At 65.3% G+C, this 227671-nt stretch carries 218 protein-coding genes, 4 tRNA genes, 3 rRNA genes and 10 pseudogenes (2 of these 235 running past the window's edge); 108 read left to right on the top strand and 127 right to left on the bottom strand.

The genetic code is table 11. The features are described from left to right. Positions 1-434: pseudogene (minD, locus tag ACYQ0R_RS13170) on the top strand (cell division ATPase MinD) (its annotated part extends 652 nt beyond the left edge of the window); the annotation flags it as partial. 169 nt (positions 435-603) lie between these two features. Here the strand turns inward: minD and ACYQ0R_RS13165 are convergent. Continuing rightward, on the bottom strand, positions 604-1575 hold the full coding sequence (locus ACYQ0R_RS13165) for a transcriptional regulator (protein ID WP_459824549.1): 972 nt from the start codon (positions 1573-1575) through the stop codon (positions 604-606). A gap of 181 nt (positions 1576-1756) precedes the next feature. Here ACYQ0R_RS13165 and ACYQ0R_RS13160 point away from each other — a divergent pair, with 181 nt between their 5' ends. Continuing rightward, positions 1757-3157, top strand: coding sequence for a TiaS agmantine-binding domain-containing protein (locus tag ACYQ0R_RS13160; protein WP_459825778.1), 1401 nt, complete (start codon positions 1757-1759; stop codon positions 3155-3157). A 40-nt stretch (positions 3158-3197) separates the two neighbouring features. On the opposite strand, the gene dhaK is transcribed toward ACYQ0R_RS13160, so the two are convergent. Together dhaK and ACYQ0R_RS13150 are read right to left on the bottom strand one after the other, a co-directional pair. Then, positions 3198-4196 (bottom strand): dihydroxyacetone kinase subunit DhaK, encoded by a 999-nt coding sequence (dhaK, locus tag ACYQ0R_RS13155; RefSeq protein ID WP_459824547.1) that lies wholly within the window; start codon positions 4194-4196, stop codon positions 3198-3200. Between the two features lie 78 nt (positions 4197-4274). Further along, positions 4275-5360 carry an MBL fold metallo-hydrolase gene (locus ACYQ0R_RS13150; protein ID WP_459824544.1) on the bottom strand — a complete coding sequence of 362 codons (1086 nt, stop codon included), beginning with the start codon at positions 5358-5360 and terminating at the stop codon, positions 4275-4277. A 79-nt stretch (positions 5361-5439) separates the two neighbouring features. Here ACYQ0R_RS13150 and ACYQ0R_RS13145 point away from each other — a divergent pair, with 79 nt between their 5' ends. The 3 genes from ACYQ0R_RS13145 to ACYQ0R_RS13135 all read left to right on the top strand — a co-directional run bounded on the left by ACYQ0R_RS13145 (position 5440) and on the right by ACYQ0R_RS13135 (position 9434). Beyond that, positions 5440-5817: a hypothetical protein gene (locus ACYQ0R_RS13145; RefSeq protein ID WP_459824541.1), complete on the top strand. Its 378-nt coding sequence runs from the start codon at positions 5440-5442 to the stop codon at positions 5815-5817. Positions 5818-5889: 72 nt separating this feature from the next. Then, entirely contained in the window at positions 5890-8118 is a 2229-nt protein-coding gene (gene purL / locus ACYQ0R_RS13140) for a phosphoribosylformylglycinamidine synthase subunit PurL (RefSeq protein ID WP_459824539.1), read from the top strand. Positions 8119-8243: 125 nt separating this feature from the next. After that, complete coding sequence (locus tag ACYQ0R_RS13135; protein ID WP_459824537.1) at positions 8244-9434, top strand: ABC transporter ATP-binding protein; 1191 nt, start codon at positions 8244-8246, stop codon at positions 9432-9434. A 12-nt stretch (positions 9435-9446) separates the two neighbouring features. Here the strand turns inward: ACYQ0R_RS13135 and ACYQ0R_RS13130 are convergent, their stop codons facing one another. The 5 genes from ACYQ0R_RS13130 to ACYQ0R_RS13110 are packed head-to-tail and all read right to left on the bottom strand — an operon-like array spanning position 9447 to position 14396. Further along, positions 9447-10157, bottom strand: a complete 711-nt coding sequence (locus ACYQ0R_RS13130) for an ABC transporter ATP-binding protein (RefSeq protein ID WP_459824535.1) — start codon at positions 10155-10157, stop codon at positions 9447-9449. Further along, a complete protein-coding gene (locus tag ACYQ0R_RS13125) occupies positions 10154-11005 on the bottom strand; it encodes an ABC transporter ATP-binding protein (protein ID WP_459824533.1) in 852 nt (283 codons plus the stop codon). The genes ACYQ0R_RS13130 and ACYQ0R_RS13125 overlap by 4 nt, the downstream gene beginning before the upstream one ends. Next, positions 10998-12140, bottom strand: a complete 1143-nt coding sequence (locus ACYQ0R_RS13120; protein WP_459825776.1) for a branched-chain amino acid ABC transporter permease — start codon at positions 12138-12140, stop codon at positions 10998-11000. Before ACYQ0R_RS13120 ends, ACYQ0R_RS13125 begins: the two co-directional genes overlap by 8 nt. 35 nt (positions 12141-12175) lie before the next feature. Then, positions 12176-13102, bottom strand: a complete 927-nt coding sequence (locus ACYQ0R_RS13115) for a branched-chain amino acid ABC transporter permease (protein ID WP_459824531.1) — start codon at positions 13100-13102, stop codon at positions 12176-12178. A 13-nt stretch (positions 13103-13115) separates the two neighbouring features. Beyond that, positions 13116-14396 (bottom strand): ABC transporter substrate-binding protein, encoded by a 1281-nt coding sequence (locus tag ACYQ0R_RS13110; RefSeq protein WP_459824530.1) that lies wholly within the window; start codon positions 14394-14396, stop codon positions 13116-13118. Between the two features lie 173 nt (positions 14397-14569). On the opposite strand from ACYQ0R_RS13110, the gene ACYQ0R_RS13105 reads away from it, so the two are divergent. Continuing rightward, complete coding sequence (locus ACYQ0R_RS13105) at positions 14570-15406, top strand: proline dehydrogenase family protein (RefSeq protein WP_459824527.1); 837 nt, start codon at positions 14570-14572, stop codon at positions 15404-15406. On the opposite strand, the gene ACYQ0R_RS13100 is transcribed toward ACYQ0R_RS13105, so the two are convergent. Next, positions 15340-15828 (bottom strand): hypothetical protein, encoded by a 489-nt coding sequence (locus ACYQ0R_RS13100; RefSeq protein WP_459824524.1) that lies wholly within the window; start codon positions 15826-15828, stop codon positions 15340-15342. The genes ACYQ0R_RS13105 and ACYQ0R_RS13100 overlap by 67 nt on opposite strands. Positions 15829-15862: 34 nt before the next feature. On the opposite strand from ACYQ0R_RS13100, the gene ACYQ0R_RS13095 reads away from it, so the two are divergent. After that, the gene (locus ACYQ0R_RS13095) at positions 15863-16798 is read left to right on the top strand and encodes a DUF3891 family protein (protein WP_459824521.1); all 936 of its coding nucleotides are present in this window, start codon (positions 15863-15865) and stop codon (positions 16796-16798) included. A gap of 94 nt (positions 16799-16892) precedes the next feature. Here the strand turns inward: ACYQ0R_RS13095 and ACYQ0R_RS13090 are convergent, their stop codons facing one another. After that, positions 16893-17060: a hypothetical protein gene (locus tag ACYQ0R_RS13090; RefSeq protein WP_459824518.1), complete on the bottom strand. Its 168-nt coding sequence runs from the start codon at positions 17058-17060 to the stop codon at positions 16893-16895. A 140-nt stretch (positions 17061-17200) separates the two neighbouring features. Here ACYQ0R_RS13090 and ACYQ0R_RS13085 point away from each other — a divergent pair, with 140 nt between their 5' ends. The 11 genes and pseudogenes from ACYQ0R_RS13085 (at position 17201) to argF (ending at position 28130) form a co-directional block, all read left to right on the top strand. Continuing rightward, positions 17201-18019, top strand: a complete 819-nt coding sequence (locus ACYQ0R_RS13085; protein WP_459824515.1) for a tetratricopeptide repeat protein — start codon at positions 17201-17203, stop codon at positions 18017-18019. Continuing rightward, positions 18020-18319, top strand: a complete 300-nt coding sequence (locus tag ACYQ0R_RS13080; RefSeq protein WP_459824512.1) for a DUF424 domain-containing protein — start codon at positions 18020-18022, stop codon at positions 18317-18319. Positions 18320-18747: 428 nt separating this feature from the next. Further along, positions 18748-19971, top strand: a complete 1224-nt coding sequence (locus tag ACYQ0R_RS13075; protein WP_459824509.1) for an argininosuccinate synthase — start codon at positions 18748-18750, stop codon at positions 19969-19971. 4 nt (positions 19972-19975) lie between these two features. Then, positions 19976-21472: an argininosuccinate lyase gene (gene argH / locus ACYQ0R_RS13070; protein ID WP_459824506.1), complete on the top strand. Its 1497-nt coding sequence runs from the start codon at positions 19976-19978 to the stop codon at positions 21470-21472. 212 nt (positions 21473-21684) lie between these two features. Further along, the gene (gene lysW / locus ACYQ0R_RS13065; protein ID WP_459824503.1) at positions 21685-21873 is read left to right on the top strand and encodes a lysine biosynthesis protein LysW; all 189 of its coding nucleotides are present in this window, start codon (positions 21685-21687) and stop codon (positions 21871-21873) included. A gap of 35 nt (positions 21874-21908) precedes the next feature. Further along, a pseudogene (gene lysX, locus ACYQ0R_RS13060) lies at positions 21909-22802 on the top strand (lysine biosynthesis protein LysX); the annotation flags it as partial. Between the two features lie 98 nt (positions 22803-22900). Continuing rightward, on the top strand, positions 22901-23986 hold the full coding sequence (argC, locus tag ACYQ0R_RS13055) for an N-acetyl-gamma-glutamyl-phosphate reductase (protein WP_459824500.1): 1086 nt from the start codon (positions 22901-22903) through the stop codon (positions 23984-23986). Next, positions 23983-24885, top strand: coding sequence for an acetylglutamate/acetylaminoadipate kinase (locus ACYQ0R_RS13050; RefSeq protein WP_459824497.1), 903 nt, complete (start codon positions 23983-23985; stop codon positions 24883-24885). Before argC ends, ACYQ0R_RS13050 begins: the two co-directional genes overlap by 4 nt. Next, positions 24882-26009, top strand: a complete 1128-nt coding sequence (locus ACYQ0R_RS13045; RefSeq protein WP_459824495.1) for an aspartate aminotransferase family protein — start codon at positions 24882-24884, stop codon at positions 26007-26009. Before ACYQ0R_RS13050 ends, ACYQ0R_RS13045 begins: the two co-directional genes overlap by 4 nt. Continuing rightward, a complete protein-coding gene (locus tag ACYQ0R_RS13040) occupies positions 26009-27199 on the top strand; it encodes a [LysW]-lysine hydrolase (protein WP_459824492.1) in 1191 nt (396 codons plus the stop codon). Before ACYQ0R_RS13045 ends, ACYQ0R_RS13040 begins: the two co-directional genes overlap by 1 nt. A 28-nt stretch (positions 27200-27227) precedes the next feature. Beyond that, positions 27228-28130 carry an ornithine carbamoyltransferase gene (argF, locus tag ACYQ0R_RS13035; protein ID WP_459824489.1) on the top strand — a complete coding sequence of 301 codons (903 nt, stop codon included), beginning with the start codon at positions 27228-27230 and terminating at the stop codon, positions 28128-28130. A 55-nt stretch (positions 28131-28185) separates the two neighbouring features. Here the strand turns inward: argF and ACYQ0R_RS13030 are convergent, their stop codons facing one another. Continuing rightward, positions 28186-28554 carry a rhodanese-like domain-containing protein gene (locus ACYQ0R_RS13030; RefSeq protein WP_459824487.1) on the bottom strand — a complete coding sequence of 123 codons (369 nt, stop codon included), beginning with the start codon at positions 28552-28554 and terminating at the stop codon, positions 28186-28188. 104 nt (positions 28555-28658) lie between these two features. Next, positions 28659-29192 carry an NADPH-dependent FMN reductase gene (locus tag ACYQ0R_RS13025; protein ID WP_459824484.1) on the bottom strand — a complete coding sequence of 178 codons (534 nt, stop codon included), beginning with the start codon at positions 29190-29192 and terminating at the stop codon, positions 28659-28661. A gap of 127 nt (positions 29193-29319) precedes the next feature. On the opposite strand from ACYQ0R_RS13025, the gene ACYQ0R_RS13020 reads away from it, so the two are divergent. The 3 genes from ACYQ0R_RS13020 (at position 29320) to ACYQ0R_RS13010 (ending at position 32778) form a co-directional block, all read left to right on the top strand. Then, positions 29320-30699 carry a phosphoglucomutase/phosphomannomutase family protein gene (locus tag ACYQ0R_RS13020; RefSeq protein ID WP_459824481.1) on the top strand — a complete coding sequence of 460 codons (1380 nt, stop codon included), beginning with the start codon at positions 29320-29322 and terminating at the stop codon, positions 30697-30699. Between the two features lie 185 nt (positions 30700-30884). Next, positions 30885-32090, top strand: a complete 1206-nt coding sequence (locus ACYQ0R_RS13015; RefSeq protein WP_459824478.1) for an IS4 family transposase — start codon at positions 30885-30887, stop codon at positions 32088-32090. A gap of 274 nt (positions 32091-32364) precedes the next feature. Beyond that, entirely contained in the window at positions 32365-32778 is a 414-nt protein-coding gene (locus ACYQ0R_RS13010) for a hypothetical protein (RefSeq protein ID WP_459824476.1), read from the top strand. 12 nt (positions 32779-32790) lie between these two features. Here the strand turns inward: ACYQ0R_RS13010 and htpX are convergent, their stop codons facing one another. The 11 genes from htpX to ACYQ0R_RS12955 form a co-directional block, all read right to left on the bottom strand. After that, positions 32791-33663, bottom strand: a complete 873-nt coding sequence (gene htpX / locus ACYQ0R_RS13005; protein WP_459824474.1) for a zinc metalloprotease HtpX — start codon at positions 33661-33663, stop codon at positions 32791-32793. A 68-nt stretch (positions 33664-33731) separates the two neighbouring features. Then, positions 33732-35468 (bottom strand): archaellar assembly protein FlaJ, encoded by a 1737-nt coding sequence (gene flaJ, locus ACYQ0R_RS13000; RefSeq protein WP_459824471.1) that lies wholly within the window; start codon positions 35466-35468, stop codon positions 33732-33734. A 51-nt stretch (positions 35469-35519) separates the two neighbouring features. After that, entirely contained in the window at positions 35520-37193 is a 1674-nt protein-coding gene (locus tag ACYQ0R_RS12995) for a type II/IV secretion system ATPase subunit (protein ID WP_459824469.1), read from the bottom strand. 111 nt (positions 37194-37304) lie between these two features. Beyond that, complete coding sequence (arlH, locus tag ACYQ0R_RS12990; RefSeq protein WP_459824467.1) at positions 37305-38057, bottom strand: archaellum protein ArlH; 753 nt, start codon at positions 38055-38057, stop codon at positions 37305-37307. Continuing rightward, positions 38058-38564, bottom strand: a complete 507-nt coding sequence (gene arlG / locus ACYQ0R_RS12985; protein ID WP_459824465.1) for an archaellum stator protein ArlG — start codon at positions 38562-38564, stop codon at positions 38058-38060. After that, entirely contained in the window at positions 38565-39074 is a 510-nt protein-coding gene (arlF, locus tag ACYQ0R_RS12980) for an archaellum stator protein ArlF (RefSeq protein WP_459824462.1), read from the bottom strand. Beyond that, positions 39064-40725, bottom strand: coding sequence for a FlaD/FlaE family flagellar protein (locus ACYQ0R_RS12975; protein WP_459824459.1), 1662 nt, complete (start codon positions 40723-40725; stop codon positions 39064-39066). Before ACYQ0R_RS12975 ends, arlF begins: the two co-directional genes overlap by 11 nt. 159 nt (positions 40726-40884) lie before the next feature. Then, positions 40885-41397, bottom strand: a complete 513-nt coding sequence (locus ACYQ0R_RS12970; RefSeq protein WP_459824456.1) for a chemotaxis protein CheD — start codon at positions 41395-41397, stop codon at positions 40885-40887. Then, complete coding sequence (locus ACYQ0R_RS12965; protein WP_459824454.1) at positions 41394-42587, bottom strand: chemotaxis protein CheC; 1194 nt, start codon at positions 42585-42587, stop codon at positions 41394-41396. The genes ACYQ0R_RS12970 and ACYQ0R_RS12965 overlap by 4 nt, the downstream gene beginning before the upstream one ends. Then, complete coding sequence (gene cheY, locus ACYQ0R_RS12960) at positions 42587-42943, bottom strand: chemotaxis protein CheY (RefSeq protein WP_459824452.1); 357 nt, start codon at positions 42941-42943, stop codon at positions 42587-42589. Before cheY ends, ACYQ0R_RS12965 begins: the two co-directional genes overlap by 1 nt. A gap of 138 nt (positions 42944-43081) precedes the next feature. Then, complete coding sequence (locus tag ACYQ0R_RS12955) at positions 43082-44131, bottom strand: DUF5784 family protein (protein ID WP_459824449.1); 1050 nt, start codon at positions 44129-44131, stop codon at positions 43082-43084. Between the two features lie 125 nt (positions 44132-44256). Between ACYQ0R_RS12955 and ACYQ0R_RS12950 the strand changes: the two genes are divergently transcribed. Continuing rightward, on the top strand, positions 44257-44424 hold the full coding sequence (locus ACYQ0R_RS12950) for a DUF5786 family protein (protein ID WP_459825774.1): 168 nt from the start codon (positions 44257-44259) through the stop codon (positions 44422-44424). Positions 44425-44452: 28 nt separating this feature from the next. Here ACYQ0R_RS12950 and ACYQ0R_RS12945 read toward each other — a convergent pair whose 3' ends face one another. Both ACYQ0R_RS12945 and ACYQ0R_RS12940 read right to left on the bottom strand, forming a co-directional pair. Beyond that, a complete protein-coding gene (locus ACYQ0R_RS12945) occupies positions 44453-45133 on the bottom strand; it encodes a DUF7530 family protein (protein ID WP_459825772.1) in 681 nt (226 codons plus the stop codon). Positions 45134-45171: 38 nt separating this feature from the next. Beyond that, positions 45172-46125: an NAD(P)H-binding protein gene (locus ACYQ0R_RS12940; RefSeq protein ID WP_459824446.1), complete on the bottom strand. Its 954-nt coding sequence runs from the start codon at positions 46123-46125 to the stop codon at positions 45172-45174. A 589-nt stretch (positions 46126-46714) separates the two neighbouring features. Between ACYQ0R_RS12940 and ACYQ0R_RS12935 the strand changes: the two genes are divergently transcribed. The 4 genes from ACYQ0R_RS12935 to ACYQ0R_RS12920 all read left to right on the top strand — a co-directional run bounded on the left by ACYQ0R_RS12935 (position 46715) and on the right by ACYQ0R_RS12920 (position 49537). Further along, a complete protein-coding gene (locus tag ACYQ0R_RS12935) occupies positions 46715-47626 on the top strand; it encodes an MBL fold metallo-hydrolase (protein WP_459824443.1) in 912 nt (303 codons plus the stop codon). Between the two features lie 73 nt (positions 47627-47699). Next, a complete protein-coding gene (pspAB, locus tag ACYQ0R_RS12930; RefSeq protein WP_459824441.1) occupies positions 47700-48305 on the top strand; it encodes a PspA-associated protein PspAB in 606 nt (201 codons plus the stop codon). A gap of 4 nt (positions 48306-48309) precedes the next feature. Continuing rightward, positions 48310-48864 carry a hypothetical protein gene (locus ACYQ0R_RS12925; RefSeq protein WP_459824439.1) on the top strand — a complete coding sequence of 185 codons (555 nt, stop codon included), beginning with the start codon at positions 48310-48312 and terminating at the stop codon, positions 48862-48864. A 40-nt stretch (positions 48865-48904) separates the two neighbouring features. Next, positions 48905-49537 carry an IMPACT family protein gene (locus ACYQ0R_RS12920; protein ID WP_459824436.1) on the top strand — a complete coding sequence of 211 codons (633 nt, stop codon included), beginning with the start codon at positions 48905-48907 and terminating at the stop codon, positions 49535-49537. Between the two features lie 300 nt (positions 49538-49837). Here the strand turns inward: ACYQ0R_RS12920 and ACYQ0R_RS12915 are convergent, their stop codons facing one another. Continuing rightward, a complete protein-coding gene (locus ACYQ0R_RS12915) occupies positions 49838-51568 on the bottom strand; it encodes a DNA-directed DNA polymerase II small subunit (protein ID WP_459825770.1) in 1731 nt (576 codons plus the stop codon). Here ACYQ0R_RS12915 and ACYQ0R_RS12910 point away from each other — a divergent pair. Continuing rightward, positions 51461-52723 (top strand): S26 family signal peptidase, encoded by a 1263-nt coding sequence (locus ACYQ0R_RS12910; protein ID WP_459824434.1) that lies wholly within the window; start codon positions 51461-51463, stop codon positions 52721-52723. The two genes, ACYQ0R_RS12915 and ACYQ0R_RS12910, sit on opposite strands and share 108 nt — an antisense overlap. On the opposite strand, the gene ACYQ0R_RS12905 is transcribed toward ACYQ0R_RS12910, so the two are convergent. After that, complete coding sequence (locus ACYQ0R_RS12905) at positions 52720-54456, bottom strand: Cdc6/Cdc18 family protein (protein WP_459824431.1); 1737 nt, start codon at positions 54454-54456, stop codon at positions 52720-52722. The two genes, ACYQ0R_RS12910 and ACYQ0R_RS12905, sit on opposite strands and share 4 nt — an antisense overlap. Positions 54457-55656: 1200 nt before the next feature. Here ACYQ0R_RS12905 and ACYQ0R_RS12900 point away from each other — a divergent pair. The 4 genes from ACYQ0R_RS12900 (at position 55657) to ACYQ0R_RS12885 (ending at position 59026) form a co-directional block, all read left to right on the top strand. Continuing rightward, on the top strand, positions 55657-56298 hold the full coding sequence (locus ACYQ0R_RS12900) for an Era-like GTP-binding protein (RefSeq protein ID WP_459824428.1): 642 nt from the start codon (positions 55657-55659) through the stop codon (positions 56296-56298). 107 nt (positions 56299-56405) lie between these two features. After that, positions 56406-56747 carry a DUF2073 domain-containing protein gene (locus ACYQ0R_RS12895; RefSeq protein WP_459825768.1) on the top strand — a complete coding sequence of 114 codons (342 nt, stop codon included), beginning with the start codon at positions 56406-56408 and terminating at the stop codon, positions 56745-56747. Then, on the top strand, positions 56748-57488 hold the full coding sequence (locus ACYQ0R_RS12890) for a Zn-ribbon domain-containing protein (protein ID WP_459824426.1): 741 nt from the start codon (positions 56748-56750) through the stop codon (positions 57486-57488). 356 nt (positions 57489-57844) lie between these two features. Beyond that, positions 57845-59026 (top strand): aspartate kinase, encoded by a 1182-nt coding sequence (locus ACYQ0R_RS12885; RefSeq protein ID WP_459824424.1) that lies wholly within the window; start codon positions 57845-57847, stop codon positions 59024-59026. 117 nt (positions 59027-59143) lie between these two features. On the opposite strand, the gene ACYQ0R_RS12880 is transcribed toward ACYQ0R_RS12885, so the two are convergent. Then, the gene (locus tag ACYQ0R_RS12880; RefSeq protein WP_459824422.1) at positions 59144-59374 is read right to left on the bottom strand and encodes a hypothetical protein; all 231 of its coding nucleotides are present in this window, start codon (positions 59372-59374) and stop codon (positions 59144-59146) included. Between the two features lie 487 nt (positions 59375-59861). Between ACYQ0R_RS12880 and ACYQ0R_RS12875 the strand changes: the two genes are divergently transcribed. Both ACYQ0R_RS12875 and ACYQ0R_RS12870 read left to right on the top strand, forming a co-directional pair. Continuing rightward, the gene (locus tag ACYQ0R_RS12875) at positions 59862-59951 is read left to right on the top strand and encodes a hypothetical protein (protein WP_459824420.1); all 90 of its coding nucleotides are present in this window, start codon (positions 59862-59864) and stop codon (positions 59949-59951) included. Beyond that, positions 59951-60859 carry a DUF7089 family protein gene (locus ACYQ0R_RS12870; RefSeq protein ID WP_459824417.1) on the top strand — a complete coding sequence of 303 codons (909 nt, stop codon included), beginning with the start codon at positions 59951-59953 and terminating at the stop codon, positions 60857-60859. Before ACYQ0R_RS12875 ends, ACYQ0R_RS12870 begins: the two co-directional genes overlap by 1 nt. 89 nt (positions 60860-60948) lie before the next feature. Here the strand turns inward: ACYQ0R_RS12870 and ACYQ0R_RS12865 are convergent, their stop codons facing one another. After that, positions 60949-61527: a DUF7090 family protein gene (locus ACYQ0R_RS12865; RefSeq protein ID WP_459824415.1), complete on the bottom strand. Its 579-nt coding sequence runs from the start codon at positions 61525-61527 to the stop codon at positions 60949-60951. A 159-nt stretch (positions 61528-61686) separates the two neighbouring features. Between ACYQ0R_RS12865 and ACYQ0R_RS12860 the strand changes: the two genes are divergently transcribed. Both ACYQ0R_RS12860 and ACYQ0R_RS12855 read left to right on the top strand, forming a co-directional pair. Continuing rightward, the gene (locus ACYQ0R_RS12860; protein WP_459824413.1) at positions 61687-62364 is read left to right on the top strand and encodes a class I SAM-dependent methyltransferase; all 678 of its coding nucleotides are present in this window, start codon (positions 61687-61689) and stop codon (positions 62362-62364) included. Positions 62365-62470: 106 nt separating this feature from the next. Continuing rightward, positions 62471-65155, top strand: coding sequence for a valine--tRNA ligase (locus ACYQ0R_RS12855; protein WP_459824410.1), 2685 nt, complete (start codon positions 62471-62473; stop codon positions 65153-65155). A gap of 31 nt (positions 65156-65186) precedes the next feature. On the opposite strand, the gene ACYQ0R_RS12850 is transcribed toward ACYQ0R_RS12855, so the two are convergent. Further along, positions 65187-66245: a quinone-dependent dihydroorotate dehydrogenase gene (locus tag ACYQ0R_RS12850; RefSeq protein WP_459824408.1), complete on the bottom strand. Its 1059-nt coding sequence runs from the start codon at positions 66243-66245 to the stop codon at positions 65187-65189. A 259-nt stretch (positions 66246-66504) separates the two neighbouring features. After that, a complete protein-coding gene (locus ACYQ0R_RS12845; RefSeq protein WP_379743734.1) occupies positions 66505-66708 on the bottom strand; it encodes an AbrB/MazE/SpoVT family DNA-binding domain-containing protein in 204 nt (67 codons plus the stop codon). A 249-nt stretch (positions 66709-66957) separates the two neighbouring features. On the opposite strand from ACYQ0R_RS12845, the gene ACYQ0R_RS12840 reads away from it, so the two are divergent. From ACYQ0R_RS12840 to ACYQ0R_RS12815, 6 genes are all read left to right on the top strand, one after another. After that, complete coding sequence (locus ACYQ0R_RS12840; protein ID WP_459824404.1) at positions 66958-67287, top strand: non-histone chromosomal MC1 family protein; 330 nt, start codon at positions 66958-66960, stop codon at positions 67285-67287. Between the two features lie 693 nt (positions 67288-67980). Further along, positions 67981-69451 (top strand): 16S ribosomal RNA (locus ACYQ0R_RS12835). A gap of 178 nt (positions 69452-69629) precedes the next feature. Beyond that, a tRNA-Ala gene (locus ACYQ0R_RS12830) sits at positions 69630-69701 on the top strand. Positions 69702-69941: 240 nt separating this feature from the next. After that, positions 69942-72856 (top strand): 23S ribosomal RNA (locus tag ACYQ0R_RS12825). Positions 72857-72975: 119 nt separating this feature from the next. Then, positions 72976-73097 (top strand): 5S ribosomal RNA (rrf, locus tag ACYQ0R_RS12820). Together the 16S, 23S and 5S rRNA genes with 2 tRNA genes alongside form the textbook arrangement of a ribosomal RNA operon. A gap of 106 nt (positions 73098-73203) precedes the next feature. Then, positions 73204-73279, top strand: a tRNA-Cys gene (locus ACYQ0R_RS12815). A 251-nt stretch (positions 73280-73530) separates the two neighbouring features. Here ACYQ0R_RS12815 and ACYQ0R_RS12810 read toward each other — a convergent pair. From ACYQ0R_RS12810 to ACYQ0R_RS12800, 3 genes are read right to left on the bottom strand one after another with little or no spacing between them, the layout of a single operon-like run. Continuing rightward, positions 73531-74040 (bottom strand): hypothetical protein, encoded by a 510-nt coding sequence (locus tag ACYQ0R_RS12810; RefSeq protein WP_459824402.1) that lies wholly within the window; start codon positions 74038-74040, stop codon positions 73531-73533. A 44-nt stretch (positions 74041-74084) separates the two neighbouring features. After that, on the bottom strand, positions 74085-74591 hold the full coding sequence (locus tag ACYQ0R_RS12805) for a PIN domain-containing protein (protein WP_459824400.1): 507 nt from the start codon (positions 74589-74591) through the stop codon (positions 74085-74087). After that, positions 74592-74813: a UPF0175 family protein gene (locus ACYQ0R_RS12800; protein ID WP_459824397.1), complete on the bottom strand. Its 222-nt coding sequence runs from the start codon at positions 74811-74813 to the stop codon at positions 74592-74594. Between the two features lie 381 nt (positions 74814-75194). Here ACYQ0R_RS12800 and ACYQ0R_RS12795 point away from each other — a divergent pair. Together ACYQ0R_RS12795 and ACYQ0R_RS12790 are read left to right on the top strand one after the other, a co-directional pair. After that, positions 75195-75303, top strand: a pseudogene (locus ACYQ0R_RS12795) (IS1595 family transposase); the annotation flags it as partial. A 191-nt stretch (positions 75304-75494) separates the two neighbouring features. Continuing rightward, the gene (locus ACYQ0R_RS12790; RefSeq protein ID WP_459824396.1) at positions 75495-77474 is read left to right on the top strand and encodes a CARDB domain-containing protein; all 1980 of its coding nucleotides are present in this window, start codon (positions 75495-75497) and stop codon (positions 77472-77474) included. A 436-nt stretch (positions 77475-77910) separates the two neighbouring features. On the opposite strand, the gene ACYQ0R_RS12785 is transcribed toward ACYQ0R_RS12790, so the two are convergent. Beyond that, positions 77911-78528, bottom strand: coding sequence for a hypothetical protein (locus ACYQ0R_RS12785; RefSeq protein WP_459824394.1), 618 nt, complete (start codon positions 78526-78528; stop codon positions 77911-77913). A 160-nt stretch (positions 78529-78688) separates the two neighbouring features. On the opposite strand from ACYQ0R_RS12785, the gene ACYQ0R_RS12780 reads away from it, so the two are divergent. Beyond that, positions 78689-78940 (top strand): DUF8028 family protein, encoded by a 252-nt coding sequence (locus ACYQ0R_RS12780; protein WP_459824392.1) that lies wholly within the window; start codon positions 78689-78691, stop codon positions 78938-78940. A 52-nt stretch (positions 78941-78992) separates the two neighbouring features. Here ACYQ0R_RS12780 and ACYQ0R_RS12775 read toward each other — a convergent pair whose 3' ends face one another. The 3 genes from ACYQ0R_RS12775 to ACYQ0R_RS12765 all read right to left on the bottom strand — a co-directional run bounded on the left by ACYQ0R_RS12775 (position 78993) and on the right by ACYQ0R_RS12765 (position 80788). Then, positions 78993-79361 carry a DUF5658 family protein gene (locus tag ACYQ0R_RS12775; protein ID WP_459824389.1) on the bottom strand — a complete coding sequence of 123 codons (369 nt, stop codon included), beginning with the start codon at positions 79359-79361 and terminating at the stop codon, positions 78993-78995. Between the two features lie 561 nt (positions 79362-79922). Further along, positions 79923-80333: a type IV pilin N-terminal domain-containing protein gene (locus ACYQ0R_RS12770; protein ID WP_459824386.1), complete on the bottom strand. Its 411-nt coding sequence runs from the start codon at positions 80331-80333 to the stop codon at positions 79923-79925. 59 nt (positions 80334-80392) lie between these two features. Further along, a complete protein-coding gene (locus tag ACYQ0R_RS12765) occupies positions 80393-80788 on the bottom strand; it encodes a type IV pilin domain-containing protein (protein ID WP_459824383.1) in 396 nt (131 codons plus the stop codon). A 292-nt stretch (positions 80789-81080) separates the two neighbouring features. On the opposite strand from ACYQ0R_RS12765, the gene ACYQ0R_RS12760 reads away from it, so the two are divergent. Next, a complete protein-coding gene (locus ACYQ0R_RS12760; RefSeq protein WP_459824380.1) occupies positions 81081-81758 on the top strand; it encodes an RAD55 family ATPase in 678 nt (225 codons plus the stop codon). 279 nt (positions 81759-82037) lie between these two features. Here the strand turns inward: ACYQ0R_RS12760 and ACYQ0R_RS12755 are convergent, their stop codons facing one another. From ACYQ0R_RS12755 to ACYQ0R_RS12720, 8 genes and pseudogenes are all read right to left on the bottom strand, one after another. After that, positions 82038-82814, bottom strand: coding sequence for a DUF7289 family protein (locus ACYQ0R_RS12755; RefSeq protein WP_459824377.1), 777 nt, complete (start codon positions 82812-82814; stop codon positions 82038-82040). Further along, entirely contained in the window at positions 82807-83280 is a 474-nt protein-coding gene (locus ACYQ0R_RS12750; protein ID WP_459824375.1) for a DUF7266 family protein, read from the bottom strand. The genes ACYQ0R_RS12755 and ACYQ0R_RS12750 overlap by 8 nt, the downstream gene beginning before the upstream one ends. Continuing rightward, the gene (locus ACYQ0R_RS12745) at positions 83273-84253 is read right to left on the bottom strand and encodes a hypothetical protein (RefSeq protein WP_459824373.1); all 981 of its coding nucleotides are present in this window, start codon (positions 84251-84253) and stop codon (positions 83273-83275) included. Before ACYQ0R_RS12745 ends, ACYQ0R_RS12750 begins: the two co-directional genes overlap by 8 nt. Further along, the gene (locus ACYQ0R_RS12740; RefSeq protein WP_459824371.1) at positions 84241-84873 is read right to left on the bottom strand and encodes a DUF7288 family protein; all 633 of its coding nucleotides are present in this window, start codon (positions 84871-84873) and stop codon (positions 84241-84243) included. The genes ACYQ0R_RS12745 and ACYQ0R_RS12740 overlap by 13 nt, the downstream gene beginning before the upstream one ends. A gap of 2 nt (positions 84874-84875) precedes the next feature. Beyond that, entirely contained in the window at positions 84876-85451 is a 576-nt protein-coding gene (locus ACYQ0R_RS12735) for a DUF7287 family protein (protein WP_459824368.1), read from the bottom strand. Beyond that, positions 85448-87484, bottom strand: a complete 2037-nt coding sequence (locus ACYQ0R_RS12730; RefSeq protein ID WP_459824365.1) for a type II secretion system F family protein — start codon at positions 87482-87484, stop codon at positions 85448-85450. Before ACYQ0R_RS12730 ends, ACYQ0R_RS12735 begins: the two co-directional genes overlap by 4 nt. A gap of 3 nt (positions 87485-87487) precedes the next feature. Continuing rightward, positions 87488-87937: a P1/P2 acidic ribosomal protein gene (locus tag ACYQ0R_RS12725; protein WP_459824362.1), complete on the bottom strand. Its 450-nt coding sequence runs from the start codon at positions 87935-87937 to the stop codon at positions 87488-87490. Positions 87938-87960: 23 nt separating this feature from the next. Further along, positions 87961-90858: pseudogene (locus tag ACYQ0R_RS12720) on the bottom strand (type II/IV secretion system ATPase subunit); the annotation flags it as partial. 512 nt (positions 90859-91370) lie between these two features. On the opposite strand from ACYQ0R_RS12720, the gene ACYQ0R_RS12715 reads away from it, so the two are divergent. The 4 genes from ACYQ0R_RS12715 (at position 91371) to ACYQ0R_RS12700 (ending at position 96310) form a co-directional block, all read left to right on the top strand. Continuing rightward, positions 91371-91814 (top strand): type IV pilin domain-containing protein, encoded by a 444-nt coding sequence (locus tag ACYQ0R_RS12715; protein ID WP_459824359.1) that lies wholly within the window; start codon positions 91371-91373, stop codon positions 91812-91814. A gap of 23 nt (positions 91815-91837) precedes the next feature. After that, positions 91838-93628 carry a DUF7289 family protein gene (locus ACYQ0R_RS12710; protein WP_459824356.1) on the top strand — a complete coding sequence of 597 codons (1791 nt, stop codon included), beginning with the start codon at positions 91838-91840 and terminating at the stop codon, positions 93626-93628. A gap of 616 nt (positions 93629-94244) precedes the next feature. Next, on the top strand, positions 94245-95486 hold the full coding sequence (locus ACYQ0R_RS12705; protein WP_459824353.1) for a hypothetical protein: 1242 nt from the start codon (positions 94245-94247) through the stop codon (positions 95484-95486). A gap of 233 nt (positions 95487-95719) precedes the next feature. Beyond that, positions 95720-96310, top strand: coding sequence for a DUF7344 domain-containing protein (locus ACYQ0R_RS12700; RefSeq protein WP_459824351.1), 591 nt, complete (start codon positions 95720-95722; stop codon positions 96308-96310). 65 nt (positions 96311-96375) lie between these two features. Here ACYQ0R_RS12700 and ACYQ0R_RS12695 read toward each other — a convergent pair whose 3' ends face one another. Then, positions 96376-96717, bottom strand: coding sequence for a hypothetical protein (locus tag ACYQ0R_RS12695; protein ID WP_459824348.1), 342 nt, complete (start codon positions 96715-96717; stop codon positions 96376-96378). Between the two features lie 790 nt (positions 96718-97507). On the opposite strand from ACYQ0R_RS12695, the gene ACYQ0R_RS12690 reads away from it, so the two are divergent. Further along, entirely contained in the window at positions 97508-98107 is a 600-nt protein-coding gene (locus ACYQ0R_RS12690) for a DUF7344 domain-containing protein (RefSeq protein ID WP_459824345.1), read from the top strand. Between the two features lie 138 nt (positions 98108-98245). Here the strand turns inward: ACYQ0R_RS12690 and ACYQ0R_RS12685 are convergent. Further along, positions 98246-98921: pseudogene (locus ACYQ0R_RS12685) on the bottom strand (IS5 family transposase); the annotation flags it as partial. A 179-nt stretch (positions 98922-99100) separates the two neighbouring features. Here ACYQ0R_RS12685 and ACYQ0R_RS12680 point away from each other — a divergent pair. The 4 genes from ACYQ0R_RS12680 to ACYQ0R_RS12665 all read left to right on the top strand — a co-directional run bounded on the left by ACYQ0R_RS12680 (position 99101) and on the right by ACYQ0R_RS12665 (position 102903). Then, positions 99101-100432 (top strand): aminotransferase family protein, encoded by a 1332-nt coding sequence (locus ACYQ0R_RS12680; protein ID WP_459824342.1) that lies wholly within the window; start codon positions 99101-99103, stop codon positions 100430-100432. A gap of 103 nt (positions 100433-100535) precedes the next feature. Further along, on the top strand, positions 100536-101390 hold the full coding sequence (locus tag ACYQ0R_RS12675) for a hypothetical protein (protein ID WP_459824339.1): 855 nt from the start codon (positions 100536-100538) through the stop codon (positions 101388-101390). A gap of 99 nt (positions 101391-101489) precedes the next feature. After that, the gene (locus tag ACYQ0R_RS12670; RefSeq protein ID WP_459824336.1) at positions 101490-101705 is read left to right on the top strand and encodes a hypothetical protein; all 216 of its coding nucleotides are present in this window, start codon (positions 101490-101492) and stop codon (positions 101703-101705) included. Between the two features lie 112 nt (positions 101706-101817). After that, complete coding sequence (locus ACYQ0R_RS12665; protein ID WP_459824333.1) at positions 101818-102903, top strand: nicotinate-nucleotide--dimethylbenzimidazole phosphoribosyltransferase; 1086 nt, start codon at positions 101818-101820, stop codon at positions 102901-102903. 251 nt (positions 102904-103154) lie between these two features. Here ACYQ0R_RS12665 and ACYQ0R_RS12660 read toward each other — a convergent pair whose 3' ends face one another. After that, positions 103155-103952, bottom strand: a complete 798-nt coding sequence (locus ACYQ0R_RS12660) for a creatininase family protein (RefSeq protein ID WP_459824330.1) — start codon at positions 103950-103952, stop codon at positions 103155-103157. Between the two features lie 119 nt (positions 103953-104071). On the opposite strand from ACYQ0R_RS12660, the gene ACYQ0R_RS12655 reads away from it, so the two are divergent. Further along, positions 104072-104386, top strand: coding sequence for a DUF5789 family protein (locus ACYQ0R_RS12655; protein ID WP_459824327.1), 315 nt, complete (start codon positions 104072-104074; stop codon positions 104384-104386). On the opposite strand, the gene ACYQ0R_RS12650 is transcribed toward ACYQ0R_RS12655, so the two are convergent. After that, positions 104383-106323, bottom strand: a complete 1941-nt coding sequence (locus ACYQ0R_RS12650) for an ABC transporter ATP-binding protein (protein WP_459824324.1) — start codon at positions 106321-106323, stop codon at positions 104383-104385. The genes ACYQ0R_RS12655 and ACYQ0R_RS12650 overlap by 4 nt on opposite strands. An 85-nt stretch (positions 106324-106408) precedes the next feature. Then, on the bottom strand, positions 106409-106684 hold the full coding sequence (locus ACYQ0R_RS12645; RefSeq protein ID WP_459824322.1) for a DUF7538 family protein: 276 nt from the start codon (positions 106682-106684) through the stop codon (positions 106409-106411). A gap of 50 nt (positions 106685-106734) precedes the next feature. Between ACYQ0R_RS12645 and rnz the strand changes: the two genes are divergently transcribed. The 4 genes from rnz to ACYQ0R_RS12625 all read left to right on the top strand — a co-directional run bounded on the left by rnz (position 106735) and on the right by ACYQ0R_RS12625 (position 109677). Further along, positions 106735-107667 carry a ribonuclease Z gene (rnz, locus tag ACYQ0R_RS12640; protein WP_459824319.1) on the top strand — a complete coding sequence of 311 codons (933 nt, stop codon included), beginning with the start codon at positions 106735-106737 and terminating at the stop codon, positions 107665-107667. 119 nt (positions 107668-107786) lie between these two features. Beyond that, positions 107787-108290, top strand: a complete 504-nt coding sequence (locus ACYQ0R_RS12635; protein ID WP_459824318.1) for a hypothetical protein — start codon at positions 107787-107789, stop codon at positions 108288-108290. A 77-nt stretch (positions 108291-108367) separates the two neighbouring features. Continuing rightward, complete coding sequence (locus tag ACYQ0R_RS12630; RefSeq protein ID WP_459824317.1) at positions 108368-108799, top strand: HIT family protein; 432 nt, start codon at positions 108368-108370, stop codon at positions 108797-108799. Between the two features lie 119 nt (positions 108800-108918). Continuing rightward, positions 108919-109677 (top strand): AAA family ATPase, encoded by a 759-nt coding sequence (locus tag ACYQ0R_RS12625; protein WP_459824314.1) that lies wholly within the window; start codon positions 108919-108921, stop codon positions 109675-109677. Positions 109678-109735: 58 nt separating this feature from the next. Here the strand turns inward: ACYQ0R_RS12625 and ACYQ0R_RS12620 are convergent, their stop codons facing one another. Next, complete coding sequence (locus ACYQ0R_RS12620; RefSeq protein WP_459824312.1) at positions 109736-110263, bottom strand: DUF7858 family protein; 528 nt, start codon at positions 110261-110263, stop codon at positions 109736-109738. Positions 110264-110427: 164 nt separating this feature from the next. Here ACYQ0R_RS12620 and ACYQ0R_RS12615 point away from each other — a divergent pair, with 164 nt between their 5' ends. After that, a complete protein-coding gene (locus tag ACYQ0R_RS12615) occupies positions 110428-111366 on the top strand; it encodes a transcription initiation factor IIB (protein WP_459824310.1) in 939 nt (312 codons plus the stop codon). Positions 111367-111384: 18 nt separating this feature from the next. Here the strand turns inward: ACYQ0R_RS12615 and ACYQ0R_RS12610 are convergent, their stop codons facing one another. Together ACYQ0R_RS12610 and ACYQ0R_RS12605 are read right to left on the bottom strand one after the other, a co-directional pair. Continuing rightward, positions 111385-112149: an alpha/beta hydrolase gene (locus ACYQ0R_RS12610; protein WP_459824308.1), complete on the bottom strand. Its 765-nt coding sequence runs from the start codon at positions 112147-112149 to the stop codon at positions 111385-111387. 1 nt (position 112150) lies between these two features. After that, a complete protein-coding gene (locus tag ACYQ0R_RS12605; protein WP_459824305.1) occupies positions 112151-112768 on the bottom strand; it encodes a VOC family protein in 618 nt (205 codons plus the stop codon). Positions 112769-112994: 226 nt separating this feature from the next. Between ACYQ0R_RS12605 and ACYQ0R_RS12600 the strand changes: the two genes are divergently transcribed. The 3 genes from ACYQ0R_RS12600 to ACYQ0R_RS12590 all read left to right on the top strand — a co-directional run bounded on the left by ACYQ0R_RS12600 (position 112995) and on the right by ACYQ0R_RS12590 (position 116696). Then, positions 112995-113636: a metal-dependent hydrolase gene (locus ACYQ0R_RS12600; RefSeq protein WP_459824302.1), complete on the top strand. Its 642-nt coding sequence runs from the start codon at positions 112995-112997 to the stop codon at positions 113634-113636. Between the two features lie 80 nt (positions 113637-113716). After that, positions 113717-115561, top strand: coding sequence for an SLC13 family permease (locus ACYQ0R_RS12595; RefSeq protein ID WP_459824300.1), 1845 nt, complete (start codon positions 113717-113719; stop codon positions 115559-115561). A 970-nt stretch (positions 115562-116531) separates the two neighbouring features. Further along, positions 116532-116696: a hypothetical protein gene (locus ACYQ0R_RS12590; protein ID WP_459824297.1), complete on the top strand. Its 165-nt coding sequence runs from the start codon at positions 116532-116534 to the stop codon at positions 116694-116696. Positions 116697-116720: 24 nt separating this feature from the next. Here the strand turns inward: ACYQ0R_RS12590 and ACYQ0R_RS12585 are convergent, their stop codons facing one another. Further along, on the bottom strand, positions 116721-117671 hold the full coding sequence (locus tag ACYQ0R_RS12585) for a calcium/sodium antiporter (protein ID WP_459824294.1): 951 nt from the start codon (positions 117669-117671) through the stop codon (positions 116721-116723). A 133-nt stretch (positions 117672-117804) separates the two neighbouring features. On the opposite strand from ACYQ0R_RS12585, the gene ACYQ0R_RS12580 reads away from it, so the two are divergent. From ACYQ0R_RS12580 to mtnP, 4 genes are all read left to right on the top strand, one after another. Continuing rightward, positions 117805-118314 carry a metallophosphoesterase gene (locus ACYQ0R_RS12580; protein ID WP_459824293.1) on the top strand — a complete coding sequence of 170 codons (510 nt, stop codon included), beginning with the start codon at positions 117805-117807 and terminating at the stop codon, positions 118312-118314. Positions 118315-118662: 348 nt separating this feature from the next. Further along, positions 118663-118791 (top strand): DUF7859 family protein, encoded by a 129-nt coding sequence (locus tag ACYQ0R_RS12575; protein WP_459824291.1) that lies wholly within the window; start codon positions 118663-118665, stop codon positions 118789-118791. 2 nt (positions 118792-118793) lie between these two features. After that, positions 118794-119972 (top strand): inorganic phosphate transporter, encoded by a 1179-nt coding sequence (locus ACYQ0R_RS12570; RefSeq protein ID WP_459825766.1) that lies wholly within the window; start codon positions 118794-118796, stop codon positions 119970-119972. Positions 119973-120074: 102 nt separating this feature from the next. After that, positions 120075-120941: an S-methyl-5'-thioadenosine phosphorylase gene (gene mtnP, locus ACYQ0R_RS12565; protein ID WP_459824289.1), complete on the top strand. Its 867-nt coding sequence runs from the start codon at positions 120075-120077 to the stop codon at positions 120939-120941. A gap of 32 nt (positions 120942-120973) precedes the next feature. On the opposite strand, the gene ACYQ0R_RS12560 is transcribed toward mtnP, so the two are convergent. The 14 genes from ACYQ0R_RS12560 to ACYQ0R_RS12495 all read right to left on the bottom strand — a co-directional run bounded on the left by ACYQ0R_RS12560 (position 120974) and on the right by ACYQ0R_RS12495 (position 130599). Continuing rightward, the gene (locus ACYQ0R_RS12560) at positions 120974-121765 is read right to left on the bottom strand and encodes an FkbM family methyltransferase (protein WP_459824287.1); all 792 of its coding nucleotides are present in this window, start codon (positions 121763-121765) and stop codon (positions 120974-120976) included. Between the two features lie 78 nt (positions 121766-121843). Next, on the bottom strand, positions 121844-122668 hold the full coding sequence (locus ACYQ0R_RS12555) for a phosphatase PAP2 family protein (protein ID WP_459824285.1): 825 nt from the start codon (positions 122666-122668) through the stop codon (positions 121844-121846). 95 nt (positions 122669-122763) lie between these two features. Further along, positions 122764-122931, bottom strand: coding sequence for a hypothetical protein (locus ACYQ0R_RS12550; protein ID WP_459824283.1), 168 nt, complete (start codon positions 122929-122931; stop codon positions 122764-122766). Positions 122932-123032: 101 nt separating this feature from the next. After that, positions 123033-123114 (bottom strand) — tRNA-Ser (locus tag ACYQ0R_RS12545). A 27-nt stretch (positions 123115-123141) separates the two neighbouring features. After that, positions 123142-123417, bottom strand: a complete 276-nt coding sequence (locus ACYQ0R_RS12540; protein WP_459824281.1) for a DUF7981 family protein — start codon at positions 123415-123417, stop codon at positions 123142-123144. After that, positions 123418-123798 carry a Rid family detoxifying hydrolase gene (locus tag ACYQ0R_RS12535; protein WP_459824279.1) on the bottom strand — a complete coding sequence of 127 codons (381 nt, stop codon included), beginning with the start codon at positions 123796-123798 and terminating at the stop codon, positions 123418-123420. A 40-nt stretch (positions 123799-123838) separates the two neighbouring features. Then, positions 123839-124387 (bottom strand): hypothetical protein, encoded by a 549-nt coding sequence (locus ACYQ0R_RS12530; RefSeq protein ID WP_459824277.1) that lies wholly within the window; start codon positions 124385-124387, stop codon positions 123839-123841. A gap of 178 nt (positions 124388-124565) precedes the next feature. Continuing rightward, the gene (locus tag ACYQ0R_RS12525; RefSeq protein WP_459824275.1) at positions 124566-125744 is read right to left on the bottom strand and encodes a DR2241 family protein; all 1179 of its coding nucleotides are present in this window, start codon (positions 125742-125744) and stop codon (positions 124566-124568) included. Positions 125745-125747: 3 nt separating this feature from the next. Beyond that, entirely contained in the window at positions 125748-126617 is an 870-nt protein-coding gene (locus tag ACYQ0R_RS12520) for a CbiX/SirB N-terminal domain-containing protein (RefSeq protein ID WP_459824273.1), read from the bottom strand. A gap of 113 nt (positions 126618-126730) precedes the next feature. Then, positions 126731-127120: a DUF7577 domain-containing protein gene (locus tag ACYQ0R_RS12515; protein ID WP_459824271.1), complete on the bottom strand. Its 390-nt coding sequence runs from the start codon at positions 127118-127120 to the stop codon at positions 126731-126733. Positions 127121-127197: 77 nt separating this feature from the next. After that, complete coding sequence (locus ACYQ0R_RS12510) at positions 127198-127872, bottom strand: phosphate ABC transporter permease (RefSeq protein ID WP_459824270.1); 675 nt, start codon at positions 127870-127872, stop codon at positions 127198-127200. A 91-nt stretch (positions 127873-127963) separates the two neighbouring features. Then, a complete protein-coding gene (locus ACYQ0R_RS12505; RefSeq protein WP_488193308.1) occupies positions 127964-128362 on the bottom strand; it encodes a DUF8062 family protein in 399 nt (132 codons plus the stop codon). Positions 128363-128480: 118 nt separating this feature from the next. Next, positions 128481-128759, bottom strand: a complete 279-nt coding sequence (locus ACYQ0R_RS12500) for a zinc ribbon domain-containing protein (RefSeq protein ID WP_459824269.1) — start codon at positions 128757-128759, stop codon at positions 128481-128483. A gap of 49 nt (positions 128760-128808) precedes the next feature. Continuing rightward, positions 128809-130599: a PAS domain S-box protein gene (locus tag ACYQ0R_RS12495; protein WP_459824267.1), complete on the bottom strand. Its 1791-nt coding sequence runs from the start codon at positions 130597-130599 to the stop codon at positions 128809-128811. Positions 130600-130718: 119 nt separating this feature from the next. On the opposite strand from ACYQ0R_RS12495, the gene ACYQ0R_RS12490 reads away from it, so the two are divergent. From ACYQ0R_RS12490 to ACYQ0R_RS12470, 5 genes are all read left to right on the top strand, one after another. Next, the gene (locus tag ACYQ0R_RS12490) at positions 130719-132146 is read left to right on the top strand and encodes a DNA polymerase Y family protein (protein WP_459824265.1); all 1428 of its coding nucleotides are present in this window, start codon (positions 130719-130721) and stop codon (positions 132144-132146) included. 222 nt (positions 132147-132368) lie between these two features. After that, the gene (gene pyrH, locus ACYQ0R_RS12485; RefSeq protein WP_459824263.1) at positions 132369-133088 is read left to right on the top strand and encodes a UMP kinase; all 720 of its coding nucleotides are present in this window, start codon (positions 132369-132371) and stop codon (positions 133086-133088) included. Next, positions 133085-134809: a lysine--tRNA ligase gene (gene lysS, locus ACYQ0R_RS12480; protein WP_459824261.1), complete on the top strand. Its 1725-nt coding sequence runs from the start codon at positions 133085-133087 to the stop codon at positions 134807-134809. The genes pyrH and lysS overlap by 4 nt, the downstream gene beginning before the upstream one ends. Next, entirely contained in the window at positions 134810-135124 is a 315-nt protein-coding gene (locus tag ACYQ0R_RS12475; protein ID WP_459824259.1) for a DUF7573 domain-containing protein, read from the top strand. It begins immediately after the preceding gene. 143 nt (positions 135125-135267) lie between these two features. Then, complete coding sequence (locus tag ACYQ0R_RS12470; protein WP_459824257.1) at positions 135268-136212, top strand: sensor histidine kinase; 945 nt, start codon at positions 135268-135270, stop codon at positions 136210-136212. 10 nt (positions 136213-136222) lie between these two features. On the opposite strand, the gene ACYQ0R_RS12465 is transcribed toward ACYQ0R_RS12470, so the two are convergent. From ACYQ0R_RS12465 to ACYQ0R_RS12440, 6 genes and pseudogenes are all read right to left on the bottom strand, one after another. Continuing rightward, complete coding sequence (locus ACYQ0R_RS12465) at positions 136223-136357, bottom strand: hypothetical protein (protein ID WP_017343858.1); 135 nt, start codon at positions 136355-136357, stop codon at positions 136223-136225. Positions 136358-136469: 112 nt separating this feature from the next. Then, positions 136470-136757, bottom strand: coding sequence for a DUF5808 domain-containing protein (locus tag ACYQ0R_RS12460; protein WP_459824255.1), 288 nt, complete (start codon positions 136755-136757; stop codon positions 136470-136472). A gap of 79 nt (positions 136758-136836) precedes the next feature. Further along, the gene (locus tag ACYQ0R_RS12455; protein ID WP_459824253.1) at positions 136837-138531 is read right to left on the bottom strand and encodes a bifunctional N(6)-L-threonylcarbamoyladenine synthase/serine/threonine protein kinase; all 1695 of its coding nucleotides are present in this window, start codon (positions 138529-138531) and stop codon (positions 136837-136839) included. An 11-nt stretch (positions 138532-138542) separates the two neighbouring features. Continuing rightward, complete coding sequence (locus ACYQ0R_RS12450; RefSeq protein WP_459824251.1) at positions 138543-138851, bottom strand: 30S ribosomal protein S24e; 309 nt, start codon at positions 138849-138851, stop codon at positions 138543-138545. Between the two features lie 56 nt (positions 138852-138907). Then, positions 138908-139048: pseudogene (locus ACYQ0R_RS12445) on the bottom strand (inorganic phosphate transporter); the annotation flags it as partial. Positions 139049-139063: 15 nt separating this feature from the next. Then, complete coding sequence (locus ACYQ0R_RS12440; protein WP_459824249.1) at positions 139064-140512, bottom strand: RtcB family protein; 1449 nt, start codon at positions 140510-140512, stop codon at positions 139064-139066. A 270-nt stretch (positions 140513-140782) separates the two neighbouring features. Here ACYQ0R_RS12440 and ACYQ0R_RS12435 point away from each other — a divergent pair, with 270 nt between their 5' ends. The 4 genes from ACYQ0R_RS12435 (at position 140783) to ACYQ0R_RS12420 (ending at position 144142) form a co-directional block, all read left to right on the top strand. After that, positions 140783-141028, top strand: coding sequence for a DUF8028 family protein (locus tag ACYQ0R_RS12435; protein WP_459824247.1), 246 nt, complete (start codon positions 140783-140785; stop codon positions 141026-141028). 7 nt (positions 141029-141035) lie between these two features. After that, positions 141036-141314, top strand: coding sequence for a DUF7123 family protein (locus ACYQ0R_RS12430; RefSeq protein ID WP_459824245.1), 279 nt, complete (start codon positions 141036-141038; stop codon positions 141312-141314). A 155-nt stretch (positions 141315-141469) separates the two neighbouring features. After that, positions 141470-142717 carry an MFS transporter gene (locus tag ACYQ0R_RS12425; RefSeq protein ID WP_459824242.1) on the top strand — a complete coding sequence of 416 codons (1248 nt, stop codon included), beginning with the start codon at positions 141470-141472 and terminating at the stop codon, positions 142715-142717. Positions 142718-142987: 270 nt separating this feature from the next. Then, positions 142988-144142 carry a pyridoxal phosphate-dependent aminotransferase gene (locus ACYQ0R_RS12420; protein ID WP_459824239.1) on the top strand — a complete coding sequence of 385 codons (1155 nt, stop codon included), beginning with the start codon at positions 142988-142990 and terminating at the stop codon, positions 144140-144142. Positions 144143-144205: 63 nt separating this feature from the next. Here the strand turns inward: ACYQ0R_RS12420 and ACYQ0R_RS12415 are convergent, their stop codons facing one another. Then, positions 144206-145543: an MFS transporter gene (locus tag ACYQ0R_RS12415; RefSeq protein WP_459824236.1), complete on the bottom strand. Its 1338-nt coding sequence runs from the start codon at positions 145541-145543 to the stop codon at positions 144206-144208. A 201-nt stretch (positions 145544-145744) separates the two neighbouring features. Between ACYQ0R_RS12415 and ACYQ0R_RS12410 the strand changes: the two genes are divergently transcribed. From ACYQ0R_RS12410 to ACYQ0R_RS12380, 7 genes are all read left to right on the top strand, one after another. Beyond that, positions 145745-146296: a ribbon-helix-helix protein, CopG family gene (locus ACYQ0R_RS12410; protein WP_459824234.1), complete on the top strand. Its 552-nt coding sequence runs from the start codon at positions 145745-145747 to the stop codon at positions 146294-146296. A 289-nt stretch (positions 146297-146585) separates the two neighbouring features. After that, positions 146586-147791, top strand: coding sequence for an Nramp family divalent metal transporter (locus ACYQ0R_RS12405; protein ID WP_459825762.1), 1206 nt, complete (start codon positions 146586-146588; stop codon positions 147789-147791). A 263-nt stretch (positions 147792-148054) separates the two neighbouring features. Then, positions 148055-150196, top strand: a complete 2142-nt coding sequence (locus ACYQ0R_RS12400) for a hydantoinase/oxoprolinase family protein (RefSeq protein WP_459824232.1) — start codon at positions 148055-148057, stop codon at positions 150194-150196. Continuing rightward, positions 150193-151860, top strand: a complete 1668-nt coding sequence (locus ACYQ0R_RS12395) for a hydantoinase B/oxoprolinase family protein (protein WP_459824230.1) — start codon at positions 150193-150195, stop codon at positions 151858-151860. The genes ACYQ0R_RS12400 and ACYQ0R_RS12395 overlap by 4 nt, the downstream gene beginning before the upstream one ends. Positions 151861-151936: 76 nt before the next feature. Then, the gene (locus ACYQ0R_RS12390) at positions 151937-152716 is read left to right on the top strand and encodes a maleate cis-trans isomerase family protein (protein ID WP_459824227.1); all 780 of its coding nucleotides are present in this window, start codon (positions 151937-151939) and stop codon (positions 152714-152716) included. Positions 152717-152738: 22 nt separating this feature from the next. Then, on the top strand, positions 152739-153113 hold the full coding sequence (locus tag ACYQ0R_RS12385) for a dihydroneopterin aldolase family protein (RefSeq protein WP_459824224.1): 375 nt from the start codon (positions 152739-152741) through the stop codon (positions 153111-153113). Positions 153114-153386: 273 nt separating this feature from the next. Further along, a complete protein-coding gene (locus ACYQ0R_RS12380; protein WP_459824222.1) occupies positions 153387-153782 on the top strand; it encodes a DUF5790 family protein in 396 nt (131 codons plus the stop codon). Between the two features lie 116 nt (positions 153783-153898). Here the strand turns inward: ACYQ0R_RS12380 and ACYQ0R_RS12375 are convergent, their stop codons facing one another. Then, positions 153899-155329: a ribonuclease FAU-1 family protein gene (locus ACYQ0R_RS12375; RefSeq protein WP_459824219.1), complete on the bottom strand. Its 1431-nt coding sequence runs from the start codon at positions 155327-155329 to the stop codon at positions 153899-153901. Then, a complete protein-coding gene (locus ACYQ0R_RS12370; protein ID WP_459824218.1) occupies positions 155326-155745 on the bottom strand; it encodes a DUF7532 family protein in 420 nt (139 codons plus the stop codon). The genes ACYQ0R_RS12375 and ACYQ0R_RS12370 overlap by 4 nt, the downstream gene beginning before the upstream one ends. Positions 155746-155863: 118 nt before the next feature. Between ACYQ0R_RS12370 and ACYQ0R_RS12365 the strand changes: the two genes are divergently transcribed. Next, positions 155864-156877, top strand: a complete 1014-nt coding sequence (locus ACYQ0R_RS12365; RefSeq protein ID WP_459824217.1) for a PrsW family intramembrane metalloprotease — start codon at positions 155864-155866, stop codon at positions 156875-156877. A 21-nt stretch (positions 156878-156898) separates the two neighbouring features. Here ACYQ0R_RS12365 and ACYQ0R_RS12360 read toward each other — a convergent pair whose 3' ends face one another. Next, positions 156899-157879 (bottom strand): ROK family protein, encoded by a 981-nt coding sequence (locus tag ACYQ0R_RS12360; protein ID WP_459824216.1) that lies wholly within the window; start codon positions 157877-157879, stop codon positions 156899-156901. 67 nt (positions 157880-157946) lie between these two features. Beyond that, on the bottom strand, positions 157947-158441 hold the full coding sequence (locus ACYQ0R_RS12355; RefSeq protein ID WP_459824215.1) for a universal stress protein: 495 nt from the start codon (positions 158439-158441) through the stop codon (positions 157947-157949). 227 nt (positions 158442-158668) lie between these two features. Between ACYQ0R_RS12355 and ACYQ0R_RS12350 the strand changes: the two genes are divergently transcribed. The 3 genes from ACYQ0R_RS12350 (at position 158669) to ACYQ0R_RS12340 (ending at position 161456) form a co-directional block, all read left to right on the top strand. Beyond that, a complete protein-coding gene (locus tag ACYQ0R_RS12350; protein ID WP_459824214.1) occupies positions 158669-159271 on the top strand; it encodes a helix-turn-helix transcriptional regulator in 603 nt (200 codons plus the stop codon). A 245-nt stretch (positions 159272-159516) separates the two neighbouring features. Next, positions 159517-159876, top strand: a complete 360-nt coding sequence (locus tag ACYQ0R_RS12345) for an SHOCT domain-containing protein (protein WP_459824213.1) — start codon at positions 159517-159519, stop codon at positions 159874-159876. Positions 159877-159908: 32 nt separating this feature from the next. Next, entirely contained in the window at positions 159909-161456 is a 1548-nt protein-coding gene (locus ACYQ0R_RS12340; protein ID WP_459824212.1) for a multicopper oxidase family protein, read from the top strand. Positions 161457-161469: 13 nt separating this feature from the next. Here ACYQ0R_RS12340 and ACYQ0R_RS12335 read toward each other — a convergent pair whose 3' ends face one another. Next, on the bottom strand, positions 161470-162249 hold the full coding sequence (locus ACYQ0R_RS12335; RefSeq protein WP_459824210.1) for a hypothetical protein: 780 nt from the start codon (positions 162247-162249) through the stop codon (positions 161470-161472). Positions 162250-162426: 177 nt separating this feature from the next. On the opposite strand from ACYQ0R_RS12335, the gene ACYQ0R_RS12330 reads away from it, so the two are divergent. Continuing rightward, complete coding sequence (locus ACYQ0R_RS12330; RefSeq protein WP_459824208.1) at positions 162427-163095, top strand: histidine phosphatase family protein; 669 nt, start codon at positions 162427-162429, stop codon at positions 163093-163095. Positions 163096-163147: 52 nt separating this feature from the next. Here the strand turns inward: ACYQ0R_RS12330 and uvrA are convergent, their stop codons facing one another. From uvrA to ACYQ0R_RS12315, 3 genes are all read right to left on the bottom strand, one after another. Further along, complete coding sequence (gene uvrA / locus ACYQ0R_RS12325) at positions 163148-166102, bottom strand: excinuclease ABC subunit UvrA (protein WP_459824206.1); 2955 nt, start codon at positions 166100-166102, stop codon at positions 163148-163150. An 84-nt stretch (positions 166103-166186) separates the two neighbouring features. Next, a complete protein-coding gene (locus ACYQ0R_RS12320) occupies positions 166187-166753 on the bottom strand; it encodes a hypothetical protein (RefSeq protein WP_459824205.1) in 567 nt (188 codons plus the stop codon). A 161-nt stretch (positions 166754-166914) separates the two neighbouring features. Continuing rightward, positions 166915-167595 carry a helix-turn-helix transcriptional regulator gene (locus ACYQ0R_RS12315; RefSeq protein ID WP_459824204.1) on the bottom strand — a complete coding sequence of 227 codons (681 nt, stop codon included), beginning with the start codon at positions 167593-167595 and terminating at the stop codon, positions 166915-166917. A 185-nt stretch (positions 167596-167780) separates the two neighbouring features. On the opposite strand from ACYQ0R_RS12315, the gene ACYQ0R_RS12310 reads away from it, so the two are divergent. The 3 genes from ACYQ0R_RS12310 (at position 167781) to ACYQ0R_RS12300 (ending at position 170997) form a co-directional block, all read left to right on the top strand. Continuing rightward, a complete protein-coding gene (locus ACYQ0R_RS12310) occupies positions 167781-168323 on the top strand; it encodes a KH domain-containing protein (protein ID WP_459824203.1) in 543 nt (180 codons plus the stop codon). A 194-nt stretch (positions 168324-168517) separates the two neighbouring features. Then, positions 168518-170173 (top strand): thermosome subunit alpha, encoded by a 1656-nt coding sequence (gene thsA, locus ACYQ0R_RS12305; RefSeq protein WP_459825760.1) that lies wholly within the window; start codon positions 168518-168520, stop codon positions 170171-170173. Between the two features lie 164 nt (positions 170174-170337). Next, on the top strand, positions 170338-170997 hold the full coding sequence (locus tag ACYQ0R_RS12300) for a M48 family metalloprotease (protein ID WP_459824202.1): 660 nt from the start codon (positions 170338-170340) through the stop codon (positions 170995-170997). Between the two features lie 607 nt (positions 170998-171604). On the opposite strand, the gene ACYQ0R_RS12295 is transcribed toward ACYQ0R_RS12300, so the two are convergent. The 3 genes from ACYQ0R_RS12295 to tcuA all read right to left on the bottom strand — a co-directional run bounded on the left by ACYQ0R_RS12295 (position 171605) and on the right by tcuA (position 175089). Continuing rightward, positions 171605-172369 carry an IclR family transcriptional regulator gene (locus ACYQ0R_RS12295; protein ID WP_459824199.1) on the bottom strand — a complete coding sequence of 255 codons (765 nt, stop codon included), beginning with the start codon at positions 172367-172369 and terminating at the stop codon, positions 171605-171607. Between the two features lie 168 nt (positions 172370-172537). Next, positions 172538-173683 carry a 2-methylaconitate cis-trans isomerase PrpF family protein gene (locus tag ACYQ0R_RS12290; RefSeq protein ID WP_459824197.1) on the bottom strand — a complete coding sequence of 382 codons (1146 nt, stop codon included), beginning with the start codon at positions 173681-173683 and terminating at the stop codon, positions 172538-172540. Beyond that, complete coding sequence (tcuA, locus tag ACYQ0R_RS12285) at positions 173680-175089, bottom strand: FAD-dependent tricarballylate dehydrogenase TcuA (RefSeq protein ID WP_459824195.1); 1410 nt, start codon at positions 175087-175089, stop codon at positions 173680-173682. The genes ACYQ0R_RS12290 and tcuA overlap by 4 nt, the downstream gene beginning before the upstream one ends. 99 nt (positions 175090-175188) lie before the next feature. Here tcuA and ACYQ0R_RS12280 point away from each other — a divergent pair. Both ACYQ0R_RS12280 and ACYQ0R_RS12275 read left to right on the top strand, forming a co-directional pair. After that, positions 175189-175671: pseudogene (locus ACYQ0R_RS12280) on the top strand (alcohol dehydrogenase catalytic domain-containing protein); the annotation flags it as partial. Between the two features lie 166 nt (positions 175672-175837). After that, complete coding sequence (locus ACYQ0R_RS12275; protein WP_459824193.1) at positions 175838-176647, top strand: SDR family NAD(P)-dependent oxidoreductase; 810 nt, start codon at positions 175838-175840, stop codon at positions 176645-176647. Between the two features lie 18 nt (positions 176648-176665). Here the strand turns inward: ACYQ0R_RS12275 and ACYQ0R_RS12270 are convergent, their stop codons facing one another. Beyond that, positions 176666-177463 carry an SDR family oxidoreductase gene (locus ACYQ0R_RS12270; protein WP_459824190.1) on the bottom strand — a complete coding sequence of 266 codons (798 nt, stop codon included), beginning with the start codon at positions 177461-177463 and terminating at the stop codon, positions 176666-176668. A 151-nt stretch (positions 177464-177614) separates the two neighbouring features. Next, positions 177615-178109, bottom strand: a complete 495-nt coding sequence (locus tag ACYQ0R_RS12265) for a redoxin domain-containing protein (protein ID WP_459824187.1) — start codon at positions 178107-178109, stop codon at positions 177615-177617. Between the two features lie 89 nt (positions 178110-178198). Between ACYQ0R_RS12265 and ACYQ0R_RS12260 the strand changes: the two genes are divergently transcribed. The 5 genes from ACYQ0R_RS12260 (at position 178199) to hjc (ending at position 182708) form a co-directional block, all read left to right on the top strand. Then, positions 178199-178546, top strand: a complete 348-nt coding sequence (locus tag ACYQ0R_RS12260) for a cupin domain-containing protein (protein ID WP_459824184.1) — start codon at positions 178199-178201, stop codon at positions 178544-178546. Between the two features lie 1361 nt (positions 178547-179907). After that, positions 179908-180441, top strand: a complete 534-nt coding sequence (locus ACYQ0R_RS12255) for a copper resistance protein CopD (RefSeq protein ID WP_459824181.1) — start codon at positions 179908-179910, stop codon at positions 180439-180441. Positions 180442-180511: 70 nt separating this feature from the next. Next, positions 180512-180955, top strand: coding sequence for an acyl-CoA thioesterase (locus ACYQ0R_RS12250; RefSeq protein ID WP_459824179.1), 444 nt, complete (start codon positions 180512-180514; stop codon positions 180953-180955). A gap of 147 nt (positions 180956-181102) precedes the next feature. After that, positions 181103-182116 carry an aldo/keto reductase gene (locus tag ACYQ0R_RS12245; RefSeq protein WP_459824177.1) on the top strand — a complete coding sequence of 338 codons (1014 nt, stop codon included), beginning with the start codon at positions 181103-181105 and terminating at the stop codon, positions 182114-182116. 70 nt (positions 182117-182186) lie between these two features. Next, the gene (gene hjc, locus ACYQ0R_RS12240; protein WP_459824175.1) at positions 182187-182708 is read left to right on the top strand and encodes a Holliday junction resolvase Hjc; all 522 of its coding nucleotides are present in this window, start codon (positions 182187-182189) and stop codon (positions 182706-182708) included. 36 nt (positions 182709-182744) lie between these two features. Here the strand turns inward: hjc and rad50 are convergent, their stop codons facing one another. The 6 genes from rad50 to ACYQ0R_RS12210 all read right to left on the bottom strand — a co-directional run bounded on the left by rad50 (position 182745) and on the right by ACYQ0R_RS12210 (position 191209). After that, positions 182745-185432, bottom strand: a complete 2688-nt coding sequence (rad50, locus tag ACYQ0R_RS12235) for a DNA double-strand break repair ATPase Rad50 (RefSeq protein WP_459824173.1) — start codon at positions 185430-185432, stop codon at positions 182745-182747. After that, a complete protein-coding gene (gene mre11, locus ACYQ0R_RS12230) occupies positions 185429-186841 on the bottom strand; it encodes a DNA double-strand break repair protein Mre11 (protein WP_459824171.1) in 1413 nt (470 codons plus the stop codon). The genes rad50 and mre11 overlap by 4 nt, the downstream gene beginning before the upstream one ends. Next, positions 186838-187212: a DUF7966 family protein gene (locus ACYQ0R_RS12225; RefSeq protein ID WP_459824169.1), complete on the bottom strand. Its 375-nt coding sequence runs from the start codon at positions 187210-187212 to the stop codon at positions 186838-186840. The genes mre11 and ACYQ0R_RS12225 overlap by 4 nt, the downstream gene beginning before the upstream one ends. Before the next feature lie 75 nt (positions 187213-187287). After that, entirely contained in the window at positions 187288-187986 is a 699-nt protein-coding gene (locus ACYQ0R_RS12220) for a phosphoglycerol geranylgeranyltransferase (RefSeq protein ID WP_459824167.1), read from the bottom strand. A gap of 244 nt (positions 187987-188230) precedes the next feature. After that, the gene (locus tag ACYQ0R_RS12215) at positions 188231-188563 is read right to left on the bottom strand and encodes a hypothetical protein (RefSeq protein WP_459824165.1); all 333 of its coding nucleotides are present in this window, start codon (positions 188561-188563) and stop codon (positions 188231-188233) included. A 45-nt stretch (positions 188564-188608) separates the two neighbouring features. Next, positions 188609-191209, bottom strand: coding sequence for a DNA topoisomerase I (locus ACYQ0R_RS12210; RefSeq protein ID WP_459824162.1), 2601 nt, complete (start codon positions 191207-191209; stop codon positions 188609-188611). Positions 191210-191493: 284 nt separating this feature from the next. Here ACYQ0R_RS12210 and ACYQ0R_RS12205 point away from each other — a divergent pair, with 284 nt between their 5' ends. After that, positions 191494-191742: a hypothetical protein gene (locus tag ACYQ0R_RS12205; protein WP_459824160.1), complete on the top strand. Its 249-nt coding sequence runs from the start codon at positions 191494-191496 to the stop codon at positions 191740-191742. Further along, positions 191742-192650, top strand: coding sequence for a helix-turn-helix transcriptional regulator (locus ACYQ0R_RS12200; RefSeq protein WP_459824158.1), 909 nt, complete (start codon positions 191742-191744; stop codon positions 192648-192650). The genes ACYQ0R_RS12205 and ACYQ0R_RS12200 overlap by 1 nt, the downstream gene beginning before the upstream one ends. Positions 192651-192958: 308 nt before the next feature. On the opposite strand, the gene ACYQ0R_RS12195 is transcribed toward ACYQ0R_RS12200, so the two are convergent. After that, a complete protein-coding gene (locus ACYQ0R_RS12195; RefSeq protein WP_459824155.1) occupies positions 192959-193492 on the bottom strand; it encodes an inorganic diphosphatase in 534 nt (177 codons plus the stop codon). A 363-nt stretch (positions 193493-193855) separates the two neighbouring features. Here ACYQ0R_RS12195 and ACYQ0R_RS12190 point away from each other — a divergent pair, with 363 nt between their 5' ends. Then, on the top strand, positions 193856-194209 hold the full coding sequence (locus ACYQ0R_RS12190; protein ID WP_459824152.1) for a PadR family transcriptional regulator: 354 nt from the start codon (positions 193856-193858) through the stop codon (positions 194207-194209). Between the two features lie 111 nt (positions 194210-194320). Here ACYQ0R_RS12190 and ACYQ0R_RS12185 read toward each other — a convergent pair whose 3' ends face one another. The 3 genes from ACYQ0R_RS12185 to ACYQ0R_RS12175 are packed head-to-tail and all read right to left on the bottom strand — an operon-like array spanning position 194321 to position 195814. After that, positions 194321-194920, bottom strand: coding sequence for a DUF7108 domain-containing protein (locus ACYQ0R_RS12185; protein WP_459824149.1), 600 nt, complete (start codon positions 194918-194920; stop codon positions 194321-194323). Between the two features lie 12 nt (positions 194921-194932). Further along, positions 194933-195529 carry a ribonuclease HI gene (gene rnhA, locus ACYQ0R_RS12180; RefSeq protein WP_459824148.1) on the bottom strand — a complete coding sequence of 199 codons (597 nt, stop codon included), beginning with the start codon at positions 195527-195529 and terminating at the stop codon, positions 194933-194935. A 21-nt stretch (positions 195530-195550) separates the two neighbouring features. After that, positions 195551-195814 (bottom strand): MarR family transcriptional regulator, encoded by a 264-nt coding sequence (locus tag ACYQ0R_RS12175; RefSeq protein ID WP_459824146.1) that lies wholly within the window; start codon positions 195812-195814, stop codon positions 195551-195553. 163 nt (positions 195815-195977) lie between these two features. Between ACYQ0R_RS12175 and pan1 the strand changes: the two genes are divergently transcribed. Then, positions 195978-197195: a proteasome-activating nucleotidase Pan1 gene (gene pan1, locus ACYQ0R_RS12170; protein WP_459824143.1), complete on the top strand. Its 1218-nt coding sequence runs from the start codon at positions 195978-195980 to the stop codon at positions 197193-197195. Between the two features lie 81 nt (positions 197196-197276). Here pan1 and ACYQ0R_RS12165 read toward each other — a convergent pair whose 3' ends face one another. From ACYQ0R_RS12165 to ACYQ0R_RS12150, 4 genes are all read right to left on the bottom strand, one after another. Then, on the bottom strand, positions 197277-197408 hold the full coding sequence (locus tag ACYQ0R_RS12165; RefSeq protein ID WP_459824141.1) for a hypothetical protein: 132 nt from the start codon (positions 197406-197408) through the stop codon (positions 197277-197279). An 80-nt stretch (positions 197409-197488) separates the two neighbouring features. After that, on the bottom strand, positions 197489-198664 hold the full coding sequence (locus tag ACYQ0R_RS12160; RefSeq protein WP_459824138.1) for a DHH family phosphoesterase: 1176 nt from the start codon (positions 198662-198664) through the stop codon (positions 197489-197491). A gap of 71 nt (positions 198665-198735) precedes the next feature. Then, positions 198736-199638, bottom strand: a complete 903-nt coding sequence (locus ACYQ0R_RS12155) for an SDR family oxidoreductase (protein ID WP_459824136.1) — start codon at positions 199636-199638, stop codon at positions 198736-198738. Continuing rightward, positions 199635-200060 (bottom strand): DUF5791 family protein, encoded by a 426-nt coding sequence (locus ACYQ0R_RS12150; RefSeq protein WP_459824134.1) that lies wholly within the window; start codon positions 200058-200060, stop codon positions 199635-199637. Before ACYQ0R_RS12150 ends, ACYQ0R_RS12155 begins: the two co-directional genes overlap by 4 nt. A gap of 243 nt (positions 200061-200303) precedes the next feature. Here ACYQ0R_RS12150 and ACYQ0R_RS12145 point away from each other — a divergent pair, with 243 nt between their 5' ends. Then, positions 200304-201560 (top strand): RNA-guided endonuclease InsQ/TnpB family protein, encoded by a 1257-nt coding sequence (locus ACYQ0R_RS12145; protein ID WP_459824132.1) that lies wholly within the window; start codon positions 200304-200306, stop codon positions 201558-201560. A 130-nt stretch (positions 201561-201690) separates the two neighbouring features. Here ACYQ0R_RS12145 and ACYQ0R_RS12140 read toward each other — a convergent pair whose 3' ends face one another. From ACYQ0R_RS12140 to ACYQ0R_RS12105, 8 genes are all read right to left on the bottom strand, one after another. Further along, entirely contained in the window at positions 201691-204984 is a 3294-nt protein-coding gene (locus ACYQ0R_RS12140; protein WP_459824130.1) for a DUF7286 family protein, read from the bottom strand. A gap of 2 nt (positions 204985-204986) precedes the next feature. Then, entirely contained in the window at positions 204987-205604 is a 618-nt protein-coding gene (locus ACYQ0R_RS12135) for a DUF7284 family protein (protein ID WP_459824127.1), read from the bottom strand. Next, a complete protein-coding gene (locus tag ACYQ0R_RS12130; RefSeq protein WP_459824125.1) occupies positions 205601-206032 on the bottom strand; it encodes a DUF7285 family protein in 432 nt (143 codons plus the stop codon). Before ACYQ0R_RS12130 ends, ACYQ0R_RS12135 begins: the two co-directional genes overlap by 4 nt. Beyond that, positions 206013-206495, bottom strand: coding sequence for a DUF7283 family protein (locus ACYQ0R_RS12125; protein ID WP_459824123.1), 483 nt, complete (start codon positions 206493-206495; stop codon positions 206013-206015). Before ACYQ0R_RS12125 ends, ACYQ0R_RS12130 begins: the two co-directional genes overlap by 20 nt. 69 nt (positions 206496-206564) lie before the next feature. Next, positions 206565-208481: a type II secretion system protein gene (locus ACYQ0R_RS12120; protein WP_459824120.1), complete on the bottom strand. Its 1917-nt coding sequence runs from the start codon at positions 208479-208481 to the stop codon at positions 206565-206567. After that, on the bottom strand, positions 208478-210343 hold the full coding sequence (locus ACYQ0R_RS12115; protein WP_459824118.1) for an ATPase, T2SS/T4P/T4SS family: 1866 nt from the start codon (positions 210341-210343) through the stop codon (positions 208478-208480). Before ACYQ0R_RS12115 ends, ACYQ0R_RS12120 begins: the two co-directional genes overlap by 4 nt. A gap of 61 nt (positions 210344-210404) precedes the next feature. Beyond that, positions 210405-210956 carry a DUF7311 family protein gene (locus ACYQ0R_RS12110; protein ID WP_459824115.1) on the bottom strand — a complete coding sequence of 184 codons (552 nt, stop codon included), beginning with the start codon at positions 210954-210956 and terminating at the stop codon, positions 210405-210407. Between the two features lie 2 nt (positions 210957-210958). Further along, positions 210959-211513, bottom strand: coding sequence for a DUF7310 family coiled-coil domain-containing protein (locus ACYQ0R_RS12105; RefSeq protein WP_459824112.1), 555 nt, complete (start codon positions 211511-211513; stop codon positions 210959-210961). A gap of 97 nt (positions 211514-211610) precedes the next feature. Here ACYQ0R_RS12105 and ACYQ0R_RS12100 point away from each other — a divergent pair. Then, positions 211611-212087 (top strand): annotated as a pseudogene (locus tag ACYQ0R_RS12100) (FtsZ/tubulin family protein); the annotation flags it as partial. Between the two features lie 19 nt (positions 212088-212106). Here ACYQ0R_RS12100 and ACYQ0R_RS12095 read toward each other — a convergent pair. Beyond that, the gene (locus ACYQ0R_RS12095; protein ID WP_459824109.1) at positions 212107-212460 is read right to left on the bottom strand and encodes a DUF192 domain-containing protein; all 354 of its coding nucleotides are present in this window, start codon (positions 212458-212460) and stop codon (positions 212107-212109) included. Positions 212461-212591: 131 nt separating this feature from the next. Further along, a pseudogene (locus tag ACYQ0R_RS12090) lies at positions 212592-214079 on the bottom strand (PAS domain-containing protein); the annotation flags it as partial. 197 nt (positions 214080-214276) lie between these two features. Here ACYQ0R_RS12090 and ACYQ0R_RS12085 point away from each other — a divergent pair. Next, positions 214277-214349 (top strand) — tRNA-Arg (locus tag ACYQ0R_RS12085). 153 nt (positions 214350-214502) lie between these two features. On the opposite strand, the gene ACYQ0R_RS12080 is transcribed toward ACYQ0R_RS12085, so the two are convergent. The 4 genes and pseudogenes from ACYQ0R_RS12080 to ACYQ0R_RS12065 all read right to left on the bottom strand — a co-directional run bounded on the left by ACYQ0R_RS12080 (position 214503) and on the right by ACYQ0R_RS12065 (position 216334). Beyond that, positions 214503-215021: a PIN domain-containing protein gene (locus ACYQ0R_RS12080; RefSeq protein WP_459824106.1), complete on the bottom strand. Its 519-nt coding sequence runs from the start codon at positions 215019-215021 to the stop codon at positions 214503-214505. Further along, positions 215018-215308 carry a hypothetical protein gene (locus tag ACYQ0R_RS12075; protein WP_459824103.1) on the bottom strand — a complete coding sequence of 97 codons (291 nt, stop codon included), beginning with the start codon at positions 215306-215308 and terminating at the stop codon, positions 215018-215020. The genes ACYQ0R_RS12080 and ACYQ0R_RS12075 overlap by 4 nt, the downstream gene beginning before the upstream one ends. A 120-nt stretch (positions 215309-215428) precedes the next feature. After that, a pseudogene (locus ACYQ0R_RS12070) lies at positions 215429-215518 on the bottom strand (NADH-quinone oxidoreductase subunit D-related protein); the annotation flags it as partial. 102 nt (positions 215519-215620) lie between these two features. Beyond that, positions 215621-216334 carry a DUF3267 domain-containing protein gene (locus tag ACYQ0R_RS12065; RefSeq protein ID WP_459824100.1) on the bottom strand — a complete coding sequence of 238 codons (714 nt, stop codon included), beginning with the start codon at positions 216332-216334 and terminating at the stop codon, positions 215621-215623. A gap of 272 nt (positions 216335-216606) precedes the next feature. Between ACYQ0R_RS12065 and ACYQ0R_RS12060 the strand changes: the two genes are divergently transcribed. Further along, positions 216607-217431: a DUF7847 domain-containing protein gene (locus ACYQ0R_RS12060; protein WP_459824097.1), complete on the top strand. Its 825-nt coding sequence runs from the start codon at positions 216607-216609 to the stop codon at positions 217429-217431. A gap of 367 nt (positions 217432-217798) precedes the next feature. Here ACYQ0R_RS12060 and ACYQ0R_RS12055 read toward each other — a convergent pair whose 3' ends face one another. The 9 genes from ACYQ0R_RS12055 to acs all read right to left on the bottom strand — a co-directional run bounded on the left by ACYQ0R_RS12055 (position 217799) and on the right by acs (position 226632). Next, the gene (locus tag ACYQ0R_RS12055) at positions 217799-219265 is read right to left on the bottom strand and encodes a DUF6498-containing protein (RefSeq protein ID WP_459824094.1); all 1467 of its coding nucleotides are present in this window, start codon (positions 219263-219265) and stop codon (positions 217799-217801) included. A 279-nt stretch (positions 219266-219544) separates the two neighbouring features. After that, complete coding sequence (locus tag ACYQ0R_RS12050; RefSeq protein WP_459824092.1) at positions 219545-219946, bottom strand: PIN domain-containing protein; 402 nt, start codon at positions 219944-219946, stop codon at positions 219545-219547. A 3-nt stretch (positions 219947-219949) separates the two neighbouring features. Beyond that, positions 219950-220216: an AbrB/MazE/SpoVT family DNA-binding domain-containing protein gene (locus tag ACYQ0R_RS12045; protein WP_459824089.1), complete on the bottom strand. Its 267-nt coding sequence runs from the start codon at positions 220214-220216 to the stop codon at positions 219950-219952. Positions 220217-220545: 329 nt separating this feature from the next. Continuing rightward, positions 220546-221814, bottom strand: a complete 1269-nt coding sequence (locus tag ACYQ0R_RS12040) for a DUF418 domain-containing protein (protein ID WP_459824086.1) — start codon at positions 221812-221814, stop codon at positions 220546-220548. Positions 221815-222003: 189 nt separating this feature from the next. Next, on the bottom strand, positions 222004-222519 hold the full coding sequence (locus ACYQ0R_RS12035; protein WP_459824084.1) for a hypothetical protein: 516 nt from the start codon (positions 222517-222519) through the stop codon (positions 222004-222006). Next, the gene (locus ACYQ0R_RS12030; protein WP_459824082.1) at positions 222516-223337 is read right to left on the bottom strand and encodes a hypothetical protein; all 822 of its coding nucleotides are present in this window, start codon (positions 223335-223337) and stop codon (positions 222516-222518) included. Before ACYQ0R_RS12030 ends, ACYQ0R_RS12035 begins: the two co-directional genes overlap by 4 nt. 10 nt (positions 223338-223347) lie before the next feature. Continuing rightward, positions 223348-223884: a hypothetical protein gene (locus ACYQ0R_RS12025; protein WP_459824079.1), complete on the bottom strand. Its 537-nt coding sequence runs from the start codon at positions 223882-223884 to the stop codon at positions 223348-223350. A 47-nt stretch (positions 223885-223931) separates the two neighbouring features. Beyond that, positions 223932-224678: an ABC transporter permease gene (locus ACYQ0R_RS12020; protein ID WP_459825758.1), complete on the bottom strand. Its 747-nt coding sequence runs from the start codon at positions 224676-224678 to the stop codon at positions 223932-223934. Next, positions 224644-226632, bottom strand: coding sequence for an acetate--CoA ligase (gene acs, locus ACYQ0R_RS12015; protein ID WP_459824078.1), 1989 nt, complete (start codon positions 226630-226632; stop codon positions 224644-224646). Before acs ends, ACYQ0R_RS12020 begins: the two co-directional genes overlap by 35 nt. A 98-nt stretch (positions 226633-226730) precedes the next feature. Here acs and ACYQ0R_RS12010 point away from each other — a divergent pair, with 98 nt between their 5' ends. After that, a complete protein-coding gene (locus tag ACYQ0R_RS12010) occupies positions 226731-227012 on the top strand; it encodes a DNA-directed RNA polymerase subunit L (RefSeq protein WP_459824075.1) in 282 nt (93 codons plus the stop codon). A gap of 111 nt (positions 227013-227123) precedes the next feature. Next, positions 227124-227486: a VOC family protein gene (locus tag ACYQ0R_RS12005; protein WP_459824072.1), complete on the top strand. Its 363-nt coding sequence runs from the start codon at positions 227124-227126 to the stop codon at positions 227484-227486. 46 nt (positions 227487-227532) lie between these two features. Here ACYQ0R_RS12005 and ACYQ0R_RS12000 read toward each other — a convergent pair whose 3' ends face one another. Beyond that, positions 227533-227671 carry the 3' end of an FAD/NAD(P)-binding protein gene (locus tag ACYQ0R_RS12000; RefSeq protein WP_459824069.1) on the bottom strand. Its footprint extends 1130 nt past the window's final position, so only the last 139 of its 1269 coding nucleotides appear in the window; its start codon lies off the right edge, out of view — the gene reads right to left on this strand; the stop codon is at positions 227533-227535.

Genomic DNA, 227671 nt, shown 5'->3' with positions numbered 1-227671 from the left:
CAACGGCGGCATACCGCGACCTCGCGCGGGAGCTAACCGGGGAGTCCGTTCCCGATCCCGAGGCCGAGACGGACGATGCAACCGACACGACCGACGTGGGCGACGCGAGCGGTCCGGACGATATCGACTCCCTCGTCAGTGAGGCGGAACCGACCAGCGACGAAGCTGCGGACGCGTCGGAAACGGACGCGGAAGCGAGAGAGCCAGTGGAGACCGACGAGATCGACGACGAACTCGCGGGGAGCGTTCCGTTCCGTGACGACGACACCGGAACGGCCGGAACCGTGCTCGCCGACGAGGAAGCCGAGCAGCCCGGAGCTGCGACCGGAGACGAGACGGACGAGGAGGATCAGGCCGATGATGGGGATCAGGCCGACGATGGGACTTCTGACGATGCAGAATCGGACGAGACAGAGTCGAACGGTGGAGGCGGATTTTTCAGCCGGCTGTTCGGTCGGTGACGGGCGTCGGACCGCTTCGCTCCGGCTCGTGTGTTCGATCGACCGCTAGCGAATCGAGAGCCGCCGACGAACCGAACGCTGCCGACGAACCGAACGCTGCATATGAAGCGGCGATGCCCCGGACTGTCGACGCTACGGGTTCTTACGCTTCCGACGGGGCCTCCGCGCGGTCGCGGATCAGCTCGCGGATCTCGTCCGGGTCGGTTACCTCGGCGAGCTCCGCACAGGAGACGAGCGCGGTGCCGTCGACGGATTCTCGCTTCTCGTCCTCCTCGGTGAAGTACACCGACCGTGTGTGCGCGACCCGCCCGATCGACGCCATGATCCGCGCGCGTTTCTCGGCGGCGCTGGTGAACGCCGAATGGCCGGTGAGCAGTCGCATCCGCGAGGCGTCCTCGTCCTCCGAGACCGCCTTAAAGGGGGCGCGGTCCGTCGGGTGAACGGTGAACCCGGCGCTGGTGAGCACGTGGACGACGTGCTCGTCGTCGGGGTCAGCCTCGGGCGCGGCGGGCGTGGGATCCGCATCGCGCACCTCGTCAGCGCCGTCGAGCACGTCGACCGGGCTGGAGAACGGCTGGTCGAACAGCTCCTCCAGCTGGATCGCCACCTCGATGGAGGCGTTCATCCCGTCCTCGTACTTCGAAACGGTCCGACGCGAGACGCCAAGCTCGGTTGCGAGGCGGCCGAGCGACCAGCCGCGCTCCTCGCGCTCGTCCGCAAGCAGGTCCCCATCGAGGCTCACGTACAGGCCGCCGGGTGCGGCGTAGATGAGCGGCGGCATTCCCTCGACGAACAGCTCGTAGGCCGTGTCCGGGTTGATCACCGGCACGCCGTGTCTGAAGTAGACGACGCCCGGCTTCAGCTCCTCGTCGCGAGTCCGGAGCCCGATCACCATCGGCGTCGCCTCGAGGTACTCGCCGAGACGACGCAGCTCCTCGCCGGTCGCGGAGTCGAGCGCGTCGACGTTGCCGAGGATCTTCAAAAGCAGGAGGTCCTCCTCCCGCCGGGCGGCCACGTCGAAGCTTTTGGGCCGGACCGCACACCGGTCGCTGACGAGGAACCCCGCATCCTCCAGCATCGCGGTTACGTTGCCGATCAGCGCAGTCCGGGACATGGTCGTGAGTACGCTTCTCGCGACATATATACGTTGTGTCGGGGAGAGTCAGGCGGAACGCTGCCGCCCGCTTGCGGTTTCCTCCGCGATGATCGATCCGAGTTTATATACTTCGGGGGTGGCGTTTATAAGTCGGCGGTCCCCGAAACCGGCTTGTTCGCGACGCCGAAACGTGTCACTCGTGACCATCGTCGCCGTCGACGACACCGACTCCCGAACCGACGGGATGTGCACGACGTACGTCGCGACGCTGCTCGCGGAGCGGCTCGTCGACGCGGACGCACGCGTCCGACGGCGGCTGCTTATCAGGCTGAATCCGGCGGTGAAACACAAGACGCGCGGCAACGCGGCGGTGGCGCTCCACGTCGACGGGGTGGATGCGGCGGCGGCGTTCGCGACGGCCCGGGAGCTGATCGGAGAGCTCGCCGTTCACGACGACCCACGCACGTCGCCCGGCGTGGTCGTCGCCGACATCGACGTCGCCGGGGACCCCTTCGACCCCGCAACGTCGACGATCCCCGATCCCGTCGGCGAGTTCGCTCGCCGCGCGCTCCGCGAGCGACTCACACTCGAGGAGGCGACCGAGCTCGCCGCCGACCACGGCTTCCGTCACGCCGGGATCGCGACGGAGGGGCGGCGAGACGGGACCACCGGCGCGGAGACGGCGTCGCCCGTCGAGGGGCGCGGTCGAATCGGCGCGCTCGCCGCTGTCGGCGCGCCGCTCGCGTTCGACGACTGGACACACGAGCACGTCTCGTACCGCGAGTTCGACCGCTGTGGAACGCCCCGCGAGGTCGACGCCGATTCCGTCTTTACCGCCGCGGAGCGCGGCTATCCGACGGTGTGGGACACGGTCGACCGCGAGACGGGAGCGGTCGTCTGCGTGCCGAACGCGCCGGGGCCGATCCTCCACGGGATCCGCGGCGACGACCCCACGGCGTGTCGCGCGGTCGCCGAGGGGATCGCGAGCGAGCCGGTCGACCGCGCCGCAACGTTTCTCACGAACCAGGGGACGGACGCTCACGTCGACCCCGGCCGGATCGGCGCACTCCGCGACGGCGCGGGGTATCGCGTCGCGGGAATCGTCGCCGGGGAGCCGGAGACGAGGCGGGGTGGACACGTCCACGTCGACGTCGGAGCACGCGCCGATCGGGACGAGCTGCTTCGATGCGTCGCGTTCGCGCCGACCGGACGGTTTCGCGACCGCGTTCGCGCGCTCCGGCCGGGCGACCGACTCACCGTCTGTGGCGAACACGAGGTGCGGGAGACCCCGGATCTCGGCGGCTCGACGTCGACGAAGCGGTCCACGCTCAAACTCGAGAAGTTCGCCGTCCGCGACCTCGTTCGGACGGAGCGCACGACACCGACGTGTCCCGACTGCGAACGACGGATGAGCTCGGCGGGTCGCGGACAGGGGTACCGCTGTCGCGACTGCGGGACGTCGGAGCCCGAACGGGTTGCACGACCGATCGACCGCGATATCGACACCGGCTGGTACGAGGTGCCGCCGAGCGCCCGTCGACACGTGGCGAAGCCGCTGGTCCGTGGGGGGTTCGACGCCGAGACGCATCCCGAGCGGTGAGTCCGCGGCTACGAAACGACCGAGAGCCAGTGCCGACGGCTCACTGTACCTTCAGCGCCGGGGTGTCCGCGGGCGCGGCGAGCAGCTCCTTCAGCTCGTCGTCGAGTTCGAGGACGGTGATCGAACAGCCCATCATGTCGAGCGACGTCATGTAGTCGCCGACCCACGCGTCCCACGTCTCGACATCTTTCTCATCGAGCAGTTCCTGGAGCCGACGGTTGACGACGTACAGCTCCGAGAGCGGCGTCCCACCCATCCCGTTGACGATCGTCGCGACCTCCGTACCGGCGTCGGTGCCGAGATCCTCGAGGACCGCCTCCGTGAGGTGGTCGGTGATCTCGTCGGCGGGCATATGCTTGACCCGCTCGGTGCCGGGCTCGCCGTGGATCCCGATCCCGAGCTCGATCTCCTCTTCCCCGAGGTCGAACGTCGGCTCGCCCTTCTCGGGCGTGACACACGAGGTGAGCGCCGTCCCCATCGTGCCGACGTTGTCGTTCGCCTTCTCGGCGACGCGTTTTACCTCGCTCAGCTCCGCGCCCTCGGCCGCCTTCGCGCCTGCGACTTTGTGGACGAAAACGGTGCCACAGACGCCGCGACGACCGCTGGTGTACAGCGAGTCCTCGACCGCGACGTCGTCGTCGACGACGACCTGCTCGACCTCGACGTCCTCCATCTCGGCCATCTCCGCGCCCGTGTCGAAGTTCATCACGTCGCCCTCGTAGTTTTTCACGACACAGAGCACGCCCTCGCCGCCGTCACACGCCTTGACCATCTCGCCGAGCTGGTCGGCGGTCGGGGACGTGAAGATCTCACCCGCGGCCGCCCCGTCGAGCATTCCCTCGCCGAGGTACCCAGCGTGTGTCGGTTCGTGTCCACTGCCGCCGCCGGAGACGACTCCCACCTTGCCGTCGACCGGTGCGTCCTCGCGTACGAGCACCTCCTGTCCGTCGAGCCGGCGGACGTACTCGGGATGTACCGTCACCATTCCGTCGAGCATCTCGTCGACCACGTCGCCGGGGTCGTTAATGAGCTTCTTCATGATCCATTAGTGTATACACGGACCAACACAAAAAGATACCCTGCGACTGAGCGGTCAGCGGTCCGTGTCCGGACGTTGCTAGGCGTCCGCGCCGTCGACGACGCCGTCGAGACGGGTCGTCGGGAACAGTTCGTCGAGGTCGACGTGAGCATCGCTGTCGTCGGTGTCGTCGAGGACGGCGTCGGCGAGGAGGCGGTACCGCGTGCCGTCCCGCTCCACGACCCCCGCGTTCACGAGATGCTCGAGGTGGGCGAACGCCTCGCCCGGCCCGTGGAGGATGTGGATCGCCTCCAGATCGCCGAACAGTTCGGCCGACGTCTCCCATGCGGTGAGCGGCCCGAGACGGTCGAGAACGTCGACGACGCGTCGCGTTCGGTGTCGGTGATGGTCGAGGATCGTCGCCGCACGTCGGCTCGGCTCGTCGATCCGGTCGCGATGACCGGGGTGTGCGGCATCCCAGTCGCGGTCGACGACGCGAGCGAGACTCGCCGCGTAGTCGGCGAGCGGCGCCGCGACGCGCACGTCCGCTCCGCCGACGTTGGGCGTGTACCGCGGCAACACGGCGTCGCCCGTGAACGCCTCCTCAGGATCGGTGTCGGCGGGGCCCGCGACCGGCTCGTGGTCAGGAACGTCTCGGGGATCGAACGCGAACGCGGTGAGGCCCGCGGAGTGTCCCGGAAGGTGAACAGCCTCGAGCTCCGCGCCGTCGACCTCGATCCGGTCGCCATCGACGAACGTCGTCACGTCGGGATGGCGACCGCTGAGCTCCGCGGTCACCGACGCGAAAAAGGACTGCAGGCGGTCGCGAGGCGCCTCGGGCATCCCCCACCGGTCGAAGGTGTCGCGCTGGAGCTCCGGGTCCGCCGCGAGCGGCGTTTCGCGTCCGTCGACGAGGGGCGCATCGGCCTCGTGAACGAACACGTCCGCACCGCTTGCCGCCTGTATCTCGCCCGCGAGCCCCGCGTGGTCCGGATGCCAGTGGGTGAGCACGACGGCGTCGACGTCGGCCATCGCCACCCCGTGGCGAGCCAGACCGGTCTCGAACTCCGAGCGCACCTCGGGGATCGCGACGGCGGTGTCGACGAGCGTCGTCGTCTCGCCGCCGAGCAGGTAGGCGTTGTTTTCACCCTCGAAGACGGTGTTACCGAGCTGGATCCGTTTCACGTTCGGACGTCGTCGGGAGCCCTTTTGAGGGTTGCTCTCGGTGAAACACCTTTTCAGGGAGACCGCACAACGTGGACGTATGGAGTATCAGCCCGGGGTCTGCAACATCGGCCCGTCCGAGCAGCGAAAGCGGCTCGCGCTCGGCGTCGCCTCGCTGCTCGCCGCGGTCGTCATCGTGGCGGCCGTCATCTCGATCGGGTTACCGGCGTGGACGCTGCTGGTGACGGTGTTCCCGCTCTACGGCGCGGCGTTGGGGTTCATCCAGTACCGCGCGCGCTTCTGTGTCGGCTTCGCCGGCGTCGGCGTGTTCGACGTCGGCGACGGAACCCACGAGGTGACCGACCCGCGGGCGCTGGAGTCGGACCGCCAGCGCGCGATCCGACTCAATCTGCAGGCGGTCGGCGTCGCCGTGGCCGGCGCGCTGTTGGTGTACGGCGGCGTGGTCGCCGCGTTGTGAGGATCGGTCAAGGGAATCCACGAACGTGCACATAGAAAAGCATTAGAGTCGGAGAGATAACCACATAAGTGAATGAGCCTGCCCGAGACGGACCACGAGCTCGTCGTCGCGGAGCTCGACCGGGAGCCCACGCCCGCCGAGGCCGAGCTGTTCGAGAATCTCTGGAGCGAACACTGCGCGTACCGCTCCTCGCGCCCGCTGCTGTCGGCGTTCGACAGCGAGGGCGACCAAGTCGTCGTCGGTCCCGGCGACGACGCGGCCGTGCTCGCGCTCCCGGACCCCGACGCGGCCGACACCCCGCCGGCCGACCGCGACCCGGACGACTACGGCGACACGTACGTCACGTTCGGGATCGAGAGCCACAACCACCCCTCCTACGTCGACCCGTTCGACGGCGCGGCGACCGGCGTCGGCGGTATCGTCCGCGACACGATGTCGATGGGCGCGTACCCGATCGCTCTGCTCGACTCGCTGTACTTCGGCGGCTTCGACCGCGAGCACTCCCGATACCTCTTCGAGGGGGTCGTTGAGGGGATCTCCCACTACGGCAACTGCATCGGCGTCCCGACCGTCGGGGGCAGCGTCGCGTTCCACGACGGTTACGAGGGAAACCCCCTCGTCAACGTCGCCTGCGTCGGCCTCACGAACGAGGACCGGTTGGTGACCGCGACCGCACGGGAGCCGGGGAACGCGCTCGTCCTCGTCGGCAACGCGACGGGTCGAGACGGGCTCGGCGGCGCGTCGTTCGCCTCCGAGGATCTCGCCGAGGACGCCGAAACTGAGGACCGTCCTGCGGTGCAGGTCGGCGACCCGTACGCAGAGAAGCGGCTGATCGAGTGCAACGAGGCGCTGCTCGACGAGGACCTGATCCGCTCCGCGCGCGACCTCGGCGCGGCCGGCCTCGGCGGCGCGTCCTCCGAGCTCGTCGCCAAGGGCGGGTTGGGTGCCCACATCGAGCTCGACAGCGTCCATCAGCGCGAGCCGAACATGAACGCGCTGGAGATCCTGCTCGCGGAGAGTCAAGAGCGGATGTGCTACGAGGTCGATCCGGCCGACGTCGACCGGGTCCGCGAGCTCGCCGAGCGGTTCGACCTCGGCTGTTCGGTCATCGGCGAGGTGACCGAGGGGAACTACGTCTGCGAGTTCGGGGGCGAGACGGTCGTCGACGTCGACGCGGAGTTCCTCGCGGAGGGCGCGCCGATGAACGACCTCGCGAGCGAGCCGTCGAGCGAGCCCGACCGCGATCTCCCGGCACCGACGCTCGCGGACGCCTTCGAGGCCGTCGTCGCGAGCCCGAACACCGCGAGCAAGCGCTGGGTGTATCGCCAGTACGACCACGAGGTCGGGACGCGCACTGCGATGAAACCCGGCGACGATGCCGCCATCGTCGCGGTCCGTGAAGCGGCCGCCGCGGAGACCGACGCCGAGCCCGCAGTGGGTGACGGCGTCGGGGTCGCGCTCTCCGCCGGCGCGAACCCGAACTGGACGAGCGTCGCTCCCTACGAGGGCGCTCGCGCGGTCGCAGTCGAGAACGCGACGAATCTCGCTGCGAAGGGTGCGGTTCCGCTCGCCGCGGTCGACTGTCTCAACGGCGGCAACCCTGAAAAGCCGGAGGTGTACGGGGGGTTCGAGGGGATCGTCGACGGGCTTGCTGACGCGTGTGCCGATCTCGGTGCACCCGTCGTCGGCGGCAACGTCTCGCTGTACAACGACAGCGTCGCGGGGCCGATCCCGCCGACGCCGACGCTCGCGTTGATCGGAACGAAACGCGGATACGACGCGCCGCCGGCCGCGCTCGACGCCGACGTCGCGGACGACTCCACGCTCCTGCTCGTGGGCGAGTCCGGGGATGCACTCGGCGGGTCGGAGTATCTCGCGCGGCTCGGCGGGACCGACCGCTTCCCTGACCTCCCGGACGACCCGGACGAGCTCGTCGCGACGCTCGCGCGGATCGCTCGCCACGACGACACGGTGGCGACCCACGACGTGAGCGACGGCGGGCTCGCGGTGGCGCTCGCGGAGCTCGTCACCGACGAAGCGGGCGCGGTCGTCGAGCTCCCGGACCACGTCGCGGCGTTCGAGGAGACGCCCGGACGGCTCGTCGTCCAGACGACGAACCCCGAATCGGTGGCGGAGCTAGCCGGTACCATCCCGGTGTTTCGTCTCGGCGAGGTGACGACCGACGGGACGCTGTCGCTGTCCGTCCGAACGGACGCCGGCGATGCCGACGCCGCAACCCTCGACGTCGATGCCGACCGGATCCGCGATCTTCGGGGCGTGATCGAGCGCGAACTCGCGTGAGCGGCCGATATCGTCCGTTTTAGCCGTGATTCCCGTCGAGCGAAAGCGAACGATATTCTTTTAGGGTCTCCTAAAATATATCCGGATAAGACGGGACGTCGGCGAACCGACGCCCGCATCCACCGATGGCTCAAACAGACACGGTCGGGACGACACGCTCGGAGGAGCGAACGCCGGCCTCGCTCGAGTCGGCATCGAGCGAGGAGGCGTCGGAGGAGACGGTGTTGTCGCTCGCCGGCGTGAGTAAGGATTTCGGACCCGAAACCGCCGTGGAAGGAGTCTCGATGGAGGTCAAACGGGGGGAGCTGGTGACGTTTCTGGGACCGTCAGGCTGCGGAAAGACGACGACGCTTCGGATGATCGCCGGGCTGGAGGAGCCGACCGGGGGGACGATCACGCTCGCTGGCGAGACGGTCGCCGACGGCGACGCGTTCGTTCCCCCCGAGCGTCGGGACGTCGGGATCGTGTTCCAGAACTTCGCGCTGTTCCCGCATCTCACCGTTCGGGAGAACATCGCGTTCGGCCTCGAGGACGAAAGCGAGGCGGCGACCCGTGACCGCGTCGACGAGCTGCTGGAGCTGGTCGACATGCCCGAACACGGGGAGAAGACGCCGGATCAGCTGTCCGGCGGCCAGAAGCAGCGAGTCGCACTCGCCAGATCGCTCGCGCCGGAGCCCGACGTCCTCCTTCTGGACGAGCCGTTCTCGAACCTCGACGTCCGGCTGCGCGTGGAGATGCGCGAGGAGGTCCGACGAATCCTGAAGGCGGCTGGCGTCACCGCGGTGTCGGTCACCCACGACCAGGAGGAGGCGCTGTCCATCTCCGACCGCGTCGCCGTGATGAACGACGGAGAACTGGAGCAGATCGGTCGCCCAGAGGGGGTGTTCGAGCAGCCGGAGTCGAAGTTCGTCGCCTCCTTCCTCGGCCGGGCGTCGTTCCTCGAGGGGTGTCTCTGCGACGGAAAGGTCGAAACCGGCGTTGGGCGGTTCAACGCCGCCGCACTCGAGGGGTACGACACCGTCTACGACGGCGCGCCGGTCGACGTGCTCGTGCGTCCGGACGACCTGCGAGCTACCCCGGCCGACGCGGCCGTCGCCGACGGAAAGGTCGTCTCACGGCAGTACGTGGGCCCCTCGTTCATCTACCGCGTCGAGCTGGACTCCGGCGAGTCCGTGCACTGCCTCCACAACCACGTCGAGGAGTTCGAGCTCGACCAGTGGGTGAGCGTCGACCTCGTCGCCGACCATCCCCTGGCGTGGTATCCGAGTGGCGGTCCGACGGCCGACGGCGGCGTGACGTGCCAGCGGAACGATTGAAATCGCCCTGGGTCAGCCGCCGAGGTAGAGCCGGGAGACCTCCTCGTCGCCGAGCAGCTCCGCCGGCGTCCCCTCGAACCGCACCGTTCCCTGGTCGAGCACGTAGCCGCGGTCGGAGATGCCGAGCCCCTTCTTCACGTTCTGCTCGACCATGAGGATCGACGTGTCCATCTCGTTGACCGCCTGCACGTCCTCGAACACCTCGTCGGCGGTGTTGGGCGCGAGTCCGGCCGACGGCTCGTCGATCAGCAGCACGTCCGGCTCCATGACGAGCGCCCGCGCGAACGCCAGCACCTGCCGCTGGCCGCCCGAGAGGGTTCGTGCCTTCGCGGTCCGCTTCTCGTCGAGCAGCGGGAACCGCTCGTAGAGCTCGTCGATCGTCTCCCCGAGCCCGTTTTTGCGGGCAACGCCGCCCATCCGGAGGTTCTCCTCGATGGTCAGCGAGCTGAAGACGTTCTCGGACTGGGGCACGTAGCCGATCCCCTCCCGGACGATCTTCTCGGGCGCCATACCGGAGATGTCCAGACCGTGATATGTGACCGACCCCTCCCACGGCGTCAGCATGCCGAACGCCGTTTTGAGCACCGTCGACTTGCCGGCCCCATTCGGCCCGACGAGACAGACGATCTCGCCGCGGTCGAGTCGCACCGAGAGGTCCCGGAGCACCTGCACCTTCCCGTACCCCCCGTCGACCCCACTGAGCTCGAGGACGGTCTCGCTCATGCGCCACCCCCGAGATAGGCGTCGATCACGCGGTCGTCGGCTCTGACCGTCTCCGGCGACCCCTCTGTGAGGACGCTTCCCTGATCGAGGACGACGATCGGGTCCGCGAGATCCATCACGAACTCCATGTCGTGTTCGATCAGCAGGAAGGTCGTTCCATCCTCGTTGAGCCGGCGGATCTGCTCCTCGAGCTTCCTCGCGAGCGTCGGGTTGACGCCCGCGACGGGCTCGTCGAGTAGCAGAATCTCCGGCTCCGCCAGCATCGCCCGGGCCAGTTCGACGAGCTTCATCTGTCCGCCGGAGATGTCCGTGGCCGGCTGGGTCGCCAGGTGGTCGATCTCGAACTCCTCGAGGATTCGCTCGGCGGCCTCGAGGTTCCGCGTTTCGGTCTCGCCGACGGTCCCAGGCGAGGTGAACAGCTTCACGAACGACTCGCCCGGCTGGCGACGCGGCCCGACGAGCATCGCCTCGCGGACGGTCATCCCCTCGAGCTTCCGGGGCGTCTGGAACGTCCGGATCAGCCCGTGCTCGGCGACCTTGTACGGCGCGTGTCCGGTCACATCGGTTCCGTCCACCGTGACGGTCCCGCCGTCGGGTTGGTAAAAGCCCGAGATGAGGTTGAACAGCGTCGACTTGCCGGCGCCGTTCGGCCCGATGAGGCCGGTGATCGTGCCGCGTTCGACCTCGAAGGTCGCGTGGTCGGTCGCCATCAAGCCGCCGAACGACTTCTCCAGGTTCTCGACCCGGAGCACGACATCGTCCTTCCCCTCGACCGCGCCGGAGGGGAGTCGGGCGTGATCGTCCGCGTCGTCGACGCCGGCGTGATCGGAGCCCGCCGTCTCACTCATCCGACCCACCTCCTTTGCGGTCGCGCACGCCGCTTTCCGGCCGCTTCGGGGCGGCCCCGGAGACGGCGCTCGGCCAGATCAGCTCCCGCTGTGGTGGAAGCAGTCCCCGTGGGCGGTACCGCATGACAAGCACGATCAACAACCCGATCATCAACAGGCGGAGCGGCGCCCCCTCGATGGGGAACCACGCGACGTCGTTGACGAACCGGGAGCCCTCCCGGATCGCGACGACGACGAAGCCCCCGAGCAGCGCGCCGCGGTTCGAGCCGCTCCCGCCGAGGATGACGGCGACCCAGACGTAGAAGGTCGTGATCGGGTCGAGGTCGCCGGGGTTGACGAAGAGGTTGAGGTGCGCGTAGAAGACGCCCGCCAGCGCCATCAGGACGCTCCCGAGCACGAACGCCTGCATCTTGTAGGCGTACGTGTTCTTCCCGAGCGCCTTCGCGAGGTTCTCGTCCGAGCGGATCGTCCGCAGGACCCGCCCCCATGGGGACCGCTGCGCGCGCCGCAACACGAGGAACGCGACCGTGAGGAACGCCAAAATCAGCGAAACGTTGAGCAGCTGGCGCCAGAAGGTGGTGCCGAGAACGACCGGCGAGCCTGGGACCACCTCGATCCGGAGCCCGGGCATGGTCTCCGGGAAGACACCGAGCATCGGCCATCCCTCGAAGAAGCTCGGGATGCCCCGGATCCCGGCGCTGCCGTTGGTCCACTGCCGCTCGTTGCGGACGATCAGCCGGATCACCTCGGCAAGCCCCAGCGTGGCGATCGCGAGATAGTCCGCCCGCAGTCGCAGCGTCGGGATGCCGATCGCGACGGCGACGACCGCCGCCAACACGAGGCCGACGGCCAGTCCGGCCAGCGGGTTGAAGCCGCCGGCGATCGGGGAGTTGCTTCCGGTCATGAGTGCGGCGCCGTAGGCCCCGAGCCCGAAGAACGCGGCGACGCTGAAGTTGATCAGTCCGGTGAACCCCCACTGGGAGTTCAACCCGAGCGAAAGCAGCGCGTACATCCCTCCGAGTCCGAACAGAAAGAGGAAGTACGAGGGGCCGAGCGCGCCCGACAACGTCGCGACGAACAGCGCGAGCGCGACGAAGCCGAGGCCGACGGTCACGGCCAACTCCGTCGCGGTCATCGACGCCCACCGTTCGCGGAGAGCAAGGGCCGACATCACAACCCCTCCCCCGCGGTCCCGTCCCCGGCGATCCCCGTCGGTCGCACGAGCAGGACCGCAACCATGATCACGAAGGCCACGGCCTCGGCGTACTCGATGCCGATCGGGATCCCGGCCCGTGATAGAAGCGGTGTCATCTCGACGACCATGCCGATGAGGAATCCGCCGAGCATCGCCCCGTAGACGGAGCCGATGCCGCCGAGGATGACGGCGGCGAAGATCACGAGCAGCACGTTGAACCCCATCCGGGGGACGAGCTGGTTGAACAGGCCGAGGAATGCGCCGCCGGCGCCGGCGAGCCCGGCGCCGATGACCCACGACCAGATCTTCACCCGGTAGGTACGGATCCCGCTCGCGCGTGCGAGATCCGGATTATCGGCCATAGCCCGCATCTTCCGCCCCAGATCGGTGTGCTGGAGCAGCACGTGGAGTCCGACGACGAGCGCCGCCGCGGTCAAAACGATGGCGACGTCGTGCTGGGTCATCCGGATCCCGTAGGGGATCAACCACTCGATCGGGCGCAAGGTCGGCAGATCGTAGCGGATCGCGTCGGCACCGAAGCCGAGCTGTATCAGCGCCCGGTAGATGAACGCGACGCCGATCGACGTGATCAACAGCCCGATCGAGCCGATCTCGAGCGGATCGTAGACGATCCGCTGGGTGATCACGGCGACGACGGCGGCGACGGCGATGCCGACCGCGAGCGCCACGAAAAATCCGAGCGGGAGCCCGAGCACCGTAAACCCGACCCCGCCGAGAAGGCCGAAAGCTACGAGCGTGGCGTACGCGCCGACGGTCAGCGTGTCGCCGTGGGCGAAGTTCGCGAACCCGGCGATGCTGTAGATCAGCGAGAGGCCGATGCTCCCGAGGACGATGATGCTGCTATAAACCAACCCGTTGGCGACTAATTCGAGTGTGGACATGAACTGAGAGCCGTTACGACTGCCGGAACTCGATGGTCTCGTAGCCGTGGTCCCGGACCTCGAACACCGCGAGGCTTCCCCGTGGGTCGCCGTTCTCGTCGAAGTCGATCGGGCCGCTGACGCCCTGATAATCGACGTCGTCGGGGCCGCCGCCGTCGGCCAGGATCGCGTGGGCCTCCTCGTAGGTGAACACCTCCTCGCCCTCCGGGCGGGTGACGTCGCGGACCACCTCGCCCAGCGCCTCGCCGGTGAACTCGTCCGCGGCCTGGATCGACAGCGCGGCCGTGACGACACAGTCGTAGGCGAACGCTGACCAGGCGGTCGGGGACTCGCCGTACTCCGCCTCGAAGGCGGCGGCGAACGCCTGGTAGTTCTCCTGATCCTGTGGGGCGGCGGGCTCGACGAGCTTCATCCCGTCCATGCTGCCTTCCGGCGTGTTCTCAATGACCGTATCGCCCCGGTTGGAGTCGGCCCCATACAGCTGCGGCTCGTAGCCGCTCTCGAACATGTTCCGGACCATGGTCGCGAACTCCTGCTGGTAGGTGATACAGAGCCACGCCTCCACGCCGGAGCCGTTCATCTCCGAGACCAGACTCGAGTACGACGCGGCCTCGCCGTCGTGGGAGCTGTCGTAGACGATCTCCCCCTCGTACGCCTCCTCGAAGGCGTCGAAGAGGCTCTCGCCGAACTCGTCGTTGATGTAGGTGACCGCCACCTCGTCGTAGCCGTCCTCGAGGATGATGTCCGCGAGCGCGAGCGACTGGGTCCGGCCGCTCGGCGACATCCGAAGCAGGCCGGGGAAGTCGGTCAGCCCTAGTCCCGTGGAGTTCTGGCTCAACTGGACGACGCCGGTCCCCTGGATGACGCTCTCGTAGATCGACAGCGACACCCCGGAGCCGACGGCCCCGATGAGGAACGGCACCTCGTCCTGGTTGACGAGCTTCTGGGCGGCCGCGACGCCCCCCTGGCTTTCGCTTTCGGAGTCCTCGACGATGACGTCGAGCTCGCGCCCGTTCACGCCCACGTCGTTGACGTCCGCCAGCGCCAGATCTAGGGCCCGCTGGTTGCGCTCCCCGAAGTCCGCGAGCGACCCGGTCAGCGAGTCGACCATGCCGATCTCGTAGACCGCCTCGTCTCCGTCGTCGTCGCCGGCGTCGTCGGTCGTGTCGTCATCGGCCGTGTCGTCGTCGGCCGGATCCTCGTCAGTCGTTTCCAGACACCCTGCGAGTGCGGCGATGCCGATCCCGCCGCTCGCTTTCAGCACCGTCCGCCGGTCCGTGATATCTCGTGGCATACGTTCCCTCTATCGCTCACAGGATATTAACCTCGGTGAATCCACCCCCGACCATGGTCGCCCACGCCGGCTCCATGTCGAGATGCGATGCGAGCGGCGCTTTCTTCGGACGAACGTCGGCGAAACGAATGGTCGGGTGTCTTTATAAGTGAGAACGGCTCCCGGATCCGACTATGTTACCGCCAATCGCGAACGGTTTCGTCGCCGGCGAGGATCCGGACGCGGCGCTGGCACACGTCGAGGAGCTCAACGACCGCGGGGTTGCCGGCATCCTGAATCTCCTCGGGGAGCACTACGCGGAGCGGGAACCGGCCGACGGGGACGCCGACGAGTACGTCTCGCTGATCCGTTCGATCGCCGATCGCGACCTCGACGCCTGCGTCTCCGTGAAGCCGAGCCAGGTCGGGCTCGACGTCGCGGGCGACATCTTTCGGGAGAACCTCGACCGGATCGTCGCCGCCGGCGCGGACGCCGGCGTGTTCGTCTGGATCGACATGGAAGATCACCACACGACGGACGTCACGCTCGACGCCTTCGAGCGTTACGCTGTCGAGACGGACGGAAACGTGGGCGTCTGCGTCCAGTCGAATCTGAAACGGACCCGCGAGGACCTCGAACGGCTCGCCGGGCTCCCGGGCAAGGTCCGGCTCGTAAAGGGTGCGTACGACGAGCCCGCGGCTGTCGCATACACGTCGAAGGCGCGCGTCGACGAGGCCTACCGCGAGGACCTGCGGTACGCGTTCGAGGCGTTCGACGATGGCGTCGCGGTCGGCAGCCACGACCCGACGATGATCGACCACGCCCGCGAGCTCGACGCCGAACACGAGACCCCCTACGAGATCCAGATGCTGATGGGCGTTCGCGAGCGCGCACAGTTCGAGCTGGCCGAGGACATCGATGTGTACCAGTACGCGCCGTACGGGTCGAAGTGGGCCTCCTACTTCTACCGGCGGATCCGCGAACGCAAGTCGAACGCGCTGTTCGCGCTCAGGGCGGTCGTCGGCCGGTAGCTCGACCCCGGTCGCGATCCCGCGACCGTGCCGGCCACCCACACCAGCCGGATCGCGCCGCCCGCCTCGCTGAACCGGTAGACGAACTCGGCCGAACCAAGACCCGTCATCGACACCTGTACCGGAATTTCCGATCCGTCCGGTCGGGAGACAGTGACTTCACCACGCCACTCCCCCGTGGCCTCAACGGCCGACCGACGGTCGATCTCGAACCGCTCCACGTCCGCGTGGAGTGACCCCCAGTGGGAGCCGACGACGGAGCTCGCGTCGACTGAAATCGTCTCGCCGTTCCGCCGACGAACGGGCAGCGCGGTCGCAAACCTGTCCATCGTCTCGGAGGGCGACGCCACGAACGCCTCGAATCGCTCGGAGTCCCGCGCATCGAAGTCGATCACGGGCCCTTCCGTGAGCGACGTCGTCACCCACACTTATGAGCGTCATCGCCCACGGTCGAGTATGATACTCGCCGAGTTCGACGACCGGATCCGGTTCGTGACGCAGCCGGACCACGCCGCGCTGGCGGGACGGCTCGCCGAGCGATGGGGCGGGTCGGAACTCACCCGGGCGACCCCGACGGCCGCGGTCCGACTCGCGGTGTATGCCCACGACGACGGCTGGTGGCCTCGGGACCGCCGACCGCGACGCAACGCTGACGGGTCGCCGCAGGCGTTCTACGAGCTCCCGCCTACGGAGTGGATCGATCTGTACGGACGAGGGATCGACGACGTCGCTCGCGTCGACCGCTACGCGGGACTGCTCGTCTCGATGCACGGCTCCGGGCTCCGGCGACAGCGGTACGGGCTCTCGCCGTCGTGGGGGGCAACGCCGAGCGCGTTTCGGGAGTTCGTCGACCGCGAGGAGCGTCGACAGCGAGCGCTCGCCGCCGAGCTTCGCGAGGATCCGGACGATGACCGACTCTCCGCGGCCGATGTCGAACTCCTCGACGCCATCCACGAAACCGGTCGCCCACCGGATGGATCCGGCGGAGCGGGAACCGCAACCGACTCCGGCGGAGCGGGAGCCGATGGTGGCTCCGGGACGGACGGCGACCAGTCACGACTCTGGCGGAACTATCGGCTGCTCGCCGCGCTCGACGCGCTGGCCCTCCGGCTCTGTTCGGCGACGCCGCCGAGCGACCCCGGGGTGAGCGACGCGATATCGGTCGACCGGGTGCCGACGGAGCCGGGTCGCGCGGATACGACGCTGACCGCGAGACCGACCGGAGCGGCCGAGTACCGACTCTCCCCGTATCCGTTTCGCGAGTCACCGATCGTCGTGAACGTGCCGTCACGAACCGTGAATCGGACGTCGTTCGAGACCGAGGAGACGCTGCTGCGGCAGTATTACGGGGCCGAAACGAGGGATCTGCGGATCGTTTGCCGTCCAGCGTGATCCGCCGGACTGTCGGCCGTCCACCGGACCGGCCGAACGAAGCATCGTCGCACCGAGAACAGCCGAAGCTCACTACATCGAGAGCAACCGAACCTCACCGCATCGAGGTCGCCACGAGCGTCGCGAGCGCGGTCGCGGCTCGGTCGGGATCCGTCCGTTTCGCGGTGCGGTCGAGGCGGAGCGAGAGTGCCGGATCGGAGACGCACAGCGCGCCGTACGCGGCGACGAGCGCGAAAAGTCCCGTGAACAGCAGCGACTCCATGAGTCCGGTAGCGGTCGACCGGGACATAAGTCGTGCGGGTTGGTGGGTGTCGTTTCCGACCGCGACCGGTACGTGTGGGCGCGTCACGCGCCGCTCCCGACGACGTAACCCTTACCCATCGTGGTCGCCAATCCGCCGGTATGACCGACGAGCGGGACGACGACCGACACGAGTTCTCCTCGGGGCAGGGCGTCGACGCCGACTACGAGGAGTTCACGCTGGACCCGCCGGAGCTGAAGGTGGACCCCACGAAGGTCGACCCCGTCGACTCGCGGGTGTTGACCGATCAGCTCGATCAGCGGAACGTCGCAAGCGACCAGGTCGACGTCGACCAGCTGCTCGACGTGGGGCTGTCGTACATGGAGATCAACCGCTTCGAGGAGGCGACGGAGACGTTCGAGCGCGCCGCGCGGTTCGCCGAGGACGACAGCCTCGACGAGCAGGAGGCGTGGGTGAACAAGGGTGTCGCCCACGCGGAGCTGGAGGAGTTCGACCGGGCGATCGGCGCGTACGAGGAGGCGCTACGGATCGACGACGACTCCGAGCACGCCGCGACCGCCGAGACCAACCTCGCGTACGCGCTCTGGGAGTTCGGCCGTCACGAACAGGCGCTCGAACACGCCGAGCGCGCCGTCGAGATCGACCCCCGATTCGCGCAGGCGTGGTACAACCGCGGCTTCTTCCTGATCGAGCGGGGGCTCGCCGAGGACGCCGTGAAATGCTTCGACAACGCGATCCGGCTGGGACATCGTGACGCCGACGTGTTAGAGGAGAAGGCCCGGGCGCTCGAGGAGGCCGGCGAGCACGAGCAGGCGGAGGAGATCGCCGAGCAGGCGGAGGAGATCCGCCGCGAGACGGAGGGACGGCTGGTCGAGGAACACGCCGGCGGCGGCCCGATGGGCGGACGAGGCGACGGTCGCGAACGCGATCTGCAAGGCGAGGGCCCCGAGGGCTTTTAAATGCTGCTTCGCGAGCGCGAGACGAAGGAGGGGTTGCTCGTCTCCGTCTGCGACAGCGACTGTCTCGGCGAGACGTACGACAACGGCACGGCGACGATCACCGTCTCGGAGTCGTTCTACGGCGGCGACGACGCCGTCGAGGCGACCGCCGAGGAGGTCGTCGCAGGGCTGCAGCGCGCGCAGGTCGCGAACATCGTCGGGACGGAAGCGGTCGGCGTCGCCGTCGATGCCGGCCTCGTCGACGAGGAGACCGTACTGGAGTTCGAGGAGACGCGGCACGCACAGCTGCTGTGGCTGTGAGCCACTCACGTTCGTGACCGCGGATCTGTACGCGAACCCGGACGCGAACCCGGATGCGAACCCGGATGCGAACCCGGATACGAACCCGGATGCGAACCTGATCTCGGGCCCGTCACGGAACGCTTTTATATCCGGACGTGGCTACGTTTCGTCAATGAGCGCGCTGACTCGTCGCGTCGCCGCCCTTTTCCGAGAGCGACGAGTCTCGCGACGAACGCGACGAGTCGTCCGACCGCGACCGGTTTCCGGCGCGGCGCGACGACCGGCCCCCCGTGGCCGATAACTACACTTCCCTCGTCGCGTTCGCGCCGTTCCGTTCCGTACAGTTCCAACTCCGCTCTCCGCGGTGTCGATAGCGTCGCTCCTGTGTTTTTCTTACTAACTCTAAACCGTTGAATTTAAGGGCGTAAGCCGTCTGTTCCTCAGTAATGGCAACCGTTGCACTCGCGTTCAGTGGGGGGCTCGACACGACAGTTTGCGTCCCGATCTTAAAAGAGGAGTACGGCTACGACGAAGTGATCGGCGTCAACGTCGACGTCGGGCAGCCGACCGACGAGTTCGACGAGGCGGAGGAGACCGCCGAGGCGCTCGGCCTCGACCTTCACGTCGTCGACGCGAAAGCGAAGTTCGCCGACCTGTGTCTCGACGCGGTGAAGGCGAACGCGACGTATCAGGGATATCCGCTCGGTACCGCTCTCGCGCGTCCCGTCATCGCCGAGGCGATCCTCGACGTCGCCGAGGAGGAGGACTGTGACGCGATCGCGCACGGGTGTACGGGGAAGGGGAACGATCAGCTCCGGTTCGAGGCGGTGTGGCGCGGCTCCGATCTGGACGTGATCGCGCCCGTCCGCGAGCTCGGACTCACCCGCGAGTGGGAGATCGAGTACGCCGAGGAGAACGACCTCCCCGTCGAGACCGGCGACGGCGGCGTCTGGTCGATCGACGAGAACATCTGGTCGCGTGCGGTCGAGGGCGGCAAACTGGAGGACCCCGACTACGAGCCGCCGGCGGAGATCTACGAGTGGACCGCCGAGCCGGACGGAGAGACGACGATCGAGGTGACGTTCGAGGCTGGCGTTCCCGTCGCCGTCGACGGCGAGGAGATGGACCCCGTCTCGCTGATTCAGTACCTCAACGAACACGCGGGCGCGTACGGCGTCGGCCGCACCGACGTGATGGAGGACCGCATGCTCGGACTAAAAGTGCGCGAGAACTACGAACACCCGGCCGCGACCGTGCTCCTTACCGCCCACCAGGCGCTCGAGGACCTCGTTCTTACGAAAAACGAGCGCTCGTTCAAGAAGGGGATCGAACACGAGTGGTCCGAGAAGGCGTATCAGGGGCTCGTGTTCGCGCCCGTCGTCGACGCGCTGAACGCCTTCATCGACGAGACGCAGGACGTCGTCACCGGCACCGCGACCGTGAAGGTGGCGGGCGGGAACTGCCGCGTCGTCGCCCGCGACTCCGAGTACGCCGTCTACTCCGAGGAGATGGCCTCGTTCAACACCGAGGACGTCGCCGGCATCGCCCAGGAGGACGCCACGGGCGTCGCGAAGTACCACGGACTTCAAGAGCGGCTCGCCAACGACGTGAAAGCCGGTGTCTCGAAACCCGAACTCGCAACCGACGGGAGCGGCGACGACGAGAACTGAGTCGATGACAGACGACTCGGGCACCGACGATGACGCGGACGCGTCCGGCCCGGCCGTCCGCGGCGATCGCTTCAGCGGTGGCCCCGCCCGCGGGTTCCTGTCGAGCCTCGCCGCCGACGCGGCGATATTCGAGGCCGACCTCGCGGTCGACCGCGCGCACACGGTGATGCTCGCCGAGCAGGGGATCGTCGACGACGCGGTCGCCGGCGAGATCCTCGCCGCGCTCGACGACGTGGAGGCGGCCGGTCACGGCGAGCTGCCGGACGGCGAGGACGTCCACGAGGCGATCGAGACGGCCGTGATCGAGCGGGTCGGCCCCGACGGCGGACGGATGCACACCGCGCGCTCGCGCAACGACGAGGTGGCGACGTGCATCCGGTACCGGCTTCGCGAGGACGTGCTGGCGGTCGCCGCGGCGACGCTGACGCTGCGCGAGGCGCTCGCGACGGTCGCGAGCGACCACGTCGAGACGATCATGCCGGGGTACACCCATCTCCAGCCCGCGCAGCCGACGACGGTCGCCCACTACCTGCTGTCGTACGAGGGGGCAGTCGCTCGCGACACGAGCCGGCTGCTGGACGCCTACGACCGCGTGAACCGCTCGCCGCTCGGTGCGGCGGCGTTCGCGGGAACGACGTTCGACGTCGACCGCGACCGCACCGCCGAGCTGTTAGGATTCGACGGGATCGTCCGCAACTCGATGGACGCCGCCTCCTCGCGGGATTTCCTCGCGGAGGCGGCGACCGCCGCCGCGACGCTGGCGACGACGCTGTCGGGTCTCGCCGAGGATCTGATCCTGTTCGCGAACAAGGGGTATCTCGAGCTGTCCGACGACTACGCATCGACGTCGTCGATCATGCCACAGAAGAAGAACCCGGACACGCTGGAGCTGACCCGCGGCGTGGCGGGCGACGCGATCGGCGAAGCGACCGGGACGCTGAGTCTCCTCAAGGGGCTTCCGCGCGCGTACAACCGCGACCTCCAGCGCGCTCACGCAAGCGTGTTCGAGATCGCGAACGACGTTCGCGAGGCGACCGAGATCGCCGCCGGCGCGGTCGCGACCGCCGATTGGAACGAGGCGACGCTGGCCGAGGCGGCTGGCGAGGGGTTCTCGACGGCGACGGGCGTCGCCGACCTGCTGGCGACCGCGGGGCTCCCGTTCCGGACGGCTCACGAGGTCGTCGCGGACGCCGCGGCGACGATCGACGACGGCGACGACCCCGGAACGGCGGCGACGAAAGTCGACGCGGCCGCACGCACCGTACTCGGGGAGTCGCTGTTCGAGCACGTGAGCCGCGACGACGTGGAGCGCGTGCTCGACCCGGCGGCGAGCGTCGCGAGCCGGGACTCCGCGGGCGGTCCGGCTCCCGACGCGGTGACGAAGACGATCGCGGCCGCGAAGCGCCGCCACGAGGACGACGCCGCCGCGCTCGCGAGTCGCCGGGAGACGCTCGCGGCGGCCGCGGAGGAGCTCGACGACGAGGTGCGTCGGCGTGTCTGATTCCTCGTGCCCGCCACGGCGGTCGCGACGCGCACGCCGAGCGCGGCCGCGACCCCACCCGGGGTCGACGCATATATAACCAACATCTGACACTGGAATACAGAGGAACGACTGAAACTCGTTCTTGCCCCCGTATAGGCATATCTACGTTATGTATGCTTCATTATGATTCCGAAGCGTTTATATGCGTATGGGCGCGAGTAGCGTGTACGATGACGAGTGACAGCGACACGCTGCATGCGGAGGATCCGATCACTGGCGAGGAGATCGAGCTGCCGGCCGACGTCGAGGTCGGCGAGATCATCGACAGCCCGGTCACCGGGGCCGAGCTCGAGGTCATCTCGCTCGATCCGGTCGTCTTGGAGGAGGCGCCCGAGCTCGAGGAGGACTGGGGCGAGTAGATGACGGCGACGGCGACTCGCTCGGAGTGGTCGGGATGAAGGTCGGCATCCTCTACTCGCGGATCCGCCGGGACGAGAAGCTCCTGCTGTCGGAGCTTCGCGACCGCGGCCACGAGGTGACGAAGATCGACGTCCGGACGGAGCGGTTCGGGCTCGACTCGACGACCGCGGCCGTCGAGGATCTGGACGTCGTCGTCGACCGGTGTCTCGCGACGAGCCGGTCGCTGTACGCGACGGAGTTTCTCGACGGCTACGGGGTGCCCGTGGTCAACGGTCCCGAGACGGCCGACGTCTGTGCCGACAAGGCGAAGAACTCGCTGCGGCTCGCAGCGGCGGGCGTGCCGACCCCGACCACGGAGGTCGCGTTCACCACGGACGCCGCCCTCGAGATCATCGAGGAGTTCGGCTATCCGTGCGTGCTCAAGCCCGTCGTCGGCTCGTGGGGCCGGCTGATGGCGAAGATCGACTCGCGGAACGCCGCAGAGGCGATCTTGGAACACAAGGCGACGCTCGGCCACTACGAGCACAAGGTGTTCTACGTCCAGGAGTACGTCGAGAAGCCGGGCCGTGATATCCGCGTCGTCGCGGTCGACGGCGACCCGATCGCCGCGATGACCCGCACGTCGGACCACTGGCTCACCAACGCCGCGAAAGGCGGCGAGACGGCGAGCTTCGATCTGGACGACGAGGCGCTGGATCTGGTCGAGAAGGCCTCCGATGCGGTCGGCGGCGGTCTGCTCGGCGTCGACCTGATGGAGGTCGGCGGCGCGGACTCGGGCGAGTACACGGTCCACGAGGTGAACCACACCGTCGAGTTCAAGGCGCTGAACGACGCGGTCGACGTCGACGTCCCCGCGGCGGTCGTCGACTGGCTGGAGACGAAGGCAGGCTCGGCGACGAGTAGCGACCCGACCGACGGCGAGTCAGCGGGCGACGAGGCGTCGGCGGACGACGAGGCGTCGGCGGGCAACGAGGCGTCGGCGGGCAACGAAGTGATCGACGATTCGGAGGAGGCGACGACGCACACATGACCGACGACACCACGGACGCGGACGGAACGCCGGCGAGCGACGAGAGCTACACCGCCAGCGTCGTGGGCGGCACCGGGTTCACCGGCGGGGAGCTGCTCCGCCTGCTCGCAACCCATCCGAACTTCGAGGTCGTGCAGGCGACCTCGCGGTCGGACGCGAACATGACGGTCGGTCGGGCCCACCCGAACCTCCGGGATCTGGACCTGCGGTTCTCGGAGCCGGACGATCTGGTGTCCGTCGACGTGCTGTTTTCGGCGACGCCCCACGGCGTCTCGATGGAGCAGGTCGACGAGTACTTCGAGGCGGCGGATACGGTCGTCGACCTGTCGGCGGATTTCCGGCTGCCGACCACCGACGCCTACGACGAGTGGTACGACGGCCACGCCGCGCCGGAGTATCTGGAGCGCGCGGAGTACGCGCTGCCGGAGCTGAACCGCGAGAACCTCGCGGACGCGGATCTCATCGCCGGCGGGGGCTGTAACGCCACCGCGACGATTCTCGGTCTGAAACCCCTCGTCGACGCGGGCGTACTCGGCCCGGAGACGGGCGAGGTCGTCGTCGACGTGAAGGTCGGCTCCTCGGAGGGTGGCGCCGGCGGCGGCGCGGCCTCCTCACATCCGGAGCGGTCCGGGGTAGTGCGTCCGTACGCGCCGACGGGCCATCGTCACGAGGCGGAGATCGAGGCGTACCTCGGACTCTCCGTCTCCTTTACGGTCCACGCGGTCGACATGGTCCGCGGCGCCTCCGCGACCTGCCACGTCTTCCCGGACGAGCCCGTCTCGAAGACGGACCTGTGGCAGAGCTACCGCGGCGCGTACGCCGACGAACCGTTCATGCGGATCGTCTCGGGCGGGGGCGGCGTCTACCGCTACCCCGAGCCGAAGGCGGTCGCGGGGACGAACCACGGCGAGGTCGGCTTCGAGCTCGACCCCGGCAACCGCCGGATCGTCGTGTTCTCGGCGATCGACAACATGATGAAAGGGTCGGCCGGGCAGGCCGTCCACGCGACGAACGTCGCGCTCGGGCTGCCCGAGACGGCCGGCCTCGAGTTCGGGGGACTCCACCCGGTGGGATCGCCATGACCGACGACCCCCCGGTCGTCGTGAAGATCGGCGGCGCGAAGGCGGTCGACCCGGCGGGCGCGGTCGGCGACGTCGCCCACCTCGTCGCCAACGGTCGGTCGGTCGTCGTCGTCCACGGCGGCTCGACGGTCGTCGACGAGACCATCGAGCGGCTCGGCATGGAGCCGGAGTACGTCGAGTCCGCCTCCGGCGTCACCGGCCGGTTCACCGACGCCGACACGATGGAGGCGTTCACGATGGCGATGGCGGGCAAGCTCAACACGGAGCTGACCGCGCTGTTCCGGTCGGCCGGCGTCGACGCGGTCGGCCTCAGCGGGGTCGACGGCGGGCTCCTCTCGGGGCCGCGCAAGTCGGCGATCCGCGTCGTCGAGGACGGCAAGCGGAAGATCAAACGCGGGGAACACTCCGGGCGGATCGAGTCGGTCGACACCGGCCTGCTCGCTGGGCTGCTCGCGGACGGGTACACCCCCGTCGTCTCCCCGCCGATGGCCGGCGAGGAGGGCGACGGCGAGGTGACGCCGGTGAACACGGACGCGGACCGGGCGGCCGCGGCGGTCGCGGGCGCGCTCGACGCCGAGCTCGTGCTGTTGACCGACGTCGCGGGCGTGTACGCCGACCCTGACGACCCCGAGACGCTGATCGAGTCGGCGGCGACGCCGGCGGAGCTGGCGGCGGTCGAGGAGGCCGCCGAGGGGTTCATGGGTAAGAAGGTGCTGGCCGCGACGGAGGCGCTGGAGGGCGGATCGCCCCGCGTCGTCGTCGCCGACGCCAACGTCCGCGACCCGATCGTCGCCGCGCTCGGCGGATCGGGAACGACGATCGAGCGGTCGGCGCTCGGTGACGAGGTGGAGGACGCGGCCGGACGCAGCGGGAGCGACGACGGGGGTGAGACCGCGTGAGCGGCTTCGTCTTCTCGGAGAAGCCGATCGAGATCGTCTCCGGCGACGACGTGTATCTGACCGACGCGAACGGCACCGAGTATCTGGATTTCGGCGCGAGCTACGCGTGCGTCCCGGTCGGCCACTGTCACCCCGAGGTCGTCGACGCCGCGACGAGCCAGCTGGAGGAGCTGATGTACGTGCAGGCGTCGTACCCCCACGCGGCGCGGACGGCGCTGTACGAGCAGCTCGCCGAGACCGCCCCGGTCGACGTCGACAACGTCTGGCTGTGTAACTCCGGCACGGAGGCGAACGAGGCGGCGTTGAAGTTCGCTCGCGCGGCCACGGGTCGCGAGAAGATCGTCGCCACGCGACAGGGGTTCCACGGCCGGACGATGGGCGCACTGGCGACCACCTGGAAAGACAAGTACAAGGCGCCGTACGAGCCGCTCGCGGGTGGCGTGGAGTTCGTCCCGTACGGCGACGTCGACGCGATGCGCGAGGCGGTCGACGAGGAGACCGCAGCGGTGATCCTCGAGCCGCTGCAGGGCGAGGGCGGGATCAACCCGGTGTCGACGGAGTATCTGCAGGCGGTTCGGGTCGCTACCGCGACGAACGGCGCGGCGCTGATCCTCGACGAGATCCAGACGGGGGTCGGGCGCACCGGCTCGCTGTGGGCGGCCGACCGCCACGACGTGGTGCCGGACGTCCTGACGGCTGCGAAGGGGCTCGGCAGCGGGCTCCCGATCGGCGCGACGCTGTGTCGCGACTGGATCGCCGAGTCGCACGGCGACCACGGCTCGACGTTCTCTGGCGGCCCGGTCGTCGCGGCGGCGACGGGCGCGACCCTCGACGTGATCGAGCGCGAGGGGCTCGCCGAGCACGCCGCGGAGGTCGGCGCGTACATCCGCGAGGAGGCGGAGCGCCGGCTCGGCGACGACGTGCGCGACGTGCGCGGTGCGGGGCTGATGATCGGCATCGAGGTGAAGCGCGGATCGAACCGGCTGCTCCGGGACCTGGCGCTGGAGCATCAGGTGCTCGCGCTACCGGCCGGTCGGACGGTGTTGCGGCTGCTGCCGCCGCTGACGGTTACACGGGAACACGCCGACGAGGTCCTCGACGCCATCGAGGAGGTGGTCGGCTGATGGCGACCGGCGAGGGGCGCGGCACGACGGACGCGACCGGTGACTCGGCCGGCAGCGGGACGGAGACCGCTGGCACCGACGTCGTCGCCGGCGGAGGATATCCCGCCGCGTGCGACACGGCGGCCCGCAGGCTGCTGTACGACATGGTGTCGATCCCCTCGCCGTCGGGCGAGGAGGCGGCGGCCGCCGAGCGGCTCGTCGACTTCTTCGAGGCGAACGGGCGCGAGGCGTGGGTCGACGAGGCGGGTAACGTTCGCGCGCCGGCCAACGACGCGGTGCTTCTCACCTCCCACATCGATACGGTGCCCGGCGACATCCCGGTCGAGGTGCGACCGGCACCGCCCGAAGGTGAGGAGCCGGAGGCGTCCGACGTTCGCGTCGGCGAGCCGGGCGAGCCCGTGCTGTGGGGGCGGGGGAGCGTCGACGCGACCGGACCGCTGGTCGCGATGGCGGTCGCAGCGGTGAAGACGGGCGTCTCGTTCGGGGGGGTCGTCCGGGAGGAGGTCGACTCCGGCGGGGCCCGCGCGCTCATCGCCGACCGCGACGCTCCGGAGGCCGTGATCAACGGCGAGCCGTCCGGCTGGGACGGGATCACGCTCGGCTATCGCGGGCTCCTCGAGGGAACGTACGTGAACACGAGCGAGTCGGGTCACTCCTCGCGGCCGGAGCCGAACGCGATCCAGCACGCGATCGACTGGTGGCACGGCGTCGAGGAGACGTTCACGCCGGACGACTCCGACACGGCCGTCTTCGACCAGGTGACGACGAAACCGATCTCCATCGACGGCGGGTTGAGCGACGACGGCCTCGCCGTGGAGGCGACGATGGACGTCCAGCTGCGCGTGCCGCCGACCAGACCCGTCGACGAGATCCACGAACTCGCCGAGGGGGAGCTGACGACCGGATCGGTCCACTGGGGTGAGCCGATGCCGCCCGTGATGGAGAGCCCCCGGACGGAGCTCGCGCGAGCGTTCCGCGTCGCCATTCGTAGCGCGGACGGCGACGTCCGCCTGCTGCGGAAAACCGGCACGAGCGACATGAACCTGTTCGCCGACGCGTGGGACTGCCCGATGGTCACCTACGGACCCGGCAACTCCGAGCTGGACCACGCGCCGGACGAGCGACTTCCCCTCTCGGATCTGGACCGCGCGACCGCGGTGTTGACCGACGTCTGCCGGGAGCAGCTGTGAACCGACCCCCGAAGCACTCAGTTCGACCATGCCACTCGACACGACCGACTTCCTCGACATCGACGACGTAACGCCCGCCGAACTCGACCGGTTGCTCGATCTCGCGACGGCGATGAAAACCGGCGCGGTCGACGAGCGGCTGCCCGACGCGACGCTCGGGATGATATTCGAGAAGCCGTCGACGCGAACCCGCGTCTCCTTCGAGACCGGAATGACGAGGCTCGGCGGTCACGCGATGTTCCTCGGCCCCGACGACATCCAGCTCGGGCACGGCGAGCCGCTGCGGGACACCGCCCGCGTGCTCGGTCGCTACGTCGACGGCGTGATGGCTCGACTGTTCGATCACGAAGACGTCGAGACGCTCGCGGAGTACGCGGACTGTCCCGTCATCAACGGCCTCACCGACGAGGCACATCCCTGCCAGACGCTCGCCGACCTGCTCACGATCCGCGAGACGGTCGGCGAGGACGCCCACGTCGGGTGGGTCGGTGACGGCAACAACGTCGGCCAGTCGTTCGTCGTCGGCGCGGCGATGGCCGGGATCGACGTCTCGGTCGCGACACCCGCCGACTACGGGATGGATCCGGGCGTGTTCGACCGCGCCGCCTCGTACGGCGCGGATATCGAGCCGACGACCGATCCCGAGGCGGCGATCGACGGCGCGGATATCGTCTACACCGACGTGTGGATCTCGATGGGGCAAGAGGAGCTACGCGAGGAGAAGCTCGCCGCGTTCGACGGGTTCCAGGTGAACGGCGACCTGCTCGCCGACACCGACGCGACGGTGATGCACTGCCTCCCGGCACACCGCGGCGAGGAGATCACCGACGAGGTGATGGAGTCCGACCGGGCGCTGGTGTGGGAGCAGGCCGAAAACCGGATGCACGCACAGAACGCGCTGCTCGTCGAGCTGCTCGGCGGAACGCCGTAAAGCGTCGCGAGCGCCGGAGAGCGTCGCGAGTGCTTTCGAAGCGTCCGAAATCGTCCTACCGGAGCGTCCACCACAGCGACCGGAGCTTGTACCCCAGCGAGCCGCGTTGATACCCGCTCCAGCCGCTCATCCCCCCGGTGAGCGTGGCGGCGGCGTACCCCTCCTCGTCGAGCACGCTCGTCGCGCGCTTGGCGACGATCCCCATCTTGCACACGACGACGACCTCCTCGTCGGCCGGGATCTCGTCGAGCCGGCTGCGGAGCGACGACTCGTCGCCACGGCCGAGGTCGTCGTAGACGGGAACGTTGTGACTTCCGTCGATCGCGTTCGAACGGTAGTCGGACTGCGGACGGATGTCGAGGAGAAACGGCTCGTCGTCGGTGCCGAGACGCTCGGCGAGTTCGTCCGGGCGGAGACGGCTCATATCGTGATATTGGGTCGGCTACACAAATTCGTGGCGTTTCTCCGACGATCGTGCTCGTGTGCCGCCGCCGACATCGGCCACGGCTCCGCGGCGAAGCAGTACGGTCAGTCGGGAAGCCGTTCGGCGTGTTCGACGACCATCCGTCCGAGCGTCTCCGTGCGCTCCCGCAGGTCGTCGTCGCGGAGCCGACCGTCCTGGTCGATGGCTCGCGAGGCGCCGCGGATCCCGACCTCGTGGGGGACGACCCACGCGTGGACGTTCCGGAACGTCGAGCGGAGATGTTCGAGCGCCCCGCCGTAGGATCCGCCACCGGCGGTGACGAGGAGCCCAACGGCGGTGTGTTCGTACTCCTCGGAGCCACAGAAGTCGTGGAAGTTCTTGAACGTCGAGGAGTAGGAGCCGCGGTAGACGGGCGATCCGGCGATCACGCCGTCGGCCTCGCGGACCCGACGTGTGAGCGCCTCGCTGTCCCCCTGTTCGTCCTCGTCGGGATGGTACAGCGGGAGATCGACCCCGCCGAGGTCGAGGAGTTCGGTGTCGGCACCGGCGGCCGCGGCAGCGTCGAGTACGACGCCGAGCGCGGCTCGCGTGGTGCTCCCGTCCCGGCGGCTTCCGGAGATGGCGACGATCGTGGTCATGCCCCAGAGTGGGTGGTGAACGGGCAAAAGGACGGCGAGTCCGGACCGACTACCGACGCCGAACCCGGTGTTGTGGAGCTGGACGCCGACACCCGACGTTATGAGGCTGGACGCCGACACGACTCGTATGGACGCCATCTCTTTCGGAACCGACGGCTGGCGGGCGACGCTCGACACGTTCACCGACGAACGTGTCCGGATCGTGGGACAGGCGGTCGCCGACCACCTCGTTGCGGCCGGCCACGACGAGCCGGTCGCGGTCGGCTACGACGCCCGGGAGACCAGCGAGGGGTTCGCCGAGAGTCTCGCCGAGGTGCTCGCGGGGAACGGGTTCGACGTGCTGCTCCCCGAACGCGACGTGCCCACGCCGCTGGTCGCGTACGCGATCGTCGACAACGACCTATCGGGCGCGTGCATGGTGACGGCATCACACAACCCGCCCGAGTACAACGGCGTGAAGTTCATCCCGCACGACGGCGCGCCGGCACTGCCCGAAGTGACGGAGGACATCGTCGATCGGCTGGCGGAGCCCGACCTGCTCCCGGAGGCGGAACGCGGCGAGACCCGCCGACACGACTTCGTGCGCCCGCACGCGGCGGCTGCCCGTGAGCTCGTCGACGCTGACCTCGACGGACTCACCGTCGCATACGACGCGATGCACGGGAGCGGTCGGGGAGTTACGGACGCCCTGCTGGAGGCCGCGGGCGCGGAGGTGCGGCGGCTGCGATGTGACCCCGACCCGACGTTCGGCGGGGAGCCGCCGGAGCCGAACGCGGAGCATCTCGACGAGCTCGCGGCGCTCGTCACCGACGAGGGGAGCGACGTCGACCTCGGGATCGCCAACGACGGCGACTCCGACCGGATCGCGGTGTGTACGCCCGATCGCGGCGTGCTCGATGCCAACCTGTTTTATGCGGCCTGTTACGACCGACTGCTCGACGACGACGCCGGGCCGGCGGTGCGGACCGTCTCGACGACGTTCCTCGTCGACCGGATCGCGGAGGCGCACGGCGAGGAGGTCGTCGAGACGCCGGTGGGGTTCAAATGGGTCGCCGAGGCGATGGCCGACCACGATGCGCTGTTCGGCGGCGAGGAGTCCGGCGGCTTCTCGATTCGGGGCCACGTCCGCGAGAAGGACGGCGTGTTGATGGCGCTGCTGGCGGCCGCGGCCGAGGCCGACGAGGCGTTCGACGATCGGGTCGACCGGCTGCTCGACGAGCACGGGCGGATCGCGGCCGGAAAGATATCGGTCGACTGTCCGGACGAGCGCAAGGCGGCCGTGCTCGACGAGCTCGAGGACCGGATTCCGGAGTCGGTCGTCGATCAGGAGGTGGCGAAGGTGGTCACGCTCGACGGGTTCAAGCTCCTGTTGGAGAACGGCTCGTGGCTGCTCGTGCGTCCGTCCGGCACCGAGCCCGTGCTTCGGGTGTACGCGGAAGCGGACTCCGAGGCGGCGGTCGACGAGCTGCTCGCCGAAGGGCGTGAACTCGTTGCGCCGCTCGTGTAGCCGACCCCGACGAATAGCCGGTAGTTCGGTAAACTCCTATCGGCATCTCGAACGATGGCGAGCGCGTGCCCGCCGTCTGGTCCGTATTTCGATACGTCCGCCGCGGACCGCATTGGAACGAAGACACCAGAACACTGTCGCGTTTCGAGTATTTAAAACCGGCGTGAGCCGGTAGTGACGGCCTGATGTCTGTGATTGGTGATCAAAGGTCAGGGCCGTCATCAAGAGAAACGAACGCAGGCAACTTCAATTCTACCCACTCCGTTTCGAGGGAATTGTACTCGCTGCTCGACGCAGTCGACAGCGAGTCCATTGCCGATCAGTTCGATATCGGCAAGTACAGTTCAACGCACGACTTCGACAACCATCTCAAAATCGCAGTCCGTGAAGGCCTTGACCCATCAACTTCTCTCGCTGAACTTGCGGACAAAATTGAGACTGACGAACAACTCGAAGCAATGGCTGCTTCCACATTCTCCCGGTACACGAACGACCGCGACTACCGCGCGGTCGTTCGCTGTCTTTTCGCGCTGCTCCACACGCCACAGCTGTATCATCAACGTGCCGTCCAACGAAAACGACTCGAATTACTTACTCGCGGTGTTGTTGCTGTTGACGCAACAAACCTCGAACTCACTCGTTCAGTCGTCGTCTCTGACGAGTTCGTCGGAGACGACGAGCGATCCTACAAGAGTAACACAGACGATGGCGGACTTGAGCTTCACTGCGCCGCGCGTGTGGATGGTGAACACAAGCACCCGCTTGGTGCAACTGTGACAGAGGGCCAAACCCATGAAAGTCCGCAGTTTGACCATCTCAAAGCCGATGTCGAGGTCTTCGCAGACCTCGACTCGGTTATCTGGGTGTTTGACCGTGGATACACGCGCTATCATCGGTTTAGTGAACTCAAGCACAGCGACGATGACTTCGTCACACTGCTGCGGTCAGATGCTCGGGTCGACGTTCTGGAGCGCGTCCAGAACGTCGAAGTCACCGACAAGAACGGAACGAGACAGATCCGTGATGAACGGATCGAACTTGCCGAGACTGGAGAGACGTTTCGTCGTATCGTCTTGGAAACACCAGACGGAGAAGAGATCGAGTACCTGACGACGCTGGCGTCGTCAGCGTACGATCCCATCGACGTGATCAGCATCTACACGCTTCGGACAGTGATCGAGATTCTATTTCGTGAACTGAAGCAGTATCTGAACATCGAGAATTTTCACTCGAAATCGCTGAACGGCGTCTTGTTCGAGTTGTTCGCTGCGTTGATTGGGCTGGTGCTGATCTACTGGCTGCGGCAGCGCCACCCGGTGAAGGGTGGCGTGCCGCGAACAATCCAGAAAGTCCGGGCGCACTGGAACAAATCACTGGATACGTTCGGTTGAGCTGGTCTCAGGTGGCTGGGTCAGCCGTCGCCGCCAGCGACGGCTTTGGCCAGAGCAGTCGAAAGACACCGAATTGACACAGGGAATCTTCTCATTCACCGCTCCGGGCCGGTTACAATCTCGTCTGATCAGGCTATTTTCGTTCAGACAGCACACTCATCTTGCTCTCGCAGAAGTCGTTCTCTCGGTGGCTTTATCAACTCGAAACGCGACAGCCAGAACATGTGTGAAATCATCAGCAATGTATTTTGTCACGTAGCTGTCGAAGTTACGTATGCGGAATCCGTGGGTTCACGACGACGGGCCCGATTCGGCGTCGATACATGAAAGCCGCGCGAAGTTGCTCGGGGCGCTGCTGTGGGGCGTCCTCATCGTCGGTGTCGGAGCAACGTTGGTCGTGACGGGCGATGGGATCACCGATCTCGGCGGGGTCGATTCGGCGTGGCCCGCACTGTTGTATGGGTTCGGGGCGTTGGTCTCGCTGCTCGCTCTCCCGCTGCTGTTGAAACTGGCCGCGTTCTCACGGACGCTCGCGGGGATCGTGCTCCTCCTCGTCGGCGGCCTCATCGCCCGGTTCGCCGTCGCGGAGTCCGAGCGGATCGCGGCCGCGACCGAGGCGGCCGCGGCAGCGCTCGAGCCCATCGCGGAGCTACTGGAGCTTCTCGACGTCTTGACCAGAATGGTATAAGTTTCGCTCGACTCAGGCGGTCGCCATCTCCTTTTCGAGTTCGCGGAGACGCTCGATCCGGTTTTCGGTGGACGGGTGCGTCGACGCGAGCTTTCCGATGATCCCCGAGCGGATCGGGATGATGAAGAACGCGTTCATCTCCGCCTCCTCACGGAGGTCCTCCTTCGGAACGCGGTCCATCCGACCGCTGATCGACACCAGCGCGGACGCGAGCGCACCGGGCTTACCGGTGATGAGCGCCGCACCGCGGTCCGCCGAGTACTCGCGGTATCGCGAGAGCGCGCGGATGAGCAGGAACGAGATGACCCAGACGACGAGCGAGACGGCGATGGCGACCCACACGGGCGGCGCGTTCCGGTCGTTGCCGGCGAACAGCCATCCCCACCTGACGATGAAGAAGGCGATAGTCGAGAGGAACGACGCGATCGTCATCACCATCACGTCGCGGTTCTTGATGTGGGCGAGCTCGTGGGCGAGCACTCCCTCAAGCTCCTCGTCGTTGAGCGTCCGGAGGATCCCGGTCGTCACCGCGACGGTCGCGTTCTTCTGGTTCCGGCCGGTCGCGAACGCGTTCGGGACCTGCGTGTCGGCGACCGCGACCTTCGGCTTCGGCAGGTCGGCCTGCTGGCTAAGCCGCTCGATCCGTCGGTGTAGCTCCGGATACTCGTCGGGTGACACCTCACGGGCACCCATGCTTCGCAGCGCGAGCCTGTCGCTGAAGAAGTACTGTGCCAGCGAGAACCCCCCGAGCAGGATCAACACCGTCAGCATCCCCGCATCGAACATCGTCACGAGGAGCCCCACAAATATCAGATAGAGGGCAAACAGCAGGAACATCGTGAACGCCATGCGTCCTCGAAGTCCCCAGTCGGTGGTCCATTGCATACCCTCCAGTATCGGCTCGTCGGTTTAAAGCCTGCCGGAGCCGATCCGGAGACGACGGCCGTCCGTGCTCAGATCGACAACAGCCCGTTGACGAGCGCCCGGGTCGCGATGGCGGTGAGCGCGCCGAGCCACGTGAGCAGGACGAAGTGGATGTAGCCGTTCGCCGGGTTTCCGCCGTCGATGGTCCGGATCATCTGCGAGGAGAGCGCGGCGTTGAAGATGACGACGGTCAACAGGAGATACTCGATGAGCGGAATGTCGTACGCGCCGGCGTAGACGATCTGTCCGATATCCATCTGGTCCAGCTCGAAATCCGCCGATAGATCCGCGAGGATGGCGACGATCTCCAGCCCGATGAAGAAGGCGAACGTCGCCGCGGCGGTGATCCCGTAGATGAGACCGATGAACGTCACCGCCGCCTGCCGGCGCTGCTCGCGAAGGTTATTGACCGCGTTCATGTTCTCCGAAATGAGCTCGCCGAGCTGTTTCGGCTCGCCACCCATCCGTCTGGCGACCAGATACATCTCGGAGAACTTCTGGATCAGGTACGAGCGAGTGTCACGCGAGAACGCCCGCCACGCCCCCTCCGTGCTGATTCGCATGTTGAGCCGCCGGTAGAGTCGCTCGATCGCGGGCGACAGCGTCCCGAAGTCCTTGTCGCGCAGGGTGGTCAACACGTCCGTCGTCGTGGACTGCTTTGCGCTCTCGGTCGCGCCGAGCGCGCGGATGAACGAGGGGAACTCCGCGTCGCGAGCGGTGATAGCCTGCTCTTCAGTCCGGAGGATGACGCCGGTGATGATGAGCGGCGTGATCGGTACCGCGAGATACAGCGGGAGCCGGACGTCGTCGAGGAACCAGAGCAGTCCGGGAAGTCCGGGACCGTACCCGAACATCCCACCCGCGGTGATCGCGATGAGCAGAAGCGAGAGACCACCGCCGACCCCGAGCGACGCCCACAGCTTCAGGTCCCCGGGGGATCGCTCGTCCGCGTGGTACCACACCGGATCGTACGGCGACATCGCGCGGATGGCGACGTAAAAACCGAGCTGGACGAACACGAACAACACGATCACGGCCGCGACCGTCGCAGTCGGGTTGTTCCCGGTGAGGATCGGCAAGACGATCGCGAACACGAGCGCGAACGTCACCGACAGGATCATCGACATGTACAGGTCCTTCATCACCTCGATGTTCGAAAGCGACGACTCGTACAGCGTCTCGTACTGCGAGAGCATCACGTCCTGTTCCGCGACGAGGAACTCCTCCAGCGGCTGACCCGCCCCGAGCGTGTACCCGAGTCTGTCGAAGAAGTCGCTCATCGCCTCCGACGGGACTTCCTTTGCGCGACGGCGGCACGCGTCGTCGAGACTCTGGTTCCACGTGTCGACTAGGTGGACTATCCTGCCGATCTCCTCGGCGGCGACACCGTACTCCTCCTCCCGGGCGAGCGTCCGGAACACCTCCATGCGGTCGATGTTCGTCGTCGACAGCACGGTCATATGCGTCATCACGAGGTGGAGCTGGTTGTCGATCTGGTTCTCGCGACTGCTGAGATAGATCTTCGGATACACGAGCGCCGCGATCAGCGTCAGCGCCCCGAACATCGGAACCGGAACTCGAGCGGCCAGCGGTAACGGGAGGACGAACAGCCCGACGACGCTCAACGCGAACACGACCGCTGCCGGAACCAACACGTAGCCGATATACTGCCGCTTCGAGATGTCGAGCTTCTCGTACGACTCCAGCAGCTCGGAGGTAACCCGCATCGCGGTCGCGAGTCCGTCGCCGGCGCGCTGTACCGACATACGTCAGCTGACCCCTCGGAACATCCGGCCAGTGGTCGATCGGAGCATGTTTCAGGAGATCTTCCGATGCATGTCGAACGGAAGCCCGTCGACGCCGTCGCGCTGGAAGGAGTCGATCGCCTGGTTGACTTCGTGATACCCCAACACGCCCTCCTGGATCATCCGCTCGACGAGGTTCGCTCTGAACTCGAGGTCGTCGTAGATATCGCGCGTGTCCGCGTAGCCGAGCAGCGTCGCGATCTGTTCTTCTAACACGTACGAGTTGTTCATCCCCTGGAAGATGATCTCGTCCTCGACGGGGTCCCAGCTGAACACTTCGCGGGTGACGACCCCGTCCATCTCCTTTGAGTACCCCTCGATCTCCTGGACGCTCGTCACTCGCCGCAGGACGTCGTCGCCCTGTTTCACTCGGTTCTGGAACAGCGCCACGTCCGCGTTGTCCATGAACGTCTCCGGCACGTTGATCGGGTCGGAGGTGAACCGCTGGATCATCGAGACGATGTCCGAAGCGTGGAACGTCAGCATGACGGGGTGTCCCGTCTGGGCTGCCTGGAACGCCATCCGTCCCTCCGCTCCACGCACCTCCCCCACGATGATGTAGTCGGGGCGCGAGCGCAGCGCCGCGGCGACCAGATCGAACATGTCGACGTCGGAGGACTCCTCGTCGCCGCCCTCGCGGGTCAACAGCTGCTGCCACGTGTTGTGTGGGGGGATGACCTCGGCAGTGTCCTCCGCGGTGTATATCTTCGAGTCCCGCGGGATGTACGAGAGGATCGCGTTCAGCGTCGTCGTTTTCCCGGACGCGGTTTCCCCGACGACGAACACGGTCTGTTCGTTCTCCAGACAGAGCCAGAGGTACGCCGCCAGCTCCGGCGACAGTGTTCCCCAGTTCGTGATCTGGTTGATCGACAGCGGCTGTTCGTCACCCTGACGAATGGTGAGCGACGACCCCTTCACCGACACGTCGTCGGAGTAGATGATGTTGATACGCGAGCCGTCCGGCAGCGTGGAGTCGACGATGGGGTCGGAGTCGGACAGCGGGTCGCCGATGCGCTCACCCATGTTTCGTAGCCAGTTGTCGAACTGCTTCTCGTCGCCGAAATCGACGGTCGTCTCCAGCATACCGAACGTCCCGTGGTCGACGTGGCACTCGTGGGGGCCGATGACGTGAATGTCCTCGTTGGCCGGGTCGCGCATCACGGGTTCCAGCGGACCGAGCCCGACGATGTCGCGGTTGAGACGGTAGCGGATATCCTCGTACGTCTCCTCGGTCACCGGGAGCTGTCCCCAGTTACGCAGTCGGTCGATCGCCCACCGCAGACCCCCCCGGTTCGACTGGAGATAGGTGACCTCCTCCAGCAGCTCCTCGATGAGGTCGTCGTACGCGGCTTCGGACTCGGGAGCGCTGTGTTGGCCGCTGGCGGTGAGCAGCTTATCTCTGACCTGATTGAGAACCGTCGCCTGTGGACCGGAGATCTGTGGCTCGATGGCGTAGTACTTCGTCTCCTGTCCGATGTCACCGTACACGTGCGTGAAGATCGGGCCACCAACCGGGTACAACACGTTTGGGCGGTCGGACTCGTACTCCGATTTCGGCTCCTCGATGAACTGCGGAAACTCCCCCGTGATCTGTTTGAACTCCCGGAGATGTTCCCGGAGGTGGGGCCGCCGCATGGCCACCTTGCGGAGTTCATCGGACGGTTTGGCTGTCCCGTGTTCGGTCATTGCCGTTCGTGTGCGCGTGTGTTCAGTCGTTCGGTGCTCCCCGACTCACGCAGGGGTCGTTCGGTGCTCCCCGACTCACGCAGGGATTGCAGCGTGCTGGTCCCCGCCACGTCAGGCGACGCTTCGGCTCTCGATGACGATTCCGGTCCCCGATCGGACCGAAAATCCGATCGTGTCCCCGACCTGCTCGCCCATCCCGGCGAACCGCTTGACGTTGATCTGCCGCCGGATGTCGTTGCCGACCTCGATCATCTCCAGCTCGAGGAACACGTCGGCGATCGAGCGGAACGGACCGATCGCGTCGTCGTCGACCGCGGAGGGGTCGACGGTCAACACGACGACTTTTCCCTGCGAGATTATCTCCCTGAAAAAGGAGATGATCTCCAGAGCGGCCTGTCGCTCCTCGTTTTTCCGGACGAGCGCCTCGAACGTCGGGTCGTTCCGGAAGATGGCGTCGAACGTGTCGAGGAAGATCACGTCCGAGTTCCACATCGCCTCCGCATTCATCAGCCGTTTGAGCAGCTCCTTGCGCTCGCCGTCCTCGTCGGAGAACGCTCCACCCGAGTCGAAGTCGGCGTGGAGAAACAGGAGCTGCTCTTTCAACAGCGGCGACACCACGTCGTACTCCAGCGAGTGCATCTGGTCGATGAATCCGCGGACGGTCAGCTCCGTCGACATCAGCGTCACCGACGCTCCCTCCTGGACGAGCCCGTAGGAGAACCGCTGGGACATCGCGCTTTTGCCCGCGCCGTAGTCGCCCTCGATGAGCACGATGCTGCCGCGGGGCATCCCCCCGCCGAGCTCCTTGTTCAGCCGGTCGCGGTCGTCGAGACCGATCGACAGCAGGTTGTCCGTTCGGGGCATCTAGCTCCCCTCCACGCGGAACTGGAACAGCTCCTCGTCGCCGTTCACCGAGAGATGAACCCGGTGGTCGCTGTCCTCCTCGTCGAGTGGCTCGTCAACACCGTCGAGTTCGTCGAGGTCGATCGTCAACTCGAGGACGTCACCACGACTCCATGCGGTCGCGCCGTCCACGGAGACGACCTCGCCCTCGGTCGCATCCGGACGGACGAACTGTCCGTCGAACACCACGTCGATGCTGGATCCGTCGGGGTGGAGCCGCTGGGTGCCGGTGTTCTTTATCAGCAGCGTCACGGTTCCGACGTCGTCGTCGTTCGCATCGTACACCCCGGCGTTCGGATCGGAGATGACGGTGATATCCGTGCGAAGCTGTTCGGTCGCGTCGAGGCTCCCGTCGTCGACCGCCGAGCTCACCCGGTCGACGCCGGTGGTGACGGTGCCGACGACCCCGGCCGCGATGACGAGGCTCGCGATGAACAGGACGAGATGTGAGACCGGAACGCTCGCCATTCAGGCGTCACCTCCGGTCGTATCGTCCACCACGCTCGCGTCGCGAACGCCGATCTCGGTCACGACGACGACGCGGTCGACGTCCGCGACGTCACCGTCGATCAGATCGTCCCCGTCGTCGACGGTGATCTCCAGCGTCTCGTCGGTGAGCCACAGGTCGGTCGTGCCCGTCGCTTCACCGCGGTCGAACACGGTCGTCTCCGCGTCCGCGACGTCGACGTACTCGTTGTCGACGACCAGCGTCGTGTCGCTCACGACGAGGCCGGTCGCCCCGTCGTTGGTTACCTCGACGACGAGCCGGTCGGGGTCACCGTCATCGGAATCGTCGCGGAGCTCCGCGGTGCCGATCTCGACGGCGGTGTTGTGACGCTCCAGCGCGCGTTCGTTGACGTCGTGTTGGGCGTCAGTGACGCGCTCGAACCCGTTCTCCGCGACGGGATAAAACGCCGTAAACGCGAAGAACAGCCCCGCAACGATGATGGCGGTCGATGCTGAGACGCTAACGCCCATCTCCCCACCCTCCGTCGGCCGGATCGCCGCGGTCCTGACGCGGGTTCGGGTCGTTCATCGGTCGGGGGGACGCGCCGTTGTCTTCCCGGTCGGTCGGAGCCCGTCCGTCGCGGGAGCTCCGTCGGCGCGAGTGGCCGTTATCCGTCGGCGGACGGCCTCGGCGTCGTCCGTTCCCGGTCGGATCCGGCGGGGCACCGCCGATGAGGGACCCCCCGGCGAGGTCGTCCCACCGGTCGAGAAGGATCGTGTGCGAGCTCGTCCCGTTGAGCTGCGTGATGTAGCGGAGGCTCCGCGTGTGGTGGTCCCTGACGAGTCGGTCCGTTCCCGGTCGGTCGACGAGGTTCCGGTCGATCGTTCCGAATCCGGAGAGGAAATCACGGAGCCGGTCGGCGGCGTCGGGACCGATCCACTCGATCCGCTCGTAGTAGTTGATCGCGCGGACCGCGTCGGTGACGTCGCTCGCGGAGACGAGGAACTCGAGCCACTCCATCACGAGCAGATCCCCGACGTAGTCGCCGGGAAGCTCGGTGAGATACGGTTTTCCGCGCCGACCGGAGAGGTCGTCCTGTTGGACGTACTCGAACCCGTCGCCGTTCGCCTCGGCCGGGTCGCCCCCGGGCTCCGACGCTCGTGTCGGCTCCGGATCGGTGGCCGTCGGCTCCTCCTCGAATCCGCCGTCGTCGAACGAGTCGTCCCCTTCCTCGAAACCGTCTCCGAGCGAGTCGGACGGCTCGTCAAACGCGTCGTTCTCGAACGAGTCCGCGCCGTCGTCGAGCTCGTCATCCGCGAACGAGTCCGCGCCGTCGTCGAACGGGTCCTCGTCCGCGGCCACGTCCGCGTCCGTTTCGCCGCCGTCGTCGGCCCAGTCGGCCTCCCCGGCGTCGTACTCTTCTTTGAGTTCGCTGAAGCTCTTGCCGTCGTCGTTCATGTCATCTCCGTCGTCCGCCGGTTCGGTTTCGGACGCGGCGTCGGCGGTATCGCCCTCGTCCGGTTCCTCGTCCAGTTCGTCATCGAGATCGTCGAAGCCGCCGTCGTCCGGTTCGACCAGCTCCTCGTCGAAGAACCCGTCCGCCTCCGCGTTGGCGACATCCTCGTCGAGGTCGGGTTCGGCCTCCTCCTCTTCGTCGTCATCGAAGAGCCCGAACGATCCCTCCCCGCCGCCAGCGACCTCGTCGAAGCCGCTGGACTCGTCGACGAACGGATTGATCCCGCGCGTGACCATCTCGTAGATGTCGAGCAGGTTCCGGACGTCCTCCTCAATATCCTCGACGGTGCCGGAGATCTCCTCGTTCTCCGAACGAACCGTCGAGACGGTCGAGGACAGCGATGCGACCTCGGCTTCGAGGTCGTCGATGCGTTTCTCAAGCTCATCGGTGTCCATGCCGCCGTCCCCGTCGTCCTCGAACGTGTCGTCCCACTCGTCCATGCCGTCGAACTCGTCGAACTCTCCGCCGCCGGCACCGCCACCGCCACCGCCGGCACCGCCACCGCCGCCGAAGAGGTCGTCGTCGCCGCCCATGCCGCCGGAGCCGCTGGAGTCGTCGGAGTCGCCGTCGAGGAACCGATCGAGGACGCTCGCACTGACGAGCCCCAGCGTGGCGACTATCCACACCACGGTTGGCGCTCCCCACACCGGTAGTTCGAGGCCCATTGTGAGTGAAAACCCCCAGCGCACACTTCAAGGCACCCCTCAAACTATCAATGATGAGAACACCGGCCTGGGCGGGGACGATGCCCACGACGCTGAGCGGTCGACCGCGACGACCCGGAATCGACCGACTGCGACAGCATACGCCAAGCAACGAGGCGGTCACAGGGTCCGCTCGAACCCGTCCGCGGCACGAACGGCGACGCTGCCGTCCGGCCGAAATCGGACCGTCCGGCCGACCGTGTCGCCGACGTCGCTGCCGACGATCGGGACGTTCGCGGCTGAGAGCACCATTTCGGCACGGGTCACGTTCCGGGGACCCACCGCCTCGGTCAGGTCCAGCATCTCCGCCCCGCCGACGACGCGCGCCTCCAGTTGGCGTCGGTTCGCGCCGGACGATTTCAGCTCCTCGAGCAGCGTCTCGATCCCGCTGTCGACGTACTTCGCGGGGCGGGGAGCTGGCGTCTCGACTTCCCCGGCAGTCGGCAACATCGCGTGTAACAGCCCCCTGACTCCCGTGTCGGGATCGCCGATCGCCACGGCAACACAGGAGCCGAGCCCGCTCGTCGTCACCGTCTCACCGTCGGCTACCACGGCGAGTTCGCCGACGCCGACTTTTACCCGCCGCTCGGAGCCGATCTCGGACGACTCGCGTGACGACGTGGGGTGGCTCACGCGTTGGAAAGCTCTTCGAGCACCGCAGCCAGTTCGCGCTCGTCCGGGAGCGCGTACACGTCACACCGCGCCTGGATCTCCTCCGTCTCGATGGCGGCGTCGATAACGAAGCCGTAGTCCTGTCGCTCGCTCAGCTTCGCGACCAGCGGGCTGATCGTCGACGCGCCGATGTCGTGGACGAACTCCGGAGGCGAGTGGTCGATCGACGTGCTGAGCACGTTCGCCCACCCGTCGATGAACCCGCTCGTCATCACGTTGCCGAGTTCACAGAGGGCGTTTTCGGCCATATCGCCGAGCGGCTCGTCGGGCTCCATCGGAAGCATCGCCTCCGCGACGTTCGCCGCCGACGCCTCGGTGAAGAGGATCGCGAGGTAGCCGCTCGGTCGACCCTGTAGCTCGAAGACGGTGCCGGCATGCGGGTCGCGGCCGACCTCCGCCGGAACGTCCGCGAGCGGGACGAACCGGAGACGACTCACCTCCACGGACGTTTCGAGGCCGGTCATCATCCCGATGTTGTCGGCGGCGTTCGCGGAGCCGCGCTTCGCCAGCGCCGAGAACGTCGACAACGACTCGTACGGCACCGCGGTTCGGTTCGTTCCATCGGCCGTCGTCTCGCCACCGGCGGCGGCCGCGGGAGCGGTCTTCCCGACGATCAGGTCACGGAACGGGCCGGAGTCCGGCAGCATGTAGATGGAAAAGTCGAGATCCGTCCCCGTCGCGTCGAGCCGGCTCTCGAAGAGGAACACGCCGTCGTCCGCGAGCGCACCCTCGGGGAGGACGGCCGCGCCGTCAGCCTCCAGATACCGCGGCGGCGTCATGTCGATCCCCGCACCGAGATAGTTCGCCCACCCGTCGAGGAAGCCGCCGAGCGCGATGTTGCCGACCTCGGTTACGGCGCTCCGTCCCATCGACCGGCCGCCCGGAAGCAGCGACAACAGCGCGTCGACGTTGGCGGCGTCGAACGCCAGCACGGCCTCGCCGTCGAGACCGCCGCTGAGACGGACGCTCACGCCGATCGACTCACGTCCCCTGAACGCCTTTGCGAGGTCCTCGCCGCTAGCGACGCTCGCGCCGGTCACCTCGACCGAGAGATCCGTGCCCGTCAGCGAAGACAGCGACGCCGCCGCCTGCTCGGCCCCGTGTTCGGCCAACCGATTGCATTCGCCGAGCGCCCGGACATCGACGCGCATCAGACTGCCGACCCGATCGCGTCGAGGACGTTCGGTTTCTGGAACGGCTTCGTGATGTACCCCGCCGCACCCGCCTTGATGGCGGCTTTCATCTTCTCCTCCTGTCCGACGCTGGTACACATGATCACCGTCGCGCTCGGGTCGGTCTCGGTGATCTCCGTCGTCGCCTCGATCCCGTCACGAATCGGCATCACGATGTCCATCATCACGAGATCCGGACCGTGCTCCTCGTACATGTTCACCGCCTCCACGCCGTTTTCCGCCTCGCCGACGATCTCGAACTCCCCCTCGAGGATCTCACGGAGTAGATTCCGCATGAACTCCGAGTCGTCCGCGATGAGTACGCGCGTAGCCATATACCCCGAATCGGTCGCGGCGTCCACTTAATCGCTCGCCCGTGGTTCTCAGTCATGAGAACGACCGGGTGATGAACGGCGGGTGTTCGTGTATCCCCAAACGGCGGGGTCGTTCGACGAGAGGCCACCAGACGTTCCTCACCCGACCCAGTCGATCGCAGCCGCCAGTTCGAGCGGGACCGACCCCTTCGTGTACCCCTCGACGTGTCCGTCCGGGCGTGCGCGATACACGACGGCGGGTTTATGTCTGACATCGGGCCGCTCGCGGCGAACAGCCCTCCAGTCGTCGTGAGGGAACGACGTACAGTCGACGAACAGCGTCGCGCCGCCCCCGTGCGCCTCCAGCTGCCCGTTCGTCTTCGTCTCGGCGGTGTCCCGGATCGCGGCTACCGGCGTGTTCGCGCTGCGACTCGAAACCGGCTGTGGACGAGTTACCTCGACGAGTGAGGCCCGACCGGTGTCCGGCTCCTCAGCCCGGTAGTCGAGGGAGTGACCCGTCGTCACCTCGATCTCGGGCGTTATCTCGTAGCCGGCGTCGGTGAGGATCTTCGCGGCCGTGAACTCCGCGATCGTCGCGCTCATTCGGACGAGGTCGACCGCGCCGGAGGTCCCGAGCTTCCCGGCCATCGTCTCACGGTACTCGTCGAGGATCCCTGGATGCAGGAGTCGCTCGAGGTAGCCGGTCGCCGCCTCCCGGGTCGCGTCCGGGAATCCGGCGGCGTGATCGCGGAAGAACGCCCGCGTCGTCTCCGCCCCGTCCTTCGAGCAAAACACCGGTAGGAAAAACCACGAAACGTGCGGATACGCCGAAAGCCACGACTCGTCGTCGTGAAGCCCGGCGAGCAGCTCGCGCTGTGCCCATCGCGAGACCGGGTACGGAACCTCAGAGAATCCGTACTTGTCCGTTCGCCAGAGCTCGCTCGGCGTCTCCGTGTTGCCGAGCCAGTAGCCGACCGGTCCGGCGTCGACCCCCGACGGCGGGTCGTCGTCGTGGTCGGTCCAGCAGAACAGCGCCATCGACCCGTCGTCCATGTCGAAGCGGCGGGCGTCGTACCCACCGGGCGAGCTGAACCACGGGTGGTCGGCGGTCGCTCCGAGGTTGTCGTCAAGCGGGCGTTCGATCCGCGCACGAACCCGGTCGGCGCTCCAGCGACCGGGCGCACGCCTGAATCGGAGCGGTTGTGCCACGCCCGAGGTACCGTCGCACGGGGCTAAGGCGTTCCGATCGACGCAGGTCGATCGCCGGACGGAGCGGATTCATATCACCGATACATATATACCGCGGTGAGTCCAAGTGACAGCGTACCATGTCAATGGGTGCCTATGACGAAGACGAGCACGAACGGCGTGAGCAGAAGACGGGCGTCGTCGACGCCGACTTCGACGCCGAGCGGTCCGAATACGCCGGGTCGATCACGTACGACTCCGGCGACTCGACGGAGGCACTCCTCGACACGTTTCAGGAGATTCAGGGCGAGTAACGGCCGGTGAGCGGTCGAAGCTTCGTTCTCACGTCCGTTCTCGACCGAGTAAGATAGCCACCGAACAGACGACGGCAACCGCAAGCACGTGGCCAACGACCGCGCCGAGCAGGATCGGATCGCCGAGGAGGAACGGAACGAGTGCCAGTTGGATCAGCGAGAACCCGACGTTCTCGGCGTCGAGTCGGCGGGCGAGCGACCTGTCGGGTCCGGAAAGCTCCACGTACACCGAGCGCCACAGGGCGACGACCGCGCTCCACCACGAGGTGCCGATCCGATAGCAGAGATCCCACAGCACCAACAGTGTGAGAAACACCACTGGGACCGGCGGCTGCGGCCCGAAAAGCCGATCGAGCAGCGTTCCGTCCCACGCGAACAGATACGTCAACAGGGCGATGAACGCGACGATACCCAACACGATCTCGATGCTCGATCCGAACAGTAGACGCTTGTGGGACGGCGGCGTCGACAGCTCGCGATTGCCCGACCCGAGACGGTGCATCTCGACGCTGCCGATCGCCGCAACGATGACCGCGACGGTGCCGGCGAGTACCGCGTTCCACACACCGTAGTACCAGCCGAACAGAAGAACGCCGGTTTGAAACAGTAGAAACTGTATCGCGACCGCCGCAGTTCGAGAGAGGTCGAGACCCGGGATCCCGCCGACGAGGCTCTCGTACACCCACGTCTCGCCGTGTTGATGGAGCATCTCGTGGTCTCGGTGTCTCATCTCTCCGTCTCTGCGGGTCATCGATCGAGCACCCCGAGCCCGACACGGGACGTCGTCGCGGCCTCAGGGGTCGGTCGAGCCTCCGCGAGCGCACGAGCGACTGCAAGATCGAACGGGGTCCGCTCCACCGGAACGTGGTCACGGATGCGGTCGTCCTCAACGATCACCGGATTGCGAAGCCCCTCGACGAGCGAGCGCGCGAGATGCTGATTCACGTCCGTAACCAGGCGAAGCCAACTCGCCGAGAGTCCCGGACTCAACACCGGTACCCTGAGGATCGTGAGTCCGCGCCCGAGCTGGTGGCGGGTGCGACGGAGGATCTCCGCGTACGTCAGGACCTCCGGGCCGCCGATCTCGAAGGTGTCACCCGCAGTCGCCGGTGCGTCGAGGACTCCGACGAGATACGCTACGACATCGTCGATCGCGATCGGCTGACAGAGGGTATCGACCCATTTCGGCGTGATCATCACCGGGAGTCTGTCCGCGAGATCGCGGATCACCTCGAAGCTAGCGCTTCCGGCGCCGATGATAATCGCGGCGCGTAACACCGTGAGTTCGTATCCTCCAGCCCCGAGGAGGCGCTCGACCTCCCGCCGCGACCGGAGATGCTCCGAGAGGTCGTCCCGGTCCTCGCCGAGACCACCCAGATACACGACGCGCGAGACGCCACGCTCGGCGGCGATCCGTGCGAAGTTCCGTGCACAGGTTCGGTCGCGTTCCTCGTATCCGGGACCACCATCCATCGAATGGACGAGATAATACGCCGCATCGACGGGTTTGCCGTCTATCTCGAACGCCGGTGGGAGCGTCTCCGGCTCCAGAAGATCGCCTTCGACGACGCTGGCTCCGTCGGGAGCGTCGTATCGGCCCGCATCGCGGACCAGCGAAACGACCTCGTGTCCGCGGTCGATCAGCGCCGGTACGAGTCGCCGTCCGACGAACCCGGTCGCACCGGTGACGAGAACGCGCATGGTCCATTTAAGCGACCGAAGAACATAATCCCCGGACATGCTTGACCTCCTCCCCGCGCTGAACGCGAGGATTCCTCCGTGGGTAATCCACCCTGTCGATTACCCCGGCTGTGAACGTACGGGTTTGCTGACGCTGGGTTGGTCAGGCGAACGCGACTGTTCCCCAAAATCGGTGGGTCTCCAGTCGTGTTCGTTCCATTGCCAGTACGCCCCCTCAATTCTGTGGGGTGTGTCCCTGCCGCGTCCAGCAGACAGGGCAGCGGGCCGGGCCATCGGCCCCACTTCAGACTGCAACATATTCCACGCCCCTATCACATCGCTGTGACCATCGAGACCGCGCGTCGTACAACCGCTTGATCCGACTGCTCGTATGACATCCTCCGCGCCGTGAACGGCGAGGCTTTCTCCTCGATTCTCCGTAATCCCTCTTCGGCGACGAACCACGTTCCACGGAGGTGAACTACCTTCTTCGGTTCCAAACTGCCTTTCATGGAGCCAGCTCACCTGGCCACCCGCCGTCGATGTGTCCGGAGAAAGGGTACGAGACGAAGAACGATCCTTCAAGTCACCACACGCTGTCGGCTTCGACATGGAAGCTGGTGAGTTCGAGCCGGTACGCGGGGTCGATGACCTGTACGTACACGACACCGGGATGTTCGACACGGACGAGTACGGGTCGGTGTACGTGTACGACACCGAACGGCCGGCCGTGATCGACACCGGAACCGGAGCGAACCGTGAGGCACTGTTCGAGACGCTCGATGAGATCGGCGTCGGTCGAGAGGAGCTCGCGTGGATCGTGGCGACCCACGCCCACCTTGACCACGCAGGTGGAGCCGGATATCTTGCGGAGCGGTATCCCAACGCCGAGGTCGTGGTGCCCAAGCCGGGTGCGAGACATCTCGTTGATCCGGGCCGACTCGTTTCCGGGACGAAATCGGCAGTGCAGGACCAGTGGCGCTACTACGCCGATCCTCGACCGGTCCCCGAACACCGGATCACCGGTCTCGAGGACGGGGATCGGATCGATCTCGGCGACACCGATCTCATCGTCCACGCCGCACCCGGACACGCTCCACACCACGCCGTGTATCAGGTTCCCGACGCCGACGTCGTGTTCACTGCCGACGGTGCGGGAATCTACGTCCCGGTCGTCGACACGGTTCGCGAGACGACGCCACCACCACAGTTCGATCTGGACCAATGTCTCGAGGATCTGCGACGGATCGAGCGTCTAGACCCGAACGTCCTCTGTTTCGGCCATTTTGGACCCCGCGAGTATGACGACGATCTGATCGGAGAGGCGAAGCGAACGTACGTCGAGTGGGTCGAGGCCGTCCGTGTAAAACGCGAGGAGCTCGAGGAGGACGAGTCGGTCGTCGATCACTTCGAGACTGCGAGTGAGGATGTCGAGTTCTGGAATCGGGAGCGAGCCCGGGCAGAAGCGAGCTTGAACACGCGGGGCGTGTTGACGTATCTCGATCAAAGAGCGAAGGAGTGAGACCGACACTGCCGGACGACGACAGCTGCGACACAAGGCTAAACCCCGCGTCGCGTATACGGGATCGATAACGATGGGTATCTTCGATACGATCCGGGCGGTGCTCGGGACGAGCGCCGAGACCGACGCGACGCGTGACGCCGACCCCGAGGACCTGTTCGGAATGTCGACCGCGTACATGACGATGCAGGCCGACCTCGGCTACGACCACTGCGGGGAGGCGGCGCTGTGTTTCTCCGGCGTGGACAGCACTCGATTCGACAACGCGGTCGAACAGGTGGAAGCGATCCTCGAGGCCGGGGAGATCGAGACCGGAACCGGCTTCCATCGATACGAGGACGACCACGGCTATCACTGGTTCGTCCTCGAGGACCACGATCCGGAGGACCTCGTGACCAGCATCCACTTCGCGGCCGATCAGTTCATCGAGGAGGGGTTCGGCTCCCGGCTGCTCGCCGCAGTCTTCGGATTCGAGAACGAGGATGGTAACGCCTACTGGATCTACTCGTTCAGGCGTGGCGCGTACTATCCGTTTGCTCCGGACGGAGACCACGAACGGAATCAGCGCGTCGAGTTCAAACTCCAGTCCGTGCTCGACGGTGAGCTGGGAACCGAGGACGACGAATCGTACTGGTACCCACTGTGGCCGGACGTTCCCGGAAGGCATCCGTGGGAGTGATTGGATGAACGGCTCCACGTCAGCGTCATCCGGGTCCCGGACGAGCGGCGGGAGGAACACCCCGGGCAAGCGAGCGCTCCGGGCGGTCGCGGCACAGGCGGCGGTGTTGAGTGCGGCAGTTCACTTTCTGTGGGCGTGGCCGCGGCTCAGCGATCCCGCGGATCCGAGACCCTACGTCTTCGTACTCGGGGGAGTTTTCATCGCACTCATCGCGGCAGCGACGCTGAAAGCCGACGAGTATCGCCGGCTGTACGCGCTCGGTGCGGGAACCCTGAGTGGATTTCTTTTCGGATACATCGGATGGCACGGGAGCGAGGTTGCCGGCGTTCTCCTGGCGGATCCGCTAGCGATCGTCTCCAAATCCGCTGAACTGGTCGGCGTCGTCTCGTTCATCCTGCTGTTTCGGCTCGCCCCGCCGACGAGCGTCGTCGTGGAGCGTCGAAGGCGTGAGTCGGAACGAGACCGGGCGAGCCCGCGTACGGCATCAGGCAACGATGATGGTGCGGGGATGCCCGGCGATGGCGGCGCGGGACCGAACGGTAGCGACGACTCGTCGTGACCGAAACGTCTTATGCTGCGTCCGAACGAACGAGCGAGTCGTGACCGACACCTACCTGACGGTGGCGAAGCGGGCGACGGCGACGTTCGAGGTACAGGGGTCGGAGTTCCTCGGTCACGTCTCGCGGGCCGACACGGTCCCCGACGCCGAGGAGTTCATCGAACGAGTGGAGTCGGAGTACGACGACGCCACCCACAACGTTCCCGCGTACCGGGTGCCGGCAGGGGAGGCGTCGAAGCGGATCCCCGGTTCTGACATCATGCTTCGGGAGTACTCCTCGGACGACGGCGAGCCGACCGGTTCCGCCGGAAAACCGGCGCTGAACGTGCTCGTCCAGCGTGACGTTCGGAACGTCGTCGCAGTCGTGACGCGGTACTACGGCGGCACGAACCTCGGAGTCGGTGGGTTGGCTCGGGCGTACTCGCGAGCCGTCAAAGAGGGGCTCGACGAGGCCGGGGTTATCGAGGAGCGACCTCATCGACGGTTCGTCGTCCGGACCGAGTACGACGACTCCGGAACCGTTCGAGGCGTGATCGAGTCGAGTGGTGTGGAGTTCGATGCCGATTACGACGAGGAGGTGCGATTCGAAGTTCGGGTACCGATGGTGGAGATCGAAGATCTGATCGATCGGCTCAACAGCGCGACGAGCGGACGAGTGGAGATCGAACGGTAGTCCCTTCGGGGGCTGGAAATCTCGAACGAGCACCCACAGCGATCCCGACAGTAACCGATTGGATGGCGAGCAGGCGACGCGTTGGAGGTGTCCGACCGCAGATGCGATAAGTTGGGTCGGCGTCCGCCGCGGCGGTGCGTCGCACTCCCGCCCAGTGCGCCGCGGACTCTTTTCAGATCACGGTAGCGGTTGGAGCCGGTATCCGTCTTAAAATGATCCACCGTACGGGGTCCGGTTGTGAACGACGTGTGACCATCGGCGAGTTCCGCTCGTGACTGGATCGCCGGCGGTGGTGTTGCGTCAGGCGAACTTCCGAACCGTCATCTCCAGCGTGTCGAGATCCAAGATGGGAGCGAACCCGGCGTCGGGGTCGATGTTGACCGACTTCTGGAAATCGGTTTGCGCCTGCCAGCAGCCGGAGTTGACTGCCAGTACGTTGTGATACTTCCCCCATCCGATCTTGTGTACGTGCCCGGTGTGGAACACGTCAGGGACGCCGTCCATCACGAGATAATCTCGTTCCTCCGGAGCAACCCGGGTGTGTCCACCGAACTGCGGCGCGACGTGGCGTTTTTTGAGCAGTTGATACATCGCTTTGTGTGGCTCATCGTAGCTCGCTTTCTCCTCGGGGAGTTCTGCGATCACCTCGTCCAGCGAGACCCCGTGATACATCAACACGTCCACTCCCTCGACCGACACCGTTGCGGGGTTCGACACGATCCGCGGGTCGTGGACGTCCATGATCGCTCGGAGCTCCTCGTTGAATCCGGGTTGGGGCTCGGCGAGCCGGACCGCATCGTGGTTGCCGGGAATCATGACGATCTCCGTGTCGCCGGGGACCTCTTTGAGATACTCCGCGAACTGCTCGTACTGCTCGTAGATATCGACGATATCGAGTTCCTCGTCCTGATTCGGATAGACGCCGACACCCTCGACCATATCGCCCGCGATGAGCAGGTACTCGACTGGAGCCGCTTCGGGCGTGTGCAGCCAGTCGGTGAATCGATGCCACGCCTCGGCCATGAACTCGTCGCTGCCGACGTGAACGTCCGAGATGAGCGCGGCCTGGACGTGCCGGTCCGCCGTGTCCGGTCGATGCGTCCGTGGAATGTCAGGAAAGTGCAGCGAGTCGGCGAACAGTATTCCCGCATCGTCCGCAAGGGTCCCCTCGATCGCGAGGCACTCGTCCATTAGGATTTCGTCGACGACGTCGGCGAGCCCCTTGTCCTTCATTACGAGCGCCGAAAACGTCCCGGTCGTGTCCTCCAACTCGATGAGCCAGTGACCCGACTTCGTGGACCTGACATCGTTGACCAGTCCGATCATGGCGGCGTCGCTTCCGCCGGGCATCGATGCGATCGCCTCGGCTGGACGATGATTAACCCGACCGCGAAGCACCTTTGAGAGCCGTTCGTACCGGTCACGGAACGTCCGTACGAAGTCGTCGTACTCGCCGGTCCCCGTGCTGTGTCCAGTCATGTCGTTACCGACCGAGAGGTCACGAAGCTCCGCGTCGCGGACGTGGATAGCTGACGTCGATTCGTTTGGTTCAACCGGAGGGGAGTCGCCGTGTTCAGGCTCCGCCGAGTCAGTGGGTTCAGCTGTCGGTCGTCCCGAGTTTCGCGGTTCGCTTCCCGTAGACGCAGACCCCTTTATTTCATCTGGAGATCCCACTTCTGTCAGGCGATCGTCTTCGCTTTGGGATGGAGTTGAAGAGGTGGATTCGTTTCCGGACGACCGGGCCGTTCTCGAATTACTTTGGAAAGAGTGGGCGGGATCCGAATCGCTGCGCTGCTCGGCGTCACCGGTCCGTTCGTTGCCAGCGTCGACACGGTTGGGCACGTCGTGACCGTCGGCACCGTCGATGCCATCGATAGCATCGCGGGCGTGCTCGGACGTGATTCGAAGCGCGTCTTCGGGTGCGTGTTCGACCGCCGCCTCCAGTGCAGCTTCGGGGTCGGGCGCGCCAGCCAACAGGGTAACCGCTTCACGTTCCGCGTTGTACCCACGCCGAGCCAGTTCGGTGACGATCCGAGTGTTCGACTCCAGCGGCACGATACCGGAAACGTGGGTCGCAGTCAAAACGGTTGCGGGACGGGACCCGGAAGCTTATCAGTGGAACCCGCTAATTCGCTGACGATGGACCCCGACGACCGGCCGCAATCGGCTGACGACGATGCGGCCGAGCGACCGACTGGGTCAGTCGACAGCGATCGCGAGGCAGCCGACAGCGACGACGGTCGCGATCATGAATCAGCGGACGGTGATGAGGTGGGGAGCGACGGAGAGCTGACTGAAGGCGATGGAGATCCGGACCCACCTGTCGAAGAGCCGGGACTGTCCAACGACGATTCGGAGCCGATAGAGGAGTATGATGGTTCTTTTAACAGTGCTCCCTCGAGCGGTGATCGTGATCCGTTCGGTGAACCCCCGAATCGGGTGGAATCCGGAGAGGATCCCGGGTTCTTGTACCGGTTCCGACATGACAACGATGGGCCGTTGATGTGGATTCGAGAGATGCTTTTCAGCGTCGCAGTCGTGTTGCTACTCGGGGTGGTTCTGTTCGCCGTCAGCGGCGCTTGGCCGCCGATGGTCGCCGTCGAGTCCGGGAGCATGGAGCCGAACATGGAAGTCGGTGACCTCGTGTTCGTCACCGAACCTGGTCGGTTCGCTCCGGATGCCGCGGACAACGAAATCGGCGTCGTCACCTCTGAGGTCGGACAGGAGACCGATTACCGATCGTTCGGATCCCACGGCTCCGTCATTATTTTCCAGCCACCCGACCGAACCGCCTCACCGATCATCCATCGGGCCATGTTTCACGTCGAAGCCGGGGAGAACTGGTACGATCGAGCCGACGACCGATACCACCGAGCGGACGACTGCGAGGAGCTCAGACACTGTCCGGCACCTCACGACGGATACATCACGCTCGGAGACAACAACGGGGAGTACGATCAGGCAAACGGGTTAGCCGAACCCGTGAAAGCCGACTGGGTGACCGGCGTTGCTCGAGTTCGAGTTCCGTATCTCGGGTACGTCCGCTTGCTTGCGACCGGACAGGTGGAGCTGACCGACCTGCTCTCGACGTCGACCGACATCAGTTCGGCGGCAGTCGACGGAGAGCAGGTCCGGATCGGTCCGGAGAATCCATCCTGGAGCGGCACGAACGTGATTCCGGCTTAGTTGTCAAAGCGCGCTTGGACGAACGGCTGCGCGTTTTCGATGTCTCCGAGTCGCGAATCCGAGAGGAGAACGGCTTCCGTCTCTTCGACTGGAACCGAGAGACCCATCTCCTTCGTTCGCCCGTATCGACCCTTCGAGACGACGACCGCGTTGACGATTCCGAGCATGTCGAGTTCACTTATGAGGTCGGTTACCCGACGCTGCGTGAGCACGTCCGCGTCGATCTCCTCGCAAAGTCGTTTGTAGATGTTGAACACCTCGCCAGTGTTGATGTTGTGTACTCCGTTCTTCTCGAGGAGGATGACTGCGAACAGGACTATCTTGCTCTGTGTTGGGAGGGTTCGGACGACCTCGACGACCCGATCGAGTTCGATCTTATCTTGAGCCTGCCTGACGTGTTCTTCACCGACGATCTCCGCCTGTGAGCGTTCCGCGAGCTCCCCCGCCGTTCGGAGAAGGTCGAGGGCTCGACGCGCGTCACCGTGTTCCTGTGCCGCGAACGCGGCACACAGCGGGATCACGTCGTCCGTGAGCGCGTCGGGTTTAAATGCGATGTCCGCACGATGTTGGAGAATGTCCCGAAGTTGGTTGGCGTCGTACGGTGGGAAGACGATCTCCTCTTCGCCGAGACTCGATTTGACACGGGGGTCAAGGAAATCGGTGAACTTCAGGTCGTTGGAAATGCCCATGATCGAGATTCGGGAGTTGGTGAGTTCGGAGTTCATCCGAGAGAGATTGTACAACGTGTCGTCACCGCTTTTCTCGACGAGTTTGTCGATCTCGTCGAGCATGATGACGACCACCCGTTCGTGGTAGTCAACCGCATCGAAGAACGTCGAATAGACCCGGTCGGTTGGCCACCCCGTCATTGGAACGTCCTCCATCTCATCAGCTTCTTCCTCGAGTTCCGTGATCCGCGTGTCGATCGCGTCGAGCAGCTCGGAGGTGTCGAACGGAGCGCGCTCATTGAGCGAGTCCCGATCGCCGTGTAAGTTGGCGTCAGTGGCGGTCTCGGCGTCGGCAAGCAGTCGATGAAGGTCGTCGAAATCGTCGATTTCGGTCCGGTTCAGGGCAGTCGGATCCGCTTCGAGTGCTCCGTATATCTCCCGGTATCGTTCGAGCCGATCGTCGATCAGTGTCCGGTTCTTCTCGATGAACTTGTTCGCGAGCTGTGCGAGTACGCGATACTGTGTGTCGGTGACCTCACAGTTGATGTATTCGACCTCACACGGGACATCGTACTTCTGGGAGGTCGATTCGAGTTCCTGAGAAACGAACTTCGCGGAAGCCGTCTTCCCCGTTCCGGTTTTCCCGTATATAAGGATGTTCGATGGAGTCTCTCCTCGGAGCGCAGAGACGAGGATCGTGGCCATCTGGTTGATCTGGTCGTTTCTGTGCGGGAGTTCATGTGGCGTGTACGACGGGCGGAGAACTTCCTTGTTCTCGAAGATGGGTTCACCGGAGAGGAGATCATCGAACAATCCTTTGTTCTCCTTCTCCTCGTCGTCAAGGACGACATCGTCGAAATTGACATCAGTGGCGGAACGGTCCCGACCGCTGTTCTCAAGGTCAACGTCGATATCAGTCTCGTCGATATCAGTTTCATCGAGATTCGCATCGTTAACATTGTCGACGTCGTCGCTTCCCTTCTGCTCACTCGAGCCGTCGTGCACGGATGTCAGATCGGTTCTCGTGCGTGATCTCTCGTCCGTATTCGCTGTGTCGTCGTCCATTTTGACCCCCGGTTTCGATCGCCAAACCCCCTAGTTTCGAGTGGAAATCACACCCAGTATCTCCCTATACCCGTATACAGCGCCAAGACGGCCCAAAACGAGAGGCCTGATGGCAGTAGGGACGGAGGTGTGTCCAATTGATGCAGTCGAAACAGATGGAGAGATACTACAAAAGTGTTGCTCTCCCGAACCGAAACGAAGGTCCGGCCTGTACGGAAAGATAATCAAGGCTCCTAGAAGCCGGATCATCAACGCTCCTAGAAGCCGGATCATCAACGCTCCTAGAAGTCGGATCAGTTCCACGAGAACGGAAGGAGCTCGCTATGCGTACGATGTGAGTATTCCAAGTACTGTGAGAGCATTCCAAGTACGGTGGGAGTGTCCGGACCTGAACTTGATACTCGCCGACAACATGAACTACGTGGTCGGGTTCTTCGGGTAGAAAGGTGAACTACTCCGCCCCAGCTCTCGTTAACGCTACTCGGCCTCCGACCTGCGTTGCTCCTTGAGGAAGGGGCTTACCGCCTGCATTCAGCTAACTCTCCTAGATGTAGCTAATCCTCGGATAGCCACTCGAAGAAGCTTATTCCTAGCTTTATTGGAATAATTATGTTTTGTGTTCTTCCTCTCGAAGTCGTCGTCTTGAGTTTTGTTTACCGGTTTTGTATGCCGCTACTAACCCACCCACCCCTTCGTTTCGTGTGGAACTGGAACGATGGAGGGGGTAGGTGATCTGGTTTTCATAACCGACGGTTTTATTATAGTGTCTATCGAACAGTACCCTCGGTACTCTATCGGATTAAATTCTAGTTGGTTTTGGGTTAATTTCTTCATTGCTACAATGAGTTAATAAGGCATATCCTGATCGGACAAACCCGAGCGGGTTTGCTATACCTCGTCCTTGTGTTTCCACACGAAACGAAGGGGTGGGGGAGGTGCAAAAGAGAGGGGGAGGTGCAAAAGACATGAACAGCAACGAAGATTCGAGATAAAATCGAGATGAACCTTGAGAGATATGAACGGAGAAAAACCGAATAGAATAGGCGAATGAACGGGCTACACTAGGATTTCGGTGTCTGACGCAGTTCTTAAGTAAACGGGGGATGGAACTCACACACGATATCATCGATCTTTCCGTGTACGGGCGGAGAGAGTCAGCGCATCAACCGGAGACCAGCAACACACCAACTGGATATCAGAATGGGACTGTTAACAAACCTCAGAGACAGCATTTCACGGGTCACAGACGGGTTGTTCGCTGCCGACGAACCGAAGCGGATCGGTATCTACGGACCACCGAACGCCGGAAAGACGACCCTCGCGAATCGTATCGCACGTGATTGGACGGGCGACGCCGTCGGCCCGGAGAGTCAGATTCCACACGAAACCCGGCGAGCTCGCCGAAAGGAAAACGTCGAGATCGAGCGCAACGGACGCAAGGTTACGATCGACATCGTCGACACGCCTGGTGTGACCACGAAGGTGGACTACAAGGAGTTTCTCGACCACGATATGGAGAAGGAGGACGCGGTCAGACGGTCGCGTGAGGCGACCGAAGGTGTCGCGGAAGCGATGCACTGGCTTCGCGAGGACGTCGACGGCGTCATCTACGTTCTGGATTCGACGACGGATCCGTTCACTCAGGTGAACACGATGCTCATCGGGATCATCGAGTCACAGGATCTGCCCGTGCTCATCCTCGCGAACAAGACGGATCTCCCGGAGTCGAACGTCCAACAGATCGCGAACGCGTTCCCGCAACACGAGACGATCCCACTGTCAGCTTTGGAGGGTGATAACATGGACGAAGTGTACGGTAAGATCGCGGAGTACTTCGGATAATGCCCGACGCACGACCTGATATCGATGGAGGCGACGATACCGGTGGCGAGCCCCCGAGGGACAGAAACGTGCAGGGGGACGATTCGAACGATGGTGTTCGGATCGACATGATAAGTGGTGCCCGAATGGAGGGACTCACGAGCATGGAGAAGATCCGTCTCATTCTCGACGGGGTCCGGGACGGCAACATCGTCATCCTCGAGGAGGGACTGTCGCCGGACGAGGAGTCGAAGCTGATCGAGGTGACGATGACGGAGATCAGTCCGGACGATTTCACCGGCATCGAGATCGAGACGTACCCGAAGGCGGAGGCGTCCGACCAGAGCTTCCTCGATAAGCTGATGGGTCGAGAGTCGACAAAGAAACTCACGGTCATCGGTCCTGCAAACCGGATCGAGACGCTGCACAAAGACGAGAACCTCATCAGCACGCTCGTCTCCCGAAAGTAAATGCCCCACCAGTGTACTTCCTGTGGGCGAGTGTTCCCCGACGGGTCCAAGGAGATGCTGTCAGGTTGCCCCGACTGTGGCGGGAACAAGTTCCAGTTCAAGCCGAAAGGGCGCTCCGAAACAGCGCCTGACGCGTCGTCCGGCACGCCTGATTCAGCATCCGGCACGCCTGATTCAGCATCCGGCACGCATGATTCAGCATCCGGCACGCCTGATTCACCGTCAGATCCTGTCGGATCTTCCGACGTAGATAGCGACCCGACGACCGAGCCATCCGAGACGCCTTCATCGGGTGTAACCACCGGATCCGGGAGTTCAGAGCAACGATCGGAGTTGGCGTCGACGCCGGACGCGAGCGCGGTCGACCCCGAGAGAGATACTGACGGCTCCCAACAGCTGAACGAGACCGAGTCCGAAAACACGGCTCAAGCGAGCGCCAGATCCGATGTCGTAACCCCTGACGAACTGGATCGTGCAAGTCGATCCATCAGTCCGGACGCGAACGACGATGACGATCCGATATCAACCGGGAGTGAACCCGAGGCCGACGAACGACCCGGTATCGAGAATCTCCGCGACGAACTCAACGACCAGTTCGAAAGCATTCGGATCGTCAGTCCTGGCCAGTACGAACTGAACCTGATGGAGCTGTACGACCGACAGGAGTACATCATCTCGCTACAGGAGGACGGTCGCTACGTTATCGAAATGCCCGACGCATGGGGCGTCTCCGACGAGTGATCGAAACACCAGATTGACGATACTGAAAGAGATCGAGTGGATGGGCTCCGATCCGTATCACCGGTAGCCCTCCAAAGCGAACGAGCTTGACGGTCGATCCAATTTCCCCGCCTCATTTCGTATACGAAATTCAATAATTAAAATACTATTACCTATTTTCGAGAAGACACAGTTATGCGGCTCCCTCTGCTACGCAAGCGCATGTTTATCGATCACGATGCTGTTGGGGTCCGGTGGGATGGAAGCGGGCGCTCGATGCACGGTCCGGATCGAGGTGGATTCCGTCCGTCCGTCGTCGGTGGCTACGGTGGGCCTGATGTCGGAACCGATATCCCAGTTACCGAAGGAGGTATCGTATGCGCGTAGTTGCGAAGTTCGGCGGTACGAGTCTCGGAACCGGTGATCGAATAAACCGTGCAGCAGATTCGATCGCCAACGCCGTTGAGGCGGGACACGAGATCGCCGTCGTCGCCAGTGCGATGGGATCGACGACGGACGAGCTGCTCGAGGACATCACGTTCGAGACCGACGATGCGGACCGGGCGGAGATCGTCTCGATGGGTGAACGGACCAGTGTCCGGATGCTGAAGGCGGCGCTTTCCGCTCGCGGGATCGAGGCGATCTTCCTTGAGCCGGGACATCCGGAGTGGCCAGTGATAACGAACGAACTCGGCGAGGTCGACGTCGAGGAGACCCGAAAGCGTGCCCATGCAGTTGCGGAGCAGCTCGATGGTGTCGTTCCCGTGATTACGGGCTTCCTCGCCGAGGATTACGACGGCAACGTCACCACGCTCGGTCGGGGAGGATCCGACACGACCGCGGTCATGCTCGGTAACTACATGGAGGCCGACGAGGTCGTCATCATCACCGACGTGGAGGGCGTGATGACCGGTGATCCCCGGGTCGTCGAAGGTGCGCGAAACGTCGGACGGATCACGGTTGACGAGCTCAGAAACCTCTCGTTCCGCGGTGCTGAGGTGGTTGCTCCCTCGGCGCTTTCGTATAAAAACGAGACGCTCGGCGTACGGGTCGTCCACTACCAACACGGTGACCTCCTCACCGGCGGTACCCGGATCGAAGGCCAGTTCGAGAACCTCATCGACATGCGTGAGGAGCCGCTCGCCTGTCTCACCGTCGCCGGCCGGGCGATCCGAAACCGACCCGGGATCCTTTCGGAACTTTCGAACGCGCTTCGGAAGGAGAGCGTGAACGTCGACGCGGTTGCCTCCGGAATGGATTCGGTAACGTTCTACGTCGATGTCGACGTCTCGGAGACTGCCGAAGCCCTGCTTCACGAAGCAGTCGTTGAGGACGAAACTCTGTCGTCGGTCACGGTCGACGACCCGATCGCCGTAATCCGGGTCACCGGCGGGGAACTTCCCAACCAGCCCGGCGTGATCCAGAGCGTCATCGATCCGCTCGCCGATGCCGGTATCAACGTCATCGACCTGATCACGAGTGCGACGTCGGTCGCGTTGTTCGTCGACTGGGACGACCGGGAGGACGCGCTCGAAATCGTCCAGGGACAGTTCGACTGAACAGGATCACAGCTATAGTCCGCCCACATGCGACTCCAGGAGTCGTTGGACCGCGTATGACTCCAGGAGTCGTTGGACCGCGTATGACTCCAGGAGTCGTTGGACGAGTGGCCGGAATCAGTCAGTCTCGCTCGGTTCGAGTCGAAACCGCGTCGTCGATCCTCCGTCGAACTGCGGACCCTCACCGATCGGCTCGAATCCGAGGGACTCGATCGTTTCAATCTCGTCAGTGGCGTCGTCCGAGACGACGACTTCGAGAGACATCCCCTCGCGAACGGCGAACCGACGCGGCTCTTCGAACAACCGACGAACCGTCGATTCCGATCCGCCGAAATCGGTTACGTGCACGGATCCGGATCGAACGTCATACCCGATGAACCCCTGCAACGGTGATGGATTTCCGGCTCCACTCGGATGTTCAGTGTTGGATCCGGTCTTAGCGTCTTTGGCCTGGTTTGACTCGTTTTCGTGGCGACGTTGGTCAGACTCGTTTTCGTGGCGACGTTGGTCAGACTCGTTTTCGTGGCGACGTTGGTCAGACTCGGTCTTTTCTGAGCGGTGTTCCGACTCCGGTACCGCAACCCGGACGGACCGATCGTGGATCATATTGACCACTACCCCTTCCGGTTTCCCGGACAGCATGGCGAGAGCTTCGGCGTCCGATTCGAGTGCGTCACGGATCCGCATGCGGCTCATGTATCCGAGCTAAACACTTAAACACCGGGACGGACCGAGGGTCATCGCGACGCTCCGACGCCGGGGGGAGACTGGAGTTTACTGTTGCGAGTCGAGAAAACTGAGTGGATTTAAGCGGTCGGCGTACACACGCCCGGATATGAGCAAAGCAACCAAGGTCGTTCTCGGAACCGTGAGCGTATCAGCCGTTCTTTCGGTACTGATCATCCTGTCGTACGTGTTTGCCTGATGTTCTCGAGGCGGCCGCTTGCTGACGACCTCACCGAAATTCGAGCCACACACGCTCCTGACTCGGTCGTCTTGGATGTCGAGTCGGATTTCGAGACGCTCCCACCAGCCGCTGCGGAGGATCTCGGATTCTTCGTGGAGGAACTCTCTCCGGCGTCGTACCCTGATGCATGGATCCCGAACGATACCCCGGATCTACTCCGAACGTACGCGGGCCCGACGTTCACGATCGGTCTCCCGGGCGACGGCACCGTCGTCAGAACCACCCAAACGACTCCGGAGACGATCCTCGTCAAACGCCGGGCCGAGGGGACGCCCGACGATTTTCTGGCGTTTCTGATCGCCGACCGACTGGTCCGGGCGGGAATCTCCACGGCTCCGGGCGTCTCCGCGTCCGACGACGTCTCGGCCGCCACTATCCCCGAGACGTTCCTCCCGTTTTTCGGCTCGATGTACGTCGATCTCGACGAGGCGATTCGACGCCCGGCGGAGGAAGCAACGTCTTCTTCGAACGAAGTCGGCTCGGGGACTGGGCTCGGGCCGGCGACCGGGCTCGGCTCGGCAGACGTGTTCCAGATCGCACACGCACTGTTCGAGGCGTGGGTCGGGCTTCACACTCGCGATGTCTTCTCCTCGTGGAACGATACTCATCCGCGGCTGTTCGACGCGTGGATGGATGCGGGTGAACGGCTCGAGGGGCGACTCCACGAGCTTCCGTCGGAGATCGCTCGTGGTCAAACGGAGTTCGCAAGCGCGACCGAGTACGCCTGTTCGGCGGTTCGCCACGGGCTCGATCTTCCCACTCCGTTCGCTGCGCTCGATACGACGGCGTACCGTGAGCGAGGAGCACCGTACGCGGTGGCGTGGGCCGAAAAAACGATCGCCTCGATGATCGAGGCGACGGAGTGATCTCTTTCATCATCGACGCCGCGGCGTGACTCTGCAACGGACACCGTTCCTACGCCTTGCGATCTGCCGTGGTACGTCGCTGTGTTTTGCTACTCATCGAACGAGACAACGCCCTCCTCGTCGAGTTCGATGACCGCGTCGAACAGCCTACGAAACCGATCGAGGGTCGCCACTTCGTGGACTTCCTCGGAGAGATGAAAAATTCCGACGGCATCTTGCTCCTCGAGTAGCTGAAGAATATCCGAGGCAGCCTCGTAGACGGCGTCGTCGTCGGCGTAGTACGCCATCTCCGTGAGCGAGTCGACTGACACGCGCCGCTTCCCGTCGTGTTCCTCGAGGAATCGTCCAACACGATCGACCACGCCGTCGAGATCATCGGGTGCAGAGACGTAGTAGACGTCATCCGAGGACCGTCGTGAGTATCCTCGTTCCACCGAAAGGGTGTCGAGGATCGTCGCCTTCGTTTCGTCGACGTCGTAGTACTCCAGTTTCTGTTCGACCTCCCGGGCCGTCGTGCGCGTCGAGACGACGAGAAACGCGTCGGTGTCGGTTTTCAGGAAATCGGTGTCGATCCGGTCGGTCTCGCCGATGCTCGGATGAACGAGCAGAAGTCCGGTTCCCCCGGGAATCGTTTCGGGTCCGTTCTCGATGGCGAGCGAGTACTCCATACCAATCCGACCCGCCGGACGGACTTAATGATGCGGGCAACGACACGCTTTCACCGTTTCGATGCTCCGGTTCGATGTTCACCGTTTCAATGCTCCGGTTCGATGATCACCGTCTCGATGCTTCGATCCGGTTTTCACCCGTCCAGCCGTCGATATCCTATGAGCGTTCGCGAGGAGTTCGACGAGTGGGCGACGTCCGGCAAGGATCGGGGTATGGAGGATCGGCACTGGCACACCGCAAAACACGTGCTCGCCCGGATGCCGGTCGAGCCGACCGACACGGTCGTCGATCTCGGAACTGGCTCCGGCTACGCGCTTCGCGCGCTTCGCGAGCGAGGGATCGGCCGCGGATACGGAGTCGACGGTGCGCCCGAGATGGCGCGCAACGCACGGAGCTACACCGACGACGACGCGGTTGGCTACCTCGTCGGCGACTTCGATTCGCTTCCGTTCGCCGACGACTCGGTCGATCACGTGTTCACCATGGAAGCGTTCTACTACGCGTCCGATCCACACCACACGCTTGAAGAGATCCGACGCGTTCTGAAGCCCGGTGGGACGGTTTACTGTGCGGTCAACTTCTTCGAAGAGAGCGAGACCACACACGAGTGGCAGGAGCGGATCTCGGTCGACATGACGCTGTGGAGTCGTGAGCAGTATCGCGAGGCGTTTCGAGAGGCCGGTCTCCACGTGGCGGAACAGGACGCGATCCCCGATCGGGAGATCGAGATCCCGCCGGAGTCCGCGTTCCCGACTGACGACTGGGACCGCCGGGAGGCGATGATCGACCGATATCTGACATGGGGAACGCTGCTAACCGTCGGCGTCGCGCCGTAGGGGACGCTTCACCTCGTCGCCGGCGACGTTGTATCGTCCCGGCACGACACGCCGCTTCGCACAACCGAGTCCGTTAAGGGGGAACCGACGGAACCCCTACCCAATAATGCCTACCGGTGAGTACGACCCCGACGCCGTCGAGCCACGTTGGCAGCAACGCTGGGTCGACGAGGAGACGTACGCGTATCCGGACGATCCGGTCGATCCCAACACCGCCTTCTCAATCGACACCCCGCCGCCAACGGTCTCCGGAAGCCTCCACTGGGGCCACGTGTACGGCTCAATCCTCCAGGACATCGTCGCTCGATTCCACCGCATGCACGACAGCGAGGTGTTCTATCCGTTCGGGTACGACGACAACGGGATCGCCTCCGAACGACTCACCGAGCGCGAGCTCGACGTTCGCCATCAGGAGTTCGAGCGCAGGGAGTTCCAGGAAAAATGCCGGGAGGTGTGTCTGGAGTACGAGGAGGAGTTCACCGAGAAGATGCAGGGCGTCGGGCTCTCGATCGACTGGAACAACACGTACCGCACGATCTCGCCCGAGGTCCAGCGCGTCTCACAGCTCTCGTTTATCGATCTGTACGAGAACGGTCGCGAGTACCGTCAGGAAGCGCCGGCGATCTGGTGTCCGGAGTGTGAGACCGCGATCTCGCAGGTCGAAACCGAGGACGACGAGCGGGGATCACACTTCCACGACATCGAGTTCGCGGTCGCGAGTGGGGACGATGCCGACCCCAACGCCCCCGACGCGTTCACCATCTCGACCACTCGTCCGGAGCTCCTGCCCGCCTGCGTCGCCGTGTTCGTCCACCCGGACGACGAGGATAATCAGGATCTCGTCGGGGAGCGTGCCCAGATCCCGCTGTTCGGTCACGAGGTCCCGATCATCGCGGACGACCGCGTCGACATGGAGACCGGATCCGGGATCGTGATGTGTTGTACGTTCGGCGACCAGAACGACATCGAGTGGTATCAGGCACACGACCTCGACCTCCGGGTTGCGATCGACGAGTCCGCGCACATGACGGATGTCGCCGACGAGTACGAGGGACTCCACTCCTCGGAGGCCCGCGAAGCGATAGTCGAGGATCTCGACGAGGCCGGTGCGCTGCTCGACCGCTGGGAGATCACCCACACCGTCAACGTTCACGAGCGCTGCGGGACGAGCGTCGAATTCCTCGTCACCGAGCAGTGGTACGTCGAGGTGCTGGACAAACGCGAGGAGTATCTTGAGGCGGGTCGCGAGATGGAGTGGTTCCCGGAGAAGATGTTCACCCGGTACAAACACTGGGTCGAGGGGCTCCAGTGGGACTGGCTCATCTCACGACAGCGCTCCTCGGGCATCCCGTTTCCCGTCTGGTACTGCGCCGACTGCGACCACGAGGTGCTTGCCGAGAAGGGCGATCTGCCGGTAGACCCGCTTTCGGACGATCCCCCCGTCGACGCGTGTCCAGCGTGCGGCCACGACGAGCTCGTCCCGGAGGACGATGTGCTCGACACGTGGGCGACGTCGTCGCTCACACCGCTTATCAACGCTGGCTGGGACTGGGACGCGGAGGCCGAGGAGTTCACGATGGCACGCCCGGAGATATATCCGATGGACGTTCGTCCGCAGGGCCATGACATCATCTCCTTCTGGCTGTTCCACACCGTGATCAAGTGTTACGAGCACACGGGAGCGGTTCCGTTCGAGTCGACGATGATCAACGGGATGGTGTTAGACGAGAACCGGGAGAAGATGTCGAAATCGAAGGGGAACGTCGTCGAGCCCGACGCAGTTATGGAGAAGTATCCCGTTGATGCCGCGCGCTACTGGGCGGCCGGCTCCGCTATCGGCGACGATCTTCCGTATCAGGAGAAGGGTCTTCGCGCGGGCGAGAAGCTCATTCGGAAGCTGTGGAACGCCTCGAAGCTCGTCGAGTCGCTCGCGCCGGATCCGTATCCCGAACGGCCCGACCACGCCGACCTCAGGGAGCTGGATCGCTGGCTGCTTGCCGAACTCGACCGTCGGATCGAGACGCTTACCGACCAACTGACGAACAGGGAGTTCTCGAAGGCTCGCGACGGGCTTCGGACGTTCTTCTGGGGAACGTTCTGTGACGACTATCTCGAGATCGCGAAACAGCGAGACGACGACTCCGCAAGCTACACGCTCCGAACCGCGCACCGTCGCTTTTTGAAGCTGTTCGCCCCGTTTCTCGCACACGTTACCGAGGAGCTCTGGCACGACATGTACGCCGAAGCGGCCGCCGACCTCGACGCGCTCGACGGATCCATCGAGGTTGCGGACGGAGCTGCGGACTCGATCCATCTCGCTGACTGGCCGGAGCCGCTCGGTCTCGACGCGGATCACGACGCCGGCGCGGCCGCGACCGCCGTCGTCGGTGCGCTCCGCAAGTACAAAAGCGAGAGTCAGCTTCCGTTGAACGCCGAACTCGACGCGGTCGAGGTGTACGCCGACGTCAGGGGATTCGAGGAGGATATCACCGGCGTGATGCACGTCACGGATCTGGAAGTACACCCCGACGACGACGCCCCGGTCGAGACGGTGATCACGGGGATCGACCTCGATTATGCGACGGTCGGCCCGAAGTACGGTGACCAGGTCGGTGCGATCGAGGGTGCGCTCGCGCGCGACGACTACGAGCTCGACGGTGACGAGCTCCACGTCGCGGGGGTGACGCTCGTCGACGAGGAGTTCGCTGTCGAAGAGCAACGGCAGTATCAGGGTGATGGCGAGCTGTTACAGGCGGACGACGTCGTAATCATCGTCCGGAACGACGGTTAACTACCGCCGTTCGCGATCCGCGGCATCCGCTTCACTGGAGATCCGCGCCGACCGCCTCGTCGACCCGCTCGAACCCGTCTCTGTCGAGCAACTCGAGCAGTCCGGTGTTGATGTCGCGAGCGATTCCCGGTCCCTCGTAGACGAGTCCGGTGTACAGCTGAACCATCGACGCGCCCGCACGTATCTTCTCATATGCTCCCTTCGCGTCGGAGATTCCACCCACCCCGATAACGGGAACGTCGGTGCGTTCGGCGGCGAACCGGACTAGCCGCGTCGCGGTGCCCTCGATCGGCTTTCCGGAGAGGCCGCCCCGCTCGGCTTTCGTCGGACTCCGCAGCGACTCCGGACGCGAAGTGGTTGTGTTGGTCGCGATCACGCCGTCGAGGTCGAGATCGTCGACGACGGCGAGCGCCTCCTCGATCGCGGGCTCCGGCAGGTCCGGGGAGAGCTTCACGAGCAACGGAGCCGCGCCGGCATCGGTAAGCGTTCCGAGGATATCGGTCAGCGCCTCGCGATTCTGCAGCTCGCGCAGTCCGGGGGTGTTCGGGCTCGAAACGTTAACCGCGAAGTAGTCACCCGCGTTCGCGACGCGCTCGTACGTGTACAGGTAATCGTCCGCCGCCTCCTCGAGCGGCGTCGATTTCGACTTTCCGATGTTGATACCGACCGGAACGTCAGGAAGCGGCTCCCGGTCGAGTCGGTCGCCGACGGCGTCGGCACCGTGGTTGTTGAACCCCATCCGGTTGATGAGCGCTTCATCGTCGCGTAGCCGAAACATGCGAGGTTTCGGGTTCCCCGGCTGACGCTCCGCGGTGACACCGCCGATTTCGACGTGTCCGAATCCGAGTGCTGCCAGTGCCCGCGGCACCTCCGCGTTCTTGTCGAAGCCGGCTGCGACGCCGACCGGATTCGGGAACGACAGCCCGAACGCCTCCGTTTCGAGTCGAGCGTCGTCAACGACGTATCGACGACGGAGTGCGTGCTGTATCGGCGTTCCCTGCGCCGTCCTGAGGAGTCGATGGATTCCGTTGTGTGCGGTCTCCGGCGGGAACGAGAACAGCGCCGGCTTCAACAGATCGTAGGCGTTCATTGCGGTATCCGTCGTCGCCGACGGCCATGAATCCGCCGACTGAGTTCGCTCGTTGACGACCGGCCATAACTGGTTCCTCGATTGTATCGGAACGTCGGACGCTCGTCGGCCGAATCGGAGCGTCACACCTTCTTCGGTCGAACCGGAGCGTCAGCGCGGCACAATGGAGAACCGATATCGGTTCACTGCTCGCGAATGGGAGATGCGGACTCCATTCGAGCCGAACGCTCAGGACACGGACTCCATTCGAGCCGAACGCTCAGAAGTCGTGTTCGAGATCCTCCGGGTCGGAGTTGGCCTTCTGGATAATGATCTTCCCGTCGCGAACCCGAACGAACACCTCGTCGCCGATCTCCATCCCAGCGACGGCGAGTTCGTCCTCGTGGAGGTTCACGTGCACGTTGTGATACTCCCCGTCCTCGTCTTTGGCACCACTCGGACTGAGTTTCTTCTTGCGGACCATCGCCGTTGTCTGCGTCGACCTTCGCCACAGCAGATACATAAGTGTTGTTTACAGCGCCGAAGCCCATTCTTCTCGTGCGCGCGAGCGATCGACCGCCGAAACGGGGATGCACATCGAAGGTTAACGGACCGTTCGACCGGAAAACGATAGCCCGAGCGCCGATAGTATATAAAAGACATTCCTAGCAGCTTTCATTTCATCGATATGTTTATAATGTATTGTGTGTTGGTTTGTCATGGAGGTAAAACCATGGTACGTGAAGACGGTAAGCGGAACTTTGCCCTTCGTGAAGAGGACGGATCGGAACCGAGCGAGTTCTCGGGTAATATGCCACGGCAGGCCGCACTCAAAGCGGCACGGACACTCGAACCTGCTCCTTCCGAGGAGGAGGCGGAACGGACGACGATCCGACTCCGAGAAAAGGGGACGCAAAAAGTCCACGAGTACGAGGGGTGGGCGTGGAAGGCCAATGCTCCGGAGGTCGACGAGGCGGACGACGATTTCTGGCTCAACGACCTCGAGGACATCACGAAGGCGAACGTCTCGAAGCAAGGAATCGAGTACCTCGAAGAGGAGTAACGGTTTCCGAGACGTTCCGCTCCGAGACGTCCCGAGTTACGCCGAGTTTTTCGACGCATTCATACATCGGTGAGTCACCATACATCGGTGAGCCACCATACATCGGTGAGCCACAATACTCGCGTGCGCGGTACCACTACGGTGTGACCGTCGGTGCAAACGGGGAATAACCAACTCCTCCCGACCAGTCAGCCGCTCGACGCTTCCATGTGATCATGTTCGCATGAAATCGGGTGACGTGGCGGGTTTGCTTCGACGGGGTTAAGTACAACCCGGGCATTCGGATGAATGCGAAGGACGCCCCGGCGACGGGGTGTCACAATCGGCCGATTGCGGCCGGTCGTCGCGTTCCGACGCCCTTATCAATCCGAGGGCGCTCGTCTCGAACGCGACGCAGAACGCATCGCGAACCCCGACCGGTCTCCCCGGAACGGTTTCGCCACCGGACCGACGCACTCCGATGGGCTTATACCCCATCGGACACAACGTTCAGGTCCGCAAAGGATGAGGATCACGCCCCCTGCGCTCCGGCGTAAGCGGTGATCTGATGTGAGCCTTGGTAGTTCGGTGCCATCCGGGTCGCTGGATGCACTGGACACCATATTGGACCATGCAATGGTGTTTTGATCTCACACATCGTGTGAGTCAAAACCCGCCAACCCCCTCGAGCTGGGAATCAAGCTCGAGGAACTCATTCCGGTTGATCCTGCCGGAGGCCATTGCTATTGGGATCCGATTTAGCCATGCTAGTTGTACGAGTTCAGACTCGTAGCGAATAGCTCAGTAACACGTGGCCAAACTACCCTTCGGAGCGCGATAACCTCGGGAAACTGAGGCTAATAGCGCATCCCACACTCAGCCTGGAATGGCGAGTGTGGCAAACGCTCCGGCGCCGAAGGATGTGGCTGCGGCCGATTAGGTAGACGGTGGGGTAACGGCCCACCGTGCCGATAATCGGTACGGGTCATGAGAGTGAGAACCCGGAGACGGAATCTGAGACAAGATTCCGGGCCCTACGGGGCGCAGCAGGCGCGAAACCTTTACACTGCACGCCAGTGCGATAAGGGGATCCCAAGTGCACAGGCATAGAGCCTGTGCTTTTGTCCACCGTAGGGAGGTGGACGAATAAGGGCTGGGCAAGACCGGTGCCAGCCGCCGCGGTAATACCGGCAGCCCGAGTGATGGCCGATCTTATTGGGCCTAAAGCGTCCGTAGCTGGCCGCGCAAGTCCATCGGGAAATCTCCCCGCTCAACGGGGAGCCGCCCGGTGGAAACTGCGTGGCTTGGGACCGGAAGGCGCGACGGGTACGTCCGGGGTAGGAGTGAAATCCCGTAATCCTGGACGGACCGCCGATGGCGAAAGCACGTCGCGAGAACGGATCCGACAGTGAGGGACGAAAGCCAGGGTCTCGAACCGGATTAGATACCCGGGTAGTCCTGGCCGTAAACGATGCCTGTTAGGTGTGGCTCCCACTACGAGTGGGTGCTGTGCCGTAGGGAAGCCGCTAAACAGGCCGCCTGGGAAGTACGTCCGCAAGGATGAAACTTAAAGGAATTGGCGGGGGAGCACTACAACCGGAGGAGCCTGCGGTTTAATTGGACTCAACGCCGGACATCTCACCAGCATCGACTGTGGTAATGACGGTCAGGTTGATGACCTCGCCACGAGCCACAGAGAGGAGGTGCATGGCCGCCGTCAGCTCGTACCGTGAGGCGTCCTGTTAAGTCAGGCAACGAGCGAGACCCGCATCCTTACTTGCCAGCAACACTGCAAAGTGGTTGGGGACAGTAGGGAGACCGCCGTGGCCAACACGGAGGAAGGAACGGGCAACGGTAGGTCAGTATGCCCCGAATGTGCTGGGCAACACGCGGGCTACAATGGTCGAGACAGAGGGTTCCTACTCCGAAAGGAGACGGTAATCTCAGAAACTCGATCGTAGTTCGGATTGTGGGCTGCAACTCGCCCACATGAAGCTGGATTCGGTAGTAATCGCGTGTCACAAGCGCGCGGTGAATACGTCCCTGCTCCTTGCACACACCGCCCGTCAAAGCACCCGAGTGAGGTCCGGATGAGGCTCGTTTCACGAGTCGAATCTGGGCTTCGCAAGGGGGCTTAAGTCGTAACAAGGTAGCCGTAGGGGAATCTGCGGCTGGATCACCTCCTACTGACCCGAGACTCGCCTTTCAGGCGAGCTCACCTTTCCACGCGCCGTCTTTCGGACGGCACGTGACTACTCATTCGCACGGTCCACACGTCCACGCACCCACCGCCCCGGACACTTACGAACTACCACGGCTCACACCACACGCGACACACACCCTCGCTTCGTCCGAAGCGAGGTGGGCTCATAGCTCAGCGGTAGAGTGCCTCCCTTGCAAGGAGGATGCCCTGGGTTCGAATCCCAGTGAGTCCATGTCCACCCAGCGTGAACCCGTCCCCTTAAGTGGGAGACGCGGCTCCGTTGGAACAGACGACCGATGCACCACCCCGGGAAACCGCGGATGGGAAGGGTTCGACGAACACGCCGTCCACACCCGGCGTGATTCGATGACGACCGTGTATACGTGCGATCCAGACGTCCACTGAACTCATCCGAGTTCGTGGAACGTCAGTGAACCATATACAGTCGGGTGACTTTCATAGTCACTTGACACACTACTGGCTACTGTGCCAGCTGGTGAATGGCTCGGCTCAAGAGCCGACGACGGACGTGCCAAGCTGCGACAAGCCCATGGGACCCGCATGGAGGGAAAGAACATGGGATCTCCAAATCGGAATCCGCTTTGCAATTGCTTTGCGCAATAGGGAACCCCCCGAATTGAAACATCTCAGTAGGGGGAGGAAAAGAACGCAACCGCGATGTCGTTAGTAACCGCGAGTGAACGCGACACAGCCCAAACCGAAGGTCTTCGGACCAATGTGGTGTTCGGGTTGACAACCAAGTTCCGAACCGATATCTGAAGTCTCCTGGAACGGAGCGTGAAACAGGGTGACAACCCCGTAAGATATCCAAGTACGAACGGCGTCAATTCCAGAGTAGCAGGGGTCGGATATCCTCTGTGAACACCCCAGGCATCCCCTGGGAAGGCTAAACACTCCTTGAGACCGATAGCGAACAAGTAGCGTGAGCGAACGCTGAAAAGCACCCCGAGAAGGGCGGTGCAATAGGGCCTGAAATCAGTTGGCGATCGAGCGACAGGGCGTAGAAGGCGATTTTCAAAACGACCGAGGAGCGATCCTCCAGTAGGAAGAAAATCGAGCCGGCGTCGTGTCGTGCGTTTTGAAAAACGACCCAGGGAGTGTACCTACATGGCGAGTCTAACTCGAGTATCGAGGAAGGCGCAGGGAAACCGATACGGCCGCAGCATTGCGAGGGCCACCGTGTTCAAGCGCGGGGAGCCACGTGGGTACGACCCGAAACCAGGCGATCTATTCGCGAGCAAGGTGAAGCGTGGCGAAAGCCACGTGGAGGCCTGTTAGAGTTGGTGTCCTACAATACCCTCTCGTGACTCGTGAATAGGGGTGAAAGGCCCATCGAGCCTGGCAACAGCTGGTTCCGACCGAAACATGTCGAAGCATGACCTCTTCCGAGATAGCCCGCAGGGTAGAGCTACCGATTGGATGACCCGCCTCCGAGAGGAGTCGGCCATCCTGTCAAACTCCAAACCTGCAGGCGTCGTAGACGAAGGGAGTCCGGTGCGCGGGGTAAGCCTGTGTACCGTGAGGGGAACAACCCAGAGCCGGGTTAAGGTCCCAAAGTGTAGATTAAGTGCGATTCGAAGGTGGTCTCAAGCCCTAAACAGCCGGGAGGTGAGCTTAGAAGCAGCTACCCTCTAAGAAAAGCGTAACAGCTTACCGGCCGAGGTTTGAGGCGCCCAAAATGATCGGGGCTCAAATCTACCACCGAGACCTGGCCGCATCCGTGAAAGGATGACCGCGTAGGTCGGCGTACTGTCCGGATGGAAGCTCGGGCGAGAGCTCGCGTGGACCGTTCAGTAACGACAATCCTGGTCACAGTAGCAGCGATAGTCGGGTGAGAACCTCGACGGCCTGATGTGCAAGGGTTCCTCGGCACTGCCACTCAGCCGAGGGTCAGCCGGTCCTAAGTCTCGCCACAACCTGACCGAGACAACGGGAAACTGGTTAATATTCCAGTGCCATCATGCAGTAAAAGTCGACGCCGTGTGGACCGCTGAGCCGGGCACTCGCCCGGTCGAATCAGGGAACATCGTGGAAGCCGTCATGGCAGGAAGCGATCGAAGCCTGAGATAGCGCAAGTCAGCCGTACATAGGGCCCGTGAAAAGACGAGCATGATGTCCGTACCGAGATCCGACACAGGTGCACTGCCAGCGCAAGGCACGGCCTGTCGGGAGAACCGACGTTAGGGAATTCGGCAAGTTAGTCCCGTACCTTCGGAAGAAGGGATGCCTGCTCTCGACGGAGCAGGTCGCAGTGACTCGGGCGCTCCGACTGTCTAATAACAACACAGGTGACCGCAAATCCGCAAGGACTCGTACGGTCACTGAATCCTGCCCAGTGCGGGTATCTGAACACCTCGTACAAGAGGACGAAGGACCCGTCAACGGCGGGGGTAACTATGACCCTCTTAAGGTAGCGTAGTACCTTGCCGCTTCAGTAGCGGCTTGCATGAATGGATAAACGAGAGCGCCACTGTCCCAACGTTGGACCCGGTGAACTGTACGTTCCAGTGCGGAGTCTGGAGACCCCCAAGGGGAAGCGAAGACCCTATAGAGCTTTACTGCAGGCTGTCGCTGAGACGTGGTCGCCGATGTGCAGCATAGGTAGGAGCCGTGACACAGGTACCCGCGCCAGCGGGCCACCGAGGCATCATTGAAATACTACCCGTCGGTGACTGCGACTCTCACTCCGGGAGGAGAACACCGGTAGCCGGGCAGTTTGACTGGGGCGGTACGCGCTCGAAAAGATATCGAGCGCGCCCGAAGATCATCTCAGCCGGGTCGGGAATCCGGCGAAGAGCGCAAGAGCACAAGATGGTCTGACAGTGTCATTCCCAACGAGTGACGCTGACGCGAAAGCGTGGTCTAGCGAACCTACGAGGTTCCGGAATGGGACCCGTAGATGACAGAAAAGCTACCTTAGGGATAACAGAGTCGTCACCCGCAAGAGCACATATCGACCGGGTGGCTTGCTACCTCGATGTCGGTTCCCTCCATCCTGCCCGTGCAGAAGCGGGCAAGGGTGAGGTTGTTCGCCTATTAAAGGAGGTCGTGAGCTGGGTTTAGACCGTCGTGAGACAGGTCGGCTGCTATCTATTGGGGGTGTGAAGGTACCTGACGTGAACGCTCGTATAGTACGAGAGGAACTACGAGTGGTCGCCACTGGTGTATCGGTTGTCCGAAAGGGCAGATGCCGAGTAGCCACGCGACACGGGGTAAGAGCTGAACGCATCTAAGCTCGAAACCCACATGAAAAAGAGGTACCGTAGAGGTCACTCGTAGAAGACGAGTTCGATAGACTCGGGATGTACGCATCGAGGCAACGAGATGTTGAGTCCACGAGCACTAACAGACCGAGCCACAGTCATACCATGGGGCACTGACAGCCCACACCTCGCATGAGTTCAGGCGGTATCTGGATCGCACGTACACACGGTAGTTACCGACCGACAGTGGAGGTATCTCGGTTCGACTCCGAGAGTCGGCGTTAAGGCGGCCACAGCGGTGAGGCAACACCCGTACCCATTCCGAACACGGAAGTTAAGCTCACCAGCGTTTCAGGCAGTACTGGAGTGGGAGACCCTCTGGGAGCCGTGATTCGCCGCCTGCTATTCATAGACGGGCCCACGGACATCGCGTCCGTGGGCCACTTTCATTTCGAAACGGACCCGGCGGACCGCTAGGCTTAAGCGGGCGACGGGGCTACCTTCGACTGCGCCAAGGTGGCAGAGTCTGGTCAGACGCAGCGGCCTGCAGAGCCGCCCGACGCCGGTTCAAATCCGGCCCTTGGCTCTCACACGTTACCCTAAAGCCCAAGACGACATTCTCTTGGCGTATCCTCGCTTTTGAAAGCGATATCTCGGGAATACGACAGAAGTTTCGGACGCACATCCGTCGAAGGTCCACAAGCGGCGTTCACGGGTGTCTCGCAGTACCGCCGTAGGGACAGAATCAGCGCGTTGCGTCGCCCTATCGAGTATTTGAACTGATATCAAAAATGGCCTTCTCAGTAGACGGTCCGTTTTCACCTCGGCTGGGATACGTCATCGTCGATCTTCGAGGGTGCCGAGCGCACGTCGGAACTGCTCCTCGTTGATTCGCGGTTCGGACATCGCCTGTGCTTCGAGTGCGCCGGTGAATCGTTCAAATTCGTTGTCGCTTGGGTCGGCCGCGAGCACGCAGTCGACGTACCCTTCGAGCGCAGACCGCAAGGCCTTGGCGTAGTGATCGTATGCGGCGTCGATGCGGGTCTGGTTGTCGTCGATTCCCTCGAACAGCGCACGGTAGATGGTCGCAGCGGCCCGGTAGCGCTCGCGGTACTGCTCGGCTACTTCGAAAAAGTGTGAGAAGTCGATAGCTTCCGTGACGACTGGATAGTGCTGTGTGCGCTGGTCGAACAGCTCCTCGACCTCGTCCCGGTACGCTTCGACCGACTTGCCGCCGTCGCCAAACCGCTCAATTCGCTGAATGCGCCCTTCGTCGCGGTAGTTCTGCCCGCGCTCGAACACCGCGTCGGCACAGGTCTCCCGAATTCTTGCGTTGTTGAGGTCCATGACTGGAAGGAACTCGTTGGTCCTGTTCTCGTCCGTTCGCGGCTCTATTCATCTACTAGTTCGGTGACGCTCTCGACGGGGGCGTAGTAGCCGCGTTCGTCCCGCCAGACCTCTAGCCATTCGTCCGCAGTTTCGCTGTCGATATGCTCGCGTTTGATGCCGAGGACGAGGAGGCCTATCGATCCAGTGACCGGCACATCCAGTTCCGTCGCAAGACGGCGTGCTGCGAGGTCATCAGTGGCGATCGTCCCGTCGCGTTCAACGGCTCCCCGCAATGCTTCCCTTTCTCCCGGATCAAGTCGCTCATGGAGGCTCACTCTTCGTGTTTCGGGTGGAACGTCACTGACTGCCAGTCCGTTGTCGAACGCCTCGACGGCACTGGTCAGATACTCGTGACCGTGTTTGACTCCCCGTTCAATCTCGTCACGGACTGCGGGTACTACGATCGGAGCTTCGAGTAGGTGAACGAGAAATTCGACCGAGCTCGTACTGGCGAAATTACTTACGACAGTTGCGTCGAGGAAAACCGGTTGCGGGTATCCGTCCGGCATCTATTCGTCGAGGTCGAGTGCACCGTCGACCTCCCGCTGTAACTGGTCGTCAGTTCGTGGCCCGTAGAGCGACGTGAAGCCAGCGTCTTCCAGCACTTCTTCGAACTCCCACCGGGACAGTCCGGCCGCTTCGGCAGCACGTCCGAGCGAGAGGTCGCCGAGAACGTACCGACCCACCGCGGTCGCAAGTTCGTCGGAGGACTCACTACTGGAAGAGGCCATCGTACATAGTTATCGGATCCACGGACCTAATAATCTATCGTGGGAGGGGGCACTCATCGACTCACCGGGTTGCCATCTACATAGCAATCTAAGACAAAAACACTCATTTATCCGCTATCTGGGGCGATTTGGCGACAATTCACCTGATGTGATAGTTTATTATATTTAAAACACTGCCTTAATTCGGGCCCTTGGCTCTCTTCTCACACGATATCCTAAAGTCCAAGACGACTCTGTCTTGGATCCACTTACTGTTCCACAGCCACGTCGCTAAATACTGGTAGATGTAACGCTCATCCCGGTAGGCCGTAACATCAATTTCTCTGGTAGTTTAAGTATGATTCACGATGGACGATAAATCGGCACAGCTGTTCCTTCCACCACGTGAGCGCTCTCGAGAACCGCCATACTCTTTTTTTGCCAGTGGCTGGCGAAGTTCAGGGGTGTCTCGAAGCAATATCTTCAACGATATCTCAGCTCTTTTGAATGAGCGATTCGAGTTAAGAGCCGACTGAATTCAGTTAGCCGAGAGCTACAGCGAACATACTCCGGATTACTAACTCGTTCTTCTTGCTAGTAAAACCATGATACGCATCAGTTCGATCGTTCCACGAACACCGCCCGATCTCGTGGCCACCGGTCCGATCAGGTCGCGGTGGGGTCCCAAAAGGGGATAGATCTATGTCCGTAATCACGTCGAGCAACACGGGCTGGGTCATTCTCCTCTCGTCGCTGGTACTGTTCTCGGTCGCGGCCGTGCCGTTGTCGGGAGCGACGAATGGAACTGGCCAGGGTGAGGCGTTCAAGTCCTTCGAAGTGGAATTCAAGCCCGCAAATCCCGAAGCGCCCAATGACGTCGTTGTCCGCTGGAACCTGGCTGACGACGTAACGGACGTGGAACGGATCCGGCTCGGGTTCACAAGTGAGAACAACGACACGATCAACCTGTTCAGGCCGGGTGACACCAACGTTCCGAATCCGTTTACCGTCACGGCGGCGGACGGCCGGAACGGGAGCTCTGACATCGTCGTCGATGACCTCACCTCCGGAACGCTTCAGCTAAAAGTTCCTGTAGGTCACTGCGAGCGGATCGACGAGGTTCAGGTATTCGCGTACAGCGACGGCGAGACCGTGACGGAACCGGATATTCGAAAGGGGGTGAGTTGTGGTTCGGATACTGGCAGTGGGGCGTTCGCGGTGTCGATCGACCACTACGACGACACTGTGACAGCGGGAGAGAACCTCACCGTGACGGCGACGGTCGAGAACGCGGGCGAGACCGAAGCCACCAAAGACGTCCGGTTCCTGGTCGACGGCGAGGAAGTCGACGTAGTGGAGAACCTGACTCTGTCCGGCAACCAGAGCAAGGAGCTCTCGTTCGTCTACGAAACGGCCGACGATGACGTACCGGCGGTCTCGATCGCCGTAGAGAGCGACGACGAGATCGACGAACGAAATGTGACCGTCACCGACCCCGACCCCGCGTTCTTTGCAGTGTCGATCGAGAACGCGTCGGCCGAGGTGGCGGCCGGCGAGACCGTCGACGTCACCGCTCGTGTCGAGAACACCGGCGACCGCGTCGGGACGCAGAACGTCACGCTGGCGGGGTTCGACGGGACGATCCTCGACACCTCCGAGCCGCAGACGCTCTCAGCCGAGGAATCGACTTCCATAACTCTGGTCTGGACGACCGAGAGCACCGACGCGGGAGGGGGTAACGTTACGGTTCGGAGTGAAAACGATACTGATACCGCCGCCGTGACGGTCGATCAGCCGGCTGTCGAATCGATCGACGCGACGCTCGAAGAGACCGAGATCGAAACAAGCGAGGAAACGTTTCTCACCGTCGTGGCGACGTTTACGGACGGATCGACGCGAGACGTGACGGAAAACGCGACCCTCACCGCTCTCGATACGAACGTTGCCGCGGTGGTCGACGACGGAACGGTCACAGCCGAGAGTGACGGAACGACCGAGATCGAAGCCGTGTTCGGGAACGAAACCGACACTGACACGCTCACTGTTGAGGTGGCTGATTCCGACGACTCCGACCAGGACGGATCCGACGACTCCGACCAGGACGGATCCGACGACTCCGACCAGGACGGATCCGACGACTCCGACCAGGACGGATCCGACGACTCCGACCAGGACGGATCCGACGACTCCGACCAGGACGGATCCGACAGCGACGACGGCGACGGCGACGGTGACAACGGAGACGAGGACGGCGACTCCGACCAGGACGGATCCGACAGCGACGACGACGACGGCGCTGATGACGGCGACAACGGAGACGAGAACGGCGACTCCGACCAGGACGGATCCGACAGCGACGACGACGACGGCGCTGATGACGGCGACGACACTGATGACGGCGACGACGCTGATGACGGCGACGACGGCGACGGTGACAACGGAGACGAGAACGGCGACTCCGACCAGGACGGATCCGACAGCGACGACGACGCCGACGGTGACAACGGAGACGAGAACGGCGACTCTGACCAGGACGGATCCGACAGCGACGAAGAAAATTCTGGTGCCGACAGAGCGGACGATTCCGGGGAGATCGACGGGACGAGCGAGCCGTCTATCGTTGTCTCTCCGATCTTGGGATTCCTGTTACTCGCACCGCTTTTAGCGAAGCGCAAGCGCTAGGTCTCCGCTCTCGGACACACCCTCGGATCTCAAAAAAGCGGTGCGAGTTTCCCGCCCCACCGTGGGTGAGGATGAAGCGCGTCACTCGAGACATATTCCGTTTCCCTGATATTCCGTTCCACCACCTCTCCGATACCGCACCCGCCGTTCCCACGTGGTACCCGCCCATCCAGAACCGACCTTCCCAGTAACACGACTCCCGAAGCCCGGATTACGTGCTCGTGTCGACGGAGCCGTAGAAGCGCTACTCGTGGAGGCCGATGGCATCATTGACGAATGCAGGAAGTCGCTGCTGAATTCGAGTTCCGGAAACAGCACCGTCGATGCAGCTTGGCGGAGCTGTTTCGCCTCAGCTGTCCGAATCATCCGTTGACCAACACGGTCCAGCGTGACGGGTTCAGTCAGGTTCAGCAACTGCCGTTCAGCGCGGGGGATGTCAATGGGAGTTCTGACTGCGGTGGACGTACCTGCGGAGGCCGCCCACGATCAGCCGATCGACCCCGATGGCGAACAGGACGAAACCGCCGAGAAAGCCGGCAACGGACAGCCCGTCCGTGAGCGTGAGCGCCCACTGGAACTCGCCGACGACGATGACGAGCAGGTCGGTCACGTACAGGAACGTGGCCACGAACCGCTCGTAGGTCACTGCTGTGAGACCACCACCGAATACGACGAACCCGGCGTTCCGCGTGAACCAGCGGCGATCCGGCAGATCGCTCTCGAGGTCGTCGCTGACGGATTCGTACTCGTAGAACCGGTACGTACTGACCAGCGATTCCGACCGGATCAGCCACACGACGACGGCCACGATCCCGAGCCAGAGGAGGGCGTACAGTCCCGTCGTGAACGGATCCGGAACGATCGCCGGGTTCAGCAACTCGACCTGGGCTACCAGGACCGGCGTCGCGATCGTGACGAGGTGGTACACTAGCGCCACTTCGAGCAGGGTTTTGATCCCGTCGGTCTCCGGCCACCGAATCCGGGATTCGGGGATCGCTGACTCGTCGGTGTGGCCGGACTGGTCACTGAGGTAGTACTGGGTATCGTCGGACATGGATACCTGACGTATCGGCGTACGTGGTCTTTGGAAACCTGTCCCTGCTCGGGAACTAGGACGACCCATCCGATCCGGCCGCGCGGCGGATTCCGGTAAGAAATCGAGTACCCTCCGGTTTACCAAGCCACTGCCGGGATATCGGATCGACGAGCCAGTAATGCGCCGCAAGGGGTCGTTCGAGCTCTCGTCGCCGGTGGTCGACAGACTCGTCCCCACCGAGTACACCCACCGGATCAAGATGGCGTGCTCGGCGTTCTCGTTCTGGCTGGCGATCGTCCTTCCCGTGGTGTACCTGACGGTTCTCACCGTGGACTACGAGGGCGTCGATACGGGACTGCTGTTCCTCGTTCTCTTTGTCCTGAACGTGCTCGCACTGCTCGGCGGGCGCTCGTACCGCAACACCCTGTAACACCTCTGAGTGGTCGGTCACGAGCCGCTCGATGCGATATAAAAGCCATCCGCTAGACGATCGCGAGAAGGTTGTTGAGTACGAGGGCGATGCCGCTGACGATCAGGATGGCGAGCCAGACGTTGACGCCGACGGTGAGGACGCGGCGCTCCGGTGGCGGAACGCACCGGATCCGTTCGACAGCGAGGTGGAACATGATGATTGCCACGCCGACCACGATGAGATTCACGGTCGTCGTCACGAGCAGTCCCCGCTGGAGGAGCCACCGCATCACCGGGTTCGCCTCGACGGTGATTCCGTACTTCGCCACCGCGACCAGCGTCGTGAGCAGGTCGAGCGGCACCAACAAGAAGAGGGCGACGGCGAACAGGACCCACCACTGCCGGACGTCCAGCTCCACGTCAGTGGCGGTGTCGACCATGGCTCGCACCCTGTACGTTCGTGGGACCGAACGATAACCCTTCGGCATGGTCTGGGTCCCGTTTCCGTCGGCGTCGATGGGCGACGGAGCTGAACGTGGGGTCGAGCGTCATCGCTCGGTGATTTGCGGCTCGTTCCGGCGGCGGGGCTCCTGCTCGCGATGTTCCTCGTCTGGGGTGCTGGTCAGACCGTGCTTGATCGTCCAGACGATCCGGGTGATCACCAAGACCGTGCTGTGTCTACGCCGCCGAGGAAGAGGTCACTGCGCAGTTCGAGGATTTTGATTTCGAGATCCTCGTCTGTCGCTACGGAACAGCGCGCGAGTCCTGGGAGAGTGGCACATCCGCCGCGTCGCTTCGACGACTAACAGGGTTCTGATCGGTGATGGCGAGTCAGAATGAGATCGGTGTCGGTTGATCGATCTGTAGGATGGATGCCGAATATGCTGGAGTGAGTGACGGGTTTAGATCAGGGATCCGTCTGGAGCGGTTCGTGATGGAGCGGGTCAGCAATAGTGAACCGATGGGAGAGTATCCCCCGCTACGGTAGTACTCGTCGTAGTTTATGCTTCGAACGTCTCGAGGACGGTCGTGCTGTCGCTGTTGGGATCCTCCCAGAGGATGGTTAGTTCGCCGTCTGATTCATCTCCCTCGATGTAGAGAGTGTCGCCAGCATTGAACTCCCCGTTATCAAACTCATTATCCTCCGAGAAGTCATCCTCGGTGACATGTATCGCCACTTCACCATCTCCATCTTCAAACACGACCTCGTCAGCTGGGAGTGGTTCACCGCCATTGTGGAATATTACCCATCCGGCATCGCCGGTAGCTGCGCTGTCATTGTACTCTGCTTGCAGCTGCGCCTGCGGTGTATCCACGCCACCAGTACCAATACCGAGCACCACGCCGCCGATGACGGCGGCGAGGATCACCGTAATGGCGATCAGCAGCGCGACGCCGACGACCGGCGACACGGCACGGTCGTCCGTGAATAGTTTTATTGGCTTCATTTTATCTGTACTTTATCAGTTATTTACACATCGAACCGTTCGAGGACGGTCGTGCTGTCGCTGTTCGGATCCTCCCAGAGAATTACAATTTCTTCACTCGTTGTATTATGCTCAAGGGATTCTGAATTGCCTGCAGTCAGATCTCCGTCCAGCCTTTCATCAGCATCCACAACACCATTGATGACAATGTAATCCTCCGGAAGCGGTTCACCACCGTTGTGGTGAAGTTCATATTCATTAGTATCATCAACTTGTTCCAACTGCAGCTGTGCCTGCGGCGTGTCGACGCCACCTGTTCCAATGCCGAGCACCACGCCGCCGATGACGGCCGCGAGGATCACCGTGATGGCGATCAGCAGCGCGACGCCGACCACCGGCGACACGGCGCGATCGTCCGTCAAGAGTTTGTGTACGTTCATGTGTTGTTTGGTACACCGCCTGACGTGGATCGGGTACGTCCGCGCACACGAGCCGTGCGTCGCGCGACGACCAATCCGCATCGGGACGACCGATCATCAGTCGGTGTTACGTGTCCCCAGAACCCCCATCGGGTTTGTAAGTCGAATTATACGAATCGGATGGCGATGCCTGCGGGCCGGTAAACGACCCCTTGTGCTATCGACGACAACGGCTGCGGACCGTCGCTGGCACTCGAGACGGCTCCAGTCGATGGATAACTATCACCGACACGTGCGTCTTTCGAGCGAAACGATGACCGAAGCCTACGACCTGTTCGAGGACGACGAATCGGGGACGGAGGCGTCGACGACGGAGACGCTCTCGACGGGGATCGACGTCCTCGACCGGAAGCTCGACGGCGGCATCCCCGCCGGCCGAACGCTCGCGCTGCTAGCGTCGCCGGCGAGCCAGTCCGAGCTGTTCCTCTACGAGATGGCCACCGCCCGGGAGACCGTGTACCTGACGACCGAGCGGACGACGGCGGAGGTCGAAACCGAACTCGAACGAGCGGGAACCTCGCCGGACACGGTCGACGTTCGGCGGCTCGACGACGACCCGGTCGGCGGCGCGCGGTCGGCGTTGGAGGAACTCCCCGACGAGTCCATGCTGATCATCGATCCGATCAACCCGCTGGAGGCGGACGACGCCGACGCGTACCGCGCGTTCTTGAACGAGCTCAAGACGCGAACGATCGAAACCGGGGGACTCGCCCTGCTTCACTGCCTCGACGGGCGCGACGTGCCGTCCCAGCGCGACCGAACCGAGTACCACGCCGACGTCGTCTTCGACCTGGCCACGAAACTGCGCGGCGGCAGCGTCGAGAACCGTCTCTCGCTTCCCAAGTTCCGCGGCGGCGAGTCGCTCCCTGACGCGATCGAACTCGACTTGACCTCGGACGTCACTATCGACGTCAGCCGGAAGATCGCCTGACTGCTCGCGGACCAAGCTCCGCTCGTCAGCTGTTGTCCGGTTTCGATACGTTCGGGACGTACCGGCGTTCGCCCCACCGGACGTGTACTGATTCCCCTTCTCCACGACGTGGACCGAGTTCTCGTCCCGCAGACGTGGATCGTCAGGTGTCTCGGATTCGGTCGAATGCAAAGCCGTGTGGGACAGTGCAACGGCAGTACTCGGACGGATCTCTTGAGAAATCAAGACGCGAACGACGATAGAACCGCAGTCAAAGTGAGCGGAGCGATTCGTACGTCCTTACCTGAACCGCACGTCGACGTGCTCGACCGTCACGGAGACGCGCTGGGTTTCGATCTCGCAGGTCACCGTCTCGCCGACAGGTTCCTCGCAGTCGGCTCCCGTTTCGCCGTCGAGGAACCGGTACCACGACTCGACGCGCGGCGAGGTCATCTCGATGATGACGTTGGTCGCGCTGTCGTCCGCAGCGATCACCTCGGTTCCCGCGCTCCGCGTCTGGATGTCGACGGCGGACGTACCGCCGACGGGGCCGGCACCGTTCGGAGACGTGGCGACGATGGTGAGGAGCACCAGTTCGTCCGTCAGGACCGCGTTCGGCTCCCGGAGCATCACCGAACTCTCGCCGTCCTGGCGAACGAGCGCACCGCTGCTGTACGCGATGGTCGTCCCGGAGCCGGAGTCGTACACGATCGGATGCATCTCGACTTCGGTCGTGTTCTCGGGCGTCGGATCACCGACCGTGACGTTGATCCGTTCCGGCACCCCGAGCGACAGCGAGGCGTCGGCGAGCCTGATCTCGGTGCCCCTACTCGGTGCGCCGCGACGCGTCACGTCGTCGGTGTTCTCCGCGAGGACGGTGAACGACTGCTCGGCGTTCGTCGTCCGCTGGAACTCCTGGGCGCTGTCGAGCCCGACGAAGCCGGTCGTTCCGATGAGGACGATGGCGAGGACGACGACCCCGAAGATCAGCGCGAACCCGAGCAGTTCACTCTGCCCGCGGTCGTGGGCGCGTCCGCTGCGGTCGTGCTCGCACCGCTCGCGGTCGTGGTCACGCATTCCGCACCACCAGCCTCTCTTCCTCGTAGGCGATCTCGAGGTGTCCGCCGTCGAGCGTACCGACCTCGGCGACGTCGATCTCGGTTCGCGTCCTGACCGTGACCGTCACGTCGAGGTCGTGGTCGAGACTCCGGAGCGTGAGTTCGTAGTACGTCTCGCCGCCCGGCTGGTCGATCGCTATCCGGTAGGGACTCCCCCCGATGCGCTCCGGGAGCTGCGTGCGATGGACGACCGTCCCGTTCGGCCCGGCCGCGACCGCGAGCCTGTCGACGCTCTCGACGTCGCCGGCGAGGTCGTTGCCCACGACCTCGAGCGTCGAGTGTACGGCGCTCGACTGTTGGCTCGAAACCAGCGGAGCGAACGCCATCATCAGCGTGACCAGGAGCAGGGCCACGATCCCCAGGATCAACGCGTAGCTCACGACCGTCGAGACGCCGCGGTCGGAGCCCCTACCGAGGTCACTCATCGTTCTCCCCTCCATCGACCCGGAGCTCGGTCCGGTAAGTCAGGTCCGGCGACCGATACTCGACCGCTACTGTCGCCGTATGGATCCGGGCCTCGATCCGCGGCGATCCGGTCGTTCCGTAGCGGTCGTCCTCCGCGATCGACTCCTCGACGACCTTCCCGCTCACGGTGAGGTCATACGCTCCGGTGACGTTGTCGGCGTTGACGTACTGCACGGTGTACGGGGGGTCGACATCGCCGTCCCGGAACGACGTGAACGAACACGGTCCGGAACCGTCGTCGAACGTGCCAGCCGTCACGTTGACGGACGCGATCGACTCGATCGTCTCGCAGGTGTCGGTCGTCCCGTCCGGCGACTCGACGGTGATCGTGACGCCTTCGCCGTCCGCGGTGGCGTTGGCGAACAGTCGCCACGTCTCCCCACCGTCGCCCTCGATCTCGAGGGTAAAACAGTCGCCTCCCGGCGAACAGTCGTCAGTCGCGAGCGAGTCGTTGTGGATCCCCAGTTCGAACGCCTCGACGGTCGAGACGTCGTCGGCGACGGTCCAGTTCGATCGATCGCTCCGGTCGGACTGGACCGCGAACGATTGGTTCTCGTCCTGGACGATCCGACTCTCGAAGGTGACGTCAGTGATCGATGCGTTCGTCACCGCGTCGTCGCCGGCGTACTCCCGTCTCGTTAGGTCGTTCCACCGGTCGACGTCCCTCCTGAGGTCGCGTTCGATGTCGTCGTAATCGATTTCGGTATCGGCATTCGCGGCGATCAGCCCGGCGACAGCGCGGTCGACGCCGTGCTGGTACTCTAACGCCGCCCGCTCCTCGTGGAGGCTGTTGTCCGTCTGAGCGACGTGGACTCCGCCGTAAACGGCCGTGTTCAGCGCCAACGCCAGGACGGTGAGCAGGATCGCGATGCCGATCGCGGCGACGATCAACAGCTGCGCCCGGTCGTCCGGTCGGACGTCTACACTCGCCATAGGACCACCTCCACTCGGATCACGTTGTACAGCGAACCGTCGGTGTCCACGTTGGGTGCGTAAAACTCGTCTCTCTCGTCGACCGACGCGAGCGTCACGTTTTCGCGGGGAGTCTCGTTCGCGTCGACGAGGACGGTGTCGTCGTACAGGGTCACCGTCTCGACGACCCGCACCGCGTCGTCGCTCGGCGTGCCGGACTCGACCAGCCGCTGAGTCTCCCGGTCGCCGTTTTCGTCGCGATAGTGCAGATCGACGTTGTATCGGATCCCCGATCCCTCGAACATCGCGTCCAGCGACTCGCCGAAGGCCGTACTCGGACTGCGCGATACGTAGAATCCCTCCTCCTCGTCGGCCCCGTGGAACCGGTCCGCCGACTCGTTCCAGTACAGCAGCGTCGCCTTCAGGTTCCCGTTCGCGACGGCCCGGTCAAGGACGCCCTCGGCGAGTCCGACGTGTTGGCCTCGCAGTTCCGTATCCGCGGCGCTCGCCGTGTTCGAGGTCATCGTGACGGCCTGGAGCCCGAACGCGACGGTCGACACGAGGATGATCGCCGCGACGAACGCCTCCAGCGTGAACGTCTGGGCGCGGTCGGACGTGTGTTCCGTCGATTTCCGTTCCATGGTTACCAGACCCTCACTTCGAGAACCACACCAGTGTCGTCGGCGAAGAGCGCTCGCCGGCTCGTCGAGACTGACCGGTCGTCCGTTGGAGCCGGTCGTCCGATCGCGAACCGATCGGCACCGGATTCACACTCGCCGATCCACTCGTCGCTGCTGGGGTCGTCGACGGCACAGAGCACGGCCGAGTCCGGGCCGTGACTGGGTGCGTCCCGTATCGTCACGTTGAGCGAGTACCACGAGGGGACGCCGAGCCGATCGAGCGCCTCGTTCTCGTCGAAATCGAAGAACGCTCGCGTCGCGGATTCGTTCAGCTCCGACGGCGGCCCCGGCTCCGTGAGCTCGTCGTTCCCCAGCCCGCTCGTGATCCGATCGGCCACGACGGACTGCTCCTGGTCCTCGAACGGCAGGACCAGCTGCGGGACGAACACGGAGACGAACGTCACCGTGATGAGGAAGACGGCGATCCCGACGGCGAAGTCGGGGAGCGTCTGTCCGCGCGTGTCGCCGGCGACCGTTCCGGCCGTGTCCCCGCCCGACGTCCGGCTGTGGCCTTCCGAACGCTCCGGGGTTCGGGTCATGCAACCACCAACCAAACGCCGAGTGCGGCAGTCGAGAGCAACACCACGTACTTCACGCCCGATGCCACGTTCGCGTCGCGGATGTATCCGCAAACGAGCCCCGAGAGGATCGCCTGTAGGGTCACCGCGTGGAAGAACAGCAGCGACAGGAGCCCCATGTCCATGGAGACACCGAAGTTCTGTCCGCCGGCGCTGGTTCCGCCTTCGGCCTGCGCGGTCACCTCGGCCATGACGTCGACGAACTGCGCTTTCAACAGCGCGATCACGCCGAGCAGCGTCAGATACGTCAGGACGATGATCGCGACCTGCATCATTGCACGCTGCTTGCGGTCGCGCTCGATGTCCTCCTGGGTCTCGGTCGCCACTGCAGCCGTCGACAGGACCGTGGAGATCTGGCTCGAGATCTCCTGTGCCTTGCTGACGAGCTTCACCGTCCTGGCGAGCCGCGGAATGTGGTACTTGTTGTTGAACACGACCAACGACTCCTTGAGGTGCATCCCGTAGTTGCTCTTCGAGTGGATCGTCCGGAACTCCTCCCCCAGCTTGCCGGGCGTCGTGTCTGCGACCACCTTGATCGATTCGAGCAGCGTAAGCCCCGTCGCGTTTGCGCTCGCTAGCTTCCGGAGGTTCTCGGAGAGCCCGTCCAGGACGGCGCGCCGCCGTCGAACGTTCCACTCCCAGAAGACGGCGAAGGGGACACAGACGACGAACAGCGGGACGTACACGTAGACGACCGTCGACCAGACCGGGTGATCGATGACGCCGGCCCACGTGATCGGAACCGATCCGGTCAGGACCGCCACGGCCACGAACGCAACCGACGCCGGAACGGTGACCGCGAGCGTATACACCGGGTTGTCACGCAGGAAGACGTGCGGCTTTTTGAACACCTCCATGGCCACGTCGGTCCCTTCCCGGCTGGCGATCCGGTCGAAGACGTAGTACGTTCCCGTGAACTGTCTGATCAACCCGAGGTCCAGCGCGTTCGACTCCCGTCCGAAATCGAACTCCCCGACGTCGTCTTCCAGTTCGAGGTAGCCGTTCCCGTGTTCGTCCGTCCGGACCGTCGAGACGAGGACCAGGAACGCCAGTCCGAGCCCCGGGATCAGCACGTACACGGTCCCGTAGAGGAGCAGTTCCTGGCTTCCACCGATCATGTCCAGGATCACGAGAATGACGATCAGAAGCAGGGGGAACAGCGATATCGTGATGTACATCTCACTGAACAGCTCGAGCGTCTCGAGGGTGCGTTGCTGGTCCTCCTTTGCGTGACGGAAGTGAATGTCCTTCTTGTCCTCGAGGAACTCCGTCATGCTCCCGCCGCTGTCGATGATCGACAGCATGTCAGTGAAGAACTGACTCAGTTCGGCGCTCGGCGTCTGGACCGCGCGCCGCTGGATGGCCGTTCGGTAGTCCGTGTCGAAATACCGGGTTTCCTGGAGGATCGTTCGGAACTCCATCGACACTTCCCCGTAGGTGTCCTCCGATTCGGCCATCGTTTCGATGATCTCGATCTGGCTCATCCCCCCGAGCGACAGTGCGTACATAAACGAGACGGCGTCGGGTAGCAGCGTGTTGATCTCGCGTTTACGGGTACCAGCCCGGCTGTACGGGAGCGCGACGTAGCTGCCGAAGACGGCCGCGAAGCCGAGCGAGCCGAGCAGAAGCCCCGAAATCACGATCAGGAACGGAATCCGGCCGGCCTCGATCAGCGCCAGAAGCGTCGCGTTCGGGATCCGGACGCCGGTAAGCGCCCCGACCTCCACGATTCCGGTTTCGATCACTCCGAAAGCCACGGTGACGCCCAGCAGCCAGAACAGGAACCCACAGATCGTTCCGAACGCCAGCGCTCGCGAGAGGTACATCTCCACCGTCTGGTCCATGCGGGCCTCGGCGAGTTTGTCTTCGACGTTGATGACGAATGAATCGTTCTCGTCGAACAGTCTGACGTAGACGGGTCTGAACGTGTCCGTGAGAGTGTCGATGTAGCGTCGACGTCGCCATCCGTGCGCGGCCACCGGGTCTGTACTCATGTACTACCTCTCTTCCGAGGGTTCGGCGTTCGTTGGCTCGTCCGAGGGTTCGGCGTTCGTTGGCTCGTCAAACGCGTCGGTCACTCGACCGTCGTCGCAGTCAGTCGCTTTCGAGTCAGCCCCGGGCGTTTCACCGTTCCGTTCAACCGACACGAGCTCCGCCTCGGCTTCCGTCGCGGGTCCGATCCCGGACGTCATCTCCGTATCGCCCGTCGTCACGTCCTCGTTCGCCGTCGACGAAATCTCCTGATCCACCGGTGACGCGTTACCGGTGTCTTCCACGTCGACGGCAGTGACCCCACTGACGTCGACGTCCTCCAGTGCGGCGACGATCGCCTTTATGCGGGACTCGATGACCGAACAGCCAGCGGCCTCGAGGACTGCAGTCAGGTTCTCTTCGTTGATCTCTTCGCCCGTTTCGTTCAGTATACACGTCGCGTATGCGTATTCCATGATTACTCACGCTCCTTGGTTTCGTCCTCACTCGCTCCGTTGGCCGGTTTGCCCGTCGCTCCGGCGGCCGGCTCATCCGCATCGTATCCGTTCGCCGGAACGTCACCATCGTCGACGTGTGCGTCCGGCGTCGGTCGCTGTTCAGTCTCTCCGGTATCAACAGACCCGAGGGGGTGCGGTATCTCGGCTTCCGACGTCGCTCCGTCGGCCAGGAGTTGATCGTCGGCATCGCCGACCGACACCAACATCTGTGGGTCCTGTCCCGGTGTCGCGGTGACGTCGTCCGTGTGTTTCGTTCGGGAGAGCGCGTCGGTCAGGCTGCCAGCCTGCTTTCCGCGGTACTCCTCGAAGATCCGGTCTTCCGCCTCCGCGAGGATGCGCTCCGCCTCCGCGAGGACGTCCGATCCCGGATCGGGCCGTGGTACCAGCGCTTCCTTCACGGGATCGACGTCGATGAGCACCGACTCCATCTCCCGGAGACCTGCCAGACTCTCTTCGAGCCGCTCGTTGGCTATCATCGTCAGGATCGTCTCGGGATCGTTGATGAACGCCTGCAGCGTGGCGGCGACCTCGGTGTACGTGTTCAGCCCGTTCGTGATGAGGTACGCCAAGATGGTGCGGCGTTTGAACTGTTCCGCCTTGAGCTGCTCAGGAGTCCAACCGCGGTCGAAGGCGATCTCCTGGAGCTTCTTCGAGTTCCCGTGCTGGACGAACTCGTCTTCCTCCGGCTGCCACTGATACACGTCCTGGACGCTCACCTCGTCGTTCTCTGCGTCGTAGGAGTTGATCTCCGTGATCGTCTTGTTGCGCCGGACCTTCTGGCCCTGGACCCGGGTCTGGGTCTGGACCGAGATCAGATCCAGCGCCGTGAATAGCGTCTTCGAGACGTTGATCGGGTCGGTCGTGAACCGCTTCAACACCTCGTCGACCGTGTCGGCGTGGAAGGTGGTGTACGTCGTGTGTCCGGTCGACATGACCTGGAAGAGGGTTCGACCCTCTTCTCCCCGCACCTCCCCCATCACGATGTAGTCGGGCCGCTGTCGGAGCCCCGCCTCCAGGAGGTCGAACTCGTCGACGTCGCCGACGTTGTCCTGGCTGAACGACGGCCGGGTCACGCTGGCGATCCAGTTGCGCTGGGGGAGTTCGACCTCTCGGGTGTCCTCGATGGAGACGATCTTCGAGTTCGACGGGATGAAAAGCGAGACCGCGTTCAGGCTGGTCGTCTTCCCCGACGCGGTTCCACCCGCAAAGATCAACGACTTTTTGCTCTCGATACAGAGCCACAGAAACGCCATTTCGTCGAGCGAGAACGTCTTCCAGTTGATGAGGTCGACCGGCGTGAACGGGACGTCCTTGAACTGCCGGATCGTGTAGTTCGTCCCGTGGTCGGAGACCTCCTCGCCGAGCGTGAGCTGGGCGCGGGAACCGTCCGGCAGCGTCGCGTCGACCTGCGGCTGGCGCTTCGAGATCCCCTTTCCGGACCGCTGTGCGATCTTGATAACGAAGCTGTCGAGCTGGTCTTCCCCATGCCTGACGTTCGTGATCAGGTTCTCGTAGTCAGTGTGGTAGACGAAGACCGGGGAGTTGTACCCGTCACAGGAGATGTCCTCCACGTTGATGTCGTGTTTGATCGGGTCGATCCGCTCGTACCCGATGAAGTCGCGCCGGATCAGCCGGAGCACCTTCTGGACTTGGTACTCGGTGAGCCATCCCGAGTCCTCCGCGAGAACCGCGGGTTCGGGACGAGCCGAGATCCCCTCCAGTTCCGTGGGTTCGTCCGTCGGGTCGTCGTCCGGCTCGCGCATCGATTCGTCGTCCGGTTCCTCGGACGACGGTCCGAGCGAGTCCACGAGCCGCCCCAGTCGGTCGCGGACGGCTTCCCCGTCGTACCGCGGCAGGTTCTCGAGCAGCGACCCGTCCGTGGAGTTGTCGTCGGTCGCGGCCGGGCTACGCAGGTTGTACCGGTCGATTAACCACCTGGTCTCCTCCTCGAGTAGGTCCCCGCGCTCCTCCTCGGTGCCTCTGACGACGACGTCATCATCGGAGTACTTGATGCTCGTCCGGAGCTTGCCGGAGAAGAACTCGACGAGGTCCTGCTCGATCTCGTTGAGGTACGGTTCGACCACGTAGTACTTCTTCTCGTTTTCCGTGACCGAGTGGAAGATAACGACGAACGCGTACGGCTTGTCGACCCAGTATCGGTCCTCCTCGACGAAGTGTCGCTTTTTTGCCATCGGGACGGCTTTCTCCAGGTCGTAGCGGTTCGCGAGCGTCGTCAGTCCCTCGTCCGTCGAGAAGAACTCGTCCTCGTCCAGTTCAGGGTTGACGTTCACCGTCCGACGGTCCTCGATCTCGAGCAACTCCCGGGCGTTTTCCGCGCCCGCACTCAGCACCGACTCGACGTCTTCGGGATCGAACCCCAGATACGCCGCCGGATCGAACGGTTCGACCTCCCCGCCGTCCTGTGGGGGTCGGCCGTCGTCGTTGTAGTAGTACTCCCACTTGAAGTGCTCCCACGTGTACTCGCCTTTCGCTACCCGAGTCCTCACGATCCAGCTCTCGAAGGCGTGATCGAACCGTGCGCTCGCGGTCGAAGCCCGGCGGAGCCGGTCTTCGAACTCGACCGGCCGGCAGCCGAGGTACGCGACCGGGTTGAACGAGACGCGGTCCCAGTCGTCAGTGTTCGGAACACGACGGACGCCGTTGCTCGAGAACGGGAAGAACGTGTTCCGGTTCTCCTCGCGGTCGCCGTCCCGGTACACGGCCTCGACCTCGTCACCGTGTCCGTGTTCGCGCATGAACTCCTTCCACGTGTACTCCCCGAGGATAGCCGTGGGCGCGTCGGAGCCGTCTTCCGTACCCTCGTTACCGGAGAACTCGGCGAACTCGGTCACACCTGATTCGACCGTGTCCCCACTCATTGCCGGTCCCGTCTCGATGAACACTGTCTCGTTCGTCGGTTCGGCGCCCCGGTTCGTGGCCGAGTTCGCCATCTGTCATCCGCTGTCATCCTCCCCGACTACCGCTTCGTAGGGCTTTGTTACGGTCCGTTTGTAGCCCAACAGGCGAACACTTCTAATGTAGCTGCCTCGACGCGGATCGGTTCGTGCGGGGTTGTCTCGACGGTTCGGACTCCGTACGGCCCGGATACCGAGTGTCCGCTTAGACCCCTGTTCACATCGGAGGTGTCTCCACGGCGCGCTGTACCGCTGTGAAGCGAATCGTGGAGGTTTCAGTCCCGCTGGATCTACCGCACTGGTGACCCGACGATCTCGGCGAGAAACCGCTGACTACCGTGTCGTATACTCGGAATTACGAACCGGGTAGGGAGGCTGTTCGTTCACGTGCCACTCGGCGGAAGCGCGCGGGACGGACGACTCTCAGCACGTTCGTCGATACCACCGACGACCCGATCCGACGTGGCCGAGAAGATATGACGCAACAACGAACACCGGACGAACGAGGACTGAGATCGGATGGCCGAGCGGTGTCGCCGGTCGTCGGGACTGCGCTACTGATCGGGATCACGGTGATCCTCGCGTCGGTCATCGGCACCGTAGTGCTCGGCTTCGGTATCGGTCCGGCCGAGACTCCCCAGGTGACACTCTCGTTCAGCGTGGCCGACGACGGGGGTGATCAGGTCGTCGAACTGCATCACGAGGGCGGCGAGCCACTCGTTGCGGAGCAGATCGTGATACGGACCGACCAGGGCGACGAGTACGGCCTTTCCAAAGATCGGCTCGTCACTGGCGAACGGACAGAGATGGAGAACGAAGACGAAGTGGCGCTCGATCCGGACGAAGCAGAGCGGATCACTGTCGTCTGGCAGGACCCCAACAGCAGCACCGAGAGCGTCCTGGGAACGTTCAGACCGTAACGGAGGTCGGAGAGACACACAGCATGTCACGCGATGATACGCGCACGAACGACGGATCGTTTCTCGCGACCGACCGCGCCGTCTCAGAAGTCGTGGCCGTGGCGTTGCTGATCGCCATCGTCGTACTCGGGATGTCCACCATCGTGCTGATCGCCGGTCCGCAGCTGTCGGGAAGTCAGGCGGACGTCGAGGTTAGTCAGGCCGAGCGGGCGTTGACCCAGTTCGATGCCGAGGCGAAACGCGTCGCGACCGGGGGGACGTCGTCGCGGACCGTTGACCTCGGGCTGCGGGGACACAGCGGTACGCTCGACGTGGAACCCGAGAGCGGACACATCACGGTTGAGTACGGCGACCTCGTGGAGAACGAGAACCGGGCCGAGATCATGAACACGTCCATGGGAACCGTCGTCTACGAGAGCGGTGACACGACGGTCGGATACCAGGGTGGCGGCGTCTGGCGGAGCGAGGGCGAGGGGTCGGTGATGGTTTCGCCGCCGGAGGTCGTGTTTCAGGGCGGGACCCTCACGATGCCGATCGTCAAGAGCGAGCGAGGCGGGAGCATCCACACCGACGTCCAGATCGACTCGGGCGGTGCGTCCGAACCGCGGTTCCCGAACGAAGTAGAGGAGAACCTGACGAACAAGGTCAACAGCGGCACCGTCTGGATCACGATCGAGAGTCAGTATTACAGGGCGTGGGGGCAGTACTTCGAGGACCAGGTGAACACCCACGTCCTCTATTATCCGGACGAAGAGGAAGTGGTGATCATCTTCCACGGATCACGGATGCAGTTCTCCCCGGACGCGGGAATAATTGCGACGTCGGGGCCCGGTGAACTCCGCGTCCAGGGGGATGGTTCCTACATCGACAGCTACAACTCCTCGATCGGTCCGTACAGCGAAACCGAGGAATACAACGGTAGTGTCAGGTCGGCAGGCGACCTCAGGATGGAGGGCGGCTCCGAGGTCCGCGGGGACACGGAATCGAATAAACGCGTTGAGATGAGCGGCGGCTCCGTCATCACCGGTAACGTCAGCGCCGGTCAGGGGTGGCAGACCGACGGGGACTCGGAGATACAGGGGACGACCGATCACGACGCCGACGTTCCGATCCTCCCGCCGCTCGACCCGTACGTAGAGGCGAAAGCCGCCGAGCTCGTCGCCGACAACGAAAACAACGAGACCGACGTGATCCAGGACGAAACCCTCGATTTCGACAACGGAAACGAACTCTCGTCGGGGGCGTACTACCTGGAGGACATCACGCTGGAGGACGGCGAAACCCTGATTCTGAACGCGACCGGGGGCGATATCACGATCCTCGTCGAGAACTACGTGGTACTCGACGAGGGGAACATCGAGGTTACCGGCGGCGACGACGACGGAACCGTCCGCCTGATCGTCGCAAGCGAAGAGAGTTCCGGGATAACGATCCAAGGGACCGGCGGCGAGCCCGCCGACCACTTTTACGTCCAGGGGAATAGCCGGATAGCGGTCGAGAACGACTCGTCCCCGCGATTCCAGGTGCTCGGCCCTGCCCAGTTCACCGGCGGGATCAGAGCGTCCGGATCGAACGACGCACAGGTAACCGGAACGATCATTGCTCCGACACAGGGGGAGGGTTCCGGCCAGTTCATCGTCCGTGACGCCGAGCTCTTCGGGTCAGTCGTGACAGGAGACTTTTCGGCGGAGAACAACGCCGAGGTTCACTTCGATCACGCCATCATAAACGAGGAGATCCCGTTCGGGGAAGGCGTCTCCCTGCTCGAGTACCTCTACGTCACCGAACACCCGATCGAGATATCGGAGTCTTAGCCTTTCGAACAACGAGCTCAAACCAACAACGATCCATGAATCCAAGCATACTACCCACGCTCAAACGGCTGCTGACGGACGAGAACGACCACGTCGTCGTGTGTGAATGTCGACGATGCGGGACGACCGTCGACTCCACATCCATCCACTGCTCGAACTGCGGGCGCGACAGCATCGCTCGCTACGAGATCCGTTGATACCGCCGAGAGCGGTAGCGTCGCGCATCACCGTCCCACGCGGTCACCGTCAGTTCGCGTCGAAAGTTCTCGTTGTGATGCCTGTTTTCAGCATTTTTCGAGGTGGAGCCTCCGAGCTCAAGGAGCGAGGGCTTCTGACCAGTCGGAAGCACGAAGGCGAGTAGACCGGAGAAGACAGTGAGGCGCAAGCTCCTCGGGCCGTGCGACGGGCCTGCGGGCCGTGAGCGGTGCGATTGCGTGGGTACGTCGTCGACGCGGGTAACGGACGTGCGTCGCCAGCGACACGGCCGATCCGGTGCCAGTCGATCCGTGTTCCCGACAGACAGCCCCCTCGCTGGTTCCGTTCCCAGTATATCATCATTTCCGTGTTACATACTCCGGATTACTAACGCGATACCTCCGCTATGCGTTCAGTACAGATGAAACGAACAGTCGACCGACGTCGGTTCGTCGGGCTCCTGGGAGCGACGGGGATCGTGGGCACTGCCGGCTGCATCGGCGGCGCCGAACTGTTGGACGACGATCCCGGGGAGCCGGCCGCTACCACCAACGACGGGAACGGGGACGAACAGGACGAGAGCAACGCAGAGGAGACCGAGACGTTCGACTTCCCGCAGGGCGCGGACGAAAACGGGCTCGTGGTGGAAACGATCGTCTCGCGGGCGCGCAAACACGTGACAGAGACGGACCGGTATCGCGTCACGCAGGACCACGAAATCGACTACCGGAACGGAAACGTTGACACGACAACCATAACGTACGACGCCGGCGACGGGGCGGTCCACGAACGGGAGCTGCAGAACGACCTGGAGATCGACCGCTGGGTGACGCGGGACCACACCGTTTCCCGGTTCACCACAGGAAACGACGACCTTGATGCTCGAGGGCGGAGCGAACCCGCCGATCCGCTGATCGACTCGGACCGACGCTTCCACCACTACCCGTTCGAACGGACTACCGTGCCGATGCTCCTCGAGAGTACCTCCTTCGATTTCGACGGGATCGTCACGGACGACGAACGGTCGTACGCACGCTACACCGGCGACGTGGTCTGGACGGACGAACTGAAGCTCCGACGATGGAACAGCGCCCGCATCGCCCACCAGCTCCAGTCGATGTCTGACGGGAACGTCTCGGTACTGCTCGCCGAGAACGGCCGCATCCGGACGGTCGAATACGAACTCGTTGGCGAGGTGGCTCGACTGACGCACAACGGTCGTGAGGTGTTGGACACGGTGACGAGTGGCACCGTGCAGTTCGAGTACGACGACCTCGGGTCGTTGGCGGCGCCGGAGTGGAGCGAGACGGACGACTCGACCGACGTTCGGGAGTTCTCGGTCGAGGATCGGAGCCTCGGCCGCGTCTACGAGCTGTTTCGGGGACCGTCGTTGCCGGGATCGATGAACCTCCGGTACGCCGAGTTCTACGTGACGGCGCAGTTCGGCGAGGACCGGTACATCGCCCAGTACACCAAGCCAGACGATTTCGACGTCGGTGACCGCCTGTTCGTCGAGTTCGACGGCGAACTCTCCGTTGACCGGAGGTCGGGCTCCGGCGGGAACGCCCTCGTGGAGGCCGACCGTGTCGAGGTGAGCGTTTACCTGTACGCCCCCAGGGAGGGGCGCGTTCCGGTGTTCCACGAAACCGTCTACCCGTCGTAGCCGCGGGATCCAGACTCGTTCTAAAACAACCTGCGAGGGCGAGTTCCCCGACCCACCGGGGTCGGGGGTGAAGCCCGACACCCGGTCTCGTGTTCTGTATGGCGTTTCAGGAGCTTCCTACTCGTCTTCAGGAAGCCATTTCTTGCGCTACCAGTATCCTAGAAAAGCTAGTATAACTACCATAACAATGCGAGTCGTTCTCGTGACTTCGTCCGTTCACGGGTGATCCACGCATGCCACAGCAAACCTACGACGGACGCGATCACGGTCGGGACTACGATCCCGTTTTGAACGCCCTACTGGATGATACGAACTCTGAACAGGACGGCGAGACCGATCTGTCCACGGACGACGTGTTCGAAGTGCTGTACAACCGCCGACGAAGGGATGTAATACGGTATCTCCGGGAACGGGACGGGTCGGCGACGGCGAGCGACCTCGCCGAACACATCGCCGCGAAGGAGAACGACATCCCCGTCCAGCAGCTCTCCTCGTCGCAACGGAAGCGCGTGTACGTCGGCCTCTACCAGAACCATCTGCCGATGATGGACGATATCGGCGTCATCGATTACGAGAAGAACCGAGGGTCAGTACAGCTCCGCGAGTGTACGACACAGCTGGAGCCGTACCTCGACGATACCGCGGGAACGGGCCGACGTGGTACGATAGTCGCGGGAGCGTTCGTACTCGCGGGGGTGATCCTGTTGGGACTCGCTGGCGTTCCCCCGTTCGCCGCTCCGCCGGAACTGCTCCGGATCGGCGTTGGGGTGATCGGGTTCTTCGGACTGGCTGCACTGGACTCGTACAGTCGCGCTTCGAGGTGAGTTCCACGAGTCGACACTGGGCTGAGGACGGTCCACGTGTCCGATCGCACTGGTCCAGCGACCCGCTACTCGGCCGACTGACGGCTGTGCGTTCGACCGTACCGCGCCAGCGCGATCAGCATCATCGTCGCCGCACCGGCGATCGTGACCCACGACAGTGCGGACTCGGGAACGGGGACGAGGTCACGCTCGAGTATCAGGACGACACTCGCAAGCGTCACTGCCGCGATCCCGTACGAGAGGAATCCCATTCGCCGGGCGATCCCGCGACCCACTTCCGTGTCCTGAGCTTCAAACGCATCGTTTCCATCGGTTTCGTCGAGGTGATTCTCGGCGAGCTGATGGCGAGGGGCAACGGGTTTGCGACGGTGGTCGTCGCTCGATCCGCCGTCAGGTTGGGATAGCATTGATTATCGTTCACTGTAGGTGGCTACGAGGCTCCATCGACGTTCGTGTTCGTTTCGACAGTTCTTGCATTCACTGTAGGGTGGATACGCTACCAGCATTGTAATTGAGGCACTGTTCTACAGATGAGCAAGTCGAGTGCCTCGCGATCATACGGAAATCGAAGATTTCGGTGATTACGAGACGCTCCGCCTCTCGAACCACGTGACCTTGAGGATAAAGCTGACACTCAGACGTGTTCTGTTCGTTCAATCAGCAACTACTACACGGTCTACGATGCCCTCGGCGTGGTTGTCGCAGATCCCACACAAACCGAGGCGATCGGCTATGTTGAGGCGAAAAACGACCTGCTCGACGCGAACTACGATCACGCGCACAACACACGGTTGGGAGGCGACTTATACGGCCAGCGCCGGATGGCCGAAATCCCCCTCTTTCGGCCATCATGCGTCGGTTCGCCCCGCTATCCGCCCTCGCGCGTGGTATCTCGAGTTCCGCGAACTCGTGTTGACCACCACCATCTACAACCTCGAACGATCATTCAAACAGCGATCCCGACACCGTCACCGGATTCAACAAAGCAGTTCGAATGGAACCCATACCGTTTTGTAGCAGACTACTTCCGATCGGAGAAGCCGTGGCCGAACTGAACTTCGAGTGGTCCGGATGACGACTCGGTTCGATGACCATGGCTAAGATGCCGCTACAGCGACGTTAATCGGAAGATACTCCCACCGTCGTATTTCTTAGTAACGCCATAACAATAGGATATTGGTGACATAATCGGTTAAGATGGCTCAAAAACGAGTTCATTACGGTCGTGGGTCAGGAGGGAGTCAATCCGGCGGGGAGGTGTCGGATATCGCTACGGGAGAGGCCAACGAAGGATCCGATTATGGAGACGAGCAGTCGGTGACACTCTCGAAAAACGAGATGTTCGATGTCCTTCGGAACAGCAGACGAAGAGTCGTGATTTCCTGTCTCCGCACGCAAGGCGGCAGGGTGTCGGTCGAGGAATTGGCAACGCAGGTCGCGGCCGACGAGTACGACGTTCCCGCTGCAGAATTGACATCGAAACAGTACAAACGGGTGTACACGGGTCTCTACCAGTGTCACCTTCGCAGGATGGAGACACTGGGAGTGATCGATTTTGACACTGACGAGAACACCGTGCGCCTCCGTGATGTCGCTTCTGACCTCGAACCGTACTTCGATAATGTGGGAAATCCGATGTTTGCACGCGTCGAGCTGGGTATCGCGTCCGTCGTGGCAGTGAGTGTAGCGCTCGGGAGCGTCGGGATCGGCCCGATGGGACTCATCTCGCAGACTGCACTGGCAGCGGTGACGATCGCTGCACTCGTCGGTCTTGCCCTGTTCCAACTGGTCGCGTAAACGATGGCTTACGGTCCGTCGTCCACTGCATGACACCCTCTGTGCCGTTCACGGCGCGGTTTCCTCTCCGACGTGGAAGTCTCAGCCGGTCTAAGTCTCCCCGGATGGCTGTGTTGAATCGCTGTAAGGCGGAGAGATTCACTGTTTGATGTTATAGACGACACACATCAGCGCGATTTCGCGGAACTCACGGAACCACGACCGCTCGCACATCGAAGCCGAGCGAGAACTTCACAGCTGAGTTCACAGTTTCAGCCACAGAGCGCTGATTCCCGCTTCTATCGCCGATTCTAACGTTGTGCATGTGGTCGGACGGAGCGAAGATACGGTGCTTGATCAGTGGTCTGATCCCGAGGTCTCGTAATCCTTCGCGGAGCGATTGCTTGTCATAGCCCTTATCAGCGGCAAGAGACCGCAGATCGCCCGTATCACGGCGGGCGATCTGCTCAGCAAGGTCTGCGTCGCTTCCTTTCCGATTCGTTGAGTAGTGCACGTCAAGGACGGATTGAGACGCTGTATCGACGAGTTTCGTGACTTTCAGCATCTGGACGCGGTAGCTGATTCGCTGGCAGTAGTGGCGGCTCGCTGCTGAGCGTTCGTAGAACGCCGCGTCGATCGCACCGTGTTCAGAGAGATCGTGCAGCTGCGCCGACTGGCGCAGCAGCACTCGACACACGCTCATACTGATCCGGTCGAACGCCTTACACAACGTGGACGGCGCGGGGAGATCGGCCGCGTTAAGGCCGATACCCCTGGTTATTTACGGCATCTCTTTGAGCAGGTCGATCGTCATCCGGTAGGATGTGTCGAGGTAATACTGTCCAGCGGGCACATAACACGATCGCGTGGACGTTCTCCGGTCGCCTTTCTCAGTGCTTGCAGGCGATCATGTTCCCTAGTCGTGGATCGGATCTCGCACCGGGAACGAACGATGACACCGCCATCGTTCATGATCTATCAACACTTATGACTCGGGCCGTTCACTTGTCGAACATGTCGATGTTTTATAAATGGGGTGCGGGTCGATCACCCGATCATCCCGTTATCACGGAGGCGTACGACGAGTATCTCGTGACCGAGGACGGAACGGAGATCGTCGACGCCGCCGCGGGGGCAGCCGTCGTCAACCTCGGTCACTCGCTCGACGGCGTTGCGGAGGTCATGTCGAAGCAGGCGGACCGGGTCGCGTACGTGTCGACCTCGCATTTCACGAGCCCGCCGGTCGAGTCGCTCGCCGAGAAGCTCGCCGGGATGGCCCCTGGGACGCTCGATAACGCCTTCCTCGTGAACTCGGGAAGCGAAGCGGTCGAGACCGCGATCAAGCTGGCTCGCGACTACCACGTCGCCCGCGGCAACGAGGCGAAAGAGACCGTCATCGGTCGGTGGCAGTCGTATCACGGGGCGACGCTGGGGGCGCTCTCGGCGTCCGGGAACACCGGTCGTCGGTCGATATACAAACCGCTCATGGCCGACTGGCCGAAGCTTCCGCCGGCGTATCCGTTCCGGTGGGACCACGACGGGTCGCCCGAAGAGCAGGCGAAAGCGGCAGCGGGCGAGCTCGAATCGCTGATCAAGCGGGAGGGGCCGGAGACGGTCGCGGCGTTCATCGCGGAGCCGGTTTCGGGGTCGAGCATTCCCGCCGCGCATCCGCACCCGGCGTACTATCAGGAGATCAGACGCATCTGTGACGCACACGACGTGCTGTTCATCGCCGACGAGGTGATGGTCGGCTTCGGGCGGACCGGCGAGCGGTTCGCCTGTGACCACTTCGACGTCGTTCCGGATCTGATGGCGCTCGGAAAGGGGATCACGGCGGGGTACGCGCCGATCAGTGCGACGATGGTCGCGGACCACGTCGTCGAGGCGCTCGAAGCCGCGGACCACTCGTTTTACCACGGCCACACGTTCAGCGGGAATCCGGTGTCGGCCGCGGTCGCCGACCACGTCGTCGACCGGTACACCGATTCCCTGATCGAGTCCGCGTGTGCGCGTGGGAACTCGCTTCTGGCGGGCCTTGATCCGCTCGCGGGGAGTCCGATCGTCGGGGACGTTCGCGGGATCGGTCTCATGGTCGGCGTCGAGTTCGTGGCGGACACGGAGACGAACGAGCCGTTCGACCCCGACGAGAACGTCGCTCGCCGCGTCTACGACCACGCGCTTGACGACGGTGTGTACGTGTACCCGGGCGGCGGCAGCGTCGACGGACAGGCCGGAGACCACCTGCTGCTCGTGCCGCCGCTGACGGTCGGCGAGGACGCCGTCGATCGGATCGCTCGAACGGTCGTCGACTCGGTGGACGCGGTCGCCGGAGAGCTGGGATACTGACCCGGTCGTGGATTCGTTCTGATTCCGGTCGTCGTGCCGGTTCGTCGCGGATCGTTCGGCGTCGTTAGTAACCGTTATACGCCGGGTGACCCATGCTGGACTCATGCAACGACGCGCTGTAGCCGTGTACGTCGCGCTCTTCTTGCTCGTCGGGGTTGCGGCGGGCGCGCTGATCGCGACGGCTGAATCACCGGAGCTCACGTTCGACGACCCGGAGTTCGAGCTCTCGGAGGGTGACACGTTCGAGGTCGACGGACAGGAGTACACCGTCGCGGACATCACGGAGACGGAACAGGAGGCGGATGAAGCCGATGCGGTCGAGATAGAGCGCTCAGGGCAGATCGAGTGGGAAGAGGTGACCGAACAGTCGGAGACGTGGGCGAACGACTCCGTCGTCGAGTACGACGACCGCGAGTGGCGCGTCCACATCGCGGGCGACGAGTCGACCGAGTTCACGCTGGTCGAGGTGCTCGACAGGCAGGCGATCCTCGAGGGGGACCCCGACGCCGCGAACGAGACCGAGGAGATCGACGGCGAGGAGTACGTCGTCGTCACCGACGAGGACGGCGAGCGGCGGCTCGTTCCCGTCGACGACTACTTCCCCGCGTCGGAGGAGCGCTCGTACGCCCAGGGCGACGAGCTACCGTACGACGGACAGACGGTCACCGTCGACTCCGTGACGGCCTCGGAGGTCGTCCTCGCGTGGGAGGGTCCGGAAACGCTGACGCTCGACGTCGGCCAGGAGTCGGAGATAACGATCGGCGACACGGAGTTCATCGCGTACTTCCCGGACGGGTCGACGCTGGTGTTGTCTACCGACTTCGCGGCGTACGAATCACAGCTCGCACAGGTCGAACGGCTCGACCAGCAGGCCGACGGGCTCTGGCGCGTGCTGATCGTCAGTATGCTGTCGGCGATGCTCGTGATGGCGGCGGCGTTCGTCCCGTCGCGGTACTGATCCGCCGGTCGCGTTCCCTTTCTGCGTGCGCTCGATACGGAACTCTTCTAGACCGTTCGAACCGACACGCACTAGCGTCAGTGTCGAGAAAAGGCCGGTATGAGCTCCACCTCGACTGCCGAGAAGGTTCGACAGCTCGCGCCCCACTGGGCGGTGATGTTCGTCGTCATGCTTGCACTGATCGTGGGCATCGAGAACTTCTACGGGGCGCTCGCGCTCTGGCAGTCGCTGCTTCTGGTGGTGGTCGTCGCCTTCGGCTATCCCCCTGTCGTTCGCCGTCTCGGGGTCGCACCCGAGGTGTGGGAGCGTCAGTGAGGGTCGGTGAGGGCCGATGCGTGTCGGTAACGCGTCGATGAGGGCCGGTGTAGCTCTCGTTCCCTCCGCTCCCGGATCGCTCAAGTAGTCGTCGCTCCTCTCTCGATTCCACATGCGGTTCGTCCTCGTGACCGGAACGACCGAGACGGCCCGGATCGACGGGATCAGCGCCGCTGGCGCGTCACCGGCGCTCCTCGCTCACACCCCTGCGGCCGACGCCGAGATCCTGAAACACGGCCGACCGCGAACTACGGGCGTCGTTCCGGTGAGCCCGACCGGCTGTCCGACGCCGGCGGTCGTCACCCGTGCCGGCCGCGAGCTGCTGGGATTCGACGTCGACGTGGTCGATGCGGGGTCGGCTCGTCCGGTGGAGACGGCCGACCGTACGCTTTCGTCGACCGCGGGACGCGACGTCAGGGAGCCGCGCGCCCTTCCGGACGCGTCCGAGATCGTCGAGCGGGCTCGCGGCTACGGTCACGACCTCCCGGACGACCACGTCGTCATCGCGGAGACGGTCCCCGGCGGAACGACGACCGCGATGGCGACGCTCGCCGCGCTCGGTGAGCGCACTGCCGTCTCCTCGTCGCTCGCCGAGAACCCCCTCGAGCGGAAGCGTCGAGTCGTCGATGCAGGGCTCGCGGCGAGCGACTTGGCTCCGGGCGGTGCGGCGGACGCTCCGCTTCGCGCGCTCCAAGCCGTCGGCGACCCGGCGCTCGCGGGCGTGACCGGGGTCGCACGCGGCGTGCTCGATCGGGGTGGACGCGTGACGCTGGCGGGCGGGACGCAGCTGTGTACGGTCGCGGCGCTGCTTCGGGCGTTCGGCGTCGACGCGCCGCTGTCCGTCGCGACCACGTCGTTCGTCGTGGCCGACGAGCGCGCCGACGTCCGTGGACTCGCGACGGACCTCGACGTCGACCTGACGGTCACCGACCCGGCGTTCGACGCCGTCACACACTCGCTGACCGAGGCGTACTGCCGCGGTGAAGCGAAGGAGGGGGTCGGCATGGGCGGCGTGCTCGCGATGGCCGCCGGCGACGTCTCCGGCGTGGCATCCGGCGAGTCGATATCCGTCGCCGACGTCCGGGACCGCGCGCTCGTGGTGTACGACCGCCTGCTCGCGGCCGCGCCCGACGACCATCCGGCGGTCGCGGGAACTGCGAGCGATCACTCGACGGCCGAGAACGACGACGGTTCCTGAGTCGGTGAGTCGGCCGGCGAGCTATCGCCGGCTCGGTCGTCGAGCTATCTTTTTTCAAGGCGAGAATCCAGCCGTTTACAGTAGTTGCCGAATCAGCTTGTCTCGGCCAACGATCTGGTGTGAACAACGATCTTCACTTATATATCTACTAAAGAGATATATAAATAGAACGCGCCGGATTTGGCGAGTAGGATCCTCAATATGCGGCGCGTTGAGAGGTTCGGCAACTACTGTTTACGGCGAGGAGGATGTCACTCGCCGGCTCGGTCGTCGCGTGACGTGTCGGCGGCGTCGCGGTCGACGACGGCCCGAAGGAGATCGACGAGCGCCCCACTCGCGCGGTCGAGCAGCTCCTCGCCGAGCTCAGCTGTCCCCTCCGACGGGTCCCCGACGACGCCGTTGTCGGTGAACTCGACGGAGTCGTGTGCGAGGTTCACACCTGACACCCATCGGCCCCATCGGTCGGCGGCTCCCTCGCTCGCGTCCTCGATCCGGTCCTCACGGACGAGTTCGCCGTTCGTCGCGCGCAGCAGCGCCGTCTCCAGCGGTCCGGCGTGCCCCATCGATCCGGCGTGCTCGCCGACAGACTCGAACCACGTGAACGCCACCGCGTAGCCGTCGTGGTCGGGGTCCCGGGAGAACCGTCGGGCGACCTCGGCGAGCGCCTCGACGTTGCCGCCGTGGCCGTTCGCGAACACGACGCGGTCGACCCCGTGTGCGGCCAGCGACGCCGCGGTCTCCCGGACGTACGCCCGGAACGTGTCGGGGGTCACCCACAGCGTTCCGTCCAACGCGCGGTGTTCCTCGGCGACGCCGATCGGGATCGGGGGCGTCACGACGGCCTCACCGCGGGGGACGCCGTCAGCGACGCCCGATCGGGGCTGCGATCCGTACTCGCTCGCCGCGGCGTCGGCGACCGCCACCGCGTTGAGCGTGTCCGTTCCGAGCGGGGCGTGTGGCCCGTGCTGTTCGGTGCTGCCGACGGGGATGACCGCGACGTCGACGTCGGCGTCGCGCACGTCGGTCCAGGTCGCTTCCGCGAGTCGCATACCGCCATCTGGACGCCCCGGTGACGTATAGCCGGCGGTTGCTTCGCGGATGCGTCGCCGCCGGCGGACGGGCCGACGCGTCCCGGAACGTTAACCTGCTGCCCGGTGAACACCGCGGTATGAGTAACGAGAACACGGACCAACTCGTTTCCGACGACGTCGAGTTCGGGCCGCTGCGAGAGGCGCTTCGCGAGCACCAGTACCCGGTGACACGAGCCGAGCTGGTCGAGGTGTACGGCGGCTTCGAGCTGGAGTTCTCGGAAGGGACCGATCGGCTGGAGGACGTTCTCACTCGCGTCGACGAGACGAGCTTTCGCGACCCCCGCGACGTCAAGGACGCGATCCTGACGGGTCTCGCGGTCGGCGTCGGTCTCGATCCTGTACTCGAGGAGGACGACTCGTCCGCGGACGACTGGAGTCGGAAGTCGGTTTAATCGTCGTCCTCTCCCTCCTCGACGATCCGGGCAGTCCGGCGCTGGGCCCTGTCGATGAACTCCTGTGGCAGCTCGTCGATCTCGCCGGCCTGCACGCCCCATAAGTGTGCGTACAGCCCGTCGTTGTCGAGCAGCTCCTCGTGTGTCCCCCGCTCGACGATCTCGCCGTCCTCCAACACGAGGATCGCGTCCGCGCCCTTGATCGTCGAGAGTCGATGGGCGATCGCGAACGTGGTGCGGTCGTCGGTGAGCCGATTCAACGACCGCTGGATCAGCATCTCCGTCTCCGTGTCGACGTCGGAGGTGGCCTCGTCCAACACGAGGATCGCCGGATCCTTCAACACGGCCCGCGCGATGGTGATCCGCTGTCGCTGGCCGCCGGAGAGCTTCACGCCCCGCTCGCCGACCATCGTGTCGTACCCGTCCGGAAGGTTCTCGATGAACTCGTGAGCCTCCGCCGCCTTCGCGGCCTCCCGGATCTCCGCGTCGGTCGCGTCGAAGGATCCGTAGGCGATGTTCTCCGCGACGGTTCCGTAAAACAGGTACGACGACTGTCCCACGTAGCCGATCGCCCGACGCAGCGAGGCGAGCGTCACGTCGCGGACGTCCTGTCCGTCGACGTAAACCGCTCCCTCGTCGACGTCGTACATCCGTAACAGGAGCTTGAGGACGGTCGACTTTCCGGCGCCGGTCGGTCCGACGAGCGCGAGCGTGTCGCCGCCGTCGACGCGGAAATCGACGTTCTCGACTATTGGCTCGTCGTCGTAGCCGAAGCTCACGTCGTCGTACTCGACGTCTCCCCGTCCCACCTCCAGCGACTCGGCCCCGGGATTCTCCGCCAGCCGGTTCGGCTCGTCCATCAACCCGAATATCCGTGCGGATGAGGCGCGAGCGCGCTGATACATATTAATTATCTGACCAAATTGCGCCATGGGCCAGATGAACCGCTGGGTGTAGAGGATAAACACGACGAACATGCCGACGGAGAGCTCGCCGGAGAACGGCCCCGGTGGCCCCTGAAACACCCAGAGTCCGCCGACGACGAACGTAAGGACGAATCCGATCCCGGCGAGAACGCGCAGCGCCGGGAAGAACTTGATCCGCGTCTCGATCGCGTCCCAGTTGGCGTCGAAGTAGTCCATCGAGGAGTCGTCGACGCGGTCGGACTCGTACGGCTCCGTCGTCGAGGATTTGATCACCTCGATCCCGCCGAGGTTGTTTTCGAGTCGAGAGTTGAGCGTTCCAACCGTCGAACGCACTTCGGCGTACTTCGGCTGGATGATCCTGATGAACAGGTAGGTGACGCCCGCGATGATCGGCACCGGAAGGAGCGCGACCAAGGCGAGCTGCGGGTTGATCCAGACCAGGAGGACGCCGATGCCGAGGACCATCACCGACATCCGGAACAGGGAGTTCATTCCGTCGTTGAGGAACCGTTCGAGGCGGTTCACGTCGTTCGAGAGGATCGACATCATCTCGCCGGTCTGCTTGTCGGCGAAAAACGCCATGTTCAGCCGCTGCATCTGGTCGTACGTGTCCGTTCGGACGTCGTGTTGGATGTTCTGTGCGAACGCGTTGAACCCCCAGTTGCGGATCCAGTGGAACGCCGCTCCGACGCCGAACGCGCCCGCGATGACGGCGATGACGAACCAGAACTGGTCGGTCTGTGTGGCGGGCAGCCACTCGGCGGGGAGGAGTACGAGCGGGACCTGCTCGCTGAACGCGGCGTCGTCCCTGAACACCGCGTCGATGGCGATCCCCAGCATCAGCGGAGGGAGGAGATCGAGGAGGCGGGCGACGACGCTCGCGAGGATCCCGACGGTCACCGGCAGCGGGTAGTCGCGGCCGTACTCCACGAACAGCCGCTTCATCGGGTTCTCGACGTTCTCCCGCTGCTCCTCGAACGGGTCGTCTTCCTCCCAGTCCACGCCACTCATCCTGTGTGCCTATCGGAGGAGTAGGGAAATAGGTTCGTTTCGTCGGTTCGTTCGACGTCCGCTCTGTTCGCCTGACGCCCCCCGATCAGATCTCTCTCCCTTCGACTGCGGGGTCGACGTCCGCGGCCGACAGGTCTCGCCGGATCCGTTCTCGGAGCGGATCCGGGACGCTCGCCCGCTCGACGGGCGAGGCGGTCGCCGTGCCGTCGTCGTCGGGCACCGACCAGTAGAGGACCGCGTCGGTCTCGGCGTAGTACTCCACCGCGAACCGGTCGCCAGCGCCTTCGTAGTGGACGCGGGCGGCCGCGCCCTCCGCGTGCCAGCCGTCGAGCGTCACGAGCGCCGCGATCGAGTCGTCCATACGCCCCATCACATCGACACCGGTTTAAAAACGCCGACCGAGGTTCGGGTATGTCCCTTCGCGTCACCTTCCTCGGGACCGGCGGTGCGGTCCCGACAACCGAGCGCGCGCCAAGCGCCCTGTTCGTCAACCGCGAGGGGGATCGCCTGCTGTTCGACTGCGCAGAGGGTACCCAGCGACAGATGATGCGATTCGGAACCGGGTTCGGCATCGACCACCTGTTCGTCTCACATCTCCACGGTGACCACGTCCTCGGGATCCCCGGGCTGATCCAGACGCTCGATTTCAACGAGCGGGACGAGCCGCTGACGATCCACTGTCCGCCGAACACGCGGTCGGATCTCCACGATCTCGTCCACGCCGTGGGCCACGACCCCGGGTTTCACGTCGCGTTCGACGTCGTTGCTCCAGGCGAGGTCGCGCTCGACGGCGACGGCTACGAGATCCGGGCGTTCGAGACGGACCATCATACCCGGTCGCAGGGGTACGTGTTGGAGGAGGACGACCGTCCCGGTCGCTTCGACCGACCGAGAGCGGAGGAGCTCGGCGTTCCGGTTGGTCCGAAGTTCGGCCGACTCCACGAGGGCGAGACCGTCGAGTTGGACGACGGCACGGTCGTCGAGCCGGAGCAGGTCGTCGGTCCCTCTCGTCCCGGCCGGAAGCTGGTGTACACGGCGGACACCCGCCCGAGCGATCGAACGGTCGCGGTCGCGGAGCACGCGGATCTACTCGTTCACGACGCCACGTTCGCCGACGAGATGGCCGATCGTGCGAGGGAGACCGCTCACTCGACGGGTCGGGAGGCGGGACGCGTCGCGCGGCGTGCCGGCGTGACGCGGCTCGCGCTGGTCCACATCTCCTCGCGGTACGCGGGTGATGCCTCGCCGATCCGCCGCGAGGCCCGCGAGGCGTTCGACGGCGACTGTTTCGTCCCCGACGACGGTCGACTCCTCGAGATCCCGTTTCCCGAGAACGGGACGTGATCCGGACGGCACCCACCGGCTCGGATGTTTTTTCGCCCCCGCTCGAACGGGCTGTTCCCGGCGTCTGGGGCTCGAACGACCCCTTTTGTTCGTGGAGCACGTACAGTAGTTGAGCGAGAATGAGCACCTCAAAACAAGTCGAAAGCTCCGAGAGTGCCTCCTCCGAAGACGGGCGGTCGTTTCGCGAGGAGTTCGACCGTCTCGATCGAACGATCGCCGAGCAGATGGACCGGCTCGGTGTGCCGACGCTCCGGATCGCGCTCGGGGTCGTCTTCATCTGGTTCGGGGGACTCAAGGTGATCGGGGGGAGCCCGGCGGCGGAACTGGTCGCCTCGACGGTGTATCTCGTGCCGCCGGAGCTCTTCGTCCCGATCCTCGGCGTCTGGGAGGTGCTCATCGGCCTCTGTCTCCTGTACCGGCCGCTTATCCGGGTCGGGATCCTGCTGTTGTTCCTCCAGATGCCCGGCACGTTCCTCCCGATCGTGTTGCTTCCGGACGTCGTGTTCGCAACGTTCCCGCACGGACTCACGGTCGAGGGACAGTACATCATCAAGAACCTCGTGATCATCGGCGCAGCGCTCGTCGTCGGCGGGACGGTGCGCGAGACGGTCGGCGAGGACTGAGGAACACTCTACCGGGGAGTGGCTGAGGAACACTCTACCGGGAAACCTTGATACCGGGCGCACCCGATCGCACGCGTATGTCCGACGACTGCATTTTCTGTTCGATCGTCGCCGGTGACATACCGGCTCGCACCGTGTATGAGACCGACGACGTGCTGGCATTTCTCGACGCGAACCCGCTCGCACGCGGGCACACGCTCGTGATACCGAAATCGCACGCTCGGCACGTCGGCGACCTCGGCTCCGAGCTCGCGAGCGCCGTCTTCGACGCGGTCGCCGAACTCACCCCGCGGATCCAGGAGGCGGTCGACGCCGACGCCGCCAACGTCGGGATCAACGACGGTGAGGCGGCCGGGCAGGAGATCCCCCACGTTCACGCACACGTCGTTCCGCGGTTCGAGGGCGACGGCGGCTCGCCGATCCACGCGGTTGCCGGACGACGCCCGGACCTCTCCGACGAGGAGCTCGATGCGGTCGCCGACGAGATCGCCGACGCGACCGGCGCGTAACCGACGCGGCCGGCGCGTAGCCGATCGGTTCTGGGAGACCGCTTCGTTCGTCGATCCGTTCTTGGCCAGTCATCCGAGTTCCACAGTGTTTACAAACGAAACCGCGGGAACTCGTGTGTATGACGGCGACGACGCTCGCGCTGGTCGGGGCGACCGGCGGTGCGGGAACGACGCGAACGGCGATCGAGCTTGCGGCGATGGGCGTCCGTGACGGACGCGACGTAGCCATCGTTGACGCCGCGCTTGCCACGCAAGGGCTCTCCGAGTACGTCTCCGGCCGGATCGGAACCGATCTGACGGCGCTTCTCACCGACCGGACCGACGCGTCGCTGACGGCGGCGACGTACCCCACGGAGATCGGCCGCGAAGCCGACACGCCAGCCCGGGCGGACGCGATACCCGCCCGTGCACCGTTCGAGCGCGTCGCTCGCGCGAAGACGGTCGAGGCGGCTCGGGAGCTCGAAGCGCGGATCGAGGAGGCCGCCAGCGGCTACGACGCCGTGATCGTCGACGTGTCGCCCGTCGCGTCCAACGAGGCGGTCGCCGCGGTGACTACCGTCGATCGCGTTATCGGCGTGCGTCCCGCGACGCCACACGGTAGAGATGCGCTCCAGCGGCTCCGCGGCCGCGTTGCCGATGTCGGCGCGAACGTGGACGGAACGCTCGCGGTCGTCCATCCGCCGGCCACGACCGAGGACGCAGCGACGGAGGCGGATGTCGTGCTCCCGCCGACCGACCCCTCGATCGCCGACGCACCGTCGGCGGTCACCGGTGACGACCGGTACGCTCGTGCGGTTGCGACGGCCTACGAGGAGCTGTTCGGCACGCCGATCGGCGTCTCATTCGAGGAGTCGAGACTGATCGACAGGGTTCGGTAGTCGCCGCGAGGCTCCGGTGGTGGGCCGGTGGACGCCGGAAGCGCCACCGCCACCCCGTCTATTCGCCGAGGGCGTCGTCGAGCGCGCCAGTTCCGAGGGCGGACGAGTCGTTCTCGTTGAGCCCGCCGCCGAGCGGCGACGACCCCGCGATCGCCGCGTCGACCGCGTCCGCGACCGGCCGGATCGGCTCGTGGGTCTCGACGTACGTTGCGAGCGCGAAGTCGGCGTCATCGCCGCCGGTGAGTTCGACGGCCTCGCTCCGTGACAGTCGGCCGTCGAGCCAGTCGCGGACGACGCCTCGTCGGGTCGGGGCGAGCGGACAGACTCCGGTGACGCCGCAGCGATGCAGCGTCTTCGCGGCCGTCATCGGCGAGACGCCGGCGTCGCGAGCCGCGTCGCCGACGCTCCGACCGGCGGTGTACTCGTCGACGAGGGTGGCGGTCGCCTCGGGCGTACACGGCAGCGCCGCGGCGTGTTCGCGGAGCCGCTCCGCAAGCGGCGTGTCCGTGTCGTCCGCGACGGCAACTCCTCGGTCTCGCTGCCGGGTCGTCACCTCCAACCCGTCGGCGATCTCGGACAGCGTCATGTTCACCAGTGCCCGACGATACGTGTTAAAACTACGGGCAGGCAGACGGCTCCGACGATATCACAACCTACCGGTAACCGGTTGGTTATCGCTAGTCGAGAACGCGGAACTCCCCGCGATCCTCCCGGGTTTAAGTAAGGCATCGGGCCCGAGAGTGAGATGTGATGAGTGAGGCACGCTCGACTCGCGCTCGGTCGCAGGGAACTCGAACGACTCGCGCCGCGAACGCACGGTCCGAACCGCGGTCTCGGGAGGAGTGTCCCGAGTGTGGCGGACGGACGCGGGCGGACGACGCGGAGCGCGTCTGTGCGGACTGCGGGCTCGTCGTCGAGGCCGACCGGATCGACCACGGTCCCGAGTGGCGGTCGTTCGACGATGACGACACCAATCCGGAGCGGACGGGCGCGCCGATCACGCGCTCGCGACACGACCGCGGACTCTCGACGGAAATCGGCCGATCGACGCGCGTGAAAGGTCGCAAGCGTCGTCGGCTTGCACGGATGCGCACCCAGCACAACCGCGCGCGGATCTCCTCGAAACGCGACCGCAACAAGGTGTACGCGTACACCGAGATCCGGCGGCTGACGGGAGTACTGGAGCTGCCGGACAGCATCCGCGACACCGCCTGCTCGCTTTTCGACTCCGCGCAGTCGGAGAGCCTACTCCGGGGCCGCTCGCTGGAGGGGTTCGCCGCTGCGTGCGTCTACGTCGCCTGTCGCACCGCGGACGTGCCACGCACGGTCGGCGAGGTGTGCGCGGAGGCGAAGGCGACCGAGGACGAACACGCCGCGGCGTTCGACGCGATGAACCGCGAGCTCGGTCTTCCGATCGGGCCGACCGCACCCGCGGAGTACCTCCCACGGTTCGCCTCCGAACTCGACTGTCCGCCAGCCGTCGAGCGTCGCGCAACCGAGCTGGCGGAGCGCGCGGTCTCGGAGGGGATCGCCAACGGTCGCAACCCGGTCGGCGTCGCCGCCGCCTGTCTGTACACCGCGGCGCGCCAGCTCGACGCCGACTGCACCCAGCAGGACGCCGCCGCCGTCGCCGACGTCACGCCGGTGACCGTCCGTCGGACGTACGTGGAACTCACGGACTCGGTGTAGTCGGTGCCGCGCCGGGAGCTACGCCAGCGCGTCGACCATCTCGGAAACGAACTCGATCTCGTCGTCGTTGATCCCGTGGCCCATCCCCTCGTAGATCCGCGTGGTGACGTCCCCGCCGAGATCGGTCAACACCCCGTCGGTCTCGTGGACCCGCTTTTCGGGGATGTGGGGGTCGACGTCGCTGCAGCCGAGAAACGCGGGCGTCCCCTCGAGCGTCGCGCCGTCGGCCGTCTCGAGATAATCGTCGACGTCGACGGTCTCGCCGATTAGCCCGCCACTCAGTACGGCGAGCCCGCCGTATCGCTCGGGATTCCGGGCGACGAACTCGCTGGCCAGACACGCGCCCTGTGAGAACCCGCCGATCAGAACGGCGTCCGTCTCGATCCCGGCGTCGGTCGCGGCCTCGACGGCGCGTCCGACCGCGCGGAGCCCGGAGCTTCGGCCGGGCTCGTTGTGCTCGACGGGCTGCAGGAAGGAGTTCGGGTACCACGTGTTCGCGGCCGCCTGGGGCGCGAGCAGCGCGACGCTCGACCCCGCGTCCCCAGCGGCCGCGACGTCCCCAGCGGCCGCGACGTCCCCAGCGGCCGCGACGTCCCCAGCGCCCGCGCCGTCCGCCCCGGCTATCTGCTCGCCGAACCCGAGGATGCTCCGCGCAGTCGCCCCCCGGCCGTGAACGAGCACGACCGCCGCGTCCGCGTCGTCGAGATCCGCCCCGGCCGTGACGAGCGGCCGGTCGCCGTGCGGGTCGTCCTCGCCGGATCCGCTCCCGTGTGGTCTCTGCATCTCAGTTCACGCCGGTTCCCGTCCGCGCATCGGGGAGGTCGTGTTTCACGACGTCGATGCCGAGCTCCGCTAACGCTCCCTCCATGTGACGGTCCTGAGCGAACTCCGCGTCGTCCGCCTCGCGGAGCCGCTGGGCAGTCGCGAGCACCTCACCTTTTCGACCGTCGGGGATCTCGTACTTGTCCGCGGACAGCTCGATGACGAGCCCGTTGTTGTCCTGCGTGTAAATGGAGTGGAAGACGCCCCGGTCGAACACGTTGTAGCCGTGGCCGGCGTCCTCCAGGGCGGCCATTATCTCCTCGTACTCGTCGGGATCGACGCTGAAACAGAGGTGATGAACCCCGCCGACGCCCGGGCGCTGTCCCCGAGCGGACGGCCGGTCGTCGCTCACGAAGACGGTGAGGATCCGGTCGTCGCCGGTGTCGAAAAACAGATGCGTCTGGGAGGGGTCGTCGAGGTTCGGCTGCCGGAGGACCAGCGGCATGCCGAGCAGGTCGCGGTAGAACGCGATCGTGTCCTCGGCGTTGCTTCCCCAGATCGTGATATGGTCCGTGCCGGTGGTGTGAAACGGTGCGTCCGGACGCTCCGAGGTCACCGGAGCAGGGTCGTCGTCGCTCATACCGCTACTGGGAGACCGATCCGCATAAAGACGGGAGGGACCGGCGTGTGACCCACTGACGTCGATGTTATCGCCCCCGGGGCTCGGATCCGCCGGTCCCGTGAGTTCCGCACCGTCCTCTGCTTCCGCGGCGTTCCGCACCGCCCTCCGACTCCCCGACGCTTATCCACGCCGAGCGCCTTCGAACGGTCGTGAGAACGGATCGAACGGCGGTGGGTCGTCCGTGATGCTTCCGACGCACGTGCTCGTCGGGCTCGCGGTCGCCGCTCCGGTCGCGGTCGCGGTCCCCGAGTTGGCGACGCCGATCCTCGTCGGCGCACTCGTCGGCAGCGTGCTTCCCGACGTTGATGTCGCTGCGATCCACCGACGAACCTTCCATTACCCGACGGGATACGTGCTCGCGGCGGTCCCGGCCGCGGCGCTCGCGATCGCGGTCCCGACGGCGGAGGCGGTCGTGCTCGCGAGCACGCTCGTCGCGGCCGCGCTCCACTGCCGGATGGACAGGTACGGCGGCAGCCATGAACTCCGACCGTGGGAGCGGAAGTCGGACCGAGCGGTGTACGACCACGTGCAGGGACGGTGGCTCGACGCGAGACGCTGGACCAGATACGACGGCGCGCCGGAGGATCTTCTCGTGGCGACGGTCGCCGGCAGCGTCGCGCTCGTCGGCCTCGTGGAGCCGTTCCGGACGCTCGCCGCGATCGCGCTCGTCGTCGGCGTCGTGTACGCCGGATTTCGTCGCCGGCTCTCCGACGTGGCTTCCCGCATTTGCTCGCGCGCTCGGATGGTGAGCGACCGACTCCGAGCGGTGCGCGACCGGCTTCGAGCGGTGCGCGACCGGCTTCGAGCGGGTTGCAGCCGCCGGTAGTCGGACCACTCGTCGGCGACGCTCGACCGTCGCAGCCGCCTCGGCACAACACCCATTACCCTCTCCGATGTGGGTGGCGTATGGTGATCGCGGGGCTCTCCGTCGGTGCAGTCGTGGTGTTCGCCCTCATCGGCGCGGCGCTCGTGTTGTTCGTGAGCGAGGTCATCCCGAACGACGTCACGGCGATCGGCGTCATCGCCGCGCTCGTCGTGCTCGAACCGTGGACCGGCGTCGACGGCCGCGGGGCGATCTCCGGGTTTGCGAACCCGGCAACGATCACGATCGTCGCCATGTACATGCTGAGCGCCGGGATCCAGGCGACCGGCCTCGTCCAGCGACTGGGGATGTATCTCGCGGATTTCACCGCCGGCCGGGAGTTCCGCGCGCTGGTCGCGACGGTGTGTACTACCGGTCCGATCGCGGGCTTTATCAACAACACGCCGGTCGTCGCCGTCTTCATCCCGATGATATCGGATCTCGCCGAGCAGTCCGGGATCAGTCCGTCGAAGCTCCTCTTGCCGCTGTCGTACGCCGCCATTCTCGGCGGGACGCTCACGCTGATCGGCTCGTCGACGAACATCCTCGCGAGCGACTTCGCTCGGATACTGATCCCCGGACGCGACGGGATCGGGATGTTCGAGTTCACCGGGGTCGGGGTCGTGATCCTCGTCGTCGGGCTCGCGTACCTGCTCACGGTCGGCCGGCGGCTCGTCCCCGAGCGGATCCCCGCCGACTCGGACGCGGTCGAGGAGTTCGATCTGGAGGACAACCTCGCGGTGATGCGCGTTCGCGCGGCGTCGACGGCGGTCGGCGAGCCGGTCGGCGCGTTCGACGAGACCCACCCGGAGATCCGGATCCTCCAGCTCCGCCGGGGCGAGGAGGCGTTCAGCGCCCCGCACACCGACCGCGTCATCGAGGAGGGCGACGAACTGGTCGTTCACGGCACGCTGCAGGCGGTGAACCGGTTTCGCGAGGAGACGGCGCTCGGACAGCTGCTCCGCAGCCCGGTGACCGAGGAGACGTTCGAGGAGGCACCCACCGACGACGTGCTCGCGAAGGCGGTCGTCCCCGACGACTCCCGGTACGTCGGCGAGACGGTCGCGGAGACCGGGCTGAGCGAGTATCACCGAACCGCGGTTCTCGCGATCCGGCGCGGCGACGAGCTGATCCGGACGGAGCTCGCCGACCGGACGCTTCGCGCCGGGGATCTCCTCCTCGTCCGGACGACGCCGGCGTCGATCCGATATTTCACGGACACTAGGGTGATCGTCGTCGCCGACGAAACCGCCTACGACCGGTTCGCCGAGGCCGACGTCGCGGAGATCGCCCCGCTCTCGCCGAAGACGCCGGTGATGGTCGCGATCATGGCCGGGGTGGTCGGGGTCGCCGCCCTCGATCTCCTTCCCATCGTCATCGCGGCGCTCGCGGGCGTGTTCGTGATGGTCGTGACCGGCTGTCTGAGTTCGGCGGACGCGTACGACGCGGTCTCCTGGAACGTGATCTTCCTTCTGGCGGGGGTGATCCCGCTCGGACTCGCGATGGAGGCGACGGGCGGCGCGGCGGCGATCTCCGAACTGCTCGTCGCGACCGGCGCGGTGTTGCCGTTGCTCGCAGTGCTGCTTCTGTTTTACGTCGTTACCGGCCTGCTCGCGAACGTCATTACACCGGTTGCGACGGTCGTGTTGATGATCCCGGTCGCCGTCGAGGCCGCGGGCCGACTCGGAGCCAACGAGTTCACGTTCCTGCTCGCGGTGATGTTCGCGGGCGCGACCTCCTTTATGACTCCCGTCGGCTACCAGACGAACCTGATGGTGTACGGGCCGGGCGGCTACGAGTTTGCCGACTTCCTGCGGGTCGGCGCGCCGCTGCAGTTCCTGCTGGCGGTCGTGACGACCGTCGCGATCTGGTTGGTGTGGGGGATATGAGTCGGTTTGTCGCTCCGTGGAGACCGGCGCGACGACTCGATCGACGCGTCTCCCGTGACGCTGCCACTGTTCGAGTTGACCGATCTCGGGCGTATATTGCGCATACGAGAATCGATGTGTGGTTTATAAAGGTGTATTCAGCGTGGTGAGGAGTGGTATATAAGTGAGCGGTGGAGCAGAGACCGACTTGGAAGCCCCAGCCGCGACGGCTCGCGCGGCTCGCTGCGCGCTTCAGTCGCTCACTTCGCTCGCTCCTTGCAGTGCTTGCTTCGCCGTGCGTCGCCCTCGCGGCTGCCCCTTCCAGTCCCGCCCCGCACCGCAGCCTCGGACCGCCCCAGCCTCGACCGGAGGGGCCGCCGGAACGCTCGGCGGCCCCTCCGGTCTCCCTCGCGCGCTCGCTCACGGGCCGAAGGCCCGCTCGCGGCGCGCGCCACCGCAACCACACCGCAGAGCATGATTCATGTATCAGGTAACGGCGGGCGGTCGGCGCGCGCCTCCGAGCGCTCTGGAAAGAGCGCGAGGAGCGCGTGCGAGGGAGGCGGCGGCGAGCGCGGAACGCGCGAGCCGCCGACGAGGCTGGGGAGGCGTGAGGTGCGGTTGCGGTGCGGTCGGGTGGGGTTGAAAGGGGCAGCCGGGAGGCGGGCGCAGGCGACACAAGCACTGCAGGGAGCGAACGACGTGAGCGACCGAAGCGCGCAGCAAGCGTGCGCCCGCCTCCCGGCTGGGGCTTTCAGATCGTTCGTCGCGGAGCTATCGCTCCCGCGACTCACTTATAAATCACCTCCAGATCCATCACGCAATCACGTATAAACCACCCATCCCCCCTCGTGAGCGACGTACGCCCGGTATTGATCACGAAGCAGGCTCGTTCCGGCGGTTGGTTCGGATGAGATATTGGAGTGATCGTGCCCTGAAGGCGATCCGATCATGCAAAGAGTGAACACACCACAGCAGTAACGTATCGGATCGAATGCCACTCCCTTCATCCGGAAAGGACGTCGAGTGCCGATGTATCCCGTGTCAGTACAACAACAACGGCGACTGCGGGTATCAGGGACGTATCCTGATCGACTCGAACGGCGAATGCGCCGTGATGGAGCGCGGCTACGGACAGGACCGCGGTCCGTACGACTGATCGCGAACTCGGGAGGCGTACGACTCACGGCAGAAGCAGGGACACGAAGACGACGTACGAGACCACAAGCACCGCGCCGTCGATCCGGGAGAGCCGTGCGCCCCGGTACATTAGCCCGACGAGGAGCACGGTGAAGACCACGAGCGCGGGGAACTCGAACGCCCGGACGCCGGGAGCGACGTCGATGGGAGTGATCAACGCGAGGATCCCGATCACGGCAAGCACGTTGTAGATGTTCGAGCCGACGACGTTGCCGACGCTGAAACTCGCCTCGTCGCGGACCGCCGCAACGACGCTGGCGGCGAGCTCCGGCAGCGATGTCCCGATCGCGAGCACGGTGAGCCCGATGAACAGATCCGAGTAGCCGGCAGCCGCCAGCAGCTCCCGACCGCCTTCGATCAGCCAGCGAGAGCCGAGCACGAGCGCGACGATTCCGGCGACCACCTTCCCGACGTCCCGAGCCCTCGCGTCCGGCATCTCCTGACGCTGCGCGGCCGTGATCCCCGACTGGGTGCGCTGGATCCGTCGCATGACGACGAACGTGAACCCGGTAAGCGTCGCGAGGAGGACGACGCCCTCGACCGTCCCGATCCGTCCGTTCCACCCGAGCGCGACGAGCAGCAGCGCGGCGAGGACCATGAACGGCACGTGGCGTTCGATCACCGTCTCGGACACCGCCAGCGGACGGATCAACGCGGCGACGCCCAGAACGAGGCCGATGTTGGCGATGTTCGACCCGATGATCGCACCGAGCCCGATATCCGTCGAGACGGTGAGCGCGCCGAGCACGGCGACGAACAGCTCCGGCGCGGTCGTGGCGAACGCGACGACCGTGACTCCGACCGTCGACGCCTTGAGCCCGATCGCGAGCGCGAGATCCGCTGCTCCCTTCACTAACAGCTCGGCACCGGCGTACAGCAGACCGACACCGGCGGCGAGCAACAGGAGTTCGGTGGCCGGCGATCCCAGAGGCACGACGAGCCGTTCACGGCGTCGGGGCAAAAACGACGCGGTGGCAGGCGGGTGACCGGCGGCGAGACGTTCGTCGCGGTCGCACGGTGAGAACGCTGACCGTCGGTTTAAGCACCCGGCCGACGGACGGATCGGCATGCTCGTCGTCGTGTCCGACACACACAGCACCGAGGGCCACCGACTGCGCGGCCGTACCTACGCCGCCGTCCGCGACGCCGACGTCGTGGTCCATGCGGGCGACTTCTATCGCGAACCAGTTCTCGACGCGTTCTACACGGAAGCGCGAAACCTCCGAGCGGTGTACGGTAACAACGCTGACTTCGCGATCCGCGATCGCCTGCCCGAGCGTCGCGTCGTCGAATACGGCGGTGCGCGGATCGCCGTGACTCACCGGCATCGAAGCGGCGACACGGGGCTGCTCATGTTCGGTCGTGAGCGTGACGCCGACGTCGTCGTCCACGGCCACAGTCACGCACCGCGGTTCGACGACTCGGCAGACGTGGCGCTGCTAAATCCGGGAAGCCACGCACAGCCTCGGGGGAACAGACCGGCACACGCGGAGTTGGAGTCGATACCCGGCGGGATCGAAGGTTGCCTCGTCACGCCCGACGGCGAGGTGTTTAGAGAGTTTACGATCCACGTGTGACGCGATCAGTTCCGCGTGACGCGGTCGAATCGCTGACGACAGTGCGGTCGTCAGCCGAACTGCCGATCGCCGCAGGGGGTCGGCGACCGGGCGCGACACCTCGCTTGGTCTCTCGGAGACCGCCCGGGGCGGGGCGGTCCCTCGGTGGGGGGAAACGGAACGAAACGGATCGGATGGATTGGAGGGCCGAAGCGGGTGTCGCAGCCGATCGTTGGGTGGCGGGCATCTTATAGGTGGTTTAGACACAAACGCCGTTTTGAGTCATCGAGAAGCCGACACCGTGGCGTCCGGCGGGACGACCCCGACCGGCGTCGAAACGCATAACTCGATTCCGACGGAACCGGGGGTATGGTTTCGATCGACCCGCTCGTCGCGCTCCTTCTCGTAGCTCTGTTGGGGCTTTTCTTCTTCGGCTACCTGCTCGTTCGACGCACCCTGATCGGACTGCGTGAGGGGTACGAGGACGGCAAACGGTAGTGATGGTCGCCGTCACCGTCCTCACGTTCCTCGTCGCTGCGGTCGCCAGCCTGTTCATGGCGTGGTCGATCGGCGCTGGCTCCTCGGGATCAACGCCGTTCGCACCGGCGGTCGGGGCGAACGCGATCTCCGTCATGCGGGCCGGTCTCGTCGTCGGCGTCCTCGGCTTTCTCGGCGCGGTGCTGCAGGGTGGGAACGTTACGGAGGCAGTCGGCACGGAGCTGATCGGCGGCGTGACGCTCACCGCCGGGGCGGCGATCGTCGCGCTGCTCACCGCGGCCGGACTCGTCGCCATCGGCGTGTTCGCCGGCTATCCGATCGCGACGGCGTTCACCGTTACCGGCGCGGTCGTCGGCGTCGGCCTCGCGATGGGTGGTGACCCCGCGTGGGCGAAGTACACGGAGATACTCGCGCTGTGGATCCTCACCCCGTTCGTCGGCGGTGGCGTCGCGTACGCCGTCGCCCGCGGATTGATCACCGACCGGCTTCCTGAGCGGCTGCTCACGGCCGTGCTCTCGGGGCTCGTCGGCGGTATCCTCGCGAACATCGGCTTCGCGCTGCTCGGCTCCGACGGCGAACAGGCCTCCGTCGCCGCGGTTCTCGGCCCGGGTCTCGGGCTTCCCGGTTCGGGGGGTGTTGCCGCGGTGACGGCCGCGATCGTGACGCTTTCGGCGGTCACGGTGTACGTCGACATCGGACGCAATCGCGCTGGCGCGCAGCGCCGATTTCTTCTCGTAATGGGTGGTCTCGTCGCCTTCTCGGCGGGCGGCTCGCAGGTCGGACTCGCGATCGGTCCGCTGGTGCCGATCTTCGGCGACGTCGGCGTTCCGCTGTGGGCGCTGCTCGTCGGGGGTGGCGTCGGTCTCCTCGTGGGCTCCTGGACCGGTGCGCCGCGGATGATCAAAGCGATCGCACAGGACTACGCCTCGATGGGACCGCGTCGGTCGATCGCCGCGCTCATTCCGTCGTTCGCGATCGCCCAGACCGCGGTCGCGTTCGGGATCCCCGTCTCGTTCAACGAGATCATCGTCTCCGCGATCGTTGGGGCGGGGTACGCCGCCGGCGACGCCGGCGTCAGTCGCGCGAAGATGGGGTACACCGTGCTTGCCTGGATCGCCTCGCTGGGCGGCTCGCTGCTGCTCGGGTTCGGCGTCTACTCGGCGGTGTCGCTGGCGCTGTGAGCGATCTACCCCGGAGATCGGTCGATGCGTCGCCTCGTCGAACCACCCCACGTCGCGCCGCGGTTCACGCCTTATAAGTAGCGAGCGACCGGAGCTACCGACATGTCCACCATCGGCTTCATCGGCGGGAGCGGCATCTACGAGGCGCTCCCCCTGAACGACGTCCGCGAGGTCGAGTTCGAAACGCCGTACGGCGAACCGAGCGATGCGGTGACGATCGGCGAGTTCACCGACACCGGGCGGGACGTCGCCTTCCTTCCCCGCCACGGGAGTGACCACGGCGCGTCGCCGACGGATCTCCCGTATCGCGCGAACATGTACGCACTGAAAAAGGCGGGTGTCACCCACGTGTTCGCGTCGAACGCGGTCGGGAGTCTCCGCGAGGAGCTGGAGCCGGGCACGCTCGTCGTTCCCGACCAGATCTACGACCGGACGAAACACCGCGATCTCTCCTTTTACGGCGACGGCGTCGTCGTCCATCAGCCGTTCGCGGACCCGTACAGTCCGGCGCTCGTCGACCACCTGACCGAGGCGGCACGCGAGGCATCTGACACCGACACGCCGGTCAAAAAGGGTGGCACGTACGTCTGCATCGAGGGGCCACAGTACTCGACGCGGGCCGAGTCGGAGTTCTACCGGTCGCAAGGGTGGGACGTCGTCGGGATGACCGCGATCCCGGAGGCGAAGCTCGCCCGCGAGGCGGAGATCGCGTACGCGACGATCGCGGGCGTCACCGACTACGACGTCTGGAAGGAGGACAGCGAGGTGACTCTCGAGGAGGTGCTTGCGAACGCTGAACGGAACCAGTCGGCGATCAAAGCCGCCGTCGAGGAGGCGGTCCGAACGCTCCCCGACGACCACACCTGTGAGGCACACACGGCCTTGGAGGGTACGGTCAACACGCCGCCGGAGGCTATCCCCGAGGAGACCCGCAAGCGCGTCGAGCCGCTGCTCGGCGAGTATCTGTAGCGTGGGAAGCGTCTCGTCCGCCCGCAGCCGGCTCACCGGGGCGTCGCCTTCAGTATCGGTCGCGCGGACGACAGCGGCTCGGCCGTGTATCCAAGCCGGTCCAACAGGTCGAGTATCTCCGCTTCGTCCCGGTGGACCTCACAGTAGATCCGGCGCGGCCGTGCCGAATCGATCGTCTCCGAGAGTCCCCGGAGCACGGCCGCATCGGCACCCTCCGCGTCGATCTTCACCACGTCGGGCGGGGCGATCTCGCCGTTCGCGACGAGCGTGTCGCCGCGCACGACGTCGACGGGGATCGTCTCGCCGCCGTCTCCGGGCAGCACACCGGACACGTGCGCGTCCGGGTCGGGAGCCGCGGTGAACTCGACGGTGCCGTCCGCGTCGCCGAGCGCGACCGTCCGTACCCCGATGTCGTGGCCGGCGGTCGTGAGGACGGTATCGAGCCGCGACGCGGTGGTCGGATGGGGCTCGAACGCAACCACGTCGACGCCGGCGGCAGCGTTCGCGGCGACCAGCGAGTGCCAGCCGAGATGCGCACCGACGTCGTAGAACACGTCGTCGTCGTCCAACTCCGCAAGCAGCTCCTCGAACATCCCAACCTCCGGATGCATCCAGCGAAACCGCCGGTACTGCCAGTACGTCTCGGTCGGGCATTCGACCGCCACGCCGTCGATCTCGTGGACGATAGAGTCGCGCGCGGAGATCGCGTACAGCAGGCGAGGTATTCGTAACCCCCAGTACAGCGATTTCAGGTGGGTGTGGAGCCCGACCGCTCTCGTGGCCCGCTGTATCGTCTCCGTGTACGTGCGTCCGTCGAGGAGCATTCGGCGACGTTCGACGGGTGGTCCCGGACCGACTTAGCTTCTTTCGCGCGGTCCGATCGCGGAAGCTCCCGATTGTCGTCAGCCACAGCGGTCGACGACGAGGCTCCCGAAGCCGACGGCGATCACGGCGAGGACGGCTCCGGCAACGACGTCCGTCAGCCAGTGGATCCCGAGCACCAACGTCGAGGCGACGACCGACGCGGCCAGCACGGCGGCCAGCCCGAACCATCGCGGAAACTCCTCGCGGGTCGTAGCGGCGACGAGCAGGACGGTGACGGACAGCGACGTGTGCAGCGACGGGAACACGTTCGTGTTCGTGTTGACGAGCGCGGTGACGGTGTTGATGTTTGGGACGAGTTCGAGAAGAAGCGCATCTGCCTCCGTCCCGGGACTCGCTCGGGCAGCGTTACGGGGGCCGTAGGCGACGACGGTGGCGTAACAGACGATCGCGACGGCGTAGTTGACGGCGTAGGCGGTTACGACAAGTTTGATGGGGCGAGCGTGCTCCGCGAACAGGTACGCGAGGAGCGGCATCACGAGCAGCACGGCGTACCCGACGACGTACGCGGCCGCGAAGTACGCCACCGCGGGGTCCGGCATCCATCCCTGAAGCGTGACGACCAGATCACCCTCGATAGCGTGTAACGTCGCGGTCGCGTCGACTCCGTACACGTGGGAGAACCGTTCGATCCGGCTCTGTAACCCCTTGTTAACGATCAGGACGGCCGCAAGACCGAGGAGGTACGGGACGGCCGCGCGCAGTCGGTGACGAAACCACGCTGGGCGGCTCCTGGCGGACCGGAGCCGGTGTGGTCCAACACAGACCCAGCACGCGACGGCGACGCCGAGGCCCACCGCCACGAGCAGCACGGTCACGAGCGCGAGCGTTTCGGGAGGGATCACGAACGAAGCGTCGGACTGGGAGAGCAAAAGCGTCCGGCTTCGTCAGGATCGGAACGACGTTCGGACGGCTACGGGAGCCGAGCGGATTCGCGGGGTCACTCCTCGAGGTCGTCGAGGTCGACGAGATACTCGGAGTCGACCTCGTCGGTCGTCGGCTCGGGCGGTTCGTCGTCAGCCTCGAGTTCCCGCTCGTTGAGGCGGCTCTCGAGCTGTCGGCGCTTGTTTCTGCCTTTCCGCTCACGGCCCGATTTCGTATCTGGCATCGTCACCCGTGTCAACACACCCCATGGATATGAACCTTGCGTCGGTGTGCCACACGGATCGAGCTGATGCGGCCGTGGCTCCTGAGATGGTCGTCGAAAAACGCCAGGAGAGGGATTTGAACCCCCGATCCCGTGAAGGAACACGCTTTCCAGGCGTGCGCCTTACCACTCGGCCATCCTGGCTCACGAGAAGCTAATCCGCTGGGACTGTTAAGTCCTTCTTTTCGACCCAACTCGGTGTTCCGTGAGGAAGACCATCACGCTCGATCCGGAGGTGACGGCGGCAGCGACGACGAACAGCCACGCATACCGGAAAGGAAGGTCGCCGCCGACTAGGAGATACCCCTGTGCGAGCACGAGGAAGGTGAACCCGCCGACGACTCCCCACAGCACCGCCGACTTCGCTCGATTTCGCTTCGTGGCCGGCACGCCCGGTAGCTCCTCAGTCGGGCGGTCCTCCTCGGTGGATTCAGGCTCTCCGGACATCTACTCGATGATCGCGACGGCGTCGATCTCGACGGCCGCACCCTTCGGAAGCGCGCCGACTTCCACCGCGGAGCGGGCCGGCGGCGACTCCGTGAAGTAGTCTGCGTACGCCTCGTTCATCTCCTCGAAATCGTCGATGTCCGCCAGATACACCGTCGTTTTTACCACGCCACTGGGAGCCGCACCGGCTGCCGAGAGCACGGCGAGGAGGTTGTCGAGCGCCCGCTCCGTCTGCTCCGACACCGACGCATCCGCGAGAAGCTCGCCGTCGGGGGTCAACGCGATCTGCCCGGCGGTGAACACGAGTTCGTCGGTCCTCGTCGCCTGACTGTACGCACCGACCGCGTCCGGTGCCGCATCCGTGTCAACGACCTCCTTCATGACGGGATCCCCGCCGTGAGCGTACTTAACTGTGTTCGGCTCACTCGCCGTCCGGCGGGCCAGCTACCCGGTCCGCGATCCGCGTCGAGAGCGGGTCGACCGCCGCCGCCAGTCGCGCAACGGCGAAAACGAGCGGGACCAGCGAGACGAGGAGGAACGCCGCGTCGTACACCCACACCGCCCCGTCGAGAAGCGGCGTCACCGCACCCGCCAGCCCGCGATGCGTAACGACCACGGCCGCAAGCGCGACGAGCCAGTACACGATCCCGGCGGCGTTCTCGGCGACGGGATCACGCTTCGCGTCGCGCCCGGCGGCGCTCGAAGACCACGAGCCTTCGACCGCAAGGCGTGCGAGCGTCGCGAGCTTCGGTGCCGCGTAGATCAGCAGCCCTGCGACCACGACCGTAACGATGGCCGTCACGAGCGCAGCGATGGTGACGGGCGTGTTCGGAATCACCCGGTCGATCCCGGGGAGCACCGTTAACAAGTACAGCAGGACCACGAGCGAGAGCGCGGTCAGGATCAGCCTGCTCGCCGACCGAACCGTTCCGTGATCGAACGTCGATCTCGTTAGGTTGTCGTCGGTCATCCGTGACCGGCCGTGGGAACGCGAGCGAGTTGAACCGTCGAGACGATTAACGCGGGTTGCCCCGGATTAACCCGACTGTGTCGATGTTGACTTCCACCCTGCGTGAACGGCGAGGCTTCCGCTGGCTATCCGTCAAAACGTGTCGGCCGAGCTCACGTCACCGGTGAGGGCGACGCAGCTACTCCGACCCGCTCTCGCTGCCGTCGTCCTCCGCCGGCTCCGTGGGAACGCCGGCGAGGTTGCCGTCCTCGTCGAACAGCTTCGCCCGGAGATACCGAGCGCGGTAGCGGTTCGCGCCGTCGTAGATGTCGGCCTCGCGGATCTCGTGAGTCCGACCGTCGGCGACGGCGTCGATGATCGTCTCGATCTGCTCTTTCTCGCTCGGCGTGAGCTCGAACTCGTATGTTCGCTCCGTCTCACCGTCCAGCTGTGTCCACTTCCGAGCGGCCGAGACGACGAGCGAACACGGCTCGCGGCACGGGAACACGCCGTCGCCGCCGTCGACGTCGAGGTCGGTCTCCTCGTCGTACTGCCACTCGCGACGTTTCAGACACTGTGAGTCGTCACAGCACGCCTCAGCCACCCGATTTACGTGCTCGTACCCCTCACCGCGGTCCCACGTCTTGATGACGCCGTAGATACCGGACTGCCGCTCCATCGTCTCGCGCCAGTGGTCGATGTCGAGCCGTCCGTCCCGCTCTCTGTGCCAGTTGACGACCGTGGCAGGGTAGACGGTTTCGACCGTCTCGTACACCTCGCGCGCGCCGAGTTCGGGAAACGCCCACCCCGTCGGGAGCGTCGGAGCGGTTTTTAACGGCCGATACCGGCCGTCGTCGTCGAACTTCACCAGCCGGCGAGCGTCAAGCGGGTCGTCGTACGTCTCTAGGTCGCCGCCGGTCGTCGCATCCGCGTCATCGACGTGGCGCACGTCGTACCGACGCTCGCCGCGATCGGTTAGCCGGACGGTGATCCGGAGCTGTCCCCACTCGCGGACCAGCCCGTCGCGGAGCGCGGCGTACCGCTCCCCGACCGCGGTGTCCTCGCTGTGTTCCAGCCAGCGCAGGAACGCGCGCCGAGGGGGGTGATCACCCGCAACGTGCTCGAAGAAGTACCAGTTCGTCACGATCGCTGCGTTGGCCTCGGCCGCGTCGTGGATCTCGCGGTCGGACGCGAGCTCGTACCGCGTGTCTTCGGTTTCGAAGACGACCTCGTCGCCATCGCGACTCACTCGTAACTGCTCGAACCGGAGCGTCTCGTCGGGGTCGAGCGCCTCGATCGCCGTCGAAAACGCGTCGAACGCCTCGCTCGGCGGATCGATTTCGACGCTCGTCTCGTCTGCGGTGGGGTGGTTCGTCACGCGTCAGTCCCCCGTCGCGACGCGGGTCGTCTCACGCACGGCCGCGAGCGCGTCTCCGAGCTCCGCGCCGGCGTCGGCTGCGCGCTCCAGAATGACGTCGGCCATCAGCGGCTCCGTCCCCACCGCGCCGGCGTACCAGACGCGCGTGCCGTCGACGTCCGCGGGCACGTCGTATCCGTCCGTGTGGTCCTCACACAGCCCGACGTCCTCGGGGATATCCTCCTGTGTGTGGTAGCCGTCCGCGACGAACACCGGGACCAACACGACGTCGTCGCTCTCGAAGTGCTCCGGGAGGTCGTCGACTTCGGGGTCTTCGTCCATGTACAGCGTCCGCACTTCGTCGAACCGGTCGCGCTCGCGGACGCGGTCGGCGTGGTACTCGATCGCCTTCGCGGAGTTCTCGTTGCGTTCGGTGCCGTGGCCGACGACCGCCAGCCCGAACCCGTCACCGACATCCGGGTCGTCGGTCACCGACTCGGCCCGGCGGACGATCACGTCCGTCATTGCCTCGTGGGTTCCGACGGGGCCGCAGTAGTGTACGTCTCGGTCGAGATCCTCGGCGACGAGCGTCGCCTGATCCGCGGAGAGCCCGTCGGAGTCCCATTCGCTGACGTCCCAGCCGGCGAGCCGGAGCTCCCGCGGGATCACCTCCTCGGTGAAGTAGCCCTCCGAGACGAACAGGGGAACGACGTAGATCTCCGTCCCTTCGACGGTTCTGAGCACCTCTCGAAGATGCGGTTCCTCCTTCCAGAAGCCGGTCCGAACTTCGTCGAACGCTCCGACCGCACGTATCGTGTCTGCGTGGTCGTACGTCGGCGTGCTGGAATCAGGATTGAGGTGTGAGCCGTGTGCGACGATGACGAGCGACTGCATACGCGCACTCGGGTCGCGGAACTCTTAGGGACTTCGGAGACGGGGCCGCGTTGATTCATAGCCGCGTCGCGAACGAACGTACGGCCCGAGCTGGTCGGTCGCTTCACGAGCGCTCAGAACGACCGCTGGGTCGACGACGGCTCCGCCGCTGGCGAGCGGCCCTCCTCGCCGATCCCCGACCGAACGCACCATCGGCAGTAGCGATACCCGGGTCGGTTCTCCGCGCCGCAGTGTCGGCAGACAACCGGGTCGCAGTCGGCCGACAGCGGCGGCGGCTCACCGTCCGGTCCGGACGGATGCGACGGTTCCCGACCGCCCCGATCGCTTCGGTGTCCGCCGCCGTCGTCACTCTCGACCTCGGTCGTGGACTGGTCGGGCGCGTCCAACGACGTGCCGGTGAGCACGCCGTGGACGTCGTGATCGCCACGGATCAGCAGCCACGCGATGACGAGGTTGATCGCGAGCCCGCCGACGATGAGGGCGGCGAGTAGTGCCACCGACATACGTGCTGAATGTTATCTCCCCACACGTATATGCTCCGCGGTCAGGTGCCGTCATCGAGGGTAAAGCGTTCGGTCCGTTATCCGCTCGACTCCGATCGATCGTCGCTCGCGGTCCACCGTCGTGCGCCGGGCAGGACGCCGACGAGCCGCGTCACGTATCCGAACCTGAACAGACCGAACTGCGAGAGCACGCCGAGGAGGAACACCGCAAGAAACGCGGGCGCGGTCACGTCGAACAGGAGCGGTTCGATCGTCACGTCCGTGGCGGCGGCCTCGAACGATGCGGCGGTGAGCGACCGCGACGCCAGCGCCCCGCCGATGAACGCGGTCGAGACGACGAGCGTCGTCCGGCTCAACACGAACCCGAACAGCGCGCCGATGGCGACGCCGGCGAGCGTTGCTCCGACGAGCAGCAGCGTGCCCTCGATGCCCGCGGCATCCGCGGCGTAGATCGGGCCGATCGCGAACCGGCCGACGAATCCGCCGACCACGCCGCCGATCGCCAGCACGGCGACGGAGAGCCCGGCGTACGCCAAGAACCCGCCGAGTGTGCCGCCGAGGAGAACCGCGCCGCCGGTGACCACCAGCCCGTCGACCGCGACGAGTCCGATGAGATTCGGTGCGGCGAGATATCCCGCTCCCGCACCGATCAGGAACCCGGTCAGCGTGACGGCGTACACGGAGACCGCCGCGCCGACGAACGCGAGCAACAGGCCCGCCACGACGAGGCCAGCGTCGAGTGGTGTAACCATGGCGTGAGGTGTGCCGCCGACGAAGTTAAAACGTCGCGGTCGCGTCGGTGAGCGAGCGGCAGCGGACGGCGGAAGCACTGTCGAACGCGCGTCAGTCGCGGACGTGCTCGGAGCCGTTGGCGTCGGGTTTCGTGAGTTCGACGGAGTGACCCGTGTGTCTGGCGTGCGTGCGAGCGAATCGTCGGGCCGGGCGTTCCGCGAGGAATCGGCTCCCGTCGGGGCAGTTCAGACAGTCGACGATCCACGGCGTCACGCCGTCCGGATAGTGGCCCGTGTGCCGTTCGTGATCCATCGCGAACTGTTCGACGGCACGGTTGCCGGCCGACAGCTCGTCGAGTTCGTACGCAAGGTCCCACTCACGGCCACAGCGCGTACAGGAGACTGTCGGCACGTCGTCGACCGCGTCGGGATCCGGGAACGTCCCGCCGGACGGGTCTCGCCCGGCCGGAACGTCCGGAACGTCGCCGTCGCTCCCGGAGAACGTGGGCAGGTCGTCGCGATCGATCGACGTCGACCGCTCGTCGACGCCATCGTCAGCGGAGTCCTCCGACACGAGTACCCACTCCGTCGTCACCCTACTTAAGAATACGGCGTCGCTCCAGCCGATCTCAGCGGGAGCGTCGCTCCGCCTGTCGGTCGATGTACCGCGTGTACCCACCGGCCGTCAGCCCGAATCCGAGCATGATCAGCGTGAAGCCGAGCAGTCGCGACGTGCCGAGCGTCATCACCGCCAGTATCACGCCGAAGAGGAACGCGAACACGCCGACGACGACGAGGCCCACGTCGAGAAGCGGCGACGGCTGGACGGTGTTACAGTGTGGACAGAGCCGAGCGTCGCCCGGAATCGGCTCCCGACAGTCGACACAGCGGACGCGGTCGCGAGACACGGACGGCCGTTCGGCCCTCACTGCCTTATACACTTCAGTCGTCGGCCGACTAGACGTCCCGCACCCGCCGATCGCCGGCGACCTCGACGTTGCGGAACTCGAACCGTGCACCGCCCGCGGGTGAGTCGGAGACGTCGACCCGCCAGTCGTGTGCGTCGGCGATCTCACGAACGATCGCGAGCCCGAAACCGGTTCCGTCAGCGTCATCGCTGTACCCCGGATCGAACACCGTCTCGCGGTTCTCCTCGGGGATCCCCGACCCGTCGTCCTCGACGTAGAACCCGTTTTCGAGATCACCGATCCGAACGGTCACCGCCGTGCCGGCGTGCTGTATCGCGTTTCGCATCAGGTTCTCGAACAGGTTCCGAAGTCGATCCGGATCGCCGAGCACCTCCCGCTCGGTGTCGACGACGAGCGACGCGTCCTCCGTCCGGACCGTCTTCCAGCTGTTCTCGGCGACGGACCGGAGGTCGACGGGCTCGGGGTCACCGACGCGTTCCCCCTCGCGGGCCAGCGTGAGCGTGTGGTCGACGATCGTCTCCATCCGGTCGAGCGCGTCGAGCGCGGGATCGAGATGTTCGTCGCCGTCTCGCCGTCTCGCGAGCTCCACGCGACCGCGAGCGACGTTGAGCGGATTCCGAAGGTCGTGTGACACGATGCTCGCGAACGCGTCGAGCCGCTCGTTCTGGCGTTCGAGCGCTCGTTCCCGCTGTTTGAACTCCGTGATATCCTCTTGAAAGCCGACCCAGTTCGCGATCGCTCCGTCGGCGTCGCGGATCGGAGCGATGCTGATGCGGTTCCAGAACTCGGTGCCGTCCTTCCGGTAGTTCAACAGTTCGACCGTCTCCGGTCGGCCTGCCACGACCGCTTCGCGGAGCCGGCGAACCGACTCCTCGTCGGTGTCGGGTCCCTGCAGGATCCGGCAGTCGATCCCCTCGACCTCGTCCGCGGTGTAGCCGGTCATCTCGACGAAGCGATCGTTGACGTACGTCATCGGGTTGTCCTCTCGATCGGGGTCGGTGATGGTGATCCCGACCGGCGCCTCGTCCATCGCCCGCCGTTTCGTCTCGAGCTCCTGGCGACGGCGACGCTCGTCGCTCACGTCCCGGAGGATGCCGACGCTTCCCTCGAACTGCTCGCCCTCGTACGGGAGCACCGCCATGTGGTCTCGACACGGGATCGACTCGCCGTTTTTCGCCCGGATCGTGACGTCGAACCGTTGCACGTCGGGACCGTCGCTGGAGAGTATCGTGCCGAGCCGTCGCTCCGCCTCCCGAACCGCGTCCTCGTCTTTTATGAGTCCCGGCTTGCTTCCGATGATCTCCTCGCGATCGTACCCGGTGAGCGCCGCGAACGGCTCGTTGACGAACTCGAACGTGCCGGTCTCGTCGACGACGTAGATCGGGTAGCCGAGCGCTTCCAGCACCGTCGAAGATCGGTCGGCGACGACCCGGGCTCTGTGCTCCTCGATAGCGCGTTCGACGCGGTTCGCGAGACGCCGCTGCTGTTCGGGACCACCTTTCTGGAAGTACCCCGTGACCCCCGCGTTGAGCGCCCGACTCGCGATCTCCTCGCTTCCCTTTCCCGTAAACAGGATGAACGGAACGTCGTCGACCGTCGCAGAAAGGCGCTCGAAGAACGTCAGCCCGTCCATTCCGGGCATGTCGTAGTCGCTCACGACGCAGTCGAATCGCTCCGTCCGGAGCCGGTCCAGCGCGTCTTCGGGAGTCGTCACGCTCGTCACGTCGACGTCGTCCAGTTCGCGGTCGAGGAACGCGGACGTGAGATCGAGAACTGACGGGTCGTCATCGACGTGCAGTACGTCGATTCGGTCGGTCATACCCGATCTACTCCACGATCAACCAAAGGAATGTCGCCAAACGGGATCGGTATGCTCGGCGCTTCACGTTCACTCCGCGAGGCGGCTTTTTAAGAGGAGTCGGACCCGATCGACGGACGATGGACGACGGGACGTGGCTCCGTGCCGAGGCGAACGACGACGGGCCCGAGCGCGTCGTGTTTCACGTCGATATGGACTGTTTTTACGCCTCCTGCGAGCGACTCCGAGAGCCCGGTCTCCGCGGCGAGCCGCTCGTGGTCGGCATGGGGTACGAGCCCGGCGAGACGATCGGCGCGGTCGCGACCGCGAGCTACGAGGCTCGCGCGTCCGGCGTCGAGAGCGCGATGCCGATCTCCGAGGCGCTCGACCTGCTTCCTCGTCGAGTCGACGACGGAGCCGCCGCCGAGTCGTCCGGCCACTATCGTCCCGTCGATCTCGACTTTTATAAAGAGATCGCGGCGGACGTGAAGGCCGTGCTGCACGACTGCGCGGACGTCGTCCGCGAGGTGAGCATCGACGAGGCGTATCTGGACGTGACCGACCGAACCGCATGGAGCGTCGTCGATGGCGGCGGCGACGGTGACGGCGACGACGGCGACGGTCCCGCACCGAGCACCGCGGCCGGCCCGGCGGACGGACGGACGCTGGCGGAGGGGTACGCGCGCCACGTCAAATCCCGTATCGAGCGCGAAGCGGGCGTTCCGGCGAGCGTCGGCGTCGCACCGAACATGTCGACCGCGAAGATAGCAAGCGACGCGGACAAACCCGATGGTCTCGTCGTCGTCCCGCCGGGCACCGTCGAGTCGTTTCTCTCCCCGCTTCCGACCGCCGAGCTCCACGGCGTCGGACCGGTGACCGAGCGGACGCTCGCCGAACTGGAAATCGAAACCGCCGGCGATCTCGCCGCGGCCGATCCGGACCGGCTGGAGTCGGAGCTCGGCGAACGGGGACGGGAGCTGTACGACCGCGCCCGCGGCGAGGACGACCGCGAGGTAACGCCCACCGGACTCCCGAAGAGTCTCTCGCGGGAGTCGTCGCTCTCGCCGACCGATGACGAGGATCGCAAGCGCGAGACGGTGTCGGCGCTCGCTGCCGACGTCGCCCGACGCGCTCGCGAGCGTGGCTGCCTCTATCGCACGATCGGGATAAAGGTGGTCGAGCCGCCGTACGACGTCAACACTCGTGCCCGGAGCCTCCCCGGTCCCGTCGACGACCCGGAGCTCGTCGAGGAGGTGGCGCTCGACCTGCTCGCGGAGTTCGCCGATGCGAGGGCTCGAAAGCTTGGCGTCCGCGTCGCGAAGCTCGACTTCGACGAGAGCGACCAGGCGACCCTCGGGGGCTTCGAGGATGCGTCATCCTCGGAGGGACGCCGGGCGATCGGGCCGGACGACGTCGCGCCGTCCCCCGCCGGCGACGATCCGGAGACGCTCACCGCGTGGACGGAGACGGATGACTCGACCGACGCGGCCGACGACGCCGACCCGGACGGCCGCCCCGGGTCACGTCGGGACCGCGACGGTCAGGCGTCGCTCGGCGACTGGTCGTAGCTCGGCGACGGACCGAACCTGACCTCGGACCGCGAGGATCCGCCGCCAGTGCGTACCGTACGATTCCATCGCCAGTGCGTACCGTACGATTCCATCGCCAGTGCGTACCGTACGATTCCATCGCCAGTGCGTACCGTACGATTCCATCGCCAGTGCGTACCGTACGATTCCGTCGTCAGCGCTTGACAATCCTTAAGAGCGCGACAGGGCTACCCGACGCCAATGAGAGTCGTCGTTTCTATCGGCGGGAGCGTCCTCGCGCCGGATCTCGATCCGGACCGGGTCGCCGCCCACGCCGACGCGCTCGAACGAGTGGCGGCGGACGGGTGTGAGGTCGGCGTCGTCGTCGGCGGCGGCGGCGTCGCTCGCGAGTACATCGAGACGGCGCGGGAGCTCGGTGCCGACGAGGTGCAGCTCGACCGCCTCGGGATCGGAACGACGCGGCTCAACGCGCGGCTCCTGATCGCCGCGCTCGGGGACCGGGCGAGCCTCTCGCCCGCCGAGGAGTACGACGACGCAGCGGCGTCGCTCCGGCGCGGCGAGGTGTCGATCATGGGCGGGGTGACTCCCGGGCAGACGACGGACGCGGTCGCGGCCGCGTTCGCCGAAGCGGTGGACGCAGATCTGCTCGTGTACGCGACGAGCGCCGACGGCGTGTACGACGTCGACCCGAACGTCCACGAGAACGCCACCCAGTACGCCGAGTTGACACCCGCGGAGCTCGTCGATATCGTGCTTCCGATGAGCCGCAATGCGGGTGCGTCCGCGCCGGTCGACCTCCTCGCCGCAAAGCTGATCGACCGGGCCGGGCTGCGCTCGGTCGTGCTCGACGGCACCGACCCCTCAGCGATCGTCGACGCGGTGCTTCGCGGCGAGCACAGCGGCACCGATGTCGTCCCGACCGGCACGAACGAACCGAGCTACTGGACGGGGACACGATGACCGACGACTCACCACACATCCTCTCGGACCGCGATCCGGCGGGTGATTCGGAGACTGCCGCAGCCGACGACGGCCGGACCGACACCGACCCTGCCGAGTTTCGCGCGTTCTGGGCGGACGAGATCGCGGATGCGATCGAAGAGCGCGACCCCGAGGAGCCGATCGTGATCAAAGGCGGCGTCTCCCCGTCCGGCGTCGCACACGTCGGCAACTTCAACGAGATCATGCGTGGCTACTTCGTCGCCGAGGCACTTCGTGACCGCGGCCACGAGGTTCGGCAGGTGTTCACCTCCGACGACAAGGATCCGCTACGGAAGCTTCCGCGCAAACTGGCGAACGCCGACGGGGAGATCGTCGGGCTCGGCGACGTCGACGCGGGTGCGCTCGGCCGAAACCTCGGGAAACCGTACACCGCGATCCCGGATCCGTTCGGCGAGCGCGAGTCGTACGCGGCTCACTTCGCCGCCTTGCTCAACGCCGACGCCGAGCGGCTGGACGTTCCGGTCGAGATGGTGTCGAACACGGAGCTGTACGCCGAGGGCGCGCTCGACGACGTGGTCCGGACCGTCCTTACCGACCGCGATCGAGTTCGGGAGGTGCTCGGACAGTATCAGGCGAAGGTCGACGAAGAGTACGTCCCGTTTAACCCCGTCTGTGCGGCGTGTGGGACGATAACCGAGACGGTGACGGCGGTCGACCTCGACGCCGAAACGGTCGAGTACGTCTGTACCGACATGGCGGTCGGCGACGAAACGATCGAGGGCTGTGGCCACGAGGGGACCGCGACGTTCCGCGAGGGGAAGCTCCCGTGGCGACTGGAGTGGCCCGGGCAGTGGCAGGTGCTCGGCGTCGACTTCGAGCCGTTCGGCAAGGACCACGCCGAGGGGTCATGGCCCTCCGGCGTCGACGTCGCACGGAACGTCTTCGGAAACGAGCCGCCCGTTCCGATGGTGTACGAGTGGTTCACGCTCGACGGCGAGGCGCTCTCCTCGTCAGCGGGGAACGTCGTCACCGTGCCGGAGCTGCTGGCGCTGCTCGAACCCGAGGTGCTGCGATACTTCTTCGCGCTCCACCCGAAGAAGGCCCGTGATCTCGATATCGGCCGGCTCGACCAGCTCGTCGAGCGATTCGATCGGTTCGAGCGGGCGTACTTCGGCGAGGTCGACGACGAGGACCTGACCGCGTTCGCCGAGCGTGCGTATCCGTTCGTCGTGGGTCGCGACGACGTGCCGGAGCCCGACGCCTCGACGACCGAGCAGCCGGTCCGGCTCCCGTACACGTTCGCGGCCGTGCTCGGCATGGTCGACGACGAGGCGCTTCGCGAGCAGCTCGCACGCGACGAGGGACACATCACCGGGGAGACGCCGGAGTGGGCCATCGAGGAGGCGCTCGATCGCGTCGAAAAGGCGCGAAACTGGGCGGAGCGGATGGACAACGAGTACAACTATCGGCTCCAGACGGAGCTGCCGGACGTCGAGTTCGATCCGGACGTGGCGGCCGCGCTCGACGAGCTCGCCGACTTCGTCGCCGAGGGACACGACGGGGAGGCGATCCAGGGCGAGATGTACGAAACTGCACGCGAACACGGGATCGAAGTCGCCGACTTCTTCGAGGCCGGATATCGGCTGTTTTTCGATGAGACGCAAGGACCCCGGCTCGGCGAGTTCCTCGGCGAACTGGAGCGCGAGTACGTCGTCACGAGGCTACGACGGGAGGGATAGATGACGGAAGATCGGTCGCTCGACGAGTTCTTCGGCGACGACGCCGAGCAGGCGGGATCCGCGTCGCCCGACGACCTCGAAACAGTCGACTCCGACGACCTCGAAACAGTCGACTCCGACGACCTCGAAGCAGTCGACTCCGACGACCTCGAAGCAGTCGACTCCGACGACCTCGAAGCAGCCGACATCGAGCCAGCGGAATCGACGTCGTCGTGGCGCTCCGACGGACGGGACTGCGACGGCTGTGGCCGGCGCGTGGAGCGTCGCTGGCGGGATGGCGACTCGTTCGTCTGTGTCGACTGTAAGGAGTGGTGAGGCGCACGGAACGTTCGTACAACGGCCGAACCGCGTGGCTGCGACCCCACGACCCGACCGAAATCGCACGGCGACGAAGCTTTAAGTCGAAGGGTTTCGAGGTTGATTACGTCGTCTCGTCGATCATCTCAAAGTTAGTTCCAATGAAATATACGGGTCGGACGCCGTTCGGACGGTCACCACGTGTGGTCGCAGGCGTCTATCTCTGCGTCGGCGCGGCGTGGATGCCGACGGCGGAGCTGGTGCTTGCGACGTACCTCCCGTCAGCCGATCCGATGGATCCCGCACGGCTCGTGGCCGGGTGGCTGTTCGTCGTCGTCTCTGCGGGGGTGGTGTACGCGGTTGCCACGCACCACGCCGGACGCGTGAGCGACACGCGAAACGAGCTGGAGACGTCGAACCAGCAGCTACAGGTCGTGAGTCGCGTGTTCAGACACAACGTCCGAAACGATCTCAACGTCGTGCGGGGGTACACGGAACTGCTCGACGACCGCATCGACGACGAACGGAGTCAGGCGTACCTGGAGACGATCCGCGAGACCACGGACGATATCGTCGACATCAGCGAGAAGCTCCGGGTCATCGAAGGCGCATCCTCGGATCGGGGAGACGACCAAGTCGATCTGGTCGCCATCACCGAGAACGTGATCGCGGACGTCGGTGACCAAGAGACGGTTACGGCGACGCTCGACGCTCCGTCGTCCGCCTGGATCGCGGCTGACGGCTCGGTCGAGTATCCGGTTCGGGAGGTGTTCGAAAACGCGATCGCGCACAACGACAAGGCCGTCTGTCGACTCGATGCACGGATCGAGACGGCGGGTGAGATGACGTGTCTCTCCGTGACTGACAACGGGCCGGGGATCCCGGACAACGAACGCGAGGTACTGCAGGCCGAATCCGAAACGCCGCTGTCGCACGCGAGCAGTATCGGCCTCTGGGTTATCAAGTGGTTGTGTGAACTCCAGGGCGGCACCGTCGAGTTCGACACGACGAACGGGGGAACGACGGTTCGACTCCGGTTCCGGACCGCGGCGTCGAGCGGTGACGACGGGCGACGAACTACCCAGTGGTCGCCGGTCGAGAACTGATCGACGACCGCTACTCCAGTTCGGTGATCGTCACCGCGTACACCGCACCGCAGTTGCCGCATTCGACGTGCACGCCGCGGCTCGCCTCCCCGCGAGTGAACTCCGAGATCTCCTCGGAACACGAACACTCGAACTGTACCTTCATTAAGCTATCTACGAGGAACGAACGTATAAATGGCAGGACCGTGTGTGCAGATCTGATAACTGGCGGGTGCCGACCGGGCCGGCGGCCAGCAACCGCCGAACACGGACGGGTCTCACTCGCCGTCGACGATCACTTCGACCGGCTCCTCCTCGCCCGCGCCGGATCCGGTCCCGCGGTCCGCGTCGGCCTGTTTCCCCTGCCAGTAGAGCCCGCCGGCGACCGCGAGCACGACCCACGACCGCCAGTTGGCGAGGTTGAGCGTGTAGCCGATCCCGAACGGCTTCTCGACGAACATTCCTTCGTCGGGCTGCCAGTGTGCCGACAGCAGTCGTCCGAGGCTCGGTCGGTCGAAGTTGTACGGGATCCCGAATATCTCTCCGGACGATGGTTTGTCTTCCATACGCGTACGTTACGCGCCGAGCCTATAAATCGTGGCGGCGTTCGCGTACACCGACCGCGGCGCTCGGCCGAACGCGGGATCACCGATACCGACCGCGCTGCTCGACGTCCCGGAGCCGGTCGAGCACCTCGGCCTCGCCGACCGACCGATACCCCTCCTCGAACGCCTCGACGACCGGATCCGGATCCGTCGCCGTCGCGCCGACCGACCCCTCGAACACGTGAAGATCCATCGCGTGGTCCTCGACGTGACCGGTGTGGTAGCCGAGCCCGAAGTCGATGAGACGGATTCCGGTCGCAGTGTCGCCGGCGGAACGTCCGTCGGATTCGGTGTGTCGGCTCTCCTCGTCCGCCACCCGCACGTTCCGCGGCGTCGGATCCCCGTGGACGATCCCGGCGTCGTGCAGGCGGGCGAGGTGGCGGCCGACCGCCGCGGCACGAACCGGCGTCAGCGCCGCGGTAAGATCCCTGTCACCGACTCGCTGGAAGGTGAGGGTCGCGTTCAGTACGTCGACATCGTACACGAGCGGCGTGGGGACGCCCGCACGCCGCGCCTCGCTCGTCAACCGCGCCTCCGAGACGGTTCGATCCCGCCGAAGCGTTCGGTCCAGCTCGGGATGACGGTAGGATTTGGGAACGCGACGCTTGAGTACGCGGTCCGACAGGATCTCCACGATGGCCTCCGCACCGCGGTGGGACGGATCGTCCGATCCCGAGTCGACAACGGCGTCGGTCGAGCCCACGCCCCGGACGACCGACGAAGCGTCTTCGCGCCACGTTACCGGCACCTGATCCGGACGGAAGTTCGGATCGACCGCGGACTCACGGACGGGGACCGTATCCCCTGCCCGCGCCATCTTCGTACCCAGCACGGCGATCATCCCCGCGTTGTCCCGCAGATACCGCGGATCGGGAGCGTAAAACGCTGCCCCGCGGGCCGAACACATGGATTCGAGCATCTCCCGGAGCCGATCGTTTTGGCCGACGCCACCGCCCAACACGAGCTCGTCGGCCCCCGTCAGCGAGAGCGCGCGCTCGGACACCTCCGTCAACATCGCGAACACGTGCTCTTGAAGCGCAAAACAGATTCGCTCGACCGGAACGCCGTCGTCGTACGCGTCGTTGGCCGCGGAGCTGATCCCTGAAAACGAGAAGTCCATCCCTTTCACCACGTACGGGAGATCCAGGAGATCGTCGCCGCGGGCCTCCGACTCGGCGAACTCCGCAGCCGCGGCTTCGACTTTCGGACCGCCAGGATGGCTCCAGCCGACGTGGCGTGTGAACTTGTCGATCGCGTTGCCGACGCCGGCGTCCATCGTCTCGCCGAGCACGCGGTAGCGACCGTCGTGGTAGCCGAGGAGGTGGGCGTTCGCGCCGGAGGCGTTCAGACACACCGGGTTCTCGAAGCCGGACTCGTGCCGCCCGATCTCGAGGTGTGCGACCATGTGGTTGACGCCGACGAGCGGCACCTCGAGGGTGCCGGCCAGCGCCCGCGCCGCGGTCCCGACCGTCCGGAGGCAGGGACCGAGCCCCGGGCCACGGGAGAAGGCAACCGCGTCGATCGCGTCCGACCCGTACTCCGTCTCGGCGTGGTCGAGCACGCGGTCGACGACTCGTGGGATCGCCTCCGTCATATGCTCGGCGGCCTCGCGCGGATGAATGCCGCCGCTATCGGGCTCGTATGGGTCGGATTCGATAACGGTGGTGTCGGCCTCGGCGTCGTGGATGGCGGCGCTCGCACACCACGCCGTTCCCTCGATACCGAGAACGCGCATTCGGTCGGCGTTCAGGCCTCTTCGGCAGCGGCGTCGTCGTCGGCTCCGATCTTGTTCCGGTCGAGCATATGCTGTTGTTCGACCTCGAGCGCGTCCTCGGCGGTGTCGTACACCTTCGCGTAGCCGACCGTCTTGCGCATGCCGAACTTCGTGTTCAGCTCGTGGACGACGACCTCGTCGGAGGACTTGTCCAGCTTCGCCGCCAGGGAATCGCGAACGGAGAGCCGGGACGGCGTAGCGTCCTCGTGGGTCGTCTCGAACCTGATATCGGTGCGGTGCAACATGGGGTTCTCCTCCTCGGAGATGATATCGACGTCCATAGTTCAGTTACAGGTAACTCCCCGGGAAAGCTGTAAAAGGATTTCGAAGCGGGGGTCGAGAACAGCCGATAGAGGCCGAACCCGATCCCGATCGACGTCCCGAGTGTGAGCACCCAAAACAGCAGCGTCACACCGATCTTCCGACGGGAGACGCCCGCGGATCCCGCAGCGAGCCCGCCGCCGATCACGCCGGAAAGTGAGGTCGTTCCTGTTCACTCGGTCGCCTTGAGGTTGTGAACGACATCGAGCCAGTCGATGATCTCCGCCGTAGGTTCGATCGCGGCCGCGACCGCGTCGGTCGGCTTGTACGCCATCGGTGCTTCGTCGACGACGCTTTCGACGACCGACTCCGAGTAGACGCCGGTCATCGCGTCCTCGAAGGCCTCGACGTCGAACCGTTCGTGGGCCTCGCGCCGACCCATCACACGCCCGGCACCGTGTGGAGCCGACCGGTTCCATCGCTCCGCTCCCTTGCCTCGAGCCAGAATCGAGCCGTCCGCCATGTTGAACGGGATAATGAGGCGCTGCCCCTCGCGAGCAGGGGTCGCTCCCTTCCGAATTGTCATGTCCTCGAAGTCGATGTAGTTGTGAATCGACTCGATGCGATCCAGCGGTTCGACCCCGAGAGCCTCACAGATCGCCTCGCTCATCAGGTGCCGATTCCAGCGGGCGTACTGCTGTGCGAACAGCATATCCACGTAGTAGCCGTGCGCTTCCCGTCCATCCAGCCAGTCAAGCTCTTCGTTTCGGTCCTCGGCTGCCTCCTCCGGTCGGGAGAGTGTATCGAACACCGATTCGACGCGTTTACCGTCGAACGTGTCTCGTATCCGTTCCTTTCGGATGTGTGATTCGCCCTTGCCCCCCGTCACCCACTCGTAGAGGTCGTGATCGCTCACCTGATCGGGGTCGAATTTGAGAAACTCCGCGTACTCCGCCGGGATCGCGTCGCGAATCGCATCCGCGCTGCGATACTGGTTGGCCCTGTGTTGCCAGTACTCCGCGACGGATTTTCCGAGATACCGTGATCCGCTGTGGATGACGACCCAGTACGCGCCCGATTCACGTGCCCGCGAGAACTCGATGAAGTGGTTCCCCCCGCCGAGCGTTCCTGCACTCTGGATGACGTGGCCCATTCCCTGTCGCTGGCGCGAGAGCACCCGCCGACAGAGCCGTTTGAAGTACTCGCCGTCGTAGCCGTCGAACTCGAATCCCAGTGGATCGATCGGGCGGCCGAAACGCTGCTCGTAGGCGGTAGCGAACCGATCGAACACCTCGTTGGCACGGTCGAACGGAAACTCCTCGACCAGATGGGGAGCGTCGTCGTAGTCGTGAACCTCGCGCCCCATCGGCACTGCCTCACGAACACGTCGGTCACGCTCCGGTGCGTCGAGGGGAAGCTCCTCCCCGATGTTCGTCGCCGTCATGCCACAGCCGACGTCGACGCCGACGATGTTCGGGACGACTGTATCGGGGAGCTCCATCGTGAACCCGACCGGCGCACCGGCACCCCAGTGGGCGTCAGGCATCACCCGCACCGGTTCGGTAAACGCGGGGTTATCAACCAGCTCCCGGATCTGTTCCAGACAGATCTCCTCGATCAGCGATTCGTCGTCGACTAGAACCTCGGCCGTCGTGTACTCCCCGTCGAGCGTGAGCGTCATGGTCGCCAGTTCGTGCTGCGGAACGTAATGATTCTCCCCGCGTCAGCACGCCCGAGACGGGCCGCCGGAGATCAGTGGAGAACAGAGAAACCAACTCAGGATCGATTATAAATGGTCTAAGAAGATTTGAGCCTCGTATAAAACGTCCAGCAGGTCGATGAACGGTGCGAAACGGTCGGTCGAACGCGTTAATCGACACGAACACACCGTAACGCTGTGGCCCTTATATGGGGTCCGCAGTCCATGGGGTGAGTGAAGCAGGTGATTCCGATGTCAACTGAAACGCTCCCCTCAACCGTCCGCGCTCCAGCCCGAGTCGCCGCCGCGCAGTGCCGTCGTCTGACCGTCGGCGGCGTCCGTGCCACCGCGTTCTGGGCGGCCGTGTTCCTCCCGCTGGTGTACGTCCCCGCGGCGTACACCGTCGACGGCTCCGCGGTACTGCTCGCGCTGCTGGCCCTCCACATGGCGTGTGTCGTCATTGGCCACGAACACAACCTCCCGGCCGACCACGAGTGATCCACTTATGAGTACTACACGTTCCACCACCGACACGGCGACCGAATCCGAAGAACCGCTCGAAAAGCGATCGAAGGCCGAGCGACTCGCCGCGTTCCTCCGCGAGGAGGCTGCCGACGGCGAGACGTACTTCAAAGCGAAGTTTATCGCGGACGATGTCGACCTCTCACCAAAGGAGATCGGGGCTCTCATCGTCCAGCTGCAGGACTCCGTCGCCGATCTCGAGATCGAGAAGTGGTCGTACACGGGCGCGACCACGTGGCGAGTGTCGCGCCGAACGGCGTGAATCGGCGTCTACGGCGAATCGAGTCACATGGTACCACACCGTCTCCTCCCCGCTGACTGTGGAACCGATCGCTTTCTCGTCGGTGGCGACCGGCTGCCGGACTCTCTTGCCGGAGGTGCCAGGTTTTCTTGATCGGAGAGAGGTGTTCGGAAGCAATGCCGGCGTTTATCGACCGCTACGTCGCGGAGCTCCGTACCACCGTCAGCTCGCTCCGCGGGGGCGGTCGCGGGTGGATACTCGCGGCGATCGCGTTCGGCTGGTTTCTCTCGATGGGGGTGCGCCTGAGCTATCCCGTCATCCTCCCACACGTCCGGACGGATCTCGGACTCGGCCTTTCGACGGCCGGCCTGCTGCTCACCGTCCTGTGGACGGCGTACGCGCTCGGTCAGTTCCCGGGCGGCTTCCTGGCCGACCGCTGGGGTCCCGGGGTAGTGCTGCTCATCAGCACTAGCGGCTCCGCCCTGATGATCCTGCTCGTCTCGCTGTCACCGACCGCAGCGCTACTTTTCGCAACCACGGCACTGCTCGGCGCGAGTACCGCACTGTACGGTCCCGCACGCTTCCCGCTGCTGTCGGGCGTGTTTTCCGGTCGGTCCGGAACGGCGATCGGGATCACGCAGGCGACCGGCAATCTCGGCAACACGATACTCCCGTTTACCGTCGGAGTGATCGCCGGTGCCGTCGCCTGGCAGTTCGGGGCGTTGCTCTTCGTCCCCCTCTTCGCCGTCGGTGCGGTGGCGATCTGGTGGGTAGTTCCACGACGAGTTAGCGGGTCGGCAGCGGGAGGCAACGAGTCGCCGATCCAGTCACTCTCACTGGAGTCGGTACGGCACGTATTTTCGCGGCTGGCCGTTCGGCCCGTGCTCGTAATCGCGGCCATCCAGATACTCGGATCCTTCACCTATCAAGGCTTTACCGGCTTCTACCCGACGTATCTCATCGAGGTCAAGGGGCTGTCTGCGCGGGACGCGTCGCTCCTGTTCGGGGTCTTCTTCGCCGGGGGGATCGTTATTCAGCCGCTCCTCGGCATGATCGGCGATCGGGTAGGAGAGCGGAACACGCTGCTCGTGTTACTTTTTTTCATCACGGCCGCACTCACACTCCTTCCGTTCGTCGACGGCTTCTGGTCGTTACTCGCGATGACGGTCGCCTTGAGCAGTCTTCTCGGCCGGGCAGTGCTGGCTCTGACGTACCTCACCGAAGCTCTCGCCGAGGAGATCCGTGGCACCGGGCTCGGAATCTTGCGGACCTGTTACATTCTACTGGGGTCGACGAGTCCGCTGCTGATCGGAGTGCTTGGCGATGCCGGCTACTTCGATCAGGGTTTCTGGCTGCTCGCCGGTGCCAGCGGCCTGATGATCCTCCTCTGTGTCGTCCTTCCGCCACTGTCGTCGGTTGAGTAGCAGTCCATGCTCAACTCCGTCCAATCAGACGTGAGTCGGTCGTTTGCAGTCTCGATTCCCGAGGTATCGTCGACCGACCGGATCACCATTGAGGGGTCGCGGATGCGTCATCGGCGGACCGGAGCCGGGTCATCGGACACTCGAGCACGCCGGAAAACTTCAACTCCGCTCGAATGCCTGGGCTCATGTCTTTATACTTTGCCTGTCCTACAAAAAGCCCCGGCGGCGTATATTGGGAGGGTTTTTATTCGCGATCGTCGTCGAGAGGGTATGTCCACGCCGACCGACCGCGTTCGACGCGCGGAGCGCTCGCGCATCCGCGTGATGTTCGACCTCGCACAGCGTCACGACGGCGATCTCGTCCGGTTGGAGGTCGGGGAACCCGACTTCGACACGCCCGCCCACGTGATCGACGCGGCCGCAACCGCCGCCCGCGACGGCGCGACCCACTACACCTCCAACGCCGGGCTGCCCGCGTGCCGCCGGGCCATCAGCGACACGCTCGCGGACGAGTACGGCGTCGACCACGACCCCGACGAGATCGTCGTCACCGTCGGCGGGATGGAGGCGCTCCACTTGGCGGTCCTCGCGACGGTGCCACCGGGCGGGGAGCTGCTCGTTCCGGGGCCGACGTGGCCGAACTACGAGACGCAGGCGACGCTCGCCGACGGGAGGCTCCGCGAGGTGCCGCTGCCGGCAGCGTCCGGGTTCGCGCTCGACGCGGATCGCGTGATCGACGCGATGAGCGGTGACACCGCGGTGGTCGTGCTCACGACGCCCTCGAACCCGACCGGCCGGGTGTTCGACCCCGAAGCGTGCCGGGCGGTCGTCGAGGCCGCGGCCGACCACGACGCGTACGTGATCGCCGACGAAGTGTACCTCGGACTCACCTACGAGGGTCCCGCCGAGGGGATCGCCGCGTACACCGGCCACCCGGATCACGTGTTGACGGTCGGCTCCTGCTCGAAGGCGTACGCCATGACCGGCTGGCGACTCGGCTGGCTCGCGGGCGATCGCCACGTGATCGACGAGGTGGTGACGGTCCGCGAGTCGACCACCGCCTGCGCGTCGAGCGTCGCCCAGCACGCCGCGATCGCCGCGCTGACCGGGCCACAGGAGCCGTTCGAGGAGATGCACCGGGCGTTCCGCGAGCGGCGCGACCTCGTCGTCGACCGCGTCGCCGACATCGACGGGCTCTCGTGTCCCCGTCCGGAGGGCGCGTTTTACGCCTTTCTCGACCCCGGGATCGACGCGCCCGCCATCGACGTCGCGAAGTACCTACTGAACGAACACGGCGTCGTGCTCGCGCCCGGAGACGGCTTCGGCGACACGGCTCCCGGGCGGCTCCGGCTCTCGTTCGCCAACTCCGTCGACAGGCTTCACGAGGGGTTCGACCGCATCGAGGCCGGACTGGCGGCGTACTGACCGCCGGCCGTCCCGGGTCTCGCGATCCCCTCGGTCACCGCATCAGCGCTCCGCCGTTCACGTTCAGCGTCCCGCCCGTGAGGAACGTCTCGTCCCCTCGTCCGCGGCCTGGGTGTCGGCGTGACGGTGGAGCCAGAGCGCACAGCCGATCGCGACGACGCCGGCGGCGGCCCCGATCGCGAACGCGACCCGGTACCCGGGCAGCGTGTACACCCGGACGCCGTCGACGTACTCGCCGGTCCAGTACGCGTCGAGCGCCCACCCCATCAGCGTCGGGAACGTCGCGGCCCCGAAGAAAGCGGCGCCGTTGATCGCGCCGAACGCGATCCCGCTCGCGCGGTCGTCGTACCGTGCCCGGATCATCGGATACGTGAGCACGAACGCCCCGAGCAGGCTGCCGACGACGAGAAACACGACACCGAGCGAAACCAGTGGTGGCGTGCCGAGAAGGGCGACGAACGCGAGCCCCCCGGTGTGGACGACCGCGCCTGCGACGATCAGCTCCGTTCGCCGCTCTAATCCCTCGGAGAGCCGGCCGAACGCCGGCGGGCCGACGACCGCGCCGACCCCGCCGGCGAGCGTGATCGTCGACGCCGCGGTTACCGAGACGTCGTACGCCTGCGTGACGTACGGGATCCCCCACAGCCCGACCAGCGTGAGGTTCACTCCGCCGGTACAGTACAACAGGACCGCGATCACCCACGTCCCTCGGTCCGTGAGCACCGCCGCGGTGTACGACCGCACCTCCGCGATCGAGAGGCGGGGGCGCTCGGGGACGCCCTCGATCGGGTCGAAGCCCGCATCCTCGGCGGAGTCGCGGACGAACACAACCGTCGCGACCGCGCCGACGAGTCCGAGGAGGCCGAGCGTCAGCACGGTCGACCGCCAGCCCGCGGCGTCGACGACGACGGCGAACGGCGTGGTTGCGAGGATCCCGCCGATCCCGCCGACGGCGAACGAGAGCCCGTTCATCGTCTCGAACTCGTCGGCACGGAACCAGTTGGTGCTGAAACGTAGCAGCGAGACGAAGATCACGCTCCCGCCCAACCCGATCAGAAACCGTCCGCCGATCGCACCCGTATAGGTGGTCGCGAGCGCGAACCAGACGGCCCCGACGTTCATCACCGCCGCGCCGCCGGCCGCGGTGAGTCGCGATCCGACGCGGTCGACGAGCACACCGGTCGGGATCTGCATCACCGCGTACACGAAAAAGAAGACCGCGTGGAGCGTGCCGAGCTGTCCGCCGGTGGTGTCGAGCGCGTACATCAACTCGCCGGAGATCACCGCCGTCGAGAGCCGGTACACGTTCACGAGCAGGAACGTGAGCGCGATGAGCCCCCAGAGTAGCCACCGACGACGGAGCGGGTCCGACCAGCACGAGCGGAGCGATCGGAGGACCACGGTAGTGGTGAGGGTTCGCCCGGACGCGTGATGAAGCTTGACATCCTCCGCGGATCCGCCTTTCGACGCCCGTAGCGGTCTGGCGTATGCGTGCACTGCGGCGATCGGTCGTGTGCGCGCACCGTAGCGATCTCGACGCGCGGAGGATTCGATGGTCGATCGAGGCGGGCTTTATTAGTTGTGGGCGGAAGATGCGAATGAATGACCGATCGTGTCACCGTGTCACTCAATGACGACTCACGCGCCGCGCTCGACTCGCTGCTATCCGAGACGGGACTCGGACAGAGCGAGGTGGTCAGGCGCGCACTCGCGTTTTACGCGGCGAACTCCCGAGTCGCCGGTGCCGACGACGCCGACAACCTCGAACAGTACTACCGAATGCTCGACTCCGGGGAGCACGTCCTGCTGGACGTCGACTTCCTCCACGCCTTTCTCGACGCGCTCTACGACGGCGGCGACCCCGACCCCGAGTTCGTCGCCGCCGCCGACCGGGTGGCCGACTACCACGCGCGCGAGTACGCCGAACGCTTCGATCGGCTGGAGGAGCTGCTCGACTGGCTCGTGCTGTGTGGCTTCCTCGAGGTACGATCGGAGAACGACGGTGTGTTCCACGTCGTGTTCCCCTCGGAGCCGATCCGCTGGTTCATGACTCGCTTCATCGAACGGAGCACCGCCGACGTACCGTTCGACGTCGAGATCGACGACGGCGTCTCGAAGGTGATATTCACCGAGATCCCGCCGGAGGGGGCGTAGCTATTCGCGGCCGGGTTGAAAAGTGTGAAAAGTGTGGATGACATCGAGTGTCGGCTTCAGTCCGGCCCGCAGTGAGGAGAGGGATCCGTCCGCAGTGGGGCGAGGGATCCGCCTCGGTGTTCTCTCGAAAGATGCTGCAGTCGTATGCGACCACTCGGCGATGATCATACGATAACATACATCTTATGATCTGATATTCATTTATTTCGAGTCCATATGATCGCGTCGTAACAATATTTTTTAACAATACGTGTATTGAGTGGGAACGTCACACGAGGTGACTATTAACATGGGAATCATCGACAGACTCAAAGCGATCGGACCGGGCGCGCTCATCGCAGCAGCGTTCATCGGTCCGGGAACGGTAACGACCGCGAGCGTCATCGGCGCGGAGTACGCGTACGTCCTGCTGTGGACGATCGTGTTCTCGATCATCGCGACGCTCGTGTTACAGGAGATGAGCGCCCGGCTCGGGCTCGTCACCCGCGAGGGGCTCGGGGAGGCACTCAGGGGGATCTTCGACAACCCCGCCGCGCAGACGGCGACCGTCGTCCTCGTCGTCTCGGCGATCGGGATCGGGACGGCGGCGTTCCAGACCGGGAACATCGTCGGGGGTGCAGCCGGGCTCTCGACTATCACCGGCGTAAGCGAGAACGTCTGGGGACCGGTTATCGGGCTGATCGCCGCCGGGCTGCTGTGGACCGGGAACTACAAGCTGATAGAGCGGGTGTTCATCGCGCTCGTCGTCGTGATGGGGCTCGCGTTCCTCGTGAACGCGGTCGCCGTCCGTCCCGACCTCGGCGCGGTCGGCGCGGGACTCGTCCCCACGGTTCCGGAGGGGTCGGCGTATCTGATCGCCGGACTGGTCGGGACGACCGTCGTCGGCTACAACCTCTTCTTGCACGCGAGCACCGTTCAAGAGAAGTGGGACGGGCCGGCCGAGCTGACGGAGTGTCGGACCGACACGTACGCGCTGGTGATCGTCGGCGGGTTCATCACCGCCTCGATCGTGATCACCGCGGCGGCCGTCTTCCCCGCTGGCACCGAGATCACCGACGTGGGCGCGATGGCCGACCAGCTCGAACCCCTGCTCGGCGGCTACGCGCTGACGTTCTTCGCGATCGGGCTGTTCGCGGCCGGATTCACGAGCGCGATGAGCGCCCCGTTGGCGGGAGCGTACGCGACCGCCGGCGTGCTCGGCTGGGAGCGCGACCTGACGTCGACGCGGTTCCGCGCGATCTGGATGACGATCCTCGGCGTCGGTGTCGTCTTCTCCGCGCTCGGCTACAACCCCGTGCAGGTGATCGTGTTCGCACAGGTGGCCAACGGGATCCTGCTGCCGATCCTCGCGGTGTTCCTCATATACGCGATGAACAGCAACGACCTGCTCGGCGAGTACACGAACAGCGCCGCACGGAACGTCGCCGGGGCGATCGTCACCCTCATCGTGGTGTTCCTGGGGTTCCAGACGCTGTACGACGTGCTGGTGCTGTAGTGTGGCCGGGCCGCGACCCGCCGTATTCCGAGCGTTCATTGCCCTCGAAACCCGTACACGCCACAACTCCCGTACACGCCACAACTCCCGTACACGCCACAACTCCCGTACACGCCACAACTCCCGTACACGCCACAACTCGTCTCGTTCGGCGCGAGACGTACCAACCGACACACGCGAGCCGGACGGAGCCGCAGATCGAACGATTATCGGCTTCGGAGATCGACCGACTACCGACTCTCACGACTGACCACCCACACACCATGACCGACACACGGATCGGCGTCGACGTCGGCGGCACGTTCACGGACGTGACGCTGTTCGTCGACGACGACCTGACGACCGCGAAGGTACCGACTACGGCCGACCAGAGCGTCGGCGTCATCGACGGCGTCCACAAGGCCTGCGAGACGGCCGGCGTCGAACCGACGGAGATCGACGCGTTCGCCCACGCGATGACCGTCTCGGTGAACGCGCTCCTCGAACGCGACGGCGCGCGAACCGCGCTCGTCACGACCGAGGGATTCCGCGACGTCCTCGAGATCGGCCGCCAGACGCGACCCGACCTGTACGACCTCGACGCGGAGAAGCCGGAGCCGCTCGTCCCGCGACGGCGACGCTTCGAGGTCGACGAACGGGCGGTCCCGGAGGCGATCGAGGAGCCGGTCGACGCCGAGGCGGTCCGGTCGGTCGCCGACGAGATCCGGGCGTCGGACGCCGAGAGCGTCGCCGTCAGTCTGCTCCACGCGTACGCACAGCCGGACAACGAGCAGCGGGTCGCCGAGCTGCTGCGCGAGGAGCTCGCGATTCCGGTGTCCGCCTCACACGAAGTGCTCCCGGAGTTCCGCGAGTTCGAGCGCACGGCGACGACCGCCGCGGAGGCGTACGTCACCCCCGGGATCGACGGCTACCTCGGGCGACTGCTCGACGGCGCACGCGAGGAGGGGCTTCCAGCCCCCCGAATCATGGGCTCGAACGGCGGCGTCGCCGACGTCGAAACCGCCCGAATGAACGCGGTCCGGACGGTGCTGTCGGGGCCGGCAGCGGGCGTCGTCGGCGCGGCGGCCTCCGTCGACACGCCGTCCTCGGCCGACGCCCGCGACGGCGTCGTCACCTTCGACATGGGCGGCACCTCGAGCGACGTGAGCCTCGTTCGCGACGGGAACGCCGAGCGCACGTCGGACACGGAGATCGGCGGCATCCCGATCCGGACGCCGATGGTGGACGTCGAGACGGTCGGCGCGGGCGGCGGCTCGATTGCGTGGACCGACGCCGGCGGGGCGTTACGCGTCGGGCCCGAGTCGGCCGGCGCGGAGCCCGGACCGGCCTGCTACGGTAAGGGCGGAACCCGGGCGACGGTGACGGACGCGAACGTCGTGCTCGGGTATATCGGCCCGGACGCGGCGCTCGGCGGCGAGCTCTCGATCGACGTCGACGCCGCCTACGACGCGCTCGAACGCCTCGCCGACGAGGCCGGGCTGGCGGACGCGACCGCGGCCGCCCGCGGCGTCCACCGCGTCGCGAACGCGACGATGACCCGTGCGATCCGGTCGGTGACCGTCGAACGGGGCCACGACCCGCGACGGTTCGGGCTCGTCGCGTTCGGCGGCGCGGGACCGATGCACGCCGCCGCGCTCGCCGAGGGGCTCGACGTCAGCCGGGTGATCGTCCCCGGGCCGGCCGGCGTGCTGTCCGCGTACGGGCTGCTCGCGGCCGACGAGAGCCACGACGCGGTCCGGACCGTGCGGCTCCCGCTGTCCGATCCGTCCGCGGGTGACGCCGTCGGGGAGGCCGCCGCGGACGGGCAGCTAACCGAGCGGGCCGAGACGACCTACGAGGCGCTGACCGAACGGGTGCTCGCCGACGTCTCGAACCCGGATGCGGCACGGGTCGAGCGGGCGGCGGACTGCCGATACGCCGGCCAGAGCTTCGAGCTGACCGTTCCGGTCGACGGCGGTTCCGCGAGCGATTCCGAGAACGCCCGCGAGCGGTTCGACCCCGAGGCCGTCGCGGATCGGTTCCACGCCGCCCACGAGCGTGCGTACGGCTATCGACTCGACGAGGCCGTCGAGGCCGTGAATCTCCGAGTCACCGCGACCGTCGGCACGGACCCGCCTCGGGCGCGCCACACGGGCGGCGGCGACGCCGAAGTCGGCACTCGCGAGGCGACGTTCCCCGAGGCGGGCACCGTCGACGCGACGGTGTACGACCGGAGCGCGCTCTCGGTCGGCGAGCGGATTCGAGGGCCGGCCGTGCTCGAACAGGCCGAGAGTACGACCGTCGTCCCGCCCGGCTGGGCCGGCAGCGTCCGCGAGAACGGCGCGCTGGTGCTGGACAGGGACGGGGAGACGGACGAGGAGGCAGAGACCGGAGCGGCCGCAGCCGACCACGGAGGTGGCCGATGAGTGACGCGATCGATCCCGTCACCCTCGAGGTGCTCCGGAACCAGCTCGAGGGGGTCGCCGAGGAGATGGGCCAGGTGTTGATCCGCGGCGCATACTCGCCGAACATCAAGGAGCGACAGGACTGCTCGACCGCGCTGTTCGACGCCGACGGGCGCATGGTCGCACAGGCGGAGCACATCCCGGTCCACCTCGGCGCGATGCCGGAGGCCGTGGCGGCCGTCCGCGAGCGCGATCCCGAACCGGGCGACGTGTTCGTGCTCAACGACCCGTTCACCGGCGGGACACACCTGCCGGACGCCACGCTCGTCTCGCCGATCACGCTCGGCAGCGCGGACGAGGCCGAGGCCGAGATCGTCGGATACGCGGTCTCGCGCGCACACCACGCCGACGTCGGGGGGATGACTCCCGGGAGCATGCCGGCGGGCGCCCGTGAGATCCAACAGGAGGGGCTCAGACTCCCGCCGATCCGTCTCGTGAAGGCGGGCGAGCGCGACGAGGCGCTGTTCGAGCTGCTGCTCGCAAACGTTCGGAGTCCGGACGAGCGGCGCGCGGATCTCCGGGCACAGATCGCGGCGAACGAACGAGCCGAGAGCCGACTGCGAGAGCTCGTCGGCGAACACGGCAGAGGGGTGATCGAGGCGGCGTTCGACGCCGTAATCGACTACTCGTACGACCGGATCGTCGAGGAGATCCGGGCGCTGCCGGACGGGACTTACGAGGCGGCCGACGTGCTGGAAGGAGACGGCGTGACCGACGAGGATATCCCGATCCGGGTCGCGGTGACCGTCGACGGCGAGACGGTCGACATCGCGTTCGACGGCACCGCCGAGCAGGTCGCCGGAAATCTCAACGCGCCGCTCGCGGTGGCGAAAAGCGCCGTCTACTTCGTCGTCCGCTGTGTGACCGACCCGGAGATACCGCCGAACCACGGCTGCTACGAGCCGATCCGGATCGATGCGCCGGACGGCTCGCTGCTTTCCCCCTCGCCGCCGGCCGCGGTCGTCGGCGGCAACGTCGAGACGAGCCAGCGCGTCACCGACGTCGTGCTCGCCGCCTTCGCTGAAGCTGCGCCGGACCGCGTTCCCGCGGCGAGCCAGGGAACGATGAACAACCTCACGATCGGTGGGCGTGGACGGACCAGGAGTGGGTCGGACGACGAACGCGTCGACGGCGGTGCCGACGGACCGTTCACCTACTACGAGACGATCGGCGGTGGATTCGGCGGCCGCGCCGAAAAAGACGGGATGGACGGCGTCCAGGTCGGCATGACGAACACGCTTAACACTCCCGCCGAGTCGTTGGAGACGGAGTACCCGCTCCGCGTCGAGCGATACGCACTCCGTCCGGACAGTGGCGGGGACGGGCGACACCGCGGCGGGCTCGGTATCGAGCGAACGGTCCGCGTCGAGGCTGACGCGACCGTCTCGCTTCTGACCGAACGCCGTCGGCACGCGCCGGCGGGTGTGGAAGGCGGCGAGTCGGGTGCGACCGGCGAGAACCTGATCGACGGCGAGCCCGTCGGCGCGAAGACGACCGTCGACGTCCCCGCGGGCACGACGGTCACCGTTCGGACTCCGGGAGGTGGCGGGCACGGCGACCCCGACGACAGGGACCCCGAGGCGGTCGCGAACGATCGAGCGGACGAGAAGGTGACCGACGAATGACCGAGGTGACCGACGAATGACCGAGGTGACCGACGAATGACCGAGGTGACCGACGAATGACCGAGGTGACCGACGAATGACGGGGTGGCGCGGCCGACTCGGCGTCGTGGTTCCCTCCTCGAACACGACCGCAGAGCCCGAGTTCACGGCGTGGACGCCGGACGGCGTCGAGGCGTACGCGGCGCGAATGTCGCTCTCGTCAGTGACCGTCGAGGAGCTCGACGCGATGAGCGATGACGCCGAACGCGCAGCGGAGCTACTCGGCGACGCCGATGTCGACGCCGTAGCGTACGCCTGTACGACCGGGAGCCTGCTTCACGGGCCGGGGTTCGACGCGGAGCTGGAGGCAACGTTACGTGACGCCGCGGACGCTCCGGCGGTCGCAACCGCGCGGTCCGTCGACCGGGCGCTGTCCGCGCTCGACGCCGAGCAACTGGCAGTCGTCACGCCGTACGCCGCCGAGCTCGACGAGCGCGAGGCGTCGTACCTGACGGAGCTCGGCTACGAGATCGAAGCGATCAACGGGCGGGGGCTCGTCAGTAACGCCGCGATCGGGCGGCTCTCGGCGACTGACGCGTACGAGCACGTCAGGGAGGTCGTCGACGGCCTCCCCGCTACCGGTGCGGGTGACGGAGCCGAGGTCCCTCCCGACGTCGACGCCGTCTTCGTCTCCTGTACGAACTATCGCACGCTCGCTGTCGTCGACGCGCTGGAAGCCGACCTCGGCGTACCGGTCGTCTCGAGCAACGGGGCGACGCTGTGGGACGCGCTCGACCGACTCGGAGTGGTCTCCGACTGCCTCCCGGGAGCGCTGGGGAGTCTCGATCCGGAGTCGACGACGGCCGAAGGCTCTTGACTGCCGCCCTCGGACCTCCGGTATGACGTCCGACGTGTCGGAGTCCCCGTCCGGGGCTCCATCGACCGCCGAGGAGGCGTGTTTCGAGGCGGGGATCAAGTTCGGGTCGCTGTACCACCAGTTCGCGGGGACGCCCGTGAGCCCGGCGAGCACGCGGAGCCTGGAGGCCGCGATGGCGGCGGCGATCGAGAACCAGCCGCACTGCACGGCCGTCACCGTCGACATCGACGATGACCGAGTCGCCGAGGCGATCGACCACGAGAACGGGTACACGGAGCTGACGGGGACGCTAATGAACGTCGAGATGCGGATCGAGTACGACGACGTGGTCGTCCGGACCCGCATGGAGATGACCGACGGCTATCCGCTGATGCAACTCGTCGACGTCGACGCGTAGCGCGACACTGTCCGAACGCGGTCGGTCAGGTCGGCGAAGTCGGGCGCGTCGTCGACGTGCAGGATCCGAACCTGACCGCTCATACGTATGACCAACCTTTCAACGTGAACCCGGGTGACGGACGGAACCCGAGAGCGCTCGTCGGAGTCGCGACCGCCGAAGCGGAACTGAACTCCGAACGTGAGCGAAACCGACGTGAGACGACCGGGAACGCTAGGTTTCACTTCCGCTTTCGGGCACGCTTTTAAACTGTACGGGGTCGACGAGTAACACATGAGCCAGTCAACGTTCGACGACGACGACCTGTTCGGCGAGGCGGCCGCGGAGACGCGCGCGGAGGTCGAGGAGCATCTCGCGGCCGCTCGCGAGGAGCTTCCCGCGGCCGACGACGTGTGGCTCACCGACGCCGACAACGTGCTCGGCGCGCTCAACGGACTCAAATCCGCTCTCGACGTCGGCGACGCGGTCGATCACGTCCGCTCGGCGAAGAAGTCGTACGTGCTCGGCGAGCGCGCCGACGCGTTCGAGGACGCCGAGGACTTACAAGCGGAGATCGAGGAGCTGGAGACGCTCGTCGCCGACATCGAGAGCGCCGCCGAGGACGTCGGCTCCCTCACCGGCACGATCCCCGCGATCCGCGGCGCGCTACAGGACGCGGCCGACGAGTAGGAGCACGCAGCTTCCCACGGCTGATTCGGGCATGCGATCAAGACATACACGCCATGACAACGGCTCCATGGCTCTCTCGCATCGGTGGTTAACACCACAGTTATGCTCCGGTGCGTTTATAACGCGTTTTCGAGAGCAGCCGCCACGCTCCGCGCCTTTTCCGCGAGCGGCTCGGGAGTGTTGCCGGCCGCAACCGACTCGTCGAGAACGCCGTCGTCGACTCGCTCGACCGTCCCGTCCGCGTGTTTCACCACGTCCACGTGGAGGTCGACGTAGCTCACGGCGTCCGGGAACAGCTCCACGGGCGTACAGACGTTCACGTACGTCCCCTTTACCGTGCCGTCGTCGCCGCGGTACGTCGTCGGATACCACCAGCGCCCCTCCGTCAGCTTGGTGACGGCGACATCGCCAGCCTCCCGAGGTACGTCGAGTCCGTCGTAGCTTCCGCCGGGGCTCATCGACCGTTCGACGGTGATCCCGTCCTCGTCGACCGCCGTCACTTCGCCCTCCCCGAGGCGTATCATCCGTCCGTCGGGCTTCCCGTGACGGATCCCGACCGCGTCGCCCTCGGTGGGACCGAACACCTCGCGCACGATCGTAAACGGAAACTCGGCGTCTGCGTCGGGGTCACACAGCGCCTCTGCGAGGTCGACGCCCGCGGACGCGTCGGCCGCTCCCGCCTTGATCCGGTGGTGTCCGGGCATCGTCGTCGTCACTTCGCGCCGGACGTCGTCGAGCGCGAACCGGCACTCGCGGCCGAACCACACCCACGCTCCGGCGGTCGGCGTCGCGACCGGTGTGTCGACCGCCTCCGCCGGGTCGATGACGCCCGTCTCTCCCGCGACGTCGGCGAGTCGCTCCGCGGCCGCGACCGCCTCCTCCAGTCCGGCCTCGAGCGCGTCCATATCGGCGTCGACCGCGGTGTCGCTCCACACCGTCCGCCAGCCGTCGGGTGCCTCCAGTCCGAGCAGATCGGTCATCCCGGCCAGCTCGCGGGCGGCCTCGTCGTCGTACGCGTCGACTCGCGTTCCCGACCCCGGCTCGAGCGTCACGAGCCCGCCGCCGGCCCGGAGCGTGGCGTCGAGCTCCGGCCGATGACGCCCCCACGGCGCGGCCGACTCGCGCACTTGGACGCGTACGTGGTCGCCTTCATCGATCCGCGCGTCGATATCGTCGTACGGGAGATACCCCTCTCGGCGACCGCCCTCGACCGCCAGCGACACCACCGCTCCGCCGCCGAGCGTGTCGGAGACCTCGCCGTCGAGCACGGTGCCGGGCGGCGTCGGATCGCTCCACGCGATCGCGTCGATGCCGATATCCGTGAGTCGCTCGCGAACGGCCGCCACCGCCTCGGATTCGCCCGCAACTCCGACGCCGAGTCGGTCGTCGGTCGTATCGACATCGACGTCCGGGGGTGCTGCCGGGAACGACTCGTCGAACCGGCGGCGGATCGGCGGCGAGGCGTCGACGATCTCGTGACCGTCCGCCACCAGCAGCCGCGTGAGTGCGGTCGTGTAGATCCCACGGAGCCGAACTCGGACGCTCATAGCCGGTCCCGCTCGCGGGCGAACCGCACGCGGTCGTGGACCGTCGGGCCGAGCGTGAGTTCGACGAGGTTGGGGTCGTCGCCGTTGTCGGGGCTGTGGCCGCCGTCGCCGTCGTCGATCGACAGCACCCGCCCGTCCTCGACGGGAACGCCCCATCCGTCGAGCGAGAGGTAGCCGCGCAGGTCGCTCCCGTGCGTGAAGAGATCGACGTCGGCGACCGGGTGCTCCTGTAGCTCGGCGGTGCTGTGTGCTAGCTCCATATCCGAGTAAACGACATCAGCGTCGGCGAAAAACGCCGCAATCGCGTCCGCGTCGTCGGCGACGAGCTCGGCGACCCGGTCGGAGACGGCCGCGATCTCGTCGGCGTCCATCCCCGCCTCGCGGAGCGCCTGCTGGGTCCGTTCGTCGAAGTGCATACACGCCGTTCGTCGCCCGGCGTTTCAATTCTGTCGGCTCGTGCCGGCATCGGTTCGGTTCCCGTCCGCTCGCCGTGCGGGTGAAAGTTCTTAACCGACTCCGCACGAACGACGTGGTATGTCCTCACGGTCGGATCCGGTGGAGGAGGCGGCTCCCGAGGATCGCGACCTCTACGATATCGCCACGTGGGAGGAGCGGACCTCCCTCGATGGGCTCTCCGTCGCGGTGTACTGGCTGATAACGCGGCTGACGAAGTTTCTCGTCCTGTTCACCGCTCTCCTGATCCTGCTCACTATCCTCGCCTCCTTCGGGTTCGGGCTCGTCTTCGATCCCGTCGTCGCGGGACTCGTCGCGCTGTCCGCGATTCCCGCGTTCGGTCTCGCCGCGTACGTGTACGTCTCGGACGTGACGACGAGCGAGCCGCTCTCGCTTCTGGTCGCGACGTTTCTTCTCTCGGTGCTCACGGCGACGTTCGCCGCCGTGCTCAACAGCCTCACCCAGCCGTTTTTTCAGCCGTTGGGGTATCTCGGACTCGTCCTCTTTTTCTTCCTCATCGTCGGTCCGGTCGAAGAGACCGTGAAGCTGCTCGCGGTCCGGCTGTACGCGTACACCGACGAGCGGTTCGACGCGGTGATCGACGGAGCGGTGTACGGGGCGATCGCCGGGCTCGGCTTCGTCGTCATCGAGAACTTCGTGTACATCGCGGGCAACATCGACATCGACGAGCTCCGTCTAGGTGCCTCCGCGCTCGGCGCTGGCGACGGGATCGCGGCGATCCGTGCGCTTGCTGGCCCCGGTCACGTCGTCTACTCGGCGTTCGCCGGCTACTACCTCGGATTGGCGAAGTTCAACCCGGACCACCGCGGGCCGATCATCGTCAAGGGGCTTTTGATCGCGGCGGCTATCCACGCGCTGTACAACAGCCTCGTCGGCCCGGCGACGACGGCGATCTCGTCGCTGACGGGGCTCCCGCTCGTTCCGGCGCTTTTCGTGTTCGTCCTCGGATTTCAGGGGTTCTTCGGCTACCTCCTCCTCGTGAAAATTTGGCGGTATCGCGAGGCGTATCTGTCGACGCGACCGGAGTCGGTCGATCCGAGCACCGAACGGTCGGACGTCGACGAACCGAACTGATCCCGGCCGCGTCGGACGCGTTCAGCTCTGTGCGATGTCGACCCGGGACCGGTCTCCGGTCCCACCGGTTAGCGCGCTCGCGAGTGCACCCTTGACGACGACTTCGTCGCCGAGTTCGGTCAGTCGCACCTCGGGGACGTTGATAAACACCATCTCGGGGAGCTTCTCGCGGATCGGATCGAGGATTCGGTCGGGGTTGTTCAACGCGACCGCGCCGCCGACGGAGACGACGAGCGGCGCGTACGCGTGGATGACGTTCGCGAGTCCCATCGCGTTCCAGTGGGCGAGCTGGTCGATCACGTGGTCCGCGAACGTGTCCTCGCCGGCGTGTTCGAACACGTCGACGGCGGTGAACTCGGGGTCTTCGATCGGCAGGGCGGTGCCGATCGGGTCCTCTTCGTGCAGTTCGCGGGCGTATTTCGGAATGTTGTTGCCCGAGCAGTACGCCTCCCAGTGGCCGTCGTGGCCGCAGCCGCAGGTCATGGACCCGTGCGGGTCGATCGTCATGTGGCCCACCTCGCCGGCGTTGCCGTCCCACCCGGAGAGCACGCTGCCGTCAACGGCGACGCCAGCACCGATCCCGGAGGAGATGGTGAGATACACCATGTCGTCGGGGTTACGCTCGGAGTGGAACCGCTCGCCGATGACGCCAGCGTTGGTGTCGTTGTGGAGGTACACCTCGTCGGTGTTCAACAGCTGTGATAGCGGCCCCGTAAGCGGGATCCGCTCGATGACGTCCGGGAGGTTCGCCGGTCCCTGCACGACGCCGGCGGCCAGGTCGAGGGGGCCGATCGACCCGATCCCGGCCGCGCCGACCTCCGTCGGATCGACGCTCGCCTCGTTGCAAGCGCTCCGGACGACGCTCAACACGGCCTCGGTGACCGCGATCCCGTTCGGACCGCGCGGGGTTCCACGCTCGTCGGAGCCGAGCACGGTCGCAGTCTCGTCGCCGACGACCGCGCGGACGTTCGTCGCGCCGAGGTCGACGCCCACGTAGTACATCGATCGTATTGGCGACCCCGTCTCACTTAAGCGGGACGCTTCGCGGGATCGAGGAGGGACGATTCGCTCAGCGCGTGTCGTCTCGGACGAACGTGACCGGGCTCGGCGACGTGAGGATCACTTCCTGGGCGATGCTGCCGAACACAGCCTTTCCGGTCGGCGAGCGGTTGCGACCGCCGACGAGCACGCGGTCGGCGTCGACCGCCTCGGCGGTGTCGACGATCTCGTCCGCGTGGTCGCCGACCGCGCCGCGGATCGTGTGAGGGACGTCCGCCGCCGACAGCGCCTTCGAGATGGTTCGGGTCGTCGTGTGTCGCTCCGCGACCGCGTCGGGCGTCGACGCCTCGCTTTCGGCGGCGACGTCGAGTTTCGAGCGAATCTCGTCGAACTCCTCGTCCGTGAACACGTGGACTAAGACGACTTCCGCCTCGGTCGGTCCGGCGACGTCTATCGTCTCCTCTGCCAGCCGCTCCGCTCGCTCCTCGTCGGCGGTGTCGACGGCGAGAAGGATCGTTTCGATGCCGGTCTGTTCGGTTCGCTTCTGGCTCGCTTCCATGCTCATACTCGTCTTTGGGCCCCGTCGCTCTTAAGTCTGTTGCAGATTTTACTCAAAAATGAATTAATTTTTATGGGCCGTCGGGATCGTTCGTGAGAGTGGGTGTAACCCGGTGTCGTCGCTCCGGTCTCGCCGTTCCGATCTCGTCGCTCCGATTCCGCCGAGCGTCGTCGCCTCTCGGCACGCCGACCGAAACCAGACCCTTCTTTCCGTTGCGGCACGCGAGTCGACGTATGAACCGGAGGCAGGCGGACCGCGTGGTTGGGCTGCTTCTCGGCGTCGTGCTTCTCGTCGGTCTCGTCAGCACGGGACAGCTGCTCGTCTCCGACGATTCGATGATGGGACACGCCGGTGCCGCGCCCGCGATCCACTTTCTGGGACCGTTGCTTTTGAGCGTCCTCGTCGTCGCCGTCGTCGCCGGTGCGTACGCGCTCGTCAGGGACGGCGTGTTCGACGGCGATCCGCCTCGCGAGCAGCCCGCCACGACCCCGACGGACGTCGAGTCGTCGGCCTCCGCAGCGGGGAACGCGGCAGATCCCGCCGCCGACACGGACGGCCACCCCGACGCGCCCGACGACGCCGACTCGGCGGCCACGATAACGCGGGCGGAGCGACGCGTGCTCGATCTCCTTCCCGAGGACGAGCGGCGGGTCCTGACGCCGGTGATCGAGTCGCCCGGGATCACCCAGACCGCGGTCGCCGACCGCGCGGACTACTCCCGGAGCAAGGTGAGCCAGACGATCACCGACCTCGAGGACCGCGGCCTGCTGTACCGAGAGCGTCAGGGCCGGACGTATCGAGTGTATCCTGCCGACGATCTCGGGGACCGCCACTGACGAGCGTCATGAACGGTCTCGAATCCAAAAGACACCTGAGAAGCAATTATAAACAGTCTCGAACGATCTACTGGATTGATTTACACCCTCTCGCTTATTCACACGGAGGGTGTACAGTGAAATGTAGACATGAACGCACAAGACCAACTCGGGCGGCCCGAACGGAAGACGGCTCTTCGAACAACGACGGTGTTGAACGGCGGTTCGACCGGAGACCGAATCCAGTGCATGTGGGGTGATATCGCATGACTGGTGAGACGCGCACGTCCACGGTCATCGTCCTCGCTCTCCTCGGACTCCTCGCGCTCCCGTTTCTCCTCGGTCCGATGACCGGGCTGTTCGGATGGGGACACGTGGGGACGACCGGGAGCTGGGGACACATGTCCGGTACGGGCTGGGGGCTGGGCTGGCTGTTCGCGCTGGCGGTGCCGCTGATCCTCGTCGCCGGCGTCGGCTATCTCGTGGTCGCCGCACTCGATGGCGACCGACACGGCGAGCCCGACGACGAGGCGCTCGCGGAGCTTCGGGCCGCGTACGCCCGCGGCGAGATCGACGACGAGGAGTTCGAGAACCGCCGCTTGCGACTCCGGCAGGGCGAGGAATGAGACGGATCTCCGACCCGAGCCGGACCTCGGATGTGAGCCGGGACTCGGACGGGAGCCGAGGCTCGGACGCGAGCCGGGACTCGGACGGGAGCCGAGGCTCGGACGCGAGCCGGGACTCGGACGGGAGCCGAGGCTCGGATGGGAGCCGGAACGCGGACGGGACCCGCCTCTCGCGCCGCGCGCTGCTTCGGTCGGGAGCGATCGCCGCGGTCGGCGTCGGCGGCGCGGGCTGTCTCACGACGGACCTCGGCGGCGACGACGGATCGGGTGACGGCACGGCGAGCGACGGCGAGGCGTTCCCCAAACCGACGTACGGGGATCCGGACCGCGAGTACCGGCTCACCGCGACGGTCGGCGAGGTCGACGTCGGCGACGGGACCACGGTCGAGACGTGGCTGTACGACGGCCAGTACCCTGGTCCCGAGATCCGCGCGGTCGAGGGCGAACGCGTTCGCGTCACCGTCGCAAACGAGCTCCCCGAGTCGACGTCGGTCCACTGGCACGGGATGGCGCTCCCGGGCGAGAACGCGATGGACGGCGTCCCGGGCGTGACACAGCCGCCGATCGAGCCGGGCGAGGAGTTCGTCTACGAGTTCGACGTCGGTCCGACCGGCACCCACTGGTACCACAGTCACTCCGGGCTCCAGCTCGACCGCGGCCTGCTCGGCCCGCTCGTCGTCGAGGAGGCCGACCCGCACGTCGCGTACGACCGTGAACACACGGTCGTGATCGACGAACTCCTGACGGACGAGCCCCGCGTCACGCGGTCGAACGGTCACGGGCATATGGGCGGCGGGTTCGCCGACGGTCCCGCGTACGACGGGACGCTGATCGGTGGACGACTCCCGACGGATCCGGCGGTGCTCGACGCGGAGCCGGGCGAGCGCGTCAGGCTTCGGTTCGTCAACGCGGCCGGATCGACGACGTATCGGGTCTCCGTCGGGGGACACTCGATGCGGGTCACCCACACGGACGGGCCGGCAGTCGAGCCAGTTTCGGTCGACGCGGTCGATATCGGCATGGGTGAGCGCTACGATGTCGTCATCGAGGTCGACGGCGGCGGCCCGTTCGCGGTCCGGGCGGACCCGCTCGATCGGACGATGCCGGGCGGGCGCGCGCTCTTGGGCGACGGGTCGGCAGACGAGACGCCGGTCGACGACCCGCTCGGGTCGCACGTGCTTCAGCTATCGGAGCTCCGGTCGGTGACGCCCCAGCCCGGCGTCGACGGGTCGCCGGACCGCACCGTCGACCTCACGCTGGCTCCTGGCACGGACGACGACGAGGAGGCGGCGTGGACGATCAACGGGCAGACGTTCCCCGACGCCGACCCGCTCCGGGTCCGGGAGGGTGAGCACGTCCGACTTCGGATCGCGAACCGGAGTCCGATGCGACATCCGATGCATCTCCACGGCCACCACTTCACCGTCGGTGACGCCGTGAAGGACACGGTAACCGTGCCCGGACACATGGGGCAGCGCACGCTTGACATAGTCGCCGACAACCCCGGCCGGTGGGTGTTCCACTGTCACCACCTGTACCACATGGAGACCGGAATGATCCGGCTGCTCACCTACGAGTGAGCGCCGACGGGACCTACGGCGACTCCGACTCCTGGTCGTCCGGCGGCTCCGACTCCTGGCCGCCCGGCGGCTCCGACTCCTGGCCGCCCGGCGGCTCGACGAACAGCGCCTCTCCCGCGGGACGGCCGTAGTCGACGATCCAGTAGCGTCCGTCGTACGCGCCGACGTTCTCCGGTTTCAGCTCGTCGAAGTGGAACCGCTCCCGGTGGGGTGCGAGCGCGTCGCCGAGCCGGTCGAGTACGGTCTCGACACCACTCGCTCGGGTGTCGTCGCCACCACCTCCCGCACCGTCGTCACCGGTCGCCTCCCGTTCGACCGCATCGATCATCGACGCCTCGGGCATCACGACCCAGTCGCCGGCCTCGTCGGCGGCCCGAACGGGGAGGAACGGATGCCCCGTAACCGCCTCCCACACCCGTTGCTCTCTCCGGTTCTGGGGTCGGCCCGCGCCCATCTCTGCCGACGGACCGTACCGAGCCAGCTTCGCGACCAGCGGCTCGTCGCCGACAGCCTCCGGAAGCGAGACGGCGACACGGCCGGTGCCGACGCCGACGACCTCGACCCCGTGCTCGTCGCACGCGCTGTCGAGGACCGCCCGCTCGCCGGGAGCGAGGTCGCGGAAGTATCGCAATGACTCGCCGGCCGGCCACGACCACGTCCGTCCGGCGTACGTCCACGTCCGCTCGCCGACCGGGACGACCGCATCGGCGAGCGCCTCGCGGCGAGCCGATCGGAGCCGCGTCGCGATCGACGACAGCTTCTCCCGGATCGTCTCACCGACCAGCTCCTCCATACCCCGCGTACCGCAGCGGCCGATAAGGGCTTATCGGCGAGTCATGTCGGTCCTCACCGGTCGTCGTCTCTCCCACGCGATCATCGAAACCGGCCCGTGGCTCCGAGCGCCGAATGCGGTCTCGGGCCCCGGACGCGACCCCGGAACCCGTATGCGGCTCCGTCGCGAACACCGCTCGTGAGCCAGACGTTGTTCGTCCGACACGGGGAGACGGAGTGGAACGCCGAGGGTCGGATTCAGGGGTGGGCCCCGGTCCCGCTCTCCGGACGAGGTCGCGAGCAGGCCGCTCGCGTCGCCGCGACGTTCGCGACGGAGAGTGGATCATCCGCGGAGACTGACCGATTGGCTACAGAGGCTGACGACTCGGCCGCGGAGATCGGCGACGTCGACGCGGTCGTCAGCTCCGATCTCCCGCGCACACGCCAGACGGCCGAACCGATCGCCGAAGCCGTCGGCGTCGGCCTCGAAACCGACTCCCGGCTCCGCGAGCGCGACTTCGGCGTGTATCAGGGGCTCCGCTCGGCGAACTTCTTCGAGCGGTTTCCGGAGCTGGATCTACTGGAGAACGGCTCGACCGCCGCGGCGTACACGCCCGAAAGCGGTGAGAGCTGGCTCGACGTCCGCGATCGGGTGCTGGCGGCCGCGCGCGACCTCCACGAGCGCGACGGCACGGTCGTCGCCGTCACGCACGTCAACCCGATCCGGCTCGCCGTCGGCGAGCGGCGGGGGTTCGACGTCGTCCGGTCGCTCACCGAGCTGTCGGCCGACAACTGCTCGCTGACGGTGGTCGGCGGCGACGGCGACGTCGTCCGCGAGAACGTCACCGATCACCTTCCTGAAGGCTGATCTCGCGAGTCGGCGAGTGGTGCGGTCGACGCGTGACCCCGCCAGCGAAAGTTCAGTCGTCGCTGGCGGCTTTCGCCGGCTTCCGGCGGTCGCTGCGGGGGCCGTCGATGTCGACGTCGGGTAGCAGGTCTCGGAGGTACCGCCCGGTGTGGGAGTCGTCGTCGCGGGCCACCGACTCCGGCGTGCCGCTGGCAACGAGCTCGCCGCCGCCCTCCCCGCCCTCCGGCCCGAGGTCGATCACGTGGTCGGCGTTTTTCACGAGGTCGAGCTCGTGCTCGATGACGACGACCGTGTTGCCGCCGTCGACGAGCCGGTGTAACACGTCGATCAGCTTCCGCTCGTCCGCCTTATGAAGGCCGGTCGTCGGCTCGTCGAGCAGATACAGCGTGTCGCCCGTCGCCTTCTTGCCGAGCTCCTCGGCCAGCTTGACGCGTTGCGCCTCGCCGCCGGAGAGCGTCGTCGAGGGCTGTCCGAGCTCCATGTAGCCGAGCCCGACGTCCTTCAACAGCTTGAGGCGGCGTTTTAACCCCTGATGGCTCTCGAAGAACTCGTACGCCTCCTCGACGCTCATATCGAGCACGTCCGCGATCGTCTTGCCCTTATACGTGACGTCGAGCGTCTCGTCGTTGTAGCGCGCGCCGCCACACTGCTCGCAGGGGACGTACACGTCCGACAGGAAGTTCATCTCGATCTTGACGGTTCCCTGTCCGCCACACTCCTCACAGCGACCGCCTTTCACGTTAAACGAGAACCGACCTTTCTCGTAGCCGCGCCGCTTCGACAGCTTCGTCTCCGCGAACAGTTCGCGGACGTAGTCGAACACGTCCGTGTACGTCGCCGGGTTCGACCGCGGGGTTCGCCCGATCGGCGACTGGTCGATGAGCCGCACCGTCTCGATCTCCGCCATCCCGTCGATCGCGTCGTGCTCGCCGGGGTCGACGGAGGTGTTGTCGTTCATCTCCCGCACGAGCCCCTTGTACAGGACGTCGTGCATCAACGTCGACTTCCCGGAGCCGGAGACGCCGGTGATCGTCGTCAGCGTGCCGAGCGGGATCGCCACGTCGAGATCCGTCAGGTTGTGCTGGCGCGCGCCGCGGACGACGAGCTCGCCGTCCGGCTCGCGGCGGGACTCGGGCACCGGGATCTCCTTCCGGCCGGCGAGATAGTCGCCCGTGATCGACGCCTCGGTCTCGATTATCTCGTCGAACTCGCCTTGCGCGACGACCTCGCCGCCGCGCTTGCCGGGGCCGGGCCCCATGTCGATGATCCCGTCGGCACGACGCATCGTCTCCTCGTCGTGTTCGACGACGAGCAGGGTGTTGCCGAGATCGCGCAGGCCCTCAAGGGTGTTCAACAGGCGGTCGTTGTCCCGCTGGTGGAGCCCGATCGACGGCTCGTCGAGCACGTAGAGCACGCCGACGAGCCCGGAGCCCACCTGTGTGGCGAGCCGGATCCGCTGGCTCTCGCCGCCCGACAGCGTCGACGCCTCTCGGTCGAGCGTGAGATACTCCAGCCCGACCTCCTCCATGAAGCCGAGGCGGGCGCGGATCTCCTTGAGGATCTCCGTCGCGATCGTCGTCTCGCGCTCGCCGAGCTCCGATTCAAGCCCCTCGAAATGCCGGCGCGCGTCGCCGATCGACATGCGGTTCACCTCGTCGATCGAGGTGCCCGCAACGCGGACGTGTCGCGACTGCTCTTTTAAGCGGCTTCCCTCGCAGGCCGGACACGTCGTCACCGCCATGTACTCTTCGATGTGTTCGCGCGTCGACTGCGACTCCGTCTCGACGTGGCGGCGCTCGAGGTTGGGGATCACGCCCTCGAAGCGCTTCTCCTTGCGCCGCGTGCCGTTTTTGGTCTGTCGCTCGAAGACGACTTGGTCGTCGGTGCCGTAGAGGAACTGCCGTTGGACGTCGTCGTCGACCGCCTCCCACGGCGTCTCGACGGAGAGATCGAAGTGGGCGGCCACGGAGTCGATCCGCGTGCGGTAGTACGACCGCGAGTACGACCACGCCTCGAACACGTCCTTCAGCGGCTTCGTCTCGTCGACGACGACGAGCTCCTCGTCGACCTCCTTCGTCGAGCCGATCCCCTCACACTCCGGGCAGGCTCCGTAGGGGCTGTTAAACGAGAACGAGCGCGTCTCGATCTCGGAAAACTGGAACTCGGAGTTGGGGTTGCCGAGCTCCTCGGAGAACTCGACTTCGAGCCGGTCGTCGCCATCGGCGTCGGCCGCCAACGATCCGGTCGAGCGCGTGTTCGACGCGAACGGCACGTCCGCGGGCGGGTCGGGAACGATCAGCTTCAATACGCCGCCGGCCTCCTCGAGGGCCGTCTCGACGGAATCGGCGATCCGCGACCGCGCGTCGGGACGCACTGTCACCCGGTCGACGACCACGTCGATCGTGTGGTCGTAGTTCTTGTCGAGCTCGGGAGTGTCGAGCGTCAGGTCGAACCGTTCGCCGTCGACCTCGACCCGGCCGTACCCGTCGGCGACGAGCTCCTCGAACAGCTCCTCGAACGCGCCCTTCTGGTCGCGAACGATCGGTGCGGCGATCTTTGCACGGGTGCCCTCGGGGAGTTCGAGGATCTGGTTCACCATGTCCTGAGCGGACTGCTCACCCACCTCCTCACCCGTGATAGGGTCGTACTGCGTCCCGACCCGGGCGTACAACAGCCGGAGGTAGTCGTGTAGTTCGGTGACGGTCCCCACGGTCGACCGGGGATTGTTCGCGGCGTTCTTCTGGTCGATGGAGATGGCGGGCGATAAGCCTTCGACCGCCTCCACCTGCGGTTTGTCCATCTGTCCGAGGAAGTTCCGCGCGTACGCCGACAGCGATTCGATGTATCGGCGCTGGCCCTCCGCGTAGACGGTGTCGAACGCGAGCGACGACTTGCCCGACCCGGAGAGCCCGGTGACGACGGTGAACTCCTCACGCGGGATCCGGACGTCGAGGTCCTTGAGGTTGTGCTCCTCGGCACCGCGGACCTCGATGTAGTCCTTGCTCATTTCGGATCCGCATAACGGGCGCGCGCGGGAATAGTCGTCGGTTGTGGCTGGCTCGTCACCGATCGCGATCGGACTTGTCGTCGTTCACCCCTCCGCGTACACACAGCTCCCCGGGCCGTACTGGCCGGCCGGCCGGGTTTCGTTCGTCGCGTTGATCGGTCGGCGGTCGGCGTCCCACTCGACCCCGTCGGCGCGGTCTCCACGCTCATCGGCGTACTGCCCGTGCTGACCGGCGTGGTGTCCGTGCTGACCGGCGTGGTGTCCGTGCTGTCCGTGCTGACCGGCGTGGTGTCCGTGCTGTCCGTGCTGACCGGCGTGGTGTCCGTGTTGACCGTTGTACTGTCCGTTCTGCACGGCGTAGCCGTCACCCGGTCCCCCCGCACGGACATCAGCGCCGTCGCCGGTCATCCGGTCGAGCGGACCGCCGTTAGCGATCCGCTCGCCGGCACCGATCATGCCGCTTGCGAACCGATCGAATCCGGAGCGTTCGACCGCTGCGTCGTTGTGCGCGTGTGGTGCGGTTTCAGCGGCGGGTGCGTTCTCGGCGTGCGGTACCTCCGTGCCGTGCTCCGCGCTCGCCACGGCCGCAGCGCCGCCGAGAGCGACGAGCACCGCGACCGCGATGGCAACGTGGATGATGGTTCGGTTCATGGGTGTCTCCCCACGCCCACCTACGAGAGGTCCGGAGTTGTACTCGTGGGCGTGAACGGTCGAATTGAGATCGTCTTAGAACGTTTCTAAGAGAATCTAAACGTTTCATATCAGCGAGACCGTTCGTCCGCGACGATCTCGGCTGCTTGCCGACAGCGTGGTCACCGGCCGTCGCGAAGGTCGTCGTCGGGGTACACCCGGTACGTCCGCCCTTGCGACTCCCGGTACAGCAGTCCGCGTTTTTCGAGGTCGGTTATCGTCTGGCTCACCTTGCTTTTCGAGAACTCCGAACGGTCGCGTACCTCGATCTGGGTGAGTCCGGGGTCGTCGACGACCGGCTGGAGGATCCGCCGCTCGTCGTCGGGTAGCACTCGCAACACGTCCGCCGCGTTCGAGCCTGCCGCCGCTCGCGTTCCCGTGTCGTCGATGTCGTCCGGACTCGATGCCTTGTCGACGTCGTCCGAACCCGGATCCGGGTCGACGTCGTCCGTCACCGGTGTCTCGCCGTCGGCATCGGTCGGCGAGTCGGCGTCGGCATCGGTCGGCGAGTCGGCGTCGATCCGGGAGTCGGTGACTCCCGCGTCGGAGCCGTCGCCGAGCGCCGCGTGCAGGTCGTCACGTGCGAGGACGTACGCACCCCCCACGACCGCGGCCACGGCGACGGCACGAAGCAGGGTCCAGAGCGCGTCGCTCCAGCCCGTCGCGTCACCGTGGTTCATTCCCATCCCCATGCCGTTGGTCGCTGTCGCGGTCGTGTACACGTCGACTGCGGCCGCCACTCCGACGAGCACCACGGCGGCGACGATCCCTCCGGCGAGCAGGTCGAGTCGCGAGCGTCTCACGGATCGATCACTGTCGGGAGCTTCGACCGTGTGACGCATAGCGTTCCCGGTGTGATTCGAGCCTCGGCGGAAACCGTCGCTCGGTAGCCCAGTTCGCGGTAGCGACTCCCACACGTCCGCACACGCCGGCGTTGGGGTGCCGCCGCCGGAACACGTTTAAAAGGCTCGGACGGGTACCGGTGTGTATGCAACACGTGACGGTTCCGCAGGACCGCATCGGCGTCGTCATCGGCGCCGGCGGCGAGACCCTCCGGGAGATCGAGGAGCGGGCGGGCGTGCGGCTCGACGTCGACTCCGAGTCCGGCAGCGTCGCGATCGAGGAGGCGGGCGACCCCGTCTCCGCGATGGTCGCGCCGGACGTGATCAAAGCGATCGGCCGCGGGTTCAAACCCGAGACCGCGCTGTCGATCCTCGACCACGACCTCCGGACGCTCGAGCTGATCGATCTGACCGAACACACCCGAAACGACAACGACCTTCAGCGCAAGAAGGGTCGGATCATCGGCGAGAACGGGCGGACGCGGGAGCTCTTAGAGGAGCTCACCGGTGCGAACGTCGTCGTGTACGGCTCCACCGTCGGCGCGGTCGGCGGCCCCGAGGAGCTGCAGGTCGTCCGTCGAGCGGTCGGCATGCTGCTCGACGGGGCCCCCCACGGCGCGGTGTACTCGTACCTCGAACGGAAGTCGAACGAGCTGAACGACGACGTCTCCTTCAGCGCGCCGCAGTAGCGGCCGGCCCCGAAGCTCGCTGCCCTGTCTCGTCGGCTCTATGACTATTTAAAGAGCCATGATAACGACACACACGGTGGCGAGAGACCCACCCCATGATGCGGTTCGGAAGAACTCGAAGAAAACATTTTTATAGAATCACAATCAATCGATGAGTGATTATGTCTCAGCGACAGCGGATGGGCAACCAGCCCATGATCGTACTCTCCGAGGAGTCGCAGCGCACCTCCGGAAAGGACGCGCAGAACATGAACATCACGGCCGGGAAGGCGGTCGCGGAGTCCGTCCGCACCACGCTCGGGCCGAAAGGGATGGACAAGATGCTCGTCGACTCCGGCGGGTCGGTCGTCGTCACGAACGACGGCGTCACCATCCTCAAGGAGATGGATATCGACCACCCGGCGGCGAACATGATCGTCGAAGTCGCCGAGACGCAGGAGGACGAAGTCGGCGACGGCACGACGTCCGCCGTCGTGGTCGCCGGTGAGCTGCTCGACCAGGCCGAGGAGCTGCTCGACCAGGATATCCACGCGACGACGCTCGCGCAGGGATACCGCCAGGCCGCCGAGAAGGCCAAAGAGATCCTCGACGAAGAGGCGATCGCGGTCTCCGAGGCGGACCGCGAGACGCTGACGGAGATCGCCGCCACGGCGATGACGGGCAAGGGCGCCGAGTCCGCGAAAGACCAGCTCGCCGAGCTCGTCGTCGACGCCGTGCTCGCGGTCGCCGACGAGGACGACATCGACACGGAGAACGTCTCCGTCGAGAAGGTCGTCGGCGGCTCCATCGACGAGTCGGAGCTCGTCGAGGGCGTCATCGTCGACAAGGAGCGCGTCGACGAGAACATGCCGTACGGCGTCGAGGACGCCAACGTCGCGCTGTTCGACGGCGCGATCGAGGTGAAAGAGACGGAGATCGACGCCGAGGTCAACGTCACCGACCCCGACCAGCTCCAGCAGTTCCTCGACCAGGAGGAGAAACAGCTCCGCGAGATGGTCGACCAGCTCGTCGACGTCGACGCTGACGTCGTGTTCGTCGGCGACGGCATCGACGACATGGCCCAGCACTACCTCGCACAGGAGGGGATCCTCGCGGTCCGCCGCGCGAAGTCCGACGACCTGAAGCGTCTCGCCCGCGCGACCGGCGGCCGCGTCGTCTCCAACCTCGACGACTTCGAGGCCGACGACCTCGGCTTCGCCGGCTCCGTCGCCCAGAAGGACATCGGCGGCGACGAGCGCATCTTCGTCGAGGACGTCGAGGAGGCCAAATCCGTCACGCTCATCCTCCGCGGCGGCACCGAGCACGTCGTCGACGAGGTCGAGCGCGCCATCGACGACTCGCTCGGCGTCGTCCGCACGACGCTCGTCGACGGGCAGGTGCTGCCCGGCGGCGGCGCGCCCGAGGCGGAGCTCGCCTTGCAGCTCCGCGACTTCGCCGACTCCGTCGGCGGCCGCGAGCAGCTCGCCGTCGAGGCGTTCGCCGACGCGCTGGAGGTCGTCCCGCGCACGCTCGCCGAGAACGCGGGTCTCGACCCCATCGACTCGCTGGTCGACCTGCGCTCGCGTCACGACGCCGGCGAGTTCGGTGCCGGCCTCGACGCGTACACGGGCGACGTGATCGACATGGAGGCGGAGGGCGTCGTCGAGCCGCTCCGCGTGAAGACGCAGGCGATCGAGTCCGCCACCGAGGCGGCCGTCATGATCCTCCGCATCGACGACGTGATCGCGGCCGGCGACCTCAAGGGCGGCGGCTCCGACGACGATGACGACGACATGCCGGCCGGCGGCCCCGGCGGTGCCGGCGGCATGGGCGGCATGGGCGGCATGGGTGGCATGGGCGGCGCGATGTAAGCGCCGGCCAGGAACGCTTCCGGCCATCGCCGACCGTCGCATCGCGCTCGATCGCGGTCCACGGGACCGAACCGATCTTCGATTTTTATCGACGACGCCTCGACCGGTAGCGACCGCTCCGCGATCCTCCCGTTTTAACCCGATACGGATCCCACTCGGTGACGATGCTCACGGTCGCGTTTCTCCTCGTCGTCGCCGTCGTCGCGTTTCTCGCCGTCGAGATCGGCCCGCTGTACGTCAACGACCGATTCCGCGAGCTCCGCGAGCCGACCGATGCCGAGCGGGCACACCTCGATCGGCTTCGCGAGACGGCCGGACTCGACGTCGACCGCGTCGCCATCGTTGAGACGACTGGCGACGCCTCCGTCGACGTCGCGGTTCGCGGGCCGCCGCGTCGACGAGTGCTGTTTCTCACCGACTACGTGCTCGACGAGCTCGACGAGGACGTCGCGCTCGGCCTGCTCGCCGCGGAGGCGGGCCGCGTCCGGACGTACTACGGCGAGTTCCGCGCGGTCGCGGTCGCGGCCGTCGTCGGCCTGCTCGCCGCGATCGTGACCACGATCGTCCCGTTCGACTCGGGCTTTCTCTCCGTGATCCTCGTCGGCCTCGCCTCCTTCTGGGTCGGCCGTCGCGTCCAGTACGTCGCCGACGACCGCGCCGCCGACGCCGTGGGTGCGGACCGCGTGGCGGACGCGTTCGAACACGTCGCCGACCTCCGGGGGGTCGAGCCAGAGACCGGCGACTGGTCGACGTGGTTCGAGGTCCAGCCGGCGCTCGGGGATCGGATCGCTCGGCTTCGGGAGCGATCGGACACTGATGGATAGCGGAACGCCGAAAACACCGAAAAGATAGTAATTAGAACGAAATATCGATATAAGTAAACTAAGATTCAATCGAACTAGATCACGAACGGGCAACTAGACCGTCTAATAGAAGTAAACGCGGTAGTGCGTGTGGAAATATCTTAAATACCCTGTTAATTCTGCCTCAAATATAAAATAAAACTACAGAAAATATATCTTATATATCTACCGCTTCAAATTCTCTGGCCCAAATAACTTACACTACTATGATTGTAATGATAAGCATCGGACCATCGTGACTCGTCGTGGCGTTATTTCGCCGACCGATTCGACACGTTCGCGTCGCGACATAACTGACTGATCGAGTTGATTGCGGTGATACGAACCGCGGACGGCTCGATACACTGATCGGTTGGTTCGCATCCCGCCATTCGGGACGCAATATCCCACGCGTCGCTTGGGCTCCGGACTCGATCGAATTTCCTTCGGACCCGCCTGGATCGAGACATAAGGGCCTCGGGGTGGGATCGAAGTATCACGAACGTTCGATATTATTCATACCGTAATTCGGGACGTGATTTGATTCTCCCGTGGTTCGGCGCTCGAGGCCGGACGGCTCCGGAGCCGGTCACAGATACTCGATGTTCAACTCGATCTCGTTGACCGTTCCCAACAGGAGGTCGGGGAGCTCCTCTCTGAAGTACGAGCCGGTCAGCCGGTTGGCTGGCCCGGAGACGCTCACCGCGCCCAACACCTCGCCGTCCCGGTATCGAACGGGGACGCCGACGGCCCGAAGCCCGGCGGTCGACTCCTCGTCGTTGAACGCGTACCCCTGTTCTGTCACCCGGTCCAGCTCCTCGTCGAGCGCCGACCGCGCGGCCGTTCCCGGTTCGGTCCTCGGGTCGTCCGCTCGGTCGAGAATCCGCTCCCGCTGCTCGACGGGGAGTGTCGCGAGGATCGCTTTTCCGGCCGCGCTCACGTGCAGCGGCCCGCGCTTACCGATCGTCGCGTCCGTCTTCACCGCGTCGGGTCCTGCGTGCGTGTACACGTACACGCGCTCGCCGTGCTCCTCGGTGAGAAACTGCGTGCGCTCGGAGGTCTCCTCGCTCAACTGTCGCACCTTCCGGTTTATCAGGTCGTTCGCGGGAAGCGTCTCCCGTTGGCGGCCGCCGTGGGTGAGAAACCTGAGGCTCAGCTCGTACTCGTTCCCGTCGGCGACGACGTACCCCCGGTCGTGAAGCGTGACGAGGTGACGGTGTGCCGTGCTCGTCCCGACGTCGACTGCCTCAGCGACGTCGTCGATGGTTGCCGACCCGGCGCGATGGAGGTACTGCACGACGTCGAACGCCGTGTCGACCGACTTGACCCGCGATCCGTCCGGAGCTCCTGTCATACGCGCCCCTAACGGGTCACGACTAATAACTATCCCGCAAAACGGGACGGACGCGACCCGGGCTACAGCCCGGTCCCGTTGCGGGGTGAGTCACGATGATGAACCCCACAGCACCCCGGAACACGTTCGTCCGTCACTCGATCCGGTCGGCTCACGCCGCCCGAGTCCTCACCCGGGTCGGTAGTACCCGTTCCCGTCCATCAACCGCCGCTGGGTGCGGTACACGGTCACTGATTCGACCGCCGGCGTCTCGCGGTCGACCTCTGCGGTCGCCGCCATCGTCCCCTTCGGATGGCCGAGTGTCACCGTCGAACCGGTCTCCGTCGCGACCTCGTTCGGGATCGTCCCGGGGATCTGGACCGCTGCGGACGTACACGAGACGCCGGTGACGGCGTACACCGGGTGGAGCTTCCCCATACTCATGTATCTCGCTGCGATATCGATCTCGTCCGCGGAGACGTCGCCGCCCTCGGGCGTCGTGTAGTCGGTCGGCGGCGCGACGAACACGAGCTTCGGATAGCCGGGCGTCTCGATCGACGCGTCGTCCGGCTCGTCGACGAAGCCGAGCTCGACGGCGACCGTGCCCCGGATCCGTTCGAGCCGCTCGAGCAGCTCCTCGTCGCCGTCGATCTCCGCTCTCCCCTCCGTGGCGGTGAGCCCGAGGTCCGCCGCTCGGACGAACGCGATCGGCGTCGTGACGTCGAGGACGGTCGCTTCGAGAGTCTCGCCGTCCACATCGAGGTCGATCGTCGGGCCGCCGAGCGGGAACAGCCCGTCGGTCATCGCGCCGGCAGGATCGTGGAACGTCGTGTCGATTCGCGCGCCGGTCCCGGGGACGCCGTGGATCTTAAACTCGCCGACGCTCGCTGCGCGGCCGTCAGCCAGCGGGACGGTTTGGGTGATCTCCGCCCCGGTGTTCGTGTTGTACAGCTCGACCGTGAGTTCGTCGGTGTCGTCGTCGACCGGGACCATCTCTTCGTCGACGGCGAACGACCCGATCGCACAGGTGAGGTTCCCGCAGTTGCCGCCGTAGTCGACGACCGCCTCGTCGACGGCCACCTGCCCGAACGTGTAGTCGACGTCGATCCCCTCACGCTCGCTCGGTGCGACGATCATCAGCTTCGAGGTCGTCGACGTCGCTCCGCCCAACCCGTCGATCTGCCTGTCGTCGGGGCTACCGAAAAGCGAGAGGATAACCTCGTCTTGGTTCTCCTCGGGCAGGTTCGATCGCGGAATGAACACGCCCTTGCTCGTCCCGCCGCGGACCAGCGAGCACTCGATCGCCCGCTGGTCGCCGACGCGTTCTCCGCTCATGCGCCCTCCTCCACGTACGCGGCGGTCTCGTCCGCGGCGATCCGACCGAACACGGCTCCGTTCGCGAGCCCAGTCCCGCCCGGGTAGTTGTCGAAGAACAGGCCGCCGGTCGTGTTGCCCGCGACGTACAGCCCGTCTATCGGCCGGCCGATCGTGTCGAGCGCACGGGCACGGTCGTCCGTCGCCGCGCCGCCGAAGCTGAACGTGATGCCTCCGGTGACCCGATACGCGTGGTACGGCGGCTCGTCCAGCGGGAGCGCCCAGTTCGACTTCTCGACGTCGAGTCCCTCCGTCCGGTTCCCGTCGAGGGAGTCGGGATCGAACTCGTCGGGATCGGTCGCCGCATTGAACGACTCGACCGTCGACGCTCCGGCTTCGGGCGCGTCACAGCCGAGCTCCGACAACACGTCCTCGACGGTTTCACCCGTGACCCAGTCGCCCGGGCCGGTCGCTCGCATGTGCTCTCTGAGCGGGTCGTCGATGACGATGAACGCCTCGTGGCCGGGCTCTTCGAAGATGATCCGGCCGAGTTTGGCGTACGTGTGCGCCCGCGCGTCCTCGCCCTCGTCGAAGAAACGCTCTCCATCGTTGTTCAGCAGTACGCCGTACTGATAGCCGTCGACGCGGTTCGCACCCCCCTCGTACTCGGGTGACTCGCTGTCGATGAGCGCCATGTGGGCACCGCCCCACTGCCCGACGGCCCGACCGCCGGCGTCGAGCACCATCTCGACGCCCTCGCCCGTGTTGTATCGGCTGCCACGGACCGTCATCGCGTCGTAGTCGGAGCCGTAGTACCGGGTTCGCTTCTCCTCGCTCGACTCGTAGCCGCCGGCGGCGACGATCACGGCGTCCGCGTGGTACTCCACGTCGCCGTCGTCGTTGCGCGCGCGGAGTCCGGACACCGCGCCGTCCTCGAACAGCAGCTCACGGGCCTCGGTCCGGTACTCGAACGTCGCTCCCTCCGCTTCGGCCGCCTCGACGAGCTCCGCGACGAGCTCCTCGCCGTCGAAGAACGTCCGTGCGACGGTGTAGCCGACGTTGAGTGGCTCCATGTCCCACGTCACGCCGCGCTCGGTGAGCCAGTCCACGGTCGGGCCGATGTTGTCGACGATCGTACGAGCCAGGTCCTCGTCGGCCCGCCCGTTCGTCTGCTTCATGATGTCGTCGTAGAACTCGTCGGGCGTGTAATCGTCGATGGCGTACTCGTACCCGTACTCCTCCAGATCCGAGTCCGCGGACGCGACGCGGAACGACTCGCTGTATCGCGTGTGGCCGCCCCGCTTTGCTTTCGGTGACTTCTCCAGTACGGTGACGTCGAGTCCGTGCTCGACTGCGCGGTTGGCCGCGCTCAGTCCGGCGATACCGCAGCCTACCACGACGACGTCCTGATCGGAAACGATTGTCATCTTCAATCGATCCTATGATGGAACGGACATAGACGTTTCGTCACGTCGTCGGACCCGTCCGCGGTCCACTCCTCTCACTATCGCCGCCATCGACACTGCATGAGGACAGTGTGTTCGAGACTCACCCGAGGATATATTCACGCTGCGACCGAAGCGGGGTTCATGGACGCCGTCGTAGTAGACGAGTTCGAGTCGTTCGACGTAGTCGACGTTCCTCGTCCCGCTCCGAACCCGGGCGAGGTACTGATCGAGGTCTCGCGCGTTCAGTTGAGCGTGACCGAGTGTCTCCTCTATCGGGGGGAGTCAGTTGCGCACTATGACGCCGTGAAACGACGGATCCGGGACGAAGAGCCGGGCGCACGGCTCTTCGGACACGAGTTCTGTGGGAGCGTCGTCGATCGCGGCCCGGGGGTCGACGAGTACGACATCGGTGACCGCGTGTACGCGCCCGGGAAGATCCACTGTGGGAACTGTTCGTACTGCCGATCCGGATACGTGAACTACTGTCCGGACACCGAGGCGATCGGCTACGATCGGCCGGGTGCGCTCGCGGAGTTCGTCCGCCTCCCGGTCGAACCGCTTCGCCCGGTACCGGAGGGCGTCTCAGACGCGGAGGGAGCCGCGCTCCAGCCCCTCGCCAGCTCCGTTCTGTGCGTGGCCGACGCCGGGATCGACCCCGGGGACGACGTTGTCGTCGTCGGCACCGGCGTCATGGGGTACCAGTGCGCGCTGCTCGCCAAGCGGTTCGGTGCGGGCGAGGTGTACGCAGTCGACGTCCGGGACCGGCCGCTGGCGCTCGCGGCGGCCGACGGCGCGATTCCGATCGAGCAAGAACATCGGGCGAGCAACGGCGGTCCGGCTCGCGGAGGCCGGCGCAGACGTCGGAATCACCGCCCGAAGCGACGAGGCTGGCTGTGCGGAGACGGCCCGTCGCGTCCGAGAGACCGGAAGCGAGGCCGCGGTCGCGCTCGGGGATATCGGGAAGCCGGACGACATCGACGCCGTCGTCGACCACGTCCGCGACCGACTCGGGCCGATCGACGTCCTCGTCAACAACGCGACGTACCGCCCGTCGAAGCCGTTCGCGGAGATCGAGCCGGACGACGTCGACCGCGTGCTTGACGTCAACTTCCGCGGCGTCCTGCTCACGACCCAGGCCGTGGTGCCGGACATGCGAGAACGGGGCGGTGGCGCGGTCGTGAACCTGATCGGGGCGATGGTGTACCTGGGGAAACACGGCCACTCACACTCGTACGGCTCCAAGCTCGGGATCGAAGGACAGATCCGGCAGTTGGCGACGGAGCTCGGCGACGACGGGATCCGCGTCAACGGGGTCTCGCCCGGTCTGATAGACGTCGACCGCTCCCGGACGGAGGAGTGGGAACGGATCGAACGCGAGGTGATCCGGTCGACGCCGCTCGGCCGACTCGGGCGGGTCGACGAGGTCGCCGACGCGTGTTGTTTCCTCGCGTCGGACGCCGCGTCGTTCGTGACCGGTCAGGTGTTACACGTCAACGGCGGCACGTATCCGACGCCGACGCTGGTTCCGGAGGAGTAGCGTCGGTCGTCCGCGCGGTCACAGCAGTCGGTTGCTCCAGCCGCCGTCGACGGGGAGCACCGCCCCGGTGATGTAGGAGGCTGCCGGCGAGGAGACGAACGCGACGGCCTTGCCGAACTCCTCGGTGGTTCCCATCTCGGGGACCGGCAGCTCCTCGACGCGGAGTCGCCGGACCTCGGCCTCGCTTATCCCCTCGCGCTCGGCTCTGGCGGCGATCTTCGATTCGATCCGATCGGAGCGGACGCCGCGCGGTGCGACGCAGTTCGAGCGAACCCCGTGTTCGCCCTCGTCGTTCGCGAGCGTCTTCGAGAGCCCGTAGATACCCGGTCGGAACACGTTTCCGATGGTCCCGTACGCCGTCGGCTCGGCGGCCGACGCGGCGACGAGATGGGTGATCGAGCCGCCGCCGTCACGGAGCGCCGGGAGTGCCGCCTTACACTGGACGATCGTGCTCCGGAGCACGTCGTTGTACCCCTCGTCGAACGCCTCCAGCGAGGTCTCCGCGAACGGCTCGTTGTTCGGGCCCGGGTGGTTCGTTACGAGCACGTCGAGCCCCCCGAACGCCTCCACCGTGGCGTCGATCCCGGATTCGATGTCGGCGCGCTCGGCGAGGTCGACCTCGACGGTGTACACCGCGTCGTCTCCGCAGTCGGTCTCGTTCAGGATCGTCTCTTTCGCTCGTGAGAGGTTCTCGGCGTTTCGGGACGCGATCGCGACGTTCGCGCCGTTTGCGGCCAGCTCGGTGGCGGATCCGAGGCCGAGTCCCTTGCTTGCCGCCGCGACGAACGCCGTCTTTCCCTCGAGTTCGAGGCCCATGGGTACGCCACACAGTGCCGGATCAAAACGTTACCGTTCGCGGAACTCGCCGTCCGAGCGTCTCGTCTTCGGAGGTTCGGCGTTGCTTCGGGGGTTCGGCTTCGTCTCGGTGAAGCGTTCGTCGTCACCTGGGGATGTCCTCGTCGGAGCGCTAGGCGTTCGCGTCCGCGACCCGCTCGCGGAGGTCCTCCACGAACGGTTCGAACTCGGGGTTCGCCCCGTCACGGACCCACCGATACGTCACGATCCCGTCGTCGTCGATCACGAAGACGCTGCGCTGGGCGGAGTCGATCATCCCGTACATGTCCTCGTAGACGACGTCGTAGGCGCGGGTCGCCTCGTGGTTCCAGTCGGAGAGCATCGGCACGTCGAACCCCTCCTCGCGGATCCACACGTTCTGTGCGAACGGGAGATCGACGCTGATCCCGTACACGGACGCGTCGAGCGCCTCGAACCCGTCCATCGCGTTCCCGATCGCACACATCTCCTCGGTGCAGCCGCCGGTGAACGCGCCCGGCACGAACGCGAGCACGATCGGGCCGTCGCCGATCGCCTCGGAGAGCGTGAACGGGGTGACGTCGTCGTAGCCGTTGCCGCCAGCCATCGGGAGCGTGACATCCGGAGCCGGATCGCCTTCGCTGACCATGCCCGCCGTACCGGGGGTACGCACCTAACGCTACCGGACGTTTCGTCCGGACCGCTAGCTTCTTGTCGTATCGAACTGTGCCCTCGTTCATGGAGCCAGTCGAGTTCGACGAAGCGGAGGAGTACGAACCGGACGAGGGATGGAGCCGACGATCGCTTGCGGGCAGTGACCGATTCACCTTCGAGTGGTTCGAGAAGCCGCCGGGACACAGCTCGCCGATGCACGACCACGAGAACGAGCAGGTGTGTCTCTGTCTGGAGGGCGAGCTCACCGTCGCGACCGAGGACGACGAGATCGTGTTAGAGAAGTACGACTCCGTGCACCTCGACTCGTGGGAAGCCCATCGCGTCGAGAACACTGGCGACGAGCGCGCCGTCGGCCTCGACGTGTTCGCGCCCGGTCGCGGGTTCGACTTCTGGACGGACCGCGAGGAGTAGTCTCGCACCTCGCGTCGCTAGCGCGAGGAGCGGTTCAGCGGCGAGAAATACTGAATATAAGTAATCAAATATAAACGGCACAAATTTTATTTCTGAAATATCGAGATCGGATCGACGATCAACTCATCAACAGACAAAGATATACTTGCTGATATGATTGTTTGTGATCGCTTCGCGTCCCTGTTCATGATCTCGGATAAAAGGCGGCTATCTTGCTGTTTCATGAGTGTTTTTGGCAGTAAATAACGTGAATAGCTAAGAACGGATCTTCGAGATCACGTCGGACATAGCGTCGATCCGTCGTTTCGATCACCTGAACGTTCCGGTCTTTTCGACCCTCTATTTATGTGAATTCTATTGTGTATTTCTATATTACACTTAACCATTTGAAGATCGAGCATTTCAACTACCGACAGATGGCTGATTGTGAGACATCGGGCGTACGTCGCTCATGAGAGTGGATTGGGAGTTTATAAGCGGTACTGTGGAGGAGTTGGTGTGCGTTTATAAGTGAGTCGCGGGAGCGATAGCTCCGCGACGAACGACTCGAAAGCCCCAGCCGGGAGGCGGACGCACGCTCGCTGCGCGCTTCGGTCGCTTCGCTCCCTGCAGTGCTTACGTCGCCTGCGCCCGCCTCCCGACTGCCCCTTTCAACCCCACCCGACCGCACCGCAACCGCACCTCGCGCCTCCCCAGCCTCGTCGTCGCCTTCGGCGACGACTCCCTCGCACGCGCTCCTCGCGCCCTCAACGGGCGCTCGGAGGCGCGCGCCGACCGCCCGCCGTCAGCTTATAAACGAATCATGCTCTGCGGTGTGGTTGCGGTGGCGCGCGCCGCGAGCGGGCCAGCGGCCCGCGAGTCGCGAGGGCGACCGGAGGGAGCCCTCGGATGCGAACGGCGAAGCCGTGAGCGAGCGCGCGAGGGAGACCGGAGGGGCCGCCGAGGTTCCGGCGGCCCCTCCGGTCGAGGCTGGGGCGGTCCGAGGCTGCGGGGCGGTCGGGTGGGACTGGAAGGGGCAGCCGCGAGGGCGACGCACGGCGACGCAAGCACTGCAGGGAGCAAAGCGACTGAAGCGCGCAGCGAGCCGCGCGAGCCGTCGCGGCTGGGGCTTCCGAGGGAGTCTCCTCTCCATCGATCACTTATATACCACTCCTCCCCGCACCGAGTACGCCTTTATAAACTGCGCATCGATTCTACTATGCACAATATACGCCCGACATGGGGCACGAACTCGTCTACCGTCGACCGCTCGATCGACTGCGACGCGGATCCGATCTCGGATGATCGGCCGTGCTCTCTGGTCTCACCACGCCGGCCGGTGTGCGACGAGTTTTATGGTTCAACGGGTGGACACGTGACACGTGATCCTCGCTGCCGCGTTCGTCCTGCACGTCGCGTCGGGTGCGCTGTGGACGGGGGCGACGCTGTACTTCGTGTACGCCACGCTTCCCCGTGGACTAGACGGGTCCCTCGATCCCGAGACGTTCGTGGACGGTGCGCACCGACTTCTCATGATCACACGCTGGACCGGCGTCGTGCTCCCGCTCACGGGTGCGTACATGATCTGGGTGCTGTACACGCCGCTGGAGCTGCTGACGGCGACGACGCGCGGCTGGCTCGTGCTCGCCATGCTCACGCTGTGGGGCGTGATGAACGGGCTGATCGAACTCGGCGTGCTCCGGATTCGCCGCGCCGTCGACCCCGGAGTAGGCTGGGCGACGTACATGCAAGAGGGCGTCCCGACCGATGTGATCGAGGACGCCACGGTCGAGGAACTCGCGGACGCCACGGTCGAGGAACTCGCGACGAGAGCACGTCCCGCACTGCTCGCGAGCGCGGGGTGTGCGGTCCTGCTGCTCGTCGACGCCGGGCTTCTCGCGGGTGGCGTCGCCTGACTGGGGATGGGTCGGCCTCCGGGCCGCTTCCGTCGACGCGTCTTTCACTCCCCGGTTCGTCCCCCGTCGTATGCCGAGCGTCAGCGACACGTACATCGAGAATCGCCAGCGGGTTCAGCCGACTCACACGAACAACTACGCGTCCGCACACGGGGGGAACGTCGTGAAGTGGATGGACGAGATCGGTGCGATGTCCGCGATGCGTGCGGCGGGCGAGACGTGCGTCACCGCGCGGATCAACGAGCTGGATTTCAAACGCCCGATCCCACAGGGTGACACCTGCGTCATCGAGTCGTACGTCTACGCGGCCGGACGGACGAGCCTCCGTGTCCGGCTCCGGGCGTACCGTGAGTCGCCACGGACGGGCGAACGGGAGATCACGACGGAGTCGTACTTCGTGTTCGTCGCCGTCGACGAGGAGGGGTCGCCGACGCCGGTCCCCGAGCTAACCGTCGACGGCGAGCGCTGCCGTGAGCTACGCGACGAGGCGCTCGCTGCGGAGCCCGACGAGTAGCGTCGATGGCGGCTCGGCGCTCCCGGTGGAGTGCTGGCGGCTCGGCGCTCCTGGTGGAGTGCTGGCGGCTCGGCGCTCCCGCTGCAACGGATCGGTCCGGATCCGCTTCTGATGGGTTTTTGTTCGACTCGCACCAACGTCGTTTCGATGACGCCATCGCTTTCGGAGATCGATCTCGATTTCGTCCCGCTCGGCCGCACCGGCATCCGGACGAGCGAGCTACAGTTCGGTACGTGGCGATTCGGCAAGGAGAACGAGGCTGGTGACGTCGAGATCGGCGAGCAACGCGCTCACGAACTGCTCGACGCGTACGCCGAGGCGGGCGGCAGATACATCGACACCGCCGACGTGTACGGTGGCGGGGCGAGCGAGGAGTGGATCGGCGACTGGCTCGCGGACCGCGACCGCGAGCGCTACACGGTCGCGTCGAAGATCTACTGGCAGATCCGCGACGGCGACCCGAACAGCCGCGGGACGAACCGCAAGAACGTCCGACACCGCATCGACGCGCTCCTCGACCGCCTCGGCACCGACTACGTCGACGTCCTCTACATCCACCGCTGGGACGACGAGACGCCGACTCGCGAGCTGATGAAGACGCTGAACGGGCTCGTCGAGGCGGGCAAAGTACAGTATCTCGGCGCGTCGACGCTGCGCCCGAACGCCTGGAAGGTCGCTCGCGCGAACGCCGTCGCCGACGCGCACGGCTGGGAGCCGTTCACCGTGCTCCAGCCCCGATACAACCTCGTCGACCGCGAGATCGAGGGTGATTACCTCGAGTTCGCCCGCCAGCGGACCCTCGCGGTCTGTCCGTGGAGCCCCCTCGGACAGGGGTTCCTGACGGGCAAGTACGACCGCGACCAGGACCTTCCGGCGGGGTCGAAAGTCGCCGCATCCAGCCGGTTCCGCGAGTCGTATCTCACCGAAGAGAACTTCGACCTCCACGAGGAGCTCGACCGGGTCGCCGCCGAGGTCGACGCCTCGCCCGCGCAGGTCGCGCTCGCGTGGCTGGCCCACCGTCGAGGCGTCTCCGCACCGATCGTCGGCGCGCGAACCGTCGACCAGCTGACGGAGAACCTCGCGGCCGCGACGATCGACCTCTCGGCCGAGCAGGTCGACCGCCTGACTGAAGCGAAGGCGGGTCCGTACGAGGGACTGTGACCGCTACGTGATCGACGAGCCGCGCTTCTTTTGTGCCTCTCGTGAGTATCGATTCGTATGTTCGAATCGGGTGAGGACGACCGTGTCCGCTAACCGCAAGGGAGACCGCCGCGAGCGCGAGCTCGTCAACGCGCTCGACGACGCCGGCTTCGCGGTGATGCGCGCGCCGGCCAGTGGCGCGGCGACCGAGCGTGAGCTTCCGGACGTGCTCGCGGGTAACGGCGACGCGTTCTACGCGATCGAGGCGAAATCCAGCGCCGGCGACCCGATCTACGTCGGCGGCGAGGAGGTCGAGGCGCTGCTGTTTTTCGCCCGTAACTTCGGTGCGAACGCCCGGATCGCGGTCCGGTTCGACCACGAGGACTGGTACTTTTTTCATCCCGGCGATCTGTACACCACCGACGCCGGCTCCTACCGGGTCAAAAAGGAGACGGCGCTCGCGGACGGCACGGACTTCGCCGAGTTCGTCGGCGACACCCGCAAGGTGACGCTCGACGAGGTCGGCACCGATCCCAACGAGCACCGACGCGACGTACTCGAGGCCGTTCGTGAGGGTCACATGAGCGTCGACGACGCGATCGACGTGTTGTAGCCGGCCGCTCCGTTCGAATTCGGGCGCGCCGGCCGATCAGTCGTCGGCCGGCGACGCGGCGTCGAGTCCGGCGGCGTCCTCCCGTCGCACCGTCGACCGATTCGATCGCGGGTCTTTCTCCACGGTCACGAGATCGTCGGCCGCACCGACGAGCTCGTCGTCGTGACTGACGATGACGATCTGTGTGACCCCGAAGCCGCGCATCTCCTCGACCAGGGTGACGAGCCGCGAGACGTGTCCCGAATCCAGAAACACCGTCGGCTCGTCGAGGATCAGCGGTGGTGTCGGCGCGACCCCCTCGATTCCTTCCGACAGCAGTCGGTAGATTCCACACCGGAGCGAGAGGTTGAAAAGCGCTCGTTCCCCGCCCGAGAGCTGCTCCGGATCGAGCGTCTCCCCGTCCTTCTGGTAGACGGTGAGCTCGTACTCGCCGTCAAGCTCGATATGCGAGTACGCGTCGTTACCGTACACGAGCTCGAACGTCTCGTTGAGCATCCGTTCCAGCTCGGTGACGTTCCGCTGGCGCAGCTCCGCACGGAGGTCACCGTACATCGACTCCAGGTCGTCGGTCTCCTCGTGGAGCGTCTCGAGCGCGCCGACGGTGGCAGCGAGCGTCTCCCGCTCCTCGCGAAGCCGTTCGAGACTCTCGATCTCCCCGTTTACGCCCCCGATCGCGTTCTGTAGCTCCGCCCGCCTCTCGTCGAGCCGTTCGAGCTCGTCGGCCACCTTCTCCAGATACTCCTCCGCCTCCCGCTTGCTGGATCGTGCCTCCTCGATCGCCGTTTCGTCGACGGTCTCTCGGAGTTCGTCTCGTCGCTCCCGCTTCTCCACCAGCCGCTCTCGACGCTCGGCGTTCACCTCTGCGAGGTTCTCCCGTCGTTCGCGGAGCCGGTCGATACGGTCGTCCGTCTCGGCGACCGCCTCGGCCCGGGACTCGATCGCGTCGAGCTGCTCGATCTCTCCTTCGATTTCGTCGAGCTCAGCCTCCAGTGTCTCGATCCGCTCCGTCGCATCGGCGGCCTCCTCGCGCTTCTCCGCGGCAACTTCGCGGAGCTCCGCGGCCTCCTCGCGCGTCTCGCGCAACGACGCCCGCTTGGAATCCGCGGTCTCCCGCTTTTTTTCGGCCTCCTCGCGTTTGTCGGTGACGCGTTCGGCGATCATCTCGGCCGCGTTGTCGATCTCGTCGAGACGGTTCTCCGTGTCGACGAGCTCGTCAACTGCCGCGATCCGCTCGCCAAGGGTCGACTCGCGCTCGCGGGCGTCGTCCAGATCGGCCGCCAGCTCCGTCACGCGCTCTCGATGCTCGTCGATTCGATTCGCGTGCGGCGAGTCCTCGACCGGCTGCCCGCATTCCGGACAGTTACCTGCCTCGAGTAGCGACTCGGCCTCCGCGACCCGCTCACGGGCGTTGCTCAGCTCCGCTTCCAGCTCCGCGATCCGTTCCCGGACGGTCGATCTGGTCTCCCGCAGCTCCTTACGGCGGTCGGCCGCCTCGCCGGGGTCGACATCGGCGTTTGTGAACCGCTCGTGAAGCTCCGTTCGCTCCTCCCGGAGCTCCGCCAGCGAGGCTTCCCGCTCGTCCGCCTTGTCGTCGGCCGCGTCGGCTTCGGCCTCGAGCTCGTCGGCCTCCGCCGCGAGCTCGTCGGCACGCTCTGTGAGATCGTCCGCCTTCTCCGTGAGACTCTCCGCCTGATTTCGGAACCCCTCGGCACGCACCCGGACGTCGCTCAGCTCCGATTCGCGTTCGGATTCACGCTCCTCGAGCGTCTTGCGGCGAGCCGCAATCGCCTCGTCGGTCGCCGCATCCAGTCCGGCGTCGTCGCATCGCTCGTCGATCTCGTCGGTCAGCTCGCGGAGCCGCTCCCGAGCTGTGGCGACCTGCTCGCGAAGCTCCTCGCGCTCCCGCTCCGTCTCCCTGATCGTCGTCTCGATCTCGCCGATCTCCGACTCGAGTTCGTTTACCTGCTCGCGCTTGCGCTCGTAGGTCTCGAGCGTTTCCACGGCGTCGTCGCGTGTCGACTTCGCCCGCTCCCGTTGCGTCTCGTAGTTCGCGATCCGATCCTCGGTCGTCTCGAGCCGTGTTTCGAGCGCGTTCAGCCGCTCGTGGAGTCCGTTCGCCTCCAGCTCCTCGATGCGCCCCTCCGTCTCCTCGAGCACGGCGCGTTTCGCGTTCAGGACATCCTCGACGCCGAGCCGGGCGTCGCCGGCACGGTCGCGATACTCCTCCAGCTTCCCGAGCTGAAGCAGCTCGTCGATGGTCGCCCGCCGCTGACTCGGCGTGGCGTTGATGAGCTTGTTCACCTCGCCTTGCCTGACGTACGCGCAGTTGACGAACGCCTCGGCGTCCATCCGAAGTAGGTCGGCTACGAACGCTCGCACCGCTCGCGCGCCGTCGCGTGTCAGCTCCGTGCCCGTGGTCGACTCCAGCGTGCACTGGTGGTCGACTCGGTCGTCGTACGCTTTGAGCCGCCGGTCGACGTGGTAGGAGACGCCGTCGTGGGTGAACCAGAGCTCGACCTCGGTCTCCTCCTCGCCGTTGGTGATCACGTCTTCGAGGGTTCCGTCAAGCGCCTTGGAGCCGTACAGCGCGAAGAAACACGCCTCCAAAAGCGAGGTTTTCCCGCTGCCGTTCAGCCCGTGGATAACCGTGACACCCTCGGTGAGTCGCAGGTCCGCGTCCCCGTACGGCTTGAAGTTCGAGAGACGGATCCGTTCGAACTTCATAAGTAGTCCTCCATGGTGACTTGTCCGTCGTCGCTCGTGTCGTCCGCGTCGCTCGTGTCGTCCGCGTCGCTCGTGTCGTCGACCGTCTCGGCGTCACCCCTCACATCCGGATCGTCGGTACCGTCTTTCTCCGTGCTCTCAGTCTCCACATTGATGTCCTCGACGTGCTCTTCGGAGTCCTCGACATCGACGCCGTTATCGAGGTGTTCGCCACCTTCATCGAGGGTGTCTGCGTCCGGTCCACCGCTTTCCGAACCGTTCTCCGGCCGTCGCCCCCGATCGAATGCGTCGAGCTCGCCGTCTTCCTCGAGTCGCTCCTCGATCCGCATTTTCACGGTCTCGCGAACGTTGCTGTCGGCGATCGTCTCCGCGCGCACCGCCTCATCGACGTCGAGCGCCGCCGCCGACAGTGCCATCTCGTCGATCCGTTCGCGCACCGCGTCTTCGGGGTCCGCAAAGCTCACGTCGATGTCGGCGTCGGTTTCGACCTCCCGGCGGTCGGTCACGCGCGAGACGAGTGCGCCCGCCTCGTCGGCGGTCTCCTCGATCGCGGCCGGGGTGACTGGCTCCCCGTCACCCGCGATCTCCACGAGGACGACGGCGTCCTCGAGGTCGTGCTGTCGCACCTGCTCGCGGACCCGCGTCTCTCCCTCACCTCGCTGTAGTTCGACGCTCACGAAGACGAACTCGCGAGTGTCGAGCGCCCGCCTGCGGATGCTCACGCGGTCGTCCCCGCCGACCGCCTCCTCGTCGAACGTCACGACGTTGTACCCGCGTCCCTCCCGTTCGGTGGCGCTCGCCCGCTCGGTCGAGCCAGGGTACGTCACCCAGGTACCGGCGACCTTGGCACGATCGGGCGTGTGGTTGTCGCCGAGCAAGACGGCGTCGAACCCGACGGTGCTCTTGTCGAGCATCTCCTCGGTGTCCCAGTCCGCGTGCGCGAACGGCTCGAACAGCCCGTGTGCGACCAGCGCCGCGTACTCCGCGTCATGGGGTTCGAACGCGTAGTCGAGCTCGTCTCGCCGGGAGACGGGGACGTGATCGAGCCCGTAGAAGGCGGTGTCGCCGACGACGGTCGGTGTGTCGCCGAGCCGGGTGGCGAGCCCGAGCCGCTCGAACAGGTCGAGCCACTGGCCGCCACGCGTAGCCTCGTGGTTGCCGACGACCGCGAGGAAGGGGATATCGGCGTCATCGAGCCGACGGAGCACGGAGATCGTTCCCATCAGGTCCGGCAGCTCCGGTCGTCGATCGTGAAAGAGGTCGCCCGCGTGCACGACCGCGTCCACGTCCTCGTCGACCGCGTCGTCGACGACGGCGTCGAACGCGTCGAGGAAATCCTGGCGTCGGACCGGCGAGTGGTACTGCTGGTACCCAACGTGCGTGTCGCCGGTGTGGATCACCCGCGTCATCTGTCCGTCCGTTGGCGGCTGTCGGGTTTAGGGGTTCCGGGGGCGGGGCGGAACTGATCGCGGCTCGCGTTCGAGGCGCTCGCCGCGCCGTCGACCGACCCCGGATCGGCAGCGGTCTTCCGGAACCGCCGATACGTCGCGAGCGCGTGCCGCCCACGCTCGGCGGCGTCCGCGTGGCCGTCGCGCTCGGCGGCCTCGACCGCCTCCGCGAGGCGATCGAGCCCGACGGACTCCACGAACCCCGCCGCCCGCCGGAGGTCGTCGCGTGCCGCGTCCGCCTCGTCGATCACGGCGACGTACGGTCGCCTCGCGGTGTCGGTGCGCGTTGCCAGCGCGGCGAGTGCGCGCTTGACGGCGGTAGTCGAGACCACACGGCGTCTGGGTCGGCATCGTATATAAGCGTCGGGCGGAGTCGCGGGCGCGACACGAATGATCGAACCTCGCGTTCACTTCTCTTTCGCGCCCTCGACGGTCTCCCGGACGGCGTCGACGCCCTCGTCGTGGAGTAGGTCGCCGACGACGATCACGTCCGCGTGCGCGCCCATCTCACGGGCGGAGTGGTAGTCGTGGATCCCGCCGCCGTAAAACAGCGTCGCGTCGTCGAGCGCGTCGGCAGCGGCGCCCACCGTCTCGGTGTCGCCGAACGTACCGGAGTACTCGATGTACACGATCTCCTGGCCGAACATCCGCTCGGCCACCTTCGCGTACGCCTCGACGTCGTCGGCACTCAGGTCGCAGTTCGCGTTCGTCAACTCGGCGACGGAGGCGTCGGGGTTCAACACGATGTACGCCTCGGTGTGCGTGCGCTCCCAGTCGAGGTCGTCGATCCGGACCCACTCTTTGTGTGCACCCGTGATCCAGAACGGACCGCCGGCGTTGAACACCGTCGGAATGAGATACCCCTCGAGGGCGGGCGAGTCGATGACGACGCCGGGGTTTGACGGCTCCTGATACAGCGGGACGTCGTACTCGGCGGCGGCGTCGACGACGCGGTTCATTTTCTCCGCGGTGATGTCGAGGGTCCCGCCGATCTCGATCGCGTCGGTGCCCGTCCGACACACGTCCTCGAACGTGTCGTTTCCGTACAGCTCCTTGTCGGGATCGACTTTCAGCACGTGGTCCCAGTCGTCCCACGGATTCGTCATTATCAGGGGATCCTCCGGGGGTAAATAAAAAGGTGCGGAACCGAGGGCGATATCGAAGTCGACCACTGTGCCGATCTCCGGCCGGTCCGCGCGCTTCGGTCGTCCTCACTCGGATTCACGCGTCAGATCCGGCCGTCGCAGCGTGAGTTCGACTCGGGTTCCCGCGGGCCTGCTATCGTTGTGCCGGATCGCGTTTCCGACCAGCTCCGCGATCGCCTCGGTAGCCGCCGCGGCAAGCGACAGGTCAACCGGAGCCGGTCGTTCGTCGAGCAGTCTCTCGACCTTTCGGGAGGTCTCGCCGACTCGAAGGAGCCGTCAGGAGCTCCTCGACCGGCGTGTCGTTTACCGCGTCGGTCGCGTCGCCGAGATCGCTGACGCCCATGAGCGTCAGCGTTCCGCGGTCCTGCCCCAGAAGCGTCGTCGCGGGTTCGTTCACCGCCCGGACGGCAAGCGTCCGCGGATCACAGATGATCGCCGGCCCGGGGATCGACCGGACGAACGACCGGACGACGCGAGACGCCTCGCCGAACCCGAAATTCCGTCGTGCCGGCGCTCCTCGGCTGGGTCCGGGCGACACGTACGGTGAACTCACATGTTTGCGTGGTAACTATTATACTTTCCGTCAGTCGGCGTCCGCCTGCCAGTCGCGAACGGTGTCCGGGCCGACCCCGTCGACGTCGGCAGCCAAGTCGTCCGGGTCGGCCGCCTTCAGCTCGTCGACGCCGTCGATCCCGGCTCCCTGTAGCTTCTCCGCGGTCTTCTCGCCGATTCCGTCGACCGTCTGGAGCTCCGACCCTTCCTGACGGGCCTGATACTCCCGGTAGTTACAGATCGGACAGCCCAGCTCCCACGGCTCGTCGCCGGAGTGAACGAGCAGATGCGGAAGGTCGTGTTCCGTACAGCGTTCGTCGGTCACTTCGATGTCGCCGCGTCGGGGTAACGGCAGCGAGTAGTCGCAGTCGGGGTAACGGGTACAGCCGACGAGCCGGGAGCCGGAGCGAAGCTGCTTGATGGCGAGTTCGCCGCCCTCCTCGTCGCCACACTCCGGACACGCTCCGATCACCTCGTCGTCGGCCTCGTCGGCCGCGTCGGCTTTACACACCGGACAGCCGTGGACGAACGTTTTTCGCCCGGCGAGCATCTTCACGTGACGGATATCGTGGTCCGCACAGCTCTCCTCGAGAATGAGCGGCTTCCCGGTGGACGGAAGCGGCAGCGTGAACTCGCAGTCGGGATAGCCGTCACAGCCGACGAAATGCGAGCCGTATCGCGACTTGCGGACGAGGAGGTCCGCACCACAGTCCGGGCAGGGGCCGAGCGTCTTGTCCGCCTTCAGCGACCGCCGGAGGTGGTCACCGATCGCCTCACGGGAGTCGGTGAGCTCCTCGAACACGCGTTCGAGCAGCTCGCGAGAGGCCGCGGTTACCTCCTCGTACTCCTTCTCGCCGGCCGCGATCGCCTCCATGTCGCGCTCCAGCTGCGCGGTCATCTCCTCGCTGACGACGTGGTCTGCGAACTCCTCGGCCGCCTCGACGACCGCCTCCGCGAGTTGCGTCGGACGCGGCGGATCCCCCTCGATGTAGCCGCGGTCGTACAGCTTCTCGATGGTCCGGTGACGGGTCGCCTTCGTCCCGACACCCCGCGACTCCATCTCCTCGATCAGTCTCGACTGCCCGTAGCGACGCGGCGGCTGGGTCTGTTTTGCCTCCGTCCGCCGCTCTCCGAGCGTCAGCGTCTCGCCGACTTCGACGTCCGGAACGATCCGCTCGTCGCTGGAGCGATACGGGTACACCTCGTGGTAGCCCGCCTCCAACAGCCGCTTCCCGTTCGCCTTCAGACGGAGTCCGCCGTCTGCGGCGAGTTCGGGCGTCCGCTCCGCCCCCGCTGGATCGCGCAGCGCCGCGGCCGAGCTGCAGCCGGCATCCGCGAGTGCGTCGGTCGCCTCGCCGTTCGCGAGCGCAACTACCTTGAGCCGCTCCCACGTCGCCGGCTCGGCGCAGGTCGCCATGAAATGTCTGACGATCAGCTCGTACACCTCCCACTCGTCGTCGGAGAGATCGGCCGCGGACGGAAGCTCGCCGGTCGGATGGATCGGCGGGTGGTCGGTCGTCTCCTCGTCACCCTCCGTCGGCTCGATCGCCTCGTGCTCGAGGAGACCGTCAACGTCCTCGGTAAACGTGTTCGCCTCCCCGAGCGCCTCCAGCAGCTCTCGCGGGTCGAGATCGTCCGGGTACACCGTGTTATCCGTCCGGGGGTACGTGACGTAGCCGGCGGTGTACAGATCCTCCGCGATCGACATCGCTCGCTGTGCGCCGTAGCCGAGCGATCCCGCGGCGCGAATGTACTGGGTCGTGTTGAACGGTGCTGGCGGGTCGTCCGTCTGTGTCCGACGGTTCACGTCGTCGACGGTCGCCCCGTCCGCGGCGGCGAGCGCCTCCGTCAGCGCATCCGCAACCGTCTCGTCCCAGACGCGGTCCGCCTCGTTACCGGTGTCGTTCAGGTAGAAGTAGCTCGCCTCGAACGGGTCGCCGCCGTCCTTGCACAGCTCGCCGTACAGCTCCCAGTAGCTTTCGGGGTCGAACGCCTGAATCTCTCGCTCGCGGTCGACGATCAGCTTCAGCGTCGGTCCCTGCACCCGACCGACGGAGATAAAATCGTCCCCGAGCTGGCGGGCCGACAACGAGAGGAACCGGGTGAGCGCAGCCCCCCACGTCAGATCGATCGTCTGCCGGGCCTCGCCGGCGGCAGCCAGATCGAAATCGAGGTCGTCGGGCTCCTCGAACGCCGACCGGACCTCGTTTTCGGTGATCGAGGAGAACCGTACCCGGTCGATCGGGACGTCCTCGTTCACCTCGCGAACGAGCTCGTACGCCTCCTTCCCTATCAGCTCGCCCTCGCGGTCGTAGTCGGTCGCGATGACGACCCGGGAGGCGTTGCGCGCGAGCCGGCGGAGCGCGGCCACGATCCCCTCCTGGGTCGGCTGCTTGGTCACCGGCGCGTCGATGAGCTCGACCGGCTCGACGTCGCGCCAGTCGTTGTACTCCGGGGGGAAGTCGACGCCGACGACGTGTCCCGACAGTCCGACACAGCGCTTTCCGCCCCACTTGTACACGTTGACGTCGTTCATCCGCTCGGTCGTCGCGGAGTCGCCGCTGAGGATCTCGGCGATCCGTCTCGCGGCGTTGTCCTTCTCCGTGACGATGAGCTCCGGTCCCCGACTCATTGCCGCCCGGTACGCCGTTGGCTCGCGTAAACCTTTCGTGACCCGTCGTTTCGCACGCACGCGCGGTCGATCCGGACGACCCGGAATCGGTCAGAGCGCCCGATGGCCCCCGAGCACGCTTCGACGAGCCGCGACCAGCACGACCGGATCACCGACGCCCGGTCCGACGGATCGGACCGTCGCTGGGTCACTGACGCTCACTGTCGTCTCTCTTCTCGCGACACACGGAATCCACCCGGGTCAGGCTCCCCGATTTTTATACTCCCGGGCGCGAACTGACGCACATGACCGACGTCGAAGCCACACTCCGCGAGGCGTTCGAGCACACCGACTACGATCTCGGTGACGTGGGCGTCAACCGGAACCAGGTTCGTGTCCCGGTGTTACAGGAGGGAGCCGACCCCGAGGCGCTGCGGGCGATCGTCGACGAGGCAGTCGGGGAGGACGCCGTGTTCGGGCTCACGGTGACGACGGAGACGGTCGGCAGGGACGATGCGATCGGAACCGTGGTGACGTTTCAGTTCCGACCGTGATGCGGGGAAATCACGGTTCGGACCGATCGCCTACGGAGGCAGGGTCCGATGCGACGGTCGACACAGCGGACGACGCCGCCGGCGGGCCGACGTACTCCCGGTCGGACGTCGCTCACGACGGCGCACAGTATCTCGCCGGCTCGCCCGTCCGCGTCGCGGTCCTCCGGAGGCTCCGGGCCGAGCCGTGCCGCCCGGCCGTGCTCACCGATGCGATCGACGCGACCCGGACGACGATACAGCGCATTCTCGCCGGGTTTCGCGACCGGCACTGGGTGATCAAGCGGGACGGGGTGTATCACCTCACGTCCGCCGGACGACGGGTCCACGACGCCTACGAGGAGCTGCTCTCCGAGGTCGCCTGTGCAGATCGCTACGGCTCGTTCGTCGCGGAGATCGAACGAGTCGACGCCGACTTCCCCGCGGCTGCGCTGGACTCGGGACGGCTCACGGTCGCCGACGAACGGGATCCACTCGCCGCCGTCGATAGAGTCGTCGAACTGGTTCGTGAGGGGAGCAGCGACCTGATCCGGGCGGCCTCGCCGATCGTGACACAGCAGTACAACGAGGCTGCCGCCGCCGCGCTCGATGCGGGCTCGCGGATCGAACTCCTCATCGACGAAAGCGTGCTGTCGGCGTCCGTCGCCGAGTTCGGCCCCCAGACGGCTCGAGCACTCGAGGAAGACGACGCCGAGGTGTACGTCACCGCGGATCCGATACGGTACGGACTGTTCCGACGTGGAGACGTCGCCAGCGTCGTCGCCCACGACGACCGGAACAGTCCGCTGTGCGTGCTCGAATCGACGGCTCCGACGATCGTCGACTGGGTAGATGAGCGGTACGCGGAGCTCAAAGCGGACGCCGTTCCGATCTCGGCGGCGCTCGACGTCGATCAGGTGGAGTCATCCTGACCGTCGTGCTCGTCTTTCCGCCGAGCGAAGTTTGTCGGCACGACGGTTGGGTGGTCGATGCCGACGGTGTGGGGCTCGGTTGCCATCGTTGTTCGTCGATACGCGCTCGTCACCCTAAAAATTACCCATGTGCATAACTCATACCGTCCGACTGGACGTATTCCTCCCGTGCATCCGTCCGCGTCCACGCGAGTGATCCACTTCGGACTCACGCGGAGTGGTCACGAAACGATGCGCTGTCGTCGTGTTCATCCATCATTGACGCGTTCTCGACGTCTCGTCCACCGATGCTGTCGAGCAGCCGTCGACTACTCGAAGTTCTCCTCGTACAGCTTCTGGGCGTGCTCGATCGCCGCTTTCGCCGCGGCGTTGTCCTCCCAGCCGAGCGTCTCGACTTCCTTGCCCACCTCGAGGTTCTTGTACGTCGCGAAGAACTCGTCTATCTCGTCGCGGATCTGCTGGGGGATGTCCTCGAGATCCTCGATGTGGTCGAATCGGGGGTCCTCGGTCGGCACCGCGATCACCTTATCGTCCTGTTCGCCGTCGTCATCCATCTTCATGAGCGCCACGGGTCGTGCTTCGATGATACAGCCGGGAAACGTGGGATCCTCGACGAGCACCATCACGTCGAACGGATCGCCGTCGTCGTAAAACGACTGGGGGATGAACCCGTAATCGTACGGGTAGTGGACGTTCGAGTGGAGCACACGGTCCAACACGACCGCGGGGATATCCTTGTCGTACTCGTACTTGTTCCGTTCGCCTTTCAGACATTCGACGACCGCGTAGATCTCGTCGGGCGCGTCGGGACCCGTTTCGAGGTCCTCCCAGAGATTCGCCATGCCCGTCAGTCCGGCGAAGACCGGCAAAGTCCTTTCGGGTCGCATCGGTCGATCTCGCGACCGGTAGCTCCGTTCTCGATCGTTCGGCGAGCTCGCGGTGATCTTCCGACCTCGCGCGTCGAGTTCCAGCTACGACCAAACATACGATCGAGTTTCGTCGGCTGATAGTGAATAAATCTGCTTATACATAACTTAATTCGGGGAATGGTTAGAAATGCTTATTATATGCCTTTTGTGGCTACCGTCGTTTTCGAGGTTCTTTACCCAATTTCCGACAGTTTTCAGGCTCGAAGCGGAATCACGGACTGACAAATCTCGTATTCGTTGAGAAGGATTATATAGCCAGGAACCATCCCGACAACTATGTCAGAGGCACAATCAGTTGCTGAGGCAACACCCGACGCGAGCGAGCTCACGGCGTTCCAGCAGAACATCCTCACGATTCTCTCGGAGGAGCCGATGTACGGCCTCGCGATCAAACGCGAGCTCGAGGCGTACTACGGCGCGGAAGTGAACCACGGTCGGCTGTACCCGAACCTCGACGACCTCGTCGAGATGGGGCTCGTCGAGAAGAGCGAACTCGACAAGCGGACGAACCAGTACGAGCTCACCACGGCCGGCCACGACACCGTTCTCGGGCAGCTCGACTGGGTCCTCGAACGGTTCGTCACGGACGATGACCGCGCCGACGAGGTTCACCAACTTCTCGACGCGTAACCGCCCCGACTGCAGCACGGAACCGGTTCACGAACGACAAATTTCTGGCACACGGCGCGGCGAAAGCCGCGTACTCCACACCTCGAGCGACATCCATCGCACACTCGCGACCTACGACGGCGGATCCTCGATTTCGGCGGCCGCCCGATCGACGAGTTCGAGCGACGCCGCGACGTGCCGTCGTTGCTCGTCGGTCGGCCAGGCGTTTCGGGGGAAAAACTCCTCGCTGAACTCCTCGCGCATCTCGGGCGAGGACTCGTCGACGGGGCGCACGTAGTGGTTGCTCATGAACGCGGCGAAGCTTCGCGCGGTCGCGGCATGTGTCTCCGCAGTCTCCGCGGGAGCGATCTCGGCGACCGTCTCGGCGACCGCGTCGTTGTACGCGGCGACCTCGCGATAGCGGTCGGCGTCGCCCGGCCCCGACAGCGACACCTCGACCGCGCGGTCGGTGTCCTCGACGCTGTCGAACTGCACCGTCCCCGCCTCGATCCACTCGTCGGGGTACAACACGAGGGTGTCGTCCGTCTCGCGGATACGAACGGCGTACCCGTAATCGTCGGCGATCCGCTCGCGCCGCATGCGGTAGCGCTGCGCCTCGTCGGGGTCCGTCGCCTCACGCGCGAGTCGGGTGAGCCGCTCCGCCTCGTCGACGGCCTCCGTCGGCACGTCCGGAACCCGTTCCGGCGGCTCGTCGGTCCCGTCGTGTCTCATGGCTTGGCGTCGTTATCGTTGCTCATCGAGTGCGTCGTTGGCAAGCTCGTCGGCGCGCGCGTTTATCTCCCGCGGAACGTGTGCCAGCGACCAGCGGTCGAACCGGTCGAGCAGCTCCCGCACGCGAACCCGACTCTCACGGAGTGCGGGCGCGTTCGCGTTCCACTCTCCGCGGACCTGCTTGAGTATCAGCTCGGAATCGCCTCGCACGTCGATCTCGTCGAAGCCGTACTCGTCGGCCGCCTCCAGTGCGCGTATTAGCGCCGCGTACTCCGCCTCGTTGTTCGTCGCCTCGCCGATCCGCTCGCCACCCTCCGCGACGACGCCGTCGCTGGTGACGAGACACCACCCGACCGAGGCGGGACCGGGGTTTCCCCGACTCGCGCCGTCGAAGTAGACGTGTGCGCGGCCGCCGCCCTCAGCGATCAGGTTTGTGAGCCGCGTCGGGTCGGAGCCCTGCACCACGACCTTGCCGTCGTAGGCAACGGCGACCGCCCCGTCGCGTTCGGCTCGCCACCGCTCGTGGTCGGTGTTGCCCGGCTCGATCCCGACGCCCGCGTCCACGAGCCGTTTGCGGGCGATGTCGGGATCACATTCGATCGTCGGCATTCGACGACGCTCCGTGTCGACTCACACCGCCAGCGAGTAGATTCGCTTGCGGGCGTCGGCGAAGGAGAACCGCGCCTCGACGACGTCCTCCTCCTCGAGCCGAGAGAGCGCGTACCGAACGGTCCGTGGGGGCAAAAGCGTCTCCTCGGCGAGTTCGCTCTGGGTCAGCGTATCGTTGTAATCGAGTACCTTCGCGACGAGCTTCGCGCTCGGTGGGAGATCACGGACGGGTTCCCAGCGGTCCGTGACGTCCTCCTCGGCGGCGACTGCCTCTGTCGTGCTCATTCGTAACCATCGCTATGTCATGCTAGCAGATAATATTTACTATACACTCTAATTACCCAAGGGCATCAAACGGGTGCAGGATCTCCCACAGCAGCCGTACGCTACGGACGCCGAGCCGGTACGACCCGAAGCCTCTTATCCGCGACCCGCCTAAAACCTCTCAATGAGTGACACCGTCGACGACGTCGACATGCCGTACGAGGAGGGGTCGGCGTCGAGACAGGAGAAGATCGAGTCGCTACAGGAGCGGCTCGAGGTTCTCGAATCGCAAAACGAGGAGATGCGCGATAAGCTCCTCGACGCGAACGCCGAGAACAACAAGTATCAACAGAAACTCGAGCGGCTTACCCACGAGAACAAGAAGCTCAAACAGTCGCCGCTGTTCGTCGCGACCGTCCAAGAGCTCACCGAGGACGGTGCGGTGATAAAACAGCACGGCAACAACCAGGAGGCGCTCACCGAGGTCACCGACGAGATGCGCGAGAAGCTCGCACCGGACGATCGCGTCGCCGTCAACAACTCGCTGTCGGTAGTGAAGAAACTCGAGAAGGAGACGGATGTCCGTGCCCGCGTGATGCAGGTCGAACACTCGCCGGACGTCACCTACGCCGACATCGGCGGCCTCGACGACCAGATGCAGGAGGTTCGAGAGACCGTCGAGATGCCGCTCGAACACCCCGAGATGTTCGATGACGTCGGCATCCAGCCCCCGAGCGGCGTTCTCCTGTACGGTCCGCCCGGAACGGGCAAGACGATGCTCGCGAAGGCGGTGGCCAACGAGACCGACGCCACGTTCATCAAGATGGCCGGCTCCGAGCTCGTCCACAAGTTCATCGGCGAGGGTGCGAAGCTCGTCCGGGACCTGTTCGAGGTCGCCCGCGAGAACCAGCCGGCGGTCCTGTTCATCGACGAGATAGACGCGATCGCCTCGAAGCGAACGGACTCGAAGACGTCGGGCGACGCGGAGGTCCAGCGGACGATGATGCAGTTGCTCTCGGAGATGGACGGGTTCGACGAGCGTGGCGAGATCCGCATCATTGCCGCGACCAACCGTTTCGACATGCTCGATCCCGCGATCCTCCGCCCCGGCCGGTTCGACCGCCTTATCGAGGTCCCCAAACCGGACACCGCGGGTCGCGAGATCATCTTCCGGATCCACACGCGGAAGATGAACCTCGCGGACGATGTCGACTTCGACGAGCTCGCGGCGGTCGCCGAGGACGCCTCCGGTGCCGATGTCAAAGCCGTCTGCACGGAGGCCGGGATGTTCGCGATCCGCGACGACCGCGTCGAGGTGACGATGGACGACTTCGTCGAAGCGTACGAGAAACTCAGCAACGACGAGGAGTTCGACGCGGACGATTCGCTGGCGTTCGCCTAGACCGCGCCTATCGCGCGCCCCGATTTCAACCGGCTCGGTTTCCACCGGTCTTATTCTCGCTGCCCCCGATCTCCGCCGGTGCTACAGCGCCATTACGACGGCGTACGGTAGTAAAAAGAACAGTACGAAGATCAGCGCCGATGCGACGCCGTATCCGATACCGACTCCCGCGAGCGACCGCCACGCCGGTCCGTTGAACGCGTCCGTGTTCATACGTCTCGCTCCACCGGCCGAGACTTAAACGTTGGTGGCCGGGCCGCCACCACCCTCGGTGCCAGCGGCACCGACGACGATCACACGTCCCCGGCCAGTGCTCGGAACAGGTCGTCCGCGAGTGCGTCGCGATCGATCGTCTCCGGCTCCTCCTCGCCACTCGGCTCGATCTCCGGGGTGATCGTTCCGCCTCCCATCCGTGAATGGCCGCCGCCGTCGCCGTTGTCGACGTCCGACAACACCGCGTCGATCGCGTTCCCCATGTGAACGCGGTCGTCACGGGAGCGACCCGAGAGATGCACGGTACCGTCGCGCTCGCCGATGACGACGACGGCGCTGATCCCTTCCAGCTGTATCAGTTCGTCTGCAGCCTGTGGGATCGAGTCGACGTTGTTCACGCCGCCGACGTCGGCGACCGCGAACGACCCCTCGACCTGCCTGCCGGCGATGGCACGCGCTTTCACCTCCAACACTTCCGCATCGACCGCCGGATTGGCGATCCGGTCCAGGCTATCTTGGTCGACCCCGGGATAGACGTACGCGGCGGCAGCGAAATCCGGCTCGCTCGCGCCGACGGTGAGGTGTTTCGTGTCGGCGAGGATCCCATACAGCAGTCCGGTCGCCGCCTCGGTCGACAGGACGAAGTCGCCGTCCGTTTCGCTCGCGTGTCTGTCCGGCGGCACGGGCACGGCATCGTTTTCGCGGAAGTACTCGGCGACGATGGAGGCGGTCGCGCCGTAATCGGTTCGAACGTCGGTAAACGCTTCTCCCGAGCCGTCTCCCGGGTGGTGATCGACGACGGCCGTCGGCAACACGCCGTCCGCGCCGCCGAACCCCCGCGGCTCGTTGTGATCGACGAGCACGACCGACTCGGCCGCCAGATCCGTCACGTGATCGATGTTTTCGAGTTCGAGGTCGAGCACCGTCCGGAACGCACGATTCTCCTGATGGCGGATCTGGCCCGGAAACTGGATCGTCGCGTCGACGTCGAGCTGGTCCGCTAACGACGCGACGCCGATAGCGGACGCCATCGCATCCGGGTCCGGATTCGGGTGCATCAGCACCGCGATCTCCGACTTCTCGTCGAGCAGTCGCCGAAATCGAACGCCGGGCGTCCGCCGGAGGCGGACGAACGCGAACACGCTCGCGAGCACGAGGAGCACGGCCAACACCGCTGCCGCAGTTAGCTCCGGATTGGCACGGACGAACGCCTCGATCTCGGAGATCCCGTCCCCGATCGCCGCTGGGACTCCCATACGTGCTGTCGGACTCACCGGCGACACAAGAAGCTTCGTGAGATACTGACCTCCACGAGAGAACGCGTTTCCTATCTCCCGGACGCTCGATACGTCTCCACGGCATCACGGTACCCCTCCCGAAACGTCGGATACGCGTACTCGTACCCCAGCGCCCGGAGTCGGTCGTTCGAGCAGCGCTTGCTGGTCAGTATCCGACGGCGGGCCGCCTCGGAGAGATCGCCGGCCTCGATCCGCTCGGCTTTCGACCGCTTGTTCGGACGTGACACACCGCACGCATCGGCGAGCCAGTCGGCGAACTCATGTTTTTCGACCGGCTCGTCGTCGACTACGAGGACCGGCTCGTCTCTGAGCAGATCCTCCTCGAGAAGGTATCGTACCGCCCCGGCCGCGTCGTCGCGGTGCACCATATTGAGATATCCCGCCGTCACCGGTCCGTCGAGGTAGCGCTCGAGACGGTAGCGCTCGGGTCCGTACAGTCCGGCGAACCGTGCGACGGTCCCGTCGATACCCGCGTCGGCGGTCGCGTCCAGCGCCACCGACTCCGCCTCGGCGAGCACGCGCGTCTTTTCGGTTGTCGGCTCGATCGGCGTCTCCTCGTCGACCCACGAGCCGTCGTGGTCGCCGTACACGCCCGTTGAAGACGTGTACACGAGCCGGTCCGGGGACGACGATCTGGATCCGTACTCGTCGACGACGTTCCGGAGCCCGTCGACGTACACCTCCCGAGCGGCGGCCGCGCCTCGGCCGCCGGAGCTGGCCGCGAAGACGACCGCATCGGCGTCCGGAACTGTGGCGAGCGACGCCGGGTCGGTCGCGTCCGCCCGGACCGCCTCGTTTATCCCGTCTATCGCCTCGATCGCATCGATCCCGTCCGTAGAGCGCCTGACGCCTGTGACCGCATGCCCACGCGTCGTGAGCTGTTCGGCGAGTTCCAGCCCGACGTAGCCGCAGCCGATGATGACGATCCTCATCGCTTTCGCCCCTCGATCACCGCCATAACCTCCGCAAGCTGTGCGAGCGTCATCTCGGCCCGCCCCTCGATCGCTTGCTGGATCTCCTGACCGGTGAGGTCGGCGTCTATCGCACCGGCGATCGTGTCGACGTCGAGCACGGCTGTCGTCATGCCCATCAGCAGGTGGTCCCGAAGCTCGAAAACGATCGTGTCCGCGTCCGGCTCGCGACTCGTCGCGAGTATCGCGGCGGCGTCCTCGACCGACAGCTCGGCGACCGTCCCGTTGGCGACGGCGGTGACATCGCTCCCGGTGAGCCCGGTTTCGTCGACGACCCGCTCGTCGCCGGCGTCCGTGACGGCCTCGGACAGCACCGCCTCGAACGCGGCGAGCAGCGCGGCCGCCTCGACCGTCTCCGCCTCGTCAACGACCTCGTGAAGCATACCTTTCCTCGGGTCGTCGATCCCAAAACGTCTCCGGTCGGGTTTTCTTCCGCCTTCGACCGGTCTGGTGTAGTTCAGCAGTTTCGAGGCGGAGCCCCCGGCTTCAAGGAGCAAGGGCTTCCGACCAGTCGGAAGCGCGAAGCGAGTAGGCCGGGGAGGAAGCCGACACTCCACGACACAAACCACGAGACAGTAGCCGCCCGACTCCCGACTATTAAGTACCGCCGGAACGACATCTGAACTATGGAGGTCAGACGTACCGTGCCGGTCAAACTCGTCGTTTCCGACGAGTTCCACGACGACCTCCACGAAACCGCCGAGCAATTCCTGTACTGCGTGAACGAGGCCAGTGACTATTGCTGGGACAACACCGACTACGAAGGCTGTATCACCTCGAACGTGAAAGCCAGAGATGCGCTGTATGACCGTCTCCGCGAGGAAACAGACCTCACGGCAAACCTCGTCCAAGAAGCTATCCGGCGTGCCGTCCACGCCGTCGATAGCGGCGTTGACCGCTGGAAACAGGGGAAACGGACGAACAAACCAGAGTTCACCTCGTGGAGCATGGTCTACGACAAGCGTAGTGCGACGTTCTACCGGAACAAAATCTCACTCTCGACGGTGAACGGACGAGTCGAGTGTGACTTTGAGTTGCCAGCAGACAGTCCAACACCGTACGAGGAATATGTCCTCTCGGAAGACTACGAGTTTCGCACGAGTACACTCCAGTACGACCAAGCCACCGACGAGTTCTACTTCCACGTCAAAACGCGGAAGGTAAACAAAGACGGTGAGGCTGTTGAAATCGAGGGTTCGGACGAGACCGAGCACCAGACGGTCCTCGGTATCGACCTCGGTGTGAACAGCCTCGCCGTCGCCAGCACGGGCACGTTCTGGAGCGGTGACGAGTACGACCACTGGATTCAAGAGTTCCAGAAGCGCCGGGCGGAGATGCAACAGCGCGGCACACAAGCCGCTCACAACGCCGTACTTCGACTCGGGAAACGAGAACGAGCATGGCGGAAACAGTACATCCACACGGTCGCCAACGAGATTGTTGACGAAGCAGTTGACCACGACTGCGATGTAATCGTGTTCGAGGAGTTGACGGATATTCGAGATCGATTGCCATACGCTGACTGGCATCATATCTGGGCGTTCCGCCGTCTCGTCGAATATGTTGAGTACAAGGCTCCAGAATGGGATGTCGCAGTTGAACAGGTCGAGCCAGACCACACGAGCCAGCGGTGTTCGCACACCGACTGTGGCTTTACCCACGAAGACAACCGTGACGGCGAGCAGTTCCGGTGTCTGAAGTGTGGGTACGAAATCAACGCGGACTACAACGGCGCGAAAAACGTCGGACTGCGGTACATGCGGAAGCGACAGCACAGACTGCGTTCCTCGCCCACGTCGGGGAGCGTAGACGCACCAGTAGACGTGCGTGTAAATGGTGGGATGTTGAACGGCGACGGCTATCGGCCAACCGCTGACAGTTGATTGCCGGGAGTCCACATCAAACCCCCACCCTCAACGAGCGAACCGCGTATGCGGTGAGCGAAGTAGGGTGGGGTAGTTTACTCGCTCCGGCTCGGTTCGTTCGCCCCGCGCGGCTGCGACCGCTGTGACCTCACGAGCACGCCCCACCACCGTTCGTCGCCGATCGTGTTCTCTCCGCACCGCTGTCCGTCTCGGGACATGGCCATCCCGGAGAGGTTTCGTCGCGCGTTCCGTCGACGTCACCCACGCCGGGTGGTCCGGCCGGAACCGCCACGACCACGACGGTTCCCGTCTCGAACCGGACGGGGTCCGTCGTTCCGAGTCGAACTGACTGATCACCGACGTCGACGGTCACGTCGTCAGCGGTCCGGACGTACTCGAACCGGTTTCCGGGTGGACCGACATCCGAACGGAGCGCGAATCGCGGATACTCCCCACGGACCTCCACGTGCCAGCCGTTCACGGTAGCGACCCAGTAGCCGGGAACCGGTGCGACCGGGAGGCCGGCACCGACGCTCCGTGCTGGCTTCGGTGCCCAGCGCTCGGCCGCCTCCTCGCCCGCCCGTTCGGCACCGTCCTCGACGGCGTCCTCGAGCCGGTCCCTGAGTTCGCCGCGGGCCTTCTCGGTGGGCCCGTCAACGAAACGCGCCGGGACTCTGACCGCGTCCCGTCCGGTGGCGTCGTACACGACGACGCGAAGGTGTGCAGCGAGTTGCGTCGCGTCGTCGTCCGAGAGGTCGCCCTTCGCTGCGGCCTCCGAGGCGACCGTCTCGGCGTAGCTTCCGTCCTCGACGGCGAGCGCCCTCTCCCCGTTCGCGTCGTACGTCTCCGCCACGGTGGCCACGACCGCTCTACGCTCGCGCTCGGAGAGAGCCGTCCGGTCACCGAGGGAATCGACGAGCTCCTGATCGACCGCCTTGAGCGACCGACCGACGCGTCGATCGAGGGCGTCTCTGTCCGCACGCAGATCGGGGTCACCTTCCTCCGCGAGCACGTCGTTCGCGGCGAGAAGCGCTCGCCCCGCGACGCCTATCCGTACGGTGTCCTCGGTGCCGAGAATCCGGTCGACGATCCCGCTCGACACGTCGCCATACGGGACGGTGACGTAGTTGAGATTCCGTGTCGCGAGCGGCCGTGTCGTCGTTCCGTCGATCGCCTCGACGTCCGCTCCGTCCATGGCCGTTCGCGGGAGATATCCCGGTGAACCGTCCGGCGTGAGCGTCACCGCGCCGCCCGGTCCGGACTCGCCCGTCACGTACGGCTCCGTGTCGCGTGCGGCCTCTCGACTCGCGACGACGTCCCCGACCGACGGACCGTCGAGTGCGTTCCCGATCCGATCGACGACGGCATCGTTCGCGGCGGTCTCGTCGTCGGATGCGGCTTCCAGCTCTCGGATAACCGCGTCGAGATACGCCTCCCTCGCCGAGACTCGTGCCCGATCGGCCGCTCCGTCGTACGTCGACGGCGCGTCGACGAGGGTGGTCCGTCTATCCCGGAGTTCGTTCGCTAACGTCCCATACGGGTCTGCGTCCGCGGTGGCCGCCTCGGTCATCTCGAGATCGGTTTCGATCCCGGCGACCTCCTTCCGGAGGGCGTCGATGTCGGTCGAAATCCTCTCCGATAGCTCCGGCGGTCGATCCCCGACGACGGCCGTCGACCGTGAGACGTCCCCGCTCCGTACTGCGGTACGCGCGATGCGGCTGACGCCACGTGGCGTCGAAGCTCCGAGCTCCTCTCGCGCCGCAGTCGGCGTCCCGGTGAGGTCCGGACCGTCGACCCGGTCACCGGCTCCGAACGTCGCTGCCGCCCTCTTCGGAGCGTAACCGGTCGGCGCGTGCCGTCCGGTTACGGTGATCCGAACACGATACCGATCGCTCGTGCTCGCTCGGGTCGTCGTTCGCTCGGTCTCGGTGACGGTGTCGTTTCCGACTTCCCGTTCGACCTCGCGTTCCCACGTCGTTCGCGCGCTGCGATCGACGACGACCTCCCGGGTCGCCCGCCCGAACGAGAGCTGCTCGCCGGGGCGGACGGTTCCCGTCGGTGTTCCTTCGGGCGCGTCACGCCCCGAGACGACGGAGACGGAACGACTCGTCGACCGATCCGCCCGGCTCCAACTGGAACCGGGTGAGGGTGGTCGCAGCCGTCCCCCGTAGTCGGTCCGGGTTGCTGCTGCGTCGAGATCGGCCTCGACACGGTACGCACCCCGTGCGAGCGCTCCGAGATCGTCGTACACTTCGGTCGCACCCACGTCCGCGGCGTGGTCGATCGAGACGGAGGTCGACGCGTCCATATGCTGCTCGTTCGGGAACGCGCTCCCCGCTCCATCGCTTGCCGATCGATCGTCTTCCGTCGGCGTGGGTGCGTCGAGGATCGTTTCGCTCCACGTCTCCTCATCAAACTCCGTCGGAGCGAGCAGGTCGGTGAGACCCGTTTCGGCGGTTGCGCGCGCGACGCCGCCACGCGCGTCCGGATCCGCAGCCCCGAACACGTCACGTTGCGTCCGGACGATACCCGCGTTCGTCGATAGCTCTACGTGTCTGTTCGCGAGCACGTTCTGCACCGGTGCGCCCCCGTACTGGGCGTACCCGCGAGCCCACGTCGTCGGATAGAGGCTCGCGCTGATCTGTCGACCGAGTCCCGGCCCATCGACCGGGCCGCGGTTGAGACGCGTTTCGAACCGCTCCGTTCGTTCGTGGGCCGCGAGCGTCGGAACCGCCACGACGACGGTGCGATCGACGGTGCGCTCCGCGACGACGCGATCGTTTCGGACGGCCCGGCGCGTGACGCCCTCGAACGTAACTCGGGTTGCTGTACCGTCCGAGACGGGTTCGACGGTTACCCGATCCCGTGCGGCCGCCAGATCGGTCGGATCGTCTACCGCCGGAACCGTTGCCGTCGCGTTCACCGCCCCGACGCGAGCGTCGACCGATGCGAGCGCCTCGGCCGCGGCGATCGCGAGCCGGATGCGGAACGCGTCCTCGAAGGCGGACGCCGGTCTGACGGCGTCCGTTCGGACGGCTCCGCTCCCGAGACGGACGGCGTCTGCGCCACCGAGAGATGGTTCCGAACTCGTCACCGGCTCTGCGGCCGCATCGTGGGCGGCGTCCCTTGCGGCGGTTTTGAGTGCGGCGGTCGCGTCCGCATCCACACGGTCCATCGCCCGCTCGACGCTTCGGTCCTCCCCGACGAGTCCCTGTTCTGCGACGCCGGCGGCGTACGCGGTGCTGGTGACGACGAGCAGCACGCCGATCAGCGCGAACGGAATGCGCGCACGTCGGTCGTCGGTGAACGGTCGTCTCCGGGACGTACGCTCACGTTCGTGTCCCCCGCGGCGACGGTCGGTGGATCTCCCACGACGGTCGAGCGGGTGACGCGCCTGTCCCGTCCATCGGCCACGCGCGCTCTCGGCGAGTTGCGCCCACATCGCTACCACGTCCGAACGACGAACCGAATGCGGGCGTTCGCGGCGGAGTTCGGGTTCGGCACTGGAGTCGTCGCGACCGCCGTCTTCACCGTCGCTCCACGCGGTGGCGCGGTGCCGATCGCCACCGCGTCACCGCTCTGCGTCTCCTCTGTCGGCTTCTCGACCACACCCGTGGATCCACCGGTCGTCTCGGCGGTCAGCCCATGATCCCTTCGACTTCCCGTCGCGGCTGGGGACTCGTCCGCTTCTCGTCGATCCACCCGCACGTCGATTCGCGTCCGGTCCCCGAACGCATCCGAAACGACACCGAGTACTGTCGTGGCGAACCCGCCCGGATCCTTCTCGCTCTCGCTTCCGGCTCTCTTCCGTCTCGCGCCGTCGTCCCATGCGACCATCGCGAGCAGCTCGGCGAACGTCGCATGGACGGTGCGCTCGCCGTCTTCGGCTGCGGCGTCGTACCGTACGGTTGCGGTTTCCGTCGTTACCCGGTCCGCCGTCCGATCGGCGTCCGGTGCCCCGTTCGTGGGTCCGAACGGATCGCCGCCGACTCCGCCGAGCGCGACGACGCTCGCGGAGACGCAAAGCAGCATGACCGTGACGTCGAGGACGGTGCTCGTCACTCGTACACCCCCACTCGGAGGACGCCGCGGGCGTTCTCTCCGGGCGCGACGCGGACCGTAACCGGTCGAGCGACGACATCGACGCCGGGTCGCTCCACGGCGTCGTCCGGCGCATCCGCCCCCGTCGTCGTTCGCCACGCTCCCTGTTCGGTGACCACCTCGACGGCGGCGTCCGGTCGCGTCTCGTGTTCCAGATCGGCGAGCCGGTCGGGATCGACGACGCCGCCGGTCATCGTCTCGCGTTCTACCCGATCGAGTGCGGCCGTTGCATGGTTCGTGTCTCGGTCGGGAGCCGCGTCGTCGATCGCGACGGTGTACAGCCCGAGCGCTGCTCCCACCGCGACGAGCGCGACGAGTGCGGCGAGCGGCTCGACTGCTCCGCGCTCGTCGACCCGGATCGGCTCGGGTTCACCCGACGAGCGTGACATGGACATCTCCGTACTGAACCCGTCTGATCGTGAGCCGGTTCGGTGCCGTATGCCACGCGTGCTCCTGCTCCCGAGCATGCTCGGCAGCGTCGGCAAGCGCCGTCGGATCCTCGAACACGGCGTTCGGTGGCACGCCATCGAGCAGTCGGTGGAGTCGTCCATCGACCGTCCCGGCCGTGGTCGGGACGGGCGTAATCCGTGGCGCGTGTAGCGTCGATCGGGCCGTTCCGTCGCCGTTCGACAGCGAGACGGAGCCGGGCGTGAGACGGATGCGATCCGCGGCGAGACCGTGTTCGGCGGTGGCCGGATACTCCCCATCAGCGACCGAGTCGATGGTAGTGGCGACACCGCCGGCATCGGGGGGTGGCGACGCCGGGAGCGTGGCTGCGACGCCGGCCGTCGCGACGCTCACCAGCGCGACGCCGAGCCACGCGTAGGTGGCATCGATGTGGACGTCGAACATGGTTCGGGATGGCCCCGGTTTCCGACTTAAAGTATTGGCCCGCGGCCGACCGCTCGTCCGAGTTACCCCTCACAACAACAGGCCGGCACCGACGAATGCGACGAGATACGTCGCCGTCGCCGTCGGCAACGCGATCCCGATCCGGTACGCGACCAGGGTTCGGTCGAACCCGCGCTCCAACCCCGTCGCTAATCCAGTCAGGATCGCCGACAGTAGGAGAACGTACGTCCCGACGATCCCGCCGAGAACCGGAACGGGAAGCACTCCGCCCACACCTCCACCCTCTCCGTCCGGCGTCGACTGCGGTGCTCCCGGATCCGTTGCAGTCGAATCGGTCGCGGTCGGATCACCCGGATTCGTGCCTCCGGCGAGCGCATCGACGCCCGCGGCTCCGGCGTCGAGCCCTGCTCCGGCGGTTCCGGCGGCATCGATCCCCGTCGCGAGCGCGACCGTTGCCCCTCCGACGAGCGGCGCGAAGACGGCGGCGGTGTTCGTCAGGGTTCCCGTTACCGTCGCCAGCTGGCGGCGTGCGTCGCGCTCGAGCTCCCGGAGGCGTTCGAGCTGGTCTGCCAGCTCCAACAGGACGTCGCCCGCGGGCCGTCCCTCGCGTGCGGCGACGGCGAGCAGTGCGACCGCGCCGCGCACCCGCGGTGAGGGAATCGTCTCGATCGGTCCGCCATCACCCGTGAACGCGCTTCGCACGCCGACACGAAGCGTGTTGCTTCGGCGGGCGGCTCGCTCGAACACCTCACCGGTCGCGCCATCGAGGCGCTCGCCGGCGTTCGCGACCGCGTGTTCGACGGCGACGCCCTCGGCGACGTCTCCGCCGATGACCGTCATCGCATCCGGCAGGTCACGCTCGACGGCGCGGACCTCGAGGAGCACCTGCCGGCGAGCGGACGCGACGACGAGCAGCGACGTTCCGACGCCGACTCCCACACCACCGACTGGCGCGCTCCACGGTGCGACGAGCCAGCCGGCGGCGACTGCCGTCGTCGCACCCGCAAGCAGTCCCCCCGCGATGGCGTGTGGCCAGCGTCTCGGAACGTCGGGATGGTCGGTGGTGATCGGCGGCGGCGGGAACGCGACCGGACGCCGGGAGAGCAGCCACGCGGCCGCGGCGAGCAGCCCGGTCGGCAACACGAGAAGGTACAGAGCTGCGACGACCGCCGAACCGATCGGCACGCCAGCGGCGGCCGCCGCGGGCAACAACGCGATCATCGCCAGCGGCAACAGAACGCCGAAGGCGTACAGCGCCGACACCGGCCCCTTGACCTCGCCGATGAACGCGCCAAGCCGCTCGGTCGTACCCGACAGCACCGCATCGAGCGCTCGGTCCAGACAGCGCCCGCGTCGTTCGGGCGGGGCGGTCGCGGCCGTTCGAACGAGCGCCGTCGCGCGATCGATCGCCGGGAACCAGGGTCGCCACTCGCGGGCGAACGCACGGAGTCCGGTCGTCGGCCCGTCCGCACACCGGCGCTCGTGTCGCCCGAGGCCGACCGCCAGCGGTCCCCGTCCGGTTCGGGCGGCGAATCGGACTGCTCGCTCGGTCGATGGATCGAGCCGCATTCGCAACACCAGTCGTCCGACGAGCCCGGGAGCCGCTCCGAGAGCACGCGTTCGACGGAGCGTCGCGACCCACACCGGTCCGCGGTGGGATGCGTGGGTCCCGGCGAGTCCGGCGATGAGTCCGCCGAGGACGCCCGGCAGCGCTCCAACGAGCAGCGCGACGGGGAGTGCACAGAGCAGCCCGACGGCGATCCCGACTCGATACCCGAGTTCGACGACACGATCGCGGGTGACGTTCCATTCGAGAAACGCGATCGCTCGTTCGAGGTCGTCGAGATCGTCGCTGTCGACGCCGCTCGCGGTGCTGTCATACGAGTCACCGTCCGAGCCGGCCGGAGACGAAGAGACGGCGCGGTGGACGGTCTCCGTGGCGCTGCGGACTCGCTGAAGGGTTCTTCGGGCCGGCTCCCCCGTCATGCGTCTCCGGCTTCGTATCGAGACGGCGAGATCCGTCCCGAGTCGACTGCCTCGCGGATCCGGTCGACTCGTCGACTCACCGCGGTTCGAACTGCCGCGTACGACTCCTCGGCTTTACCGAGATCGTCCACGAGACGGCTCTCGCCGCGGTCGATCACGCCGGTCGCGACGAGGCCGCTCCCGGTCCGATCGAACAGCGGCTCGAACCCGACAGCGCCGTCGTAGTCGACCACCTCGACGATCGTCTTGACCTCGTGCTCATCGAGGAGCACGAGGAGATCGGTTGCGGCAAATGAGGACCGAGAGACGTCGAGATCGGCGACGACTCGCTCACGAACCGCGTTCGGATCCTCGCCGTGGATCGTTCCGAGCACCGTCTCCCCGGCGGCGCCGACGCGCATCGCCTCGTACAGTGCCGCGGCCTCCTCGCCGCGAACCTCGCCGACGACCAACGCGCCGCCACCGAGTCTGAGCGCGGTTCGAACCGCCTCGCTCGGCGGGAGCTCCGCACCCTCTCCGACCCGGAGTCGCTGCACGTCACGGCCGGCCGTGACGAGAGCGTCAGCCGGGAGCTCCGGTGTATCCTCGATGAGAATCGTTCGGGTTCCGGCGTCGAGTTCCCAGAGCAGTGATCCCAGCGCCGTCGTCTTTCCGGCGCCGCGGCCGCCAGCGACCAGTCCGGTGACGCCTCGTTCGACCGCGACCGAAAGGAAACCGGCGGCCTCCGCGGTGAGCGTCCCCGCGTCGACGAGGCGGGCGAGCGTCCACGCTTCGGGGTCGCCACGGCGGAAGGTGAACGAGAGGCCGTCGCTCGCCGGCGTCGTCGTCGCGGCGACCCGAACTGGCCCGTTCGGCGTCTCGAGGGTCGCATCGAGCGTCGGGGACGCACGGGAGAATCCGCGTCCGCTCGTTCTTCGGAGGCGCGAGGCGAGCGTCGCCGCTCCCTCGGGCGGCAACCACACGTTCGTCCGGCATCGATCGCCGTCGACGACGACCCGGAGAGGGTTCATCGTGACCGGTGCAGACACCGTGGCGTCGCTCACGCGGTCGTCCGCGAACACGTGCTCGAAAACGCCGTGTCCGCGCGTGTGCCTTCGGAGGGTCTCCGCGAGTTCGTCCACCGGGTCGTCGTCGCTGGCGACCGCTCGAACGGCGCGTCCCGGGGCTCGCTCCCCTCCACTCGGATTCGCAAGGAGACGATCTCGTGCGGCTGCAAGCGTCTCGAACGCGTTCCGGTCAAATCCGACGGTTGGCGGCGTGAGGTGATACGTCCGGAGCGGACCGGTCCCCTCGTAGAGTCGAACGGTCGCCCCGCCGTCCACCTCCCATCGGTCGACGAGCGACGCGTTCGGCGGCGGCTCCGCAGCGACACGGGTCGTCGCGACGGTCGGGCTCACGTGCGCTCTAAGTAGAGCGGCCTCGTCGACCGCGTCGGTGACGAGTTCGGCGAGTCCGGTCTCGGCAGCGATCCGTTTCGGTGGACCGGCACGCCCTTCAGCCTCTCGTCCGGCACCGACCGGATCGCGGAGCACGCGCTCGGCGAGTCGGTCCTCGTGGAAGCGAACGCGCTCGCGGAAGCGTCCGGCCGCGACGAGCAGCGCGGCAGCGCGACCGGCGTACGCCCGCTCGCGGCCGGCATGGGTCGTCCGGATCACGTCGGCGTCGCGCTCGGTGAGCGTTCGGACGACGGTTGCTCGGCAGTCCGGACTCGCGAGGAGGTCGCCCCCGCCCGGACAGTCGCTCGCGTCGACCTCGAGAACGACGCGGTCGTCAACGCCGGTTCCGACCGGCTCCCGGAACGTTGGCGTACACTGGCAGCCGCGCTCCGCGGACCGAGAGAGCGACGGGAGATCGATGCTCATGCGACGGGTGGCCTCGGTATCGTATATAAACGATGGGCCCGACCCCGTGGGACGCTCCGACTCATCGGACGCGAGCGACGCGTACGGTTCCGGTTCCGTGCGTATCGACGAGTCTGAGCTCGAGCCGGCTCGAGCCGCCCGTCCGGAGCTCGATCGGTCCATCGACGACGCGAATCGACGTGGTACTCCCTGCCGACGTGACCGGAATGAGGCGGGGCGACCCGTCGGAAAGCACGTACACGATCGCCACGTTCGGCAGTGAACGGTCGCCGCTTCGGCCCGTCTCAGCGGTCGTCGTTCGACCGATCGTCGACCGATCGTGAACCGTTCGATCGACGTCGATGATCCGCTCGGGGTCGCCGAGCGCGAGTCGGTCGATCCGTGCGGCCGTGATCCCCGTCGGTGCACGTAGCGTCACCGTGGTTCGTGCCGCGAGACTCGGATCGTCGATCGCGACCGATTCGGCGTCGAGCGATCCGATGGCCCGGTCGAGTCGTTCCCCTTCCGTCTCGAGCCGATCGACCGTGGTCGTCGTTCGCGCGTCATTGAGCGCGGGCAACGCGGTTGCGAGGAGAGCGACAGAGACGAGAACTACCAGAACGACGCGTATCACTGCTACAGAACCTCGCGAAGTCGCGAGATAACGTCTCGTTCGGGATCGCCATCCGAAGGATGTGATTCGTCCACGTAGTCGTTTTCGTCGATGTCGACACAGTGCTCGTGTTCGTCGCTCAACTGTTCGCCGGAACACGGATCGGCCATCTCCACGCTTGTCGCTGTCGTCTGTCGGTCGGGCACTGCTGCTCCGATCGCCGAGCCGTCATCAGTAGTGACAGCAGCCGGGCCACGTCCGTGCGATTCGCTTCGACAGTCGTCTTCGTGAGTGTCGCTTCCGTCGGTCGCTCTCGCGAGCGCGAGATCGGCTCGCCGCTCGACCTCGCGGTTGACCGCGCGGATCGCGCCGACGTAGCCACGGACCGCCTGTGTCGCGGCTTCGAGCTCCTCGACGCGCGCTTCAACGTCCGACAGTCGGTCGTCGAGCGTCTCCCGTTCCGCCGCTGCGGTCGCGTCGTCGGGCAGATCCGTGACGGTCCGGTCGTCGTCGGTCAGGGCCCGTTCGACCGCGCGAAGCCGTTCGTGGATCCGATCGTCGGTGGGCTCTTCCGGCATGGGCGGGGTTCGTCCCGGTATCGAACTTAAAGTTGGGGGTGGGGAAAACATATGATAGTCGAATCTCCAGTGTATGGACATGAAAGCCGTTCTCGTCGGCGTCGGAGAGTCGGTCGTCGACACGAGCGAGGTCATCAACACGCTCCGCGCCGGCGGGATGGCCGCAGTCGGGTACGCGTCCGCGCCCGCCGCCGAGGACGCCGGAGAGAACGTCACCACGGTCATGAGCACGACCCGAAGCGCGGTGATGACTGGGTTATCGCTGCCGAACGCGACCGACGCCGATGCCGGTCTGCTCGCGATCGCCGGCAACCCGGACCGTATTTCGCGAAAGGGGACGGAGAAGGCTCGCACGTGGCTTCAAGAGGAAACCGGATCGATGCAGCTCCGCGGCGGTGACTTTCCGCTCGAATCCGACCGGCTCGCCGCGATCGTACTGCTTGCCGGGGTGGAACGCTCCCAGCGAGTGGAGGCGTTCCTGGAGCGAGCGCGACAGGCGGTTCGTGACGAGCGCGACGAGGAGTCGGATCCGGTCGCCGCGTTCGACAACGACCAGATCGACGATCTGCTTTGAGTCGACCCCCGACTCGGGCTCACTCCCGTATCTCGACCCGGTCGCTGACGCTGACATCCGTGGCGGCGCCTGCGGGGAGCTCGACGACCGTGTCCGCCCTGCCGCGTCCGAGTCCGACGAACGGCCGGAGGCGCGTTCGTCTCGTCACCTTCCCGTTCGCGATCCACAGCGCGTCGATGGCAAACGGGACGAAAAGCATGTGAAGGGTCCGCGGTTTTGCCGCGTCGAACGGGAACACAAGCGCGTAGTCGTCCGGTATCGACCGCCGGAACATCAGCCCGCGAGCCTGTTCGAGCGTCGACTCGGCGATGTCGACGTCGGTCGCAAGGGTTCGTTCCTCGTCGCCGTCCACCGGCCGATACACGAGTCGCACGCGTCCGAGGAGGTCACGATCGGATAAATACCTCCCGGAGGGATCTCGCGCCCCGGGCAGCGGGTGGTTTCACGGCTCAGGTGGCGGATGTCCCGCGAGCCGGGCGGCGATCGCGGACGGTTCCTGAGCGGTTACCGTCGTTCGGGCGTCGAGTCCATGGGATCCACCCAAGGTTCGTCGGCCGCGTCGGCCGGGCCCGGCGCGGTGATTCGGAATCGTGCTCCGGTCGCCTTGGGCAGCTGCTCGGCGATCGATCGGTCGGAGGCGACGCGTATCGACCACCCGTGTGCGTCGATGGTTTCACGCACGATGTCGAGTCCGTACCCCGTCCCGTCGGGCTCGGTCGTAAACCCGGGCTCGAACACGCGCTCTCGTTGCGCTGGATCGATACCTGGACCGTCGTCGGCGACGAGGAACCCGTCGTCCGTGGCAGTGACGGTGACCGTTGGTGTCGCGTCGTGCGTTGTGGCCGGATCCCCCGTCATTCCCCCCGATGGCGGTCGAGGATTCGTGTCGTCGGCAGCGGGTTCGGTGCCGTGTTCGATCGCGTTTCGGAACAGGTTCTCGAGTGCCTGCCGGATCCGACTCCGGTCGGCGTACAGACGAGCGTCTCTCCGAACGACCAAGCGCGCCATGTCGGATCCGGTGGTCTCCCACGCATCGTGGACGACGCCGGAGAGCGTGAACTGCATCGGATCGTCTATCCGCCGCCCCTGCTTGGCGAGGGTCAAAAGCTCCGTGATGAGCTGGTCGATCCGCTCGACCCCACGCACCCCACGGTCGAGTGGTTCGGTGTCGTCGTTTAGTTTCGCCATCTCCATCGATCCACGAATTACCGACAGCGGATTCCGAAGGTCGTGTGAGACGATGCTCGCAAACCGATCGAGCCGTTCGTTGCGGTCCGTCAGACGCCTCTCACGACGCTTCCGGTCGCTTATCTCTCGTGAGTTGATAATCAGTCGTCCCGTGACGGCGTCGTCCGGAAGCGCACGGGTTCGAGACTCCAGCCAGACCCAGTCGCCCTCGGCGGTTCGGTACCGGAACTCGAGTGATCCGGTAGCGTCCTCCGCATCGAGTGCCCGGTAGAACCCCTCCGTGACTCGGTCGCGATCGTCCGGATGCACGTGTCCGAGCGGTGACTGTCCCACGAGCGACCCCTGTTCGTAGCCGAGCACCTCCTCGACTGACGGACTTTCGTACCGAACGATCCCCTCGGCGTCGACGACCGTGACGATGTCGGTACCGTACTCCAGGAAGGCACGAAACTGCTCCGGAAACGTCCGATCGGCATCGACCCGTCGCGTCGTAAGCACGCGTCCACCGAACTCCGGCGCGAGTTCGTCGTCGATGACCGACTCCACTCGTACGTATCCTCCCGTTTTGTGCCGGAACCGATGGGTTACGCGTCGAGTGGTCGCGACGCCCGATACGGCGTCGGATATCACCCCGCGCTCGGACGGGTGGACGAACTCGCGAAGCGCTGATCCGACGAACGTCGACCGCTCGTACCCCAACATGTCCGGAACTGACGGCCCCGCAAACACGATCTCACCGTCGGCAGCGACCCCCACGAGGCATCGATCCGCTTCCGGAGCCGGACGCTCTCCGGAACGTGCTGGTCGAGGTGGCTCCTGTGGGGACATGTGCGTACATGAGCGTCTCGCAGCGAGGCATTAAGCTCACACCTCGAAATATCACACCTGATACTTTGACGCCCCTCCTCGATCGGCGTGCCGATATCGGCCTCGAATCCGTCATCGATCCGGTCGCTGCCAGTCAGAAGCGTTAAACGGTCCGCCGGGATATGAGGCCGTGAGGGCGCGTAGCTCAGCGGACAGAGCACTTGGTTCCGGACCAAGATGCCGCGGGTTCAAATCCCGTCGCGCCCGTTCTCTTTCATAACGGTCCACATCCGACAGACGGTGGTACGATACTTATAAAGGCGGCCGTCGTTCTGTGAGTGATTTCGTTATGCGGCATAACGGGGGTCGGAGCCTTCCTGCGATTCGCGCACATCTAAATCAAAGCAGCTGAAGCGGGAGCTACTCGAACGACTCCAGTTTTCCGACGAGTTTCGTATACATGTCAGGTGCGACGTACCAGCCGGCGTCGACCATCGCGTCGATCGTCTCGCGTCCCTGTTCGTGAGTCATCGCTCCCCGTTTGACTGCCGAGAGAATGAGGTACGCGGTCCCTCGCGTCTCGATGTCCTCAACCGCGGCGGCGGACCGGCCGGCAGACTCGTCCATCACAGCGACCCCGTCGCGGCCGTCCGCACAGGCGAGAACTGCTACGTCGGCGTCGCTGAGCCCGGGGTGGCGCTGGAGCCGCTCGGCGGCCGCCGATTCGTCGAGATCGACTGTGACTACTTCGATACGGTCGTCTTCCACGGCGCGTTCGATCCGGCGGGCATCGTCGTAGCCGCGTTCGACGCCGGCCGTCACGACCTCGTGGTGGACCGCCTTCGGAACGATCCGTGGCTCGTCCAGCGTCTCGATGACATCGAGTTGCTCCGCTTTCGCGAGGTAGATCAGCGGGGTCGCATCGAAGATCCAGCTCACAACTCGTCGAGGTCGGCTTCGAGGCCGTCACCGGACACCCACGCGGCGTCCGCGTCCTCGACGAGCTGCGTGAACTCCCAGACCGACAGATCCGCGAACTCGGCGGCCCGTATCAGTGAGACCTCGCCGTCGGCGAAGCGTTCGAGTGCGCGGTCGCGTCGCCACGCCTCGAGTCCCTCCGAGAGGAGCTTTCTGACCGCCGTGCTCCGGTCGAGGCGCTCTTCGTCAAGATAGGCTTCGAGTTCCGCTTCGAGGTCCTCGGGGACCCGCGTGGAGATGGTGGGCATAGTGTTTGCTATGTATACGTTCTATACAAGGGTTTCGGCGTCAAACGGCTGGAGTTATCGCGCGAAGTCGACCTGAAGCGATTCGAGAGGCATGTCGTCCGCATAGAGATGAGGCGGTCACTACCGGTCGACTTCGCCCATAATCGTATCGAGACTTCCAAGCGCAGCGATCAGGTCGGGGATATGCTCACCCTCCGCAATCTCCGGTAATTGAACATCAGCCGCTGACCGGTGAGATCCTCCAAGAGGCTCTGTACCCGTTCCCGCCCATTCATCAAGAAACAAGGCGGATACCTCGGGGTCGTACGGAAATCAAATATTTCTGTGATGACGAGACGCTCCGCGTCTCGAACCACTTGACCCCGAGGCAGTTGACTTCGGTTCGAAGACGTACTGATTATCCATGTTGACGTCATAAAACAGCGTTCCCTCGGGCATTCGATAGAACCGCCAGAGTGCGTAGACATCGGCCATCGCGCCGCCAGTGTTCAACACGAGGATGAAAAATGCCGTCGTGGCGACCAGTGGGATGGGCACTGCGAGCAACGGCAGACAGATGATGGTGATGATGACCAACGGTGCGATGCCGACGCGAAGATTGTGTTCCCGAGAGTGAAACTGGTGAAACACCGCTGCGTAGAACGCTCCCATCCGCCAGTAGACTCCGTAGTTCACGTCGTAGCCGTAGCGCTGGTAGACGACGCCGTGGAGTAGTTCGTGGAAGACAGCGACGGACAGAAACCCAAACAACATCGGAATTCCCACCACGCCGAGCTGCAACACGACCGTGATTTCGTCCGCTGCGGTGGCTTCGAACACGACCCCCAGAACCTCGGTCTCTTGGAACTGAAGCAGAAGCCACCCATAGACGATGGCCGAGACAACGGTGACCACCATCGCAGCCAAAATAACGAGCACCTTGGGGTAGGTGAACTGGTACGGATCGCTGTACTCCTCCGGGGTTGGCGGCGGAGAGACACCCTCAGATTCGGCTTCAACCAACTTGATCGGACTCTTGTCGGTCATAAAAACACGTACTGAATATCTATTCAAAAACTCTTTGTATATCCAACCATTCCCACAGGGTCCATCAACCGTTTACGACATTATCGGTCAGTACCTGCTCTTTGCTGACGATCCGAGCCGCATGTGCTGGCGTTGGCGGAAGTGGCCGCCAGACTCGTTCGACCACGACCACGAGAAGCGTACCGCACCGACCACCACAACGACGACGGTTGCTCGGGGCAGACTCCGACTGCAATCCGAACTTCTACGGTGTCGGTTACGCACGACGACGTATGGGACCCGCACTCGACTCCCTCCGCGGAATCCGTCGACTCGCAGATCGAACGCCTGCCACGCTCACGGTGGTTGGAGTCCTCGGGATGGTCGCACTCGTCGCGTCAGTCGTCATCAGCGTGGTTCCCATTCTCGGTTGGATACTGGGGATCCCCGTGTTAGCCTTCGGTCTCGGAGCCGCGTACGCGGTCACCGACCACGGTCTGTTCACCGGGTCGCTATCGACGGGAGTCGGCGTCGACCTCGTCCGAGAGCGCTGGCTCTCGCTGCTCGGCGCGTACGCGCTGCTCATCGTCCTGTGGCTCGCCGCGTTCTTCGTGCTGTTCGCACTCATGCTCGTGCTCGTCATCGCGGGAACGCTCGTGGCGAGCGCTATTGCTCTGCCCGAGATCGCCAATACCGCCGCAGTCGGGATTCTTTTGGTCGTGTTCGGTGGCGTGTACTTCTGCTGTGCGATGGTCGCGCAGTTCCTGTTTCCCGCTGTCGCCGTCGAGGGACACTCCGCCATGGACGCGGTGACGGTGGCCGCCAGTGTGGTTCGGGACGCGCCGATGTCGGTAGCCGGATTCACGATGATCCGACTCGCGCTGGAGTACGGGCTCATCGCCACCGGGATCGGCGTGGCAGCTGGAGTGGGAGCTCTCGGAAACATCGTCGACGACCTCTTTGGGGGCGTCGCCGCTGACCCCGGCCTCCTCGTCGAGACGTTCGACCTCGTCGGGGGCCTCGCTATCCTCGCCGTCCTACTCGGTGGGGTCGCCGTCGGGCAGGCCCTCCGGATCACGTACACGACCACGTTCTTTACCGACCAGACCCGGAGCTGACCACTGCGAAAACACGACCTACCCTCTGTATCTTGCACGTCGGTCTGACAGAGAAGGCAAAGTTCGTTCACGGGCTGATGACAGGGCGCGAATGCAGCGGAAGCTTCGTCTCGATCTACGAGAGGAGTGATCGGTCAGTACAGAGAATGTACGCATCACGGGTGGGTACTACGATGAATGCCGGGTCACAGCACGTTTTGACGTTGATGCTGTATTTTTCAAATGAACTCAAAGATATGAATCGAACGAGTACGCATCACATTTTCTGAGCGAGAAACTCATCCGTGGATATATTCAACTCACGGACGACACGGTAGACGCCGGCTGACAGCTCTCCCCCGCTGTCGTTTCGGCCCTCCATTCGGGGTCAGGGTTCGATCGGATCGGTCGTTCGGTCGGAATACGCCTGCCCCCAGACGAATCGGAGCAGCAACCCGCCGATCGGGATCCCGAAGACGCCGTAGGTGAGTCCACCGAACAGCAGTTCCCCGAGTGGTATCCACGGGCCGATAGCGAGGACGACGACCACACCGCCGAACGCGACGAGCGAGACCAGCACGACGGCGATCGGTCGTCGGTCGAGCGGATCGAGATCAATTGTTCGCACGGGAAGTTCGAACGTGTCGACGAGGTGATCGGCGTCGGCAGTCGGCCCGAGATACCGTCTGGTCTCATCGTCGCCCCACCCGGTCGTGACGACGATCGTTCGGGTGTCGAGCAGCCGGTCGGCGAGCCGGTCCGGGACGACCTGCACGTCACGGAGGACGGGGATCGACGCCGACCACTGCGGTGTCGCCAGCAGCGTGTCGTACGCGACGATTTCGTCGCCGTACCGGCGGTACTCCAGCGACCCGTATCGGAGATACTCCATCAGTACGCGAAGCGTGAGAGAGCCGAGAAACGCGACGCCGATGGCAACGCTGACGCCGACTGTCAGCACGGGGGACGCGCCGTCACCGAGAACGATCAGCACGACGAACCACACGAAGATGAACGGCATCACGAGAAACGGTGCGCGGCTTCCGACCACGTCGAAGACAGCATCGTACAGTGCCGCACGCCGCTGGGTCGAGACGACGGCGTCAGGACGCCCGTCAGGGACGGATATCGGGCTCGGATCGGTTTCCAACGGATCCGGTCCGGAGAGCCAGCCGGTAACCCGTCCGGTGCCGTCCGTGGCGGCGCGATACGCCGACCACTCGATGAGGAGCTTGACGAGCACGATCACACTCAACACGCCCTCGACGCCGATGACCCCGATGCCGGGAGTCACCATCAGGACGAACACGAGGAAGAACGCCTGTCTCGCCGGCGTCTCGATGACCGCGTACGCAGACGCGGTCTCGTACCCGCCACGGAGGTAGTCGCGCCACGTCTCGATCGACTGACCGACGACCAGGGCGAGCGCGCTCACCAGCACTTCCGGACGAGTGAGGGCGTCTCCGAGGGACACCACGTTCGAGAGGACGACGCCGCCCGCGATCACGAACCAGACGGCGCCGAGGACGACGGTCGTGGCGAACGGTAGGTTGCGCGGATACAGCGGGGGGAGCCACGACACGAGTTCGACGGAGCCGCGCATCTCGGTCAGTTCGTTCGACACGCTCACCACGCTCGATCCCTCGTGATCGGTACGCGGGGGCCGCGCCGCGAACAGCGCCTTCACGCCGGCGAGCGGAAAGGTGAACAACAGTTCCAGCGCGTAGATGGCCACGAGCGTCGCCGGATCCCAGTCCAGCCAGATGACGCCCCCCAGCGGGATCAGGTTCGCTAGAAGGAGCGGAGCGAATCCGAGAGGAGAACGATGAGGTCCGAGATCGGAGGTGGAGGGCATAGAGTGCGTTTCGGACGGGATTGCAAAAGCATACGGAACGGGGACCCCGCTTCCGTTTTCACCGGCTTTGTTGAAATTCTCAGTAGTTGGGATTTTCGCCCCCATCAATCGCTCAGTACAGAGAACTCACCTACCGGCGAGGGCGACGATCTTACCGACATCTGTCAAGAACACCGTGCGAGATCGAGATACAGAGGATGTAGTCAGCACGAGAACCGCTTTATTTTCCTCAAATGAATCCTGAACCAGCCGATAGAATGTGCCTGCTTATTGACAGAGTCACTCCGAAAATGCGGATTCCAAGGGTGTGCGGTCGAGGCCGACAGTGTCGTAGTCCTGCTCGGTCGAAAGAACACACTCCTCGCCGGTCGTGACGAGTCCGGCATGAAGTGCGTCAAATGGTGTGAGCTCGTACTCATCGAGGAACGCTGCGGCGGCCAGAACCGCGTCCTCGTGTTCTTTCGGGACGATCGGAACTAGTTCGAGCAGGTTGGTTACCGCCCGTGGTGCGTCGATCTCATACTCGGCAGTCTCACGGTCGTAGAACAGTACCAGTACCTCGGCATATGCAAGTATCGATGTGTGAATGTCATCGCGCTCGTCGAGGGCGCGGATTGCGGCCTCCTGAAGCCAGTCATCATCCTTTATTAACGCTGTGAGAAAGTCAGTTTCGACGTACACAGGTCACTCCTCACCGGCGTGTGACCGGGCTTCCGCTTCCTCTCGAACCTCTCGAGAGATCGCCTCGCGTGCGTCCGTTTTTAGATCGGCGGCTTCCGTCTCTACGAACGCATCGCCAACGGCAGCTCGGATCCCCGCTATCGGGTCCTCGTCGACGGGGAAGAGAGCGACATGACTCGGGAGTTCGACGATGCGGTACTGGTTACCGAACCTCTCTCGGACGTCTTTTGGGAGATAAATCCGTCCTCGTTCGTCCGTCGATTTTGACATGGTGTACTATCGTGTTGCACGGGAAGATACAAAAATTTTCCCGTTATTATACTATATTTCACGTCTACTTTCCCGTCTCTACCTGTACCGACCGTTCTCTTATCGACTGCTTATCTCGTACTGAGCGGTCCCTGAGTCCCCTGTACTGAGCAAATTGATCTATCCTGATTTCGTCGCTGCGATGTGCCACATTCGCGCCCTGTATCTTGCATACCAGAGTGAGTATCATTCTCATCTGGTAGTATCTCGACCGGTCAGTTCGCATCTTTCATCGACCGGCTGTTTCAGGCTAGAATATATCTGAAGAATAGTATTTCAACAAAGCCTTTTCAGCGTCGCATCGGTTGGCGTTGGCGGTACGTCAGTGTCCGCCAGACCCATTCGACCGGACCGAATCGGAACCGTTCCAGCCACCACACCGACGCCGGAATCTGGATCGCCCAGATCAGGACGACCACCCCTAGTAGCTCAATACGGCTCACCTGTCCGAACAGTCCGAGGCCGTGACCGTAGAAGATCGTCGTCGCAACGACCGTCTGGAGCAGGTAGTTCGTGAACGCGGTGCGTCCGACCGCAGCCAACGCGTTGACGACTCTCCCGTCGCGGAACCACCGACAGAGCAGCATTATCCCGCCAATGTATCCGACCGCCAGAATCGGGGCGCCCCAGTAATTGAACTGGAACGCGAGCGTGAGTACGGGGATCGTCTCCCACGCAACCACCTCACGAACCCACACTCCGATGAGAACGAGTGCGAGTCCGACACTCCCCCCGCCAACGAGGAGCCGTTTGTAAAACCGCGTGCTTCGCCTGTTGGAGAGCACCCCCCACTTGTAGAGCGCCATTCCGACGAGCATCATCCCCCCGAGTGTCCAGAACAACTCCGAGACGAACCCGAGCGTGTGATATTCGACGAGGATCGGGACGCGGTGTGTCACCTGATCGAGCCAGCCGCTCTGATATATCTCGATCTCCCGTTCCGGGGAGAAGTCCGCGCCGAACGCGGATAGCAACTCTTCTTCGAGTTGGAGTCGACCCTCCTCGGGAAGCACGAGATAGCTCACACCCAACAGGAGGTAGAGAAGAGATGGGATCGCGAACAGGACAGCACCGAGCACGAACTGTCGAAGCGGACGCCACTGCCAGACCCAGACTACGATGAACCCGGAGAGCGCGTAGAAGACGAGAATGTCGCCATACCAGAGCAGGTAGGCGTGTCCGAGACCGATGACGAGCAGCCAGAACGTTCTGGAGAAGTGTAGTTTCCGCCCGGGCTGACCCTTCCGTTCCTTCGATTCCAAGAACAGAACCATTCCGGCGCCGAACATGAACGTAAACAGCGTGACGAACTTCCGCTCGAAGAACACGTGACTGACCACCCACGCGACGTAGTTCACGCCGGTGAAGTCTCCATAGAGGGTGGGGTTATACGTCGCGACAGTCGGGAGCGCGAACAGCCAGATATTAATGACCAAGATCCCAAGCAGCGCAAATCCACGAAGCGCGTCGAGGCTAACGATACGATCGGACGGAGCCGTCGGGCCGGAATCGTCAGCGTTCGAGACCGACTCACGACCGTCGGATGAATTGGAGGGCACGGCTGTGGCGTCCCGTTAGTGGATATTAAACATGCCTCCTGAAACGTTCCCTCAGCGACACAGACGGCACGCTGACGGATGGGGAGGTGGTCGACGTCCCGGTCGCATACGGCTTTTCAGTAGGCGGAGGCGCCGGACGAGAAACGACAACCGTGTGAGCGTCTACAACTCGGGGTAGCCTATCCCGTTTCACCTCGCGTGTGAGGGGGTGCCTCTTTTGAGGCGGACCCACCCCAGCGCGGTTCGACCGAGGACGAGCGCGCCGAGAACGCTACCGGCGACGAGCGCGACCAGCGGTGCGAGCACCACGCCACCCCCGTCAGCGACGACGAGGACGTACACGCTCGCCGCGACCCACCAGAGCGTGTAGCCGGCGAGCACGCCGAACACGAGCGACGCTCCGATCCGTCGGGGGCTCGTATCGTCACGTCGCACGCGATCATCGGAGCCGACGAACGTTGAGGCGAGTCGCACGCCGTGTCGCACCGCACGAGCGAGCACCGACGCTGCGAGAAGTCCCGGAACGAGCAGGGTTGCGGGGACGAACGCGGGGCCCACGATCGTGGCGACGATCCCGTCGTCGAAGACGAGCGCTGGCTCGGTCACCCAGACGACGGCAAGAACCACGGTGAGCACGGCCAAAACCGGTTCCACCGTCCGCCGGAGAATCGACGGTGAAACGGGCGAAACCGACGGTCGACTCATCCGTCCACCCCATCGACACCGCCGAATCGTCCCGAAAGCCGCGATCGGAGGAGCCCTTCGAGGAAGCCCACGATCGCGAATCCGACCGCGAGCGGCCCGAGCAAGAGGAGAAACACCGGGCCACCCTCGCCACCGACGAACGTCTGGGTCGCGAGGACCGGCACGACGAGCGCGAGGAAACACGCGATCGGCGTGACAAGTCCACGGGCGACGGCGGCAGCGACCGGGACCGCAGCGGCGATCGCAGTCGTCACGGCGATCACGGGAACGATCCCGGTCGGATTTACGCCGATCCGCGCCATCCACGCCACGACGGCCACGCCGAACGTGCCGCCAACCGCACCGGCCACGAAGACCGCCGCACGTCGATCCAACGGCAGCGGGGGTAGGTTCCGGAGTGGTTCGCCACGGATTCCGCGGTGACCACGGAGGCCGTACTCGACGGCGGCGAGGACAACGAACGTCGCGAGCCAGACGTACCACGTTCCGACGTAGCTCGTCAGGTAGACGGAGCCGTCGACGACGAGGTGCCCCTCGAGTTCAGACCAATTCGGCGCCGGCGAGGCGACGTCCCGATACGTCGCCCACACGAGCAGGATGGGGAGCCCGACGATCGGCGAGACCAATCGCGTGTGGGCAGAGCAAAGCACGGCGAGGAACCCGAACGCGAAGACGAAGACCGCACTGGAGACCGAGGCGAGCGGCCACAGGGAGTCGGGAACGTGACCGAGCCAACGGAACAGGAACTCGACGACGCCGAGGTGGGCGACTCCGCCGAGCGTCGCGACGAGAAGCGTGCGAAGTGAGGGTGAACTCATCGTGATCGCTTCACTCGGACTCCTCGACGACCGCGGTGTACACGGTCCCGCTCACGGCACCGACCGGGAACGTCACCAACCACGTAATCGAGAACCCGAGGGCAATGACGCCGAACGAGAACGCCGCCGCGTTCACGGGGTCGGCACCGGAGAGCCCGAGCACGGCCGACACCGTCAGGATGACCGTGACGGCGAGCAGGCTGGCGACGTACGTCCCGAGCGTACCGAGCAGCCCGGTGACGGGGCCGAAAAACGGAACGTCCGATGGGAGCAGCCGCCACACGGCGACGCCGACCAGGAACGCAGTCGGAATCACGATCGGGAGTGCGAGCCCGGCAAACGCAAACCAGACGACCCCGTCGTTCGACGACAACAGGCCGACCGTCTCACCGGTGATCGCACCGACGGCGAACAGGACCGTTGCGGCGAGCGCGGCGCTTGCGGCCGCATAGCCTGCGCCGACGACTGGCCGATCCGCGCCGGGAAGCCGTCCAGGGCCGTATCGAGTACACGCACGATGGAGGGGTTGTGTGGGGAGGGACCACATATTCTGCAGTATTACAGCCGCCTTGATAGGTGTTCGCCCAAGCACGATCACGAGATGTCGACAGCCCGGAGGCGAACCATGCCGAACAGGACTGGCACCACCGTCCACGCACACAGCACGCCGATCAAGAACGGCTCGACGAGATGTCCGGCAACACCCCCACTCACGTGATCAGCGAGTGACGCGCCAGGATCGCGGTCAAGCAGTCCGAACGAAATGCGCAACGGATACACCGAAGCGCCCCCCAGCGTAGTCGCGATGTCGGCGTACGCCTCGATCGGGTTGAGCCGTTCGAGGAACGGAACCCACGTTCCGACGGTACTGCTCGGGAGGACTAGGTGGGCCGCGTGGTGTATCCCCACGACGACTGGCTCCCAGAGAAACGTCATCGTCATGTAGCCGCCCATGACGACGGCGATCGATCGCGTAGGCGTGGCGGACGCCGCGGAAACGCCGATCGACAGACCGCCGAACGCGAACGCGAACAGGACCGTCGTAACGCCGAGTCCAACCAGTGGCCGAACCGGAACGGAACCGAACGTACCGAGACTCACCAGGATCGCAAACCCAACGGCTGCGACGATCCCGATCGCGAGTGCAGCCAACCCTCCGACGAGTTTGCCTAAGACGATCTCCGTTCGAGACAGCGGCATCCCGAGGAGCATTCTGAGGCTCCCGGACGCACGCTCACCGGACACGGTGAAACAGCCGACGAAAATTGCCGCAAGCGGGACGAGAAGCTGAAACGGAAGTCCGAGATTATTGAACCTGTCTCTGTATCTCCTCGACGATATCGGGGTTCCGCAGGGTGCTCGTGTTGCCCAGCTCGTCGCCGTCGGCGATGTTCTCCAACAGCCGACGCATGATCTTCCCCGAGCGCGTCTTCGGCAGGTCGGGTGTGAAAACGACCTGCTCCGGCCGTGCGAACGGGCCGATCGCCTCCTCGACGCCGGTGACGATCCGGTCGTGCAGCTCGTCGGTGCCCTCGTAGCCGTCCTCGGTGATCACGTACGCGTACACCGCCTCGCCTTTGATCTCGTGGTCGCCGCCGACGACCGCGGCCTCGGCGACGCCATCGACGCCGACGATCGCGGACTCGATCTCCATCGTCCCGAGCCGATGTCCGGAGACGTTGATCACGTCGTCGACGCGGCCAAGGACGGTGATGTAGCCGTCCTCGTCGATCTTCGCGCCGTCCTCCGGGAAGTACACCCAGTCGTCGGGGTCGTCGCTGTCGACGTCGGAGTACTCCGCCCAGTACTCCTCGATGTACCGTTCGTCGTTGCGGTACAGCGTTCGTAGCATGCCGGGCCACGGCTTTTGCACCGTGAGATACCCCGCCTCGCCGGCGTCAACCTCCTCACCCACGGCGTCGACGATCCGGACGTCCACGCCCGGCAGTGGCGGCCCGGCGGAGCCCGGTTTCATCGCCGTGACGCCGGGCAGCGTCGTCACCATCATCCCGCCCGTCTCCGTCTGCCACCACGTGTCGACGACCGGACACTCCTCGTTCCCGATGTGCGTGTAGTACCACTTCCACGCTCGGGGGTTGATCGGCTCGCCGACAGTGCCCAGCAGCCGAAGACTGGAGAGGTCGTGTCGGTCCGGGTAGTCGGTCCCCCACTTCATGAACGCGCGGATCGCGGTGGGTGCGGTGTACAGCTGGGTGGCGTCGTACGCGTCGATGATCTCCCACAGGCGGTCGCGGTCCGGGTGATCCGGCGTCCCCTCGTACATCATCGTCGTCGTCCCGAGCGCGAGCGGCCCGTAGACGATGTACGAGTGGCCGGTGATCCAGCCGATATCGGCGGAACAGAAGTACGTGTCCTCTGGTGTGATGTCGAGGACGGCCTGCGAGGTCCACGACACCCACGAGAGATACCCGCCCGTGGTGTGTTTCACGCCTTTCGGCTTCCCCGTCGTGCCGGAGGTGTACATTAAAAACAGCATATCCTCGGCGTCGCGGGTGACGGGCTCGACCTCGGCTCCCTCCTGTGTGGCGACCAGCTCGTCGTAGTCGGACTGGTCGTCGGTCAGGGCGTGACCGAAGTCATCGCCGTTGTCGCTCAGGCGGTCGACGACGACCGTCGTCGTGTCGTGGTCGACGCCGTCGAGCCCCTCGTTCGCCTTCTCGAGGTGGTCGAGCGGATCGCCGCGTCGGTAGTAGCCGTCGCAGGTGACGAGATACGCGGAGTCGGCGGCGTTCATCCGGGTCGCCAGCGCGTCGGCGGAGAACCCGGCGAAGACGACGCTGTGAGGCGCGCCGATGCGCGCACACGCCAGCATCGCGATCGGCAGCTCCGGGATCATCGGCATGTACATCGTGACGACGTCGTCCTCCTCGACGCCCTGTGCGCGCAGCGCCGCCGCGAACTCGTTCACCTCGCGGTGCAGCTCCGCGTACGTGTACGTGCGGTTCGCCTCGTCGACCGGCTCGCCGACCCACTCGATCGCGACCTCGTCGCCGCGCTCGTCGAGATGACGGTCGAGACAGTTCGCGGAGGCGTTCAGCTCGCCACCCGTGAACCACTCGTAAAACGGAGGGTTGCTGTCGTCCAGCACCTGGTCGTACCCCGTCTCCCACTCGAGAAGGTCGGCCGCGGCCTCCCAACACGCCGGCCAGTTCTCCTCGAACGTCTCGTAGATTCCCTCGTCGGAGACGTTCGCGCCCTCGACGAACGCCGCCGGGGGCTCGAACACCGCCTGCTCTTCCAGTCGGGCTTCCAGTTGACCGTCACCGTCTGTCATGATACGGCCGTACACAACGAATCAATAATAATAAACCGTCGGGATCCCGGGAATCCCGGAGACGAAAGGTTGAAACGCCGCTCGGGCGGAACGACGGTATGGAACTGCGGGTCATCGAGAAAACCGACGCGGAACTCCGCATCGAGATCGCCGGCGAAGATCACACGTTCATGAACGTGTTGAAGGGTGCGCTGTTGGAGACCGACGCGGTCGCCGCGGCGACGTACGACGTCAATCCGGAGCAGTCGGGCGGACAGACCGAGCCGATCCTGACGGTGAAAGCCGAGTCCGGCGACCCACTCGATGCCCTCGAGGCGGCCGCAGCCGACATTACGGAACGCACCGCCGCGCTTCGCGACGCGGTGCAGTCGGCATCGTAGCGCCGTTCGACGATACGCCGGCTCAGCGTCGCGGAGCCTACGTCGCTCGGTTTCATCCCGCTGCATCAGCGACCCCGACGCCTTTATCACTCTTAGACCGTTCGACCGAGCATGACGGGTATCGTCTTCCACGCGACGGAGCAGCGACACGAAATCGTCGAATTTTACCTCGACGTCTTTGATGCGGTGGTTCGACTCGAACAGCCCGACTGCACGATACTCGGGTACGACGGGTTTCTGTTCGGATTCTGTGAGCGTGACCACACCGACGACTGCGGAACACTGACGTTCGTCTTCCCCGACCGGGCCGGGGTCGACGCCGCATACGATCGTCTCGGCGACGCCGCGGTCGACGAACCGCGCGAAAACGCGACGTACGACATATATCAGTGCTTCGGGGTGGATCCGGACGGGCGTACCGTGGAGTGTCAGACGTTCCTCGATGCGGAGGATCGACGGGCGATCGGCGAGTGAACGAGACGAGAGACCCGGCTGGGTCGGACGGAGCGAAGAGTCGGGCTCAGTCGGATGCGTCCGGTTCCGGTAGTCGCTCGGTCGTGCCGTCGGACGCCGGCCGGTCGATCCCGCGGGAGATACCGGGCACGATCCGGTCCGCCGCGCGTCTCGCACCCGGAATGTTCGGCGCGTACGGCCCCACC

This window comes from Halorubrum luteum (genome assembly GCF_054652935.1).
The sequence above is the reverse complement of the archived record's forward strand: the minus strand, read 5'-3'. Positions and strand labels throughout refer to the sequence as shown.

Coding starts and splice junctions, on each gene's coding strand:
- ACYQ0R_RS13165 (WP_459824549.1), bottom strand. CDS start 1,575: ATGTCCCGGACTGCGCTGATCGGCAACGTAACCGCGATGCTGGAGGAT.
- dhaK (WP_459824547.1), bottom strand. CDS start 4,196: ATGAAGAAGCTCATTAACGACCCCGGCGACGTGGTCGACGAGATGCTC.
- ACYQ0R_RS13145 (WP_459824541.1), top strand. CDS start 5,440: ATGGAGTATCAGCCCGGGGTCTGCAACATCGGCCCGTCCGAGCAGCGA.
- purL (WP_459824539.1), top strand. CDS start 5,890: ATGAGCCTGCCCGAGACGGACCACGAGCTCGTCGTCGCGGAGCTCGAC.
- ACYQ0R_RS13135 (WP_459824537.1), top strand. CDS start 8,244: ATGGCTCAAACAGACACGGTCGGGACGACACGCTCGGAGGAGCGAACG.
- ACYQ0R_RS13130 (WP_459824535.1), bottom strand. CDS start 10,157: ATGAGCGAGACCGTCCTCGAGCTCAGTGGGGTCGACGGGGGGTACGGG.
- ACYQ0R_RS13125 (WP_459824533.1), bottom strand. CDS start 11,005: ATGAGTGAGACGGCGGGCTCCGATCACGCCGGCGTCGACGACGCGGAC.
- ACYQ0R_RS13120 (WP_459825776.1), bottom strand. CDS start 12,140: ATGACCGCGACGGAGTTGGCCGTGACCGTCGGCCTCGGCTTCGTCGCG.
- ACYQ0R_RS13115 (WP_459824531.1), bottom strand. CDS start 13,102: ATGTCCACACTCGAATTAGTCGCCAACGGGTTGGTTTATAGCAGCATC.
- ACYQ0R_RS13110 (WP_459824530.1), bottom strand. CDS start 14,396: ATGCCACGAGATATCACGGACCGGCGGACGGTGCTGAAAGCGAGCGGC.
- ACYQ0R_RS13105 (WP_459824527.1), top strand. CDS start 14,570: ATGTTACCGCCAATCGCGAACGGTTTCGTCGCCGGCGAGGATCCGGAC.
- ACYQ0R_RS13095 (WP_459824521.1), top strand. CDS start 15,863: ATGATACTCGCCGAGTTCGACGACCGGATCCGGTTCGTGACGCAGCCG.
- ACYQ0R_RS13090 (WP_459824518.1), bottom strand. CDS start 17,060: ATGGAGTCGCTGCTGTTCACGGGACTTTTCGCGCTCGTCGCCGCGTAC.
- ACYQ0R_RS13085 (WP_459824515.1), top strand. CDS start 17,201: ATGACCGACGAGCGGGACGACGACCGACACGAGTTCTCCTCGGGGCAG.
- ACYQ0R_RS13080 (WP_459824512.1), top strand. CDS start 18,020: ATGCTGCTTCGCGAGCGCGAGACGAAGGAGGGGTTGCTCGTCTCCGTC.
- ACYQ0R_RS13075 (WP_459824509.1), top strand. CDS start 18,748: ATGGCAACCGTTGCACTCGCGTTCAGTGGGGGGCTCGACACGACAGTT.
- argH (WP_459824506.1), top strand. CDS start 19,976: ATGACAGACGACTCGGGCACCGACGATGACGCGGACGCGTCCGGCCCG.
- lysW (WP_459824503.1), top strand. CDS start 21,685: ATGACGAGTGACAGCGACACGCTGCATGCGGAGGATCCGATCACTGGC.
- argC (WP_459824500.1), top strand. CDS start 22,901: ATGACCGACGACACCACGGACGCGGACGGAACGCCGGCGAGCGACGAG.
- ACYQ0R_RS13050 (WP_459824497.1), top strand. CDS start 23,983: ATGACCGACGACCCCCCGGTCGTCGTGAAGATCGGCGGCGCGAAGGCG.
- ACYQ0R_RS13040 (WP_459824492.1), top strand. CDS start 26,009: ATGGCGACCGGCGAGGGGCGCGGCACGACGGACGCGACCGGTGACTCG.
- argF (WP_459824489.1), top strand. CDS start 27,228: ATGCCACTCGACACGACCGACTTCCTCGACATCGACGACGTAACGCCC.
- ACYQ0R_RS13030 (WP_459824487.1), bottom strand. CDS start 28,554: ATGAGCCGTCTCCGCCCGGACGAACTCGCCGAGCGTCTCGGCACCGAC.
- ACYQ0R_RS13025 (WP_459824484.1), bottom strand. CDS start 29,192: ATGACCACGATCGTCGCCATCTCCGGAAGCCGCCGGGACGGGAGCACC.
- ACYQ0R_RS13020 (WP_459824481.1), top strand. CDS start 29,320: ATGGACGCCATCTCTTTCGGAACCGACGGCTGGCGGGCGACGCTCGAC.
- ACYQ0R_RS13015 (WP_459824478.1), top strand. CDS start 30,885: ATGTCTGTGATTGGTGATCAAAGGTCAGGGCCGTCATCAAGAGAAACG.
- ACYQ0R_RS13010 (WP_459824476.1), top strand. CDS start 32,365: ATGCGGAATCCGTGGGTTCACGACGACGGGCCCGATTCGGCGTCGATA.
- htpX (WP_459824474.1), bottom strand. CDS start 33,663: ATGCAATGGACCACCGACTGGGGACTTCGAGGACGCATGGCGTTCACG.
- flaJ (WP_459824471.1), bottom strand. CDS start 35,468: ATGTCGGTACAGCGCGCCGGCGACGGACTCGCGACCGCGATGCGGGTT.
- ACYQ0R_RS12995 (WP_459824469.1), bottom strand. CDS start 37,193: ATGACCGAACACGGGACAGCCAAACCGTCCGATGAACTCCGCAAGGTG.
- arlH (WP_459824467.1), bottom strand. CDS start 38,057: ATGCCCCGAACGGACAACCTGCTGTCGATCGGTCTCGACGACCGCGAC.
- arlG (WP_459824465.1), bottom strand. CDS start 38,564: ATGGCGAGCGTTCCGGTCTCACATCTCGTCCTGTTCATCGCGAGCCTC.
- arlF (WP_459824462.1), bottom strand. CDS start 39,074: ATGGGCGTTAGCGTCTCAGCATCGACCGCCATCATCGTTGCGGGGCTG.
- ACYQ0R_RS12975 (WP_459824459.1), bottom strand. CDS start 40,725: ATGGGCCTCGAACTACCGGTGTGGGGAGCGCCAACCGTGGTGTGGATA.
- ACYQ0R_RS12965 (WP_459824454.1), bottom strand. CDS start 42,587: ATGCGCGTCGATGTCCGGGCGCTCGGCGAATGCAATCGGTTGGCCGAA.
- cheY (WP_459824452.1), bottom strand. CDS start 42,943: ATGGCTACGCGCGTACTCATCGCGGACGACTCGGAGTTCATGCGGAAT.
- ACYQ0R_RS12950 (WP_459825774.1), top strand. CDS start 44,257: ATGGGTGCCTATGACGAAGACGAGCACGAACGGCGTGAGCAGAAGACG.
- ACYQ0R_RS12945 (WP_459825772.1), bottom strand. CDS start 45,133: ATGCTCCATCAACACGGCGAGACGTGGGTGTACGAGAGCCTCGTCGGC.
- ACYQ0R_RS12940 (WP_459824446.1), bottom strand. CDS start 46,125: ATGCGCGTTCTCGTCACCGGTGCGACCGGGTTCGTCGGACGGCGACTC.
- ACYQ0R_RS12935 (WP_459824443.1), top strand. CDS start 46,715: ATGGAAGCTGGTGAGTTCGAGCCGGTACGCGGGGTCGATGACCTGTAC.
- pspAB (WP_459824441.1), top strand. CDS start 47,700: ATGGGTATCTTCGATACGATCCGGGCGGTGCTCGGGACGAGCGCCGAG.
- ACYQ0R_RS12925 (WP_459824439.1), top strand. CDS start 48,310: ATGAACGGCTCCACGTCAGCGTCATCCGGGTCCCGGACGAGCGGCGGG.
- ACYQ0R_RS12905 (WP_459824431.1), bottom strand. CDS start 54,456: ATGGACGACGACACAGCGAATACGGACGAGAGATCACGCACGAGAACC.
- ACYQ0R_RS12900 (WP_459824428.1), top strand. CDS start 55,657: ATGGGACTGTTAACAAACCTCAGAGACAGCATTTCACGGGTCACAGAC.
- ACYQ0R_RS12895 (WP_459825768.1), top strand. CDS start 56,406: ATGATAAGTGGTGCCCGAATGGAGGGACTCACGAGCATGGAGAAGATC.
- ACYQ0R_RS12890 (WP_459824426.1), top strand. CDS start 56,748: ATGCCCCACCAGTGTACTTCCTGTGGGCGAGTGTTCCCCGACGGGTCC.
- ACYQ0R_RS12885 (WP_459824424.1), top strand. CDS start 57,845: ATGCGCGTAGTTGCGAAGTTCGGCGGTACGAGTCTCGGAACCGGTGAT.
- ACYQ0R_RS12875 (WP_459824420.1), top strand. CDS start 59,862: ATGAGCAAAGCAACCAAGGTCGTTCTCGGAACCGTGAGCGTATCAGCC.
- ACYQ0R_RS12870 (WP_459824417.1), top strand. CDS start 59,951: ATGTTCTCGAGGCGGCCGCTTGCTGACGACCTCACCGAAATTCGAGCC.
- ACYQ0R_RS12865 (WP_459824415.1), bottom strand. CDS start 61,527: ATGGAGTACTCGCTCGCCATCGAGAACGGACCCGAAACGATTCCCGGG.
- ACYQ0R_RS12860 (WP_459824413.1), top strand. CDS start 61,687: ATGAGCGTTCGCGAGGAGTTCGACGAGTGGGCGACGTCCGGCAAGGAT.
- ACYQ0R_RS12855 (WP_459824410.1), top strand. CDS start 62,471: ATGCCTACCGGTGAGTACGACCCCGACGCCGTCGAGCCACGTTGGCAG.
- ACYQ0R_RS12850 (WP_459824408.1), bottom strand. CDS start 66,245: ATGAACGCCTACGATCTGTTGAAGCCGGCGCTGTTCTCGTTCCCGCCG.
- ACYQ0R_RS12845 (WP_379743734.1), bottom strand. CDS start 66,708: ATGGTCCGCAAGAAGAAACTCAGTCCGAGTGGTGCCAAAGACGAGGAC.
- ACYQ0R_RS12840 (WP_459824404.1), top strand. CDS start 66,958: ATGGTACGTGAAGACGGTAAGCGGAACTTTGCCCTTCGTGAAGAGGAC.
- ACYQ0R_RS12810 (WP_459824402.1), bottom strand. CDS start 74,040: ATGGACCTCAACAACGCAAGAATTCGGGAGACCTGTGCCGACGCGGTG.
- ACYQ0R_RS12805 (WP_459824400.1), bottom strand. CDS start 74,591: ATGCCGGACGGATACCCGCAACCGGTTTTCCTCGACGCAACTGTCGTA.
- ACYQ0R_RS12800 (WP_459824397.1), bottom strand. CDS start 74,813: ATGGCCTCTTCCAGTAGTGAGTCCTCCGACGAACTTGCGACCGCGGTG.
- ACYQ0R_RS12790 (WP_459824396.1), top strand. CDS start 75,495: ATGTCCGTAATCACGTCGAGCAACACGGGCTGGGTCATTCTCCTCTCG.
- ACYQ0R_RS12785 (WP_459824394.1), bottom strand. CDS start 78,528: ATGTCCGACGATACCCAGTACTACCTCAGTGACCAGTCCGGCCACACC.
- ACYQ0R_RS12780 (WP_459824392.1), top strand. CDS start 78,689: ATGCGCCGCAAGGGGTCGTTCGAGCTCTCGTCGCCGGTGGTCGACAGA.
- ACYQ0R_RS12775 (WP_459824389.1), bottom strand. CDS start 79,361: ATGGTCGACACCGCCACTGACGTGGAGCTGGACGTCCGGCAGTGGTGG.
- ACYQ0R_RS12765 (WP_459824383.1), bottom strand. CDS start 80,788: ATGAACGTACACAAACTCTTGACGGACGATCGCGCCGTGTCGCCGGTG.
- ACYQ0R_RS12760 (WP_459824380.1), top strand. CDS start 81,081: ATGACCGAAGCCTACGACCTGTTCGAGGACGACGAATCGGGGACGGAG.
- ACYQ0R_RS12755 (WP_459824377.1), bottom strand. CDS start 82,814: ATGCGTGACCACGACCGCGAGCGGTGCGAGCACGACCGCAGCGGACGC.
- ACYQ0R_RS12750 (WP_459824375.1), bottom strand. CDS start 83,280: ATGAGTGACCTCGGTAGGGGCTCCGACCGCGGCGTCTCGACGGTCGTG.
- ACYQ0R_RS12745 (WP_459824373.1), bottom strand. CDS start 84,253: ATGGCGAGTGTAGACGTCCGACCGGACGACCGGGCGCAGCTGTTGATC.
- ACYQ0R_RS12740 (WP_459824371.1), bottom strand. CDS start 84,873: ATGGAACGGAAATCGACGGAACACACGTCCGACCGCGCCCAGACGTTC.
- ACYQ0R_RS12735 (WP_459824368.1), bottom strand. CDS start 85,451: ATGACCCGAACCCCGGAGCGTTCGGAAGGCCACAGCCGGACGTCGGGC.
- ACYQ0R_RS12730 (WP_459824365.1), bottom strand. CDS start 87,484: ATGAGTACAGACCCGGTGGCCGCGCACGGATGGCGACGTCGACGCTAC.
- ACYQ0R_RS12725 (WP_459824362.1), bottom strand. CDS start 87,937: ATGGAATACGCATACGCGACGTGTATACTGAACGAAACGGGCGAAGAG.
- ACYQ0R_RS12715 (WP_459824359.1), top strand. CDS start 91,371: ATGACGCAACAACGAACACCGGACGAACGAGGACTGAGATCGGATGGC.
- ACYQ0R_RS12710 (WP_459824356.1), top strand. CDS start 91,838: ATGTCACGCGATGATACGCGCACGAACGACGGATCGTTTCTCGCGACC.
- ACYQ0R_RS12705 (WP_459824353.1), top strand. CDS start 94,245: ATGAAACGAACAGTCGACCGACGTCGGTTCGTCGGGCTCCTGGGAGCG.
- ACYQ0R_RS12700 (WP_459824351.1), top strand. CDS start 95,720: ATGCCACAGCAAACCTACGACGGACGCGATCACGGTCGGGACTACGAT.
- ACYQ0R_RS12695 (WP_459824348.1), bottom strand. CDS start 96,717: ATGCTATCCCAACCTGACGGCGGATCGAGCGACGACCACCGTCGCAAA.
- ACYQ0R_RS12690 (WP_459824345.1), top strand. CDS start 97,508: ATGGCTCAAAAACGAGTTCATTACGGTCGTGGGTCAGGAGGGAGTCAA.
- ACYQ0R_RS12680 (WP_459824342.1), top strand. CDS start 99,101: ATGTCGATGTTTTATAAATGGGGTGCGGGTCGATCACCCGATCATCCC.
- ACYQ0R_RS12675 (WP_459824339.1), top strand. CDS start 100,536: ATGCAACGACGCGCTGTAGCCGTGTACGTCGCGCTCTTCTTGCTCGTC.
- ACYQ0R_RS12670 (WP_459824336.1), top strand. CDS start 101,490: ATGAGCTCCACCTCGACTGCCGAGAAGGTTCGACAGCTCGCGCCCCAC.
- ACYQ0R_RS12665 (WP_459824333.1), top strand. CDS start 101,818: ATGCGGTTCGTCCTCGTGACCGGAACGACCGAGACGGCCCGGATCGAC.
- ACYQ0R_RS12660 (WP_459824330.1), bottom strand. CDS start 103,952: ATGCGACTCGCGGAAGCGACCTGGACCGACGTGCGCGACGCCGACGTC.
- ACYQ0R_RS12655 (WP_459824327.1), top strand. CDS start 104,072: ATGAGTAACGAGAACACGGACCAACTCGTTTCCGACGACGTCGAGTTC.
- ACYQ0R_RS12650 (WP_459824324.1), bottom strand. CDS start 106,323: ATGAGTGGCGTGGACTGGGAGGAAGACGACCCGTTCGAGGAGCAGCGG.
- ACYQ0R_RS12645 (WP_459824322.1), bottom strand. CDS start 106,684: ATGGACGACTCGATCGCGGCGCTCGTGACGCTCGACGGCTGGCACGCG.
- rnz (WP_459824319.1), top strand. CDS start 106,735: ATGTCCCTTCGCGTCACCTTCCTCGGGACCGGCGGTGCGGTCCCGACA.
- ACYQ0R_RS12635 (WP_459824318.1), top strand. CDS start 107,787: ATGAGCACCTCAAAACAAGTCGAAAGCTCCGAGAGTGCCTCCTCCGAA.
- ACYQ0R_RS12630 (WP_459824317.1), top strand. CDS start 108,368: ATGTCCGACGACTGCATTTTCTGTTCGATCGTCGCCGGTGACATACCG.
- ACYQ0R_RS12625 (WP_459824314.1), top strand. CDS start 108,919: ATGACGGCGACGACGCTCGCGCTGGTCGGGGCGACCGGCGGTGCGGGA.
- ACYQ0R_RS12620 (WP_459824312.1), bottom strand. CDS start 110,263: ATGACGCTGTCCGAGATCGCCGACGGGTTGGAGGTGACGACCCGGCAG.
- ACYQ0R_RS12615 (WP_459824310.1), top strand. CDS start 110,428: ATGAGTGAGGCACGCTCGACTCGCGCTCGGTCGCAGGGAACTCGAACG.
- ACYQ0R_RS12610 (WP_459824308.1), bottom strand. CDS start 112,149: ATGCAGAGACCACACGGGAGCGGATCCGGCGAGGACGACCCGCACGGC.
- ACYQ0R_RS12605 (WP_459824305.1), bottom strand. CDS start 112,768: ATGAGCGACGACGACCCTGCTCCGGTGACCTCGGAGCGTCCGGACGCA.
- ACYQ0R_RS12600 (WP_459824302.1), top strand. CDS start 112,995: ATGCTTCCGACGCACGTGCTCGTCGGGCTCGCGGTCGCCGCTCCGGTC.
- ACYQ0R_RS12595 (WP_459824300.1), top strand. CDS start 113,717: ATGGTGATCGCGGGGCTCTCCGTCGGTGCAGTCGTGGTGTTCGCCCTC.
- ACYQ0R_RS12590 (WP_459824297.1), top strand. CDS start 116,532: ATGCCACTCCCTTCATCCGGAAAGGACGTCGAGTGCCGATGTATCCCG.
- ACYQ0R_RS12580 (WP_459824293.1), top strand. CDS start 117,805: ATGCTCGTCGTCGTGTCCGACACACACAGCACCGAGGGCCACCGACTG.
- ACYQ0R_RS12575 (WP_459824291.1), top strand. CDS start 118,663: ATGGTTTCGATCGACCCGCTCGTCGCGCTCCTTCTCGTAGCTCTGTTG.
- ACYQ0R_RS12570 (WP_459825766.1), top strand. CDS start 118,794: ATGGTCGCCGTCACCGTCCTCACGTTCCTCGTCGCTGCGGTCGCCAGC.
- mtnP (WP_459824289.1), top strand. CDS start 120,075: ATGTCCACCATCGGCTTCATCGGCGGGAGCGGCATCTACGAGGCGCTC.
- ACYQ0R_RS12560 (WP_459824287.1), bottom strand. CDS start 121,765: ATGCTCCTCGACGGACGCACGTACACGGAGACGATACAGCGGGCCACG.
- ACYQ0R_RS12550 (WP_459824283.1), bottom strand. CDS start 122,931: ATGCCAGATACGAAATCGGGCCGTGAGCGGAAAGGCAGAAACAAGCGC.
- ACYQ0R_RS12540 (WP_459824281.1), bottom strand. CDS start 123,417: ATGTCCGGAGAGCCTGAATCCACCGAGGAGGACCGCCCGACTGAGGAG.
- ACYQ0R_RS12535 (WP_459824279.1), bottom strand. CDS start 123,798: ATGAAGGAGGTCGTTGACACGGATGCGGCACCGGACGCGGTCGGTGCG.
- ACYQ0R_RS12530 (WP_459824277.1), bottom strand. CDS start 124,387: ATGACCGACGACAACCTAACGAGATCGACGTTCGATCACGGAACGGTT.
- ACYQ0R_RS12520 (WP_459824273.1), bottom strand. CDS start 126,617: ATGCAGTCGCTCGTCATCGTCGCACACGGCTCACACCTCAATCCTGAT.
- ACYQ0R_RS12515 (WP_459824271.1), bottom strand. CDS start 127,120: ATGTCGGTGGCACTACTCGCCGCCCTCATCGTCGGCGGGCTCGCGATC.
- ACYQ0R_RS12510 (WP_459824270.1), bottom strand. CDS start 127,872: ATGGTTACACCACTCGACGCTGGCCTCGTCGTGGCGGGCCTGTTGCTC.
- ACYQ0R_RS12495 (WP_459824267.1), bottom strand. CDS start 130,599: ATGACCGACCGAATCGACGTACTGCACGTCGATGACGACCCGTCAGTT.
- ACYQ0R_RS12490 (WP_459824265.1), top strand. CDS start 130,719: ATGGACGACGGGACGTGGCTCCGTGCCGAGGCGAACGACGACGGGCCC.
- pyrH (WP_459824263.1), top strand. CDS start 132,369: ATGAGAGTCGTCGTTTCTATCGGCGGGAGCGTCCTCGCGCCGGATCTC.
- lysS (WP_459824261.1), top strand. CDS start 133,085: ATGACCGACGACTCACCACACATCCTCTCGGACCGCGATCCGGCGGGT.
- ACYQ0R_RS12475 (WP_459824259.1), top strand. CDS start 134,810: ATGACGGAAGATCGGTCGCTCGACGAGTTCTTCGGCGACGACGCCGAG.
- ACYQ0R_RS12470 (WP_459824257.1), top strand. CDS start 135,268: ATGAAATATACGGGTCGGACGCCGTTCGGACGGTCACCACGTGTGGTC.
- ACYQ0R_RS12465 (WP_017343858.1), bottom strand. CDS start 136,357: ATGAAGGTACAGTTCGAGTGTTCGTGTTCCGAGGAGATCTCGGAGTTC.
- ACYQ0R_RS12460 (WP_459824255.1), bottom strand. CDS start 136,757: ATGGAAGACAAACCATCGTCCGGAGAGATATTCGGGATCCCGTACAAC.
- ACYQ0R_RS12455 (WP_459824253.1), bottom strand. CDS start 138,531: ATGCGCGTTCTCGGTATCGAGGGAACGGCGTGGTGTGCGAGCGCCGCC.
- ACYQ0R_RS12450 (WP_459824251.1), bottom strand. CDS start 138,851: ATGGACGTCGATATCATCTCCGAGGAGGAGAACCCCATGTTGCACCGC.
- ACYQ0R_RS12440 (WP_459824249.1), bottom strand. CDS start 140,512: ATGACGCTCACGCTCGACGGGGAGTACACGACGGCCGAGGTTCTAGTC.
- ACYQ0R_RS12435 (WP_459824247.1), top strand. CDS start 140,783: ATGTCAACTGAAACGCTCCCCTCAACCGTCCGCGCTCCAGCCCGAGTC.
- ACYQ0R_RS12430 (WP_459824245.1), top strand. CDS start 141,036: ATGAGTACTACACGTTCCACCACCGACACGGCGACCGAATCCGAAGAA.
- ACYQ0R_RS12425 (WP_459824242.1), top strand. CDS start 141,470: ATGCCGGCGTTTATCGACCGCTACGTCGCGGAGCTCCGTACCACCGTC.
- ACYQ0R_RS12420 (WP_459824239.1), top strand. CDS start 142,988: ATGTCCACGCCGACCGACCGCGTTCGACGCGCGGAGCGCTCGCGCATC.
- ACYQ0R_RS12410 (WP_459824234.1), top strand. CDS start 145,745: ATGACCGATCGTGTCACCGTGTCACTCAATGACGACTCACGCGCCGCG.
- ACYQ0R_RS12405 (WP_459825762.1), top strand. CDS start 146,586: ATGGGAATCATCGACAGACTCAAAGCGATCGGACCGGGCGCGCTCATC.
- ACYQ0R_RS12400 (WP_459824232.1), top strand. CDS start 148,055: ATGACCGACACACGGATCGGCGTCGACGTCGGCGGCACGTTCACGGAC.
- ACYQ0R_RS12395 (WP_459824230.1), top strand. CDS start 150,193: ATGAGTGACGCGATCGATCCCGTCACCCTCGAGGTGCTCCGGAACCAG.
- ACYQ0R_RS12390 (WP_459824227.1), top strand. CDS start 151,937: ATGACGGGGTGGCGCGGCCGACTCGGCGTCGTGGTTCCCTCCTCGAAC.
- ACYQ0R_RS12385 (WP_459824224.1), top strand. CDS start 152,739: ATGACGTCCGACGTGTCGGAGTCCCCGTCCGGGGCTCCATCGACCGCC.
- ACYQ0R_RS12380 (WP_459824222.1), top strand. CDS start 153,387: ATGAGCCAGTCAACGTTCGACGACGACGACCTGTTCGGCGAGGCGGCC.
- ACYQ0R_RS12375 (WP_459824219.1), bottom strand. CDS start 155,329: ATGAGCGTCCGAGTTCGGCTCCGTGGGATCTACACGACCGCACTCACG.
- ACYQ0R_RS12370 (WP_459824218.1), bottom strand. CDS start 155,745: ATGCACTTCGACGAACGGACCCAGCAGGCGCTCCGCGAGGCGGGGATG.
- ACYQ0R_RS12365 (WP_459824217.1), top strand. CDS start 155,864: ATGTCCTCACGGTCGGATCCGGTGGAGGAGGCGGCTCCCGAGGATCGC.
- ACYQ0R_RS12360 (WP_459824216.1), bottom strand. CDS start 157,879: ATGTACTACGTGGGCGTCGACCTCGGCGCGACGAACGTCCGCGCGGTC.
- ACYQ0R_RS12355 (WP_459824215.1), bottom strand. CDS start 158,441: ATGAGCATGGAAGCGAGCCAGAAGCGAACCGAACAGACCGGCATCGAA.
- ACYQ0R_RS12350 (WP_459824214.1), top strand. CDS start 158,669: ATGAACCGGAGGCAGGCGGACCGCGTGGTTGGGCTGCTTCTCGGCGTC.
- ACYQ0R_RS12345 (WP_459824213.1), top strand. CDS start 159,517: ATGACTGGTGAGACGCGCACGTCCACGGTCATCGTCCTCGCTCTCCTC.
- ACYQ0R_RS12335 (WP_459824210.1), bottom strand. CDS start 162,249: ATGGAGGAGCTGGTCGGTGAGACGATCCGGGAGAAGCTGTCGTCGATC.
- uvrA (WP_459824206.1), bottom strand. CDS start 166,102: ATGAGCAAGGACTACATCGAGGTCCGCGGTGCCGAGGAGCACAACCTC.
- ACYQ0R_RS12320 (WP_459824205.1), bottom strand. CDS start 166,753: ATGAACCGAACCATCATCCACGTTGCCATCGCGGTCGCGGTGCTCGTC.
- ACYQ0R_RS12310 (WP_459824203.1), top strand. CDS start 167,781: ATGCAACACGTGACGGTTCCGCAGGACCGCATCGGCGTCGTCATCGGC.
- thsA (WP_459825760.1), top strand. CDS start 168,518: ATGATCGTACTCTCCGAGGAGTCGCAGCGCACCTCCGGAAAGGACGCG.
- ACYQ0R_RS12300 (WP_459824202.1), top strand. CDS start 170,338: ATGCTCACGGTCGCGTTTCTCCTCGTCGTCGCCGTCGTCGCGTTTCTC.
- ACYQ0R_RS12295 (WP_459824199.1), bottom strand. CDS start 172,369: ATGACAGGAGCTCCGGACGGATCGCGGGTCAAGTCGGTCGACACGGCG.
- ACYQ0R_RS12290 (WP_459824197.1), bottom strand. CDS start 173,683: ATGAGCGGAGAACGCGTCGGCGACCAGCGGGCGATCGAGTGCTCGCTG.
- tcuA (WP_459824195.1), bottom strand. CDS start 175,089: ATGACAATCGTTTCCGATCAGGACGTCGTCGTGGTAGGCTGCGGTATC.
- ACYQ0R_RS12270 (WP_459824190.1), bottom strand. CDS start 177,463: ATGGGCCTCGAACTCGAGGGAAAGACGGCGTTCGTCGCGGCGGCAAGC.
- ACYQ0R_RS12265 (WP_459824187.1), bottom strand. CDS start 178,109: ATGGTCAGCGAAGGCGATCCGGCTCCGGATGTCACGCTCCCGATGGCT.
- ACYQ0R_RS12260 (WP_459824184.1), top strand. CDS start 178,199: ATGGAGCCAGTCGAGTTCGACGAAGCGGAGGAGTACGAACCGGACGAG.
- ACYQ0R_RS12250 (WP_459824179.1), top strand. CDS start 180,512: ATGCCGAGCGTCAGCGACACGTACATCGAGAATCGCCAGCGGGTTCAG.
- ACYQ0R_RS12245 (WP_459824177.1), top strand. CDS start 181,103: ATGACGCCATCGCTTTCGGAGATCGATCTCGATTTCGTCCCGCTCGGC.
- rad50 (WP_459824173.1), bottom strand. CDS start 185,432: ATGAAGTTCGAACGGATCCGTCTCTCGAACTTCAAGCCGTACGGGGAC.
- mre11 (WP_459824171.1), bottom strand. CDS start 186,841: ATGACGCGGGTGATCCACACCGGCGACACGCACGTTGGGTACCAGCAG.
- ACYQ0R_RS12220 (WP_459824167.1), bottom strand. CDS start 187,986: ATGACGAATCCGTGGGACGACTGGGACCACGTGCTGAAAGTCGATCCC.
- ACYQ0R_RS12210 (WP_459824162.1), bottom strand. CDS start 191,209: ATGAGTCGGGGACCGGAGCTCATCGTCACGGAGAAGGACAACGCCGCG.
- ACYQ0R_RS12205 (WP_459824160.1), top strand. CDS start 191,494: ATGACCGACGTCGAAGCCACACTCCGCGAGGCGTTCGAGCACACCGAC.
- ACYQ0R_RS12200 (WP_459824158.1), top strand. CDS start 191,742: ATGCGGGGAAATCACGGTTCGGACCGATCGCCTACGGAGGCAGGGTCC.
- ACYQ0R_RS12195 (WP_459824155.1), bottom strand. CDS start 193,492: ATGGCGAATCTCTGGGAGGACCTCGAAACGGGTCCCGACGCGCCCGAC.
- ACYQ0R_RS12190 (WP_459824152.1), top strand. CDS start 193,856: ATGTCAGAGGCACAATCAGTTGCTGAGGCAACACCCGACGCGAGCGAG.
- ACYQ0R_RS12185 (WP_459824149.1), bottom strand. CDS start 194,920: ATGAGACACGACGGGACCGACGAGCCGCCGGAACGGGTTCCGGACGTG.
- rnhA (WP_459824148.1), bottom strand. CDS start 195,529: ATGCCGACGATCGAATGTGATCCCGACATCGCCCGCAAACGGCTCGTG.
- ACYQ0R_RS12175 (WP_459824146.1), bottom strand. CDS start 195,814: ATGAGCACGACAGAGGCAGTCGCCGCCGAGGAGGACGTCACGGACCGC.
- pan1 (WP_459824143.1), top strand. CDS start 195,978: ATGAGTGACACCGTCGACGACGTCGACATGCCGTACGAGGAGGGGTCG.
- ACYQ0R_RS12165 (WP_459824141.1), bottom strand. CDS start 197,408: ATGAACACGGACGCGTTCAACGGACCGGCGTGGCGGTCGCTCGCGGGA.
- ACYQ0R_RS12160 (WP_459824138.1), bottom strand. CDS start 198,664: ATGGGAGTCCCAGCGGCGATCGGGGACGGGATCTCCGAGATCGAGGCG.
- ACYQ0R_RS12155 (WP_459824136.1), bottom strand. CDS start 199,638: ATGAGGATCGTCATCATCGGCTGCGGCTACGTCGGGCTGGAACTCGCC.
- ACYQ0R_RS12150 (WP_459824134.1), bottom strand. CDS start 200,060: ATGCTTCACGAGGTCGTTGACGAGGCGGAGACGGTCGAGGCGGCCGCG.
- ACYQ0R_RS12145 (WP_459824132.1), top strand. CDS start 200,304: ATGGAGGTCAGACGTACCGTGCCGGTCAAACTCGTCGTTTCCGACGAG.
- ACYQ0R_RS12140 (WP_459824130.1), bottom strand. CDS start 204,984: ATGTGGGCGCAACTCGCCGAGAGCGCGCGTGGCCGATGGACGGGACAG.
- ACYQ0R_RS12130 (WP_459824125.1), bottom strand. CDS start 206,032: ATGTCACGCTCGTCGGGTGAACCCGAGCCGATCCGGGTCGACGAGCGC.
- ACYQ0R_RS12125 (WP_459824123.1), bottom strand. CDS start 206,495: ATGTTCGACGTCCACATCGATGCCACCTACGCGTGGCTCGGCGTCGCG.
- ACYQ0R_RS12120 (WP_459824120.1), bottom strand. CDS start 208,481: ATGACGGGGGAGCCGGCCCGAAGAACCCTTCAGCGAGTCCGCAGCGCC.
- ACYQ0R_RS12115 (WP_459824118.1), bottom strand. CDS start 210,343: ATGAGCATCGATCTCCCGTCGCTCTCTCGGTCCGCGGAGCGCGGCTGC.
- ACYQ0R_RS12105 (WP_459824112.1), bottom strand. CDS start 211,513: ATGCCGGAAGAGCCCACCGACGATCGGATCCACGAACGGCTTCGCGCG.
- ACYQ0R_RS12075 (WP_459824103.1), bottom strand. CDS start 215,308: ATGCCCACCATCTCCACGCGGGTCCCCGAGGACCTCGAAGCGGAACTC.
- ACYQ0R_RS12065 (WP_459824100.1), bottom strand. CDS start 216,334: ATGACCGACAAGAGTCCGATCAAGTTGGTTGAAGCCGAATCTGAGGGT.
- ACYQ0R_RS12060 (WP_459824097.1), top strand. CDS start 216,607: ATGGGACCCGCACTCGACTCCCTCCGCGGAATCCGTCGACTCGCAGAT.
- ACYQ0R_RS12055 (WP_459824094.1), bottom strand. CDS start 219,265: ATGCCCTCCACCTCCGATCTCGGACCTCATCGTTCTCCTCTCGGATTC.
- ACYQ0R_RS12045 (WP_459824089.1), bottom strand. CDS start 220,216: ATGTCAAAATCGACGGACGAACGAGGACGGATTTATCTCCCAAAAGAC.
- ACYQ0R_RS12035 (WP_459824084.1), bottom strand. CDS start 222,519: ATGAGTCGACCGTCGGTTTCGCCCGTTTCACCGTCGATTCTCCGGCGG.
- ACYQ0R_RS12030 (WP_459824082.1), bottom strand. CDS start 223,337: ATGAGTTCACCCTCACTTCGCACGCTTCTCGTCGCGACGCTCGGCGGA.
- ACYQ0R_RS12025 (WP_459824079.1), bottom strand. CDS start 223,884: ATGTGGTCCCTCCCCACACAACCCCTCCATCGTGCGTGTACTCGATAC.
- acs (WP_459824078.1), bottom strand. CDS start 226,632: ATGACAGACGGTGACGGTCAACTGGAAGCCCGACTGGAAGAGCAGGCG.
- ACYQ0R_RS12010 (WP_459824075.1), top strand. CDS start 226,731: ATGGAACTGCGGGTCATCGAGAAAACCGACGCGGAACTCCGCATCGAG.
- ACYQ0R_RS12005 (WP_459824072.1), top strand. CDS start 227,124: ATGACGGGTATCGTCTTCCACGCGACGGAGCAGCGACACGAAATCGTC.